This is a genomic window from Paenibacillus glycanilyticus, from assembly GCF_051200795.1.
Classification (GTDB): domain Bacteria; phylum Bacillota; class Bacilli; order Paenibacillales; family Paenibacillaceae; genus Pristimantibacillus; species Pristimantibacillus glycanilyticus.
Map to the genome: position 1 here is coordinate 2,374,058 of NZ_CP195155.1, position 228,154 is coordinate 2,602,211.

The window sequence follows — 228,154 nt, forward strand, 5'->3', positions numbered from 1 at the left end:
TACGAACTGCTCGACCAGATAAGCGAAAAAGGCAGGTCCGCAGCTGGAGAGGTCGGATACGATCCGGGTGTAAGGCTCTTCGATAGGAAGAGGCTCGCTGATGAAAGCAAGCATATCTTCGATAAGGGTCTGGTCCTCTTCCGTAATGCGGGAGCCATAGATGCATAGGGTAGCACCGCTCCAGACGAGGTTGGTGACGCTTGGAATAACCTTTGCGATTTTGCACGGCAAAAGCTCTTCCAGATGCCCGATCAGAACCGGGCTTGTTATGGATATAAGAAGCTGCTCCGGTCGCAGGACCGGCAGAAGATCATCAATCACTTTCTTATATTCAAGCGGTTTGACGCATAAAAACAAAATGTCGCTAACGCTTGCGGTGCTTGCATTCGAACGCTCGGCTCTCATTCCGGGATATCGTTCAGCAAGCGCCTGGGCTTTGGCGTAGGTGCGGTTGCTGATTACGATCTGACACGGGTCGAGTGCTCCAGATGCGACGAAGGCTTCGATAAGCAGGCTTCCCATCGCGCCCGTCCCAATGAATCCGACATTCATGCTCAGCCCTCCTAACAGATTTGCTCTTTTAACCTATTCCTCAAGACTTGCCTAATATGACATGGAAATGCTAAAAATCCCCTTTTTTTGGGTAGAAGGAGTGTTCGCAGTGGCTCGTTTCCTGCAAGGACGTCAAACCAATTCGAATAAAAACGGATTTATAATCCCTCTATTTCTTGTCGCGGCTGCGGTTGTATTGCTTGCTGCAGCCTTCGCGCAGCCAAAGGAGAAAGCGCCGGATGAGTGGGTGAAGCTAAACCGGGAGGTTGGCGTTGCCCTGCAAATGAATGAAGAACCGGAAGAACCAGCGGAAAAGGCGGATCTGCCGGAAAAAACGAAGGAGAGCGGAGCGCAGTTGCCGAACGCCCAAACGGGGAGCATTCATGCGGAGGCTAATGCCGGAGAGACAGCAGGGAAAGAAGAAGTCCCGTCAGGCAAGCTTGATATTAACCGGGCAACGGCCGAGCAGCTGGATACGCTGAAAGGGATTGGCCCGGCAAAAGCGCAGGCCATTATCGCCGACCGGGAACAGAATGGACTTTTTTCATCCGCGGATGATCTTCTTAGAGTGAAGGGAATAGGCAGCAAGCTGCTTGCCGGAATAAAAGATAGCATTGTCGCATCGCCATGATTATGAGAGAATGGGACAAGGTGCAGGGAGGTTTTCCCAGGCCTATATAACCATATTCGGGCATTAAGTTCGATTCCATTGGACTACCCAAACCGAGCCGTTTGCTTTGAAATGGTTGAAGCATGTCCATCCCATATACCAAGGAGTTGTTGCACATGACGAATCAAGAACAAAACAAACGTTCGCTCGACACATTGGCTGTCCATGGCGGACAGGAGATTGACCCGACTACTTTTGCCCGCGCGGTTCCGATTTACCAGACGACCTCTTACGGCTTCCGTGACACGGATCATGCGGCGAACCTGTTCTCGCTTCAGGAATTCGGCAATATCTATACCCGCTTGATGAACCCGACAACAGATGTATTCGAGAAGCGTATCGCCGAACTGGAAGGAGCGCCTGCCGCACTCGCCGTAGCGTCCGGACAAGCTGCGATTACGTATTCGATTATGAATATCGCGGGAGCGGGAGACGAGATAGTATCCGCTACCAGCCTTTACGGCGGTACATACAATCTGTTCTCGACAACCCTTCCGAAGCTTGGCATTCAAGTCAAGTTCGTAGACCCGTCGAATCCCGAAAATTTCCGCGCGGCCATAACGGAACGCACAAAGGCTTTGTATGCGGAAACGGTAGGCAATCCGAAGGGTGATATCCTTGATATCGAGGCCGTAGCGGCTATTGCTCACGAGAACGGCATTCCGCTTATCGTGGACAATACGTTCCCGAGCCCTTACTTGCTCCGTCCGATTGAGCACGGCGCGGATATCGTGGTTCATTCCGCAACCAAATTCATTGGAGGTCACGGTACATCGATCGGCGGCGTTATCGTGGACGGCGGCCGTTTCGACTGGAAAGAAAGCGGCAAATTCCCTGGCCTGACCACTCCGGATCCTAGCTATCACGGCGTTGTGTACACGGATGCGGTTGGTCCGATTGCTTATATCATTAAAGCTAGAGTACAATTATTGCGTGACATGGGCGCTGCCCTGTCGCCGTTTAACTCGTTCCTGCTGCTGCAAGGTCTCGAAACCCTGCATCTGCGCATGGAACGCCATAGCTCAAACGCCTTGAAGGTTGCCCAGTTCCTGGAGTCGCACGAATCGGTGGAATGGGTAAGCTATCCGGGTCTCGAGAGCCATCCTTCTTATGAGCTGGCCAAGAAATATTTGCCGGACGGCCAAGGCGCCATTTTGACCTTTGGCATTAAAGGCGGCATCGATGCCGGCAAGAAGGTGATCAATTCCGTGAAGCTGTTCTCGCATTTGGCGAACGTTGGCGATTCGAAGTCGCTTATCATCCATCCCGCAAGCACAACCCACCAGCAGCTGTCGGCTGCGGAGCAGGAAGCGGCAGGCGTAACGGCCGGGTTGATCCGCCTGTCGATCGGCACGGAAGGCATTAAGGATATTTTGGCTGACCTGGATCAAGCCTTGCGCGCAAGTCAATCGAACTAATACAACGATATCATCTATATACATCTAGATAGAGGCAGCTCCGTCGGGTTCCTTCCTTGAGGAATCTGACGGAAGCTGTCCGGGCAAAAGGAAAAGGAGTGGAAGACATGTCAGAAGCGCAGGATGCTTCACGCAAAGACTGGGATACGTATTTTATGGATATTGCCTATATGGTGTCGACACGCTCGCGTTGTCCCCGCCGTCATGTCGGATCGGTGCTCGTGCAGGGCAAGAAGCTGCTGGGAACCGCCTATAACGGCGCTCCGATGGGCGTGCAGGACTGCTCGGAAGCAGGCTGCATGATTGCGGAAGAATGGGAGACGCGAATCGGCGACGACGGTCAGGAGCAAATGGTCAAAAAACAGCGCTGCATCCGCACGATTCACGCGGAGCAGAACTTGCTTCTCTTTACGGACCGCGCCGACCGTGAAGGATCAACGGTATACGTAACCGATCAGCCTTGCTGGACTTGCGCCAACATGCTGGCAAACAGCGGCGTGAAGGAAATTGTGTTCCATCGCGGTTATCCGAAGGATAGTGACAAGGTAAGCCTGCTTATGAGCCAGAAGGGGATTGTATTCCGTTCGCTGACGGATTACGAGCCGCCGCCGCAGGCAAGCATGAAGGTTACATCCTAACTAAATAAGCGAATGGGGAAGAACCTCCGTATGCATCTGCTTTGATGCGTCCGGAGGTTCTTTTTTTTCTGCACGGAGGAGGGATTGCCGTGAATAGACGGCCTTTAGTATGGTTTGCCGTGTTCTGGATAGCGGGAAGCAGCATGGCCGCTCATCTGAGCATAGGGGGAGCGGCTCTGGCCATAAGCTCGGCGGCGGTTTTGTTGCTTGCGCTTGTGCTAGTTGGACAATCGACAAGGCGGCTTGCCGTTGTCTGCTTAATCGGCTGCATGCTTGCAGCCGGCGAGCGGCTGTGGGCCGATGCCCGCAACGGGAGCGCGCTAGATCTGCCGGGCGCTTCGTATGAAGCGGAAGTGACCGGCACGATTGTATCCGCGGTAGAGGTCGACGGAGACCGCGCGATGTTCCGCGTGACGGCCGATGCCGTCCGCGTGGGTGGCGAAGCGGCGCCGCGCAAGGTCCGCGAGCGCCTGCTTGTTCAGGTGCGGCTTGCCGAGCAGCCGCACCAAGAGCTCGCCGCCGCGTGGCACCGCGGCGGCAGCGTGCGCCTCGCCGGCGAGCTTGCGCGGCCGGCCGGCGTTTCCAATAGCGGCGGCTTTGATTACCGCCGCTATCTGGAGAGCAGCCAGCATGTCCACTGGCTGCTCAAGGTCAAGGGCATCGGCGCCGTCCAGGCGGCGCCGGGCCCGGGCTGGACCGTGGCCGCCGTGCTCGGCCGCGTGGATGCCGCGCGCGACTGGCTTGGCGCGCGGATGGACCGATTGTACCCGGCCGACCAGTCCGGGTACATGAAGGGGCTGGTCCTCGGCATACGCGAGGACCTGGACCCGGAGCAGTTCCAGCAGTTTTCCCGGCTGGGACTGACTCATATATTGGCCATTTCGGGTCTTCACGTGGCCGTGTTTGTATACGCGCTGGGGGCCGTTTTGCGGCTGCTGCGTTTGACTCGGGAGCGGCTGCTGCTTACCCTGATTGCGGCCGTTCCGTTTTATGTGCTCCTCTCCGGCTCGTCGCCTTCCGTCGTAAGGGCAGGGCTCATGACGATGCTGGCGCTTCTAGCCGCCAGAATGGATAAGCTGAAGGACGGCCTGCATCTGCTGGCCGCGGCGGCGGTAGTGATGCTGATCTGGAATCCTTCCTTTATTCAGGATGTAGGCTTCCAATTGTCTTTTGCCGTTACGGCAGGGCTTATTCTGTTTGTGCCGCCGGTTAGGCGTGCGATGCCGAATTGGCGCAAAGGAAAATCGCTGCTTGATCTGCTTGCCGTGACGGTTGTGGCGCAAGCGGTATCTTTTCCGCTGACGGTCTATTACTTTAATCAGTTCCACTTGCTGTCGATTCCGGCTAATCTGATCCTGGTGCCGTTTATTAGTTTTATCGTAATGCCGATAGGGGCGGTAGCGCTGGTCTTTGGCCTGCTGTGGCCGCTTGGCGGTCAACTGCTGGCAGCCGTCAGCGTATACGCAAATGATTGGACGTTTCTTCTGGTTAGCTGGCTTGGGGAAGTGGACGCCGTCCGTACCATCTGGGCCACGCCTCCGTTATGGTGGATTGCCGCCTGGTATTTGGCTCTTGCCGTTCTATGCAGACAGCTGCCTGCTGCACCTGCTGCTGTTCCGAAGGAAACGGACGAGACTATGCCCCTGCAAGAAGCGTCAGCCGGCATGGAACGTGATGCGGTTCCTATTTGGGAGCTCCTGGAGGAACGGAAGCTCCCGATATGGAGGAGGCGTTCAACCGGATTAAGTCTCGCCATGTTAGCGGGTGCGGCCTTATTGTTCTACGCCTATTTTCCGGATATGCTGAAGCGTACGGCCGATGTTGATGTTCTTGATGTTGGACAAGGGGATGCCATCTTTATCCGTACGCCGCAGGGCAAGAGGATTCTGATCGATGGCGGGGGAACGTTAAGCTTCCGCAAACCCGGCGAGGAATGGAAGCAGCGCAGCGATCCGTTTGAGGTGGGAAGCAAGGTTGTTGTTCCCTTATTAATGAAGCGAGGGGTTCATTCTCTTGATCTGCTTGTCATTTCCCATCTGGACAGCGACCATATCCGCGGTTTGCAGGCGGTGCTCGACGCTATTCCCGTACGCGCCATTGCATGGAACGGAAGTTTAAAGCATGCCGAGGACGCGGAAGCGATTATGCGCACGGCCTTGCGAAAAGGGATCCCGCTTTACCGTGCGGAAATCGGAAAGGAGTGGAAGGTGGATGCCGATACGGAATTAACCGTCTTGTGGCCGCCGGCTGCAGGTGAAGGAATTCCCGTCATTGAGGATCAGAACGACGACAGCGTTGTGTTATGGATGAGAATCTATCAATCCACCTTTCTGCTGTCGGGGGATATTAGCAGCACAGCCGAATCGGCTATACTATCGCGTATGCGGGATCAAAATACTACTCTCTCATCAACCGAATCCTCCAAAAAACTAAGCCGGATCGATGTCCTGAAAATTGCTCATCACGGCAGTAAATATTCAACCTCGGAGGAATGGCTGCGCTATTGGAAGCCGCTTCAGGCGGCAATTTCCGTCGGGGCAACCAACACTTACGGTCATCCGCATCCGGATGTGCTGAAGCGCCTGGAGGAGTACGGCGTCACGGCATTGCGGACGGATCAGAATGGCGAAATCCGCTATAGAGTGGGTTTATCTGGAATATATGAACAAACGATCAGGAAGAATTAGGAAGACGCTGGCGAAAGTGCCTATATTCCTAATCGGGTATCCTGCTAAAATGCTTCTTTCAACCTAACTCACTAGGAACTACCTATATACGGGGTTCCATTTTTTTGTTATCCTTTAGGTTGGAGTTTTCTACTTTTTCAATTAAAAAATTAAAGGTTTTTCATTTTAGAGGTGCAACAATTTATGCAACCCGCTCGTCAGAGAGGTTGCAAGAGAGGGGGATCCTTCGTGGTAGAGCCTGGCCTTATTAGAGCCGCTCAGTCAGGAGATCGGGATGCTTTAATAACTCTGTTGCGAGAGATTGAAACCCATGTTTACCGGACAGCCTATTATATATTGAATAATGAACAGGATGCGATGGATGCGGCGCAGGAAGCGTTAATCCGCATATACACAAAAATCGGCTCCTACGAAGAGAAGGCCCAGTTCAAAACGTGGATTCAACGAATTGTAACGAATATTTGCATAGATAAGTTTAGAAGAAGCAAGCCAACCGTATCGATAGACGAGCATGAGATGGTATTCCGGGAGAAACAAAATGTCGAGGACGAGGTTATGTCGGCTTACGCCGTACAAGACATCCGCAAGGCAATCGATAAATTGCCGGAGCATCACCGGGCAGTAGTTGTACTGCGGTATTTGCAGGATTTCTCTTATAACGAAATCGCTGACTCGCTTGATCTGCCATTAAATACGGTCAAATCCTACTTATTCCGAGCTAGGCAGCAGCTTCAAACTTTACTACATGATTATCAGAAAGGTGGTGTCCGGGGATGACTTGTCAAGAGGTGATCGAATACATGAACCGTCAGCTAGACGGCGATTTGGATGAACATGAATATGAGATCTTGATGAATCATACGAGACATTGTCCGGACTGTGCAGCAATGTTTGAGCGGCTGAAAAAACTGTCCGATGAGCTTGGCAATTTACCTCATGTCATGCCAAAGTACAGTCTGGTAGACGCTATTTTGCCTCAGCTCGAAGAAATTGTTCCATTCCGGCAGCCGGAGGCGGCTGCGGTGGAGATTGCTCCGGTGGCCGTTCCTGCGCCAACGCAGCAAACCACGCGCCGTGCCAAAGAGCGGCATCAGCTGCGCTTCCGGGCGATAACGGGAATTATTGCGGCGAGCGTAGCAGCCGGATTATTCCTAGTATCTTATAATGCGGGTTTATTCCCGTCGTCTTCGCATAGCTTTGATGACGATAAGGTGCAAACGGCTGCTGCGGATACTTCCGCCAGTTCAGCTGAAGTGCAAAGACAGTTTAAAGAGGTTCAGCCTTACGCCAACAATGCCAACGATACCGGGAAAGCGCACGTCAACACGGAATCGATTGATCCGGATCAATCTGCATCCTCGGCTGATTCAGCGGGCAACGACGATTACCATGTGACGACGGAAGAAGACTTGGGGATAGCCGCATCCGAATCGGAAGCAGGCGGATCCAAGGATAATCAAGGGAACAGCTCCGGTGGCAGCAACGAGCCCGCATCGGACAACAAAGGGGCCTCGACCGGGGAAGCTCCTTCCGTCAAAGGACCTAGCCAAGGCATTGGCGATGGCAGCGAGCCGAATCAGGGGATAGCCGGGTTTACGCCTGCACCGCTCGAGGTCGCTTCTCCGGACGGAAGCTACATTGCCAAGGCAGTGGGTTACCAGATCCATGTTTACAAGAACGGTGACGATGCAGGGAAGGCCGTTTATGATTCCATACGCAGAAACGGCAAGGTTGCCACGCTCGCATGGTCGGAGGACGGCAAGCAGATTACCTATGAGGTGCAGCTGGAATCCGGCGGCATGGAGCGTTACACGATTGACCTGGCAGCAAAAACCGAATCGAAGGCAGCTCATTAATTCTAGACATTTTTACGGCTGATATTCGCACACTTTATCGTTCACTTGCGTATGATATACAAATGAAAAGTCAACGTGAGCCTTGACCAAAAGTATGACCATCTACAGGGCGGTACCATGGGCCTGTCTGCAGATGTTTATATAGATGTTCAGGGACAAAGGGATGAGGCCTAAGAAGCCCATCCCTTTGTTGCTGTTCAGCGAATGCCGTAAGATGCATGCACGGGAGACGGGGAGAGGTGAAGCATGGAAGCAAAAGAGGCGTTAAAGGAAATTAAAGCGGGGAAGTTCCGTCCCGCTTACGTGATATACGGCAAAGACCGGTACCGGATCGGCCAGTTTACGGAGACGTTAACGGAAGCGATGTTTACGCCGGACGAGCGTGAGCTTGGCGTAGTCAAGTTCGATACGTCGGAGACGCTGATTGAAGAAGCGGCGCTTGAAGCGGAGACGCTGCCTTTCTTTGTGGAGCGTAAGCTCGTTATTGTACGCGATTCGGTTGTTTTTGCTGCCGGAGGCAAAGAAGGCGGCAAGCTGGATCATAAGACGGACCGGCTGCAGCATTATTTGGACATCCCGTCGGAGACAACGGTTATGTTGTTCATTATTAACGCGGAAAAGCTGGACGAGCGGCGCAAGCTGGTGAAGATGCTGAAGGACCGCGATGCGCTTATCGCTTTTCAGGAGCTTGATGCGGCGGAGCTGAGACGCTGGGTTGTCAAACGCGCGGAGGAACAGAAACGGACGATGACGTCGGATGCGGCGGATCTTCTGCTCGTGCGAACCGGGGCGAATATGCAGCAGCTGGCAATCGAAGTGGACAAGCTATGCCTTCATGCCGGTGAAGGCGGGGTTATAGGCGTTGAAGAGACGGAACTGCTGACAGCCTCTACCGTTGAGGAGGATGTATTTGCGCTGGTGGATGCCATCGCAAGCCTGCAGGTTGACCGTTCGCTGAAGCTGTACCGGGCTTTGCTCGTCAGAAGGGAAGAGCCTATTAAGATTGCCGCGTTAATCGCAAGGCAGCTGCGAATCATGCTTCAGATCAAGGAGCTTGAGCAGAACCGGTATTCTCCGCAGCAAATGGCGGGGCAGATTGGACTTCATCCGTACGCGGTTAAGCTTGCCGCCGAGAAAAGCCAAAAGTTTAAAGTAGCACGGCTTGGCGCGCTGCTTAGCGATATAGCGGATCTGGATTACAAAATGAAGACGGGCGCTATCGATAAGACGCTGGGATTGGAATTATTCCTACTGTCGCTTGGCGTTCAGCAAGGACAAGGCGCCAGATAATCGAATAATGACAAATCAAAAACGGCCTCGCATAAGCGAGGCCGTTCATTTGTTTGCGGTTTATTAAGCTTGAGCCGACAGAGCGTTCAGCTTTTTAGCAAGACGAGATTTTTTGCGGGAAGCCGCATTTTTATGAATCAGGCCTTTAGTAACCGCTTTGTCCAATTTTTTCGTTGCAGCGACCAGAGCAGCTTTAGCTGCTTCTACATCAGTGCCAGCGATAGCTTGGTCAGCAGATTTAACAGCCGTACGAAGCGCGGATTTTTGGGAAGCGTTCAAAGCGCGGCGTTTTTCGCTCGTTTTAACGCGTTTAATTGCGGATTTAATGTTTGGCATCGAGTTTCACCTCCTACAAAGTTTGCGTAAGCAAACAAAAAGCGTACGCGGTAAGTCTAGGTAACACAACTTAAAATATATTACCATGCACTCTCATGAAAAGCAATAGCGAGCCTGTCCTGCCATTTTTGCTCAACCGGGCAAAAGTATGAAATTGTCTCCCTTGCGAACAATAAGCTGGAGAGAATGGTATGGCTTTGAAGGGAGAATGGTTAAATGACCGAACTTGATTTGCAGCAATACAACATTCGCACCGATCTGGCGCTTGAGGCAAAAGAAATCGCGGAGCAGCTCGGCGGGGGAGGCCCGATCCCGGGCATACATTCGGAAACAACCGAAGATGACGGCATCACGATTACTCATCTGCATGTGCAGAATGAGCAAGGCTCCCGCGCGATCGGCAAAGTGCTGGGCCGCTACGTCACGATTGAGGTACCCGGCCTCCGCAAGCAGGATACGGAGCTGCAGGATCGCGTCGCCAAGCATTTCGCCAAGCATTTCGAGACGTTCCTGGAGCGGATTGGTATAGGCAAGACGGCAAAGGTGCTTATTGTTGGGCTGGGCAACTGGAATGTAACGCCGGATGCGCTGGGACCGCTCGTCGTAGAGAATGTGATGGTTACGCGTCACTTCTTCGAGCTGATGCCGGATCAGGTTGCGCCGGGTTACCGTGCGGTTAGCGCTGTAGCACCGGGCGTGCTCGGGATAACCGGCATCGAATCCAGCGAGATTGTCCAGGGTATCGTGGAAAAAACGCATCCCGACGTCATTATTGCGATTGATGCGCTGGCTTCCAAAGCGCTGGACCGCGTGAATACAACGATTCAAATTGCGGATATCGGCATTCATCCGGGTTCGGGCATCGGAAATAAACGAAAAGGCCTTACGCAGGAGATTCTGGGCATACCGGTTATTGCTATCGGCGTTCCGACGGTGGTGTACGCCTCCACGATCGTAAATCATACGATTGAGCTGATGAGGGACCATATGGCGGCGAACAATGCCAATAACGATCAAATATTCGGTTTGATGAACCAAATGGGCGAAGCCGAGCGACTGCAGCTTGTCAAAGAGGTGCTTAATCCGGTGGGCCATGATCTGCTTGTGACGCCAAAAGAAATCGACGAGTTTATCGAAGATATCGCAAACATTATCGCAAGCGGCTTAAACGCTTCGCTCCATGAGGCTGTCGATACCGATAACGTTGCCGCCTATACGCATTGAATTTATTCAAAGTCCTTGGGGCAAAAAAGCCTCAGGGGCTTTTTTGGCTTTTTTGACTTTTTTGACGGCCAGCCGTTTACGCTAGATGGAATCTCTTAATCTATCAAAATTCATTAATCTATTATTTCTTTTCGGTTCTATTAAACCTTCTTGTCTCATAGATTAGTAACAGTTGAGCAACGAAGAAGCGGGAGGTAGAGCTCGAAATGAAAAGAACCATCATGTTGTTTGATCTGACACGCGGGAGCAAACGCATTCGCCGGCTGCTTGTAACGGGAAGAACCTTCGCGGTGTTGTCGATAAGCTCCATGCTGTTTTTTGTTGCGATAGGTATTGCGGGAATGGCCCAGCAGCATTCGCTCGCTGCACCGGTGTCTTCCATGTCCGGTTTCGCGGCTTCTGTTTCAAGCGGTTTTTTTGGGGATATGCTAGAGATGGAGATGCCTCAATTTAAGAGCACGAAATCGGGCGAGGAGTTGTCTGGCACGCAGATCAGCAGCTTTATCCTCCGGTTGATGACAAACGTGAATCCGGGAGATCCAAGAAGCCTGATCGCCGGAGAGATTCCGGGCATGGGGGCGGATTCTTCCTTTCTGATACGCGGCGGGGTAGGAACGCAGCCGAATGTGTGGCCGGAAGACAACATTCCGATACCTGGCGATGATACGGGGGCAGCCAATGGCGATGACCATGGCCCGGACACTACGGGCGGGGGCAACGAGCCTTCGGATACTCCGCCGCCGCCAACATCGACGCCAACTCCAACGGAGAAACCAACATCAACGCCAACGCCGGATGATGCGGGAACGCATACAACGGGGAAAGACAAAGTGGTATTTATTTATCATTCGCATAGCCGGGAATCCTGGTATCCGGAGATTGCGGACAAGAATGGGGATGCCAACTCGGCTTCCAAAAATATTACGCTGGTAGGCGAGCGGCTCGCCGAGAAGCTTGAGGATCTGGGCGTAGGCACCACGCATTCGGATGAGGATTACCCGACAACGGTGCCGGGTTACGATTGGAACTACTCCTACAAATACTCGAAGAAAACCGTGCAGGAAGCAATCGCAAGCAACAAGAAATTGAAATTCTTCTTCGATATCCACCGCGATTCGGGCAGACGCAAAACCACTACGGTGGATATTAACGGCAAAAGCTACGCGCAGGTTTATTTTATTATCGGACACAAGAATCCGAACTGGAAAAAGAACGCGGAATTCGCAACCCAGATCCATGACGTTCTGGAGAAGCAATATCCCGGCCTTTCCAGAGGGATCTTGGGCAAGACCACGGCAACGGGCAACGGCGAGTACAACCAGTCGCTTGCCGAGGACAGCGTATTGATCGAAATTGGCGGCGTGGACAACACTTTGGCCGAGAGCTACCGGACGGCGGATGTATTGGCAAAAGTCATTGCGGATATTTACTGGGACGCAGAGAAAGTATCTGCTTCAAAATAATCAAGCTTCGGGCGAAGGCTGCTGCGGCAGTCTCGCCTGGCTAAAAGGGGCTGGAGAGAGATGAAAGGCGCATTTAAATGGATTTTGCTTGGAGGCGTGCTTGTATTTATCGTGTTATACGGCATCGAAATGTCTTCGTCAGGCATTGAGCGTATATACGGGCCGATCGAGAAAAACAATTCTTCGTCGGTTATTTCGGAGGAGGACCGATATAATCTGGCTTCCTCCGATGAAGAATCAACAACCGTGAAGAGCAGCGGATTATCCACGGAAGCCGACCGGAAAATCGCCGAGCTCGAGAAGGAATTGAAGGAAGTCCGGAAAATCGCGGAGCAAAACGGACGCCATGAACGGCTTCCCGGCCTATCTTCGGACAACGGGGAACCAACGGTGAACAAGGTTGCTGACGGAACAGCAGGCCTTTTGCAGTCCGTCTCCAACAGCGGGATCCGCTTTATTGCTTCATTATTCGGGTCGGTTACCGGATAGGCGGCCGTGCATCTTGCCGTAACCGCATTGCTGGTATACCATATAGCTGATATAATGGAAAGAATGATTAGCTATATTGGATTGTGTGGGGGTTAGGCATGACTGACGTTCGTGACCGGCAAAAGAAAATTAGGAATTTCTCGATTATTGCACATATTGACCACGGGAAGTCGACGCTCGCTGACCGTATTCTCGAATTTACCGGAGCGTTATCCTCGCGCGAAATGCAGGAGCAGGTTCTCGACCAGATGGATTTGGAGCGGGAACGCGGCATTACCATCAAGCTGCAGGCCGTACGCCTTACTTATAAGGCTGACGATGGCGAAGAATATTTACTTAATCTGATCGATACGCCAGGGCATGTCGATTTCACGTATGAAGTTTCCCGCAGTATGGCCGCTTGCGAAGGCGCTTTGCTTGTTGTAGACGCGGCGCAAGGCATTGAAGCGCAGACGCTGGCCAACGTATATCTGGCACTCGACAACAACCTGGAGATTCTCCCGGTTATTAATAAAATCGACCTGCCTAGCGCCGAGCCTGAGCGCGTAAAGCAAGAGATCGAGGATGTTATCGGTCTTGATGCAAGCGACGCGGTTCTGGCTTCGGCAAAAGCAGGGATCGGCATTAAAGAAATTTTGGAGCAAGTGGTCCAGAAGGTGCCAGCTCCAACCGGTAATCCGGATGAACCGCTTAAAGCGCTTATTTTCGACTCGCACTACGATCCGTACAAAGGGGTTATCGTGTATGTGCGCGTTATCGACGGCAGCATTCAGGCCGGCAAGAAAATTCGTTTTATGGCGACCGGCGCCGAGTTTGAAGTTATCGAGGTTGGCGCATTTAAGCCTCGGATGGGCATTGTGGACGAGCTTGCCGTTGGCGACGTAGGTTTTGTCGTTGCCGGCATCAAAAACGTAAAAGATACGCGTGTCGGCGATACGGTTACGGAAGCAAAACGTCCGGCTCCGGAAGCTTTGCCTGGTTACCGCAAAATCAATCCGATGGTTTATTGCGGTCTGTATCCAATCGAGACGCAGGACTATAACGATCTGCGCGAAGCGCTCGAGAAGCTTGAGCTTAACGATGCGTCGCTCCGTTACGAGCCGGAAACCTCGACGGCGCTGGGCTTTGGCTTCCGCTGCGGCTTCCTTGGCCTCCTGCACATGGAAATTATTCAGGAGCGTATTGAACGCGAGTTCAATATCCCGCTTATTACGACAGCGCCAAGCGTTATTTACCGCGTTACGCTGACGAACGGTACGGTTCTCGATATCGACAATCCATCCAATTACCCGGAAGCGGGCAAGCTGGAGTATGTTGAAGAGCCGTATGTAAAAGCTTCGATTATTGTCCCTAATGATTTCGTAGGCGCGATTATGGAGCTTTGCCAAAGCAAACGCGGCGAGTTCGTAAACATGGAGTACCTGGATACGAACCGGGTTACGCTTACTTATGAAATTCCGCTCTCGGAGATTGTTTACGACTTCTTCGACCAGCTGAAATCGAGCACCAAAGGTTACGCTTCGTTTGATTACGAGCTGTCGGGCTACCGCAGATCGAATCTGGTGAAGATGGATATTATGCTGAACGGCGAGCAGGTCGATGCCCTGTCCGTTATCGTTCACCGCGACCGCGCTTACCATCGCGGACGCGGTATTTGCCAGAAGATGAAAGAGCTGATCCCGCGCCAAATGTTCGAGGTGCCGGTACAGGCTTCGATCGGGACGAAGGTTATCGCGCGCGAAACCGTTAAAGCGATGCGCAAAAACGTTCTTGCCAAATGTTACGGCGGCGACATCAGCCGTAAACGGAAGCTTCTCGACAAGCAGAAGGAAGGCAAGAAGCGGATGAAGCAGGTCGGCAGCGTAGAGGTGCCTCAAGAGGCCTTCATGGCGGTGCTGAAAATCGACGAGGACTAAGAGCGGGCTGCTCCTTAGTCACTGTCGCAGGATAATGGCATTAGGCTGAGCTCAGGGGACAGGGTATCTCCTTACAGCCGCTGTTGCTGATTTTTTTCCTGAATGAAGTGTGATCGGAAGAAAAAAATGCAGCAAAGGCGGGCGCTTCGCTCCTCCAGGAGATACCCTTTACCCCAAAGCGGCCTATGCCAATAATCTAGACAGGACTAAGGAGCATGCTCTCCTTAGTCCTGTCGATTTTTTTAATTGGGGAGTAAAAAAGAAGGAAGTGTTGAAATGATTAACTACGCGCCTAAGGCGCTTTACATTCATATCCCGTTCTGCACGAACAAGTGTCATTATTGCGATTTTACTTCGTATGTATTAAAGGGACAGCCTGTCGACGAATATCTCGACGCCTTGGAGAGAGAGATGGCGCTCACGGTTGCCCAAATACCGCCGGAGAGAATTGATACGGTATTTGTAGGCGGAGGTACCCCTACCGTATTGACGCCGCCTCAAATGGAACGTTTTCTCGCTTCGGTGAAAAAGTATTTTCCGCTTGCAGACGATGTGGAATTTACGATGGAAGCAAATCCGGGCACGACCGACCCGGAGAAGCTCGCCGCCATGTTTGCCGGCGGAGTGAATCGGATCAGCTTTGGCGTGCAATCGTTTGATAACGGGCTGCTGGAGCGCATTGGGCGCATTCATAATGTAGACGATGTTTACCGCAGTCTGGAAAATGCCCGCGCCGCAGGCTTTACGAATCTGTCGATTGACCTGATGTTCGGACTGCCGAAGCAGACGGTTGAGATGCTGGAGGACAGCGTAAATAAGGCATTGGCGCTTGATCTGCCGCACTATTCGCTTTACAGCCTGAAGGTGGAGGAAAATACGCTGTTCCACAAGCTGTATCAACGCGACGAGCTGCCTCTTCCTCCGGAAGACGAAGAGTTTAATATGTATACCTTGCTTATGGACCGGCTGAAGCAGGCGGGTTACGTTCATTACGAGATCAGCAACTTTGCGAAGCCGGGGTATGAAAGCAGGCATAATTCGACGTATTGGCGCAACGAGCCTTATTACGGGCTTGGAGCCGGCGCTCACGGTTATGCACGCGGACTCCGCCATGTGAATGTGAAAGGCGTACAGCCTTTTATCGACTATACAAAAACAAAGCTTCCGCGTCTTGAAGAAAACGTTGTTCCGGAGTACGAAGCGATGGAGGACTTCATGATGGTAGGGCTTCGATTGCTCAAGGGCGTGCGCGCTTCCGATTATGCCGCCCAATTCGAAGGGCAGAAGCTGGAGGATAAGTTCGGCCCCATCATTGAGAAGCTTCTAAAAGATGGACTGCTCGAGAAGGTCCTTGAGGAAGGCGATACGATATACAAATTGACCGATAAAGGCGTTCTTTTCGGCAACGATGTATTTGGTTCGTTTATCGGTTTAGAGGAAGAAGCCGCTGGCTAAAATTCGGAAAAATAGTTCTTGAGAAAACATGCGACATGCTGTATATTTATTCAATAGAATTTATATGCACCGGGTGGAGGCGAAGCAGCATGGAGGCAACGGAACAGTTAACGGTAGTTTGCAGAAAAGCAGCACCGGAAGATGTGGAAACTTTGTACGAACTCATTAAAGGCTATGCGGAACAGGGGATCATGCTGCCCCGCACCCGGGAAACGTTGCTGCGTCAGATTGATACGTTTGTCGTTGCGGAGATCGGGGATAAGGTTGTCGGGTGCGGCTCCTTATTGCGGCTTGGGCAGGATCTGGTAGAGATTCGTTCCCTCGGCATGTCCCAGGAATATAGAGGCCTTAAGATCGGCAACAAGCTGGTCGATTTTCTTGTCGAGCAAGCCAGAGAGCAGCAGATTCCCAAAATCATGGCGCTAACGTACGCCGTAAATTTCTTTTTGCGTAACGGATTTACCGTTGTGGAGAAAGAGATTTTTCCGGAAAAGGTTTGGAAAGACTGCGTGAACTGTCCGAAGCAGCATGCCTGCGACGAAATCGCCGTACTCAAAATGTTAAACGAATAGATGAAGGGTCAGGCTATAATGCCTGACCTTTTTATTTTTATCGAAGGACATAGGCCTGAAAAAAGGGAACCGACTTGACAATGCTTAAGGTGGTTTGGTATTTTTGTATTAATGATTAGCACTCGGGTCTAATGAGTGCTAACGAGAAGATCCGATAAACTTTTTGGAGGGATGCGAATGTTGACTGAACGGCAACGAATGATACTGAATGCAATTGTAGACGACTATATCCGTTCGGCTGAGCCTGTTGGTTCCAGGAGCATATCTAAGCGCGGCGATGTCGCCTTTAGTCCTGCAACGATCCGTAATGAAATGGCCGATCTGGAGGAGCTTGGTTTCCTCGAGCAGCCGCATACATCGGCGGGGCGTATTCCATCAACCAAAGGTTATCGTTATTATGTTGATCATCTCGTGAAGCTGAATGAAATAAACGAAAATGATTTGAAGCAGGCTCATTCCTTCTTCTCGGAGAAGATGATTCAGATGGAGCAGGTTATCCAGCATGCCGCGATGATTTTGTCCAACCTGACGAATTACACCTCGATTTTGCTTGGGCCGGAGATGTTCAGCAACTCGCTGAAGCATTTTAACCTGGTGCCTCTGGACGAGTCGACGGCGGTTGCGATTATCGTAACCAATACCGGCCATGTGGAAAACCGGACCATCACGGTTCCTCCGGGCATCCATATGGATGAGATGGAGAAGATCGTAAATATCCTGAACGCCAAGCTAGTTGGCATTCCGCTCGTGCGGTTGAAGTCGAAGCTGTACGCCGAGGTAGGTCAGGAGCTGGAGCGTTACGTTGACCATTGCGAGGAAGTGCTTGGGATCCTTGATAGCGCGCTGTCTAACGATTCTGAGCAGCGTGTGTTCCTCAGCGGAACAACGAATATGCTTACGCAGCCGGAATTCAAGGACGTCGATAAGGTGAAAACGATCCTGGATCTGCTGGATGAAACGCCTACCGTGATGAAAATGATTTCCGCCGCGCCGTCGGGTATACAAGTACGAATTGGAACAGAAAATGACCATGAGGCAATCGCGAATTGCAGCTTGATTACGGCTACGTATCAGATTGACGGCCAGTCGCTTGGCACGATCGGCATTCTTGGGCCGACACGGATGGAATACGGGAAAGTCATTACGCTTCTTGACGTGATTTCGAAGGATATGGCCCATATATTGGGCCGCTTCTATAAATAAGCTGCTGTTGCTGTATGGGCGGGTGCTGTGGGCTTGTGCGCGTACGAGCGGGGTATTGCCTTCCGTCGCTGTTGAAAACGGGAATGTGGATTAGGATTCCTGCGGAATATTCCCGTTTTCAAAGGCGAGCGCTCACGCTCTTCAGGCAATACCCCGCTCTCCCGCGCCCGGCGCGCAGCACCGCAGCCAAGAGCAAAGGCAGCAACATTTATACGCGCTTGGGGCGCGTCTTCAACTGGCACTGAACCGCCAGTTGTAACCATTTTTAAATTGCTTCGCAATTCTTTTAAGGAGGTGAATATGGTGAGTAACGACCAACATAACGAAACAATCGATGAAGTTATAGAAGAACTACAAACAGAGCAGCAGGAAGAGAACGAAGCGCAAGAAGATCCGCGCATCGAAGAACTGACAAAGCTGGCTGAAGAGAATCAACAACGATACTTACGCGCGCAAGCGGATTTCGATAACTTCCGCCGTCGTACGCAAAAGGAAAAGGAAGATCTTGCGCAATACGCTTCGATGAAGCTGATCGGGCAGCTGCTTCCGGTTGTCGATAACTTCGAGCGCGCTGTTTCCGCGGCTTCCGCGAATCAGGATTTTGAAGCTCTGGCTAAGGGCGTGGACATGATCTTCCGTCAGCTGGAACAAACGTTGCAGCAAGAAGGCTTGAAAGCAATGGATGCTGTTGGCGAGCCGTTTAATCCCGAATTCCACCAAGCGATTATGACAGTGGAATCGGATGAGCATGAAGAAGGCATCATCGTAGAAGAAGTTCAGAAAGGCTACATCCTGAAGGAGCGCGTTCTGCGCCCTGCCATGGTTAAAGTTAGCGGCTAATCCCTTTTCCGGTTACCGGAATTTAAATACGGAATAAAATTAATATTTAGGAGGAACTTACGATGAGTAAAGTTATAGGTATTGACCTTGGTACTACAAACTCTTGTGTTGCTGTAATGGAAGGCGGCGAAGCTGTCGTTATCCCGAATCCGGAAGGCAACCGCACAACGCCATCCGTTGTAGGCTTCAAAAAAGACGGAGAGCGCATTGTCGGCGAAACGGCGAAACGCCAAGCCATCACGAATCCCGACCGTACGGTAATGTCGATCAAACGTCATATGGGTACTAACCATAAAGAAGTGATTGACGGCAAAGAATATACGGCTCAAGAGATTTCGGCTATTATTTTGCAAAAACTGAAATCCGATGCGGAAGCCTATCTGGGCCAATCCGTAACGCAAGCGGTTATTACCGTTCCGGCTTACTTCAACGACAGCCAGCGCCAAGCAACAAAAGACGCAGGCAAAATCGCGGGACTTGAAGTTCTTCGTATCGTCAACGAGCCAACGGCGGCTGCGCTGGCTTACGGTCTTGAGAAAACAGAAGACCAAACGATCCTCGTCTATGACCTTGGCGGCGGTACATTCGACGTATCGATCCTGGAACTTGGCGACGGCTTCTTCGAAGTTAAAGCAACAAGCGGCGACAACAAGCTGGGCGGCGACGACTTTGACCAAGTCATCATCGACTACCTCGTAGCCGAATTCAAGAAAGAGCAAGGCGTTGACCTGTCCAAAGACAAAGCGGCTGTTCAACGTTTGAAAGACGCTGCCGAAAAAGCGAAAAAGGATCTGTCCGGCGTAATGTCGACGACGATTTCGCTTCCGTTTATCACAATGGCCGATGGCGTTCCACAGCACTTGGAGCTTAACCTGACTCGCGCGAAATTCGAAGAATTGTCCGCTCATCTGGTTGAACGTTCCCTCGCTCCTACGCGCCAAGCTTTGAGCGATTCCGGTCTCTCCGTAAATGAAATCGATAAAGTTGTTCTTGTCGGCGGTTCGACTCGTATCCCTGCCGTTCAAGAAGCGGTTAAGAAGCTGATCGGCAAAGAGCCGCACAAAGGCGTTAACCCGGATGAAGTCGTTGCCCTCGGCGCAGCGGTTCAAGCCGGCGTATTGACTGGCGACGTAAAAGACGTGGTATTGCTTGACGTAACTCCGCTGTCCCTCGGCATCGAGACTGCAGGCGGCGTCTTCACGAAGATGATTGACCGCAATACGACGATCCCTACAAGCAAATCCCAAGTGTTCTCCACTTACGCGGATAACCAACCGGGCGTTGAAATTCACGTTCTGCAAGGTGAGCGTCAAATGGCTGCCGGCAACAAAACGCTGGGCCGCTTCACGCTGAACGATATTCCTCTCGCACCGCGTGGCGTTCCGCAAATCGAAGTTACCTTCGACATCGATGCGAACGGTATCGTTAACGTATCCGCTCTTGATAAAGGCACAGGCAAGAGCCAAAAAATTACGATCACTTCCTCGGGCGGTCTGAGCGAGGCTGAAATCGAGCAAATGATGAAGGATGCCGAGCTGAACGCGGAAGAAGATCGCAAACGCCGCGAGCTTGTTGAAGCGAAGAACAGCGCAGACCAACTCGTTTATTCCGTTGACAAAACATTGAAAGATCTGGGCGATAAAGTAGATGCTTCCGAGATCGAGAAAGCTAACGCAGCGAAAGAGAAAGTAACAAGCGCGGTAGCGACAGACGATCTGGAGCAAATTACGAAAGCTACCGAAGAGCTGACTGAAATCGTGCAACAGCTGTCCGTGAAGCTGTATGAGCAAGCGCAAGCTGCTCAAGGCGGCCCGGAAGCAGGCGCTGAAGCAGCCGATGCAGGCGCTCGCGGCAAAGACAATGTTGTGGATGCTGACTATGAAGTAGTTGACGAAAACAAGAAATAAGACTTAACTTGTAATGGGAGAGGTCAAAGACAGGGTCTTCCTGTCTTTGGCCTCCTTGTGTGAATAGGCTGTATTGCAGCAAACATGGGTGGAGGTGAGATGAGTTGGCAGATAAACGCGATTATTACGAGGTGCTTGGCGTAGGCAAGAGCGCTTCCGGAGACGAGATCAAGAAGGCGTACCGGCAGCTCGCGCGCAAGTACCATCCCGACGTCAATAAAGAAGCAGACGCGGAAACGAAGTTCAAAGAAGTAAAGGAAGCATACGATGTCCTAAGCGATGACGGACAACGCGCAAGATACGACCAGTATGGTCACGTCGATCCGAATCAAGGCATGGGCGGAGCTGGCGGATTCTCCGGAAATGGTGATTTTGGCGGCTTTGGCGATATCTTTGACATGTTCTTCGGCGGTGGCGGCGGACGCCGCGACCCGAACGCGCCGCAGCGCGGCAATGACCTGCAGTATTCGATGACCATCGAATTCAAGGAAGCTGTGTTTGGCAAAGAGACGGAAATTACGATTCCGCGCACGGAATCTTGCGATACTTGCGCCGGCTCCGGCGCGAAGCCGGGAACCAAGCCGGAAACTTGTTCGGTATGTCACGGTTCCGGCCAGCAGGAGGTTGTCCAGAATACGCCGTTTGGCCGTATGGTCAATCGCCGGGCTTGTTCGCATTGCGGCGGCTCGGGCAAAGTCATCAAAGAGAAATGCGGAACCTGCCACGGCGCAGGCAGAGTGAAAAAACAGCGTAAAATCAATGTCCGCATCCCTGCGGGCGTGGATGACGGCGCTCAAATTCGTCTCTCCGGCGAAGGCGAGGGCGGACTCCGCGGAGGCCCGGCCGGCGATCTGTACATCGTGATCCGCGTGAAGGCGCATGAATTCTTCGAGCGCGAGAATGACGATATTTACTGCGAAGTGCCGTTAACCTTCGTCCAGGCGGCGCTCGGTGATGAGATCGAGATCCCGACGTTGACCGAGAAGGTAAAGTTGAAAATTCCCGCGGGCACGCAGACGGGTACTTATTTCCGACTCAAAGGAAAAGGGGTGCCGAAGCTTCGCGGCTACGGCCAAGGCGACCAGCACGTCAAAGTGACGATTGTTACCCCGACGAAATTGTCGGATGAGCAGAAGGACCTGCTTCGCCAGTTTGGCGGAATCGGCGGGGAGTCCCCGGCAGAGACCCAAGAGCATCACGAATCGATTTTCGAGAAAATGAAGAAAGCGTTCCGCGGCGAGTAGCCCGGAACGTCTTTTTTTTGCGCGGTTGCGAATAGTTCGGCTTTCCTTGCAACAAGCTACTTAAGTAATGGACCTACCTACTTACTTGAAGGAGCTGGATAACAATGACTAACGAGAATAAAGACTATATGGAAAAAGTGAACTTCGGGGATTTGCCGGTTGGCAAAAACGAAGATGTCGAATTCTCCCAAGAGCTTGCCGATGAAGCGGACAAACAAGCGGCGCAACGCGCGGCCGCAGCGGATGCGCGGGCTCAGAATGAGCAGGGCGAGTAATGTCCCAGCAGGTTGAGATCCGGGCTAACTTCGGCGAGCCGGCTGCAGCCCAGGAGGCGCTTCGCAAGCTGCAGGCACTTAGAGCGTTTGAAGTGAACGGTTTGTTTGAGAACGGTCTGCTTACCGCCACGGTGGACGAAGCGATTGTCGAACGGGCCATTCATATGATTGAACAGATCGGCGGAAGTCCGGAGACCGGAACGATCGGCTGATTGTCGTGAGCGGCAAACTTGTGTTTGCCGCTTTTTTGTGCATAAATGATGAATAGTGTACAATAGATGGTAGTTTTCACTTATGGAGGGTTATAGTACATATGAAATGGCATGAAATTACGATCTCGACAACGGAACAGGCAATCGAGATGATCTCTAACTTTTTGCATGAAATGGATGCGGGCGGCGTATCCATTGAAGAATCGGGTACTTTGAACAAGGAGCGGGACACTTCTCTGGGTCAATGGTACGAGAAGCCGCTGAACGATATTCCGGAAGGTCAAGCGGTTATCAAAGGATACTTTACGGAAAGCGTGGACATGAATGAGCTCAAGCTGCAGATCGTGCCGCGGATTGAGCAGTTGAAGGAATTCGGCATTGACCCGGGCACCTACGAAATCTCATTTAAGCTTGTTGACGAAGAAGACTGGGCTACAGCCTGGAAGCAGTACTTCAAGCCTATTAAAGTGTCGGAAAGGCTGACGATCAAGCCGACATGGGAAGAATACGAGCCGGCTGCCGGAGAGAGCATCATTGAACTTGACCCCGGCATGGCCTTCGGCACGGGCACGCATCCAACAACCGCGCTTTGCCTTCAAACGCTGGAATCGGTCATTAAAGGCGACGAAGAAGTGATTGACGTAGGTACGGGATCCGGTATTCTGGCTATCGGCGCGATGAAGCTTGGCGCACGCCGCGTATTGGCGCTGGATCTTGATCCGGTGGCTGTATCGAGCGCTACGGAGAACGTAAGGCTTAACGGCCTGCAGAACGATGTCGAGGTGCTGGAAAGCGATTTGCTGGGCGTGCTTGGCGGTAAGGTTGTCCATGCGGTCAACGAACGGGATGCGCTGTCAACGTCGGTAACGCTTCCGGTAGATCTGGTTGTAGCGAACATTCTCGCGGAAATTATTTTGCTCTTTATCGACGATGTGTTCGCGGCGCTCAAGCCTGACGGTATTTATATTGCATCGGGTATTTACATGAACAAAGAAGCCGACGTGGAGGAAGGGTTGATCCGCTCGGGCTTTGAAATCGTAGATAAGCGCCGCGATCAGGATTGGATTGCATTCGTGGCGAGAAAGCCGCAGGTGAATGAATGAGCTGGGATGATTTCTTAGCGTATCCAATCGAGGACCTGCCTTTTATTGCGCTGGTCCTGATCATATCTTTTACGGTGCATGAGTTCGCGCATGCTTATAGCGCCTATAAGTTTGGCGATAACACGCCTAAAGAGATGGGAAGAGTAACTCTCAACCCTCGCGTGCATATCGATCTGCTTGGCGCCATCCTTATTCTGATCGCGGGCTTCGGTTGGGCGAGGCCTGTTCAGATCAACCCAAGCCGCTTCAAGAATCCGCGCGTCATGGGCGTTATCGTATCGGCCCTTGGTCCTATCAGCAATTTGCTTCTTGGCGTCTTAGGCGTTCTTCTTGTGTTAATACTGGATAAGACAGGTTTGATGTATGCAGGCTCAAACGGCGTTAACTTGGCGCTTCAGCATTTTTTCTTTTATTTCATGTATCTGAACTTTCTTTTGTTTATCTTTAATCTGATTCCGCTGCCGCCACTCGACGGATACCGGATTATTCAGGATCTGGTGCCGCTGAAGACGCGGATTAAGATGGATCAGAACGTACAGTGGGGCATGTACATCTTCCTCCTGCTCGTGTTTCTTCCGCCGCTTCGCCGGGTAACGCTGGATCCGATTCTCGGCTGGTGGGAGCCGCTTTACAATTTCTTTTTCAATTTATTCCAACCGCTGTTTTAAGCCGCATTTCATAGATTTTTAAGGCGGAAACATGCTATGATGAAGGATGGTTAGACTGACGCAATGCAGCGATATTTTGTGGCAGCGGAGCAGTTTGACGGCTCTAGCGTGCGTTTAATAGGAGAAGATGCCTTCCACGCCGTCCGCGTGATGCGGATGAAGCCGGAAGAGAAGTTTATCGCAAGCGACGGCATTTCCCGCGTCGTGCTTGCTTCGGTACGCGAGGCAGCCTCTTCAGAGGTTGTGGCGGACATTGTGGAGGAGCTGCCGATGGACAGCGAGTCCAGCTGGTCGGTAACCATCGCGCAAAGCCTGCCGAAGGGTGATAAGATGGAGCTGGTCATCCAGAAAGGGACAGAGATTGGCGCTTATGCTTTCGCGCCTTTTCAATCCGAGCGGATGATTGTTCAATATGACGGCAAGAAGGAAGCGAAGCGTATGGAGCGCTGGAGCAAGATTGCCAAGGAAGCAGCGGAGCAGTCGCATCGCTGCCGCGTTCCGGCAATCGAGCCCGTGCGCAGCTGGCGCGAGCTGAAGGAAGCGATTCCGGCTTTTGATTTAGCGTTATTTTGTTATGAACGGGAAGGCGATGCAGCAGCGGGTACGGGCATCAGGGATGCCTTGCTAAGCTGGAGGCAGGCTGGCCATACGGCAGCCGAGCCGAAGATGCTGCTCATCGTTGGACCCGAAGGCGGCTTTACGGAACGGGAAGCAGATGAGGCGGAGGCGGCTGGAGCCGTTATCGTAGGACTTGGCCGGAGGATCCTGCGGACGGAAACCGCGGGAATCGTCGGGTTGACCTGCTTGCTGTACGAAGCTGGAGAAATGGGAGGAGCGTAAGGATTTTATGCCATCGGTTGCATTTTACACCTTGGGATGCAAAGTTAACTTTTACGACACGGAAGCGATTTGGCAGCTGTTCAAAAACGAAGGATACGAGCAGGTTGATTTCGAATCGACGGCTGACGTTTATCTGATCAATACATGTACGGTTACCAATACGGGCGACAAAAAGAGCCGCCAGATTATCCGCCGCGCGGTGCGCCGTAATCCGGATGCGGTTATTGCGGTTACGGGCTGTTACGCCCAAACGTCTCCTGCGGAGATTATGGCGATTCCGGGGGTGGACCTCGTTATCGGAACGCAGGACCGCGAGAAAATCATGACGTTTGTGAACCAGATTCATGATGACCGCCAGCCGGTTAACGCGGTTCGCAACATTATGAAGACCCGTGAGTTCGAGGAGCTAGACGTACCGGATTTCAACGAGCGCACACGCGCATTCCTGAAGATCCAGGAAGGCTGCAACAACTTCTGCACCTTCTGCATTATTCCGTGGTCACGCGGTCTTTCACGCAGCCGCGATCCGAAGAGCGTGCTCGAGCAAGCGAAGCAGCTTGTAGCTTCCGGCTACAAGGAAATCGTCCTTACCGGTATTCATACGGGCGGTTACGGCGACGATATGGAGAACTACCGTCTCGTTGACCTGCTGTGGGATCTGGACAAGATCGAAGGACTGGAGCGGATCCGGATCAGCTCGATCGAAGCCAGCCAAATTGACGATGCGATGATCGACGTGCTTAACCGTTCGACCAAAATGTGCCGCCATCTGCATATTCCTCTTCAAGCCGGCGATTCCTCCGTGCTTAAGCGGATGCGCCGCAAATATACGACGGACGAGTTTGCAGCCAAGCTGAAACGTATCCGCGAAGCAATGCCTGGCGTAGCGATTACGACTGACGTTATCGTTGGCTTCCCCGGCGAGACGGAAGAGATGTTCGAGAACGGCTACAAGTTTATGGAAGAGGTTGGCTTCTCGGAAATGCACGTCTTCCCGTATTCGAAGCGTACAGGCACGCCGGCTGCCCGCATGGATGATCAAGTGGACGAAGAAGTGAAGAATGAACGCGTCCATAAACTGATCGACTTGTCCGAGAAAATGCAGCTTGCTTATGCCGAGCAGCATGTAGGAGCCGTCCTGGACGTTATTCCGGAGCGTGACTACAAGGGCGCTCCCGGTACGGGGCTTGTGATGGGGTACTCGGATAACTATATTCAGATTGTGTTTGAAGGAACCGAAGCGCTTGTCGGCAAGCTTTGCCGCGTGAAAATTACTGAAGCAGGCGTCAATGAATGCCGCGCTCAGCTTGTCCGCGTACTGGACGATGTCCCGGCGGAAGCGATGAGAGCTTAGAGATAGTCATAACGCACGAGGATTTCACGCTCATTTCTGTCGTATCGGAATAAGTGGGGAATCCTCGTTGTTGCATGCAAATGTCGAGCAGGCAAGGGGGGAACGGAATTGGTTGAAATTTCGGCAGGAGGCGTAGTCTATCGCCGGAACGAGGCTGGGCTTTTGCAGATTCAGCTGATACAGGACCGTTATGGCAAAGTGTCGCTCCCGAAAGGCAAGATGGAGCCCGGGGAGACGGTCGAGCAAACGGCGCTTAGGGAAATTGCCGAGGAAACGGGCATGATCGGGGCTATCGTTAAACCGATTGACCAAATCAAGTATCAGTACCATGATGCGAATAAGGGAACCGTCAACAAGGAGGTTCATTATTATTTGGTTGAAGCGGTAGGCGGATCGCTCCAGGCGCAGGTGGAAGAAATCCGGGGCGTCGAATGGTTTGATCCGCTTGAAGCCTGGAGACGCCAGAAGCAGTCGGGCTATGAGAATAATAACCGGATCGTGGCGGGGGCCCTCAGCTTGCTTGGCGTGAAGTTTGATTAGACCGGAAGCTTGCGGAAAACAGGCAAATAGCAGAACGGCAAGGCAATCAATGAGCTTAGAATATTGAAAATCGTCTGCGCGTGAGCGATCTGGCTGGCCGGGGAATGGGCGAACCATCCTGATGCAGCCGATAACTCGCCAAGGAACGGCATGAAGAGCAAAGCGCCGCCGGCATTTAGGATGGTATGGGACCAAGCCACGTATTGACCGGGCTTTGAACCGCTGAAGGATGCGAGCAGCGCGGTAGCGCATGTACCGATATTCGCCCCTAGCACAACGGCAACGCCAAGCTCGAGAGGCATTGCCCCGATGGCTGCAAAGCCCATAATAATACCGATTACAGCAGCACTGCTGTGGACGATTGCAGTCAGCACCGCGCCGGCGGCTAATCCCCACCAGAGGCTGCTTGTTGATTTTTCAAGGAACCAGCCGAACATGGAGCTTTCCTGCACGGCGGGTCCAATCGCCTGCATCATGGCCATCCCGGCAAGCAGCAGGCTGAAGCCGCCTAAGGCAACGGCGGAGGAGCGAACGGTCTCAAGCAGCCGGAGCGACCGGGTTCTTGGCCAGATTCCGAGTTCGTTCAGCAGTACGGTTGCGAGCCAGCAGGCCAGCGCCAGCAGAAGCAATGGAACGGAAAGTTTATTTAAGCTCAGGCCGATAAGCTCGGTCGTCAGGCAGGTGCCGATGTTGCTTCCGAGGATAATGCCAAGTGTCCGGGGGAAGGTAAGCAGGCCGGCATTGACTAGCCCTATGGCGATAACGGTAACGGCTGTACTGCTCTGCAAAAAGGCGGTAGTTGCCGTACCGACTGCAAGGCCATGGACCGGCGTCGCCGTTGAGCGATGCAGGACACGCTGCAGGTACGGGCCGGCTAACCGGTGCAGCGCCAGCTCCATCAGCTTCATCCCGCTTATAAAGATGGTGAAGCCGATCGCCATTGGCAGAAGAATGGAATGGAGCATAGCAAAGGTCTCCTTTTTATAAAAAGTTATCGTTGATACATATGCTTACGCTTAGACAAGCATGACAAGCCAGGAATAGAGAGGGAGATTAACGAAGTGAGCAAAGCGAAAGTTTGGCTGCAGAAGGGCCGCAGGAAACGTCTTGAAGCAGGCCACCCATGGATTTACGCAAATGAAATCGAAAAGCTGGAAGGAGAAGCAGAGCCGGGAGCGCTGGTAGACGTCGTTGGGTCTAACGGCAAATATTTGGCGACCGGATATTACAATCCCAAGTCCCAAATCACGGTCCGCGTCGTCTCCTATCAGCCGCTTGAAGAAATGGACGCCGACTTTTTCCGCGAGAAGTTTCGTTTATGCGAAGCGCACCGCAATCGGTTCGTGCAGGACCGCGATTGCCGGCTCGTCTACGGAGAGGCTGATTTTCTTCCCGGTCTAGTGGTAGACCGGTTCGCCGATGTGCTGGTCGTTCAGATTTTGACGCTTGGACTGGATATCCGCCGGGAAGCGATTGTAGCCGCTCTTGTTGACGTGTTTCAGCCGAAAGGGATCTACGAACGGAGCGATGTCGGAGTTAGACAACTCGAAGGGCTTGAGCTGCGCACCGGAGTGCTGTACGGGGAATGCCCGCGGATTCTCGAAATTGAAGAGAATGGCCTTAAGCTGGAAGTCGATATCGTGGAAGGCCAAAAGACCGGTTATTTCTACGATCAACGCGAGAACCGCGCTTCTATCGAGCCTCTCATGAAGGGCTGGGGCGCTCGCAGCGGCATTCGCCTCGAGAACCGTCCGGCTGATACCGATACGGAAGTTACGAGGCTTGTACCGGTGAATGCGAACGGCAAAGAAGTAACCTTCCCATATTGGGACGGTGCGACCGTGTTGGAGTGCTTTGCCCATACCGGCAGCTTCACACTCCATGCCTGCAAATACGGGGCGAAAAAAGTAACCTGTCTCGACGTATCCGAGCATGCCATCGACACAGCGCGCCGCAACGTCGAGCGTAACGGCTTCACCGACCGCGTGGAATTTGTCGTGGCGGATGCCTTTGATTATTTGCGCACGCAGGTAAAAGGCGTTGAAGAGCGTGCGGAGCGCAGCCGTGCCGGCGCGGATACTTCCAAGCCGCTTAGCGGCGGCGGCCGTACATGGGATGTTGTTATCCTTGATCCCCCTGCTTTCGCAAAGACCAAAAGCGCGGTTGCCGGGGCATGCCGGGGTTATAAAGACATCAACCTGCATGGCCTCAAGCTGGTTAACGAAGGCGGCTATCTCGTTACGGCCAGCTGCTCGTACCATATGCGGCCGGATCTGTTCCTAGAGACGATACAGGAAGCGGCATCCGATGCCGGCAAGCTGCTGCGTCTCGTGGAGTGGCGGGCTGCAGGCAAGGATCATCCGCAGCTGCTTGGCGTATCGGAAGGACACTACTTGAAATTTGCCGTGTTCGAAGTGCGGAGTAAATAATACGAAAAAAGCCGTATGGATCGGCGAAGGATCCATGCGGCTTCTTGTTCGAAAAATAGACATATTCAATCGATTGATAGAAGTGTATAATAGGAATGTAACGCTGAGAGACAGACGACTGTACCCAGCGGTTCCATAATGGACAGAGCAGTTCACTGCATGTCTTCTAACCCATAATCCGGCAGAGCGGAAATCCGCATGCGGGATTTTTTATTTTATTCTAAAAAACTCATAATCGGCGATAGCCGTTTCATCCTGCTAGAAGGATTCTTTGAATTGCCGGCTCAGCTCGACACGCTGCAGCTTTAACAGCCAGACCTCTTCCCGTAACGTTTTCAAATCGGAAGAATCATCGGAATTTCTCAATTGCCGATAAAGATCAATCATCTTCCTGTTAATGACGTCAAACTTTCTCCATAACTCAGCGGCTTTCGTCGACAGAGCTTGCTGGCTTGTTTGTTCCTTCCACCCGGCGAGCGAACGGGTAATCTCCTGCTGCCACTCCAGATCACCGATTTGCTTGGCGTAGTTGAATAAATCCAGATAATCGTTAATCCATTGCGTTTCTTCCGAGGTCATTTGCCGTTCCTCCGATCCGGATCATTATATTACCTAGTATTATACTCGGTATTTAAGGGATTGCAATATTTTCTTGTTAAAAAGATAGCACTTCTTCCAGAACATACGTTTGTCGTCCGGGTGAAAAAGGCCCCGCGTTATGGTAGAATGATAGATTATGAGATAGATTCGGAGGGGAAGAGTTAGGATGGGGCTTCGATTTGTGCTTGGCCGCTCGGGAACGGGGAAAACAACGTATTGTCTGGACGCAATCCGCGCCAAGCTGCAAGGCGAGCCGGATGGAGCGCCGCTTGTTATGCTGGTCCCGGAACAGGCTACTTTCCAGACGGAGTACGCGCTTTTGAAAAATACGACGCTAAGCGGAACGATTCGCGCCCAGGCGCTAAGCTTCCGCCGTCTGGCCTTTCGCGTCATGCAGGAGACGGGCGGCACCGCCTTAATTCCGATCAGCGATAACGGCAAGCATATGATGCTTTTCAAGATTATACACCGGTTAGGCAAGCAGCTTGAGCTTTTCCAAAGCGGGGCGGAGCAGCCCGGTTTCATTGAACGGCTGGGCGAGCTGTTGACCGAGTGGAAGCGTTACGGGATTGACGCCGATCTGCTGAAGGAAAAAACGGCATCGGTAGAAGACGCATCGCTTCTCAACCGGAAGCTGCATGATCTTCGGCTTGTGTATGACAAGCTGGAGCAGGAATTGCTTGGCCTTTATATCGATTCGGAAGATTACTTGACGCAGCTGATTGCAGGCTATGCCGATGCTCCGGCGATGCAGGGAGCCCATCTGTGGATTGACGGCTTCCATGGATTTACGCCGAAGGAATACGATGCGCTTGGCACGCTGATCGCTTCTTCCGCCGAAGTGACCGTTGCTCTGACGCTTGACCGTCCTTACGATAACGGCGAAACGCCGCATGAGCTTGAGCTTTTCCACCCTACGGCTGAAACGTACGGAAAGCTGGCTGCTTTGGCGGCTCAAGCCGGCGTGCTCGTGCATGAAACCGTCGTGCTGGATGAAGGAGTTCCATATCGCTTTACTGGGAGTTCGATGCTTGCCCATTTAGAGAAGCATTACGGCGGAAGAACCCCAATGCTTATACCGGATAAGAAGATGCTTGCTGTAGACAATTCCGCCTGCGGGGTATCCCTTCATGCCTCCGCGAACAGAAGAGCCGAGGTCGAAGCAGCGGCACGCGATATGGTTCGGCGGGCACGCGAAGAGGGGCTGCGCTGGCGCGACATGGCGGTTATGGTGCGGAACGCGGCTGAATATACGGACTATATTCAAACGATATTCGATGATTACGAAATTCCTTATTTCCTTGACCAAAAGAATAACACGGTCCATCATCCGCTGGTAGAATTTATCCGTTCCGCGCTGGAGACGGTGCTCCACGGCTGGCATTACGAGGCGGTATTCCGATGCATCAAGACGGAGCTGCTGTTCCCGATTGACGGCAGCATGTCTCGCGAGCTGTTTGACCGCTTGGAAAACTATGTGCTGGCAGCCGGAGTCGACGGATGGAAGTGGCTTGACCGCTCCAGGTGGAAGCCGCTTATGCAGCAGTCTCTCGAGGATGAGCCGGAAACGGTATCCGAGCCGTCTGCAAAAGCCAAACGGGAATTTCAGGCCGTAATGGCGGCGAGAGAGGCGATTGTACCTCCGCTTCGCCGCTTCGAGCAGTCCTTGAAGAAAGCCTCCAGCGTCAAAGAGATGTGCGAAGCGTTGTACAAGCTGCTGGATCATGCGGATGCCGCCGACCGCCTTGAACGCTGGAGCCGCGAGGACAGCGCGTCCGGTCGTACGCAGCGCGCCAGATCACACCGCCAGCTATGGGATGGCGTCATGCAGCTGCTGGATCAGCTGGTGGAAATGGTCGGGGACGAGGATATGCCTCCGGAGCTGTTCGCCGGCATGGTGGAGACGGGGCTCGAAAACTTGAAGCTTGCGGCAGTGCCGCCCGCACTTGATCAGGCACTGGTCGGCAGCATGGACCGGACGCGTTCCGGGGATGTAAAGGTCTGTTACGTGCTAGGCGCTAACGACGGCGTCATGCCGATGCGCATTCAAGAAGACGGCGTGCTGACCGAGCAGGAGCGGGAACGCCTTGCTGAAGAAGGACTGGTTATGGCGCCGGGCGTAAGACGCAGGCTTCTCGACGAACGTTTCCTGATCTATAACGCCTTGACAACGGCCAGCCAGCATCTGTGGATCAGCTGGGCGCAGGCGGACGAGGAAGGGAAAACGCTGCTGCCTTCGGAAGTCATCCGGCAGGTGAGGCAGCTGTTCCCTGGCATTCCGGTTTATCAGAAGTCTGGAGAGCCGACTCCGGGTATGGAGACGGGCGAACAGCGCTCTTATATCGAGCATCCTCAACGGACGCTTGCTTATTTGATCACGGAGCTTCGTGCCTGGCGGCAAGGCTCCGAGATTGCGCCGTTCTGGTGGGATGTCTATAACTGGTTTGCGATCCGGCCGGAGTGGCAGGACAAGCTGCAGCTCATGAACGCGTCATTAAGCTTCTCCAATCAGGAGACGGTGCTTACGACAACGACGGCGGAGCAGCTCTACGGGACAAAGCTGAAGGCCAGCGTGTCGCGGATGGAGAGATTCGTGTCCTGTCCGTTCCAGCATTTTGCCATTCACGGCTTAAGGCTTCGCGAACGCCAGATGTACCGCCTTGAAGCGCCGGATGTCGGGCAGCTGTTCCATGCGGCGCTCAGCCGTCTGGCCGGAAGCGTCGGACAGCGCTGGGGCTCGATGCCGGAAGGGCAAATCCGCGAAGCGGCGGCGAAGACCGTTGACGAGCTGGCGCCAAGGCTGCAGTCGCAAATCCTGCTCAGCAGCGGCCGGTTCCAATACATTGCCCGCAAGCTGAAGGAAATCGTTGCCCAGGCGGCGGTTATTTTAAGCGAGCATTCCCGCAGGGCTCAGTTCCAGCCGGTTGGGCTCGAGGTTGATTTTGGCCCGGACGGCACGCTGCCTGCCCTTGTCATACCGCTGGATAACGGGGGCACGATGGAAATTATCGGACGGATTGACCGCGTAGACGCGGCTGAGACCGAGGAGGGCTTGCTGCTGCGCGTCTTGGATTACAAATCGAGCGCAACGCAGCTTAAGCTGGAGGAAGTGGCGTTTGGACTATCTCTGCAGATGCTCACGTACCTGGACGTGCTTGTTACGCATGCTTCCGAATGGCTCGGAAAGCCGGCATCGCCCGCGGGCGTGCTTTATTTCCACGTTCATAATCCGATGCTTGCGGTATCCAACGGGTTATCCGTGGCCGAGGTAAACGCAAGAATGCTGAAAAAGTTCAAAACGCGGGGACTCATTACGGCCGAAGCGGAAACGGCGCGGCTGATGGACGGCGATCTGGAATCCGGCTACTCGGAGATTCTTCCCGTTGCCTTGAAGCGCGACGGAAGCTTTTACAGCAGTTCTTCCGTTGTGACGGACGATCAGTGGGATGTGCTGCGCAGCTCCGTCCGGCGGACCATCGGAAAAATAGGCACGGAAATCGGCTGCGGAAAGGTGTCGATCGAGCCTTACCGTCTCGGAACGAAGTCGCCTTGCCAATACTGCGATTACAAGCCGGTATGCCAATTCGACCCGTTATTCGACGGCAATGAATACACGAAGCTGAGCAAGCTTTCGGAAGATGAAATTTGGCAGCAGCTGCATGGAGAGGAGGAGACAGCGGATGGAAACGATTAATTTGCCGGCTAAGCCGGAGAACAGCACATGGACCGATGACCAGTGGCGCGCGATTGTGACGGAAGGCTCGGATGTTCTCGTTGCCGCGGCAGCAGGCTCGGGAAAAACGGCGGTACTGGTAGAACGGATTATTCGGAAAATCTCCTCGTTCTCCGATGTCGACCGGCTGCTGGTCGCAACCTTCACGAAAGCGGCGGCTGCCGAAATGAAGGACCGGATCCGAATTGCGCTGGAGAAAGAGCTCGAACGTCAGCCGGAATCGGAGCATTTGCGCAGACAGCTTGCGCTTATGAACCGGGCGTCGATTATCACGCTCCACTCCTTCTGTCTTGACGTTATACGCAGGTATTATCCGTTAATCGGGCTCGATCCGGGCTTCCGGATTGCGAATGAAACAGAAAGCGAACTGATGCGCATCGACGTGCTGGATCAGCTGTTTGAAGAGAAATACGAAGGATCCGCCGGCGACAGCGGGGCATTCCTGCGCCTGGCCGACCGCTACGGCGGCGAGCGCGGCGACGAGCCGCTGTATAAGCTGGTTCAACAGCTCTATGACTTTGCGCAGAGCCATCCTTGGCCGGAGCATTGGCTCCGCCAGACCGCGGCCAGCTTTATGGTTGAGAACGTGGAAGGGCTCAGGAGCAGTCCTTGGGTGGCAAGCTTGAGGACTGACGTGGAACTGGCGCTGTCGGGTGCGGCGTCCCTTCTTGACCAGGCAATGCGATTGACGAGGGAGCCGGCTGGCCCGGCACCTTACGCGGCAACCTTTGAAGAGGATCTCGCGGTTGTGGGCAGCCTAGCCGAAACCGTTCGCATACATCCTTGGGAGAAGTGGTTCGAACCGTTCCAAGCCGTGCAGTTCGGCAAGCTGAAGGCTATGCGCGGCGATGATTACGATAAAAGCATGCAGGAGCAGGCTAAGGAGCTTCGCGATCAGGCCAAGAAGCTGATTAGCTCGCTTGCGGACGAATTGTTCGGACGTTCGGCGGAGGAGTTCGCTTGGGAGCTGCGGGAGCTTGCCCCGCTCATGGCTGCGCTGTCCGAGCTTGTCATCGAATTCGGCCAGCGGTACGAAGCCGCGAAGCGGGCTAAGGGTCTGCTCGATTTTGGCGACCTGGAGCATTATTGCTTAAGGATACTGAGATCGCCGGAATCAACGCCCGAGCTTACGACTCCGTCGTCTGCGGCTATGGAGTACCAGCGCCAGTTCGATGAAATTCTGCTTGACGAGTATCAGGATACCAACATGGTGCAGGAAGCCATCGTGTCTCTGATTGCCAATCCTCATGCGGGCAACCGGTTTATGGTAGGCGATGTGAAGCAGAGCATTTACCGGTTCCGTCTGGCGGAGCCGAATTTGTTCATGAGCAAATACAAAAATTACGGCGCGCCCGGAGGTGACGGTCTTCGCATCGATCTGGCCCGCAACTTCCGGAGCCGTCTTGAAGTCGTTGACGGAGTAAATGACGTGTTCCGCGCTATCATGAGAGAGGCGGTCGCGGAGATGGATTACGACAAGCGAGCCGAGCTGGTATGCGGGGCTTCCTATCCCGAGCCTGACAGACCCGGGCGATTTGCCGTCGAGCTTGCGGTTATCGACAAAGCGGGCTCTTCGGACGAGGAGGATGGGGCGGCTTCTGCCGCGGATTCCGACGAAGAATCCGAGCAAGGAGCCGAATCGGTGGAGGAGCTGCAGACGGCGCAGCTGGAGGCAAGGCTTATTGCCCGCCAGATCCGTTCCCTTCTTGACGGGGGCTTCCGGGTCTATGACGGCAAGAAGCGGGAAAGCCGCCCGATGGAATGGCGCGACATTGTCATTTTGCTGCGGGCTACGCAGGCTTGGTCTCCCGTCATTATCGAGGAGCTTCAAGGTGCGGGTATTCCCGCCTACGCGGAGCTGAGCAGCGGGTATTTCGACGCGACGGAAGTAGAGACGATCCTTTCCTTGCTGCGGGTCATTGATAATCCGTATCAGGATATCCCGCTCGCGGGCACTCTCCGATCGCCGATTTTTGGCTTGAATGCCGAAGAGCTGGCTCTTATCCGGATCGGAGCGATGCACGATACCTACTATGACGCGGTGCTGCAGGCGGCGGGCGATCTTCTTTTGCCCGATGAGCTGAGACGCAAGCTGTCGCTGTTTCTTGACCGGCTGGACAGATGGCGGAATGATGCCAGACAAGGCTCGCTGGCGGATTTGATCTGGAGCATTTACAGGGAGACCGGCTATTACGATTTTGCGGGGGGTCTTCCCGGAGGCGTGCAGCGTCAAGCGAATCTTAGGGCGCTTCATGACCGTGCCCGCCAGTATGAGGCCACCTCCTTCCGGGGCTTGTTCCGCTTCCTGCGCTTCGTTGAGCGGATGCGGGACAGCGGCGGTGATCTGGGTACGGCCAGGGCGCTTGGCGAACAGGAAAACGTCGTGCGCATTATGTCCATTCATAAGAGTAAAGGACTTGAATTTCCCGTCGTATTTGTGGCAGGCTTAGGCAAGAACTTCAATCAGCAGGATTTGCGCAGCGCATTTCTGAAGCATAAGCAGCTTGGGTTCGGTCCCAAATTTATCGACCCGGAGAAACGCGTCAGCTATCCGACTCTGCCGTTCCTCTCGATCAGGCGGCGTATGCGGATGGAAATGCTTGCCGAGGAAATGCGTATTCTATACGTTGCCTTAACCCGTCCAAAGGAGAAAATGTTCCTGGTCGGCACCGTGTCCGATGCCGCGGCCAAACAGCGCCGTTGGCAAACCGCCGCGGATGCCAAGGGATATATTCCGGATTTCCGGTTAAGCTCGGCGTCTACGTTTCTGGACTGGCTGGGTCCGCTCGCAGCCGCGGCCTTTAATCAGCTGCCGGATGAAACGGTGCCGGGACAGGAGGATTCAAGGCTGCTGCAATGGCGCGCGGGCGTGGTAGATGCCGCTATGCTGGGGCTTGAAGCGGCGATTGGCGTCGAGGAGCGTACGGAAGAGGATCAGGCCAGGGAGGACCGCCTGCAAGGGGTATTGTCATTAGCTCAGCTTGATCAGGTGGAGCGGGATGAAGAGCTTCGCAATCGGCTGGAGTGGCGTTACGGCTATCGCGCATCTACCCTTGTGGCAGCCAAAACGTCGGTTACGGAGATGAAACGGCTGCATTCGGAAGCGGTGGAAATGCCGGAGGACAGCGCAGCATTATACCCGGCCGATGCCTTAATCGAGAGCCAGCAAGAAGAAGGCAGGAAGAGCGGCAGCGGAGGCAGTTATACTTTCCGGTTAAGACGGCCGCGGTTCATGGAAGAGGCTGCGCTTACGGCTGCCGAGAAGGGAACGGTAAGCCATCTTCTGATGCAGCATTTACCGCTAACGGGAGACGTGGACGTGGCCCGGCTGGAGTCGATTCTGAGCGATATGGTATCGCGCAAGCTGCTGACCGCAAGGCAAGCAGAGTCGATCGATCTTCCGGCCGTGGCAGCCTTTTTCGACACGGAAATCGGAAAGCGGCTTGTTCTTGCCAAATGGGTAAGGAGAGAGGTTCCGTTCAGCTGCATGTTCCCGGCGCAGCGCGTGTATCCGGGACTGGCATCCGATATGGCCGGCGAACCGGTTCTAATTCAGGGCGTTATTGACTGTCTCTTCGAAGACGAGAACGGCATTGTCCTGCTTGATTATAAAACCGACCGGATCTATATGAAGCAGTGGGAGCAGGCGGCGGAGCGACACAGATTCCAATTGGAGCTGTATGCGGAAGCTATCCAGTCGGTTATCGGCCGGCCGATTGCGGAAAGCCATGTATTCTTTTTTGATGGCGGCCAGGCAGTAAAGTTAAAAAGACGTTAGGCTATCGCATTCTTTTCTGCGGGAGGGCAGCAATCCTGTCCTTCCGCGGAATAATAACTTCTGTTAACGACTTGGAAGGATGAACAAGAGATGGAACAGGATAAGGAACAATCAAAGAAACGGTCTTACGCAATGCCGATCACTTTATTGCTGCTTGTATTCAGCCTTACGGGCAACGTGTTTCTATACTCGCAATCGCTGCAGGGCGGCCAGAATGACAAGTACGAGAAAGGGTTGGATGTAATCGGAGCCGCTAAGAAAGCAACCTCTTATTATGAGGCTGTGCTTGATGATGCGGCTGCTATTCTGGAAGGGAAAACGTCAGAGGCGGGCACTGTGATCCGCGATGCGGCCGGCGTGAATGATTTCTTGCAGCTAGCGGGCAGCTTTGATGAGGATCATCCCTTTGATTCCGGCAAAATCTATGCCTATATGATTGACGTTGATCATTCCCTATCGTACATAAAAGAGCAGGACGGACCGCTTACAGCGCAGGAATCCGCGTACTTGAAAGCATTGCAGGATGTCTATTCGAAGCAGCTGGCGATCGTCAAGCAGTTTAACGTCGACGCGGACAAAACGCGCAGCGGAGCGATTCAGATTGGGGCGGGAATCGGATGGCTCGATATTGCCAAGCAGCTGGAGCAATCTATCGAAGAGCAATCTAGCATGAAATTGTCCGCCCAGTAGCCAAAAGCCCAGTTCTGCATACGATAGTAGCAGACGGGAGGTTGACAAGGATGGAGAAAAGCAAGAAGGAAAAAGGGAAATTGACAGAGGTGAAGCCGGCTGCGTCCAAGCCGGCTACGATTGCTCCGGCGAAGGCAGAGAATCAGGCACCGGCCGTGCAGGCGGCGGTAACGGCGCCGCAGACCCAATCGCTGAAGGATCACTGCTCCGCGCATACTCACCGCTATGTGCTCGCGCAGACGCATGACGGATGGTGTATCGACGGCATCGTTGAATACGTGGATGACCAATATTTATGTCTGGCAGTCCCGTGCAGCGGGTCCATGGGCTGGGACAGCAGAGCATTTTTGCCGTACCCCGGTCTATATCCTTACCCCTACTACCCGAGAGGACGCTTCTACCGCCAGGTATTGCCGCTGGCCGGGCTCCTCGCATTGTCGCTATTGCCATTTTACTAAGAGCAAAAGGCTATATCCGGCTCAGGAGCGCGTTTGCGTTCCGGCCGGCATCCTCCGATTGGACGAGCATGCCATTTGTTTGTTATAATTATTGGCATAGTATGGAATGAAGGGAGGGGCATATTTGGACTGTATTTTTTGCAAAATTATCGAAGGCTCCATTCCTTCGACGAAAGTGTTTGAATCCGAGAACGTCATTGCGTTTAAAGATATTCAGCCCGCGGCTCCTGTACATATATTGATTATTCCCAAAAAGCATATTCCTACGATGAACGATGTTGCCGAAGAGGATGGACCGGTCATTGCGGAATTGTTTGCGGCTGCTCGGGAAATCGCGAAGCAGCAAGGAATTGCCGAGTCGGGTTACCGGCTGATTAATAATGTGAACAGCGACGGCGGACAGGTTGTTTATCATCTCCACATCCATTTATTGGGCGGGGAGAAGCTAGGTGCACTAGTAGGAAATAGTGTAAGTTGACACTTCATTTTGTTTTGTCTTATAATGAAGTGTGATAAACCGTGTTTATGTTTAATGCTCTGGACGGTCTGTTTCGGAGGGAGGGAAAACTGGTGTCTGAAACTAAAGTTCGCAAAAACGAAACTATTGATGCTGCGCTTCGCCGCTTTAAACGTTCCATCGCTAAAGATGGTGTTTTGGCAGAGGTGAAAAAACGCAAGCATTATGAAAAGCCAAGTGTAAAGCGCAAGAAGAAGTCCGAGGCTGCGCGTAAGAGAAAGTTTTAGGAGGATCCTTCCATAATGAACCTGAGCGATAGATTGAACGACGATATGAAGCAAGCCATGAAGAATCAGGACAAGTTCAAGCTGACTACGATTCGCATGATTCGTGCGGCTATAAAAAATTTGGAAATTGATTTGAAGCGTCCTCTCGAGGATGCTGAAGTGGTAGATATACTTAGTCGTGAAATCAAACAACGTAAAGATTCCCTCCAAGAATTTAGCAAAGCCGGCCGAGATGATCTGGTTACAGATCTTTCAGCAGAAATTGAAATTATTAGTCAATACCTTCCCGTACAGCTGACCGAAGAAGAGATAAAAGCGATTGTAACGCAGACCATCCAGGAACTCGGTGCTTCTTCCAAAGCCGAGATGGGAAAAGTCATGGGTGCGCTTTTGCCAAAAACAAAAGGGCGCGCTGATGGTAAACTAGTAAATCAATATGTACAACAATTTCTGCAATAACTATATGTTCGGACGAAAACACCCCTTTCGAGGGGTGTTTTTGCTTTATTTATGACAATTTTGAAACATAATGTTCATATAAGCGTATTAACGGTTACTGATTGAAAAGGAGGAGCGACACTTTGCAAACGAAACGATGGCGCATTGCAGCTGTCATTTGGCCTCTTCTGATGCTTGTTTCGATGCTGCTGGTTACGGCAGGAGGACTGGCAACCGGCGGTAAAGCCGCGCATGGAGCGGAAGGGTCAGAGCTTGGTCCCGCGGTGTACGTTGTGCCGGTGAAGCAAACGGTGGAGTCCGGACTTAAATCGTTTTTGGAGCGGGCATACAAGGAAGCGGCCGAAGCAAAAGCGGAGAGAGTCATTCTGGTGATCAATACGTTTGGCGGAGAGGTAACCAGCGCCGAGGAGATTGGCGAGCTAATCCGCAAAAGCAGCGTTCCTACCACTGCTTACGTAGAAGGCAAAGCGGTTTCGGCAGGGACTTATATTGCGCTTAATGCGCAAAACATTGTAATGGAACCCGGGAGCACGATTGGCGCAGCGGCAGTCGTTAACGGCTCCGGCGATCTTATCGACAACCCGAAGGTCGTTTCCTTCTGGGTGAAGACGATGAAGGAGGCGGCTGAGCTAAACGGACGTGACCCGGATATTGCCGCCGCGATGGTGGATCCAGGCGCGACATTACCCCTTCCGGATTTGAAACAGGTGAAGCAGTCCGGCCAGATTCTGACCTTGACGGCCGATGAAGCGCTTAAAGTCGGCTATGCCGAATACAAAGCGGAGTCCGTGGATGACGCGATCAAATGGCTGGGGCTTGAAAACCGGGAGCGAATCGAGCTTAATCCTTCGATTGCGGAGAAGCTTGCTTCCTGGCTGGTAAATCCGATCGTTATGACCGTGTTATTTATCTTGGGCATTGCCGGTATTGCGATCGAGCTGTTCGTGCCGGGCTTTGGAGTTCCGGGCATTGTAGGCATATTGTCGTTCGGCCTGTATTTCTTCGGCCATTACATTGCGGGGTTTGCGGGGATGGAGTCCGTTGTGCTCTTCATTGTCGGCATTGCGCTGTTGTTGATCGAGGTCTTTGTGCCTAGCTGGGGAATTCTCGGCATTCTAGGCAGCGCCTCGCTGATCGCCGGCGTGTTGACAGCGGCTTCAAATCCGATGACGGCATTTATTTCGCTCGTTATCGCTTTGGTGGCAGCGGCCGTAATCCTGTACTTTGTAGTCCGTAAATACAAAGACCGGGGGATCTGGAACAAATTTATTTTGCGCGAGAAGCTGACGACCGAGCAAGGTTATTTATCCGCCGAAACCAAGGAGGATCTGCTAGGCCAAGAGGGGATTGCGATAACGCCGCTCCGCCCGGCAGGCACGATCCAGATCGGGGATAACCGGATTGACGTTGTGACTTCCGGCGAATTTATCGCTTCAGGCAAGACGGTAAAAGTAATAAAAACCGAAGGGACTTGGGTTGTGGTAAGAGAGGTCCTGTAGGATAATAAGAAAAAAATGACATGGAGGGTTATACCCAATGGACGGAATGGTATCTGTTTTAATTATTGTAGTGGTTGCGATTATTGCCCTATCGGTATTCCTCAGCTTCTTCCCGATTATGCTGTGGATTTCCGCTCTGGCATCGGGCGTACGGATCGGCATTATTACGCTTGTTGCGATGCGTCTTCGCCGCGTAACGCCTAGCCGGATCGTGAACCCGCTGATTAAGGCGACAAAGGCCGGACTAGGGCTTACGATTAATCAGCTGGAGAGTCACTTCCTCGCCGGCGGTAATGTTGACCGTGTCGTTAACGCCTTGATAGCAGCGCAGCGCGCGAACATTCCGCTTGTCTTCGAGCGCGCCGCAGCCATTGACCTCGCGGGCCGCGATGTACTGCAAGCCGTGCAAATGAGCGTAAATCCGCGCGTAATTGAGACGCCTATCGTAGCCGCGGTAGCAAAAGACGGCATCGAAGTGAAGGTTAAAGCCCGCGTGACGGTACGCGCTAATATCGAACGCCTCGTCGGCGGTGCCGGCGAAGAGACGATTATCGCCCGCGTCGGCGAAGGTATCGTTACGACGGTTGGTTCTTCCAATTCGCATAAAGACGTACTCGAAAACCCGGACATGATCTCCCGTACCGTGCTTGGCAAAGGTCTTGACGCAGGTACGGCCTTCGAAATCCTGTCCATCGATATCGCGGACGTAGACGTAGGCAAAAACATCGGCGCGCATCTGCAAACCGAGCAGGCTGAAGCAGACAAGCGGATTGCGCAGGCGAAAGCCGAAGAGCGCCGCGCGATGGCCGTAGCGCAGGAACAAGAGATGAAGGCCCGCGTCGTAGAGATGCGCGCGAAGGTCGTGGAATCCGAATCCCAAGTGCCGCTCGCGATGGCGGACGCATTGAAATCCGGTAAAATCGGCGTAATGGATTACATGAACCTTAAGAATATCGAAGCCGATACCCAAATGAGAAATACGATTGGCAAGCCGGACACTCCTAACGATAAAGACAACTAAGGCGCTTAAGCCGTGTCTAGCAAGGAGGTGCTGGCGTGAAAATTATAAGTTTTCTTCTCGAGAACATCTATTGGGTGATCGTGGTGGGCGGGGTGCTCTTCTCGATGTTCGGGCGTTCGGGCGCCAAGAAGCGTACGAACCGGATGCCGAGCTTTGGAGGAAGCAACGAGCGCGAGCCGCATAGGCCGGAACGTCGTCAAGATCCGGTATGGGAAGAAGAGGATGAAGAGGAATATCAGCCTCAGAAGCCCGTAATGGCTGGCTCCCCCCTTCAAGAAGAAAGGGGAAGCTCTGGGGAAGTCAACAGGCAGCAAACGCTGGAGCGGGCGATTCAGGCGGCACCAAGCCGGCCGGCGGAACCGCCTCGAGCGCGGCTTGCAGCGGCTAACAAGCCTCAGGCGACAGCGGCTCCAGCTGCAACTAGCCATACTGAAACGCCGAATCCCAAAGCCGACGAGCTGCGCAAAGCGGTCGTATGGGCCGAAATTTTAGGTCCTCCGCGTTCCAAGCGCCCATTCGGCAAATAGAACTAAAAACCGTAACAGCCGGGTAACGATGCGATCATGCATCGCTGCCCGGCTGTTTTTTTATCGCAACGCTCCTCCATATATCTCATAAATCGTTCCAACGTCGCATATTTTGGTACAGTACAATAATGTGCACTCGCGCGGCGGAGGGGGACAATGGATCAGCTATGGGCCGTATAAACCGTAAATTTCGAAAATGGACTGCCGATATATTGGATTTGCCGCAGGATGTGGTCTATGATCTGCCCCGCATGACGATGATCGGCGACCGGCAGCTTTATATCGAGAATCACCGCGGCGTGCTTCATTTCTCCAGCGATAAGCTGAGACTTGCCTTAAGCAAAGGCGAGCTGGAAGTAACGGGAACCTCGCTTGTCATACGTACGATCTGGACGGAAGAGGTATTCATAGAGGGTCAAATTAAAAGTATCGAAGTTAGGGATCAGGAGGGATAAGCATGGCGGGTCAATGGCTGCAGTGGGTACGCGGTGTCGTTACGGTGCATATCAGGGGCGGACAACCTGAACGGCTTGTGAACAGGGCTCTCGAAGGGGGGCTCGAGCTGTCTTCCATTCGTTGGACAAGCGGTGGGAAGCTGGAATTCGAGCTGTCGGTAGGCGATTTTTTCCGTCTTCGCCCGTTTCTGAAGGAGACAGGCTGCAGGGCGCATGTCGTCAAGCGGGAAGGGATGCCCTTCTGGCTGGTCCGCTTTGAGAAAAGAAAGTTTTTCGCGATCGGGATCGGCCTGTTTTTTGTGGGCATCTATTTGCTGTCTTCCCTTGTCTGGTCCATTGAAGTGAAAGGGAATGTCAAGCTGACCGAGGAACAGATTCTGACCGCCGCCAAAAAGGAAGGAATCTTTCCGATGCAATGGTCGTTCAAGCTTAAGGATAAAGATCTGTTATCCAAGGAATTGGTAACCGATCTTCCGGGAACAACCTGGGTTGGCGTAGAGAAAAAAGGGACAAGGATCGTTATTCAGGTCGTGGAATCCACGGAAGCGGAAAAGGCAGAGCTTCAGAATCCGCGGCATTTGGTTGCTTCGAACGACGCGGTAATAACGGAAATCTATACAGAGAAGGGACGCCCCGTCGTCAAGAAAAACATGAAAGTCAAGAAGGGCCAGACCTTAATTTCGGGAACGATCGGAGGCGGTGCGTATACGCAGTCGGTTGTGGCGAAAGGCAAGGTACGCGGCCTCGTATGGTATGAATTTAACGTGGCTTCCCCCCTGACGCAGGAGGTCAAAGTATACACGGGCGAGAAGAAAACGAAATGGTACGCGGTAATAGGAAGCCGTGCGCTGCAAGTGAGCGGGTACGGGAAAAATCCGTTTGATACATCCGAAAACGTTGTGGTGGAGGAACAGGCGACATGGCGCGGTTTGAAGCTGCCGTTCGGACGGCTTAAAAAAACGATTATGGAGGTACGCACCGACGAGAGGGAGCTGACCGAAGAGGAAGCGAAAAACAACGGAATGCTCCAGGCGAAGGCCGATGTCATGCTGAAAGCAGGCAATGATGCGGTTATATTAAAGGAAATTGTTTTGCATGAAAAGACGGACAATGGTAAAGTTTATATGAAAGTTCTTTTTGAAGTGGAGCAATCAATCGTAGAAGAGATGCCACTAGTCCAGATGCAAGGAGAATGAGGTTGTTGCAGAGTGAAGCAAAAGTAGTCAAAATTCCGCTCCAAAATGCAGTAGAGGGCTTGGCCGTATTTGGTCCCCAAGATAAGTATCTAAAGCTTGTGCAGCAGCAGATGGAGGCGACTCTGTCGTCCCGAGACGCGGAGATTGTGATTTCCGGCCCGGCACAAGAGGTGGAATCGCTAGAGCAGTTGTATAACGTGCTGCTACAGCTTGTCCGCGGCGGATACACTCCGTCCGAGAGAGACATTACTTATGCGCTTGATCTTGCGCGCAGCATGCAAGCGGAAGAATTGCTCGATTTGCTTAAAGCTGAAATTACGACGACTTACAGAGGCAAGCCGATTCGCGTGAAGACGATCGGACAGCGGCACTACGTGAAGACAATCAAGAAGCAGGACATCGTGTTCGGGATTGGCCCTGCCGGTACCGGCAAAACCTATCTTGCGGTTGTTCTTGCCGTAGCGGCGCTTAAGGAAGGCTCTGTTAAAAAAATAATGTTGACCCGTCCTGCGGTTGAAGCCGGCGAAAATCTGGGCTTCCTGCCAGGCGACCTGCAAGAAAAGGTAGATCCTTATTTGCGCCCGCTCTATGACGCTCTGCATGACGTATTGGGTCCTGATCAGACGACAAAGGCGTTTGAGCGCGGAACCATCGAGATCGCTCCGCTGGCTTACATGCGCGGACGCACGCTCGATGATTCGTTTATTATTTTGGACGAAGCGCAAAACACGACCCCGGAGCAAATGAAAATGTTCCTGACAAGGCTCGGCTTTGGCTCGAAAATGGTGATTACGGGCGACGTGACGCAGATTGATTTGCCGCGGGGCAAAAACTCCGGGCTTATCGAAGCGCAGCGCATTTTGAGAGATATTGAGGAAATTGGTTTTATTCATTTTTCCGAGCAGGACGTCGTTCGCCATTCCTTGGTTCAGAAAATAATCGTGGCATACAACTGGGACGCTGAAAACAAAGCATAGAGAGGAATGTCCGCTCGATGAATCAGACTCAGGCCGGAAAACAAATTAACCTTCAACAGACAAAATCGGCTGGCTGGAAGCAGAGCACAGCAGTGCGAGCCCTGCTCTTATTTTTGTTTGTGCTGCTGTTTTATTTCAGTCTGGCTCCCCATCTGGTACCTGAAACTTACGATATCCAGGTGGATGCCCCTAGTGACAAGGATATAGCAGCCCCGCATCAGATATTCGACAGCAAGGCTACGCTGGAAGCGCAGGAACAGGCTGCGAATAAGATCGATTCCATCTATTCCAATGTTGCTCTGCGTAACGAACAGCTGATCGATCAAATTTTTATTCGGATTGAGCAGCTGAATCTGGATGATCAGGTGACGGTACAGAACAAGGTTGAAATTTACCGGAATGAGATTCCCGGCAAATATGATGCGTTTGTCGATAATTTCGTCAAAATGAATATGGGCACCGGCAAGTACAACGACTCGCTGCTCGAAGAGATGTCGAAGGTAATCAAGGAGCAGGTATATACGATTCCGGAAGAGACGTTCTACAAGCTCCCGAATCTGACCCTGGATCAGCTGGAGGAGATGCGCTCCGTCGGGCAGGATGTTGTGCGCAAGCTGATGAGCGAGCAGCTTCGCGATGCGGAAACGGCGCGCACGAAGGTTGCGGAGCTGGTGAACGCAAGCTCGCTGACCAACCGCACCAGCCGCGAAATTGTGCAGGAGCTGGCACGATTTACGATAATGCCGAACCGGTTCCTCGACCAGCAGGCAACCGATGAAGCCAAAATTCTCGCGAAGCAGAACACGCCGCAGGTTGTCATCAAAGAAGGCGATCTCATCGTGAAAAAGGGCGAGATCATCACGCCCGAGATGTATGAGCTGCTGAAGGAATCCGAGCTTCTGCAGGACAAGCGCAATTATTGGCCGCAGCTTGGACTGCTGCTGATGTCCGTCATGATCGTGGTTGGCCTGTATACATATATACACCAATACGGGAGCAACGACACGACCAAGCCAAGCTACAGCAATACTCATCTGCTGATGCTCTGGCTCATTTATCTGATTAATATTATTACGATGCAGGTTATCTCCCTTACGCAGACCGATTCCGCGCCTTATGCCGGTTATTTGGCTCCGGCTGCGCTTGGCACGATGCTGATTACGCTGCTGCTGGATGTGCATCTGGCGCTGATCAGCTCTGTTTTGTTCGCGCTTTGTGGAAGTATTATACTAAATACGCAAACCGGTCAAATTTTCGACTACCAATACGGATTTGTTATTATCGTCGTTTCCCTGGCGGCAATATTCTCGATTCACCGGGCAAGCCAACGGTCTACCATCCTTAAGGCGGGCATTATGGTCAGCTTGTTTGGTTCGCTGGCCGTATTGTCGCTGATGTTCCTGAAGGAGCAGTTGGAGCAGGGGCCGCTCGTGTATTCTCTTGCTTTTGCGTTCGCAAGCGGACTATTAACGGCGATTCTCGTTATCGGGCTTATGCCATTCTTTGAAATTACGTTTGGCATATTGTCCGCGCTGAAGCTCGTAGAGCTGTCCAATCCGAATCATCCGCTGCTGCGCAAGCTGCTTACGGAGACGCCGGGAACGTACCATCACAGCGTAATGGTAGGCAATCTTGCCGAAGCGGCTGCCGAATCTATCGGAGCAGACGGCCTGCTTTGCCGCGTAGGTTCTTATTATCACGATATCGGCAAGACGAAACGGCCAAGCTATTTTATCGAGAATCAGACGAATATGGAAAACCCGCACGATACCATCGAGCCTAAGCTGAGCAAGTCGATCATTGTCGCCCACGCCCGCGACGGCGTCGATATGCTGAAGGCGCAGAATATTCCGAAGCCGATCCGGGATATAGCGGAGCAGCATCATGGCACAACCTCCTTGAAGTTCTTCTACTTCAAAGCGCTTAAGCAAGCGGAGGAGCAGGGGCTAACCGTGAATTTCACGGAGGATGACTACCGCTATCCGGGTCCGAAAGCGCAATCGAAGGAAGCGGCAATCGTTGGTCTTGCCGATTGCGTGGAGGCGGCTGTCCGCAGCCTGCGAAGCCCTACGGTCGAACAGGTGGAAGCGATGATCCAGAAGATTATTAAAAGCCGCGTAGATGACAATCAATATAATGAGTGCGACCTGACCATGAAGGAGCTCGACAAGATCGCCCATTCTTTGAAAGAGAGCGTTATTGGCATATTCCACTCGCGGATTGAATACCCGGAAGACGTAAAACCAAAGGAGCGTTAACGAAGCATGAGCTTGCAATTGGACTGGAGCAACGAACAAGACAAAATGGAGATTCCCGATCAATGGGTCGAGAGGCTGGAGCAGCTTCTGCAGATTGCCGGCGAAATGGAAGGGCTGACGGATGGCGAAGTGACGTTGACCTTTACCGACAACGAGCAGATTCACCAGCTTAACCGCGAATACCGCAACATCGACCGCCCTACGGATGTTTTGTCCTTCGCGATGCAGGATGACGGAACGGAAGAGCTCGATATTATTTTCGAGGTGGAGAGCGAGGATGAGATTGATCCCATCTCCGGCATGCTTGGCGATATTGTGATCTCGGTTGAGAAAGCGCAGGAGCAAAGCGAGGATTACGGCCACTCCCTGGAGCGGGAGATCGGCTTCCTCTTTGTGCATGGATTCCTTCATTTGCTCGGTTATGATCATATGGACGACGCGGGCGAAGCCGAAATGACGGCTAAACAGGAAGCCGTTTTGCAGAAGGCAGGTCTGTCGCGTTAATGCTGAAGTTTATCCGCAGCCTGTCCTTTGCCTGTTCAGGAATTGTCTTGGCTGTCCGGTCTCAGCGTCATATGAAGATTCACACGGCGGCAGCCGTTGCCGTGTGTCTGTTTGGGGCGTTCCTGCCCCTGACCCGGCTGGAATGGGCGGTGCTTCTGTTAACGATATCTGTTGTGTTCACGCTGGAAATGGTGAACACGGCGATTGAAAAAACCGTTGACCTGGCTAGTCCCGGCATCCACCCGCTTGCGAAAGCGGCAAAGGATATTGCTGCCGGTGCCGTGCTGGTTGCGGCATGCTGCGCGATAATGATTGGGCTGCTCATTCTTGGGCCGCCCTTATGGCATTTTCTCATGGATTAATAGAAAGAATAGGAGTTGAGGCTTATGGCATTCGAAGGATTATCGGAGCAGTATTCGAACTTGCTTGAAGCAGCGAAGGAGGCCATGTCGCGGGCATACGTGCCGTACTCCAATTTTCGCGTAGGCGCCGCGTTGCTGGATGAAAGCGGCCATGTCCACTCCGGCTGCAACGTGGAGAATGCCGCGTACAGCCCTTGCAATTGCGCCGAGAGAACGGCGTTGTTCCGCGCAATCGCCGATGGCAGGCGGCCTGGAGAATTCCAGGTCATAGCCGTCATGGGGGATACGGAAGGACCCATTACCCCTTGCGGAGTATGCCGCCAGGTACTGGTGGAGCTATGCAAGCCGGATATGCCGGTTGTTATGGGCAATCTGCGCGGCGACTGGAACATTATGACGGTAAGCGAGCTGCTGCCGGGTGCATTTACACCGGCTTCATTAGAGAAAGGAAGTTAACTATTCACATGACTCAAACGAAATTCCGTTCCGGATTCGTGGCGATTATCGGTCGTCCGAATGTCGGCAAATCCACGCTAATGAATCATTTAATCGGGCAAAAAATCGCCATTATGTCGGACAAGCCCCAAACGACTCGGAATAAAATCCATGGCGTGTACACAACCGATACATCGCAGATCGTTTTCCTTGATACGCCCGGTATTCATAAACCGCAGTCCAAGCTTGGCGACTATATGATGAAAACCGCTGAAGGCGCTCTAAAAGAGGTTGAGGCCGTTCTCTTCCTGATTGACGTTGCAGACGGACTAGGCGGCGGTGACCGCTTTATCATCGAGCAGCTGAAAAAGGTGGATACGCCCGTATTTCTTGTCATGAACAAGATTGACAAGGTGCAGCCTGAGAAGCTTCTAGAAATTATCACCCAATACAAGGATCTGTATCCGTTTGCGGAAATAGTGCCGATTTCGGCGCTTCAAGGCAACAACGTCGAGACGCTGCTTACGCAGATCCAGAAATATTTGCCTGAAGGGCCGCAATATTATCCGACCGATCAGGTCACCGACCATCCGGAGCAATTCGTCTGCGCGGAGCTTATCCGCGAGAAGATTCTGCATATGACCCGTGAAGAAATTCCGCACTCCATTGCTGTTGGCATCGAGGATATGAGAGTGCAGGAGAATGGCGTTGTTTATATCGGAGCGGTTATTTTCGTGGAGCGGGATTCCCAAAAGGGCATTATTATCGGCAAAAAGGGTGCTTTGCTGAAGGAAGTCGGCAAGCAGGCCCGCCGCGATATCGAAGCTTTGCTTGGATCCCGCACTTTCCTGGAGCTTTGGGTCAAGGTGAAGAAGGATTGGCGCAATCAGGAGCGCGTATTGAAGGACTTCGGCTTCCGGCATGATTAAGCCGGATTGACGAATTTTGTTAAGGATAGCATTCGGTAAAATGCCGTATCCTAATTACCGTCTGGGGCTTCATTTCCATGGCGGAAAGGGATGAATACGAATGCGAAATTTTTCGTGGAAGTATTTTACATTGACCGGTGATGTGGAGTCATACATGCTCTACAAGGAAATGGATCAACTTGGTCCAGAGAATCATCCTCAACATTTGCCGGGAGACAATGAGGAGCTTGCTGCTGAGTTCGAGGATTCGTCTGCCCTTTAATGGATTACCCTGCAGACTGCCTTGAATCAAGCATGGGGGAGAAGGTAGTATGCTATATCGTGTGGAGGGCATTGTCATCCGCAGCATGGATTATGGGGAAGGCAACAAAATAATTACGCTGCTTACGAAAACAAACGGAAAGCTTGGCGTAATGGTGCGCGGCGCGAAGAAGGTGAAGAGCAGGCATGCTTCTCTCGCGCAGCCATTTACATATGGTGAGTTCGTATTTTTCCGGAATAAAGGTTTAGGTACGCTTAATGCTGGTGAGATTCTTGAATCTCACCATCTTTTACGTGAAAAGCTCGATTTGGCGGCTTACGCCTCTTATTTGGCAGAACTGACGGACAAGATGCTACAGGAAGACGAATCCGGTGCCATGTTGTTCGAACAGCTGAAGGCGGGGCTTGCTGCAATGGAGGAAGGCAAAGATCCGCAAATCGTATCGCATCTGTTCGAGATGCGCATATTAGAGGCTGCGGGTTATGCTCCGGAGCTGGAGATTTGCGTCAATTGCAGCAGCGAGCAGGGACCGTTCCGGTTAAGTCCTCACGCTGGCGGCGTATTGTGCCCCAGATGCGCAAGAAACGATGCTCAGGCGATCCCTATGGGGGAAGGGGCTTATAAGCTTCTGCGGCTGTTCAGCCGGATGGACTTGAGGCGTCTTGGGGCTATTCAGGTGAAACCGGAGACGAAAAAAGAACTGAAGAAGCTGATGCGGGAGCTTATGGACGTCCACATCGGCATTCCGCTGAAATCCAGAACATTTCTTGATCAAATGGACAAATATTCTTTCGAATAAACGGCGTGAGTCGGTCCCCGGACCGAGAACGTCGTTTTTATTTTCCTGTAAGATTAATCTTGTTCAAATGGGAGGAAATGGGGGGATCTCTACGCATGTCGAGAGCCCAGATTCCGCAGGATGTCATGGACAAAATCGTCGGCATGCACTCAAGCTCGATTTCCGTTACGTTTATGCGGTCGATTATTCCTGCCGTGCTTGCGCTTGAGAGCGTCTTGTTCATGGGGAAGGCCTCCATGAAGGATCTGATTGGTCATCCCCGTAAAAGCGGAACCGAACGCTACGGAAGTGCCTGGGCATTAGTGCCTAATAACTGGTTTGACAACGGCATTAAAAATGTTTAATATATTTGAATATGAATATGGACAGTGATGGAGAAAGTAGCAGTTGATGCCTTGAGCTAGCGATCCGGGGATAGTGGAAGCCCGGGAAGGCTAAACATGCGAAAAGGCACTCCGGAGTCAATTAACGAAAAGAGGATTTTCGCACGCTGCCGGAATGAGCAGCGGCAAGCGGAAGTCAAGTAGGGTGGAACCGCGGGAGTCAGCTCTCGTCCCTACGTCTGGCAGCAGGCGTAGAGACGAGAGCTTTTTGTGTCTCGCCTTCGCCATACTAATGGATAAAGGAGCGGAAATTGTCATGAATTTTCAAAACATGATATTGACTCTGCAGCAGTTCTGGGCAGAGCAAAACTGTATTCTCGTACAGCCGTACGATGTCGAGAAGGGTGCGGGAACGATGAACCCGATGACCTTCCTCCGCACGATTGGCCCAGAGCCATGGAACGTAGCTTACGTCGAGCCTTCCCGCCGTCCTGCCGACGGCCGTTACGGCGAGAACCCGAACCGGTTGTACCAGCATCATCAATTCCAGGTTATCCTGAAGCCGTCTCCGGACAACATCCAAGAGCTGTATCTGGAAAGCTTGAAGCGTCTTGGAATCGATCCGAAGCATCACGATATCCGCTTTGTTGAAGACAACTGGGAATCGCCGACACTGGGCGCATGGGGCCTTGGCTGGGAAGTATGGCTGAACGGCATGGAAATTACCCAGTTTACGTACTTCCAGCAAGTCGGCGGCATCGACGCTAACCCGGTTGCGGTCGAAATTACGTACGGTATGGAGCGTCTGGCTTCGTACATTCAGGAAAAAGAGAATGTGTTTGATCTGGAATGGGTAGACGGCGTAACTTACGGAGACGTCTTCCTGCAGCCGGAGTTCGAGCATTCGAAATATACGTTTGAAACTTCCGATTCAGCGATGTTGTTCCAGCTGTTCAACATGTATGAGGAAGAAGCGAAAAAAACGATGGAGCATAACCTTGTATTCCCGGCTTACGATTACGTGCTGAAATGCTCCCATACGTTTAACCTGCTGGACGCACGCGGCGCGATCAGCGTAACGGAACGTACGGGCTACATTATGCGCGTCCGTAATCTGGCGCGCGCTTGCGCAGCGACTTATCTGGAGGAGCGGGAACGTCTCGGCTTCCCTCTGCTGAAGAAAGGAGTGGAGAACAATGGCTAAGGATTTATTGCTGGAGATTGGGCTTGAGGAAGTACCGGCGCGTTTCGTGCGCGGCGCCATGAACCAATTGAAGGAGAAAGCGGTCAAATGGTTCGATGATTCGCGTATTCCATACGATTCGGTTGAAGTGTTTGCGACGCCTCGCCGTCTGGCCCTGTACGTAAAAGGCGTAGCCGAGAAACAGGAAGACGTAAACGAACAGGTTAAAGGTCCTTCGCGTAAAATCGCCCTTGATGATCAAGGCAACTGGAGCAAAGCGGCGCTTGGATTCGCGCGCAGCCAAGGCGTTGAGCCGGAGCAGTTCTTTTTCCAGGAGCTTGCCGGCGTAGAGTACGTGTATGCGAACAAAAGCAGCGTAGGCACGGAAACGGCGTCCGTATTGCCGGAAGGGCTGACAAACCTGATCACATCGATGTCATTCCCGAAAAACATGCGCTGGGGCAGCTATGAACTGAAGTTCGTGCGTCCTATCAAATGGATTATCGCTTTGTTCGGCCAGGATATTATTCCGGTTGAGATTACGAACGTGAAGAGCGGCAACGTATCCCGCGGCCATCGCTTCCTTGGCGAAGAGACGGTAGTGGCATCTCCCGCGGATTATAGAGAGCGTCTGCGCGAGCAGCATGTCATCGTTGACGTTGAAGAACGCGAGCAGTTGATCGTGGCTCAAATTGAGGAGCTGGCCAAAGAGAAGAACTGGGAAATCGCGATTAAAGAAGATTTGCTCGAAGAGGTCTTATTCCTGGTCGAGTATCCGAACGTATTATATGGGACATTTGATCCTGCATTCCTCAATATCCCGCAAGAGGTTCTTATCACGTCGATGCGCGAGCATCAGCGCTACTTCCCTGTATTGAATGCGGAAGGCCAGCTGCAGCCGTTCTTCGTAACGGTGCGCAACGGCGACCGGACTTCGATCGAGAACGTTGCGAAGGGCAATGAGAAGGTTCTCCGCGCCCGTCTTTCAGACGCGAAATTTTTCTACGAGGAAGATCAGAAGCTTGCGATTAACGATGCGCTTGCGAAGCTTGAAAATATCGTTTATCACGAAGAGCTGGGTACGGTTGCGGACAAGGTTAGAAGAATCCGCGCGACAACCGATCTGATTGCCGCAAAACTTGGTGTAGACACAGACGCGGCTTCGGCAGCAAGCCGAGCGGCGGATATTTGCAAGTTCGACCTCGTTACTCAGATGGTATACGAATTCCCTGAGCTGCAAGGCATTATGGGCGAAGATTACGCCCGCAAGGCAGGAGAAAGCGAAGCGGTAGCGAAAGCGATCAATGAGCATTATCAACCTCGCTTTGCAGGCGACCGTGCGCCGGCATCCCTTGTAGGCGCCATCGTAAGCCTTGCCGACAAGATGGATACTATCGCGGGCTGTTTCTCCATCGGCATCATTCCGACAGGATCGCAGGACCCTTATGCCCTGCGCCGTCAGGCATCGGGCATCGTTCAGATCATTCTGGCTCAAGGTCTCGATCTGAAGCTGACAGACCTGTTTGACGCAGCGCTCCAGGTGCATGAAGCACGCGGAATGAAACGCGGCGCGGACGAGATTCGTAAAGATTTGAACGACTTCTTTGCGCTTCGCGTGAAGAATGTTCTGTCGGAGCAAGCTAACCGTTATGACGTCGTTGATGCAGTTATGGCAACCGGCTTTAATGATTTGCGTATTACCGTTCAACGGGCGGCACTGATTAACGAACTGGCATCCGGCAATGAGCGCAGCGAGTTCAAGCTGACGATCGATGCCTTCAACCGGGTATGCAACCTGGCTTCCAAAGCGGAGTCCCGTGCAGTGGATCCGGCTCTGTTCGAAGTAGAGGCAGAGGGTGCTCTTTACGAGCAATGGCAAAAAGCCCATCCAGCGGTTGCGGCAGCTGTCGCCGAGGGAGATATTGCTTCCGCGCTTGCTAATTTGTCTTCGCTTAAGCAGGCGATCAACGCCTATTTCGATTCGGTAATGGTTATGGCCAAGGATGACGCCGTGCGCAGCAACCGTCTGGCAACCCTTTCGCTTATCGCGGACGACATTACGGCTATTGCCGACTTCTCGAAGCTGGTCTGGTAATACAGGTTGCACTCGTCAATGTATCATTGTCGTCAATCCATAGAGGGAAGGGATGATGATTATGGCAGGTTCAGCTGAAGTGATTATTTACGTTGTATCCGACGCTGCGGGGGATACCGGAGAGCTCGTCGTAAGGGCTGCGGTAGCGCAGTTCCATCCGGTTCAGACTGACATTCGCCGAGCGCCGTTTGTCATGGACGTGCCCACTCTGGAGCGGTTTGTTCTGCAAGCCAAGCTGTCGGGCGCCATCGTTCTCTATACGCTGGTCATCCCGCATTTGCGGGAAGCGATGAAGAACCTGGCCAGGGAGCATCAAGTGGAAGCCATTGACCTGCTTGGATCGCTGATCGAAAGCCTCGAGCGGCAGACCGGACGTCATTCGCGCCAGGAGCCTGGCCTTAACCATGTTCTTGACGCGGATTACTTCCGCAAGGTGGATGCCGTCGAATTTGCGGTGCGTTACGATGATGCCAAGGACCCTTCCGGCGTCCTGAAGGCGGATATCGTGCTGATCGGCGTATCACGGACGTCGAAGACGCCGCTGTCCATGTATCTGGCGCATCAAAAATACAAGGTAGCCAATATTCCGCTCGTTCCGGAAATCAAGCCGCCCAAGGAACTGTTCAATGTTCCGGTCGATAGGATTATCGGCTTGACGATTGGCGTTCCGTACTTGAATACGATCCGGAAGGAAAGGCTCAAGGCGCTTGGTTTGCCCAACAGCGCGTCGTATGCCGCGGAGGACCGGATATTGAAGGAGCTTGAATACGCGGAAGCGATTATGAAACAAATCGGCTGCGTCGTCATCGATGTATCGCATCGCGCGGTGGAAGAAACGGCGAGTCTGATTATGGAGCATTTTCGCGGCGTTTAAGCCAAAATGCAGGATTTTTTTGAAGTATTGCCGTATATAATAGTACGGTAATTGAAATATACAACAATAAGCGGTGATGCGTGATGGAGCTTAATCAACCGACAGTCGTCGTTGACGGCGACGCTTGTCCCGTTAAGACCGAAATTGCTCGGACCGCACGCAGCTTCCGCGTCCCGGTTGTCATGGTATCTTCCTATGACCATCGGCTTGAGCCGCAGGAAGGTGTTTCGGTTGTGCAGGTCGACCGGAGCAGCCAATCGGTCGACTTGTATATCGTCAATCATATAGCCAAAGGCGATATCGTGATTACGCAGGATTTCGGTCTGGCATGTATTGCAATCGGAAAAGGGGCGGTCGTCTTGTCTCCGCGCGGCGAACAGTATTCGGACGAGAACATCGATTATTTGATGGAGCGGCGTCATGAATCTGCGAAAAGAAGGCGTGCCGGGGGTAAAACGAAAGGCCCAAAAGCCATGAATCATGAGGATCGGGAGCGTTTTCAACAAAAGTTGACAAAAGTTTTATCAAACTTGCAGGAGAAACATGACATTTAGCGAATATTATTTACGTGTCATTAGGATGAAGGTGATGGATAATGACCTACGGTAAAATACCGGATGACGTTATTGAGGCGGTACGCCGTCATCATGACATCGTAGATACGGTGAGCAAATACGTTCATCTCTCTAAGAACGGCAAGTATATGAAAGGGCTTTGTCCCTTCCACTCGGAGAAGACGCCTTCCTTCACCGTGACGCCGGAGCTGCAGATTTTTCACTGCTACGGCTGCGGCAAGACGGGCAACGTGATCCGGTTCGTGGAAGAGATTGAAAGCTATACCTTTCCAGAAGCGGTCCGAGTGCTTGCCGAAGAGGCAGGCATACCTGTTACCTGGGCCAATCCGGACGGCTCGAAGCCAACGGCGGCCGATACCGAACGCAGCGCTGTTCTTGAAGCGCATGAGCTGACTGCGAAGCTGTACAACTATCTGTTGAACAATACGCAGCATGGCCGTGCCGCCAAAGACTATTTGCGCGATCGCGGGCTTGGCGACAAACTGATCAATCATTTTATGATCGGTTACGCGCCGGAACAGTGGGATACGCTAAGCCGGTTCTTGACAGCCAGAAATTTCGATCCCTCCTTAATGGAGAAAGGCGGGCTGCTATCCGCGAAATCAGACGGAAGCGGATATGTGGACCGGTTTCGGGGACGAATCATGTTTCCGATTTGGGATCGGGACGGCAAAGTAACGGCGTTTGCGGGACGAATAATCGGTGAAGGCCAGCCGAAATATTTGAACTCACCGGAAACGATGCTGTTTACGAAAAGCCGCACGATTTACAATCTGCATCATGCGCGACCTGCCATCCGCAAGAGCAAGCAAGTTGTTTTATTCGAAGGGTATATGGATGTCATTAAATCTTGGAGTGCGGGCGTAAAAAACGGGATTGCCACAATGGGAACGGCCTTGACGGAGGAGCATTGCAGCATTCTTGCAAGGCAGGCTGAAGAAATTGTGATCTGTTACGACGGTGATGACGCCGGACAAGCAGCCGCCATGAAGTCTATTCCGATGCTCGAAGGAGCAGGGCTTAGAGTGATGGTGGCCATGCTTCCGAAAGGAAAGGATCCGGATGAATATATTACCGAATACGGTCCGGATGATTTTCTTCGGGAAGTCATTGATCAGCCTGTCACAACTACAAAATTTAAGCTTATATATTCAAGAAAAAACCATATACTGCTAAAAGAAGAAGGTCGGAAAAATTACTTGCTTGAAGCCGCCGGAATTGTGGCAGAGCTTGATTCGGCTATTGAACGCGAGGTTTACCTGCAAGAGCTTTCGCGCGAATTTAATTTCCCATTAGAGGTATTGAAGCAGGATTGTCACTTAAAGCATCAAGAATTGCAAAAAAAGAAACCCGGAAGGGATAATAACGACAATTCGTGGAATAATGGTAGGAATGAAAATCGCCGAAGATCGGGGCCTCCCGTGCTAATGCCTGCTTATACGTATGTAGAGCGGAGGCTGCTTCATGTGATGATGCGCGACAGGGATGTGGCGCAGACCGTCCATGAAAAGCTGGGAGACGCGTTCAATATTGAGGATCACGCAGCGCTTGCTGCTTATTTATACGCATTTTATGCGCAGGGCTATGATCCGGATGCCGGGAGGTTTATCGCCTCGCTCCAAGACGAACGTCTGGAGAGAACGGCTGCAGCCATTCTGATGATGGACGGAGATTTTCCTTTTGACGATGCAATTTTGGAAGCCGATATTCAGGACATTATCAAAGTACCTAGGTTCCGGGAGATCGACCGAAAAAAAGAGGAAATGATGCAGGCGGAACGCGCCGGAGATCATCTGCTCGCCGCGCAAATGTTAAGTGAGATTATAACCCTAGAGAGACAGCTAAAAGGAACGACTTGACGATCGGTTCTAGGGAGGAGGGAGTCGGAATATGGCGAATGATCAGCATACTGAACTAGATGCCGAACAAAAACTGGATTTAGTGAAGGAACAATTGATTGAACAGGGGAAGAAAAGAGCCTCCTTAACTTATAAAGAGATTATGGAGAAATTGTCGCCGTTTGATCAAGATCCGGAGCAAATCGATGAGTTTTTCGAACAGCTTGACGATTTAGGAATTGAGGTATTAAACGAAAGAGACGAGGATCGTGATCCGCTTAACCGCGGTGAGGACTCGGATCGCGAGCAGGATGATTTCAACTTCGACGATGACTTGGCTCTGCCTCCGGGGATCAAAATTAATGACCCTGTACGCATGTATTTGAAAGAAATCGGCCGTGTTCCGCTCCTGTCGGCGGATGATGAAATCGAACTGGCAAGACGGATCGAGAACGGGGATGAGGAAGCGAAGCGCAGACTTGCGGAAGCGAACCTTCGTCTCGTTGTCAGTATCGCGAAACGCTACGTCGGCCGCGGCATGCTGTTCCTTGATTTGATTCAGGAAGGCAACATGGGTCTGATTAAAGCGGTAGAGAAGTTCGACCATCAAAAAGGCTTTAAGTTCAGTACGTACGCAACCTGGTGGATTCGCCAAGCGATTACGCGCGCCATTGCGGACCAAGCGCGTACCATTCGGATTCCGGTTCATATGGTCGAAACGATCAACAAGCTGATCCGCGTCTCGAGACAGCTCCTTCAAGAGCTTGGGCGCGAACCGACCCCGGAAGAAATCGCTGCGGAGATGGAACTCAGTACCGATAAAGTAAGGGAAATTATGAAGATTGCTCAAGAGCCGGTATCGCTCGAAACACCGATCGGTGAAGAAGACGATTCGCATCTTGGCGATTTTATTGAGGATCAAGAAGCACTTGCACCTGCTGACGCGGCGGCTTACGAGCTGCTTAAGGAGCAGTTGGAAGATGTGCTTGATACATTGACAGAGCGTGAGGAAAATGTACTCCGTCTGCGTTTTGGACTTGACGACGGCCGTACTCGCACCCTCGAAGAGGTTGGCAAAGTATTCGGCGTAACCCGTGAACGGATTCGTCAGATCGAAGCGAAAGCACTCCGCAAGCTCCGTCACCCAAGCCGCAGCAAACGGCTTAAAGATTTCCTAGAATAAGATAGCATTAACCGATAAGGACCTTTCTGCTCTTGCAGCAAGGTCTTTTTTTCCAATTGAACCTATCGTCATTCTACCTGAGAGGATAACATAAGGCATATGAATGAAGAGCGACGCCAGATTATCGTCAGAGAAATTGAGCACTGGAGCAGGAGCAAATTGCTGCCGGATCAATATTGTGATTTTCTGCTTAACTTGTATATGGATCATGATCAGGAAGTAAGGCGTGAATCCAATCATTCGATAGCCAAGGCGGTAATGGCCGTTCAACAGGCTTCAGGCAAACATTGGCTCCTTACATTTGGTTTTTTTACCTTTATTTCCTTTGTTGTGCTTTATTTTAACGTTTTTCACCCTCTATTGCAAATTGGGGTTTCGGCCGTTGGCGTCATTGGTCTGCTGTGGTTTGGCGCCCGTTTGAGAAGACGCCAGGAGTCAGCCGGGCTTGCTGTAACAGGCGGGGGCATGCTGTTGATGCTTGGCGCCGGCCTATACATATTGGATTTGCACGAGATGACGGAATGGGGCTGGAAGGCCGGGATGCTTGGTTTTTGCGCGCTGTTCTGGGTGGTGTACGGAATCGCGGCAAGAATCCAGCTGCTGCATCTTTGCGGCTGGCTTGCGGGAATAATGGTATATGCATGGCTGCTTGCCAAGTTTACGAGCGCGCCGGAGTGGTATGAATCTCAGCTCTATTGGATGCCGCTCTCGGTTCTGTTCGGCTGGGCAAGCTGGTTTGTCCACCGTTGGTCCAAGCAGGCTGCTATGGTTTTATTCGCCGCATGCGCGATTTTATGGTTTGTGCCGGAGTTATACGAAATGATTGTATGGAAAGAACCGGTTATGCTGCAGCTGCAGCTTCAATTGCTCTTGAAGATTGCTGTGGGCGGCGGGCTGTTATTCTTTATGCGAAAACAATGGATGGTGTGGGTTGCTTAATGTTGAAATTATCGAGACGTCTGCAAAGAATCGCAGACTTTGTAACGCCGGGCTCGCGCGTAGCGGATATCGGTTCCGACCACGCGCTGCTTCCGGTTTATTTGATCCAATCCGGCCGAGTTCCCTCTGCCATTGCGGGAGAGCTAAATCCCGGTCCGTTTGAGGCGGCGCGTAAGCAAGCCGCGGATGCGGGCCTTACCGGCAAGCTTCAAGTCCGCCGCGGGGACGGGTTGTCCGTCCTGCAGCCTGGGGAGACCGATACGGTAACTATTGCGGGCATGGGCGGCAGCTTAATGAGCAGCATTTTGGAAGAAGGTTATTTAGCCGGAAAGCTGGATGGGGTAAAGGAATTGATTCTCCAGCCTAATGTCGGCGAAGAGTTTGTGCGAGGCTGGTTATTGAAGCGCGATTGGTTCCTTGCGGAGGAGTCCATTCTGGAGGAAGACGACAAAATTTACGAAGTGCTGCATGCCTTCAAATATGATGAAGCCGAAGCGAGGAAGCGAAATTCCGAAGTTTACGACCCCTCATTCCTTGCACTGCCTGCTTATCAAGAGAAAGGTGCTGCGATTCTGGAAAGGATGGGGCCGCATCTGCTTCGCGCGCCGCAGGATGTCTTCTTCAAAAAGTGGCGTCTTGAGCTCGATAAGCTTGGCAAGATTGTAGCTCAGATGTCCCAATCCGATCTCGAGCAAGCGGAGCAGAAGAAGCAGCAATTCCGTGAGGAAATGAATGTAATCGAGGAGGTGCTTCAATGTTTGCAAACGGGCAGACCGTCATCCAACTAATGGAGCAGCTTGCGCCAAAGCATTATGCGGTCGAGAATGATAAAATCGGACTGCAGCTTGGAACGTTGAACAAGGAAATCCGGAAAATCATTGTAGCGCTGGATGTGACGGATGAAGTTGTCGATGAGGCCATCGCTGCCGGAGCGGAGCTTATTATCGCGCATCATGCCATCATCTACCGTCCCTTGGCGAAGCTGGATACCTCAACTCCGGCAGGAAGGCTGTACGAGAAGCTGATCAAAAATGATATCGCGGTCTATATCTCGCACACCAATCTGGATGTGGCTGACGGCGGCATTAACGATTGGATGGCAGACCTGGTTGGCATTAAGGCGGAAGGCCGCCAATGTCTCGAAGAGGTGCACACGGATAAGCTCTATAAGCTGGTTGTTTTTGTTCCGGAGGAGCAGCATGAAAAGGTGCTTCAAGCAATGTTCCAGGCGGGAGCCGGCCATATCGGCGATTACAGCCACTGCAGCTTTAATATCGAAGGGACGGGAACGTTCCTTCCCGGAGAAGGCACGAATCCGTTTATAGGCAAGCAAGGACAATTGGAAAAAGCGAAGGAAATTCGCATTGAAACGATTGTTCCGCACAGCGTTCACCGCAAGGTGGTGCAGGCCATGCTGAAGGCGCATCCTTACGAAGAAGTAGCCTATGACCTGTACTCGGTTGATCTGAAGGGCAGATCCTTTGGCCTTGGCCGCAGCGGAAAGCTGGAGCAGCCTGTCACCCTTGGCGAACTGGTCGAAAAGGTAAAGGAAGTGTTCGAGGTGCCGTATGTTAGACTTGTTGGCGACCCGAACCGGGTCATTAAGAAAGCAGCCGTTTTAGGCGGCTCAGGCGGGCGTTACACCCGTCATGCGCAATTTGCCGGAGCGGATGTGCTCATCACGGGGGACGTCGATTATCATACCGCTCATGACGCGCTCGCGGACGGTCTTTCCATTATTGATCCAGGTCATAATGTCGAGAAAATCATGAAGCAGCGTGTGGCCGACTGGCTGAATCAACAGCTGTCGGAACGGAAATACGAGACAAAAGCTGTTCATTCCTCCATAAATACGGAGCCTTTCCGGTTCGTGTAGCATTTGGGACGATAAAACAGGTTGAGGTTTTGTAAAATACCCTGTATACTTATTCGTGCATCGGAAAGTTTGACAGACAATCGCTGGCGGCCTTGTTGCCGCGAGAGGAAAGTCCGGGCTCCACAGGGCAGGGTGCTGGATAACGTCCAGTCAGCGCGAGCTGAAGGATAGTGCCACAGAAATGGACCGCCGATGGCTGGTTTACGCCGGCACAGGCAAGGGTGGAACCGTGGTGTAAGAGACCACGAGGAGTATGGGTGACTATATTCCTGGTAAACCCCACTTGGAGCAAGACCGAGAGAACGTAGCAGCCTAGAGCTGCAGCCTTAGCCCGAGGCTCGTTCGGGTTGGTTGCTTGAGCTGTTTAGCAATAAACAGCCTAGATAGATGATTGTCGCTTCGCCCGTGGGAGGGTCGTTCCCGTTATGACCACTAGAAGCACAGAACCCGGCTTACGGCAAACTTTCCGCAACGGACAACAAATTACGCCTCCTGGCATTCGCCGGGAGGCTTTTTTGTTGCTTATTGCGGAAAATTTAGGTGGTTGGCCGTTGGATCGTCGGGGCTGGAGTAGCTCTTTCGACCGCTATTGTCTACGGCGGACGCTTCGCTTCTCAAGAGTACTCCTTTCCCTCCTTTATCGCCAGCCCTTGTCCTGCACGACAACAAATAAGCTCCACTTGCTTATTCCAAGGGAGCTTACGCTTATTTACCTCAAACCGAAGGTTGCCTCGCAAGGCTTCACCGCTAGGTATAGCTAATTACATAATGGCAGCCAGGCTACGTCGCATAAAATACAGGATATTACAGGGTAGCAACAAGAGAAGGGGAGATACACTGCAATAAATGCCAGGATATCTTCGCGCAATGAATTAAAAATAGCTGGCTTGGCGAAATATACTGTATTTCATACAACATAATTCCTAATACAAGCCTAAACGAGCTAATTATACTGTATTTCGTGCAAGGTGAGCAGCAGGTTAAAAGTAAAAGCATCCTCGGACAAAAGCCAGAGGATGCTTCCATTTTTATATATAAATTGAACGGCGGGAGTCGAGGGTAAGGGCAGCTTCCGTTCTTAGCTGCCAGCGCTATACCGCCGGCTAATCGCTTCCAGGCGACGTTCGGTTTGACTTGGGAAGTTCTGCAGGGCAGTGGTGTAGTTCGATGCTGCCTTCAGAGCTTTGTCGACGTCGATCAGACCGTAGCCGAAATAGTTGTCTTTACCCTTGTTGCCAAGGTCAATAGCCGATTTGCGCATAATGTCCATAACCTCTTCATTGTTGAGGTCAGGGTTAATGGAGCGAATCAAGCCGGCTAATGCCGCTACGTGCGGGCTGGCCATAGAGGTGCCTGACAACGCCGCATATTGGCTGCCCGGATAAGTGCTGGCGATGCTGTCGCCAGGCGCTGCTACGTCAATGTAATCGCCGAAATTCGAGAACGAAGCTTTGTTTTTCGACGCATCCGTTGCCGCAACAGCAAAAACTTCCGGATATGCGGCCGGGTAACCAGGCCGGTCGGTATTGTCATTGCCGCTTGCCGCAACCATCACGACGTCATGATCGTAGGCATACTTAATCGCATCATGCAGGAATTCGGCCTGCGCATAGTTGCCAAGACTCATATTAATAACTTTGGCGCCATGGTCGGTAGCCCATATGATCCCTTGCGCAACCGAATAGGTAGAGCCTGCGCCGCTGCTGTCGAGCACTTTAACCGGCATAATTTTGTTATACCAGGAGATGCCCGCAACACCTTCGCCATTGTTGACGGTTGCGCCAATAATACCTGCCACATGGGTACCATGACCAACATCGTCATTCGGAGCGGCATTCGTATCCACAATGTTTGTGCCATTGAGCAGCTTGCCCTTCAAATCCGGATGATCGGCTTGGACGCCGGTATCCAGAATAGCAACGATAACTTTGTCATTACCTTTGGATAAGCCCCAGCCTTTTTCGGTTTCGATGGAAGGCAGATTCCACTGGTATTGGGAATATAGGGCATCGTTAGGAGTGATGATGTCGGCTGTGTTATCGGACGCGGCCGTTTCATTCGTCAGGTACAGATAATGAGGCTCCACGTATTCGGTTTTCCAAGATTTTTGGAAATAATGAACCATTCTATCGGCATCCATGTTCTTGGAACGGAATACATAGGTATCGCCAACGCGCTGAATTTTCTCGGCATTGATTTTTTGCTTGATTTGTTCTAATTGCTGGTTTGTCAGCTTATCCTGGAAATGTACAACCACATCCTTGACATGATAATGGCTGGCATTGCCGTTGTCTTCGCCATCCCGTACTGTCGTTTCGCGGTTGGTATTAGGTTCCACCGATTCGACTCGGTAGTTGCCTTCAGCAGGATAAGGAACAAGCCGTAAATTCCGTTTTTGATGGCGCTCGACCTGCATCACGATATCCTGATTGATGACGCCTACGACACCAATGCCGTTATTTTTCCCGCTAGGCACTCCAAGCACCATGTACCGGCTGCCGGTTTCGCTCATAAACGGCTTGGAGTGATAAGGCTGGCTGGCTTTTACCTTAGCCTTGGCTTCTTCCACATATTGCGCCGCTGTTTTGTCCGGGAGAGCGCCGCGGTCTACGCTTCGATCTCCGTTGATCCAGCTGATGTAGACCATATGCTTATGCATGTTCATCAAATGGGCTACTTTATCCGACTGCGCCTTCATTGCGCCCTTTTTGGTGTCGCTGTTCATTAGCTTGCGGAATTCCTTGCTGCATTCCGTCGTACAGAGAAGAGCGGTAGCGTCCATATCCTTGTTTAAAGTTTTGACTTTCAATGTTTTTTCCTGATGCGCCGAGAAATTTCTTACTTCGGATTCAGGAGCTTTCCGGTCATTGAAAATATATCGCGTACCGGGTACAACAATGGCTACCAGTGCTATAATGGCACAAAGACCAACCCATTTTCTCGCATTCATTGTTTCTTTCGTCCCTTCATCGCTTTGCCAGCTTAGTTGCAACGCTAATGGATAGGTTGCGCATCGCATGGCCGAAAATATGCGCCGAACAATGTCTGAACCGCCAGTACCAAACGAATGTAATTTGTGGTATCATGTTGTTGATGCCTTAGTTTTTTTGTTGTAGTAGAAGAAAGGGGAACTACCTATGCCATCGACCAATGCGAAGTCGCTTAGTGAAACATCGCGTACAAAGTTAAAAGATGCAATTAATCAATTGGAAACGTTTCTTAACCAGTATTCGCTGAACCAATTAATCGGCGAAGAGACTGGAGATGAAGCACAAACGTTCTACAAAGGCCTCTTGTCTGATTTGAGACATCTGTTGGTCTTCTCTGAAGTCTCGGTTGAGAAACTTGGAGTACTGCTCAGACGGCCAAATTTCGATAACGATTTTGCTGAACGCGCCTTGTACGATGTTTATCATCAGTGCGTGAATGCCTTCTTCTATCCGAAGAATGAATGTTATTCGGAAGACGGCCGTTATGCTTACACCGGACAAGACGCCATCCGTTTCCGGTTCAAGCCTATCCGCGAAGCGCGTAACATCGTCCTGAGCGTTTCGAAAATTTACGAAGAGCTCCGCGACGAGCTGGCTTATTATGAGAATGATTACATGACCCAGCGCCGTATGCAGGGGCAAAAATAGGACGGAATGAATCACTTTCGATCAGGGAAACTTGATATCGGAGGTGATTTTTTTATGCCGAAAGGTGTAACCTGCAGCGTGTCCAATTGCGCCTTCTGGAAAGAGGGCAACAATTGCAATGCTGATGCCATTTCCATCGATATTGATCAGCATGCAGACTTCAACGAAGAATTCGCAGCTGATGATCTTGGGCTTTACCATCAGGATCAAGCTACAGAATCATCCGCTACCTGCTGCCACACTTTTAAACCGAAGGAGTGACGGGGAATGGATCAACGAGGCGTAAAAATCACGGATCGTCACAAGAACGATTATCCGCAATACGAAGTGTCTGCGCCAAATGCAATGCCTGACTTGAACGGCGGTAAAGTGGAAGAATGGGCTAACGAGAACAACGTGGGCAACGTCCACGAAGAGATGGCGGCGGATTTCGCTGTGGGCAGTCCAGTCTCCTATGTACCGAGAGAACAGAAAATCGAAGAAGCGGCAGATGCTGTGGAGTCCGGGGGAACAGCCCTTGGCTGGGTAGCGCTTGTATTTGCGGCAGCATCCTGGTTCCTGTGGCCGGTGGTGCTGGGCATCACTTCAGCCGTACTGGGCTTTATTGCTTTCCGTCAGGGAGCAAGGGCGCTTGGGGGCTGGGCGATGGCAATTGGTCTTATCGCTGTATTGCTTTCATTAGTTATCGTTCCATTTTATTATGCGGTTACCTGAAGAATTGGCCTTGGCAGCAATTGCTGCCGGGCCTTTTTTATGTTCTCCAATCGTACATACGGAAAAGTATTAATGGACTGTCAATAACTTTGGATTGCCGCTCTGCCCGATTTTACCTATAATTTATAGATGTATGGGAGGGAACAACCGATGGTTATTGATATTCAGCAGGCTAGCTGGGAACGTGGGGACAAGCAGGTCCTTCGCGATATTAATTGGAAGGTTCAGCCAAACGAGCATTGGTGCTTGCTGGGCTTGAACGGATCCGGGAAAACAACACTTCTCAATATGATTAACGGCTATATTTGGCCAACGAGCGGACAGCTTTCGGTGCTTGGCAAAAAATTCGGGGAATACGATTTACGCGAGCTGCGCAAAAGCATCGGCTGGGTAAGTACCTCACTTCAGCAAAAGCTGTACGGCAGCGAAAATGCCATTAACATTGTGTTAAGCGGAAAGTTCGCCACGATTGGTCTTTACGATCATACAAATGAAGCCGATCGAGACCAGGCGTTGGCTTTGCTGACGAGTCTGGGCTGCGCTTATTTGGCTGAACGCACTTACGATACGATGTCGCAAGGCGAGCGGCAGCGCGTCCTGATCGCAAGGGCATTAATGGCAAAACCGAAGCTGCTTATCCTGGACGAGCCATGCACGGGACTTGACGTTTTTGCGCGCGAGCAGCTATTGTCCATGATTCATAAGGTGGCGAAAGACGGCCCTACCATTATATACGTCACGCATCATGTGGAAGAAATATTGCCTTGTTTCAGTCATACGCTATTGATTAAGCAAGGTGAAGTTTTTGCTGCGGGAGCAACTAACGATGTTTTAACCTCAGAGCGAATGAGCCGTTTCTTTGATGTTCCGGTAGAGATTGAACGCCGCGACGGCCGGAACTGGCTGTTCGTCAAGCAATCGGAGTCGCTATGGAACTCGAATTAATTCAATCGCATTTGCAGCCGGAACCGGAACCGCGAAGAAAGAGATTTCTTAGTTGGCTTCGCGCCCGAATAGGGAACCGGCTCGAATACGATGGTCCGCTCTGGCGGTCCGGGGCGGCGGGACTCCTGTTATTCGGATCCGCAGCAATCATAACCGTCGCATTAGGCATGCCGACCGGATTTGGGACGGCTATCGACGTTGGGGCGTTTGTGCTTGCGAATGCAGTGGCTTTACTGATCGCTTCCCAGCTTATTTCCATTATCTTATCGTTGCTGTATGTGCCGATACCGCGTTTATTCGCCGGTTTTCTGATTTACGTCGGCTTCGAGTGCTATTATATTTTGTATTATTCGGATTTCGAGATTTGGAATTCGATTCTATGCGCCGTTATCTATACGATAATAGGCGCTGTTGCCGGGGTATTGATCGGCTGGTTCAGCCGAAGCCGCATACGGTTCATATCCGGCATTGTGATTGCCGCCATGTCGGTGACCGGTGTATTTATATGGATGAAAGAGCCTTACGGCGGCGGGCATGCGGCAGCCGTATTCGCCGGGGCGGAGGAGATAGGAGCTTCCGAAGTAGCTGCTATCGACGCCGATAACCCTAGCGAGCTTGGCAGCTACAGCTATCGTTTTTTCACGTATGGGAGCGGAACGGACAAGCAGCGCAAGGAGTATGGAAAAGGCGCTGAGCTGATCTCCGCATCAGTGGATGCTTCCGATTACATCAAGAACTGGTATTGGATGAAGGAAAGGTTCTGGGGCTTCGACGAAGAAAAGCTGCCGCTGAATGGCCGGGTATGGATGCCCGACGGGGATGGCCCGTTTCCTCTCGTTCTGATGGTGCATGGCAATCATCTGATGGAAGATTTCTCGGATGCCGGTTACGATTATTTGGGCAAGCTGCTTGCTAGCCGTGGATACATCGCTATTTCGGCAGATGAGAATTTCTTGAATTATTCGGCTTGGTCGGGAATTCCGGATAATGATTTTAAAGTCAGAGCTTGGATGCTGCTTAAGCATATTCAACAAATTCAAGCGTTTAGCGAAAAGTCGGATAGTGCTTTCTATAATAAAGTGGATTTCTCCAATATTGCGCTCATCGGGCATTCTCGCGGCGGTCAAGCCGTAGCAATGGCAGCCGACCGGGATACCTGGTTTGCCGGCGATCGGAGTCTGGACAGTCTCGATAAGGAACAGGTTCATATTCAAACGGTAATTGCCCTCGCACCCACGGATAAAGCAATCGATAACAAGTCGGCTAATCTTGCCGATGTGAACTATCTAGTCCTGCAAGGGGCTCGAGACGGAGATGTAAATGACTTTTACGGAGACCGGCAATATATTCGGACTAGCTTTTCTCCGGGTTCCGGTTATAGGAAAGCTTCCGTTTATTTATCCGAGGCGAATCACAGCCGGTTTAATACGGAGTGGGGAACGATGGACGAACGTCCGCCGGGCGGTCTTTTCCTGAGTCAACGCGGAATGATGGAGCCCTTAGAGCAGCAGCTGGCCGCTCAAGTCTATGTGTCGGCCTTCCTTGAAACAACGCTCCGCCATCAGGCAGAATACATCCCGCTGCTGCAGGATTACCGCACCGGCCTCGACTGGCTGCCTGATTCCACCGCTTACGTATCCAGATACGAGGACTCGAGCTTTGATACGATTGCAAGATACGACGAGGACCGGAACAAAACAACGCTGCCGGCAGGCGGAAAGCTTGAAGAGGATAACCTGAAATCCTGGGATGAGCTGGATGTGAAGGACCGGGATCACAATAATAAAGGAACGGTTGGTGCGCAGGTGGAGTGGCTGGAGGACAGCTCTTATACCTTATCTTTAGCTGAGCCATTCTCGCTTGCAAGCGCGGCTGACGCGAATCGGATGTTCACCTTCTCTCTCGCCAATCTGGCGTCGCAGCTGGATCCCGACTATCAGGAATCCGTGCCCCAGATTCAAATTGAGTTAATGTCAACGGCTGGAGATACCATTATTTTACCGCTGAGTGCCTACATGCCGGTTCAGCAACCGTTCGTTACGACGTACACCATTATTCCTTGGCTTGAGAAGACCATTAAAAGCGGGAAGTACAAGCATGACACGGAGTCGGTATTCCAGACATTCCGGGTACCGCTCAATGATTTTGCCGAGGCGGTTGACAACAAGGACTTATCCATCAGTCAGATCACCTTCCGCTTTATTGGCGGTCCAGGCAAAATCATGCTTGATGATATTGGATTATCCAATTGAATTCTCCAAAAAAGAGCTCCCTGATCCGGGAGCTCTTTTTCTTGTTTCATTAAAATTAAGGCTATTCTTCCTTAAACGTAAACCGCCTTGCTGCATACAGGAACGGAGTAGAACATAGGGATACGATAAATTTAATGACATAGGTCGAAAGAAAGACCGAGACCCATACGCTTCCTTCCAGCGTGCCGGCAAATGCGATGGTGCAAAAGATAAGGGTATCAACAAATTGACTGATAACCGTACTGCCATTATTGCGGATCCAGAGTTGTCCGGGAGCCGGGAATACCCGCTTAAGAACGGAATAGATCCTCACGTCGAGAAACTGGCTGACGAAATACGCGCACAAGCTTCCGAGCGCAATTTGCGGCATCAGCCCAAAGATCATGTGCAGGGCATCATTGGTGTCATGGGCAAGCCCGGAGCTGTCCGGGTGGAAGACAAGCGCCATCTGCATAATGATCGTTGAGGCAATTAGCGTAAAGAAGCCGAACCATACCGCTTTTTTGGCAGCACGCTCTCCGTACTTTTCGTTAAGCAGATCGGATGCGAGATAAATGGTGCCATACATCGTATTGCCAAGCGTAATGACGATATCAAAAGGCATTTCCACGGTTTTTACCACCTGTACATTCGCCAGTACGGTTGCCATGCCGATCCAGGCGTAAATGCCGACGCGCCCAAATAACCGGTAAGAGATCAGAAATAAGGTAAAATGGACGAGCATAAATAGCGCGCCAAACCACAAATTAAACATATTGCCTCCCTGTAGGTCTCGAATAAAGTAAGCGATGAGCGGAACTTGCAGCAGGGCATCGCAAGGTGTATGATAGATTTTCTGCCTTTGACATTATAATCGCTTGTTATCGGGGGATCAATACTCCCGCCAAAGGACGGAGAAACCGTTTCACCTTGAATTCAAGCGTTTATAAGTTTTTTCGTATAAAAAGGGCTTAGAATTCTCCGGATTGAAACGCGCTCTTCCGCCAAAGGATGGAGAAACCGTTTCACCTTGACAGGCAGATTTTGTTACAATGGTAAACGAACTTTTAATCGTATTTCGCGTAATTACGCTTGAAGGAGAGGATCAATCATGCAGGACGAGCAGCGAATCGAGGAGCAGAAGCGAGTGGACCGTGTGATGCGGCTGATTCGCGAGCAGCTGGGCAAGCTGCTGCAAAACTCAAGCGGTATGCGGGAAGATATCGTGGACATCCGGAAAAATTTCTGGGACGATGTTACGCTGAATTTCGAGGATGCGTCGGAAGCGGCGGAGTCCGCTGCGAGCCTGAAGCAGCAGGCTGAGGTGCTTGCGGAGCGGGAGCACAGCCACAGGCATGCATCGCAGCAGGTGAAGCTATTGCGGAAGCTGGAGCAGACCCCGTACTTCGGGCGCGTTGATTTTATAGAAAATGGCAGCTCCGAGGAAGAGCGGATCTATCTTGGAGTTGGCTCCATGCTGGATGAAAGCGGGTCGAATTATTTGATTTACGACTGGCGAGCGCCAGTCTCGAGTCTCTACTATGATTATTCGCCGGGCCCGGCTTCCTATGTAACTCCTGCGGGATCGATAGAGGGCCGGATGACGCTGAAACGCCAATATGTTATTCGCCGCGGGCAAATCGACGGTATGTTCGATACCGGTGTCACCATCGGTGACGAGCTGCTGCAAGAGGTGCTTGGCAAGCATTCGGATGCCCAGATGAAGAGCATTGTAGCTACGATTCAGCGGGAACAAAACCAGATTATCCGCAATGAACGGGCAAGGCTTCTGATTGTTCAAGGTGCGGCCGGAAGCGGTAAAACCTCTGCGGCGCTGCAGCGCGTAGCCTATCTGCTATACCGTTACAGGGGATCGCTGCAAGCCGATCAAATCGTCTTGTTCTCGCCAAACCCGATGTTTAACAGCTATGTCGCAACGGTTCTTCCGGAGCTTGGCGAACAGAATATGCAGCAAACAACTTACCAGCAATACCTCGAGCATCGTATTGGGCAATCGTTTGCGCTGGAGGACCCGTTTGCTCAGATGGAGTATACGCTTGGAAGCATGGAGGATCCGGATTACGAAACGCGCATCGCCTCTATTCGACATAAGTCGGGCGCATCCTTCATGAAAGTGATTGAGCGTTATGTCGATACGCTTGGTGAATCGGGATTATTGTTTAAAGCGATCAAGTTCCGGGGACGCAAGCTGATTGCGGCAGAAGCTATCGAAGAGCATTTTTACAGCTTGGACAAAAGCTTCACGATTCCGAACCGGTTCAAGATGACAGCCGATTGGCTGCTTAAGGAGCTGACCAGGCTAAGCAAGGAAGAACGGAAGAAACAGTGGGTAGAAGACGAGATGGAGCTGCTGGATAAAGAAGCATACATTCATGCGTTTAATGAGTTAAACCGCAAGGAGCGCTATACCTCGGACTCCTTTGATGATTTTGACCGCGAAAAAGATGTGCTGGCTACCATGATCGTCCAGGAAAGGTTCAAACGTTTGCGGAGCCGCGTGAAGAAACTAAGATTTGTCGACACGCAGACCTTATACCTTCGATTATACGAAAGCGAGCAGGCTCCATGGCTTGTCGAAGAAAGTCGGCTTGAATGGGAGGCGATCCGCAAGCTTACCGTGGAACAGCTTAAGCATGGAATACTTACTTATGAAGACGCAACGCCTTACTTATATATGAAGGATTTAATTGAAGGCTTCCAGACCAACACATCGGTAAGGCATCTGTTTATCGATGAAGCGCAGGATTATTCGCCATTCCAGTTCTATTATTTGAAGAGAGTTTTCCCCATGGCGAAGATGACGGCGCTCGGCGACCTGAACCAATCGATATTCGCGCATGCCGCTTTAGGGAATGGATTCGATCCGCTGGGAGAGCTTTACAGCAAGGAAGAGACTGAGACAATAGTGCTGACTCGCAGTTATCGTTCGACAAAACCGATTGTCGAATTTACGAGCAGGATGATCGAGGGGGGAAGTCGAATCGTGCCGTTTAATCGTAACGGTGACGAGCCGACGGTAACGGCTGTTGCGAATGTATCGGAGCTGCACGGGATGATTGCGGAGCGAATCCGGCGCTTGCAAGAGGAAGGCGCAAATTCCATTGCGATCATTTGCAAGACTGCGGAGGAAAGCCTGACAGCTTATGAGGCATTGGAACGGAACTGTCCCGGAATGAGGCTGATTGAGAAGGAGACGGTAACCTTCGAGAACGGCACCGTCGTCATTCCGTCTTATTTGGCCAAAGGCGTGGAGTTTGATGCCGTTATTCTGTACAACGCTTCAAGCGACGTTTATGGCAGGGAGAGCGAGCGCAAGCTGTTCTACACCGCATGCACCCGCGCCATGCATGAGCTGCATCTGTACTATCTCTCGGAACCGACACCGTTCCTTACGGAGGCCATATCCAAAAAATAAGTCAGCGATTACCGGCCGTTACGTACTTCAGGCCAGATATCGCTGACTGCAACCTGCAGTTCTCCTGCAATAAGCTCAGCCGTTAACCGGTTGGGCTTTTGTATATGTCCATTTCGAAGCTTGGAGATGGTCTGCAAGGAAATATTCGTCGCGGCAGCCATCTGGTTGGCACTTATATCCCGCTTGGCCATCCACATCTTAAGCCGTTTGGAAGAGTCATAGACTTGCTTGATCGCCGTTAACGGCTCTTCTCGCGCATGTTCACTCTTGTTTCCGAAGATGATCAGCGCGTATCTGGCTTCATCCTGATCGGATATAGTCAAAGCCCGGAATTCCAGATGCACGGCAATCTCGTCTTGTTTGGCGGATATCAAGATTGTCTCCTGCGTGAAATGCAGGCTGCTGTCGCACGGCAAATAATGGGCTATAAGCAGATCGATCGACATTCCCTTCAACTGCTCCTGTTTATATCCGGAAAGCCTGCAGAAGGCTTCATTTGTTTCATGTATCGTTGTTGACGCCCTTGATACTCGGATAAGTATCATCGGCTGGTCAAGTATTTGGAAGATTTGGTAAAATGCAATCAAAATTGGTCCTCCTTAATTCCAAGCGCGCCAATGCACAAAATCGAGTATAAGCTTTACGCTTGTACTATACAATAGCTTTACTATATTTAACAAAATCGTCAAGAATAAATGCAGTTTGGTTTAATAAATTAAACTTGCTGGCATGAAACGGTTCAATCATGCGGAAGCTGTCATTTCTATGACAAAATGATAGGGTGTTCAGCTACCAGCGAGTTTTGTATGAATCTATGTTCTCGGGTAATATTAGAAAACGCAGGTTTGAAACTTAGGGGGAAATAGACAACATGAAAACATGCGGGATCGATAATTGCTCCAAACCGGTCAAGGCAAGAGACCTGTGCTCCATGCACCATCAACGCCTGATGAGACATGGCGATCCGAATACCGTTATGCCTCGCAGGACAAAGAAGCTGGTCGATTGCAGCTGGATCAATTGTTCAAGTCAAGCCGTATCGAAAGGACTGTGTGTCAAGCATTATTACATCAATCGAGTTTTAAAGAAAAATGACCAATTTGATGTAAGGTAACTTTACATCCATTTTCTGAAAATGGGGTGTTTATTTTCATTAAAATATGTATAATGGAGGTAACTCCCTATTTATCAGAGAATGAATCCTTTAACGCTGCGGTACCATTGTAACCAAATGGAGGCGATTGTCGGAAATGATTCAAACGGCACCATACGGCCTTCTGATGAGCGATTTGTATCTGTTCAACAAAGGCAGCTCTCACCACAGTTACAGGTTCATGGGCGCGCATGTCATGGACTGGGACGGTAAAGATGGCGTCAGGTTTGCAGTGTGGGCTCCACACGCCAGGGAGGTTCGGCTTGTTGGCCAGCATAACAACTGGGATGGTTCCGGTTCGTTGATGGAACGCGTTTCTTCGACAGGGGTCTGGGTTCTCTTCGTACCGGGACTTGGCGAAGGCGCTATTTACAAGTACGAGATTGTTACCTCAACAGGTCAGCGGCTGCTCAAGGCAGATCCTTACGCTTTCCTCGCCGAAAGGCGTCCTCAAACCGCCTCCGTAGTGTCTGATCTATACGGATTCCCGTGGCGGGACAAGAAATGGATGGATTCCAGGCATAAGCGGCCCGCTTATTCCAATCCGCTAATGCTTTACGAAGTGCACGCCGGCTCCTGGCAGCTGAAAGGGGAGGAGAATTTCCTCACCTACGAAGAACTTGCCGATCAGCTTGTTCCTTACGTAGCCAAGATGGGATATACCCATATCGAGCTGATGCCAATCAATGAACATCCTTTTGACCAATCCTGGGGTTATCAGATTACCGGTTATTACGCGCCGTCCAGCCGTTACGGCAAGCCTAAGCAGCTGATGAAGTTTATCGACCGCTGCCACGCGTACGGCATAGGCGTTATTCTCGACTGGGTTCCCGGTCACTTTTGCAAGGATGAACATGGATTGCGTCGCTTTGACGGTACTCCGATCTTTGAAGGAAATGACGAGCGGCTTGCCGAAAAGCCTTTATGGGGAACACTGGCCTTCGATTTCAAACGAAACGAAGTGATCAGCTTCCTGATCTCCAATGCCATCTACTGGATGGAAATGTTCCACTTCGACGGTCTTCGGATTGATGCCGTCGCCAGCATGATCAATCTCCACATGGATAAACCGCCCGAGCTCTTCACCTGGAACGAGTATGGCGGCACCGACAATCTAGACGCTCTCCGCTTCATGAAACGGCTTAACGAAACCGTATTTCACTACTACCCAGACGCACTAATGATCGCAGAAGATTCTTCCGCTTGGCCTGCAGTCACCTCACCTACCTACTTAGGCGGGCTGGGATTTAACTTTAAATGGAATATGGGCTGGATGAACGACGTGCTCAAATACATGTCGATGGATCCTGCCGACCGCTCACACCACCACCACCTACTTACTTTCTCACTTTTGTACGCTTTCTCTGAAAATTACGTTTTACCGTTCTCGCATGACGAGGTTGTACACGGCAAACGTTCCTTGCTGAACAAAATGCCTGGCACCTACGAGGAAAAATTCGCTCAATTACGTTTGTTATACGGCTATTGGATCGCTCATCCGGGCAAGAAGCTGCTGTTTATGGGCAGCGAATGGGGACAGTTCGACGAATGGAAGGACCGCGAACCGCTTGATTGGATGCTGCTCGATTACGATCTTCACGGCAAGATGCACGGCTATGTCAAAGCTTTGAACCAGGTTTATACCCATGAACCGTCGCTATGGGAAAGAGATCAGGACGCTTACGCATTTCAATGGATTGATGTGAATAATGCTGAACAATCGATCATATCTTTCATTCGTTATGGCAAGCAGGGCTTCACTGTTACGGTTGCCAACTTCTCCAGAAACGGTTATACCCATTATCGATTAGGCGTGCCGCAGCCGGGCTGTTATCGCATGATCCTAAACAGCAATGAGGTACAGTTCGGAGGTTCCGATTCACAGTGTTTACAGAAGCATGACAGCGAGAAAGTGAGCTGGCACGGCTATAACCAAAGCATTTCCATCAATCTCCCCCCTCTATCCTTCCAATTATACAGCTTTGCGGGCGGAGACCACATTAAGAAGGGGTTGGTGTCATGGGTCGAAAAAAGGAAATGATTGCAATGCTGCTGGCAGGAGGAGAAGGCAAGCGACTGGGAGTTCTCACAAAGGATTTGGCGAAGCCGGCTGTCTATTTTGGGGGGAAGTACCGCATTATCGACTTTACTTTAAGCAATTGCACGCATTCCGGCATTGACACGGTTGGGGTTCTTACGCAATACCAGCCGCTCGAATTGAATCGGTATTTGGGCATCGGAAGCCCATGGGGGCTGGACCGCAGGGATGGCGGCATGTCCATTCTGCCTCCATTCGTCAAGCAAAAAGGCGGGGTATGGTATAAAGGAACGGCAAATGCAATCTATCAAAATATGGCGTTTATTGAATCTTATGACCCAAACTATGTTCTGGTCATCTCGGGTGACCATATTTATAAAATGGATTACGATCTGATGCTGCAGCATCACAAGAAAAGCGGGGCGGATATTACGATTGCCGGCATTGAAGTGCCGTGGAAGGAAGCAAGCCGTTTTGGCGTCATGCACGTGGATGACGAAGACCGGATTACGGCTTTCGAAGAAAAACCAAAAAATCCGACCAGCAATATCGCTTCGATGGGCGTCTATATTTTCACCTGGTCGGTATTGAAGAAGTATTTGATTCAAGACGAAGCCAGCCGCAATTCCAGTCATGACTTCGGCAAGGACGTAATTCCTTCCATGATGAGAGACGGTTTGCATCTGAGCACGTATGCTTTCCGCGGTTACTGGAAGGATGTCGGCACGATCGAAAGCTTATGGGAAGCCAATATGGATTTATTAGATGATAAGCCTTCGCTTGATCTTGCCGATAAAGATTGGCGAATTTTCTCCGTCAGCCCTAACCGTCCGGCCCAATACGTGGCTTGCGGGGCGAGCGTATCCTCCTCTATGGTGACGGAAGGCTGCATTGTGGAAGGCGATGTCGAGCGATCCATTCTGTTCTTTGGCGTTACGACGGGCAAAAACAGTATCGTTAGCGAATCGGTCATTATGCCGAATGTGAAAATTGGCGAAGGAGCCCGCGTCTACCGGGCGATAATTGGTGAAGGTGCTGTAATCGAAGACGGCGTATGCATCGGCAGTCCCGACGATGATGCGATTACCGTTGTTGCCGTAGGCGAGTTTGTATCCAATGAACCGATGCTGCTGGAGGTGGAGCCGTCATGAAACATCAAGTTATGGGCGTTATCAATCTGATTCACGAAAACGACGATATGGAGCGGCTGACGCAAAACCGCTGCCTTGCTACCGTGCCGTTTGGCGCAAGATACCGGCTTATCGATTTCATTCTCTCAAGCATGGTGAACTCCGGAATTAATAAAGTAGCCGTATTCGCACATACGAAATACCGTTCCCTCATGGATCACGTCGGTTCCGGCGACCATTGGGACTTAAATAACCGTCAGAGCGGCTTGTTCCTGCTTCCTCCGGCAACGGACGACATTCAGGAAGTCAGCCGCGGGGACTTATATCATTTCTACCAGCACCGCGACTATTTCAACCGCTCCACGCTGGAATATGTCGTAATTGCCCGCAGTCATATGGTGTGCAACATCGATTTCGAACCGATTATCGAAGCGCATAAGGAACGCGAAGCGGATATTACGGTCGTGTGCAAGCGGGATGCCAATCTGATGGGCGGCAAGGCCCGCAAGATGAAGATGGATCCGGATGGCCGCGTCACGGCTATGCAGGACCATTACGGAAGAATGAACAGCGATATCTCTTCCATGGAAATGTACGTAATGCGCAAGGATCTCCTGATGGAACTCGTCGAGACATCCCTTGCCCAAGGGCAGGACCACTTGGTCCGCCACGCGATTTTCTCGAGAATCGATAAGCTTCGCGTCTTCGGCTATTTGCACGAGGGTTATCTGGCTGTCGTGAATACTCTGTCGAGCTTCTACCAGAGCAACATGAGCCTGCTTCGCCCCGAAGTGTGGCGCGAGCTGTTCTTCCAGCCGGGCATGGTCTTCACGAAAGGCAAGGATGAACCGCCGGCTCGCTATTTGGGAACATCGAAAGTGACCGATTCTCTTATCGCTAACGGCTGCCGAATTGAAGGAACGGTCGAGAACAGCATTCTGTTCCGCGGAGTTCATGTCCGCAAAGGGGCCGTTGTCCGCAATAGCATTATTATGCAAAACGGCGACATCGGCGAGAATAGCCTGGTTCAGCACTGCATTCTGGATAAGGATGTACGCGTTCAGTATGACCGCGATATCCGCGGTTCTTCCGAAAATCCGTTTCTGGCAGGCAAGCGTAAGATTATATAAATAGCAATTAAATTATGGATAGGGTATGAGGTGATCAGGCGTGAATATATTAATGGCCGCTTCAGAAGCAACTCCGCTCGCCAAATCGGGCGGACTGGCTGACGTTGCAGGAGCTTTGCCTAAGGCGCTTAAGCAACGTGGAGCCGATGTTCGTATTATTATGCCCAAGTATGAGCAGATCCCAGATTATTATATTCAGAATTTTGAGAGAATTGCAGAATTTTATGTAAATTTTGGTTGGAGAAGTCAATATTGCGGCTTGTTCCGTGCGGAAATCGACGGTGTAGTCTTCTATCTGATCGATAATGAGTTTTATTTCGGGCGCAGAGGGCTGTACGGTTATAACGACGATGCCGAGCGGTTTGTCTTCTATTCCGTCGCGGTAATGGAGGCTGTGCGGTACCTGGATTACAAGCCGGATATTGTTCACTGCCATGATTGGCAGGCCGGTCTAATTCCGGTTCTGCTCCGCACCCGTTATTCGAATGATCCAGCCTGGGACGGCGTGAAGTCGGTATTCACGATCCATAACCTGATGTATCAAGGGTTGTTCGGCATTGATCTATTGAAGGAGCTTCTGGGAGCGGGAGACGAGATGTTTACCGCCGACAAGCTGGAATTTCACGGTGCCGCAAGCTGCCTGAAAGGGGGGCTTGTTTATGCGGACAAGCTGACAACGGTCAGTGAATCCTATGCGAGGGAAATCCAGAGCTGGGAGCATGGCGAGAAGCTTGACGGTCTGCTAAGCAGCCGTTCCGGCGATCTTACAGGCATTATCAACGGGATTGATACCGAGCTATACGATCCGATGAACGATGATGCCCTACATACGCCTTACCGTTCCTCTATCTCCCGCAAGCGCAAGAACAAGCTGAGCTTGCAGGCGGAGCTGGGTCTTCCCGAATCGGAGGAAACTCCGCTGATCGGTATTATCAGCCGTCTGGTGGAGTCGAAAGGGATGGACCTCATTACCTGGAAGCTTGACGAGCTTATGCAGGAGGATGTACAGCTTGTTGTTCTGGGAGCGGGAGATTGGCATTACGAGAATGCCATGAATCAACTGGTCGCCCGTTATCCAAATAAAGCCGCGGTATGGCTTGGTTATAATGACCGCCTGGCAAGAAGGATCTATGCAGGCTCGGATATTTTCCTTATGCCGTCCCGTTTTGAGCCTTGCGGTTTAAGCCAGCTGCTTGCTCTTCGTTACCGTTCCATTCCCGTAGTCCGGGAAACTGGCGGTCTAAAGGATACGGTCTTCTCCTATAATGAAGAGACCGGGGAAGGCAACGGCTTCAGCTTCACGCACTATAACGCGGACGATTTCATGTATACGGTGAGACGGGCGCTGCACTTCTACCGAGATGATGCCGTCTGGCGCCGCATCGTAGACAACGCCGGCAAGGAAGATTACAGCTGGAGCCGCTCGGCAAAAGCTTATATAGCCTTGTACGATCAACTTCTTGCTTCTCGAAAGGGGACTGAAAGATGGCCCGTCACCTTGTAATCGGCAATGGTAAGTTGCTGCTCAATTTGGATCAACATTGTTTTATTCGGGATATTTATTTTCCGTATGTCGGACAGCTAAACCATGTGGGCGGTCACTATTGCCGGTTCGGGATCTGGATCGGAGGCGCATTTTCTTGGCTGGATGAGAAGGAATGGGAATTCGAGCTCAACTATATCGAGGATTCCCTTGTGACGAACATTATTGCGAGGCATGAGGGATTAGGCGTAGAGTTGCAAATGAACGATGGCATTCATCAGCGCGAATGCATCTACATTAAACGGGTTGTCGTGCGCAACAAGAGGAATGAAAGCCGGGAAGCCCGGCTTTTCTTCCATCAGGATTTGATGATTGAAGGTTCGGAGGTAGGAGATACGGCTGCTTATTATCCGGAAAATAACACGATGTTCCACTACAAGCGCTCGAACTACTTCATGTTCAGCGGATGCACGGATGAAGGCGGCATTATGCAGTATTCTACCGGTATTAAAAGGTTTCACTCCGCCGAGGGAACCTGGCGCGACGCGGAAGACGGCGTGCTCATGGGCAATACGATTGCCCAAGGCTCGGTTGACAGTACGATTGGCCTTCGCACAACGGTGCCGGGCAACGGAGAAAAGACGTTGTATTACTGGATGTCCGTTGGCAAAAATCTCGAGGAAGTCAAAACCCTTCATAAATACGTGAAGGATAATCATCCCGAGAAGCTGCTCAGCCGGATCGTCATTTACTGGAAGCATTGGCTGCAGCGTGCCGAGTCCGATCTGGGGGATTTGCCCAAAGAGGTCACCCGAATGTTCAAGCATAGTCTGCTGCTTGTCCGGACGCAGGTCGATGAGCGCGGCGCTATTCTGGCCGCGAATGATACGGATATTTTGCAGTACAACCGCGATCATTACAGTTATATGTGGCCGCGCGACGGCGCGCTGATCGCCGAGGCGATGTCGCTGGCTGGCTATCAGAGCGTTATTTCGCCGTTTTTCTATTTCTGCGCGAACGCCTTGTCACCGGAAGGTTATCTGTATCATAAGTACAATCCGGACGGCACGGTAGGCTCCAGCTGGCATCCCTATATTGTGAAGGGGAGCCAGAGAATTCCGATCCAGGAAGACGAGACCGCGCTTGTTCTGTTTGCCTTGTGGCAGGACTACTCGCGGAATCAGGTTATCGAGCTGCCTCAATCCCTCTACAGCAATTTGATCCGGAAGGCCGCTTCCTTCCTCAGCGAATATATCGAGCCGGAGCTGTCGCTTCCGAAGCCAAGCTATGATCTGTGGGAGGAACGGTACGGGATATGGACGTATACCGCCGCTTCCGTTTATGCCGGTTTAATGGCAGGAGCCTTCTTCACCGAGCTGTTCGGAGATTATGAGCGGAGCGACCATTACCGCAATATGGCGCATACGGTCAAGACCGGGATATTGACCCATCTCTGGGATGAAGAATCCGGCCGTTTCGCCCGCGGGCTTGTACAACGGGATAACCGGTGGGTGAAGGATATGACGCTGGAGAGCAGCATATTCGGATTATGGGAATTTGGCGTCTTGTCCGTTCATGATGAACGCGTGCAGAAGACGATGAATGCCATAAAAGAAGGGCTTCGCGTAAAGACTCATATTGGCGGTATCGCCAGATATACCAATGATTATTACTTCCAGCAATCCGGAGAAATCGACCAGGTTCCGGGCAATCCGTGGATCATATGCACGCTGTGGGTGGCTAATTACGAGATTGAATCCGCGCTTACGCTGGCAGACCTGGAAGGTCCGCTCAGGACGTTGGAATGGGTCGTCGATCACGCCTTGTCGAGCGGACTGCTGCCGGAGCAGCTTAATCCGTACGACGGCTCGCCGCTGTCCGTGGCACCGCTCACCTGGTCGCATGCGACCTTTGTTCAAAGCGTAAGCAAATACGCTGCGAAGTATAAAGAACTCCAAGGCGCAAAGAAGTAAATCCATGAAGTAAAGCCGCTTAGCAGAATGCTAAGCGGCTTTGTTTTGATCCGTAGCGCTTCTTATAAGAAGCTGCAGGTACGGATAATGATAACCAGCAATACGAATAAAACAAGAATATAGGCCGCGCTATTATTCCAGACTCCTTGAACCGGTGCACAGCCCATATTAGCTCCTGCTACAGGGTAACCCATTGTTCATTCCTCCCGAGTCGTTGTGGTGATTCCCAATCACAAGACCAATATATGAGGGGAGTGGGTACGGAAATTGGACATTTGTACCTGTGCAGATGCTTTTGATGATTTCGCCTAGGTGATAGGAATCAGCGTTTTCTCGTACTGCCTGATATGCTTGATTCTAGATTCTGCAATTGTTCGCATCGCATTGCCCGCAAGCAGGCTTGAAGTAGAGCCCACGCCAACCACGCTTATGCAGCCTACGTTAATCTTAGGGCAGTGGTTAACCGTTTTGATCCGTACATCTTCTCCGGCGTCCGCTACAGGGTCGATCAGCTTGGGGAGCGGACGATCGAAAATCGGGTAGGATTCGAAATAAACGCTTCCTGCTTTCGTATGATCAACCGCTCGTTGAACGGCAAGGGCATTCAGCTTAGGCGAACCTTCGGCGCGGTCCCCGAATTGGATAATAGCCCCGATCGAAACATCAACAACGGACACCAGACCAATCTGGGATACTCTTATGGGATAAGATTCTTCCATTCGTACGGTTCCCCCTAACCGGCCATCGGGGATTCGCCAACCGCTTCCTCTTCGCCTTCCGGCGTAGGGAGCGGGGCTATCGGCCCAACAATGACGGATTCGGGCGGGGTATCAAACATCGAATATAAGGTGACGTAGTCGGAGTCGCCGATCTGGAACATGGAAGCTGCCGATACACCTAATATTTCAATATTGCCAACGGTCAAACCGCAATTATGCACTGTGAAATTCACCATTGCCTAACCTCTCCTGTCAGCTGCCATTGCCGCTTTTTAGCGACTGGATATATTTTTGCATGGCGGCATCCGCATCCCGGATCGTTTTGGATAAAATCATTTCTTTTTTTTCCTGCTCGGTTTGCGGATTTTGTTCTTGTCCGCCGGTTCCTGCTTCAGCCTCGCCCGGCTTCAGCTGCATATAGAAATGAATGCGGGTTGGAAGCTGCTTGCGGATATCCTCGAGAACCATGCGGCGATGATACGGATCAAGGTCGACCCCGTATTCGGTTTCGAGTGCAATGAGCCTTTGCGTACCGTGCTGGCTCAAAAAACGATCCACTTCCGCCCGCAAGCCCGCATATGGCTCGGACGGCGGGGTTATGCCGGAGGCTGCTGCCGGGTATACGTTAGGCTTATGCTGCTGTACCGCAAGCTGATCGATATCACCGTCACCGCCGGGCATGCCCGGCGGAGTCATGCCGATATTTAAAGTGCCTTCAAGCTTCTCTACTTTTAATTGGTCGAAATGATATTCCAGCTTCTCGATATTATAGGTTGGCTTGTTCTCCAATTGCTTCAGCTGCTCGCTTAGAACAGCGAGCTGCTGCTCCAAGGAATAAATCTGGCTCTGCTGCGCTCTTAATTTGGTTTGAAGCTCAAGCGACCAGGCTTGCCATGGAGACAGCCCATTGCCGGGCGGCTGCTGCTGCATGATAAAAGCCTCCTCTCTAATTAAACGTTAAGCGGGATCCGGAAGCGGGACCAGCGATAGCGGGCTTTCTTCCCCGAGCTGCGGCGCGGGTTGGGTAAATCCTCCCGTATTGTACATTTGGGATAAAGACCGGATGGATCCCGCGCTTCCGACTTGCAGGACAGAGCTGTTCGATACGCTGTTTACTCGAAGCTGCTGTATAGTGATCGTCTGATAAATAGTCCAGTTCATACCTTACACCACGGTTTCAAGATTGTTTTGAGAATTGTCTTGAACGTCCGGATCAAGCGTGTTGGTCGCGCTGACCGCATTGTTTGAATTTGCCAGGCTTCCTGTCAGGAACGAGCCGGAGCCGGCATAGGTTTTCGTCTGGCTGGAGGGCGATACTTGAACCGCGTCTCCGAATTGAACGACGGCACTTGAGCCGACGCTTACGACTTTTACAAATCCAACGATAGAAGGCATTCGTACTCACCCTTTTCCCTTAAAGCGTCTCGTATATTATCGTATGCGGCATACGCCTAGAGGTTCCGCGGCCCGTGTGGATAAGTGCCCAGCGAACGGAAAGAAGTAGCCGCACCGCCCAGCTTCGCATATGCTAACAAGGAATGGCTGGAGGTGAACGGGATCGTGGAAAACAAATGGGATGAGCTTGAGAGATGGCTGGACGGACAACGTTTGCCAAAAGGCTTCGATGTGATGAAAGAGCCAGATTGGGTGGAGAAATTCGTCAGGAAGATGATGACGAAATCACTGCCTTCTGCAGCAAATTCCATCTTGGATCAAGCGGATGAGAACGAGGGGATTTCTTTCTTTGAGACTCATCAAGACTTACTTGTGAAGTTCCACCTTCCGCGTGAAGTAAGCCGGGAAAATCTTCGGTTGTACGTGCGGGACGACCGATTGCGGATTGAAGGGCTTCCTAATCAACAGAAGGAAATCATTAAGCTGCCTAAGCTTGTAAAGCCGACTATTTGCCAAGCGGTTGTGAAAAACTATGTGTTGCAAGTTAAGCTGCGCAAAAGACCCCGGGCTGGCTCTTATTACGAAACGGATATACGATGGTTGAAAGGTCGCTAATCCAGGGCCTATTGGCCGTCGTTTTCTTTAGGTTAGTAACGTTTTGAACCTATGGGTGGTGAAAGCCGTTTCATTTTGTCACCTTTTCTTACGGATTGTGGTTGGCGAACGGAGGGACAATCCCTTATAATGCTAATTGTGTACTTGCATTATTACATAGGGGAGTGTATGCAGTGACTTTAGTCGATGTCAGTGACATCTCTACTTCGTTATTTATTATCGGGGTCGTCTTTTTATTGCTCATATTCGGATTATTAAGTCTTGGCATTCTTCGTATGTTCCAGCAGCGCTTCCGTTACGGATGGTTTTGTTTTGCGGGAGCTGTCGTCAGCTTCATCGTCTTGATGATTATTTTGAACAAATGGTATTTATAGCGGGTTTCTGCAAATAAATAGGGAGGGTGCCCGTTATGATGTGGACGGCGATCTGGTTTGTTATTAACATGTTTTTTGTTGCATCCGTCATTACGCTGTTGTTCATGCACCGATCCGTTACGGAAGCGGCACTTGATCCATCAGGCGGCGAACGCCTGGCAGCGGCGAAGACAAGACGCAAATGGGTGTCGATCGTAAGTATGGTGTTATTTTTGGCTATGTGTGCAAGTTTTCTAATAAACATGCGGCTGAACGGGTGATAAAGGCCGCGGCTTAAGAGAGGCTCTCATTGACGAGAGTCTTTTTTTTCGGCATTATGAATAGAAAGACACTTTATTTTCGGAGGTCCTTTCATTGCATACCATAGATGAAATCATACAAAGAATGACCGGACAAGGACTGCGCATTACGGATCAGCGCAAATCGCTGGCCAAATTGTTTGCGGAGACTCCGGGATACCTGGCACCTAAGGAAGTTTACGAATATATGGGCAAGTCATACTCGGGCCTGAGCTTTGATACCGTATACCGTAATTTGCGCGTGATGGAGGAGCTTGGGGTCATCGAGCAGGTTATCTTTGAGGATGGCGTTAAATTCAAGCTTCATTGCAGGGAAAATGACCACCACCATCATATGATCTGTTTGCAATGCGGGCACACGTATCCGATTACGTTTTGTCCGATGGAGCAGACGGTCGTGCCGGATGATTTCCGGGTAGTAAAGCATAAATTCGAAGTGTTCGGCTACTGCAAAGACTGCATTCAAGAAGAGTCTGCTGCCGGGGCAAACTGATGGCACGCAGCCGAACAGCCGTTAGAGTGCTGAAGGCACCGGTCCTTTTTTACCGCAAAGTGATATCTCCGCTTACGCCGCCGACCTGCCGTTATTATCCGACCTGTTCGGCGTACGCCCTGGAAGCGCTTGAGAAGCACGGAGCAGCTAAGGGCTCATGGCTTGCCGCGAAGCGGATCGCAAGATGTCATCCGTTCCATCCGGGGGGCTATGATCCTGTTCCTCCTGTCCCGGGAGAGCAGGAGAGTGACGCGGGCGGAACGGCTGCTCCTTGACAATGGAGCGTTTAATTGGTTATATTTTGTCATATAAGCATATTTCCAATATTCGATGAACGGATAAGTACGATGAAGATGCCATAACAGAGAGCCGGGCAGGACGCTGGAAGCCGGTATGGATAAGCATCCGAAGATGGTCCCGGAGAATCTGTTTCCGAGCCTCAAATACGAGGTAAGGGGATGGCGTGAAGCTGGCGTTAACGGCTCTGCCGTCCATAGAATGGCGGCAACACGAAGCTGCTGTGCGGTGGTTGAATCATGAAAGCGCAGCGGGAATTTGGGTGGTACCGCGTGAGTGAACTTGAACTCTCGTCCCATGTTGGACGGGAGTTTTTTGCGTTCTCTCGCTTTATTTTGATCATAACGGAGGAATGACAAATGGGTAACGATAAAAAATCGTTTTATATTACGACACCGATCTATTATCCGAGCGATAAGCTCCACATCGGACATGCGTATACGACGGTAGCCGGCGATGCGATGGCAAGATACAAGCGGCTTCGCGGGTATGATGTCTGGTATTTGACCGGCACGGACGAGCATGGCCAGAAAATTGAACGCAATGCGAAGGACAAAAACAAATCGCCGCAGCAGTTTGTAGACGATATTGTCGTTGGCATCAAAGAGCTCTGGTCGAAGCTGGAAATTTCGAACGATGATTTCATCCGTACGACGGAGCCTCGCCATAAAGAAGCGGTGGAGAAGATTTTCGCGCAATTGCTGAAGCAGGACGATATTTATAAAGGCGAATATGAAGGCTGGTACTGTACGCCATGCGAATCGTTCTTCCTCGAGCGCCAGCTGGTAAACGGCAACTGTCCGGACTGCGGACGTCCGGTGGAGCTCGTGAAGGAAGAAAGCTATTTCTTCCGGATGAGCAAATATGCCGACCGCCTCTTGAAGCATTACGAAGAGAACCCGGATTTCATTCAACCGGAATCGCGCAAGAACGAAATGATCAACAACTTCATTAAGCCCGGTCTTGAAGATCTTGCGGTATCCCGTACAACCTTCGATTGGGGCGTTAAAGTTCCTGGGGATCCGAAGCATGTCATCTACGTATGGATTGATGCGCTGTCGAACTACATTACAGCGCTTGGTTACGGCAAAGATGGAAGCAGCGATTTGTATGACCGCTTCTGGCCGGCAGACGTTCATCTGGTCGGCAAGGAAATCGTACGCTTCCATACGATCTATTGGCCAATTATGCTGATGGCGCTTGGCCTGCCGCTTCCGAAGAAAGTTTTCGCGCATGGCTGGCTGTTGATGAAGGACGGCAAAATGTCGAAGTCGAAAGGGAACGTCGTTGACCCGGTAACCCTGATCGACCGTTACGGCCTGGATGCGGTTCGTTACTACCTGCTCCGCGAAGTGCCGTTTGGTTCCGACGGCACCTTCACCCCGGAAAACTTTGTTGACCGGATCAACTTCGATCTGGCTAACGACCTGGGCAACCTGCTCAACCGTACGGTAGCGATGATCGATAAATATTTCGATGGCGAAATTCCGGCTTACGGCGGCAATGTAACGGCATTTGACGAATCTCTTCAAGTGCTTGCTGCAGAAACCGTACGCCAGGTGGAAGCGTCTATGGAGACGATGGAATTCTCCGTTGCTCTGTCGGCGATCTGGCAGTTTGTCAGCCGTACGAACAAATATATTGACGAGACATCTCCTTGGGCGCTTGCGAAGGATGAAGCGAAGAAGAACGAACTGGCTTCCGTCATGTATCATTTGGCGGAATCGCTCCGCATCATCTCGATTCTGCTTCAGCCTTACCTGACGCATGCACCTCGCGAGCTGTGGCGCCAGCTTGGTCTGGAAGAAGGCGAATTGACCGCTTGGGAAAGCACGAAGCGCTTCGGACAGCTGCCTGGCGGCACGCGCGTGAGCAAGGGAGCGCCGGTCTTCCCACGTCTGGATGCAGCCGAAGAAGTTGCTTATATTGCTGCTGCAATGGGCGGCGGAGCTGCGGCTAAAACGGAAGCGGCCGCGCCGGCAGCAGACAACGCCGCGCAAGCCGCTGCACCGGCGGTCGAAGCGAAGGAAGAGATCGGGATCGAAGATTTCGGCAAGGTCGAGCTTCGCGTCGCGCAGGTTATTGCAGCCGAGCCGGTGCAAAAGGCCGACAAGCTGCTTAAGCTGCAGCTGGATCTTGGCTATGAGCAGCGTCAGGTTGTATCCGGAATCGCGAAGTTCTACACGCCGGAGCAGATGGTTGGCCGCAAAGTGATTTGCGTAACGAACCTCAAGCCGGTTAAGCTTCGCGGAGAGCTGTCGCAAGGAATGATCCTTGCGGCTTCGCATGGCGATCAATTGACGCTTGCTACGGTACCGGATGACATGCCAAACGGCGCAATCGTGAAATAATTCAGAGGTATTGAGAACCGCCCGGATGTTGAATCCGAGGCGGTTCTCTTGCTTATTAACGTATGCAGAGGTACAAGCATGTAAATAGTAGTTAATAGTTTATGGTTGACAGGGTGTAAGCCCGCTCGTATAATCTAGAACGTAATAGTAACGATTACTAAAAAGAGAGTTGAAATGGAGATTATTACGAATGCGTTCTTTTAAACATATGAGTGTGCTGCTGATTGTCATGACCGTTTTGCTCTCCGCATGCGGCGCGAATTCGGGTAAAACGCTAGTTGAAGGCAAGACCAACGTGGTTACGAGCTTTTATCCGCTTTATTATTTGGCTTCCGAGATAGGCGGCGACAACGTCAATGTCGTCAACCTTATTCCCGCTGGCGTAGAGCCTCATGATTGGACGCCTAAAAGCCAGGATTTGACCATTGCGTCCAAGGCGCAGCTGTTCCTGTATAACGGTGCCGGTCTAGAGGGCTGGACGGATGATTTCCTGAAAGGTCTGCCGAAGAATGGTGGTCTGATCACGGCCGAAATGAGCAAGGGAATTGCACTCATTCATGGAAATCCGGAAGAAGAGGAAGGTCACGATCATGGCGATCATGACCACGACCTTGACGTCGATCCGCATACTTGGGTGAGTCCGAAGTCTGCTATGGTTATGGCTGCAAACGTGAAAGACAGTCTCATTCAGGCAGATCCTGCCCATAAGGAAGCGTTCGAAGCGAACTATCAAACGCTTGTAGGCAAGCTGGAAGCGCTGAACGAAGAGTTTGAATCGAAATTAGCGGCAGCGCCTCATAAATCGATTGTAGTGTCGCATCAAGCGTTTGGTTATTTGGCCAGAGATTACGGTCTGACTCAGATCGCGATTACGGGACTGTCTCCCGATGCCGAGCCTCGCGCCCAGGATTTGCTCAAAGTTGCGAAGTTTGTGAAATCGGAGGGCATCAAATATATTTATTTCGAAGAGATGGTATCGCCGGATCTGGCAAAAACGATCGCAAGCGAAACGCATACCAAGCTGCTTGTGCTTAATCCGATCGAAGGTCTTACGCCGAAGCAGGAAAAGGCTGGAGAGGATTATCTTAGCCTGATGGAGAAAAATCTGCAAAATTTATTGACCGGCTTACAAAAATAATAGGATAGATATAGCGAAAGTGAGGTGGGGAACGATGCAAAATATAAATTGTCATCAAGATATAATAACGCTTGAGGATGTATCCTTTTCCTATCAGAGTCAAACGGTTCATAAAGGACTTAATTTCTCGGTAAAAGAACGGGATTTCATCGGACTTATCGGATCAAACGGCGCTGGAAAAACAACTCTGCTGCGCATGATTGTCGGGCTGCTCAAGCCGGAGAGCGGAACGATCCGCCTGTTCGGACAGCCGGTCTCCCAATTCAAGGATTGGGACCGGATCGGCTACGTCCCGCAAAAAAATTCGTTTAATCCGCTATTCCCGGCTACCGTCCGCGAGGTTGTTTTGTCGGGGCTGTACAGCCGGAATAAACTTTTCCGCAAAATTACGAAAGCCGATCAGAAGAAATGCGAGGACGCCCTTCATGCCATGAATATTGAAGATTTGGCTATGAAGCGGATCGGAGAGCTGTCCGGCGGACAACAGCAGCGGGTATTTCTTGCAAGAGCGTTAATCAACAATCCGTCGCTGCTGATTTTAGACGAACCAACGGTTGGCATCGATTCGGAGACGCAGGAAGGCTTCTTCCATATGATCAAGCATATGCACCAGCATCATAATATTACGTTTCTCATGGTATCGCATGACATGGAGATGATCCGGTCCTATCTGGGCCAGCAGCCTGCGGCGGAAAGCGGCAAGCTGAAATTTTACAAGAAGCATTCGCATGATCTGCAGAATTGCGTAGAGAACGATTTGACGCATAGCTTGAAGGAGCTTCGTCAACAAATGGAGAGCAGGAGAGAGGTCGTTACGGTTGGAGATCTTAGCTAGTGAGTTTTTTCAGCGGGCGTTAATCGGAGGCGTATTGATCGGGATCACGGCACCGCTTATGGGGATATTCCTTGTGCTGCGCCGCTTATCGATGATTGGCGACACTTTGTCCCACGTATCGATTGCGGGGGTCGCTCTAGGATTCCTGATTGGCGTATATCCGGTAGCGGTTGGCCTGGTGTTCGCGATTATTGCCTCTTTCTTTATCGAGAAGCTTCGGAAAACGTACAAAACCTACGCGGAATTGTCCATTGCCATTATCATGTCCGGCGGCGTTGCATTGGCGTCAATCCTGTTCACGATGGGCAGAGGCTTTAATATTAATGTGAACGGCTATTTGTTCGGCAGTATTTTTACCCTCGACAACGTGGATCTCATTACGATTGCCGTCGTTAAGGTTGTGGTATTGGTAGCGATCCGCACGCAGCTGAAGGAGCTGTTCCTGCTTACGTTTGACGAGGATGCGGCTGCCGTAAGCGGCTTGCCCGTTCGGTTCTATAATGTTATGATTAGCGTGCTTACTGCACTTGTCATTAGCGCGTCTATTAAAATCGTGGGAGCGTTGCTTGTTTCGGCACTGCTTACCATTCCGGCGGCCTGCAGCTTGATTATTGCCCGCAGCTTCCGTCAAAGCGTCATTACGGTTGTTATCATCGGGGAGCTTGCCGTTGTAGCCGGACTGATGATGGCAGGCGTATGGAATCTAGCGCCGGGCGGTACGATCGTTTTGTTATTGATTGCGATTATGCTTGTTCTTCTGCTGCTGAAGCGCGGCATGAAGATGGGAAGTTAACTTCGACTGAGGTGTTTAACTTTGGATAACATTAACGTATGGCTGGCGTTTGGCGCCGGCTTTGCTTCATTTATCTCGCCTTGCTGCCTGCCTTTATATCCTTCGTATTTATCTTACATAACCGGCATTTCCGTTAGCGATTTGAAGAATAATAATCATACTTCCCAGATGAGAATGAGGACGATGTCGCATACCTTGTTTTTCATACTGGGATTTTGTACGGTTTATTACACGCTGGGCTATGGCTCCAACGTATTCGCGGAGTTTTTTAGCCAATATGAGGATTTGATCCGCAAGCTGTCAGCTATTCTGATTGTGCTTATGGGCCTATTCCTCGCGGGTATATTCCAGCCGCAGGTGCTCATGAAGGAACGCCGCTTCCACTTTGACCCGACCAAAAAAACCGGCTATCTCGGCTCCTTTATTTTTGGCGTGGGTTTCTCGGCAGGCTGGACGCCTTGTATCGGACCGGCATTAACCGCCATTCTGGCTTTGGCTGCTTCGAAGCCGGGGACATGGTTCGAGCTGACGACCGCGTATGCGTTAGGGTTTGCCATTCCGTTTTTCCTGCTGGCCTTTTTCCTTGGGTCGGCACGCTGGCTGCTTAAATATTCGTCCGTTGTTATGCGAGTCGGCGGAGGCGTTATGGTGCTGATGGGGATTCTTCTGTTCACGGATCAGATGACCAAAATTACGATTTGGCTGAATCAGGTAACGCCTGCTTTCATGAAGTTTTAATGGGGAAGCGTAAGCAAATCGGCTTGCAGTAGCATTAAAAATAGTTGTATGATACTAAGAGTAACGCCATGAGACAAGGTGTAGAATGCAGGGTTAGGGGGTTCTTCATTGCCGACTCCGAGCATGGAAGACTACTTGGAACGTATTTATAAGCTTATTGATGAAAAGGGCTATGCGCGCGTATCGGATATAGCCGAAGGGCTTGAGGTGCATCCTTCATCTGTCACCAAGATGATTCAGAAGCTGGACAAAGACAATTACTTGATTTACGAGAAATACCGCGGGCTTGTTCTGACAAGCAAAGGGAAAAAGATGGGCAAGAGACTTGTTGACCGCCATCATTTACTCGAGTCATTCCTGACGATTATCGGCGTGCAGGAAGAGAACATTTACCGCGATGTGGAAGGCATCGAGCATCATCTAAGCTGGGATTCAATTACATGTATCGAGACATTGGTTGAATTCTTTAACCGTGAGCCGTCTCGCTTGGACGAGCTGAGAGGGATACGGACTGAACTAGAAACGGAATGAAAAGCTCGCCGCTTGCGGCGGGCTTTTTTAGTTGCCCTTGGGAGGCGGCCGGAATCGGGCTTGGGGCACGGGGTATCTCCTTCGGCCACTGTTGTCTTTCCTTTGCCTCGAATGAAATAGTTCAAGGTGGCAAAGGAAAGACAAAGGCGGACGCTCCGCTCCTCCAGGAGATACCCCTTAGCCCCGGCGCGCCGGCAGCCGCTGTAGACAACATAAAAAAGCCCGCCGCTAAATCGGCGAGCTTTTTTGGGGGGAGGGCTATGGGAGGCCACCGAAGCCCAGCTGGCTGCCGTAAGGCAATATAGAAACAGCCCGCCGATTTAACTGCGGGCGTAGTGCTCAATAGTCGGATACCCTGCATAAAATGCAACGGTCTTTCCAGTTAATAGGTGATTTTCGGAATTATGGTGTACGTTATGCAGCATATTGCGCAGTTTCTCGTCCAATAGGACAGTTTTCAACTGAATATCCTGCAAAAAGTGCAATGGAGCCAAGCTCAATAGAGTGTATAGGACCAATAGACTGCATAATATGCAATCTAAATATCGGTCTCTTTAAGGCCAAGTACATCCCATACCATTTTCTTGATCTCCGGCACCCTTTTCTCTTCGAACGATGGATGGGTTTTGAACCACCTCACATTAAGCGGAGAAGGATGGGGGAGCACGATGGTTGGCTTGCCATTAATCTGATAGTTTTGGAGAACCAAGTCTTCAAAACTTTCTTTCGGAAATAAATACTTAGCCGCTCTGGCACCGATGACGATATAGATTTCGTTGTCCACCATATCCATCTCTTGGGCGAGCCATTTATTCGCGCAAGCAAGCGGTGGAGGGTTGTCTCCGCCTTTAGGATGCTTGCCGGGAAAGCAATGGGCGAGCCCGGTCATGTAGAAGTTGTCTTCATTGTAGAAAATTTCGTCCGTAATTTGATACCATTGATATTTTAGCTTTGCTCCCGAAGGGTCATTAAACGGCAAGCCGCTCTCATGCACCCTTTTGGAGGGAGCTTGACCGATCTGCATGATCTTCGAGTGCGCTTTTCCATGGAAGACGGGATGAGGAGTAAATCCGAACTTCTGCGCGCAGTCCCGGCAGCTTATAATTTGTTCTTTTATATCATGAAAGCCCATTGTCTAATCTCCGATGTCTATATAGTACCTTCTAGCTTAAACCATTTGCAGTATTGAGAGAATAACTTCCGTTTAAGCTTATCCCCAACCATATGAAAGGTCTGCTCAAAGGAATACTCGTAAAAATCCAATAGATCCGTCCGAACGGATTTTAACATGGAGACGAGTTCGGCATGTTCATACGAAATGCAGAACAAGGCTTTTCTCTTTTCCCCGGACAATTCTTTATTCCACTTTCCCGAAAAATCATCGGACCAGATCTTTACGTGATCACCACTATACTCAATGGACGGGTAAGGATCATGACCAAGCCATGGACTTGATCTGCCAAGTACCGATTTATATACCTCTTGCCAATCTTCGAGCCCGCAGCAGCAGCTAGGTGCTATTAAGCGTTCCTCGTCCGCAAAAGCGATTCCGCCGCTTATTGGGACTTCATCCCTTTTAAGAAGCTGCTCAAAAACGTTCTCAGGCTTCTGTTCAATATCGATATCGATATATCCGCATAACAAAGTCAGGAAGAGTACAGCATCTTCCGTTGTGGAGTGCCTCGATAGGAAAACGGTATCTTTATAGTTAACTTCCGGCAGCCATGGGGGCTGCTTAAAGTAAGGATTGGTGATGACTGCATGAATGTTTGCCATATTGCAACTCCCGTCAGCCTTGCAGAGTAAATGGTTCTTCGCTATATTTTCTCACAACGCTAACATGTAGACAATTCTTCTTCGCATATATACTTCTGATGGAAGCCGGATTTGACACTGCTTCCGTTGTCCGGAGGATGCGGAAGTGAAGATTAATGCAGTGTTCGAAGGCGGAGGAGTGAAGGGGATATCGCTGGCAGGCGCGGTCAGGGCTGCGGAGATGCAGGGAATTCAGTTTAATCAGGTAGCGGGTACATCAAGCGGAGCCATCATTTCCGCGCTGATAGCGGCAAATTACAGCGGTCTCGACATCAAGCGGATCGTGGAGAATACGCCGTTCTCGTCGTTTCTGAAAAGGTCGTTTATTTTTAACCTAAAGGTCATCAGCCCTGCATTAAGGGTGCTTATCAAAAAGGGGCTTTATAGCGGCGAAGCGCTTGAATATTGGATTTCATGCTTGCTGGAAGAAAAGGGGGTAAAGACGTTTGGGGATTTGCCGGAATGCAAGCTTCGAATCGTAGCTTCGGATATTACGAACGGGAGACTGCTTGTCCTGCCGGAGGATGTAAAGATCTATGGCATGGATCCGAAAAAACTCAGCGTTGCCCGGGCGGTCCGGATGAGCGCCAGCATTCCCTATTTCTTCGACCCGGTCGTAATCCGTTACTCGAAGCTTCATTCCTTAACGAATAAGGGGAAAGAGAAAGCGCAGCTGCATCAGGCTTATATTGTGGACGGGGGCTTATTGAGTAATTTTCCGTTGTGGCTGTTTGATAAGGAGCAGGCGGGAAGGACAAATCCGGTTCCGACAGTGGGCTTCCAAATGGTCGGTAAAAACGACAACGAACCGCATGAAATACGCGGTCCGTTGACAATGCTTGAAGCGATATTCGAGACGATGATGCAAGCTCATGACGAGCGTTATATCAAGAAATACGCGCGTGACCGGACGGTGAAAATACCTACGCTAGGTGTCCGGACTACTCAGTTCCATTTGCCTGAAGGGATGGCGGAAAAGCTGTTCCATTCCGGCTTCAAGGCAGCAACGCAGTTTTTTGAAGGCTTCCGTCAGTGATATTTCGGCAGATCATCGTCATCTTTGCCGCCATCGATAACGCGGAACGGCGCCCGGCGGGACTTCGGTTTTTGCCGAGGGGTCGTTCTGGTTTGTTTCACATGAGGCTGCTGCTGTCTGACCCGGACACGGGTACCCCATGTGTTAGGCGGATATTTATACAGCAGGAAAATGCCGCCCAGCACAATGATGGGAATTAGAAACGAAGTAAGATGCTGTCCGATTCCGTATAAAATCCCGATTGCCAGTAGCGTCAGCACGATAATTGACGATGCGTTCCATCTCCGCGGCATAATATCACCTGTCCTTTATGTTGGAATAGATTTAAGCTTTGATGCTCATTTGCTTATCGAGCTCGCGCATCCGGTTGAAGGAGGCGATAGATACGGCAACTTGATCATCCTTGGGTTCTTTGGTGGTTAAAAGCTGAAGCCATAGCCCAGGATAACCCAGGTAACGCAGTACCGGCACATCGCGCAAGGCATTTGTCCAGCGGAGTACTTCGTAAGAGATACCCAAGGTTACCGGCAGAAGCAAAATCCGGATATAGACGCGTTCCCAAATGCTATGCCATTCAAAGATTGGCAGGGAGTAGATGATCACCCCTACGATAACGGTAAAAATGATAAAGCTGCTGCCGCAGCGGTAATGAAGCCTGCTGTACTTCTGAACGTTGGCAACGGTTAGTTCCTCGCCTGCTTCGTATGCGCTAATAACCTTATGCTCGGCGCCGTGGTATTGGAACAAACGTTTGATGAGCGGCGTCATCGACATGAGGTACAGGTACGCAAGAAGCATGATGAGTTTAATAAGTCCTTCTAACAGATTATGACCAACTTTGTTCTCGAATACATTCTCGAACAGCAAACTTTCGATCGCTGCCGGCGCAGCGGTCAGAAGCAGCTTGCCGAATATAAAGGAGATAACGCCTGCGGCGGCAACGCCTACAATCATGCCCAGGCTCCAGCCGGATTTTTCTTTTTTCTGGGCTGCGGCTTTATCCGCCTCGGACATATCCGATGTCTCGTCCTCCGCATAGGCCTCCATGGAGAAATTCAAATGCTGGGAGCCCTTGGCGCTGGAATCAATAATCCCTACAAAACCACGGACGAGAGGGATTTTCTTGAGAACCTGGATCCACCGCTGCGTCGTGCGGGGCACCTCGTAAAAAACGATCTCATCGTTTTTTCTGCGTACAGCGGTTACATTTACATGCTTGCCTGCGAACATGACGCCTTCGATCACAGCTTGTCCGCCGTAAATGCTTGTAGTGTTTTGAGACAAGAGCTTGTCACCTTCCTTAATAGTATCGTCCCGATCAGGTGACGAAAGGTATACGTCTATTGTACTTGATCGCTAATGGATTTGCCAACGCCATCATCTTGGTTATCCGCGGCGCTAAAGTCGCATACTAGAAGAAGACTTTAAGCGGATCATGAATGGAGGCATACGCATGGAGGTAACGAACGAAAAAAGCATTAGCAATGGCAAGAAAGGCCAGGATCATCGCAAAAGCGAGTACGGTGGTCAGCATCATACGAACCCTTGGCTGTTCAGCAGCATGATCGGTTTTTTTGCGGGATTGATCTGGGGAATCCTCCGCTGGCTCTTTTACGAATTGAAATTTACGACCGAGCTTCCGGGCATGTTGGCCGACCCGTTCTTTAAGTCTACTTATTTAAAGACAGGCTGGGGAATCGTCGTTGGCATTGCAAGCTATATCGTATTTTCCGTTCTGGCTGCTCTGCTGTACAAGGTGCTGTTAGGCCGGCTGAGAGGGCCGTGGCCGGGCGTATTGTACGGTCTTGCATGGTGGGCGGTCATTTTTCTGCTGCTTGGTCCGGTACTCGGCATGTCCCGTCAAATTACGGTTGCAGGTTGGAATACGCTGTTCTCCGAGTTGTGCATTTTCCTCTTATGGGGGCTCTTTATCGGCTATTCCATCGCCTTCGAATTTACCGACGAAGCATCGCGGGAACCGTTAGGCGCGCATTAAGCAGGTTGCGACTTCTCAAGAAGCGGTCATATGTGGTAAAATGGCTAATGATCTTTGGCTAAATGCAAGATTCGGCTGATTGGGAGGTGCGAAATTGCTTAGAATTGTTGTTTTAAACGGGCCTAACTTAAATATGCTTGGCGTACGAGAGCCAGGTGTTTACGGCACGGAGACGCTGGCCCAGATCGAAGCGAAATTGCGCGAGCAAGCTTTGCAGCTCGACGTGGAGCTGGATTTTTTCCAATCCAATCACGAGGGCGCTCTTATTGACCGGATACATAGCGCATTTGGACAGGCGGATGGTATACTCATTAATCCGGGTGCATTAACGCATTACAGCTACGCGCTGAGAGATGCGTTAAGCACGGTAGCTTTGCCGGTGGTTGAGGTGCATTTGTCCAATATACATAAACGTGAATCCTTCCGTCATGTATCGGTCATTGCGCCGGTTGCGATTGGCCAAATCGCAGGCTTTGGCGGTCAAAGCTATGAGCTTGGACTTGCAGCGCTTGTTGCAAAGCTTCAAAATGGTGCAGCGTGAAAGGGGAGAGTAACATGACACTCGAAAGAGTTAACCGGCTGAGACAAGTGATGGCCGAACAAAACCTTGAAGCGATCATTATCGGAAGCGAGCATAACCGTCGTTATCTCAGCGGATTTACGGGATCATCCGGAACGGTTGTCATTACCGGGCAGGAGCAGTTCCTGTTTACGGATTTCCGTTATATGACACAGGCACCTCAGCAGGCGCCTTCATTCCAGGTAGTTGAGCATGGATCGAAAGTCATCGGGGATATCCGCGATTTGCTGGCAGGCAAAGGAATCCGAAGCGCGGCATTTGAACAGGATCAGGTCGTGTACAGCCAATATGCGGCTTGGAGCGAGGCTTTAGGCGATATCAAGCTGACGCCGGTATCCGGTCTTGTCGAGAATCTGCGCATGATTAAGGACGACGCGGAGCTGCAAATTATGCAGGAAGCGGCCGATCTGGCCGATGCCACGTTCCGCCACATGCAGAACATTATCAGACCCGGTTTGAAAGAAAGCGACATTGCGCTTGAGATGGAGATGTATATGAGGAGCCATGGGGCGACTTCATCCTCCTTCGATACGATTGTAGCGTCCGGCGAACGTTCCGCATTGCCGCATGGCGTGGCTAGCGAGCGGGTTATTGGCAATAATGAGTTTGTAAAGCTTGATTTCGGCGCTTATTACAAAGGATACTGCTCCGACCTCACCCGTACGGTTGTCGTTGGAACTCCTACCGATAAGCATCGCGAAATCTATGATATCGTGCTGGAAGCCCAGCTTCATGCTCTCGAGAACATTCGTCCGGGCATGACCGGCCACGAGGCCGACGCGCTTACCCGCGATATCATTACGAAGTACGGTTATGGCGACAAGTTCGGCCATAGCACAGGTCACGGACTCGGCATGGAAATTCACGAGTATCCGCGCCTTGCAAGAAACAGCGATACGATTTTAACCCCCGGAATGACTGTGACGGTTGAACCCGGCATCTATCTCCCCGGCTTTGGCGGAGTACGGATCGAAGACGATATCGTCATTACGGAATCCGGTATTAAAATATTAACCTCATCCCCGAAACAATTAATTACTCTGGGTTAAGGACTATTAAAGCAGCTATTTCAGGAGGGAATTTGAAGTGACAGTTTCAGTTAACGATTTCAAAACAGGCTTGACCGTCGAAGTGGACGGCGATATTTTCTCGGTTACCGAGTTCCAGCACGTAAAACCAGGCAAAGGCGCGGCGTTCGTCCGTTCCAAGCTGAGAAACCTCCGCAACGGCAACGTTGTCGAGAAAACATTCCGTGCAGGCGAAACAATCGGCCGCGCAATCATCGAAAACCGCGAAGTGCAATACCTGTACAACTCCGGCGAAGAATATACGTTCATGGATAACGAAACTTACGACCAATTCGGATTGGACAAAAAACAGCTCGAGTGGGAACTGAACTTCCTGAAAGAAAACATGAACGTAAACATCTCCAGCTACCAAGGCGAAATCATCGGTATCCAAATGCCGAACAGCGTTGAGCTGAAAGTTGTTGAGACAGACGCAGCCGTTAAAGGCAATACGGCGCAAGGCGCGACTAAGAACGCGAAAGTCGAAACAGGCCTGAACGTTCAAGTTCCATTGTTCATCAATGAAGGCGACGTACTGCTGATCGATACTCGCGAAGGCAAATACATCTCCCGTGCATAGTTTATAGAAGACAAGCCGCCCGAATCCACCGATTCGGGCGGCTTTTTCTTTTTCGACAAAATCCGTGGGCGGATATACCCAGACAAGCCGGGGATGTGATATACTATTGACTTGTATGTTATATGTCAAGGTTGGGAGTGAATCAGCTTTGTCGTTGATTGTGATGAAGTTTGGCGGAAGCTCGGTAGGAACACCGGAGCGGATGCAGCGTGTTGCTAAGCGGATTGTAGACAGCCAGTTGGCGGGTAACCGCGTCATTGTTGTCGTGTCCGCGATGGGAGATACAACGGATGATTTAATCGATCAGTCGAAGCTGCTTAACCCGAACCCGCCGGCGCGGGAGATGGATATGCTGCTGACGACGGGTGAACAAATATCGGTTGCCTTATTGTCGATGACGATTCATCAGCTGGGCCATCAAGCCGTATCGCTTACAGGCTGGCAGGCTGGCATTCGGACGGAAGCCGTACACAGTAAGGCGAAGATTACGGATATTCGTCCTGATCGTTTGTTCAAGGAATTGGATGCGGGCAATGTCGTTATTGTCGCGGGCTTCCAAGGCATGACGGAAGACGGAGACATTACGACGCTCGGACGCGGCGGTTCGGATACGACGGCCGTAGCGCTTGCCGCAGCGGTCAAAGCGGATGTGTGCGAAATCTACACGGACGTGGACGGCGTTTATTCGACGGATCCGCGCGTCGTGAAAGTCGCGCGCAAATTGAATGAAATTTCGTATGACGAAATGCTGGAGCTTGCGCATCTGGGCGCAGCCGTTCTTCACCCTCGCGCGGTGGAATACGCAAAGCATAACAATGTGAAGCTTGTCGTGCGTTCCAGCTTTACGCAAAACGAAGGTACCAGTGTGAAGGAGGAAGCGGTCATGGAGCAAGGCGTAGTCGTACGCGGCATCGCTTTTGACAAAAATGTAGCAAGAATCAGCATCCTCGGCGTGGAGGATGAGCCAGGCGTACTCGCCAATGTATTCGGTTCGCTGGCAAATAGCGGAATCGACGTAGACGTTATCGTGCAAAGCGGAGTGAAAAGCGGCAAAGCGGACTTTTCCTTCACGGTTTCCGGCGATGACGAAGCTCGTGCGGTTGACGTGATCAACGGCATTCGCGCGGAAGTTCCGTTCAGCGAAGTGACTTCCGAAGCGGGCCTAGTGAAGGTCTCGATCGTTGGCGCTGGCATGGTCAGCAACCCTGGCGTTGCCGCTACGATGTTTAAGGCGATTTCGTCGCTGGGCGTCAGCATCAAGATGGTCAGCACTTCCGAAATCAAAGTATCCTGTATTATCGCAGCCGAACCTCTGCAAGAGGTTGTTCGTTCGCTTCATACGGCTTACGGACTGGACACGGCGGAGCAAGTATTCGTCGGCGGACCTCAAGACCGCCGCTAATAACCATTAATTCCATACAAAAAAGCCGTGCGCGATTCAAATCCGCACGGCTTTTTTTGGTCCCCACATTTAAACGGTAAACGGAGCATTTCAAATGATTCTGGAGAAGTGGTAACGTTCGCTTTTGTGAGGGGATTCTTACCGCTTGAGAATTGTTCGAAAGAATCCCCGAGCAATGGCGATCGGAAGAACATTTGAATGCGTAGTTCGCCGTTTATCCGCCGCCGATTAGCTTAAACAACTTGTACAAAATCGCCGTAATTCCCGCAGCCATCAGAGGGCCAACCGGGATCCCCCGCAGAAAAATAATGCCGAAAATCGAACCGATAACAAGTCCGACGACCATCTGAGGATCAAGCTTAAGCAAATCAAGGCCCTTGGCATTCATATAAGCGGCGACGGCTCCGCCTATTAGGGCGAGCCAGCCCGGCCAAGTATTGAAGGCGGCAATGAGTTCCTTCATCTGCACTTTGCCTGAGGCAAACGGGACAAGGACGCTAAGCGTAAGGAATAATAAACCGAGCTCCAGCCCCCGACGCTCGATCGAAGGCAGGAACCGGCTGAGATGAAGAAGCTTGACGGCCAGAAGTACGCAAGCCGCCGTCGCTATAATTGGCGAACGCCCGATCAGACCAATAATAATCAAACCTACTAATATCAATTCACCAGTCATCGTTCGTACTCCAGTCATGAAGCGGATAAACTGCTTGCTTCATTATATGGACAGACTCTGGCGAATATGTCAGCTGCACGAACAGATCAACGTATCTCCGTTAGCCTGAAGCCGGGGAACTCCCGCGAAGGTGTCAACCTCCGAACAAAGATCGATATCTCTCCCCATACCCAGCTTGAGAAGCCGTTTGCCGGTTGCGCCTTTCCGAATCGTTTCTTTTATATCATTGGCGCGTTCTTGATAGAGTGATAGCATGGCGAGTCCGAAGTCATCCATTTCGAGCGGAGTAGAACCCCGTTCTTGCATTCTGGAAAGAAGAAGTCCGGCGCATAAACCATCCTCAATGGCGAATTCATCATGGCTTCCCGCACACAAAATAACAACATCCCGCCGAAGATCAACCGCCGCTTTCGCGCATGCGGAGGCATTCAGCAACGCAGCTACCAATACATAATCCGCCCGGGTAGATTTGTGAATGGCCCGGGTGCCGTTCGTTGTCGTTAAGATGACACGGCGGTCTTTAACCGAATTGAGCAGTAACTCGTCAGGCGAATTTCCGAGATCGAAGCCGGCGATTTTTTTGCAGAAGCGTTCCCCGCATAAAAGATCGCCTTCCTGCTGCGCAGCTCGTGCCTCCATCACGGTCTCCACGGGGACAACGCCGGAAGAACCGGCAGCCAGCGCGGTAATAATGGAGCTAGTAGCCCGTAGCACATCGATAATAATAGCCGTTTTGTGGACGAATTGCGCGGAGCTGGCTTCATTCACGCTTGAAATGACTTGCACCTGCATAGCAATCGCTCTTCCTTTCTGTTGTTGCTTAAATCATGTAATGAGCGGGCTCCTCCCGCATTCCGAACTCGAAAGTGTCGGAACGGAGTCCGCGGCGCATCGCTTCGAGCGCCAAGGCATCGCTAGGCGGAATGTTGCCAAGATGTACGTTCGGACCAAACTGCTGGAGCAAATAAGCCTGCTGCTGCTTCAGCGGAGCTTCCCACATCAAACAGTCCTGGCTAGTCATTTCGGTCAGAATTTGCTCAATCGTCTGCTCACGGCAATTGCCCTTTTCATCAAATAAGCCTACATCGACGCCCGATTCCCTGGCTTCTACCGTAATCCAAGCGGCGCCTGCCGCAAGGTCGTAATCGGCTGTAACAGCCAATTGCTCGGGATCAATAAGCGAACCCGCCGTTTTTTTGCCATATTCGGTAAGAACCAGAAGCCCCCTTTGCTTGCCCTCTTTTATAAGCTCTGTCCGCTGTTTTCTGCTCATTTCTATTGTGCCGTCCGAAACCTCGATCCCGTTAAAGCCAAGCTCGCAGATGGAATCAAAAAACGATACGGTCAAACGCTGCTGGACTGCTGCTTCCAATAGCGTTCCGCCGGGCATGATGATAAGCCCGTTTTTTCGGGCAAGCTCGATTTTGCGCTGCAGGAACTCCGGTTCGTATAGAACGGCCGTACCGAATCCAAGCTTGATGACATCCATATAAGGACCAGCTACTTGAATGAGATCGGCGAAAGCGTTTAGTCCGATTCCTTTGTCGATTACCATCGTTTTGCCTTTATGTTTTGCAGGGCTGTAATCGCGATATCCGCTTGGATCATGCATCGTGCGGTGCCAGATGCTTGTTTTTGTCATGGGAGTTGACTCCTAACATTTGTTGATACCCGCATGAGGGCGGGGCATGGAGCAATATATGCAGCAACTGCTGGGCGTGTGCCCGAACCGGAAGCATGAACAGGAGACGAGCCTGCATAGGATGTAGAGATGGAAGTTTGTTTATAGCTGCTTGAATAAGGCCTGATTCGTTAGGAACGGACAAGGAGGTGAACGGTTATGTTGAATAAAATCGTGCTCACCATGGCGTCTCTGCGGATAACCTCGGGGACAATCGAAATTTGCGCCGCGCTGCTCATGCTCCGGTTAAACCAGATCGACAAGGCGCTGGTCGTCAATTCTTCGCTCGCATTAGTAGGACCTTTTATATTAATCGCCACAACCACGATCGGACTCATAGGCATGACAGACAAGCTGTCTTTCGGGAAGCTGGCTTGGGTTACGGCTGGAGTCGTCTGCTTGCTAATAGGAATCTTAAAAAAATAGTAATCTAGCAATCTTCAAGAAGTTGGACATATTTATGAGGGTCAAGCATACAAATAAGAGTACGTACGAAGGACTTTTCATCCGGGAGTGATGACTCATGCTGGACCGTGTCATACATCTGCTTCCGCCGGAGCTTAAGGCGGTGCTGGAAAAGCTGCCCGAATCGGCTATGGAGCATTTAGAGGAAATTCGGATCCGGGAGGGCCGGCCGCTCGAGCTTGGTATCCGGGGGCAGTCCCGTTTCGCCGCATCCGACGGAACTCTGCGTGCGGGCAGTGACGGAGCGTACAAGCCAACTGCCGATATTTGCCGTAAGCTTCTGGAGAAAATAACCAATCATTCGCTATACGCAATGGAAGAGGAGTTAAAGAGGGGATTTATTACTGTAGCAGGCGGGCATCGGATCGGGCTTGCCGGCCGGACGATTCTGGACGGCGGCAATGTACGAGGGATACGCGATATCGGCGGATTTAACATCCGAATCGCCCGGGAAGTAGTCGGTTCGGCGCGAAATCTGCTGCCCAAGCTGCTGGACAAGAACCGCAAGACCGTTCATTCGACGTTGATCCTCGCCCCTCCTCAGCAAGGCAAAACGACTATTGTCCGCGACATTGCCCGCTCGATCAGCTACGGACATTGGGGACTGTTCGAGAATGCGGCAGGCTGGTCCGGGCGCAAGGTAGGCATTGTGGATGAACGCTCGGAGATCGCGGCTTGCGTGAGAGGAATTCCGACCTTTGACGTTGGACCGCGGACGGACATTATGGACGCCTGTCCCAAAGCGGAAGGCATGATGATGCTTCTCCGGTCCATGTCACCTGAAGTGGTTATCGCCGACGAGATCGGCCGGCCAGAGGATGGAGAGGCGATCCGCGAAGCCAGCCATGCCGGAATCAGCGTCATTGCAACCGCTCATGCTTACGATCTTCAGGATGCAAGAGGCAGACCGGTTCTGAAGCAACTGCTCGAGGACGGTACTTTTACTTACGTCGTTGAACTTAAGCGGACGGGGGAAGGTTTCATGCACAGGGTTGTTGCAGCCGATCTGAAAGACAAGCTGCCTCCCGCCGCCAGGGAACCTACTGCCGCAACCTCTAAAGGCGAGCAGGGGCGGACATACGCCGGAATGCAAAGGGGAGATGCCCCTTGATCAAGCTGCTGGGCGCTGTACTCATCCTTTTCGCAGGTACGATGATCGGCTTTCAACAGGCTGCCAGGCTTGCTGCGAGACCGCGGCAGCTTCGCCAGCTGGCGCATGCCTTGCAAAGGCTCGAGACGGAGATCGGCTATGGCCATACTCCGCTTCCGGAAGCGCTGGAGAGGACCGCGGAAGCTGTTCCGGAACCGCTCGCTGAACTGTTTCGGGATACCGCGGACCGGGTGCAGGGACCTGAGGGGCTTACCTTTCGCGAAAGCTGGGAGCAAGCGATGACAAGCGGATGGGGCTTAACGGCGCTTCGGCAGACGGAGCAATCGGTCATGCTGAGGCTTGGTTCGACCCTTGGCATCAGCGATAAGGAGGATCAGCTGAAGCATATCCACCTGGCGCTGCTCCAGTTGAAGGCGGAAGAAGACACAGCAAGAGAGGATCAATCGCGCTATGAAAAAATGTGGAAAAGCCTAGGTGTATTGATCGCCGTGCTCGTCGTGATATTGATGGTTTAGTGGGGTGCCGCACAAATGAACATGGATGTGAGCGCTATTTTCCAAATTGCGGGTATCGGAATTATCATTGGCATGATTCATACGGTACTGAAGCAGATGGGGAAAGAGGATATGGCGCAATGGGTAACCTTGATCGGCTTTGTCGTTGTACTATTTATGGTCATTCGGCTGCTGAACGATTTGTTTCAAGAAATCAAGACGATCTTCCTGTTCCAGTGAGACGTCTAGAGAAGCCGCAAGTAGGTGAATAGAGTTGGAGATTATTCAGATCGTCGGCCTCGGGCTGATCGCCACCATTCTCATCATTGTTGTCCGGGAGCAGAAGCCGTTGTTCGCTTTTCTGCTTGCGGCTTTTACCGGGCTTTTTATCTTCATCTTTCTTATCGGTAAAATCGATTCGGTCATCAAAGTACTTGAGGATCTGGCGAACCGCTCGGGCATACCATCCATTTACTTGAAGACGATTCTGAAAATAATCGGTATCGCCTACATCGTTGAATTTGGCGCACAGATTGTAAGGGATGCCGGTCAGGAAAGCATCGCATCAAGAATTGAGTTCGCCGGCAAGGTGCTTATTCTCGTCATGGCGGTTCCGATAATAAGCGTCATTGTCGAGACTGTAATCGGGCTGCTGCCGGCAGGGAGTTGAACGGATGAACAAGCTCTATAAGTATACCGTCCGTTTGATCACGTTCGTATGCATCGCCTGGCTGGTCAGCATGCTTCTGGTATCGCCGGTTACGGCTGCCGGGAACGCGCCGGAAGACGGAACAACGCAGCAGCAAAGCGAAACGACGATGACGGATCAGTTGACGGAAAGCCAGCTGAAAGGCTTGGACACCGGAACCGTCGAGAACTACTGGAACCAGCTGAAGGAACAATACGGCGGTTACTTTCCCGATGAGAAGATGCCGAGCTTCTTCGAAATGCTGAAGCCCGGCGGTGAAGGCCTCAAGCTGTCTACCGTATTCAAGGGATTACTTGGTTACTTCTTTCATGAAGTTCTTTATAACGGCAAGCTGCTTGTCACAATCGTTATGCTGACGGTATTCAGCATGGTTCTGGAAACGCTGCAGAACGCTTTCGAACGCAATGCCGTCAGCAAGGTGGCTTACTCGATTACCTACATGGTGCTTATCATCATTGCCGTCAACAGCTTTCATGTCGCGATCGGGTATGCCAAGGATGCGATCGGCACCATGATCCAGTTCATGCTTGCCATGATGCCGCTGCTTCTGACCTTGCTCGCTGCAATGGGCAACGTGTTGACGGTCTCGATTCTGCATCCGCTGATCATTTTCATGATCCATACGGTTGGAACCGTCATCTACACCATTGTGTTTCCGCTTCTGTTCTTCTCGGCCGTCCTTCACATCGTTAGCGCCATGTCAGATAAGTTCAAAGTGACCCAGCTGGCGAATCTGCTGCGGAACGTCGGAGTTGGGATCATGGGGGTGCTTGTCACGGTGTTTCTCGGCGTGCTTTCGGTGCAGGGGGCAAAAGGGGCAGTAACCGACGGGATTACGATGAGGACAGCCAAGTTCGTCACCGGCAACTTCGTTCCTGTGGTCGGGCGGATGTTCACGGATGCGGCGGATACGGTGATCTCGGCTTCCCTGCTTGCCAAAAACGCGATTGGCCTTGCCGGCGTTATTATTCTGCTGTTTCTCTGCGCATTCCCGGCTATCAAAATACTGACGCTGGCGCTTATCTACAATGTCTCTGCCGCAGCGATGCAGCCGCTTGGCGATTCTCCCATCGTCGCTTGCCTGCAAACGATAGGCAAAACGATGATCTACGTATTCGCCGCTCTCGCAGCCGTCAGTCTCATGTTCTTTCTGGCCGTCACCATCGTGCTCACGGCGGGCAACGCCGCTCTTATGGTCCGATGATGACCGTGCAGCATACCGAAGGGAGCGAGGATTCGTGATTGCTTGGCTCAGCGACTGGCTGAAGAATATTATCGCGGTTATCATGCTGGCGGCATTCGTCGAACTGCTCCTTCCGAACAAAGCGATGCTTCGTTATGCAAGGCTGGTCATAGGGCTTCTCATTTTGCTTACGATCATGTCGCCGATCCTTCGGCTGCTGCAAGGAGATTTTAATGCCAAGCTGAAGGAAGGAATCACCCACTGGGACCAGCTTGAACCGCAGCATGAGGTGAAGATGCCCACTCTGAGCGATATTCAGAAAAAAGCGGATGAGCTTAACAAGCAGCAAAACAATGACGCGGCGGTATTAATGGAGCAGACGCTGGAAGCCGCCATGAAGGATGCGGTAGTTAAGCAAATGAAGCTGGCGGTCGAGGCGGTGGACGTTTCCTTGAACTGGGAAAAGCAGGGGCAGAAATTAACGCCAACGATAGCTTCGGTACTGGTCACTTTGCTGGCGGAGAAAGCAGAGCCTGCGGGAACGGCTGAGCCGAATGAGGAGGACGTCAAAGAGGTTTCTGCTATTTCGGTAGACGTGGACGTACAGACGGAAACAGGCGGAACCGATAAGCAGCAGGCGGAAGCAGGCAAGTCAGAGGCTGGTGATGGCTGGGTGCAAGTTAACCCTACCGAAAGCAAGGAGATCAGGAGCTTGCTGGCCGAAGGCTGGGGGATCCGTTCAGCGAACGTTCAAGTAAGGCAGCGGGCAGGGAATAGCGATTAATGGAAAAGGAGAGGAAGCGCAGTGGCCAAATGGCTGAGTGGTCTGGAATCGATGGTGGGCGGCGGTCCGGGTGGTCCGAAGCGGGTTAAGACATTTAGGCTGCTTCTCGTTATCGGTTGTATTGGAGCGGCCCTCATGCTGCTGAACTCCTTTCTCAAATTCGACAAGGTCGATACCTTGACTCAGGGGCCGAACCCGCCTCCCCAGGATACGGCCGCAATGGGAGGGATAGGATCTTCCGACAACTCCACTTTTTCAGCTATTGAGCGGCCGTTGGAGAACAGGTTAAAAGAGATTTTGGAGAAAATCGTTGGCGTCGGCTCTGTGGACGTGCTGGTGACGATCGATTCCACGGAGGAGATTGAAATTGCCAGGAATGATCAGGAGTCGCAAAACATAACGGACGAGACGGACCGCAACGGAGGCAAGCGGCATATTACGGCGATCAACAAAGATGGCCAGGTCGTTATTGCTGAAGTAGCGGGCGATCAGAAGCCGATCGTGACGAAGACGATTAATCCGAGCATTCGCGGTGTGCTGATCGTCGCCAAAGGCGCCGAGAACCAGACCGTGAGACGCCTTATCATAGACGCGGTGGAGAAGGGCGTAAACGTCCCGGCCAACCGCATTTCCGTAGCGCCAAGCAAGCAATGATAATAAACCAATATTAGGAGGGTGTTCTATGAACACGAAAAGACAAACAATTTGGCTCGTATCGATGCTTAGTTTGATGGTCGTATTGTCCGCGTATTACCTGTTTACGCAAGATACCAAATCGCCAGACTTGCTCTCTGACGGCACGCAGCAGGAGCAGAAGGCGGGAGCAACGGAAGCGTCGTCAGGCAATAACAGCCAGATCGTCGTGGATCAAGTGGATCCTGCCGGCAACGCGTCCGGATCGAAAGACAGCGGCATCTCGGATGCCGACAAGCAGGTGCTTGACCAGATTGACGCGCAAGGCGGGGTAGACAGCAGCGTATTTGCCCAAGTTGAAGAGAAGCGCAGCGAGCTGAACAGCACGCAGCAGGATAAATTATTGGGCGATATGACAAATCTGCAGGATCCGAAAGAAGCGCAAGCAGCTGCTACGCAGCTCGACCAACTGGAAGAGAAAAACTCCAAATTGACAAGCATCGAGAACGAGTTAATGAAGACGTTCCAACAGGCAATCGTCAATGAAGAAGGCAACGGCTACAAGGTTCTGGTAGAAAGCGACAAGCTCGACAAGAGCCAAGCGGCAAACATTATCGATCTCGTTATGAAAACATTGGGCGTAGACGCAGACCAAGTTTCCGTGCAATTTATCAAATAAGGAAAGTAGAGGCCGGCAGGGTTTCATGCCCTGGCCGGCCTCTTTTTATTTGCTTTTTCGCCGCCAATTCTTCAACTCGAAACGCATCGCTGCTTCTTTGCGGAAGGATGGCGCATCCGTTGGCGACTAGCCGCGTTAAAAAATTGATTCGTGTTCTGCCGCGTTTATGATATAATGTTAGACGTTATGTAAAGGATAACTAGGATTATCCATCGAAACTGAATAATGCTATTTCCATCTGAGAAAACGCATACGAAGCAGAAGGCTTCGGAAACTTTTAAGGAGTGAAAACTATTCATGTTCAAATTGAGCGAGATTAAGGAATTGATCAAACTGGTTGATCAGACTTCCGTTCATGAGCTGGAGATCGAAAACGAAGGAGCACGCTTATTCATTCGCAAGCCTGGCAAAACCGAAGTGGTGAATGTACAAGCTGCAGCCCCAATTACGCATACATATACGCAGGCGCCTGTACTTGCACCGCAGCCGGTTCAAGAAGCTCCCGCAGCAGCGGTACAAACCAGCACGCCTGCAGCACGTCCCAACACGGACAACCTGCATCAGATTGTATCGCCGATGGTCGGCACGTTTTACAGCTCCCCGTCTCCGGACGCTGCGGCATTCGTTAAAGAAGGCGACCGCGTAAACGAGAAGAGCGTTGTATGCATCCTTGAAGCAATGAAGCTGATGAACGAGCTCGAAGCGGAAGTTCGCGGCGAAATCGTTGAGATTCTGGTGTCGAACGGTCAACTGGTTGAATACGGTCAGCCGCTCTTCCTTGTTAAACCGGAATAATACAAGCTCCGAATTTGGAGAAATTGTTGCCTGAGAGGAGTACAAACGTGAAATTCCAAAAAGTATTAATCGCTAACCGCGGAGAAATCGCGGTACGCATCATTCGTGCCTGCCGCGAACTCGGTATTTCCACAGTTGCCGTTTATTCCGAAGCAGACCGCGACTCCCTGCATGTACGTCTTGCAGACGAAGCGTACTGCATCGGTCCAACCGCATCCAAGGACAGCTATCTCAACCTGACCAACCTGATGAGCGTTGCTACGCTTACGGGCTGCGATGCCGTGCATCCGGGCTATGGATTCCTGGCTGAGAATGCGGATTTCGCAGAAATCTGCGAATCCTGCAACATTACGTTTATCGGTCCTTCCCCTGAAGCCATCAGCAAGATGGGCGACAAGGCGGTAGCCAAGCAAACCATGAAGGAAGCCGACGTACCGGTTATTCCGGGCTCTGACGGTCTGATTGAAAATATGGATGAAGCTGTCCGCGTTGCGCGCGAAATCGGTTATCCGGTTATTATCAAAGCGACAGCCGGCGGCGGCGGTAAAGGGATTCGTATTGCCGAAGACGAGGAATCGCTTGTTCAGCAAATTACGACAGCCCAGCAGGAAGCTCAGAAGGCGTTCGGCAATGCCGGCGTTTACCTGGAGAAGTACCTGACGGGCATGAAGCACGTCGAAATTCAAATTATGGCCGACAAGCATGGCAATGCCGTACATCTGTTCGAGCGCGACTGCTCCGTGCAGCGCCGCCGCCAGAAGCTTGTTGAAGAAGCTCCTTGTCCGGTTCTGACGCCGGCCATGCGCGAGCGGATGGGACGCGCTGCCGTGCGTGCGGCGCTTGCCGTGCAATATGCGGGAGCGGGGACGCTCGAATTCCTGCTTGGTCCGGACGGCAACTTCTACTTTATGGAGATGAACACCCGTATTCAGGTTGAACATCCGGTAACCGAGATGATTACAAATGTCGACCTGATCAAAGAGATGATCTCCGTAGCGGAAGGCAACCCGTTGTCGTTCAAGCAAGAAGATCTCCAGATCAACGGCTGGGCGATCGAATGCCGCATTAACGCCGAAGATTCGGAACGCAACTTTATGCCGTCTCCGGGTCCGATTCCGTTCTACCTGCCGCCGGGCGGCACGGGCGTACGGGTGGATAGCGCGGTATATCCGGGCTACACGATCTCCCCGCATTACGATTCGATGATCGCGAAGCTGATCGTTTGGGGCAGAACAAGGGAAGAAGCGATCGCGCGGATGAAGCGCGCTCTTGCCGAGTTCGCGATCGACGGAATCAAGACGACGATTCCGTTCCACCAGAAGCTCTTGAATCACCCGGTCTTTGTGAAGGGTAATTTCGATATTAAATTCCTCGAGGAATATGACGTTAACCAGCCGGAATTAGCCGAATAGTACAATCTGCTCCTGGTTTGTCATATTTCACGTCGAATGCTATAGTATAGAAATAAGATGCGAAGGCAACACTCCGGTATTTACCTCACGGTAAATACCCGGAGCGCGCAACTTTAAGGAGGTGTACAACCATCATGAGTACGATTGCTGCAGATTATGAGAGAACGGACATTGGCACGATTCAAATTGCCCCTGAAGTCATTGAAGTTATCGCGGGACTAGCTGCTGTCGAAGTGAAGGGCGTAGCGGGTATGAGCGGAGGTTTTGCAGGCGGTATCGCCGAGCTGCTTGGCCGCAAAAATTTATCCAAGGGTGTAAAAGTTGAAGTTGGCCAGCGGGAAGCCGCGGTCGACGTGTCGATTATCGTGGAGTACGGCAACCGGATTCCGGAGATCGCCTCGGAGATTCAACAGAATGTCAAACGCTCCATTGAAATGATGACGGGATTAAACGTTATTGAAGTGAACGTACATATTCACGATGTCCATTTCAAGACGGAGAGCAAGCCGGAAGAAGAAGATTCGAATTTCCGCGTGAAATAACATATACACGCAAATGAATTGAATTCATATAACCCCCTCGTGATGGTTATGCCGCTTCGCGCCAGGGGGTTTTCATTCGCTCAAATGCGAGGAGGCGTTACGTTGATCCGAATTATAGACAAGCTGTTCTTGTTTATTTACAGTATAGTCATCGGCGTTATATCCGTCTTTATTGCCTGTATCGGTTTTGAGTGGATACGGGAAGACGATTTGAATAATATGGTCAGCGAGCTTTACGGTACGGACTCATTCCTGATAACAACCATTGTAGTTGGTCTGGTTCTGCTCGTACTCAGCTTGCGCTTCTTTATTGTATCGCTGAAACGTTCTTCCTCTTCGGCGCCGTCGATCGACCAGCGTACCGACTTTGGCGATATTCGTATCTCGATTGAGACGATTGAGAATCTGGCTCTTAAGGCTGCCGGAAAGCAGCGCGGCGTAAAGGATCTGAAAGCGCGAATTCAGGCTTCCGATTCGGGTCTCAACATTATTTTGCGCGCGGTGGTAGACGGGGAAAACTCCATTCCTAGCCTTACGGAGGAAATCCAGAAGGCCGTAAAGGATCATGTGGAGGAAATCGCCGGCATTCCGGTGACGAACGTAGCCGTCTATATCGCTAACGTCATTCAATCCGCACCGAATAAAAGTCGCGTCGAGTAAAGGGGAGAATGCCGATGTGGAGGGAGTACTGGGCAGTCTATGGGAAACGGACGGTCGGCGCTGCCGCTGGTCTGTTTTTTGGATTCGTGTACTTGTTTGCCGGTTTTTGGGACATGCTGTTTTTCATACTGCTCGTCTCGGTAGGTTATTGGATTGGCAAACAAAAGGACTTGCAGAACGGTTCTATCCTGCCCTGGCAGAGGCTTTGGTCATGGCTCATGGAAAGGTATCGGCCGTTTAGATAATCCTGTGGTCTCCTCCGTACGCCGGAAGATGGATTGCCGCCAGTTCCGGGCAGGGAGGAGATCATAGGTTTTTTTATAAAAATAAGAGTAAATCGGCAGAGAAGCTGCCGAGGAGGAATTCATGAAACGTAGATTAGCACGCGAGATTGCAGTATCAAGCCTGTATCAATTGGAAATGAACGAAGTAACCCCCATGGAAGCCGTGGACATGCTTATGGAGGAAGCTCGTTCCGAGAACGAGATCGAAGCGGAATTCGTAGAGAATGATCAGACGGACCAATATGTCCGTGAGCTGGTTAACGGCGTTGCCGATAACAAAGCCGCGATCGACGAGATGCTGCAGCATTATTTGACGGGCTGGCAGGTTGATCGCTTATCTCGCGTAGACCGTCAAATTTTGCGTCTTGCCTGCTTTGAGATTGCCTACCGCAACGATGTTCCGCCTAAAGCCGCAATCAACGAAGCGATCGAACTGGCCAAGCATTTCGGCACGGAGGAATCCGGTAAATTCGTAAACGGCGTGCTGGGCAAGCTGCTTAAAGAACGCGAAGGCGAGACGGCAAATTCGGAATCGACTAATTAGATAAGCGGCCTGTCGGCCGTCTACATAGGGGAGAGATGATGATGAGCGCACAAATTATTGCAGGGAAAAAGATTTCGGATATGATCCGGGAAGAAATTCAGAAGGAAACGGCTGATCTGAGAGAAAAAGGCGTCGTACCCGGTCTTGCGGTTGTTCTCGTAGGCGAGGACCCGGCTTCGAAGGTCTATGTGGGCTCGAAAGAGAAAGCCTGCCAGCAGCTTGGCTTCCATTCCGAGGTTCACCGCTTGGAAGAGTCTGCTTCGGAAGAGCAATTGCTTGCGCTTATTGATCAATTGAATAACGATGACAAGATCAACGGTATTCTCGTACAGCTTCCACTGCCTAAACACATCAACGAAAAAGCGGTTATTGACGCCATTCGCGTGGAGAAGGACGTTGACGGCTTCCATCCTGAAAGCGTCGGTAATCTGGTTATTGGCGATGACAGCCTTCTGCCGTGCACGCCTGCCGGCTGCATTGAGTTGATCAAACGGAGCGGCGTGGATATTTCGGGTAAACACGCTGTCGTGATCGGCCGCAGCAACATTGTGGGGAAACCGGTTGCTATGCTGCTTCTCCGCGAGAACGCAACCGTTACGATCTGTCATTCCCGTACAGCCAACATGGAGGAAATCGCTAAACAAGCTGACATCCTCGTTGTAGCCATCGGCAAAGCGAAAGCTATTGACAGCAAATACGTGAAGCCTGGTGCGGTCGTGATCGACGTAGGCATTAATCGCCTGCCTGACGGCAAGCTTTGCGGGGACGTAGACTATGATGACTGTCTGGAAACGGCAGGCTTTATTACTCCGGTACCGGGCGGCGTTGGTCCTATGACGATTACCATGCTTATGAACAACACGATTACTGCTGCGAAGCGAGCACACAAAATCGGGGAGTGATTGCGCTATGGCAGATCAACCTCGCATATATTCGATAAAAGATATTAACCGGTACATCCGGATGAAGCTCGAGTCGGATGCCTTGCTCGGGGATGTATGGCTGAGAGGGGAGATTTCCAATTTTACTCACCACTCCAGCGGCCATATGTATTTTACGCTCAAGGATAAGGACAGTCGGCTAAAATGCATCATGTTTGCTTCGCATAATCAGCGGCTGCCGTTTATCCCGCGTGAAGGCACTAAAGTCATGGCGCGCGGTAATGTATCGGTCTACGAGCGCGACGGAAACTATCAGTTTTATGTGACGGCTATGCAGCCGGACGGAATTGGTAGCTTGTATCTAGCTTATGAACAGCTGAAATCAAAGCTGGAGACGGAAGGGTTGTTTGCCGAATCGCGCAAACGGCCCATTCCGCGTTTTCCCCGGGCTATAGGGGTAATCACTTCTCCTACCGGCGCGGCGGTCCGGGATATTATCATTACGCTGCAGCGCAGGCATCCTTCCGTTCCTATTTATGTGTATCCGGTGCTGGTCCAAGGGACGCAAGCGGCACCTTCCATTGTAAAAGCGATTGAATCGATGAACCGTTTTGGCGAAGTCGACGTATTAATTGTAGGCAGGGGCGGAGGTTCTTTGGAAGAACTTTGGGCATTTAACGAAGAACCTGTCGCAAGAAGCATTGCCGCATCGCAAATTCCCGTCATTAGCGCGGTTGGGCACGAGACGGATTTTACGATAGCGGATTTTGTCGCCGATCTTCGGGCGGCAACGCCAACCGCGGCCGCGGAGCTTGCGGTGCCGCATGTAGCGGAGCTGCAGCAGCAGCTGGCAAGGCAACGGCAACGGTTAGAGCAATCGCTCCGTATGATGGTTCAAGGCCGTAAGGAGCAGCTGCAGCGCGTTAGAAGGTCACCGTTTTTTGTGCATCCGCGTAAATATTTGCTGGATCAGGCACAGCGGCTGGACCGTTTGCAGGAACGACTGCAACATCGGACTTTACGATTAACCGAACGCGGGAAAGCAAAGCTTGAAAGACTTCAAAGCCAATTAGCCGGGCATCATCCGGGAGAGCAGGCTGCTTTTGCGGCTAAGCGTCTGCAAGGTGATGTAAAACGGCTTGAGCAGGCGATGGTATCCTCTCTAAAAGAGCGGCGTTTACAGCTCCATAGCGCAATTAGGCAGCTGGATGCGCTTAGTCCTCTCAAGGTAATGGCCAGAGGCTACAGCCTGGTCTACGACGAACAGGAAAAGCGACTGATTAAATCCATTGCAGATGTTCAGCCGGGTGATCTTGTAAGGGTGAAGGTAGCGGACGGACAGCTAGATTGTCATGTCTGGTCAATGAAAGGAGAAGATGGCGTTGAAAGCAGCGGAGAATAGTGAACTTAGTTTTGAGGAAGCAATGGAACAGCTGGAGAAAATCGTCGAACGGCTTGAAAACGGCGATGTACCGCTCGAAACGGCAATCGATCTGTTCCAGGAAGGCATGAAGCTGTCGCAGCTGTGCGGCGGCAAGCTGGAGCAGGTTGAGCGCAAGATTGAAGTGCTGATTGAATCAGAGCAAGGTTTTCAGAAGAAGGCATTCGCTCCAATGAACGAGGAAAAAGGGGAATAACGTTGATTACAGATATCAAGACCTACTTGCATGAATGTGCCGCGCTTGTTGAAAAGTCGCTTCCCGAAGCGCTGCCTGCCGAATGGAATATTCCGCTGCAGCTCAGGGAATCCATGCTGTATTCCCTGCAGGCCGGAGGAAAACGGCTGCGTCCGGCACTCGTTCTGGCCGCCGCGGAGGCCGTGCACGGCCAGGCAGCGGCTGCTCGCCATGCGCTTCCGGTTGCATGCGCAATTGAATATATTCACACGTATTCGTTGATCCATGACGACCTGCCGGCCATGGACAACGATGATTATCGCCGGGGGAAGTTGACGAATCACAAGGTGTTCGGAGAGGCGATGGCGATTCTGGCTGGAGACGCCCTGCTGACGCACGCGTTTCACCTTATTCCGAGAGTAGCGCGCCTTGGCGGAATCAGCGCCGAAGTAGCTCTTGATATCGTGGAAGACCTTGCCATGCTTGCCGGTGCAAGAGGCATGGTTGGCGGTCAGGCGGCCGATATGCAGGGAGAGCAGGGAATCACCTCGATTGAGGAGCTTGAATACATTCATCTTCACAAAACGAGCGATTTGATTGTTTTCTCGGTAACGGCGGGCGGCCGCATTGGGGGCGCAACGGCAGAGCAGCTTGAAGCGCTGCGCCATTACGGGCGCAATATCGGTCTTGCCTTCCAGATTCAAGACGACATTCTTGATCTGATTGGCGACGAGCAAAAGCTTGGCAAAAAAACAAACAGCGATGTTGAGCAGCAAAAGGTTACGTATCCTTATCTAATCGGGATCGAAGAGAGCAAAGCGCAAGTCAAACGGTTAACTCGCGAAGCGAAGGCTGCCATTCTCGAAGCACAGCTGGATGCGCCGGATAAATTGCTGCTCATTGCCGATTACCTTGTGCAACGAGACTATTGATTAGGATCGTGCAACTGGGTACATTGGGAAATGTTCTGCAATTGTGCTATAATGATTGAAATATTTTGACGTTTATTGTGGAATGGGATCATGCTCGAAATGTCGTATTCCAGAAAGCGAGGAAGTAACGTGCTGCTTGATCAAATTAACGGACCTCAAGACCTGAAAGATTTATCAGTGGGAGAGCTGGAACGGTTAGCCGAGGAAATTCGCCAGTTTCTTATTGAGAAGCTTTCCGTTACAGGTGGTCATCTCGCACCTAACCTGGGGGTTGTGGAGCTGACTCTCGTCCTCCATTATCTGTTTGACAGTCCGAAGGATAAGTTTCTATTTGACGTAGGACATCAATCGTATGTTCACAAAGTTTTGACCGGGCGTAAAGACCGGTTTGATACATTGCGTAAATATAAAGGGCTGTGCGGCTTTGTCAAACGCGCCGAAAGCGAACATGACGTTTGGGAAGCCGGCCACAGCAGCACTTCTCTGTCGGCCGCGATGGGCATGGCTCTGGCCCGTGACCTGAAAGGCGAGAATAACCGGGTTGTTGCCGTCATCGGCGATGGCGCCCTGACAGGCGGCATGGCGCTTGAAGCGTTGAACCATATCGGGGACGAGAAGAGAAAACTGATTGTCGTTCTGAATGACAACGAAATGTCGATCGCGCCAAACGTTGGTGCCATGCATCATTATTTGAGCAAGATCCGTACCGACCGCCATTACCAGAAGGCGAAGGATGAGCTTCAGCATCTGCTGAACAAAATTCCGGCCATCGGCGGCAAGTTGGCGAAGACGGCCGAGCGTTTCAAGGACAGCTTGAAATATTTGCTGGTCAGCGGCATTTTGTTTGAACAGTTCGGCTTTACGTATCTTGGACCGGTAGACGGCCATGACATGGAGCAGATGCTCGAACTCTTCAAGCAGGCGGATTCCATCCCCGGGCCGGTTCTCGTGCACGTTATTACGGTGAAGGGAAAAGGCTATTCTCCAGCCGAGGTAGATTCCTTCAAGTGGCATGGCATTTCACCGTACAAGATTGAATCGGGCCAAGTGGTAAAGGCGGTTGGTCCGCCTATGTACACGGAAGTATTCGGCAACGCCCTTATTGAGCTGGCTGAGATGGATAAACGGATTGTTGCGGTAACTCCGGCAATGCCGGGCGGTTCCGGCTTGCTCCCGTTCGCTGAACGATTCCCGAACCGCATGATCGACGTTGGCATTGCCGAGCAGCATGCCGCTACGATGTCGGCTGCTCTCGCCATGGAAGGCATGAAGCCGGTCTACGCCGTTTATTCGACCTTCCTGCAGCGTGCCTATGACCAGGTTGTGCATGATATTTGCCGCCAGAACGCCAACGTGGTATTCGCGATAGACCGGGCGGGCTTTGTTGGTCCTGACGGAGAGACGCATCAAGGCGTGTACGATATTGCGTTCCTTCGCCATGTGCCTAATCTTGTCATTATGATGCCAAAGGACGAGAATGAGCTTCGCCGCATGATGAAGACGGCAATCGACTACAATGAAGGGCCGATTGCGGTCCGTTATCCGCGCATTAACGGCCTCGGCGTGAAGATGGACGAAGTGATGCGTCCGCTTCCGATCGGGAAGTGGGAGACGCTTCGCGAAGGCGATTCCGCCGTTATCCTGGCGATGGGGCCAATGATTCAGGTAGCCGAAGAAGCTGCGGATCTTTTGAAGAGAGACGGCCTCAATGTTCAAATCGTTAATGCCAGATTCATTAAACCGCTTGATGAAGAGATGCTGCTGTCGTTTGCAGCGGAAGGCAAGCATATTCTCGTCATCGAAGAAAGCTCCGAGCTTGGCGGGTTCGGCAGTTCGGTAATGGAGTTTTACTCCCTCCGTGGAATTTATGGCATGCCGGTCCGCATTATGGGCGTTCCGGATATTTTCGTGGAGCACGGTTCCATTAAGGAGCAGCGCGTGGAAGTTGGTTTAACGGGAGAACGGGCGGCGATGGAGATCAAAAACCTGCTGCCAAGCCTCCAGAAACGCGCAACCGGACAGTAACGAAGGAGAATCATGACGACAACACCTAAGGAAAGAATAGATGTATTGCTTGTGGAACGCGGGTTCTACGAGAGCAGGGAAAAAGCGAAGGCGGCCGTTATGGCCGGTCTGGTGCTGGTGAATAACGAGCCGGTAGACAAAGGCGGCATGAAGGTCCCGCGGGAAGCGGAGATCAAAGTGAAAGGCGCTGTCCACCCTTACGTCAGCCGAGGCGGGCTTAAGCTGGAAAAAGCGATCCGGTCCTTCGATATCGACTTAACCGGGAGGGTAATGCTGGACATCGGCGCTTCAACCGGCGGTTTTACCGATTGTGCCTTGCAGCACGGCGCTTCGTTTGTATATGCCATCGATGTTGGATATAACCAGCTGGATTGGTCGCTCAGACAGGATGAACGGGTCCGCGTAATGGAGCGTACCAACTTCCGGTATACGCAGCCGGCCGATCTGGACGGTCCGCCGCCTACTTTTGCCTCGATTGACGTATCCTTTATATCGCTCAAGCTGATTTTGCCGGCACTCAGCGGTCTGCTGAGCGTAGGCTCCGGAATTGTCGCCCTTATTAAGCCGCAATTCGAGGCAGGGCGGGAGAAGGTTGGCAAATCGGGCGTTGTCCGGGAGCCAAGCGTTCATAAGGAAGTGCTCGAGACGGTTCTGAAGGCTGCGTCAGAGCTTGGCTACAAGCTGCAAGACCTGACGTTCTCACCGATTACGGGCGGGGAGGGCAATATCGAGTTTCTCGCCTACTGGACATGGGAGAATGAGCCGAACGGGCCAATCCCTGACGAAGAAGGCATCAAGGACGTTGTCCGTCAAGCCGGCGAGACCTTCACCGTAAAACAGAAACATTAACCGTAGCAGCCGTGTTTTGCGCAATTGGCGTAATCGCCCGTATTGGAGCAACACGTATTATAAGGGAATGCTTCGACCGTTTTGAAAGCGGCCAGCGTTCCCTTTTGTTTTTCCTCTTTACAAACATGTGTTCGATTTGCTAAACTGAGAGCAACCAAACATGCGTTCGTCCGTTTGTTTTTAAGAGGAAAATGCTCCCTTCATCACGAACCAATTAAGATAGGTTCTAATGGAATGGAGGGCTGCTTATGGAAATGTACGGTGACTGGTTTATTATGCTGGTCGCTGGCGCGTTTTTGTTATTCTGGGCGTACCGGGGATTCTATCGCTGGCTTCACCAGCCTGCAAGCGTCAATCGATTGACGCTTGGCAAAGGCGGTGAACTTGCTAAAGATGACGAGAACATTCAGTTCCTGAAACGTTCGGGATATGGAGTTGTTTCCGGTAAGCACAGGGTTCCGATCGGAATCGAATTGGACGGACAATCACTTAACAGCCGATTGTACATTGATTATATTGCCGAGCAAGATGGCAAAATGTATATTGTAAAAACTGCTCGAGAACGTATGCCGATGGATTGGACAGGCAGCGGTGTTCGAGACCGCCTGCTTGTATATTCCCTCCTGTTGCCCGAGTGTGCGGGAGTTTTGTTTGTAGACGTGAAAGAGCAGATCATTCGGCGAATTATTTTTGACATAAGCGATTAGCTAGTTTGGGGAGGAAAGTTATGAAGGGCATCAGACAGTACAAAATCAAGGAATTAATTACGAAGAGTACAATCGAAACGCAAGAGGAACTGGTGGACGCCCTTAGGGATGCGGGACTTCAGGTAACTCAAGCTACCGTATCCAGAGATATGAAAGAGCTTATGCTCATTAAAGTACCCGCAGGCGATGGACGTTATAAATACTCGCTGCCACAGGATCAGCAGCGTCAGAATCCCATCAATAAGCTGAAGCGGGCGCTTATCGATCATTTTACCCATATCGACTTTACCGAGAATCTGGTGGTCATGAAATGCTTGCCAGGCACAGCCAATGCGATTGGCGCGCTGATCGACAACATGGAATGGCCGGAGGTCATGGGGACGATATGCGGCGATGATACGATCCTTATCATTTGCAGAACGAAGGAGAAGAGCGGCGAGCTTGTCGAGAAGCTGCTCGACCTTCTGAATTAAACATTGTTGGAGGTCATTGGCCATGCTGCGCGAGCTATCCATTCGGAATTTAGCCGTTATTGAGGAAGTAAACGTTTCGTTTCATCATGGATTTCATGTATTAACAGGCGAGACAGGTGCGGGGAAATCCATACTTATTGACGCACTTAGCTTAATTGTTGGTGGACGGGGCTCCGCAGATATGGTCAGGTATGGCTGTGATAAAGCCGAGATGGAGGCAATGTTCGATTTGCCGTCCCAGCATCCGGTATGGGCAGTAATGGAGCGGCTTGGCGTACAGGCGTCGAGAGAAGAGATGCTTGTTATAAGACGCGAGCTGACTTCTCATGGCAAGAGCAGCAGCCGTGTAAACGGACAGCTTGTCACGATGACGATGCTGAGGGAGATCGGCGAATGCCTTGTTAATATCCATGGTCAGCATGAGCATCAATCGCTCTTGCGGACCGAGCAGCATCTTGAATGGCTGGACTTGTTTGCTGGCGATTTGCTCATTGAGCGGAAGACTGCTTATCGTGCCGTGTATCAGCAGCTTCAGCAAGCGCGTGCATCCCTTCGCGAGCTGGAAGAGACAACCCGCCATAATGTTCAGATGCTGGATTTGTACCGCTATCAGATCGAAGAGATCTCAAATGCCAAGCTTAAAGACGGCGAGGATGAGCAGTTGGCTGAGGAACGCCGTAAGCTGCAATACGCAGGCAAACGGATGGATTCCGTATCCGAAGCTTACGCCTTGCTGTACAACGGCAAAGGCCTTGACGCAATCAGTAAAGCCATCAGCAAGCTGACCGATATCCAGACTTATGATCCAGCAGTGCTAACGCCTATGCTGGAACAGCTTCAGTCTGCTTTTTACCAAGCCGAAGACGCGGTTTTCCAGCTTCGCGATTACAGGGACAGCATTGATTCTGATCCGGAGCAGCTGTCCATTATTGAAGACAGGCTGGATTTGATCAACGGACTGAAACGCAAATACGGAGAGTCTATCCCGGATATTCTTCAATATTTGGAGCGCATTACGGAAGAGCGTGACAAAATCGAGAACCGCGACGAGTATCTGGAAAAGCTGCGAAAAGATGAATTGCGACTGTATTTGCAGGCACATGAATTGGCACAGGAGTTGTCCGAGCTTCGATCCCATGCATCTGAACGTCTCGCAGCCGCAATCGAGCTTGAGCTTAAGCAGCTTCAGATGGGCAATACGATCTTCCGGGTTCAGCTCGACCACTCGTCAGCTTCTGAAACGTCGGAGATGGCGGTTCTTAACGCTAACGGCATCGATGAAGCCATCTTTATGTTGTCGACGAATCCAGGCGAGCCGCTTAAACCGCTTAATAAAATTGCTTCCGGCGGCGAGATGTCCCGAATCATGCTTGCGCTTAAGGCAATTTTTGCCGAGATCGACCAAGTGCCTGTTCTGGTCTTTGATGAAGTGGATACCGGCGTAAGCGGCAGAGCGGCGCAAGCCATTGCGGAGAAAATGTCGCAGCTGTCTGCGAAATGCCAGATCTTCTCCATTACGCATCTGCCTCAGGTTGCTTGCATGGCGGATCACCATTACGAAATTAAGAAGCATATTATTGAACAACGCACTTCCACAAATGTCACGAAGCTGGTGGAGCACTCGCGTATTGAAGAGCTTGCCCGCATGCTGGGCGGCGTTGAAGTAACGGAAAAAACACGTCATCATGCTCAAGAAATGCTTGTTTTGGCGGATCGGCAGAAGGGAGCCTAAAGGAAGGTATTCAGGGAATGTTTTTGTGGTCATAAAACAAACAGTGCAGGGTAACTTAAAGGTACGCCAATGGCGAAACGACCTTACTCGTCATGCGATGGAATAACAGGGAGCGTGAAATCATTGAACTCCAGCCCAAGGAAGAAATGGTTTGGCCTAGTTCTCGTTATCTGCGTCTGCATGATCGGACTCTCCGCGCCGTTTCAACATTTTGCCGCATTCCCGAATGAACTTCGTTTATTCTCCGGCCAACTGAAACGATTACAATATGGAGTTCCCGTACATGCAGAAGTTACCGTGGATCCACGAATGCTTCAAATCAATGGCTCAACCCGTCAGTCATTATCAGTCAATTTGAATGACCCCATTTCGTTACAGCCGCATCAAAGCGGACAGACGAGCATGAAAGTGAAATTATTTGGTAAAATTCCGTTCAAGACCGTTAAAGTGAATGTCGTGCCTGATTTAAGGGTGATCCCGGGTGGTCAGACAATTGGCGTGAAAGTGAAATCCGCCGGTATTCTTGTTGTTGGCCATCATCAGGTTCGCGCGAGTAACGGAACAAAGGAGTCGCCTGGTGAAAAAGCAGGTCTCCGTTTAGGCGATCTTATTATTAGGATCGATGGGCACAATATTAATGAAGTCAGCAAGGTGGCCAATCTGGTGGAGCAAGCAGGCAAGGAGCAGCGTCCGCTTGCAATTACTTACAAACGTAATGGTACCATCGGAGAAACGAGGCTTTATCCGGTCCGTGATGCAGAAGAGCGCAATTGGAAGCTTGGTCTTTATATTCGGGATTCAGCGGCCGGTGTCGGTACATTAACGTTTTATGCTCCTGATCAAGGTGTCTACGGTGCTCTTGGCCATGTCATTACCGATATGGATACCCAGACGCCGATCGAAGTTGGCGAAGGGCAGATCCTGCAGTCCAGCGTGACGTCCATTAACAAGAGCCAAACGGGAGAGCCGGGTGAGAAACGTGCCCATTTTGTCAAAGAAGGCAAGATTTTAGGCAATATCGAACGAAACACGCCATTCGGTATTTTTGGCAAAATGAACGAAAACCCGAACCATAGCTTTAGCGATAAAACGATTCCTGTGACGTTCGCCGAAGATGTTAAAGAAGGTCCGGCTCAAATTTTGACTGTTGTTAACGGACAAAAGGTCGAGCGGTTTGATATTGAGATCGCTCATGTTACGAAACAGCCTGCGCCAGCAACCAAAGGTATGGTTATTAAAATTACCGATAAACGCCTTCTTGATAAAACGGGGGGGATTGTTCAAGGGATGTCGGGTTCTCCGATTATCCAGAACGGGAAACTGGTTGGAGCCGTTACGCATGTCTTTGTTAACGATCCTGCTTCGGGTTACGGATGCTTTATTGAATGGATGCTGCAGGATGCAGGCATCTTGATGAGAGAGAAATCAACGCAAGGTACAGCTGCATAACCAATAAAATAACCGCTGATTGGGCTTGTTAAACCCTTCAGCGGTTTCTTCATGGAGACGTCTGGAATTGGTTGGATTTGTCGAAAATATACGAACGGCATCATAAATTGTAATAAATTATTTATTATAACGAAAAAGATTAAAAAATCAAAGGAAAAAAATTTTCGACAGAAGGAATTTAAACCGGCATGTCGAAAACTTTATCCAAGACAACTAGGGAAAGGTAATCGCGAGTGAATATCATTTAAGGGAGGACCAGACCTTGCACAAGATCGAAGTATTGCTGGCAGATGACAATCGTGAATTCACCAATTTATTATCCGAATACATATCGGATCAAAATGATATGAACGTAAGCGGAGTAGCTTATAACGGTGAAGAGGTATTGTCTTATTTCGAAGAAGGCAGAAAAGTACCTGATGTTCTAATCCTTGATATTATAATGCCTCATCTGGACGGCTTAGGCGTACTGGAACGCATTAAAGAATTAAATATTACGCCAATGCCCAAAATCATCATGCTGACTGCATTCGGTCAAGAGAACATCACCCAAAAAGCCGTTCAGCTTGGCGCATCTTATTACATTTTGAAACCGTTCGATATGGAAATACTCGCAAATCGGATTCGTCAATTGGTTGGCAATTCCACGTTTGCTTCCTCGGCATCGTTTAGCAGTTCTGCCGCAACAACAACGGTCAAATCAAATGTCGTGCCACTTGCCAAAGGCAAAAATCTCGACGCCAACATTACAAGCATTATTCACGAAATTGGTGTTCCTGCCCATATCAAAGGTTATCAATACCTGCGCGAAGCGATTACGATGGTGTACAATAACATCGAAATTTTGGGAGCCATTACAAAAACGTTGTATCCTGCCATTGCGGAAAAGTTTAAAACAACGCCATCCCGCGTTGAACGCGCCATCCGCCACGCTATTGAGGTAGCCTGGACGCGCGGCAATATCGACAGCATCTCGCACCTGTTCGGCTATACGATTAACATCAGTAAATCCAAGCCGACCAACTCCGAATTTATTGCGATGGTAGCTGATAAGCTCCGGATCGAACACAAAGTTAGCTAAAGAATAAAACCGCTATTTATTATTGGTTCTGCCCAATATGAAGGCGGTTTTTCTTTTCAGGGCAAAAACAACACCCCGCCATACTCCAGGAGTAGCAGCGGGGTGTTCTATGTTCGTTTATGCTTGCGGTTTAGGCGGTCTTGGGCGTTTCGGACGGAATCTTGGGGCTACGTAATTGCGTTTGCGGTCGCGGAAGAAGATCCAGCCGCCGATAAACCCAACTCCAATGGCAAAGAGTACAAGTCCAAATAGAAAGCTTAGCCAAGCAAAGTCTGGCTTAATGGCATCGTTTCCAAAATCGGAGAAGTAATTAAAAAGGGCATTTTTCATCTTAAGAAAACCGATACAGGCGGCAATGCCGGGAATGACGAGCAGCAGTACGGCAACTAGACGGGCAGCAACTAATCTCATATGTATGACGATCTCCTTGTTCCGTAATTGAACATTCCTTCCTATGATACCTTTTTCTGCAGGCAGTGTCTATTTCGGAAATTTAACGATGTAAATCGATTTGAAAAAAGGTACAATAGGACGAGTGGTAAAAGAGTTGTCACTAAACAGCTGTACATAATAGCTTGCCTGCAACAATCTTAAAGCGAACGCTTTCGAAGTATGAATCATCACGATCACCGCAGTACGGCCATTGTGGTGATAAATCATTTCAGGAGGGAATACATAATGACAATCCAAGTGGATGTAGCTGTGCTTGGCGGCGGCCCCGGCGGATACACAGCAGCGATCAGAGCTGCTCAGCTGGGCAAAAGCGTAGCTATTGTGGAGCTCGATAAGTTGGGCGGCACTTGCTTACATAGAGGATGTATACCAAGCAAATCGCTGCTTCGCAGCGCGGAGGTTTACGCGACTTTGCTTGAAGCGGATAAATACGGAGTTTCGGTTACAGAGGGTGCTCTGTCACTGGATTTCAATAAAGTTCAGGACCGTAAAGAAAAGACGGTTGAACAATTGCATCGCGGCCTTAAAGGCTTGATGAAGAAGTATGATATTCAGATTATTAACGGCAAAGGCCGCATTATAGGTCCTTCTATTTTTTCGCCCCGCAGCGGTTCATTAGCCGTTGAACTGGCTGACGGAGAGATGGAATCGGTCGTTTCGACGAACCTGATTATCGCAACAGGCTCACGCCCTCGTCATCTGCCGGGGCTAAAACCGGACGGCGTGCATATCTTGTCCAGCGACGATGCTCTTCAGCTTGAGAAGCTTCCGGAATCGATGCTAATCGTTGGCGGTGGCGTTATCGGGGTGGAATGGGCTTCGATGCTGCAGGATTTTGGCGTTCAGGTAACCTTGGTGGAGGTTGGCGCAAGACTTCTTCCTGGCGAAGATGCGGAGGTGTCGGCAGAGCTGACAAGATTGCTTCGCCGCCGCGGAGTGCGGGTTCTCACGAATGTCCAGCTCAAAACCGAAGAGCTCTCGATAAACGGAGATGAAGTATCCATTACAGCAGAAACTTCCGAAGGAAATATTATGCTTACAGCAAGCAAGCTGCTCCTGTCTGTCGGCCGTCAGGCGAACATTGAAAACATCGGTCTCGAAAATACGGATATTCAAACCAAAAACGGCGTCATCTATGTCAACGAATTCGGTCAAACAACCGAGCCTCATATTTATGCGATTGGCGATGTCATTGGCGGCGTACAGCTTGCGCATGCGGCATCCCATGAAGGCGTTGCTGCAGCCGAGCATATTGCGGGACATAAGAAAGAGTCGGTTGATCCCAATCTGATTCCGCGCTGCATCTATTCCCGCCCGGAAGTGGCTTCTTACGGTTTGACCGAAGACGGCGCCCGGACGAAAGGGCATGATATTAAGACCGGTAAAATTCCGTTCGCCGCAATTGGCAAAGCTCTCGTGCTCGGCGAAGCAGACGGATTCGTCAAAGTAATTGCAGACCGCAAGACCAATGACATTATTGGGGTTCATATGATCGGTCCGCATGCGACGGATCTGATTTCGGAGGCCTCGCTTGCCGGACTGCTTAATGCAACGCCTTGGGAAGTCGGTCAGCTTATTCACCCGCATCCAACCTTATCCGAAGCTCTTGGGGAAGCTATGCTTGCCATTGACGGCAAATCGCTCGCTCTCTAGCGAAGGATTTTCTTTTTCGGCCGAATGCGGTTATAATAGGTAATATCAAGTCTTAGTACCTGGTTTTAAAATCAGGTTAAAGGAGGCACAACCTCATGAGTCAATCAACCGAACAAACCTTTCGTCATAACGAATTAGGCTTAACTAACGAACAGGCTCTTGAAATGTACGCAATGATGGTGCTCGCCCGCAAATTCGACGAGCGTAATTTATTGCTGCAAAGAGCGGGTAAAATTAATTTCCACGTCTCCGGCATCGGCCAAGAGGTTGCGCAAGTGGCAGCTGCCTTCGCGCTTGACCGGGAGAATGATTATTTCCTGCCTTATTATCGCGATTATGGATTTGTCCTTGCCGTCGGCATGACGGTAAAAGAATTAATGCTGTCTGTTTTCGCGAAAGCGGAAGACCCGAACAGCGGAGGCCGTCAGATGCCTGGCCACTTCGGAAGCAAGCGCCTCCGGATCGTAACGGGCTCCAGCCCGGTTACGACGCAGGTGCCCCATGCGGTGGGCATTGCCTTGGCCGCGAAAATGAAAAACAAACCGATCGTCAGCTTTGTAACCTTCGGGGAAGGCTCAAGCAACCAGGGCGATTTCCACGAAGGATGCAACTTTGCCGGAGTACATAAACTTCCGGTCATCCTCATGTGCGAGAACAACCAATACGCGATCTCGGTGCCGGTGAGCAAGCAGCTCGGCGGACGTGTAGCTGACCGTGCCCTTGGTTACGGCTTCCCGGGCTACCAAGTTGACGGAAATGACGCCCTCGAAGTATTCCGGGTAGTGAAGGAAGCGCGCGAACGCGCGATCGCCGGCGAAGGTCCAACGCTTATTGAAGCGATGATGTACCGCCTGTCCCCGCATTCTACTTCCGATAACGATCTTGCTTACCGTACGAAGGAAGAAGTTGACGAGAACCGCGCGAAGGACGGAATCCCGAAATATAAAAGCTATCTGGAAGAATGCGGCCTCTGGAATGAAGAGCTTGAAGCTGAGCTTCAGGCGCGTACCCGCAAGATGATCGATGAAGCAACGGAATACGGCGACAACGCGCCATTCCCGGCGCCAGAATCCGTACTGTTGCACGTATACGCGGAGGAGGGACGCTAAGATGGCAAAAATGGATTATATCGATGCGATTCGGTTGGCAATGAAAGAAGAGATGGAGCGAGACGACGACGTATTCGTGCTAGGGGAAGACGTTGGCGTAAAGGGCGGCGTATTCACGACAACCAAAGGGCTGCTTGAGCAGTTCGGCGAGATGCGCGCTCTTGATACGCCTCTTGCCGAGTCCGCTATTGCAGGGGTTGCCATCGGTGCAGCCATGTACGGCATGAAGCCGATTGCGGAAATGCAATATTCGGACTTCATGTTCCCGGCAACTAACCAAATTATAAGCGAAGCGGCAAAAATCCGTTACCGCTCCAATAACGATTGGAGTTGTCCGCTTGTTATCCGCGCGCCAATCGGCGGCGGCATTTTTGGCGGCTTGTATCACTCGCAATGTCCGGAATCGGTATTTTTCGGCACGCCGGGCATCAAGATTGTAGCGCCTTACACGGCTTACGATGCAAAAGGGCTGTTAAAAGCGGCTGTCCGTGATCCCGATCCGGTTATCTTCTTCGAAAACAAAAAATGCTACAAGCTTATTAACGGCGACGTGCCGGAAGATGATTATATTGTTGAGATCGGGAAAGCCAACGTGCTGCGCGATGGCGACGACATTACCGTTATCGGGTACAGCATGCCTCTCATGTTTGTTGAGCAGGCTGCTGCAGAGCTTGCGCAAGAAGGCATCAGCACTCATATTCTTGACCTTAGAACGCTGCAGCCGCTTGACAAGGAAGCCATTCTTGCGGCAGTCCGCAAGACGGGCAAAGTATTGATTATTCATGAAGACAACAAGACTGGCGGCGTAGGTGCGGAAGTATCGGCTATTATTGCGGAAGAGCTGCTGTATGAGCTGGATGCTCCAATCCAAAGACTTTGTGGTCCGGATGTGCCGGCAATGCCGATTAACCCGCCGGGCGAGAAGTTCTTCTTGCTCAACAAAGACAAAGTAAAAGAAGCAATGCGCAATTTGGCGCTATACTAAGCGACAAGTACGTGTCAGGTAGGGAGATGGATAATTAATGAAATCGGTGAAGGAGATCGTCATTCCTCAGTTGGCGGAATCGCTGGTCTCGGCGACTATTGATAAATGGCTGAAGCAGCCGGGTGACCGGATTGAGATGTATGAACCAATCTGTGAGCTTATCACGGATAAAGTAAGCGCGGAGCTGCCGTCCACGATTGCCGGCACGCTGGTTGAGATTCTGGTTGGCAATGGCGAGACCGTACCGGTCGGGTCTCCGGTATGCCGTGTAGAGACGGAAGTTGCTTCATCCGCATCGGAAGCCGAGGGAGCATCGGAAGCAGCTAAAGCTGCCGTAACCGCGGAATCGGCGGATGAAGGCGACCAGTCGATGCGCAACCGCTTCTCGCCGGCTGTCCAGCAGCTTGCGGCTGAACATGGCGTCCGTCTGGCTGATGTGCCGGGAACGGGACTTGGCGGAAGAATTACGCGCAAGGATATTCTGGCTTACGTAGCTTCCGGTGCGGGACAAGCGCCTGCGTCTGCAGCGGCCAGGCCGGTGGCCCCTCCGCCAAGCACAACCGTATCGGAGGTGCGTTCGTCCGGCCTGCATTTAACGGAGACGCCTCGCACGCCAACCGTACCTAGTCAAAGCGCCTCCATTCCGGGCCGTGGGGAAGACTTCATCGACGTATCGCCGATCCGGAGCGCAATCGCCCGCAATACGATGTTAAGCGTAAATGAAATTCCGCATGGCTGGATGATGATTGAAGTCGACGTTACCAATCTGGTTCAGCTTCGCAACAAGGTAAAGGATGAATTCATGAAGCGCGAAGGCATTAATCTGACGTATCTGGCCTTCGTCCTGAAGGCTGTCGTTAATGCTTTGAAGGATTTCCCGATCATGAACTCCATGTGGGCCGTCGATAAAATTATCGTTAAGCGGGATATCAATATCTCCCTTGCGGTAGGAACCGAAGAGTCCGTCGCGACACCGGTTATCAAAAATGCCGACCATAAGACGATTGCCGGCCTCGCGCGGGAAATCGATGATCTGGCACGCCGCGGACGCGAAGGCAAGCTGACGCTCAGCGATATGCAGGGCGGTACCTTTACCGTCAACAATACGGGTTCCTTTGGTTCGATCATTACGAATCCGATTATTAACTATCCGCAGGCAGCTATTCTGACCTTTGAGTCGATCGTGAAACGCCCTGTCGTGATCAATGACATGATTGCGATCCGATCCATGGCGAATATGTGCTTGTCGCTTGACCACCGCGTACTGGACGGCGTTATTTGCGGCCGCTTCCTGCAGCGCGTGAAAGACAATCTTGAAAGCTTTAACGTAGATACGAAATTGTACTAGAAGAAACGGGGTAATCCAGCATGACTGACACGGCATCTAAACACGTGGAGCGGCATTTGGAAGCCCGATATATACCAATGATCGGTTATGCGGAAGCTTGGGAGATGCAGAAATCGATCGTGCGGCAGATCAGCCAGGAGGAGCGTCAGGAGACGCTTCTCCTTCTTCAGCATCCGCCTACATATACGCTGGGCACGGACCGTCATCACGAGCATCTGCTGCTAAGCGAGGACGAGCTGAACGAGCGCGGAATATCGGTCTTCGAAATCGACCGCGGCGGGGACATTACTTATCATGGGCCGGGACAATTAGTCGGTTATCCGATGCTGTTCCTGCCGATGGAGGGATTGGATCTGCATGCGTACCTGCGCAATGTAGAGCAGGCAATAATAAATTGGCTGGCCGAATATGGTATAGAAGCGGGGAGAAAGCCGGAATATACGGGTGTATGGGTCGGCAATGAGAAAATCGCCGCAATCGGCGTGAAATTCAATCGTGCCCGCGATCGCGGCGGTTTTGTAACAAGCCATGGCTTTGCCTTGAATATTGAGGCGGGAATAGGCAACGAGGGCTTTAGCGGCATTATTCCATGCGGCATTCAGGAGTATGGGGTAACATCCTTTAACGACTTGTCCGGCGTTACCCTGTCCGTCGAAGAGGCAGCGCGGCAGCTGTTGCCGCATTTCTGCCGTGTATTCGGATTTTCGACTCCCGCCCTGCTAGAGCAGAGAGCTGAGTGAAGCAACAAGCGTCGTAATGACAAGGGCGGTAACAACAAGAATAGCAACTAGACGAATAAGCTTTTGCATTTTCAAGGGTAAAAACTCCTTTCTTTTAAAAAACAAGCTCCCGTCTATTGTAATCGAAAACAGAGAGCGGAGGAAATAGTTATGGTGAATCAGGAACGGATTGTCAGCGAGTTTATCGAACTCGTCAAGGTAGACAGCGAGACGAGATTCGAGCAGGAAATCAGCAAAGTGCTGAAAGCAAAGTTTTCGGAGCTGGGTCTTTCCATTGAGGAAGATGACGCGATGGAAAAAACGGGGCATGGCGCAAACAATTTGTTCGCTTATTTGGAAGGTACTGGAGAAGCAGGCGCGCCTACGATTTTGTTTACTTCCCATATGGATACCGTAGCGCCCGGAAACGGCATCAAGCCGCAAATTGACAGTGACGGTTACATACGAAGCGATGGCACAACGATACTCGGCAGCGACGATAAAGCTGGGCTTGCTGCCATGCTGGAAGCGATCCGCGTGCTCAAGGAAAACAACATTCCTCATGGACCGATCCAATTTGTCATTACCGTCGGAGAGGAATCCGGTCTTCTTGGCGCACGGAATATGGATGCCTCCAAGCTGAAAGCATCGTTTGGTTATGCGATAGATTCCAACGGTTCGATTGGGGATATGGCCGTCGCAGCGCCTACCCAAGCGAAAGTCATCATGAAGCTGCATGGCAAGTCGGCGCATGCCGGCGTAAATCCGGAAGATGGCATCAGCGCGATTCAAGTAGCCGCAAAAGCAATCTCCCGCATGCCGCTAGGGCGCATTGACAAAGAGACAACGGCTAATATCGGCAGCTTTGAGGGCGGCGGCGCGACCAATGTCGTCTGCGATTTCGTGAAGCTGGTAGCGGAAGCGCGCAGTATCGTGCAGGAGAAGCTGGACCGTCAGGTGGACGCCATGCGCGAGGCGCTGGAGAGTGCGGCGGAGGAGTTTGGTGCAAGAGCGGAATTTGAAAGCCAATTAATTTACCCAGCTTATGTCCATGACGATCATTCGCCGGTTGTCCAACTGGCCAAATCGGCGGCAACGGCCATTGGACTTACGCCGCGCACGTTCCATTCCGGGGGCGGCAGCGACGCGAATATTTTCAATGGTCTCGGCGTGCCTACGGTCAATCTGGCCGTTGGTTACGAGCATATCCATACAACGAAGGAACAGATCAAGGTCGTTGACCTTGTGAAAATTACGGAGCTCGTGATCGAGATCATCAAACAAGCCGCTAAAGGTTAACAACGGTGAATAAACGGCTTGTCCAAGGCAGGATAAGCCGTTTATTTCGTTTTTTGCGGGGACAGCAGCTTTTGAAGCGGGATATCCATTCGGGAAAGCTTGCGGAGCTGGCTTTGAATTTCCCAGGCTTTTCCGACGAGTCTCAGTTCATTATGCGTTAGATATTGTTTCATCCTTCACACGCTCCTTTGCGTATTTCGTATATGCAATGGATATGTAAGAAGGGGACAAGTTATTCCGTATTTCATCATTCGAAGAACAGGGGAGAATCAGGATGACTCAGAACAACGAGCTTTGGCGGGAAGAAACTATCAGCACGCAACCTATTTTCGAGGGGAAAATGATTACGCTTCAGGTGGACACCGTAGCGATGCCGGATGGCCGTACGGCTACGCGCGAGATTGTAAAGCATCCGGGTGCGGCAGCCGTTATGGCGCTGCTTGACGGCAAGCTGCTAGTTGTCGAACAGTTCCGCAAGCCGCTGGAGAAGTTCCAGATCGAAATTCCCGCAGGCAAGCTGGATGCCGGAGAAGATCCGATGGAAGCCGCGGCACGCGAGCTGGAAGAGGAGACCGGCTACAAGTCTGACAGCCTGAAGCTTGTCAGCGGCTTTTTCACCTCGCCCGGCTTTGCCGACGAGAAGCTGTACCTGTATTTCGCGGAAAATGTGACGGCGGGCACGCAGCATACGGATGAGGATGAGTATTTGCAGGTAGAAGCGATTACGCTGGAGCAAGCGGAGGCTTATATTGCGGAAGGCCGGATCAGCGACGCAAAGACGATACTGGCCGTGTATGCATGGAAGCTTTATCTGTTAACGGGTACGATCTAAAACTTGTCCCGACCGCTCTCTTGGACGTCATACGGTGAATAAAGGGAACATACACTTTATCATCAGGACAAGAAGGGAGAGTGTTCCATGCGTTCGCCAGCTTTTCAAGACGCGGTAAAAAACCAGCTGACCTTGTATGTATTCGTCGCCGTACTGTTTGTTGTAGGAGCCATATTCGGCGGGCTGATGGTCAACGCTTTGACACTGGAGCAGCAGCAGGATTTGGCGGCGGATGTGAATCAATATATCAGGCTGGTGAATGACGGCGTAACGCCCGATGCGGCGCAGTCGTTCTGGGACAGCTTTATCTTTCATGGCAAATGGCTGTTTTTGTTGTGGTTTCTAGGCATATCGGTAGTGGGGATTCCGTTCGTGCTTGCGCTGGATTTTCTGAAAGGGGCGCTGGTCGGCTTTGCGGTAGGGTCCTTAATCTCCCAGCATGCCTGGAAAGGCGTGTTGTTCTCGCTAGCCTCCGTCGCTCCGCCGAATCTGATCGTAGTGCCGGCCATTATGATAACCAGCGTTGCGGCCATTACCTTTTCGACCTATGTCATCAAAAATCGCCTGCTCCAGCAAAAAGGAACTTTGGCTCCTCAAGTCGCGGCGTTTACGTCTACGGCACTGCTTATGCTGCTGCTTTTGGCCGGTGCATCTTTGCTGGAAGCGTATCTTTCGCCTTACTTCATGCAGTGGGCGGCTCCTTTACTGACAGGGGCTGCAACAGCCGTCTAACGGCAAAATGTTTGACTTTAGGAATGGTTAACCCCTATAATGAAAGCAAACGTTTCCTGATGTTGGCGCAGACATGTGGTAGGGGGGAAATCATGGAAGCCCGGATTGAGAAGATAAAACAACAGTTGCAGTCGCAGGGCTACAAATTAACCCCGCAGCGTGAAGCAACCGTTCGCGTATTGCTTGAGAATGAAGAGGATCACTTAAGCGCCGAGGATGTATTCATGCTCGTAAAGGACAAGGCCCCGGAAATCGGACTCGCTACGGTATACCGTACGCTCGAATTGCTGAGCGAAATGCATGTAGTCGAGAAACTTAACTTTGGTGACGGCGTTGCCCGCTATGACCTTCGTACGGATAGCAGCAAGCACCATCATCATCATCTGATTTGCGTGCAGTGCGGCGCAATGGACGAGATCAAGGAAGATTGGCTTCTTCCATTGGAGGAACGGCTGGAGCAGGAATACGGCTTTACCGTTATCGACCATCGTCTCGACTTCCAAGGCGTATGTCACCGTTGCAACGCGAATAATGACAAAACAAATGAATAAACGGCTTTGCTGCCCAGCGTAACTGGACGGCAAAGCCGTTTTGGCGTTTTTTGGGCGTTATATGCGATCCAGCTGCAGGAGGCCGGCTCCTTGTTTGTTCTCGCTCTCGGACGGAAGCGGGTGCGCCCAGCTCTTAAGCTGCTCCGTTACCTGGGTTGGGCTAAGTCCCGACTGCTTGGATAACAGGAGGGCAACGCCGCCAGCTGCATGCGGGGAGGACATGCTGGTGCCGGACAGCGACATGTATCCGCCATTCAGCCATGTGGACTTTATCTGCTCGCCCGGTGCGGCAAGGTCAATGCCGGAGCCGCGGCTGCTAAAGCCGGTTACTTTATCCGACAGGTCGGTAGCGGCGATGGCCATTACTTCGGGAAATGATGCAGGGGCGTCAATCATGCCGTTATCTTCCGTGCCGGAGTTGCCGGCAGAAGCCACAATGACGATTCCTTTATTATAGGCTTTCGTAATTACGTCCCGCAGCGCTCGGTTTACGGAAGTTCCTACAAGGCCAAAACTCATATTGATGACATCCATCTTGTTGCGGATGCACCAGTCAACGCCGGAGATGATGCTCGATACGTATCCGCCGCCGCGGCTGTCCAGCGCCTTAATGGCATAAAGCTCGACATCGGGGGCTACCCCTTTAATCCCGTCCAAGCCTTGGGCTGCGGTGATTCCCGCGACATGAGTGCCGTGACCGTTATCATCCGCGTAGCTGCCGCCTCGAATCGTATTGACTCCTCCAGCGATCCGCAGGTTGGGATGCGCTGCAATTCCCGTATCGATAATCGCGACCTTTATCTTTCCGCCGGTAACCCGCGGCCAGGCTTCATGGGCTTTGACGCGGCATATATTCCATGTCAGCTCGGGCGGGCATGCCGACATTGCATGGACCTTTTTGCTTCTCGCCGATGTCTTATGCTTCCTGAAGAGATGAACCCGGATCCGGACATCGCTCTCGACCCTTTTTACCTCCGGGTGCCTCGCAATGGGTCTCCAAGGACGGCGCTTGTCGAAATGGCAGCCGATCGTTCGGAGTGCCGGCATCCGTTTGTAAGGCTTTAACCCTTTGATACGCAGCTTTCTGAGATATTTTTTATATGATCGATCCGTTTTGAAAGTAATTAATTTACGAAAAGTATTTCTGGATGGGACACGCTTTGAGCTAGTGAACAGCAGCTTTTCCAGCTTTGGCATATACATTCTCCTATTCGTTCTATATAAAGATCGTCAAAGCCAATGAAAATGTGCTTGTTCAGTGTATGGAGAGCCAGCAGCGTTCGTTATGGACACCTGTACGGAATAAAAGCACATATTTTTTGATCGGGCTGGAAAAGGTACGCTTATGGGCTAACATTTGTCCCTAAAGCTACATACAACATAGTAGATAGCGCGCCACATTCCAGGAGGGGAAGCTAATGATTATCGGCGTTCCGAAGGAAATTAAATCGAGCGAGTACCGTGTTGCGCTTACTCCGGCGGGCGTAACCATGCTGAAGGCGGCAGGCCATAAGGTGATTGTGGAGACGAAAGCCGGCGAAGGAAGCGGATTTGAGGATCGGGATTACGAGGCGGAAGGTGCTGAGATTCGAGGGAACGCATCGGAGGTATGGACAGAAGCGGATATGATCATGAAGGTCAAGGAGCCGCTTAAGGAAGAATACGCCTATTTTCGCGAAGGACTGATCTTGTTTACGTATTTGCATCTTGCCGCGGCACCCGAGCTTACGCGAGCTTTGATGGACAGCGGAGTAACGGGGATTGCTTACGAGACGATTCAGCTCGCAAACGGAAGCCTGCCCTTGTTAACGCCGATGAGCGAAGTGGCGGGACGCATGTCCGTACAGGTGGGTTCGCAGTTTCTTGAAGCTTTTAACGGCGGCAGGGGAGTGTTGCTTGGAGGCGTTCCCGGAGTGCCGCCCGCTGAGGTCGTTATTATTGGCGGCGGAATTGTAGGAACCAACGCAGCGAAGATAGCATTAGGCATGGGCGCTAACGTTGTTATTTTGGAAAAAAGCACAGACCGCATGAGATACCTGGATGATGTGTTTGGAGGGCGGCTTCGGACGGTGATGTCGAGTCCCTATAATATTGCGGAAGCTGTAGGAAAAGCGGATCTACTGATTGGAGCGGTCTTGATACCGGGAGCAAAAGCGCCGCATCTGGTAACGGAAACGATGGTGCAATCCATGAAAAAAGGCTCGGTTATTGTCGATGTCGCGGTTGACCAAGGCGGGTCGATTGCAACCGTTGACCGTCCAACCACGCACAAGGATCCCATCTATATCAAGCATGGCGTGATCCATTATGCGGTCGCCAACATTCCGGGTGCCGTTCCGCGCACGTCCACCTTTGCTTTAACGAATGTTACGATGCCGTATGCGCTTGATCTTGCAAGCCGGGGATGGGAGGCGATTAGAAGCAGCGTGCCGCTGCAGAAAGGCGTCAACACTCACAGAGGCACTGTCACCTATGAGCCTGTCGCTGAGGCTTCGGGACTCCCCTACACCTCCCTGCAGCGCTGGCTGGACAGCATCGCTTTCGACAATCTGGAGCCTTAACTTCAGGCGATTCCAGGCGTAATTAAAGGTATAACCGCAATGCCTCCTTCATAGATTGTTACGGATGGACAACCGTAAAATTAAAGGAGGAAGGCAGATGGTCCTCTCCCTGCGCAGATGGTTAAGCCGTATCCTGTTTGTTGTGATATTCACCTTATTGCTTTTGATCGTGACGGGCAGCTATCGCTGGCTGGTTGACGCGATTGCGCCCGTCCACCCTTATAGAGAGCCCAAAGGCGCTGCATTGAAGGTTTTCCAGGCTGATGCGGAAAAGGGCAGCATGGCGGATCGGCTAAGATGGTTTTATTGGTATGGGGAATGATATAACCTGTTATAAAATAAAGTGAAAAAGCAGGATTTGAACGGCCGGTTGTGGAATAGTTGGTTAGCAGGATAACTTGCCCGCAGACAAGGTCCATAGTCCTATGGCCTTGATCATCCTTCTTGAACGAAAGGAACCGGCATGAAAGCTCAAGTAGAATCCTTTATACAATATTTAATGAACGAGCGCGCCTTATCCAGCAGTACGCTGGAGTCTTACGGACGTGATTTGCAAGGCTTGCTCGACTATCTGGAACAGCAATCGATTGCGAATGTGGCCGACGTGGGGCGTCACCATTTGTCGCATTATTTACTGCGTCTGAAAGAGAGCGGACGCAAGACTTCGACAGTATCGCGGCATATCGCGTCCATACGTGCCTTTTTTCATTATTTGGCGGTAAATGGGTATATTCAGCTGAATCCCGCCATCTACATAGAGTCCCCCAAGCAGGAAAAGAAAGAACCAAGCGTGCTGTCGATGGAGAACGCCGGCCAGCTGCTTGAAACGCCTCAGCCGGTTACGGCTGCCGGGAAGCGGGACAAAGCAATGCTGGAACTCCTGTATGCCACCGGGATACGGGTGTCCGAGCTGATCTCGCTTAATGTGGACAGCGTGAATGCGCAATTAAACATCATTCGATGCGTAGGCAGCGGCATGAAAGAACGGATTATCCCGTTTGGGCGAATGGCGGCAGCTGCCCTTGACGATTATTTGTCGAATGGCAGAGCGGAGCTGCTCCGGCAATCGGAGGACGAGCCCGCTTTGTTTCTCAATCAGCTTGGCACCCGGATGACGAGGCAGGGCTTCTGGAAGATGGTTAAGAAATACGCGAAGGAAGCGGGAATCTCCGATGAGATTACACCGCATACTCTGCGCCATTCGTTTGCGGCGCATCTGCTGGAGAACGGGGCTGATCTTCGGGCGGTCCAGGAGCTGCTTGGCCATGCGGACATTTCGACCACCCAGCGTTATACGAAGGTCTCCAAGGTGAAAATGAAGGACATATATTCAAATGCCCATCCCCGGGCTTGATTGCAAGAATGGCAACGAGAAGCGTGCTGCCATTCTTTAGGTTTACGCTTACGAAGTAAGAATGGCAACAAAAAATCGTGCTGCCATTCTTTTTAGGAGGATACCCATGAAATTTGATCGTATTGCAGTAATCGTATTAGACAGCGTCGGCATCGGCGAATTGCCGGATGCGCCGTCCTTCGGAGACAGCGGTTCCCATACCCTTGGCCATATTATCGAACGCGTGCCTTCCATTCAACTTCCGAACCTGCGCCGCTGGGGACTTGACCGGATCGCCGATCTGGCGGACTGGAAGCCGGAAGGAGAAGCAGCCGCTTATTACGGCAAAATGGCTGAAGTCTCGGTTGGCAAAGACACGATGACCGGTCATTGGGAGCTGATGGGGCTTAACATTACCGTACCGTTCCAGACTTTCCCGGAAGGCTTTCCGGCTGAACTGATTCAGGCTTTTGAGAAGCGTACCGGCCGCAAGGTAATCGGCAACAAGCCGGCCAGCGGCACCGAGATTCTGGATGAGTTAGGCGCGGAGCAGATGCAGACAGGGGCCTGGATTGTTTATACGTCCGCCGACAGCGTGTTCCAGATTGCGGCTCACGAGGACGTTATACCGCTCGAGGAGCTGTACCGCGGCTGCGAGATTGCCCGTGAATTAACGATGGACGAGCGGTTTGCCGTTGGACGGGTTATCGCTAGGCCGTATGTCGGATCACCCGGCGCTTTCAAGCGGACGCCGAACCGTCACGATTATGCGGTAAAACCGCCCGAAGCTACCGTCCTGAACCTGCTGAAGGACAACGGGCTCGATACCATCGCCATCGGCAAGATTAACGATATCTTTGACGGCGAAGGGATTGCGGCGACAACGTCGACCAAAAGCAACGCCGACGGGATTGCCCGTACGGTTGAAGCATTGAAAAAACCGTTCAAAGGTTTGCTGTTCACCAATCTTGTCGATTTCGATTCCCTGTACGGACACCGGCGCGATCCGGAAGGTTACGCTAGAGCCCTGGAGGAGTTTGATCGTGCGGTACCGGAGCTCGAGAGCACGCTTGGGGAACGAGACCTTCTAATCGTAACGGCCGATCACGGCAATGATCCAACCCATCCGGGAACCGACCATACGCGAGAATACGTACCGATTCTGTTGTACAGCCCGGCATTTGCAAATCCGGAGCGTCTGGACGCAAGAGCAACCTTCTCGGATCTCGGCGCTACAATCGCCGAAAATTTCGGCGTTCCGACGCCGCCAAACGGCGCAAGCTTTTTAAGCTTGCTGAAGACCAAAGAGTAATAAGAATGAAGAGGAGGAACTAACGATGAGTTCAACTACAATGACAGCAGCGCAGATTAAGGAGGCTGCTTCTTTTATCGCCGGCAAAGTACAGGTGAAGCCGGAGATTGGCCTGATTATGGGCTCCGGGCTTGGCGTGCTTGGCGATCATATCGAAAACCCGGTTACGATCGACTATAGCGAGATTCCGCATTTCCCGGTTTCAACGGTTGAAGGCCATGCGGGGGAGCTGGTAGTCGGAACCCTGTCAGGCAGAGCCGTCGTGCTTATGCGCGGCAGATTCCATATGTACGAAGGATACGGACCTGAGCTGACGGCATTTCCTGTTCGCGTCATGAAGGCGCTTGGCGTGTCGTCCTTGCTGGTAACAAATGCGGCAGGCGGCGTGAATCTCGATTATGAGGCCGGCAACCTGATGTTGATCTCCGACCATCTGAACATGACGGGAAAAAACCCGCTGATCGGTCCTAATGACAATGAGCTAGGCGTAAGATTCCCGGACATGTCCGAAGCCTACAGCAAGCGTCTGCGCGCGATTGCCCGCGAAACGGCGGCTAAACAAGGCCTTAAGCTGCAAGAGGGCGTTTATGCAGGGCTGCTTGGGCCAACGTACGAGACGCCTGCCGAAATTCGCATGCTGCGCGTATTGGGTGCGGATGCTGTCGGCATGTCGACTGTTGCGGAAGTCATTGCTGCCCGCCATTCCGGCATTGAGGTTCTCGGTATTTCCTGCATCAGCAATATGGCGGCAGGGGTGCTAGACCAGCCATTGTCGCATGACGAGGTTATAGAAACGACGGAACGCGTAAAAGCTGAATTTTTGGCGCTGGTGAAGGAAGTCATCCGACTTTTTTAGTAGATCTTTGTAATAAAAATGTAACATTCGGCTCGACGGAATATGACAGTATTTGATGGCGGGATCGTCGTATAATGTCCATGATTATGCGATGATGGAGTGGAGAAAAAGTGGATAAGCTATTACTCGTCGAAATCGAGCAGCTTAGAGGGAAAATGGTTGAAAAAGCAATGAAAAAGAAAACATTTGTACATCGTGAGGTGCTCCAGCTGAGTCAGATGCTGGACGAACTGATCGTTCGGCAACAAATGCTGCGGGCGCATTCTCATAAATGACTGCGCGGCAGAAACGGAGTGAATAACATGCGAGCAGTAGATCTAATACAAAAGAAGCGGGACGGCGGAGAGCTGACTGCAAAAGAATTGACGTTTCTGGTGGATGGCTATTGCGATGGGGACATTCCGGATTATCAGATGTCGGCTTGGGCTATGGCGGTACTCTTCCGGGGAATGACACCGGCCGAGACGGCGGCGCTTACGCTTGCCATGGCGAATTCGGGAGACCAGGTAGATCTGGCTCCGATTGCGGGAGTAAAGGTAGACAAGCACAGCACGGGCGGCGTAGGCGACAAAACAACGCTGATTATTGCCCCGCTTGTTGCATCCGTTGGCGTTCCGGTTGCCAAAATGTCCGGCAGAGGACTTGGCCATACCGGAGGAACTATTGACAAATTGGAATCGATTGCAGGCTTCCAGACGGAGCTGACGAGGGAGAAATTCCTCGAACAAGTGAATGAGCTTGGCTTATCGGTAATCGGACAAAGCGGAAATCTGGCACCGGCAGACAAGAAGCTGTACGCGCTGCGGGATGTGACGGCTACCGTCGAATCCATTCCGTTAATCGCGAGCTCTGTCATGAGCAAGAAGATCGCGGCAGGTGCCGATGCCATCGTGCTGGATGTGAAGACGGGAAGCGGCGCTTTCATGAAGACCGTGGATGATTCCGAGAAGCTGGCCCAGGCCATGGTGGATATCGGTACCGAGGTCGGCCGGCAGACGGCTGCTGTCATTAGCGATATGGATCAGCCGCTTGGCTTCGCTATCGGCAATGCTCTGGAAGTCCGGGAAGCTATTGAAACGCTGCAGGGCAACGGTCCCGCGGATCTTACCGAATTATGTCTTACCTTGGGCGCGCATATGGTTGTTCTTGGCGGAAAAGCTTCGACGGTTGCAGAAGCGAAAGGGCTGCTTCAAAGCCAGCTTGACAATGGCGAAGCCTTAGCCAAATTCAAGCAGTTTGTCGCCGCGCAAGGCGGCGATGCGTCGGTCGTGGATGACGTTAATCGGTTACCGCAGGCTGCGGAGCTAGTTGAGGTAAAAGCCGCATCCGCAGGGTATATCGCTGCGATTGATGCGGAAGAGCTTGGAATCGCAGCGATGCTGCTGGGCGCCGGCCGGGCAACGAAGGATGCGTCCATAGACTATTCCGTCGGCATCACGATCCGCAAGAAGGTTGGGGATTCGGTGAGCGAAGGCGACACGCTTGCCGTGCTTCATACGCGCGCTCAGGATTCCGCCGTGGAGGAAGTTTTGAATAAGGTCCGCGAAGCTTACGCCGTAGCGGCCGAGAAGCCTGAAGGACGTCCGCTTCTCTTATCCGTAGTTACAGCAGAAGGAACGAAGCGCTACTAGTCCCGTTTCATATAACGCCGTACTCCCTTAGGGAGTACGGCGTTTTTTTGTTAGGTTCGACATCTATTTCCGTGGAATAATTTTCTTGAAAGAGGTCAAGACTGGAGAAGACAATATAGCCCAATTGCGGTGTAAAACTTATGCGACAAGAACCGCATCATCTTTGAAGGAGACCTGCACAATGAAAAAAGTTTGTACGAAGCTGTTCATTCTATTTGCTGCATTTGCCCTAACCGCAATGCCGGCTGCTGCTAACGCCAATGCCGTAACTAGCGCGAAAGAGCCCGTTCCCGGCGCTCAAGGCCAGCAGCAGACCGCATCGCTTGATCTAGCACCTTCCGCGCGCTCCGCGGTCCTGATGGATGCGGACAGCGGAACCGTTATTTACGAGAAGGACAGCAACGTCAAGCTTCCTCCCGCGAGCATTACGAAAGTCATGACGATGCTGCTGATCATGGAAGCATTGGACGACGGGAAAATCAAATTGACCGATAAGGTGCCAACTAGCGAATACGCGGCATCTATGGGCGGTTCCCAAATTTTCCTGGAACCCGGTGAAGAAATGACGGTTGACGAAATGTTGAAAGGGATCGCGATGGCTTCCGGCAACGATGCCTCTGTCGCCATGGCGGAAAAACTCGCGGGTTCCGAGCAGCAATTCGTTGTGATGATGAATGAGAAGGCGCAGCAGCTTGGCTTGCAAAATACGCATTTTGCCAACTGCAATGGGCTGCCGGCTGCCGATCATTACACTTCCGCGCATGATATTGCCGTCATGTCTCGCGAGCTGCTGAAGCATTCCGAGATTACGAAGTATACCGGCTCCTACCAGGATTATTTGCGCAAGTCATCGGAAAAACCGTTCTGGCTCGTAAATACGAACAAGCTTGTAAGGTTCTACAGCGGTGCCGACGGACTCAAAACAGGCTTCACGAATGAAGCGAAGTTCTGTTTAACCGCAACGGCTAAACGCGATAATCTGCGAGTGATCGCGGTTGTAATGGGCGAGCCAAACACCAAAACAAGAAATGCCGAAGTATCGCAGATGCTGGACTTCACATTCGCGCAATACACGACCCATCCGATCTTCAAAGAAGGGGACACGATGGGAACGATCAAGGTCGAGAAGGGCGCAGTACGGGAAATTCCGCTGGTTGCTAAGCATCCTTATAGCATTTTGCTCAAAAAAGGAGCGGCTACGCAGGATATCCGTTACGAGCTGCAAATCGATCAACCGCTTAAAGCGCCGGTTGCGATCGGACAATCCATCGGCAAGCTTGTCGTCTATCAGGGCGATCAGGTTGTGAAGGAGTTCCCGGTAGACGCGCCTCAGTCGATTGATAAAGCCGGTTGGTTCAAACTTCTTAAACGTTCCTTCGGCGGGCTTTTCTCTTAGCGCATTTTGTCAGCTTCTAGCGCTTCTCTTCTAGTTTTGTCGCCGTGCAGGAAACCTGGGGATTCGCGGAGAAATCGTAGTGCGATCCAATAGCGAAGCCCAAAGGAGTTGAACGGCGACAATGAGTCTGCAAGCAGAACTGGAGCATTACCGTAATGTATTGATCGTGCGTCTCCGCGGAGAACTTGACCATCATACGGCGGATATTGTCCGCAATAAGATGGAGGCGGAGATCATGAGAGGGGAAAGCCACCACATTATTCTAAGCCTGAAGGATCTGCAGTTTATGGACAGCTCCGGATTAGGCGTCATTTTGGGCAGATACAAGCAGATTCGCAGCAAAGGCGGCAAAATGGTCGTATGCGACGTGAACCCGAGTGTCTACCGCCTGTTTGAAATGTCGGGCTTGTTTAAGATAATGAGCATTTACGACAATGAAAGAATGGCGATTTCTAGTCTGGAGGTGGTCTCGTAATGGGACGCAACGAAATGACGTTATCCTTTAGCGCCCGGTCGGAAAATGAGGCTTTTGCCCGTATTGCGGTGGCATCTTTCGTGTCGCAGCTGGACCCGACGCTTGAAGAACTGAACGATTTGAAGACGGCAGTGTCTGAAGCGGTTACGAATTCGATCATTCATGGCTATGACAGCGATCCTGCCGGCAAGGTAACCATTGAAGCCTCCATTGACGGTGACGTGGTTTCCATTGCGATTTGGGATAATGGCAAGGGAATCGAGGATTTGGAGCTGGCGCGTCAGCCGCTTTTCACCTCTAAGCCGGAAATGGAACGTTCGGGCATGGGCTTTACGATTATGGAAAATTTCATGGACCGTTTCGAAGTAACCAGTGAGCTGGGCCAAGGTACGCGGGTAGCGATGCTTAAGCGTATTGAATCGAAAAAAGCGCTGTATAACTAGCGTATAGGGGTTGAACCTCATGGATGTCGATTTGAAGCAAACGGCTCAGCCGTATTTGGATGATGCGGAAGTCAAACGCTTGATAGCGTTAAGTCAATCCGGCGATACGATCGCTCGGGATACGCTTGTTCAATGTAACATAAGATTGGTTTGGTCAGTCGTGCAGCGGTTCATTAACCGTGGTTACGAGCCGGAGGATTTGTTCCAAATCGGGTGTATCGGGCTGCTGAAGTCCGTCGATAAATTCGACCTGTCCTATGACGTGAAGTTCTCTACCTATGCGGTGCCGATGATTATTGGCGAGATTCAGCGCTTTTTGCGTGATGACGGTACGCTGAAGGTCAGTCGTTCATTGAAAGAGACGGCGAATAAGGTTCGGAAAATGAAGGATGAGCTGTCCAAGACGCTTGGGCGTCTGCCGACGGTCAGCGAAGTGGCGGATCGGCTGGGCATCACGCCGGAGGATGTAGTCTTCGCGCAGGAAGCGAACAAGCCGCCGACTTCCATTCACGAAACCGTATTCGAGAATGACGGCGATCCGATTACCTTGATGGATCAAATAGCGGACGATTCCCAGGAGCGCTGGTTCGACAAGCTTGCCTTAATCGAAGCGATTGAGGGCTTGAGCGAGCGCGAGCGCCTGATCGTATACTTACGTTACTATAGGGATAAAACCCAATCCGAAGTCGCCAGCCGCTTGGGGATATCCCAGGTTCAGGTGTCGAGGCTGGAGAAGAAAATTTTGCAGTCTATACGAGAACAAATCGCGCAATAGTTGCGATTTGTTCTTAGTAAATACGCGAACAGATCGCCCACTAATGGCAATTTGTTCGTCGTAAATACGAGAACAAATTGCGCAATAACCGCGCAAAAAGACCAAATGGCCGCAGCCTTTTCAAGGCGCTGCAAAGCCATTTGGTCTTTTCCTTTTTGTCTCGCTCCAGCGGACAACCTTATTTCCATGCTTCTGCAGCTTGGCTTCAAACGCGGTTTTGTTCCGCTCGAAATCGTTTGTCCACTTGAACATCATACGGAGCATATGAAGATCGGGCTTGTAATGACAAGGCTCCAAACCAAGCTTTTGCTTTAAGAAGCGGGATAAGATTCTCCAGCGCCGTACCTTGAGCGGCGTATCCACAAAAATAATCTTCTCCGCCATCTGGTAAAGGAATTGGTAGGAGTCCCGGTCTGTCCCCTCCAATATCCATGATCCGTTACGGTCAATGTCCATAATGATTTCAAGCTGCTCTTCGGCCGTCCGCTTCGTTCTCCCCGATTCAATGCGATGATGAACGATAGCATCAAGCTCATACCAGGGAATACGAAGCTGCTCGGATAATTGCTTGGCCAGCGTCGTTTTGCCGCTTGCCACGATGCCGACAATAAATATTTTGTTCATCCCCGTTCCTTCCTCAAATTGTTCAAAAAACGTTTGGCCTCGCTTTCGGGCCAAAGTGGACTTGCCCGCTCCGCCCGATCCTATGATGGCAATTCGTTTCATTGTGTCCTCCAAAGGTTGATTGATCTTTACTAATTCCACCCGGCGAAGGTTAATCCTTGCGGGAGTTTCAATTTTTTACCTCTATAAGCATGACTATCCGGTATCTCCTTTTCTCATACTAACAGGGAAGTAAACCCTAAGCGGGAACAAAGGAATGATGACAGATGGAAGCAACTGAGCCATCCGCCCTCTATCTGCGACTGAAGAAGAAAGTAAGCATCCGGCCGGAGCGCAGCGTAACGCTGGGACAGGTGTCCAGGATGCTGGCGCCTAACGAGAAGCTGGAACAGGAGCTTAGCGAGCTTGTGCTGTACCGCCATCACAAGGGGGATGGTAACCGGGTCGTCATTGACCTGCTTCAGATCGTGCGGGTAGTCAGGGAAGCGGCTCCGGAACTATCCGTGGAAGCTTACGGCGATCCGCAGGTTCTTATCATGATATCCCCCAAACCGCAGAAGCCGCGTATTGCCGTGCTTATTTTCGCCTGGCTGCTGCTCTTTTTCGGAGCGGGACTTGCGATTATGAACTTCCACACGGATGTCAGCATGAAGGAGGTTCATATCCGGATCGTCGAGCTTCTGACCGGCAAGCGGACCGATCACCCTTTATGGTTCCAGATCCCGTATTCGATCGGAATTGGCCTAGGCATGATTCTGTTTTTTAACCATCTCTTCAAGAAGCGGTTCAACGAAGAACCCAATCCTCTGGAGGTGGAGCTGTATACGTATCAGGAAAATGTAAATGCCTACGTTATCGCGGACGAGATGCGCAAAAAAAACCGCCAGCACGGAGAGCGGTGCGATGACGATGGGTGATTGGCTGATGCACATATTCGTGATGCTGCTCGGTCTCTCCGGAGGGCTTGCGGTCGGCAGCGGATTGGTCGCTTTTTTGATCATACTCGATCTTATCCCTAGGCTTGCCCAGATCGCTTACGCCTATCGCGTGTCCGTATGGTTTGAGACGGCTGTTATTTGCGGTTCAATGTACTGGACGTTCGCCGACTTTCTGGATTGGCGGTTAACGCTGCCGAAAGCGATTATTCTGACGGTTTCCGGTCTGATGACCGGCATGTTCGTCGGCATGCTGGCTGGAGCATTGACCGAGGTTATGAACGTGCTGCCGATTCTGGCGAAACGAATGAATCTATCCGATTATCTGGTTGGTCTTGTGATGGCAATGGTGTTGGGCAAAACACTGGGTTCTTTGTTTGATTGGCTGTATTTCCAGTGGTAGCAAGTATAACAGACACGAAAGGTTGATGACGATGACGGACCGGGAGAAGGACAGGGAGAAGGACCGGGAACATTCGAGCGGGGAACCCCCGTTTATGTACATACCGGAAGCGCAGAAAAACGAAGAGCAGGGAATAGCTATCCAGACGCCACCTTTCGAATTAACCGAGCGGACGGCTAAACACGGTCAGGCGCTTGCGAGGCATGACAAGGCCGAGGGCAAGGATGATGTGATCCCCGACAGTCTGGACGAGGTCTTTGAGCGGCTGGAGAACGAAGTCGGTTATAAAGTAAGCTTTGATATCGTCGTGCGCGAAATGACGTTTGGAGAAAGGCGCGTTGCTTTTTTCTACATGAATGGCCTCGCCAAAGATACGATTCTGACCGAAATTCTCAAACGGCTCACTTATTTGCAGCCCGACGATGTCTCCGGTGATGCTTTTCATGATTTCCTGCATTTGTATGTGCCTGCCGCGCAGGTGGATAAGAAGGATAAATGGAATGAGATGCTGACCTTCGTCCTATCCGGAGCGACTGCCATGTTTATTGACAAAGAGCCGCATGCCATCATTATTGATGCCAAAGCCTTCCCGGCGCGCAACCCGGAGGAGCCGACTCTTGAACGCGTTGTGCGCGGCAGCCGCGACGGCTTTGTCGAGACGCTTATGACCAACATCTCGCTTGTGCGCAGGCGCCTGCGCGATCCTCAGCTCCGTTACGAGCTTCTCAGGGTCGGGGAGCGTACGCAGTCCGATATTTGCATTGCTTATATCAACGACCTTGCGGATCCGGAGTTAGTCAAATCGATTAAGGATAAAATCAAACTGGTCCATATTGACGGGCTGCCGCTTGCGGATAAGCAGCTGGAGGAAGCGACCGTTCAACGGGGGTGGAATCCATTCCCGCTCGTGAGGTATTCCGAACGCCCGGATGTAGTTGCCGCCCATCTGCTGGAAGGCTCCGTCGTGGTGTTTGTGGATACTTCGCCAAGCGCGATGCTTCTGCCGACGACTTTCTTTGACTTGATTCAGCATGCCGAGGAAAACCGGCAGACTCCGTTTATCGGAACGTACCTGCGATGGGTTCGTTTTCTTGGAATATTCTCCTCGTTGTTCCTGTTGCCTTTATGGCTGCTGTTCGTAGTGCATCCGGAGCTTAAGCCGCAGGCTCTAGCCTTCCTGGGACCGGAGAAAATCGGCAAGCTGCCGCTGATCGTACAGTTTCTGATCGTGGAGGTTGGCGTCGATCTGATGAGGCTCGCTTCGGTGCATACGCCGTCAACGCTGGCGACCGCCGTATCCCTCGTTGCGGCCATCATGGTTGGCGATATCGCGGTGAAGACAGGGCTTTTCATCAACGAGGTTATTCTCTATATGGCGATAGCCGCCGTCGGAATGTTTGCGACGCCAAGCTATGAGCTGGGGCTGGCGAACCGTATCGTCAGGCTTGTGCTGATCATAGCCGTATCGTTGTTTAACGCGCCGGGATTTGTCATTGCGACAACCGCGATTCTGATGATGCTGAGCATGCAGCGTTCGTTCAACCGCCCGTACATGTGGCCGTTTATTCCGTTTGATTACAGAGCGATGTGGAACATCATCGTGAGGAAGCCGGTGCTCAAAAACCGTACTCGTCCCAACCTGCTCCGACCGCAGCAAAGCGACAAAATGCCGAGGACCGAATAGCGACCAAGAAATACAAATGAAATGTGAATTTATCCATTTCTCTCAAGGGTAGATTGCGATATACTGTGGCTATTGGTGCAAATCGTAATCAACTTCTATTACGTTCCTGTAGTAGATATCTGAGGGGGAGCATAATTCGTGTACTTACATGGCACAAGCAAAATTAATGCCCAGGGACATTTGGAGATTGGCGGAGTTGATGTAACGGATCTGGCGAAAGAGTACGGCACGCCGCTATACATTGTCGACGAGACGCTAATTCGTCAACGGGCGAATGAATACGTATCCGCATTTAAGGAATCCGGTCTGAAATTCCAGGTTGCCTACGCTAGCAAAGCATTCTCGGTTATGGCGATGTGCGCTATTGCCGATCAAGAGGGCTTGTCGCTCGACGTGGTATCCGACGGAGAGCTGTATACCGCTCTGCAAGCAGGTTTTCCTGCAGCCCGCATCCATTTCCACGGCAACAACAAAACGCCGGACGAAATCAACATGGCGCTGGACGCCAACATCGGATGCTTCGTTGTAGACAACTTTGTCGAGCTTCACCTGCTGAACGCGCTTGCGGCGGACAAAGGCAAAAAAGTAAAAATCCTGTTCCGCATTACGCCGGGCGTAGAAGCGCATACGCATGAATATATTTCGACTGGCCAGGAAGACTCGAAGTTTGGCTTTGACCTTGGCAACGGTGCCGCGAAGCAGGCCATTCAGGAAGCCCTTCAGCTTTCGAATCTCGAAATTTTGGGCGTGCACTCCCATATCGGTTCCCAGATTTTCGAAGTCGACGGTTTCCGCATGGCGGTTGACAAGGTTGTGGCTTTCGCGGTACAAATCCGCGACGAGCTGGGACTAACCTTCAAGGTGATCAATCTTGGCGGCGGCTTTGGCATCCGTTACGTGGAAGGCGACACCCCGCTTCCTGTAGCCCAATATGTGGCTGCCATTACCGATTCGGTTATTTCGAATTTCTCGGCCGCAAACTTCCCGCTGCCCGAGATTTGGGTTGAGCCGGGCCGCAGCATCGTTGGGGATGCAGGCACAACGCTGTATACCGTAGGCACTATGAAAGACATTCCGGGCGTACGCAAATATATCGCGGTGGACGGCGGCATGATGGATAACCCGCGTCCGGCACTGTATCAATCCCAGTACGAAGCGATTCTGGCGAACCGCGCGAACGAAGCGAATGCGGAAACCGTTACAATCGCGGGCAAAGCTTGCGAGAGCGGCGACAAGCTTATCATCGACCTTGAGCTGCCCAAAGCGGTAACGGGCGATTTGCTTGCCGTTTCCTGCACGGGCGCTTATAACTACTCCATGGCGAGCAATTACAACCGTTTCCGCCGTCCTGCCGTTGTCTTCGTAAAAGACGGCCAATCCGACCTCGTCGTGCAGCGCGAATCGCTTGAAAATATCGTCGGCAACGACGTAATTCCGGCAAGACTTCTCAAATCGCTTGCTAAGTGAGGGAGATTTTTGGTAACGTAGTCTTATTCGACATAGAAAGGTAGATGTTAGACATGGCTAAACAAGCAAAAATCACACTTGAGAACGGCGCAGAGGTTATTCTCGACCTGTTCGACCAAGATGCTCCAAATACGGTAGCAAACTTCGAAAAACTTGCAAACGAAGGCTTCTATAACGGCGTGGTATTCCACCGCGTTATCCCTGGTTTTGTTGCGCAAGGCGGCTGCCCTAACGGCACAGGCACTGGCGGTCCAGGCTACACCATCAACTGCGAGATCAACCCGAACAAGCATGAACGCGGTACTCTCGCTATGGCACACGCGGGCCGCAACACAGGCGGAAGCCAATTCTACATCTGCTATCAGCCGCAGCCTCATCTGGACGGCCAACATACCGTTTTCGGCAAAGTTGCTAAAGGCATGGAGCATGTTGACGCGTTCAAAGGACGCGATAAAATGCAAAAGGTTGAAGTTTACGAAGTTTAATGTTAAGATACTAACAAATTTATAGTTTGTGGCTTACCTTCGGGGCAGGGTGAAAATCCCAACCGGCGGTGATCGAGCGGCGCTTGCACAACAGGAATCACCTGCGTGCGGCGCTTACTCGTCAGTCCGTGACCCGGGCCATCCCAGGCAAGAGCGATTCATCGCATTGCGTGGGGAGGAACGGTGGACCTGGTGCAAATCCGGGACCGACAGTATAGTCTGGATGGGAGAAGGGGACACATTTGATGCGTTTGCGTCTGAGCGTTCATGCTTATTTTTCTTGTGCTTATTTTCACAAGTGAGATAGGTTTGTTTGAAATATAAGAAAGTATATATTCTTTATATTTTTATACTGGACTTATATTTCTTCCGCGAAACATTTGCGGTTCCCTATTGGGACGGCAACATCGTTTGCGTTTGAACCGTTTCTATTTGCAAGCATTTAATGGTTATTTTTCCCACCCCCGTTGGCTAAGCTGGCTAATGGGGGTGTTTTTGCATTTATGGAAATTTTAAACGATTCGTATTATATGAATCTTGCTCTTGAGCTAGCCGCCAAAGCCTCCGGTCAGACCGGCATTAATCCGGTTGTCGGCTGCGTCGTTGTGAAGGATGGACGCATTATTGGCGTTGGTACCCACCTTAAGCGGGGAACAGGTCACGCGGAGGTGCATGCGCTGCAGATGGCCGGTGACGAAGCGGAAGGGGCCACGGTGTATGTAACGCTAGAGCCGTGCAGTCATTACGGCAAAACGCCGCCATGCTGCGAGCGCATTATTAATGCGAAGGCTGCCCGCGTCGTTGTGGCGACCACGGATCCCAATCCGCAGGTTGCGGGCAGAGGGATCGCGCGTCTCCGGGAGGAAGGCATCGAGGTAGAGGTTGGACTGCTAGAAGAGCAATCCCGAAGCATGAACGAGAAATTCAACAAGTATATTACGTCCCGGCTGCCTTACGTAACGCTGAAGACGGCAAGCACGCTGGATGGCAAAATCGCTTCCCATACGGGAGACAGCCGCTGGATTACGGGATCAGCCGCTCGCGAACAGGTGCACACGCTGCGCCACCAGCACGAGGCGATTATGGTGGGCATCGGAACTTTGCTGGCGGATGATCCTCAGCTTACGACCCGTGCGGCTGTTCCGGCGATACATCCGGTTCGGATTATCGTGGACAGCAAGCTTCGGCTGCCGCAGGACGCAAGGGTAGTGACGGATGGCTTATCCCGCACGATTGTACTCGCCTCTGCGAAAGCTGATCCGGCTCGCGAGAAGGCGCTCACCGAAGCCGGCGTTGAGGTCATCCGATGCGGCGACGGCGAGCAGGTCGATCTGGCTGATGCGATGCGCAAGCTTGGCGAGCTGGAGATTGGTTCGATCCTTCTGGAGGGCGGCGGCAAGCTTAACGGCGCCATGCTGGAAGCCGGACTAATCGATAAGATCATGATCTACATGGCAACCAAAATTATCGGCGGGTTTGACTCCCCCGGCACCTTTACGTTCGCCGGGTTCGAGAAAATGTCGCAGGCCATTGAACTGGACAATGCGAAGGTGGAAATGGCAGGAGAAGATATTTGCATATCGGGATATCCGGTATACGGTAATGAATAGATTGGGGGAGTGCCCGTGTTTACCGGCCTGATTGAGGAAGTTGGCACTTTAAGACGGGTTAAGAAGCAAGGCGAAGCGATGGTTCTGACGGTAGAAGCTTCCAAGGTTACGGAAGGCGTTGCCCTTGGCGACAGCATTTCCGTAAACGGCGTGTGTTTAACCGTCATTGCCTTCGACCGGACATCGTTTGACGCGGACGTGATGCCGGAAACCTACCGGAAGTCCAATCTGCATCAACTCCGCCCGGGCCAGGACGTGAATCTGGAGCGGGCGATGATGGCCGGGGGGCGGTTCGGCGGTCACATCGTGCAGGGGCATGTCGACGGGGTTGGCGTGATCACCGGCCGGGAGACGGATGCGAACGCGGTTGTATTCGCCATACGGCTGTCTGACGACGAAATGATGAGGTATGTCATTCCGAAGGGCTCTATTACGATTGACGGAATCAGCCTAACGGTAGTCGGTACCAATGCCACTGGCTTCTCGGTATCGGTGATCCCGCATACGTTGGGAGAAACCGCGCTGATGAACAAGAAAGCCGGCGATTCGGTTAATATCGAATGCGATGTCATCGGCAAATACGTCGATCATCTGCTGCATTACAAACCCTCCGGCAGACCGGGTTCTTCCGGGCGGACCGAATCAAAGCTCAGCGCAGCTTTTTTAAGCGAAAATGGTTTTTTGTAAATACGAGGGTAACCGGATAGCAGGGAGGGAAATTGATGAATAGACAAGAGTTGGAACTGCAAGAAGATCTGTTTGACTCGATGGAAGCTGCGCTGGAGGATTTGAAGGCCGGCAAGCCCATTATCGTAGTGGACGACGAGGACCGCGAGAATGAGGGAGATTTGATTGCCCTGGCGGAGACCGCGTCGCCGGAAGTTATTAATTTCATGATTACGGAAGCACGCGGCTTGGTCTGCGTCCCTATTACGCGGGAGCGCGCCGAGCAGCTTGATCTGCCGCCGATGGTTCAGCATAATACGGACTATCACGGCACGGCTTTTACGGTATCCGTGGATCACGTATCCACGACGACGGGCATCTCGGCTTACGAGCGCTCGCAGACGGTTAAAGCATTGATTGACCCGGCGACGAAAGCAACGGATTTCCGCAAGCCGGGACATATTTTCCCGCTGGTAGCGAAAGATGGCGGCGTCATTCGCCGCGCGGGCCATACGGAAGCCGGTATCGATCTCGCGCGTATGTGCGGCTCGGAGCCCGCTGCAGTCATTTGCGAGATAATCAAAGAGGACGGGACGATGGCCCGCCTTCCGGACCTGATCGCTTTCAAGGAGAAGCATAACCTGAAGCTGATTACGATCCAAGGAATGATTGCTTACCGCAACGCCATGGAAAAGCTTGTCGACCGCATCGTAGAGGTTGACATGCCAACGGACTTCGGAAACTTCCGGGCAATTGCCTTCTCCAATCAGGCAGACGGCAAAGAGCATATCGCGTTTGTCAAAGGCAAGATTGCTTCTGATAAGCCGGTGCTTGTCCGCGTCCATTCGGAATGCCTGACGGGGGACGTTTTCCATTCGCACCGCTGCCAATGCGGCCCGCAGCTGCAGTCGGCGCTGGAACAAATCAATGAGGAAGGCAGCGGCATTCTTCTTTATATGCGCCAGGACAGTCAAGGACTCGTGAACAAGCTGAAAAATTACGCCCAGCTTGACCAAGGCGCGGATAAAGAAGAGGTTAAGCCTAAGATGGATCTTCGCGATTACGGCGTGGGTGCTCAAATTTTGCGTGATCTGGGTGTCCGCCAAATGCGCCTGCTCACGAATAACCCGCGCAAGATCAGAGGCCTTGAGGGTCACGGAATCGAGATCGTGGAACGGGTACCGATTGAAATTCGCGAAGGCGGCAAGAAATAAAGCAAGCTAAAATATTAAACATAATGACCAGGAGGGCTTAACATGCCAAACGTATTTGAAGCAAGCGTAGTATCGGAAGGACTTCGATTTGGGGTAGTTGTAGGACGTTTTAACGAATTTATCTCGGGTAAGCTGCTCAGCGGTGCGCTTGACGGCTTCAAGCGCCATGGCGCGCAAGACAACGACGTGGATATCGCTTGGGTGCCGGGCGCATTCGAAATTCCTCTTATCGCGCAAAAAATGGCGGAAAGCGGAAAATACGATGCCGTTATTACGCTTGGCGCCGTTATCCGGGGATCAACTCCGCACTTTGACTACGTGTGCAACGAAGCAGCAAAAGGCGTAGCCGCAATCGCCCTGAAAACAGGCGTGCCAACGATTTTTGGCGTATTGACGGTGGATTCGATCGAGCAAGCCATTGAGCGTGCGGGCACAAAAGCGGGAAATAAAGGCTATGAAGCGGCTGTTTCTGCAATAGAGATGGCAAATTTGTCGAAATTACTGCATAATTAGAGTAATAGCTCAAATTATGCTGCGTTACTTGTTATAGGACGTCAGCCATTTGCGCATGGCAGGGGGATCGTAAGAAGTGACGATGCACTACAAGTTGGAATCCTTTGAAGGACCGCTCGATTTGCTGCTTCATCTTATCGATAAGTCAGAAATCGACATCCACGAGATTTCGATTAGTGAAATAACGGATCAATACATGGATTATTTAAATGCGATGAAGGAATTGGAGCTGGAGCTGACAAGCGAGTTCCTTGTTATGGCCGCTACGCTGCTGGCCATCAAGAGCAATCAGCTGCTGCCCAAACCTCCCGTGTTCGAGGATTTCTATGAAGAGTGGCCGGATGACGGCCTTGATCCGAGGGACGAGCTTATTCAGAAGCTGGTCGAATATCGTAAATTCAAGCAAATTGCAGAGCAGCTTCGGGAGAAGGAACTGGAGCGCAGCCTTATTTATTCCCGAGAGCCGGATGATATGACGCCGTATATGAAAGAAGAGATCGTCAATCCGCTCGAGGGCTTGCATATATCCGATCTGATTGCCGCATTCCAGCGGGCGCTGCGCAGAGCGGCGCGACGCAATATCGTGGCAACCGTGCAGAGGGATGAAATCTCGGTTAAGGACCGGATTCGGGACATTGTTGAGGTTCTGAAGCAGTTCGAGACCGTACGGTTCTCCCGTCTGATCCGCGAGAATATGAACAAGCATGAGGTTGTTGTGACGTTCCTTGCTATTCTGGAGCTGATGAAGATGAAACATATTCGCTGCTTCCAGCATCAGCTGTTTGATGACATCGTCATTCATTGGAGAGGAGAAGCGGCGGACAATGGATTATCCGAAGTTGAAATCGATTATTGAAGGCCTGTTATTCATGGCGGGCGACGAAGGACTAAACAAACGGCAGTTAGCCGATATTTTGCAGCTTGAGGCTGATCTGGCAGCGGATCTTGTGTACGACCTTCACAGGGATCTGGCTCGCGAGCAGCGCGGGGTGCAGGTAACGGAGGTAGCCGGGGCGTACCGGATGACCACGAATCCGGACCATGCCGCCTACTTCGAACGCATGGCGTATACGCCTACACGTTCCCAGCTGTCGCAGGCTGCGCTTGAGACCTTATCCATTGTGGCCTACCGCCAGCCGATAACCCGTATTGATATTGAGGAGATCCGGGGCGTCAAGAGCGACCGGGCGATTCAATCGCTTGTGTCCAAGGATTTAATTGAGGAGGTCGGACGGGCCGAGGCAATCGGCAGGCCGATTTTATACGGAACCACGAAATCATTCCTGGATTATTTTGGATTGCCGAATATTAAAGCCTTGCCGGAGCCTAAACAAGTCGATATCGAAGAGGCGCTCGAGGAACAGACGCAAATGCTGTTCGAACGTCTGGGCGAACGCCAAACAACGATTGACGAGTTTATTCCGGTTCATGACGACAAGGAATAACCGGATTGTCAGGTTTTTCTAAAGAATGGTCGAAATGTTGAACAATTGGTCCGTTATTTCCCGCTGAAGCGGGATAACGGACCTTTTTACTTTTTTATCTAGTGACAATTGCGTTGAAAGTTGGTTATAATGGCGGTTGTCCTTTTTTTAAAGGAAAGGATGAACCTGTTTGAACAGGGGATTCTAGCTGTAATGGCATACGATGGATAGCAGGAGGTAATACCACTGATTGAGCTTCTGGACATAAGAAAAACTTACGTAAATAGCGTGGAAGCTGTTAAAAATATAAGCCTGACCATTAATAAAGGTGAAATATTCGGCATTATCGGACATTCCGGGGCAGGCAAGAGCACTTTGCTCCGCTGCGTGAATTTGCTGGAGCGCCCGACGTCGGGGACGGTGAAGGTAGGCGAAGTGGAACTGACCCGGCTGTCGTCCACGCAGCTGCAGAAGGAACGCCGCCGAATCGGAATGATATTTCAGCACTTTAATCTCTTGTCGATGGCGACTGTGCGCGATAACATCGCGTTTCCGCTTGAGCTAGCGAAGCTGCCAAGAACAGCCGTTAAACAACGGGTCGACGAGCTGCTTAAGCTTGTAGGGCTGGAGCAGCATGCGGATAAATATCCGGCGCAGCTCTCGGGCGGTCAGAAGCAGCGCGTGGGAATCGCCAGAGCGCTTGCGAACAACCCGGATGTGCTGCTGTGCGACGAGGCTACCTCGGCGCTTGATCCGCAGACGACAAACGCGATTCTGTCACTTCTGATGGACATTAATCAAAAGCTGGGCATCACGATTCTGCTTATTACCCACGAGATGCATGTGATCCGCGCAATCTGCGACCGCGTTGCCGTTATTGACGGCGGCGAGATCGTCGAGATGGGGGATGTCCTCGATGTCTTCCTGAAGCCGCAGCATTCGATTACGAAGGATTTCGTCAGCCAGATTGCGGATTCCTTCGATCCGCGCGAGCTTATTAACACGAGGAGCGGCCGCCTTATCAAAATCAACTACGTTGGCGAGATTACGTACGAGCCGCTGCTGTTTAACGCAGTCAAATCGACCTCGGTTCAATTTACGATTCTGCAGGGAACCGTCTCCCGCATGAAAAATACGCCTTACGGACAGCTGGTCATCGAGTTTATCGGCGATGACGGTGAAATTGACAGGGTGCTCGACGAGCTTCGGGCGAAAGGGCTGGAAGTAGGTGATTTGAAATGATGCTGAAGCAGAACATTGACTGGAGCCAGGTGCGCTGGGAAGATATTTGGCCGGCAACCAAAGACACCTTGACGATGATTGGCGCTTCGCTGCTATTTACCGTCATTCTCGGTTTGTTAATCGGGATCATCCTTTTCCTGACCTCCAGAAAACAGCTTCTGGAACAGCCTGTCGTGTATGGATTATTATCGCTTGTTGTTAATATCCTGCGGTCGGTACCGTTTGTCATTCTAATGATTCTGATCATGCCGTTTACAAAGCTGCTGACCGGTACGACGTTAGGCGTACAGGGCACGATTCCGCCGCTTGTCGTTGCGGCAGCGCCGTTTTTCGCCAGATTGGTGGAAACGTCTCTCCGCGAGGTGGACAAGGGCGTTATCGAGGCAGCGCAGGCAATGGGCGCTTCCAGATGGGATATCGTCAGACGCGTCCTGCTGCTTGAAGCAAGACCGGGCTTGCTGGCCGGAATTACGATTACAGCCGTGACGCTTGTATCTTATACGGCGATGGCCGGCGTTATTGGCGGCGGCGGGCTAGGTGACCTTGCCTTGCGTTACGGTTATCAAAGATTCCAGCTGAGCGTTATGATTGTTACGGTTCTAATGCTTATTATTTTGGTTCAACTCCTGCAGATGGCAGGCGACCATTTGGTTCGCCGGTTCAGCCGGAAGTAAGGTGGACATCATAGAAGCAACATACAGAAGATGGAGGAAAGGGAAATGAAGAAATTTGGTTTTATCCTGCTTGCCCTTACGCTGGTCATCGCGTTATCCGCATGCGGCGCTAAGAAGGAAGAGAACGGCACGAACAACACTTCTGCCGGCAATGGCGGCAATGAAGTAAAAGAAGTAACCCTGAAGGTTGGCGCAACGCCGGTACCGCATGCTGAAATTCTTAATTTCATCAAGCCTGCCTTGAAGGAACAAGGCATTAATCTTGAAGTCGTGGAATTCAACGACTATATTCAGCCGAATACGCAATTGTACGAGAAAGAACTGGACGCAAACTTCTTCCAGCATACCCCGTACCTTGACCAATTCAACAAAGACAAAGGTTACGACCTTGTAAGCGTTGCGGGCGTTCACATTGAGCCAATGGGCGCTTATTCCAAAAAAATCAAAAGCGCGGATGAACTGAAAGACGGCGCTAAAGTGGTTATTCCGAATGACCCGACCAACGGCGGCCGCGCGCTTCAGCTGCTTGCCGCTAATAATGTGATCAAGCTGAAAGACGGCGTAGGCGTATCAGCAACCGTGCACGACATTACCGAAAATCCGAAAAACCTGAAAATTACCGAGGTAGAAGCCGCTACTCTTCCGCGCGTTCTGGGTGAAGTCGATCTTGCTCTGATCAACTCCAACTTTGCGCTTGAAGCGGATCTTGTTCCTACGAAGGATGCAATCTTCATCGAAGGCAGCGATTCGCCATACGTAAATATTCTGGTTGCCCGTCCGGACAACAAAGATTCCGATGCCATGAAGAAGCTGGCTGCGGCTCTGCAATCCCCTGATGTGAAGAAATTTATCGAAGACAAATATGCGGGCGCAATCGTTCCGGCGTTTAAATAATCGTTCGTTAAATAAACCGTACAGATTAATCTGTACGGTTTATTTTTTTGTCTATCAATCTAGAACATTACCAGATTTACTGTTAACAGCCTTGTATTCTGAGGGGGTGCATGAAATCCGATAGCCAAGCCATACTACAAGTAACCTATTTTTCATAAAGCTGGAGGAAGCATGGAATGATCGGTTATCCGTATATTTGGGTACTCGCGGCCGGTCTCATTATTGTGCTTTTCCTTCTCATTGCCTTGGTATCGCCGGTTACGATCCAGGGAGAGATGAGACGCGATGGGGAAAATGACGACATCGAGATCAATTTCAAGGCGCTCTTCGGATTATTGCGCTATAAGCTGAAGATTCGCTCGATTGATTTCAGCGGCAAGGCGATCCGTCTGCATGAGCATTTAATGGGTACAAGCATCGGTATGAGCAGCAAGGACGAGAAGCACGATGAAATTGACACTCACCGCGTAATGGCTGGAATCGAGAAATATAAACGAGCCGCTGCATTGACGTACAATCTCTCCCATTGGGCCAAACAAACGTTAGCGAAGATCAGGCTGGAAGAGTGGAAGTGGTCGACTGCCGTAGGCACGGGAGATGCGATGTGGACAGCAATGGCGACGGGTGCGCTGTGGTCGGTCAAAACAACGACCTTGGGCGTGTTATCCCAATTCGTGAAGCTGAGGGCCGAGCCGAGAGTGGAGGTGCAGCCCGTGTATGCGCAGGCTTGCTTCCGAACGGAATGGAATTGTATCGCCAAAATTGGATTGGGCAATGCCATCATGGCAGGCTTGCACCTCCTTGTTCGCCTCAGGAATGCAAAAGAAGGCGTTCAGGCTTGGCGAAGCTTGCTGTTTAAAGCATAAAACGCTTAGGGCTAATTCATGACTGACGGTTGGTTTCATACATAGTCCGTTACCGGAATGAGCAGAATACCAAAAGTGTAGGCGAGTCCTCATCCTTTACGCACAAACACAAATTCACTTCAGGAGGAGTCACAATGCCAGAACATCCGATTCAAGGCCTCATGCAGACCGCAATGGAAAATATCAAAGAGATGGTCGACGTTAACACGATCGTCGGCGATCCTGTTCAAACGCCGGACGGCAGCATTATTATGCCGATCTCCAAGGTTGGCTTCGGCTTCGTGGCTGGCGGCAGCGATATCCGCTTCGACGGTTCTGCTACGCATGATCACTCTTCGTCGTCATCCGATGGCCACAACCATCATAATGCCGGGGTTGCGGGTCCGTTTGGCGGCGGCAGCGGCGGAGGCGTCTCGATTACCCCAATTGCCTTTCTTGTGGTTGGCACGCATGGCGTGAAGATTGTACCGCTTGATAACCAAACGCATCTGATGGAGCGCATTATCGATTCGGCTCCTGTCGTATTCGATAAAGTGCAGCATATGTTCAGGACATCAGCCAACAAACATGATCATGACTATATCACAGATGGTAACGACACCCTCATCTAGGGAAACTGCCCGCAAGGGCAGTTTTTCGTTTTAGGGCATGTCTTAATTTGCCCCTTCTAAGCATATACTGTACAAGGTGAGGGCTGACGATAGGAAAGGAGCAGCGAAAGACGTGATAGGAAGACAGCTTCGCCGAATAGGAATCGCCTTATGGGCGGCAAGTTTGATTTGGGGGACAAGCTTTACGGCATCCGTGCATGCGGCGCCGAATCCGTATCACACAAGCGCAAAAGCCTCGGCGCTGGTTGATGTGAAATCGGGTAGAATTCTTTACAGCGAGAATGGAGACCAATCGATGCGAATTGCCAGTCTGACCAAAATCATGACGGCGATTGTTGCGATCGAGCATGGCAAGCTGTCCGATCAAGTGAAGACAAGCAACAGAGCGGTTGGCAAAGAAGGCTCTTCCATTTATCTGCAGCTGGGCGAGGAAATGACCCTTCTCAATATGCTATACGGTCTTATGCTGCGTTCAGGCAATGATGCGGCGACGGCAATCGCCGAGCATGTAGGAGGCTCGGAGGAAGGTTTTGTCCATCTCATGAACGAGAAAGCCGAAATGCTTGGTTTGACGAATACCCAATTCAAAAACCCGCATGGTCTGGATGCAGAAGGACATTACTCATCCGCCAATGACCTTGCCAAGCTGACGGCATACGCGCTCCGCAATCCCGTATTTGCCGAAATCGTGAGCACCAAGGTCAAAAGCGTTCCGAATCCTCATGAGAAGTGGCAATACAGCTGGACGAACAAAAACAAAATGCTGGCGATGTATGAGGGTGCGGATGGCGTTAAAACCGGTTATACCAAAAAAGCGCTGCGCTGTCTGGTCAGCTCGGCGACACGTAACGGACAGCAGCTGGCTGCCGTTACCCTGAATGACCGCGACGACTGGGTAGATCACAGTCAAATGCTGGACTGGGGCTTTAAACATTATCCGCTGATGGAAGTGGCAAGAAAAGGTCAATCGATTGCCGGTTATCCGTTAGCCGTAGGTAATTCCTTTTATTATCCGTTAGCCGAAGAGGAGCGGGGCAGTCTGCAATCCCGGCTGGTCGTTCTTGATATGGCAACGATGAACTATAAGCTTGGGGAACGCGGTGCGCTTGAATGGTATTTAAACGATAAGAAAATCGGATCCATTCCCGTTTACGATATCGGAAGCACGAGAATGAGCCTGCCCGAACGTAAGCCGATGTCGGATGCCGCATTGCTTCTCGATTACAAAAAAGCTTCCAGAGGGCATGAAAGCTTCATACATTCGATAACTGCTGTTATCGGTGCACTATTTTGAAATATAGGCCATTTACACGGCTTGTATTTCGCACGCGAAACGAATGCTGCTTATTGCAGCCGTTTACGCTTGGCTAATCGGGGGAGGTAAGCCAATTATGGTGAACTGGATATGGTTGTTTTTTATTGTTGTAAGCGTGGTTGTGGCGGCTGTTAACGGACGGATTGATGCGGTGACGCAGGCGGCATTCGATGGCGCCAAATCCGGGGTGACCATCAGCTTCGGGTTAATCAGCATTATGGTATTCTGGCTGGGGATGATGCGGATTGCGGAGGATGCAGGGGTGCTGAAAAAAATGGCCAAGCTGTTGAGTCCGGTTGTACGCTGGTTATTCCCGGACGTTCCGGCCAATCATCCGGCAATGGGCTATATAATGAGCAACCTAAGCGCTAATCTGTTCGGATTAGGCAATGCCGCCACGCCAATGGGGATTAAAGCCATGCAGGAGCTGCAAAAGCTTAATCCGGATCAAGAGACGGCAACGCCCGCTATGTGCACGCTTCTTGCCTTAAATACATCCAGCATTACGCTTGTTCCTACTACTTTAATTGCAATCCGGATGAATTACGGTTCGGCTAATCCTGCGGAGATCGTTGGTACGACGCTTGCGGCAACCTTTGTTGCGACTGGCGCCGCTATTCTTGCGGACCGATGGTACCGCAGGAGGTCGGGGATGCCTCCGGCAAATAAACCATACACCTCGGGTAAAACATCCGGCAAGGCATTGCCGGCACATACCGCCATGGATCCTCCGATATCGGCCGTCTCGACGGTTAAGGGAGGTGGCGATCGTGTTTGAGTGGTTTACCCGCATTTCGGCTTGGCTTATTCCTGCCATTATCGTATTTATTCCTTTATATGCGGCATTCCGGAAAGTCCCTGTATACGAAACCTTTGTAGAAGGCGCAAAAGACGGCTTTGGCACGGCCATTAACATAATTCCCTCCTTGGTTGGCATGATGGTAGCCATCAGTATGTTCCGTGCGTCTGGCGCCATGGATTTGATGCTTGGCGCCGTGCGTCCGTTGTTTGATTGGCTCAGCATTCCGACGGAAGTTTTGCCTCTAGGCATTTTGCGGCCGCTTACGGGAGCGGGCTCGCTTGCATTTACGGCCGATCTTATCGCCACGCATGGACCCGATTCCATGATTGGGCGCATTGCGTCCACGATTCAAGGCAGCACGGATACAACCCTTTACGTGCTGACGGTTTATTTTGGCGCCATTGGCATCCGCAAGACCAAATACGCGTTAAAAGTGGGCTTATTCTCGGATTTAGTCGGATTTTTGGCCGCAATTATGATCTGCATGTACATATTCAAGTAGCTCGCGCTTGTGCTTTCCCTTCCATATCGTTATGATGGAGGTTGAGGTGAAAGCATTGGAACGTTTACAGAAAATATTAGCGCAAGCGGGCGTCGCATCCCGTCGAAAATGCGAAGAGCTTATTCTTGCCGGTGCCGTTGAGGTCAATGGCGAGAAAGTGACGACGCTCGGAGTAAAAGCGGATCCGGCAACGGATGAAATTACGGTGAATGGCAAGCCGATCCGCAGCGAGAAAAAAATCTATTTGATGCTGAACAAACCAAGAGGTGTCATCACAAGCGCCAAGGATCCGCAAGGGCGCAAAGTGGTGGCTGATTTTTTGCCCGGCATCAGAGAGCGCGTGTATCCGGTCGGACGTTTGGATTACGATACGGAAGGACTGCTGCTTCTTACGAATGACGGGGAGTTCGCTAACCTCCTTACGCATCCGAGTCATCACGTGCCTAAGACCTATTACGCAACCGTAAAAGGCGTACCGCACGGATCGCTTTTGGATCAGCTGAAGAAGGGCGTTATGCTGGAGGATGGCATGACGGCGCCAGCGGAGGTCGAATATCAGGATATCGACGAAGAGAAAAATATGTCGACCATCCGCATTACGATCTACGAGGGACGCAACCGTCAGGTGCGCCGCATGTTTGATGCGATCAAGCATCCGGTTCTGAAGCTGAGACGCGTGAAATTCGGCGAACTTGGTCTTCGCACGCTAGCCAGAGGACAGTTCAGACACCTTACTCCGGTTGAGGTTAAGGAGCTTCGGGACCAGGCTCGCAAGACACATAAAGTTCATAAAAAGTAAACGGCGGCAGCGGTTATTGCCGCCCATTTTTCGTTATAATGAGTGTATTATTAGCTGACATCAATGGTGAAATGTAGGTGATGGGACGGGAATGGGCAAGTATCGAAAAACGGTGCAAATTGTCATTCTGCTTGCCGTGCTAGTTGTAGGCGGATATGCCATTGGCAATACCCTATTCGCCGCTAGGGACGAAGGGATCCCGAAGATCGGGGAACAGCCGCCCGAGTTTACGCTGGCCGATTTGCAGGGCAATACGCACAATCTTTCCGATTATAAAGGCAAGGCCGTTGTCATTAACTTCTGGGGGAGCTTCTGTCCGCCTTGCGTGAAGGAAATGCCGGAATTCGAGCGCCAGTTCGAGAAATGGAAGGACTCGGGCCTTGAGGTGCTTGCGATCAACCTAAGCGAAGATACGCTTACGGTTAACAACTTCGTGCGCAGATTTGACCTGAGTTATCCGATATTGCGCGACGTGAACCGAAAGACGGAGCGGAAATACGGGCTGGAATCTTACCCGACAACCTTTTTTGTCAAGCCGGACGGGACCATTCTGGATGTATTTGTAGGCGGGATGAGCGAGCAGGACATCGATTCCCGTGTAGACAAACTGCTGCAGTAAAGCTGACTAGGAGGTTTCACGGTGTTATCGCTACATAACACGAAATGCGAATGCGGGCATCAGAATGCGGTCGGAACGGTCTTGTGCGAGAGCTGCGGCAAGCCGCTCATGGAAGACGCAGAGAATGATGCCCCTCTTGAAATGCGTTACGACGGTGTTGCTCGCCGGTCGCAGAAGAGCAATCCGAACCCGATCGATAAAATTTGGAATTTCTTCTCGTCCGTCAAAATCGCCGTTTACTTAATCGTAATTACGCTGGTAACGGCTATGCTGGGTACGATCTACCCACAGGAAGGGTCCTTCCTGAACAATTTCAAGCCTTCCGTGTATTACGAGGAAACCTACGGGCTGCCCGGCAAGATTTATTATAAGCTAGGCTTGTCTCATACATACGATTCATGGTGGTTTATCACGCTGCTGGTCATGATTGGCACATCGCTCGTCATCTGCAGCCTCGACCGCGTGCTGCCGCTGTATAGAGCACTCAGCAAGCAGCAAATCCGCAAGCATCTGCGTTTTATTAACAGACAAAAGGCGGTTTACAACGGTCAGTTGGAAGGTGACGCGGAAGAATGGGTCAAGCAGTTCTCCACGCATCTGAAGAAAAAGCATTACAAGATCCATACAGACGGTACGGCTATGCTTGCCGAGAAGAACCGTTTCAGCCGCTGGGGTCCTTATATTAATCACATCGGTCTTATCTTGTTCCTGCTGGCTATCCTTGCCCGGAGTCTTCCGGGATGGCAAATGGACAGTTACGTCAGTATTCCCGATGGCGACACGGTGCAAATCGAAGGTACGAATTACTTTGTGAAGAACGAGAAGTTCTCCGTCGAATATTACAAGGATGAAGAACTGCCGCCCGAGCTCAAAGGAACGATCCGCGCAAAGCGTTACGAGACGGCCGCGATCCTCTATAAATGTACGGAGAATTGCGGTGACAATGCCGCAGGCGAACCGGTTCTGAAGGAAATAAAGAAACAGGAAATCCTGGTCAACCATCCTCTTAAATACGACGGAATCAAGCTGTATCAATTCGATTACGACGTAACGCCTAAGTTGAAGAGCGTAAGCCCAGTTCTTTTGAACAAGGAAACGGGTGAATCTTACGGACCGTTTGAGCTTCCGATGAAGGATGCGCCGCTGGATTATACGCTTGGGCCTTACAAAATGAAGCTTGCCGCCAATTACATGGAATTCGGCATCGGGGAAGACGGGGAACCCGTTACGCTCAGCCGGGATCCGAATGCGCCTGCTTTTATTTTCTTGATTACGGGTCCTGGCTTGCCGGAGAAAGGCCAGCCTTATATTTATTTCCCGATGCAAAAGGATAAAGAAAAGTTTGATCAGGACAAGCTTAATGCTTCCATCGCGGACAAACTGGAGATCAAGGTAAACGGCATGGAAAACGTTCATTTTGCCGAAGCCTCCACCTATCTGAATGTCCGCAAAGACAAAGCCTTGACTTATGTCTGGTACGGCGCCGCCATTTCGATGCTTGGCCTGCTGCTAGGCTCTTATTGGCAGCACCGCCGGATTTGGCTGCGCATAGATGACGGCAAGCTGTCGCTTGGCGCGCATACAAACAAAAACTGGTACGGCATGAGAGCAGACGTGGCTTACGCGCTCCGGAAATCCGGAATTGACGTAGATCCGAAGTCGCTCGATAACGGAGGGAATAACGCGTGAGTTATGTCGATTTCAGCAGCGATGCCTTTATCGCCGCCTTCTTCCTGTATTGCTTTGCATTCCTGTTCTATGTGGTAACGATTGCAGGGAAAAAATGGAGCAATCGCGATCCGATTAAGCATGAACAACGCTGGTCGCGAATTTCGTTCGTCACCTCGACGCTTGGCCTTATCGCTCATCTGACCTTCTTCTTCACACGGTGGATCGGAAGCGGCCAAATTCCGACAAGCAACATGTACGAATTTATTACCTTCCTTGGCATGGCTATTATGATCGCGTTTACAATCGTATACGCGATCTACCGCAAGCCCTTGCTCGGGATGTTCGCTTTGCCGCTGGTCGTCCTGGTTGTTGCTTATGCCTCGGTATTCCCGCAGGAAGTGCAGCCGCTTATTCCGGCGCTAAGCTCCATCTGGCTGAAAGTGCACGTAACGACCGCCGCGCTTGGCGAAGCCTTCTTCGCCGTAGGCTTTGCGGCCGGTCTGATGTACTTGCTTCGCGTGGTCGATTTCAAGCAAACCTCGAAGGAAGCTAAACGGGATCAGTTTTGGGTAGAATTCTCTTTATATACGATTGTTCTTGTCATTGGATTCATCGCGATTGTATTTATTTTCAGAGGGGCAGGGTATCAGGCTACCTTTACGCAAGAGAATGTCACGATCGACAGCAAAGGCGTGGATCACTCCTCGACGGATACGGCGGAATATACGCTGCCGCCAATCGTAAAGCCTTATAACAGCACAGCAGACCATATGGATTCTTTCCTTGGCATGGATAAGCCGCTGTTTGAAGCGCCTAGCTGGATGAAAGGCGTTAACGCCGGACGCAAGCTTAATACGGTTATCTGGTCGGTTATTGCGGGCTCGATTCTTTACGGCCTTATTCGTCTCTTGTTCCGCAAACGGATCGGCGCCGTCATTCATCCGCTTATGGGAGACATTGATCCGGATGATCTCGACGAGATCAGCTACCGGGCAATCGCCATCGGCTTCCCGGTCTTTACGTTAGGCGCTCTTATCTTTGCGATGATCTGGGCGAATATCGCCTGGGGCCGCTTCTGGGGATGGGATCCGAAGGAAGTATGGGCGCTTATCTCCTGGCTGTACTATAGCGCTTATCTGCATTTCCGTTTATCGCGCGGCTGGCAGGGCAAACGTTCTTCTTGGCTCGCGGTTATCGGCTTTGTCGTCATTCTATTCACCTTGGTTGGGGTTAACCTTGTCATCGCTGGTTTACACTCCTACGCAGGCGTATAATATCTTATAGAAATTGTTTTGAAAGGAGCAACACCGCATGTCCGACTATGCAAGCCGTATTCTTGTGGTAGATGACGAGGAACGGATTCGTCGTTTGCTGAAAATGTATCTGGAGAAGGAAGGCTATTTAATCGATGAAGCGGAAGACGGTGAGACGGCGCTTCGGCTCGCTACCGTAACCGATTATGCGCTTATTCTGCTCGATGTCATGCTTCCGGGCATTGACGGCGTGGAGGTGTGCTCCCGTTTGCGGCAAGTAAAAGCAACGCCTGTAATTATGCTCACGGCCAAAGGGGAAGAAATGAACCGGGTGCAAGGATTCGAGGTTGGCGCAGACGACTATGTCGTCAAGCCGTTTAGTCCCCGGGAGGTCATCTATCGGGTGAAGGCGATTTTGCGCCGCTCGTCGGCTACGGCCTTTTTGACAAAAGAAGTGAACTCGAGCAACAACATCGTATTCCCTCATCTTGTTATCGAGCATGATGCGCACCGCGTATCGGCCGGCGGACAAGAGGTCAGCTTAACGCCAAAGGAATACGAGCTGCTTCATTACCTGGCCGTATCGCCTGACAAAGTTTTCTCGCGCGAAGAGCTGCTGAAGGATGTATGGAACTATGAGTTCTTTGGCGATCTTCGGACGGTTGACACTCATGTGAAACGTCTTCGCGAGAAATTGAACAAAGTATCGCCCGATGCGGCTTCCATGATTACAACGGTATGGGGCGTCGGATACAAGCTTGAGGTGCCGAAGTAATGAGGCTGCTGAAGCGCTGGGGGCATTTCGCCCTGCATACGGTGGTCGGGAAGCTGTGGTGGACGATTATGTTTCTCGTCGCCCTTGTCCTTGTTATTCTCGGGACGTTCCTGCTCCAGTATATCGATATTGCCTTTAATACAGATTCTCAACATCAGATCAAAGTGTTGTTTATCGTTGTGGCCATAATCGGTTTCCTGCTCTCCACCTTCTTTGCGTTTTTCCTCTCCTCACGGATTCAGCAGCCATTGCTGCAGTTGAAGAAGGCAGCGGATTCCATCGCAGGCGGCAATTATAAGACGCGGGTGCAAATCCGGTCTTCGGATGAAATCGGCGATCTGGCCAAAACCTTTAACCATATGACCGAGCAGTTAGGTACGCTGATTGATGACTTGAATCATGAGAAAGAGCATCTGTCCAGCATATTGCGGAGTATGGGTGATGCGGTGATTACGTTTGATGCCGATGGGGAAGTCATTCTGACGAACCCGCCTGGTCATATGCTGGTAAGCCGGTGGTCTGATCTGGAGATGGACATCGATTGGGAAGAGGAAGAAGCACCTCCATTCCACAGCGTGCCCGGACCTCTGCGCGACACGTTTGAGCGCGTGATGCAATCCGGACGCGACTGTACCAATAAAGTACAGGTTATCAACAACGTATGGTCCGTTGTGATGGCCCCTCTGCAAAATGACGGGGTTGTCCGCGGTGCGGTTGCCGTGATCCGGAATGTAACGGAGGAGCATAAGCTTGAGAAGCTGCGCCGGGATTTTGTCGCGAACGTTTCGCACGAGATCCGAACGCCGCTCTCCATGCTGCAGGGATACAGCGAAGCGCTGCTCGACGATATCGTTGCTTCGCCCGAAGAAAGGAAAGAGCTCGTCCAGGTTATCTACGATGAATCGCTTCGGATGGGCAGACTCGTTAACGACTTCCTTGACATGGCCCGGATGGAAGCCGGTCACGTGGAGCTTAGCTTGCAGGAATTCGATCTGCGCAATGTCATCCGCCGGGTTCACCGGAAGTTCCAAGTGTATGCGAAGGAACGCGACGTCAGCTTGATTGCCGATCTTCCGGATACGCCGCTTGCCGTACGCGAAGCGGACGAAGACCGGATTGAGCAGGTATTGACGAATCTGATGGATAATGCGCTTCGTCATACGCCAGCCGGCAAATCCATTAAGATTGCAGGTCAAATGGCTGCTATCAACAACCTTAAGTTTGTAAAGCTGATTGTAGCGGATGAAGGGCAAGGGATCCCAAGCGAGGATGTGCCTTATATCTTCGAACGGTTCTACAAAGCCGACAAGGCCCGCAAACGCGGTGCATCGGGCGGTACAGGACTTGGACTTGCCATCGTTAAAAACATAATTACGCAGCATCACGGCCGCATTGAAGTCGACAGCGTCCTTGGAAAAGGCACGACATTCACCTTGCTGCTGCCTGTCGAATCCAATCAATAGATGTCAATACGCTCCCTTCGGGGGGCGTTTTTTTGTTGAATGAGGGGGATTAATCTTGTTGTTCGTGGAACATGATGTGGTTTTTGTTGTTTCGCGGCGGAGTGCTTGTCGCCAAATATGGCATTTAAGGAGGGGCTGGATAGCTCGGGCACCGGGGGAACGCTCCTTCGGCCGCTGTTGTCGGTCCATTGCCTTTGATTGGAATTGGGCCGGGGTAGGCAATGGACACGACAAAGGCGGACGCTGCGCTCCGAGAGAAGCGTTCCCCCTAACCCCTCGCGAGCCCCTCGGCCGTGCACGCTTCGCGCTGGCCGCGAAAAGACAAATGCCACACCATGAAGTGGTGTGGCGGGGGAAAAGCGAAAGCGGGGATACCCGGTAAATATCATTAGGGGATATCTATCAATTACAGATAGAAGATGGTTTTCATAGAGCTCGGGTGATAGACCAGTACGAGCTATTTATCATGTACATATAAATACAGTATATCGTTACTTATAACCAGTTCGAGTGAAGGGAGTGCATCTATGAAAGCATGAAAAGCTAGATTTCTAGATTAATAATGAAATGAGTGAGTTGAGCATGAAGAGAGGTTAGAGCATGAATGATTTAATGACGATCATTACCATTTGTACCTTCTTCCTTACGATTGGCTTTATATTCTGGAAACCCAATATTAATGAAGCGATTCCGGCATCCGTGGGAGCCGTAATCATACTTTTAACCGGAACCGTATCTTTGGCCAACCTCGGAGAGATCACGGAAACGATAAGCGGAGCAGCGATTACGATTATAGCTACGATCGTAATGGCTATCGTATTAGAAAGCTTCGGTTTTTTTCAATGGGCTGCCGAGATTTTGGTTCGGAAAGCAAGGGGATCGGGCATTCGGTTATTTTGGCTGACGAACCTATTTTGTTTTCTAATGACGTTATTCGTAAACAATGATGGCAGTATTCTCATTACGACCCCAATTTTATTAATGCTGCTTAATAGCATGGGACTTAAAAATCATCAAAAAATCCCCTATTTGATTTCCGGCGCACTTGTCGCGACAGCATCCAGCGCACCGATCGGAGTCAGCAATATTGTCAATCTCATTGCTCTCAAGATCGTTCATATGGATCTCTATATGCATACGGCGATGATGTTCGTTCCTGCTTCCCTTGGCCTCGCATTTATGACAGTTCTCCTCTTTATCCTTTTTTACCGTACCCTTCCGAAAAAACTGTCTCCAGTAGCACCGTGGAGCTTAAAACCAGGCGGTCATCCACTTAAGGGAGAATCCAATGAAGTCAAAGTTAGAAGCACGAAATTCATGCGCAATGTGCTGATATTCGTTTTCTGCGTGCGTGCAAGCCTGTTTGTTGCATCATATATTCATTTCCCGGTATCTTTGATGGCGGTTATCGGATCTGCTATACTGCTCGCTTGGCGATGGATTTATTTGAAGATTCCGCCTGTGGATATGATAAAGAAAACGCCTTGGTATATACTCGTTTTTGCATTCGGGATGTATGTCATCATCTATGGCCTGCGAAATCTTGGCCTTACGGAGTGGCTTATCCAATTGTTGCAGCCGCTTGTCGCCGGCAGTCTGGTGCACGCCAGCGTCCTCATGGGGCTGCTGCTGACGATTCTGTCCAACCTGTTCAACAATCACCCGGCATTAATGGTAGGAACATTGACGTTAACCAACATGGGACTTGATCCGATTACGCTTAAGATCTCTTATCTCGCAAGTGTCATCGGCAGCGATATGGGATCGCTTATCCTTCCGATAGGCACGCTTGCAACGATTATGTGGATGCACATCCTTAGAAAAGGCGGCGTTAAAATAAGCTGGGGCCAGTACTTGAAAGTTACGATAGTCGTCATACCGATTACCGTTATCGTCACGTTAATCTTGTTAAGCTTCTGGGTATCGTGGTTGTTCTGATGGCTGAATGGCTCAAGAACCCGGCGGAAAATAAAAAATGACCTTCGGGAAGGAAGGTCTCGGGATACACATCATCAGTTTATGAGAGCGGTTAGCCATAAGCTTGGGTTTTACCGGCGCATGCTTCTCATTTAACAAAAAAAGCATGTAAAAACGCCGGGCATAAGCTGATCGCAGCTTTATGCCCGGCGTTTATTTACTAGAACAACGTAATTTCTTTTGCTGTATTCAGTTCAGGCAGGCTAGTCAATTGCTCAAGGATGTCTTTACCTGCGTTTTTATCAACAGTAAGAACCATGATCGCGGAACCGCCAGCGAGCTGACGACCTACCTGCATCGTAGCGATGTTCACGTCGTTGTTGCCAAGAAGCGTACCAACGCGGCCGATGATGCCCGGTTTGTCGTTGTGGGAGATCAGGATCAGGTTGCCTTCCGGCGTAACGTCAACCGGGAACTTGTCGATTTGAACAACGCGCTCGCCGTAACCGGTAAGCAGTGTGCCAGCTACGATACGCTCTTCTTGTTTCGTGCGGAGCGATACCGTTACCAGGTTCGTGAAGTCTTTGGAAGCCTGGGATTTTTGCTGAACGATGTTCAAGTCGCGAACTTTAGCAAGGTGCATCGAGTTAACGACGTTTACTTGGTCGGAGCCAAGGTGATGCGAGAGCACGCCTTTTACAATGTAACGAGTCAGCGGCTGTGTATCTACCTCTGCAAGCTCGCCGGAGTAACGCACGGTAATTTCCTGTACGGCACCTTCCGTGATTTGCGCAACCAGGCTGCCAAGCTTCTCGCCCAGCGAGTAGTATGGCTGCAGCTTGCTTTGCAGGTTAGCCGGGATAGGAGGCATGTTAACCGCATTGCTGAACGGCTCATTGCGCAGGATGTGCAAGACTTGCTCCGATACGTCGATTGCCACGTTCTCTTGAGCTTCAACCGTGGAAGCGCCAAGATGCGGAGTTACGATGATTTTAGGATGCTTCAGGAATGGATGGTCCTCTGTTGGAGGCTCCACTTCAAATACGTCGAATGCCGCGCCGGCTACGATGCCGGCATCGATTGCTTCGACAAGGGCAAGCTCGTCGATGATACCGCCGCGCGCACAGTTGATAATGCGCATGCCAGGCTTCATAACTTCGAATTGTTTCTTGCCGATCATGTGACGGGTTTCCGGAGTAAGCGGAGTATGAACCGTCATGAAGTCCGCATTGCGAACGATTTCGTCAACGGTAGCCAGCTTAATGCCAAGCTTCTCTGCACGCTCTTCCGTCATGAACGGGTCATAACCCATGATTTCCATGCCAAATGCTTTAGCGCGTTTTGCAACTTCGCTGCCGATACGGCCCATGCCAAGAACACCAAGGGTTTTGTTGCGAAGCTCAACGCCCAGGAACGATTTACGGTCCCAAACGCCGCCAACGGTTTTCAGGTAGGCTTGCGGGATGTGACGGGCAACCGCCATCATCATAGCAAAAGTATGCTCACAGGTTGTAATCGTATTGCCGTCTGGTGCATTGATAACGATAATACCGCGTTGAGTTGCTGCTTCCAAATCGATATTGTCTACGCCTACGCCTGCGCGGCCTACAACCTTGAGCTGTTTGCCTGCTTCCATAATACGCGGTGTTACGCGTGTCTGGCTGCGCACGAGCAGGGCGTCGTATTCGCCGATAATGCTCACCAATTCGTCTTCGCTTAGTCCGGGCTTTTTGTCGACTGCTACATCTTGCGCGTCTACAAGCTGTTGAATGCCCAGATCACTGATGGGATCCGATACTAACACTTTAAACATATGTAGATTGCCTCCTAAAATTTTTGTGAAGTGCCGACATAAGGAGCAAACAGGGGTTTGCTTCTTATGTCGGCACTTCACGTCCATTTGTATTCTGATCGTTGTTGCTAAAACAAAAAACCCCGTCCCGGCACAGTAACGAGAGCGAGCCGGACGAGAGGTTCGTCTAAATTGCGGGCAATCGTAAATGGCAGTTGTTGTCTCCGATGTGTGAAAAAAAGCACGATTTATATCAATACGAAACGTGATTAAACCGATATGGACAACCGTTATTATTTTATAGCAAGGTGGTGGACAAATGCAATGTATAAACTTGATCAAATGTGAAATTTTCGTTATGATTCAAAGCATTACAAGAGATATTAACAGGTCAGGGGAGAGAAAGGCATTGATTGAGTGGAAGGAATTGGATCCGGAGCTGCTGCTGCGCATGCTTGCGGACGGACAGATTGAACCGGAGCAAATCATCGACGTACGCGAAGCTTACGAATGGGATTATTATCATTTGGAATCATCCCGGTTAATACCCATGAATACGATCCCTACAGTCTCGGAACCATTTCGGACGACAAACCGTTATATATAGTATGCGCGCATGGGGTACGCAGTGCGGCCGTTTGCAATTATTTAGAAGAACAAGGCTACGGCAACCTCCACAATGTTACCGGCGGAATGGCTGCCATAGCCTCGTTGCAAGGGTTTCAATACGACTAAAAAAGCTTAAGTTAAGAGAAGAACGGTAGCTGAGGCAGAAGATCTTTATTGTAGAACTTCGAGCGATTCTCGGTGAAGTCCCCGCTGCGGACGGCCTCCGTATCGATCAGCAGATCGGCAATTGCGGATACCGTCTTCAAATTCAGCTTCGCGGACTGGCCGGAAGCGATAAAATCATCGATGCGGCTTGTCAGATCCTGCGGATAATAAGCCGTGAATTGCTGACGCGAAGCCATTTGATCCGCCATCAGCTTGTTTTTCACGATCAGAGGCAGGCTTGACCATTTGTTGATTTCGATTACCTTAGGCATTGTATAATTAGCAGGGATGTTTGGTTCAACCGTTGCTCCCCATTTCATCATGGCGGTGTAGTAAGCTTGTTGGGCAGCCAGTGCCTGCTTGACCGCAGACTGGTAGGAACCCAATTGCTTAATGCTGTTTTGAAGCTTGGCTGCATCCCCGGATTTCGAGCTTGCAGCCGCTGCCTTCGCTGCCTGTTCGAATTGCTCCAGACTTCTGATATAATTCGTTTGGGCATCGCCGAGAAGCGGGGACTTCTGCATATCGAAATTGGAAGCCGCGGTTCTTTTCGAGCGGGCGAGCTCCGCTAAATTTTTTAGGGTAGACGAAGCGCTGCCGCCTTGGCCTTTCGCGAAGTCGTCCATCGCATCATCCCATTCGGATTGAAATTCACGGTAAGACAAAAATACGGTATGATAGAAAGAGACAAGATCCTGCTGCTGATAGGGGCTGCTTTTTTGAACCGCTGCCGCCTGCAATTCTTTCATTTCGTACTTGGTTTCCGTTTTGGACGTTCCGAGCTTTACGCCGTAGAAGAATGCACCAACCGCGCAGACGAGCATAAAGACAAACCCCAAACTAAATATCATTGCGGAACGAGGTAAACGTTTCTCCATCACAAATCTCCTTCTATGTATTAGATATGCCGTCGTTTGTGCCCTATCAGTATAGGTGAAATGATCATAAAAGGAAATATGACCTACTTAGACAGGCGGGAAGCTATGAAAAAATTCGATCTCCGTAATATCCGCGTGCGTCAACTATCCGTTGATGAGATAGACGACCGCATGCTGCTAGTAAATCTTTACGTTACGCAAGCGATTACTATTATTATCGGTTTGGTGTGGGCATTATTTCAGCGTTCCAATCCATTTCTGTTGTTACAATTTCCCGACAGCCTCTCTTTTTTATGGTGGGGACTGGGATTAGGCGCCGCGGTTATTGCGGTTGACCTGCTGATTTCCAGATGGGTACCCGAGGAAGCAACCGATGACGGCGGTATTAATGAACGGATATTCAAGAACAGACCGGTGTGGCATATTGCCGTTATTTCGTTAGTGGTCGCCATTTGCGAAGAGGTATTGTTCCGGGGGGCTGTGCAGCACTCCTTTGGACCTTATTGGACAAGCATTATTTTTGCTGCCATTCATGTCCGTTATTTAAGGCATTGGATCCCGACGGGTCTTGTCTTTTCGATTAGTTATGGGTTAGGCTGGATTTATATCCAGTCGGGAACCTTGTGGGCACCGATTGTTGCGCATTTCCTTGTGGATTTCATTATGGGGCTGATTATCCGATTTAGGAGGGAGCAAACAGAGCAGTGATGAGCAGAGTGGAGAAATTCGGTAGCTCAAGAGGAAGAAGACAACATGAACAGGCGGCAGTTCAGCCTGGCATCGCGACCGACACGAATGCAGAGGCGCTGCCGCCTAGACGTAAAGTACACCCTTCCAATTCCTATAAAATGACCAAATGGTATTATAATGTATTATTTTTATTATTCGTTTGTCTGGTGGCAGGGCTGTTCTGGTATGGCGTCCGGTTTACGGACTGACCTGAATCGTCTCGGGATCGATAAAGGAATACCCCTTATCCTCAAGCTTTGCGAGCAAGCCGTCGAGCGCGGCAGCCGTCCATTTTAATTCGTGCATTAGAATATTGGCGCCGGGATGAAGCTGCTCCAGCACATTGCCGATTACTTTGTCCGGATCGCCAGGAGCTTTCTGCTCCCAATCGAGTGAACCATTCGACCACGTCATGAACAGCATGCCGTGGTTTTTTGCTGCTTCCTTCACCGTATCTCCGCCGGACCCGTAAGGCGGCCTGAAAAATTTCGGTTCCTTGCCGGTTAAGGCTTTAACCTCTGCTTGGACATCCGCAATTTGCGACTCCACCTTGCCTGGTTCCTCTTTCTTAAGATCGATATGGTCCCAGGAATGATTGCCGATCGTCTGGCCGCGGTCATGGATCAGCTTTAACAGCTCGGGGTGCTGCTTCACTCGATAGCCGTTAACGAAAAAAATCGCTTTTGCCTTGTGCTTGTCCAAGGTATCAAGCAGGCTGTTTATCACCTCTTCATTATGGGGAGCATCGTCAAAGGTAAGCAAAACGGCTTTTTTAGATGCAGTTGCCTCGTCAATAGGGACGAACCGGTAGACGGCAGTCATTTTATACAGCGGCGCCATGGCCTTGGGAGAAGGACTGGGCTCTGCCGCGGGAGTTGCCGAAAGCGCCGGGGTCTCAGGGGCAGGCAATGTCTGCCGGACCGGCGGCGACTGGGCGTCTGCCGAATGGGCAGAAGGCAGTGCGTTTGCGCTCCCGGAGGTCGTCTCGGACGCTGAACCGCAAGAGGTCAATAGGGCTGTAAGGGCAAAAACGGCACAGATCGTATTCATCGTTGTTTTCGTCATTGGTTTTCCCGCCTTGTTGTCAATTGTTGGCTAGTCTAAAGCCATATTACCATAACAAGCGGTACCGATTCCTATTTCCGCTTTCCTTAATTTGTGGAGGATGCCGCAGGTTTTGAGGGAGAAAATAAATGTTGCAACTATCCCCGAAGGAGGTAACGAAAGCCATGAGAATCGGCGGGTTTATGTTAGGCGCCGTCGCAGGACTTGCGGCAGCCGTGTACGTATCGCGCAAAAGACCAGGTATGGCGGCGTGGGCATCCAGCTCGCTTGCGGGCGCATGCTCATCCATTGGCAGAAGTGCCGCATCGATGATGATGAGACGAGGAATGAATAAAGCAATGGCGGCAACCAATATGGCCCCAAAGCATTCAGACGATACCGCCGGAAAGCAAGGAGGAGGCTGGGAGCAGGTTGAGAAGCTGATCAACAACGATCCCGGACTTAAGGAGCAGGCGAGCCAGATCATGGCGGAATCGTCTTTCAAGCCGCATTAAATGAAGCTGTTTTTGGAATCGGTTGATGTACGCGCCTTAGCCGGGTGCTGCACAAACGATTCTTTTTTTGCCTATTTTAGGTGCAATCCGGGGACAGACATGTTAAAGTAAATACATAGTACGATTTGATCATTTTTGATCTTTTTGATCTTTTTGATCACATCCTGCTAATAATTTCATACGCTGTTTACAACAGATGCTGCAGAGGAGGGATCCTGTCATGAAAATCGAACGGCTTAGTCAGGACAAGATACGGATTTTCCTGACGTTCGACGACCTGCTCGAGCGTGGGATCCAGAAGGAGGACATGTGGCGCGAAATTCCCAAAGTACACGATCTTTTCAGTGAAATGATGGAACAAGCATACAGTGAACTTGGTTTCGATGCCAGCGGCCCTCTTGCGGTCGAAGTGTTTGCACTCCCCGCCCAAGGTATGGTGGTGATTGTCACCCGTGGCAAGATGAACGGTCATTCCGATGAACGGGCAACCGATGATGAAGACACGGAAGACGAGATATACGAGATGGAAGTTACGATGGAGCAGAGCGATATCGTGATGTATTCATTCCGGGATTTTGAGGATGTCATTAATGTATGCAAACAGCTCCAGGCAGCTTCGCTTACAGAGGATGGACGCTTGTATTCCTACAACGGAAAATGGATCTTGGCCCTTGAACCGGCTTTGATCGAGACGGCGCGCCATAACGCGGTTATCGCGCTGCTAGCCGAATACGGAGAAGCGACATCCGTTACCTACGCGATGCTGGAGGAGTACGGCAAGGTTATTATGCCATCTCAAGCTGTCCGGGAAATTTGCACTCATTTCTATAATTGAGCAGCACATGAATGTGGAGCATCGGCAGACAATATTGTCTGCAGGTGCTCTTCTTGCATGTTCTGGCCCCCTTTTGGAATATCGTGATGTATACACGCTCATATTACAAGTAGACAAAGGCGGGTGAACTTGAAATTATGGCGGATAACAACGATGTGCTCAAATCAACACAGGTAGTTATTGAAGAAGCCCTATTGAAGCTTGGCTATAAAGAGGATATGATTGAACTCTTGAAGGAACCGATGCGTATCTTGAGCGTCAGGATACCCGTCAAGATGGATGACGGGAAGACGAAGGTGTTTACCGGTTACCGGGCTCAGCATAACGATGCGGTTGGTCCAACAAAAGGCGGAGTCCGCTTTCATCCGGCCGTAACGGAGAACGAAGTAAAGGCTTTATCCATCTGGATGAGCCTGAAATGCGGAATCGCCGATCTGCCTTATGGCGGAGGTAAAGGCGGAGTTATCTGCGATCCTAGAAAAATGTCTTTCGGGGAGCTGGAACGGCTCAGCCGCGGATACGTCCGCGCCGTGAGCCAGATTGTGGGTCCGACGAAAGACATCCCGGCTCCCGATGTCATGACGAATTCGCAAATTATGGCATGGATGCTGGATGAATACAGCCGGATTAGGGAATTCGACTCACCCGGTTTCATTACCGGGAAACCAATCGTGCTCGGCGGCTCCAGAGGACGGGAGACGGCTACGGCACGCGGCGTTGTCATTATGATTCATGAGGCGCTTGCCCTTAAAGGCATAGAGCTGAATAAGGCAAGAATTGTCATTCAAGGCTTCGGCAATGCCGGAAGTTACCTTGCCAAATTCATGCATGAGGCCGGTGCGCGCGTAATTGGTATATCCGATGTGAACGGAGCGTTGTATAATGAAGATGGATTAGATATTCCTTACTTGCTCGACCGTAGAGATTCCTTCGGCAATGTAACGAATCTATTCCCCCAGACGATATCCAACACCGATCTGCTCGAGCTGGAATGCGATGTGCTTGTACCTGCTGCCATCGAGAATCAGATTACCGAGGATAATGCTCCGCGTATCAAGGCGACCATTGTCGTAGAAGCGGCTAACGGCCCTACGACACTCGAAGCGACTAGGATTTTAACCGAACGAGGCATTCTTCTTGTTCCGGATGTTCTGGCAAGCGCCGGAGGGGTTATCGTTTCTTATTTCGAATGGGTCCAGAATAATCAGGGCTTTTACTGGGATGAACAAGAAGTGGATGACCGGCTGCGCGTCATGATGATCCGCGGCTTTAACCAAGTATATGAGATTCATAAATCAAGAAACGTGAACATGCGGCTTGCCGCCTATATGGCAGGCGTACGCAAAATGGCAGAGGCGGTGCGTTATCGCGGCTGGGTGTAACCGGCGGCTGCGCAGCCGCCGGATGCCTGGGAGGTGAAACATCGAATTGCTATTGTTTTCTGTGCTGACTGCCGCGGTGGCTCCGGGTATATCGCTGCTTACGTATTTGTATCTGAAGGACCGTTATGACGCAGAGCCGATTCATATGGTCGTTCGCATGTTTCTGCTCGGCGTCCTCATTGTCGTGCCGATTGTAGTCATCCAGCGAGGGCTGCAGCTTTGGTTCGGCGACCATCAGCCCATGCTGTTCTCTTTTGTGGAGTCGGCGGGCATTGAGGAATTTCTGAAATGGTTCGTGCTCTACCATATGATTTACAACCACACGGAGTTCGACGAGCCGTATGACGGGATTGTCTACGCCGCTTCGATCTCGCTTGGCTTTGCAACGCTGGAAAATGTATTGTACGCGATTTACTCGCCGGCCACGTTCGGAACCTTGCTCATGCGCGCGCTGCTGCCCGTCTCCGGGCATGCGCTGTTTGGCGTCATGATGGGTTATTACGTCGGCAAGGCGAAGTTCGCTACTTCATCCAAGCGCAATATTTACTTGACGATTTCGTTAGGTCTTCCGCTGCTGCTGCACGGTACGTACGACTACATCATGATTTCGTTCAAAACCAACTGGATTTACGTCATCATTCCGTTTATGGTAGCCTTGTGGGTATGGGGCCTCCGTAAAATGAACCGTGCCAATTCGCGCTCGCCGTTCCGCTTCATCAGCCGCGAAGATGAGGTTAAATTGTAAGCCTTTCGTCTATAATGACTAGTAATAATTGTTAATTGACGGAGGCAAGGAATGGAACCGAGAGTTAAGGTAACGATCCGGTGCAACGTATGCGGCGAGAAGTTTGTGCTTCGCGGCAAACGGGAAAAAGGAATGATCGACACCGGCTTCAAGCAATGTATTTGCAACAATACAAACGACCTCGATATCGAGGAACACAGCATTTGACACAGATGCATAAAGCTCCCTTCCGCAAACCAAACTAACGCTAGGTTTTGCAGAAGAAAGGAGCTTTTTTGTTATGTACAAACGTCTAAGCGCGGTGTTGTTCCCCATCATGACGCTTTTCTTAATCGGCTCAGTGTATTGGGGCTATCAAGAGCACCAAGAGAAAAACTCGATTCTCATAAAGGCCGAAAACCAATACCAGCGTGCTTTCCATGATCTCACCTATCATGTCGAGCAGCTGCATCAGCAGCTCGGCAACACGCTGGCGGTCAACTCCACCTCCCAAAGCTACCATCGCAAAGGGCTAGTTAACGTGTGGCGTCTGACAAGCCAAGCACAGAACGAAATTAACCAGCTACCTTTGACAATGCTGCCTTTCAACGAAGCGGAAGACTTCTTGTCGCATATTTCCAATTTTGCCTACAAAACTTCCGTGAGGGATTTGACCAAGCAACCTTTGTCCCAAGACGAATTCAAGACGCTGAAAACCTTGTATGCCAAATCGGAGGATATCTCCAAGGATTTGTATAAAATGCAGGAGAAGGTGCTGAGCGACCATCTGCGCTGGATGGATGTCGAGGTAGCTCTCGCAAAGCAGAACTCGCCAAATGACAATACCATTATCGACGGGTTCAAAACGGTAGACAAAAAGGTAAGCGAGTACCCTGAAATCAACTGGGGTCCTTCGGTCGCAAGCATGTACCAGAAGCGTACCATCAATATGCTTAGCGGCAGCATGGTTACGGCGGAGGACGTGAAAAATCGCGTAACAGAATTCCTCGGCACGAAGCCTGCGGACATCCGCGTGGTCGAGAATGGCAAAGGCACGGAGTATTCTTCGTACTCCGCTACGGTAACAGAGCCGAAGTCGGGCCGAAAGCTGCAGATGGATTTTACGCAAAGAGGCGGCAAGCTCATCTGGTTTATGGATTCCCGGGATATTGGCGAGAAAAAGCTAGGTCAGAGAGAGGCCCAAGCTTCTGCTGAGCAGTTTTTGAATGACCATGGGTTTAAAGGCATGAAGGCGGTCAGCTACAACATGTTTGATAATACGGGCGCCTTTACCTTTGTCAGCACGCAGAACGGCGTTCTTATCTATCCAGAGAAGCTCACCGTCAAGGTTGCGCTGGATAATGGAGAAGCGGTGGGTCTTCAGGCGAATGACTACGTGTACGAGCAGCATAAGCGCAGCATTCCGGCAGCCAAGCTGTCCAAAGCCGAAGCCCGCAAAGCGCTTAATCCCGAATTCAAGGTAGCAAATGACCAGATGGCCCTGATCATGAACGAATTGGGCGAAGAAACCTTGTGTTACGAATTTACGGGCGGCATTAACGGCAGCGATTACCGGATTTACATCAATGCGGAGAGCGGTGTCGAAGAAGCGATAGAAGAGCTGTCACCGCTCGACAAACGGACAAGTTCCGGCAAATAACGATATGGCTCCCCTCAAATTGACGTGTTATAATAAACACCAATATGGGAGGGGAGCCAATTGTTGCCTAGAGTAAACCAAATGTTGTTTTTCGAGATCGCGTCTGCTGATGAAGAAGAGGCAGCTGTAGAATACAAAGCGAGAATTGCGGATGAGCTGGAAGACGGTTTACTTATCGAGAATCCGCTTAATATCACATCGGGTCGGATGAAACGGCTTTATTTGGGGGACGAGCTGTCGGTTTATTACGTATCCGATGAGGGTATAAAGCATTATTTCGACTCGCATGTCATTGGCTTCCGGGACGATGTCGTTAAGCTCATCAAGATCCGCAAGCCGGATCCCGAACGGATTACAAAGATCCAACGCCGGCATTTCCTTCGCGTGTCCGCTGATCTTGAGATCGCCGTAAACCTGTCGGGCAATGTCCGCTTCGTTACGGTTACCGACGATGTAGGCGGCGGAGGGATTTCCTTCCTGTGCGACGGGAAATGGCCGATTACATCCGGCATGGAAATGGACTGCTGGCTATTGATTCCCTATAAGAACGGTACGCTTGAGCATGCCTCCTTCAAGGCGGAGGTTGTAAGGGTAGTTGATCTCGCCACGGGACGCAAGCAGGTTATGAGCAAATTTATTGCCATCAGCGACAGCGAACGGCAAAAAATAATCAGATTCTGCTTCGAAAGACAGCTGGAATTCCGGGGAAGATAACGCTGCATAAAGTAGACGCCGGCTACGCATCCTATTCGGAAAAGACAGGAAAAGGATGGAAGCGGCGATGCGGATTGCAGAGGACGAAGAAGAGTTGAAAAAGCAAATGGATGCCGTGTCGAAACGGCTGGTCCGATTTGCTTTTATACTTATAATCGGCGTGGTGTTAACGCAAATTTTGCTCAAAAATGACATGGTTCGACATTGGGTGACAGCCGTCGAGCATTGGGAAGGCGAAGCTTACCGTTAGCTTGCTAAGCCCTAAGGAACAGCGTTTTCGGGCAATTGCCGTTTTTGCATCTGCGTATATTGTGTGGTATAATTTTCACGATCGCAGGCGGTGCCTGCTTTTTTCTTGAAATTCTAAGTTTTTCTTGGAATTTGCCGGAAATGATACATATTCCCGGTTATTATCAAATGGGCTGCGGCCTATTTGGTCCGGCCAAGCCGTTTAATGCCTGAGAAGCAGAAGCCCGCATCAGCATTCGGCCAGCCGTTTGATTAAGCTTAGGCTATCGATGCAAGAATCAACACGAACAGCCTGAACCGGGCTGCCAGTGTGTTAATTCTTTTGAGGAGGTAGAATGTTGGTGATGCAGCAAGACGGTGACAGCGACCGGATCAACATTGCGATAGACGGTCCTGCCGGTGCAGGAAAGAGTACGGTCGCACGCAAGGTTGCCGAACAGCTAGACTACATCTATATCGATACGGGAGCGATGTATCGGGCTGTTACACTTAGTGCCCAGAGGGCGGGAATTGAGCCTCGGGACAATGAAAGACTGGCTAAGCACGCAAGGACGCTGGATATCAAGCTGGCGCCGGGCGAGAAAGGTCAAGCCGTCTTTTTGAATAGCGAGAATATAACGGATCTGATCCGTTCCAGGGAAGTCACGCTTGCCGTCTCGCATATCGCGGCAAATGAAACAGTTAGAGAATTGCTTAGCAAGCTTCAGCGGCAATTGGCAGAGCGCAAAGGCGTTGTCATGGACGGCCGGGATATCGGCTCGCATGTGCTGCCGAACGCTGAATTGAAAATTTTCCTCACCGCATCCGTACAAGAACGCGCACAGCGTCGCTACAAAGAGATTGCGGGAACGCAGTCAATTACCTTGGAGCAGCTTGAACGGGAAATTGCGGAACGCGACCGCCTGGATGAGCAACGCGAGATTTCACCGCTTATTTGCGCGAAGGACGCAATCGTTCTGGACAGTACGTCGATGTCAATCGATGAAGTTGCGGCTTCCATTGTGAAATTAAGCCGAACCAAATTGGCGGAGGCGAAGTAAACTAATGTTATACGGCATTTTTAAAGCAGTGTTTAATGTCCTTTACGGATTATTGTTCCGCCTTGAAGTCCGGGGATTGGAGAATATTCCGAAGGAAGGATCCGTGATCCTGTGTTCCAACCATATCAGCCTGCTTGATCCTCCTGCTGTCGGCATCAGGGTGCCGCGCAAGGTTCACTATATGGCCAAAGCCGAGTTGTTCAAAATCCCGGTATTCGGACCTTTGATTCGGGCATGGGGCGCGTTTCCCGTAAAACGGGGCGTCGGCAAGGATGCGATCCGCTCCGCGCTTAACCTTCTTGGCGAAGGAAAAGTGATGGGGATATTCCCGGAGGGCACGCGTAACAGCGACGGCGCAGCGGCAAAGAAGGGCGCAGCGATGATTGCTTACCGCAGCGGAGCAGCAATTATTCCCGTAGCGGTAGTAGGCCATTATAAGCTTTTCCGTAAAATGAGAGTTTTCTACGGCAAACCGGTTGATATTTCTGCTATCATAAATGAATCCTCGCCGGATAAGCTGGACCTTATTACGGATGCCATTATGTCTCGCATTTATGAGATGATTGAGAAGAACAAATAAAAGGTGTTTTAAATACTGCTTTTCATCGTGAAAGCGGATTTAAATAAAGTTGGGGTATGAATTGAGGAGGTTATTTCCATGTCAGAAGAAATCAATGTTCAAGACCAAGCAGCAATGGACAACTTTGTGTCCTTGAAAAAAGGCGATACTGTAAAAGGTACAATCATCAAAATCGATGATAACCAAGCTTATGTAAGCCTTGGATATAAATATGACGGCGTCATTCCGGTTCGCGAGCTTTCCGCGGTGCAGCTGGATAACGCAAACGATGCCGTTCAAGTTGGCCAAGAGGTTGAACTTAAAGTCGTCAGCATCGACGACGAGAAAGAAAAGCTGGTTTTGTCGAAGCGTCTGATCGACGGTGAGAAGGCTTGGGATGTTCTGCAAAGCCGTTTCGAAAGCGGAGAAGTATTCGAAGTAGCGGTTGCTGACGTTGTAAAAGGCGGCCTCGTGGCTGACGTTGGCGTACGCGGCTTCATTCCTGCTTCCATGGTAGAGCGTCATTTCGTTGAAGATTTCAGCGATTACAAAGGCCGCACGCTCCGCGTTAAAGTGAAAGAAATCGACCGCGAGAACAACAAAGTGATCCTGTCTGCAAAAGACGTGCTGGACGCTGAGTTCGAGCAAAACAAACAACAAGTCATTGCTGGCCTGCAAGTTGGCGCGCAATTGGAAGGCACTGTGCAACGCCTGACGCCGTTTGGCGCTTTCGTGGATATCGGCGGCATCGACGGTCTGGTTCACGTATCCGAGCTGTCCTGGCAGCATGTTGCTCATCCGAAGGATGTTGTATCCGAAGGCCAAAAGGTTACCGTTAAAGTACTTAAAGTTGATCCAGCGGCAGGCAAAATCAGCCTGAGCATCAAAGCTGCTCAACCGGGTCCTTGGGAATCCGCTTCCGGCCAATTCAACGTTGGCGACATCGTAACGGGTACGGTTCGCCGCCTTGTTACTTTCGGCGCATTCGTTGAAATCGCTCCGGGCGTTGAAGGCCTTGTGCACATCTCGCAAATCGCTCACCGTCACATCGCAACTCCTTTCGAAGTTCTGAAAGAGGGCCAAGAAGTGCAAGCGAAAGTGCTTGATTTCAACCCAGCTGAAAAACGCGTAAGCCTGAGCATCAAAGAAACGGAAGAAGCTCCAGAGCAGCCGGCTGCTTCTGAGCAAGCTCCTAAAGCAGGCAGACCTCAACGCGAGCGTACTCCTCAGGTTAAGCCGGAAGATCTGGGCAATAACCCGAATGTCAGCTTGAACAGCTCCAGCATGAGCTACTCGCTGGCAGAGCGTTTCGGCGATAAGCTGAGCAAATTGAAATAATTTAATATCGATGTAATTAGAGAGGCTGTTCCTGATGATGTGTTAATCAGGAACAGCCTCTTTTTCTATTCCGGAATTGTCAAATACGGGAATAGCACCTTTTATTTGGAGCATAATAGGTCAACGAGAGGTGATTCTGCGAGTGAATGCCGGATATATTTCAATCTGGATAATGCTAATGGCTTTTATTTTACTATCAACGGGCTGGTCGGATTTTGTCGGATTAACGATTAAGCATAAAAGATGGGTCTTTGTCGCACTTGCCGCGTGTGCGGCGCTTCAGCCGATACAAGAAACCTTCCGGCTTGGACCCGTGCAGCTTCATGTTTTTGCGGGTACGATCCTGCTTATGCTGATCAGCCTGCTAGCGATGCGCGGGCCGCTTGTATGGGATTCGCGCGGCTATCTTCTTATCTGCGCCTTGCTGGCCGGGATGATCTGGGGGAGCGTAAGGAAGATGTACAGCGTTGATCCCGTGTTCTTCTGGCTTGATCCGATGCTTGACGGTCCCGTTGTTGCCGGCGTGCTGGCAGCGGCTTTCTCTTCGAAGGGGCAGCATCAATTAACCGTCCTGCTGTATGCCGGCGCTGCAGCAGAGCTTGTTCATGCCTTGCTGCAGCGCGGGGTTTACGAGGCGTCCGTCGGTTCGCTGCAGTGGTGGGACAGCATCTGGATTGCCTTTGTCGCTGCGCGCCTGATCAGCTTGCTGTTTATGCTCGTGCGCGCCGGCGTTACACGATTTATAGCCATACCCTGGCGCAATAAAGGAGGAAGCTCACCCGAATGAATGCTTATCTTGTTGAGCACAAAATGTTGTTAGGCGTATTGCTCGGAATTGTATTCGGCATTGTATCACGGCTTCTTATGCTGACTACGGATTACAGGCAGTATCCGACTTATCCTCACGGGCGGATTATCCATATCTCCCTTGGCGTGATTGCCGCTGCGCTCGGCGCGGTTGCCGTTCCCGCCCTTTACAATAAGGACTATACGGCGATTACCTTCTTGTCGCTTGCCGCCCAGCAATTCCGCGATGTGAGAAAGATGGAAAGAGAGACCTTGACCAAAATCGACGAACTGGAGCTTGTCAGCCGAGGCTCCACGTACATTGAAGGCATTGCCATGGTGTTCGAGGGACGGAACTATCTTGTTATTATGACGGCATTGGTAACAAGCTTGTTCTCAATCATCTGGAACATCTATTTAGGCTTTGTCGGCGGGATCCTATCCTTGCTCTTTGTCCGATTTCTGAAATCGGGCAAAACGATATCCCACATTTGCCGCACGGAGGGGGCGGAGGTTCGAGTTGACGGTCCGGATCTGTTCGTTGGCGACATCTATATCATGAACGTGGGCCTGCAGTCGAATCAGGAGATCATCAAAGAGCGGGGAATGGGCTTTATTCTGACTCCCTATAATCCGAATGGAAAAGTAACGATTGGCAATTTGGGCCAAAGACAGGCAATCCTGTACGATCTGTCCACGATTCTTGGCGTATACCGGGATGACGGAGAGCCGGCGCTTATTCCGATGGCCAAGCTGGATATGAAGGACGGACGTCTTGCCGTATTTTTCCTGCCGCAGGAGAGAGATATGTCCAAAGCGCTCCAGATTATCAACAAGGTGCCGATCCTGGAGTCCGCCGTCCGCATGCCTACGGAAGCTTCGGTTAATAAGGAGGCTCCAAACAATGGCTAAGATCATCGCGGTTGTAACCACTCAGCACGAGAAGGTTGGGGGAGGCGCGCCTATTTTCATTGAACCGGATGAGAAAGCGATGCAGCAGACCGCCTTCCTGCTCGAAAAAATATTGGATGCCAGCGCGCACGATTTGAAAAACGGCACGATTGTCATTGTAAACCATCATTAAAAGATGAAAAGTTCGCCAAGAACGTTGTTTTTTGCTATGATGATAGTCGTGAGTATTTCTGAAGGAGTGAGCATTGACCTATGGCAAGACCCGTTATTGCAATAGTTGGTCGCCCGAATGTGGGCAAATCCACCATTTTTAACCGGGTGGTTGGCGATCGGCTGGCAATCGTTGAAGATAAACCGGGCGTAACCCGGGACCGTCTTTATAGCCCAGGAGAATGGAATGGTAAAGCATTCAGCATCGTTGATACAGGCGGTATTGAAATCGATGGCGAAGATGAAATTATGAAATCCGTCCGCATGCAAGCGGAGCTTGCTATTGAGGAAGCGGACGTCATTATCTTTATGTGCGACGCGAAAGCAGGCGTTACGCATGCGGATGACGAAGTGGCGCAAATGCTGTTCCGTTCCCATAAGCCGGTCGTTCTCGCTGTAAACAAAGTGGACAACCTGAACCGGATGGACGAAATTTACGAATTTTACGGCTTGGGCTTCGGTACTCCGATTGCGGTATCCGGCTCGCATGGCCTCGGAATCGGCGACATGCTGGATGCGGCGATTGAGAAGCTTCCCGAGCTTGAGGATGACGGCTATGACGACGATGTTATCCGCGTAGCCTTGATCGGCCGCCCGAACGTCGGCAAATCGTCGCTTGTTAACGCGCTGCTTGGGGAAGAGCGTGTTATCGTCAGCAACGTTGCCGGAACTACCCGCGACGCGATCGATACGCCGTTCGAGCGCGACGGCCAGAAGTACGTGCTGATCGACACGGCCGGCATGCGCAAGCGCGGCAAGGTTTACGAGTCTACGGAGAAATACAGCGTAATGCGCGCGTTAAAAGCAATCGAGCGTGCCGATGTTGTGCTCGTTCTGATTAATGGCGAGGAAGGCATCATCGAGCAGGATAAGCATATCGCCGGTTATGCGCATGAAGCGGGCAAGGCTTCGATCTTTGTCGTGAACAAATGGGATGTTGTCGAGAAGGATGACAAGACCATGCAGGAATTCACGCAAAATATCCGCGACCACTTCCTGTTCATGACTTACGCGCCAATCGTCTTTTTGTCTGCGAAGACAAAACAGCGCTTGCACAAGCTGCTGCCAGTCGTAAATCATGTATCGGAACAGCATGCCATGCGTATTCAGACCCATCTGCTTAACGATGTCGTGTCTGACGCGGTTGCTTACAATCCGCCTCCGACGGATAAAGGCAAGCGTCTCAAAATCAATTACGTGACTCAAGTGGCGACCAAGCCGCCTACCATCGTTATCTTCGTTAACAATCCGGAGATGATGCACTTCTCGTACGAGCGGTATCTCGAGAACAAGATCCGCGCGGCATTTGATTTTGAAGGAACGCCTGTCCGTTTGTTCACAAGAAAGAAATCGGATGAAGATTAGGGGAGAAGAAGCTTGATATACGCTGTAATCGCGGTTGTTCTGAGTTATTTGCTCGGCTCGGTATCGTTTAGCATCGTAATCGCAAGACTGGTGAAGGGCATAGATATCCGGGAGCATGGGAGCGGCAATGCAGGCGCTACCAATACGATCCGGGTTCTTGGAAAAGGGCCGGGGCTGCTTTGCTTCGTGCTTGATTTTGGTAAGGGGATTGCCGCGGTATTTATCGGTCGCTGGCTCGGATTGGACGGCGTTGACTGGACGCCCGCAATATGCGGCCTTGCGGCGATAATGGGACATAACTGGCCGATTTATTTCAACTTCAAAGGCGGCAAAGGAATTGCGACCACGATTGGCGCAATTGCGGCGCTTGCCTTTGTACCGGCTCTGATCGCCGGAGTAGTTACGATTATCGTCATTGCCATCACCCGTTACGTATCGCTTGGATCGCTTATTTTCGCGGCTTTGACTCCCGTACTTATTTCGATTTTCTTCTATTCCGCGCCCGTATTAACAGTCAGTCTCATTCTATGCGTATTCGCGTTTGTACGGCATCGTACGAACATTGTTAAGCTGCTGCAAGGAACAGAGAACAAGCTTGGTGCTAAGAAAGGGTCGTGATCGGAAGGATGTCGCAAGTAAAGTCGGAACGTAAAGGGCGTGCGGCGGTATTGGTGGCAGGCAGCTGGGGAACCGCGCTTGCCGCCGTACTGGCCGGCAATGGTTACGATGTACAACTGTGGACACGGTCTGCCGAGCATGCGGACCAGATGAATGCCAGTCATAAGAACGAGAAGTATTTGCCTGGCGTTGATCTGCCGGCGTCGCTCCATGCGACAACGGACATGCAGGAAGCTCTCAGGGATGTGGAGCTGGCTTTATTTGTCGCCCCTTCATCGGCAATGCGGGCGGTTGCGAAGCAAGCCGCTCCTTATTTGGCGAAAGAGACTTTGGTCGTCCATGCGACAAAAGGCTTTGAAGCAGAAACGCTGAAACGGATGACTACCGTATTGTCGGAAGAGCTGGACCGTCCTGCCGACAAGATTGTCGTGTTGTCGGGCCCAAGCCATGCCGAGGAAGTGATTCGCAAGCAGCCTACAACGGTGGTGGTTGCTTCCGCGGACATGAAAGCGGCGGAGCAGGCGCAGGACGCTTTCATGAGTACATATTTCCGCGTCTACACGAACCCGGATGTGGTTGGCGTGGAAGTGGCGGGCGCGATCAAAAATATTATCGCACTTGGAGCAGGATTGTCAGACGGCCTTGGCTTTGGCGACAACGCGAAAGCGGCCTTGCTCACCCGGGGTCTTGCCGAGATCAGCCGTCTCGGAACGGCAATGGGCGCTAATCCGCTGACCTTTGCGGGTCTTGCGGGCGTTGGCGACCTGGTCGTAACCTGCACGAGTCAGCACAGCCGGAACTGGCGCGCAGGCTCCATGCTGGCGGACGGCACGCCGCTCGAGGAAGTGCTGGAGCGGATGGGCATGGTCGTGGAAGGCGTAAGAACGACCCGGGCAGCTAACGAGCTTGCGAAGCAGTATGATGTACAAATGCCCATTACGGCAGAGTTGTACAGCGTACTGTTTGCGAACAATTCTCCAAAGTCCGCGGTCGAGAATTTGATGGGCCGCTTAAAGACGCACGAAATTGAACAGTTAGGCTAAGACATGCGCCTATACCAAACATTTGCCCTCCTCATATGATGTTCCAAGGCTAACGCTTATGAGGTCTTCAGCGACATTGAAGGAGGGGAATGTAGTGGCAAAGGATCTTTCCAAAGATGTTCTTAATGCAATAAATAAAAAAACCGGAAAAAACATATCCGAGAATGCCGTAAAGAAACTGGCTAACGGTGTATCGGCTTCAACGATGCAGAACGAAGACGAGCTCCGGAAGCTGATTAAGAGTGTATCGGATATGGCGAAGGTTCCGGTATCGGACAAAACGATGAACGATATTGTTAAAGCCGTGAAAGCAAGCGGCATGAGTATAGGCGGTATCGAATCGTTGATCAAAATGATGATTAAGTAACGTAAGAGCCAAAAAATCTGCTTTCAACAAGCAGATTTTTTGGCTTTTTTTGTCCTTTTTTGAGCTTGATGTTATAATGAGTGTTGCATTTATTACCGTTTTCAACTAGGGAGTAGATTAGTTCATGGATCCAATGACGAAGATGTGGGTATCTTTAATCGGAATCGGACTTATGGCGATCGCCGCCGTAATCATTACGTTCGCCCGGTTAAAGACCAAAGGAATTATCAAGTTTACGTTATCCTTTGTTTCCTTTATTCTGCTTGTATTTGGTTTTCTATGCGGGCTGATTGCCATTGTCTAACAGAGAGGCCATACATATCGACAACGCGAAAGGAACCGTAACCGCATGATTGAACTGAAGGGGCGAACAAAAACGGCGGTGGTTGAGCCAGAACTCGGGGCGACGCTCCTAAAGCTCGCGCTGAAAGCAAAGGTAGATTGGTCATCCAACTGCACCCGCGGAACATGCGCGAGATGCCGTTGCTTGATTGAAGAAGGGGCCGAAGCCCTTGAAGGAATTACGGATGCCGAATGGGACCGGATGGAGCCGGAGGAGTTTGAAGACGGTTACCGGCTAGCCTGCCAAGCAGTCGTGAAGAACGGAGAGATCCCGGTAAAAGCCATAAACAAGCCATATTTCTAGCTAAAACGCTGGGGGAGGATGTGCAGTGATGAACAAAGAAATATCCATAGAGAACGCTCTTGCTGCAATCGTCCGGCTGCTCGAGGGTACTCGTGCTGAATGGGTTCTTGGCGGAAGCGCAGGTCTAATGCTGCGTGGTCTGCCGCTACGGGATAAACCGAATGATATCGACTTGTATGCCGACGATGAAGATTACGATCTCATATACGAGCGGCTGAAGCCGTATGCTTCCGATACGAAGGAACTGAGTGAATGCGGTAATTACCGGTCCATCCTTAGTCATTTTGTCATTGAAGGCATTCCGGTAGAACTGGTCGGCGGCTTTGTCGTCCGTTCGGAAGGCTCGCGTTATATAACCGAAGTCCGTAAATTGCTGAAACCGTATTCGGAGCAATTTGTTGTCAAGAACGGGCAAGAGGAGCTGTATGTTCCGGTTGTTCCGCTTGCGCATGAGCTCTGGTTCAATAAACTGAGACAACGCGAAGACCGGCTGCAATTGATCGTGGATCATTACATTAAAGAGGAATCGCTGCACGAGGCCGCCCGATTGCTCCTTGAACAGCGGAATGTGTTTACTCTGGAGACCAAGAAGCAAATGAATCAACGGCTTTCCGGCAAACAGGCAGGTGCTGCCAAATGAGCGGAAGGATTACGTTCTGGCCTTCAGGCACTACGATTGAAGTAAAGCCGGGAACCCCGATCCTCTCGGCGGCGAGAAGGGCCGGCGTGCTCATTCAGACCCGCTGCGGCGGTAACGCGGCCTGCTTTATGTGCAAGGTGAAAATACGTCCGGGCAGCGACCTGATGCCTATCGCGGATGAGGAGAAGCGTAAACTTGCCGGTCTGGAAGAAGAGGGCTACAGGCTTGCCTGCCAAGCTAAGGTAAGAGGAGTGGTTCAAGTCGACGTGCCGCTTGATCCGCTTCGAGCCGCCGTTCAGAAGCTTCTGGCGAAGCAGGCGGAAGAAAAAGACGAGTTGTGGTAGAACGAGGAGGAGCAGCAATTGATGCGGGTAAAAAAGAGAAATTCATTGTCTGGAGCTTCTGGCCGTATGGCAATGCTTACTATACTGATCGTGACCGTATTGTCACTGAGCGGCTGCATGTACCCCAAAAGCGAGCTTAAGCAAAATCAGGCCGCGCCAAAGGAAGCCGTCCGGAATGTCCAGGCGGCTATCGATCAATACCAGTCGGAGACCGGGATGCTGCCTATGAAAAACAGCAGCGCCGATACGCCGGTCTATGAAAAGTTCCAGGTTGATTTCACGCAGCTGAAGAACAAGGGATATCTAAGCTCGATACCAACCGCAGCTTTCGAGAATGGCGGCAATTATTATTTCCTGATCATTAACGAAGAGACTAAGCCGCAAATCAAGCTGATGAATCTGGTTACCTATCAGCAGATCAATGACATTCAAAGCTGGGTGAACGATTATAAGAAGAATCACGATAACGGGCTGCCAAAAGGCGAGGCCGCTTACCCAGGCTATTCTTATATCGATTATAAAGCGATGAACAAAAAGGCGCCGGAGCTGCGCAGCGATTATTCCTTCCAGACGATTGCGGCCATTATGGACGAGTCCGGCCGCGTGTATACGGATTACGGAATCGACATTATGCAAGCCATGCAGAAGAAGGGCGACACGGGTATTTCGGCTGACACCGATCTACGTACCGTTCTGGTTGATTCCGATATGTTTGTACCGGTCAAGGCGCCGGTCTACCACTGGGTGAATAAAGAACCGCAGGCCGCTTCGGAGCAAGGCAAATAAACGGAAAACACGAATCCTCATTACCATCCTATACGGACCGGTAGTGAGGATTTTTTGGTATAGAAATCTTTACATCTTCATATAACTCAATCTTGGAAGGGCAAGAGCGTGACTGACTTAAGGGAAAAATTGTGAAAGGAATCGGAATATTCGGTAGGCTAGGACAATATGATATTACTAGTCCAACAAGCTGTACGAGTTGCGTCGCTGGCCTGCCCTCTGAGTCCGGTGGAAGGCGGCGAACCGGAAAATCAATTGGGAGGGGATATTCAGTGGAGAAAGTGGACATTTTCAAGGATATAGCCGAACGTACCGGCGGGGATATTTACCTCGGGGTAGTAGGGGCTGTCCGTACGGGCAAATCAACGTTTATCAAGCGGTTTATGGAAACGGTCGTGCTTCCGAATATTGCAAGCGAAGCCGAACGCGTGAGAGCCGTTGATGAACTTCCTCAAAGCGCCGCGGGTAAAACAATCATGACAACTGAACCGAAGTTTGTACCGAATCAAGCGGTACAATTACGCGTCAGTGAAGGACTTGATGTAAACGTCAGGCTTGTGGACTGCGTTGGTTACGCCGTCGAAGGGGCGAAAGGCTATGAGGATGAGAACGGCCCTCGCATGATTACCACGCCTTGGTTCGACGAACCGATCCCGTTCCAAGAGGCGGCGGAGATCGGCACCAGAAAAGTGATTCAAGAGCATTCGACTCTTGGCGTTGTAGTGACAACGGATGGCTCCATCGCCGAAATCCCGCGCGCATCCTATGTAGAGGCAGAAGAGCGCGTGATCGGCGAATTGAAGGAAGTCGGCAAACCGTTCGTACTTATCATTAACTCCACACGTCCTCGCAGTGAAGAAGCGATTCAGCTTCGCGGGGAACTGCAGGCCAAATACGATATTCCGGTAATTACGATGAGCGTCGCGACAATGGGCGAAGAAGAAGTGATGTCCGTCCTGCGCGAAGTGCTCTACGAATTCCCGGTTCACGAAGTCAACGTTAATCTGCCAAGCTGGGTAATGGTTCTGAACGAGAACCACTGGCTGCGCAGCAACTACGAAAATTCCGTGCGCGATACAGTGAAAGATATTCGCAGACTGAGAGACGTCGACCGCGTTGTCTCGCAGTTCTCCGATTATGATTTCATTGCCAGAGCCGGCCTCAGCGGCATGAACATGGGCCAGGGCGTAGCGGAGATCGATCTCTTCGCGCCGGATGAACTGTATGACCGCATCCTGATGGAAGTGGTCGGAGTTGAAATCCGCGGCAAGGATCATCTGCTCCAGCTGATGCAGGAGTTCTCGCATGCGAAGCGGGAATACGACCGGTTCGCGGAAGCGCTCGAGATGGTTAAGGCTACAGGCTACGGGATTGCGGCACCTACGCTTGCGGAGATGGCTCTGGATGAGCCGGAACTCATCCGTCAGGGCTCCCGCTTCGGCGTTAGGCTGAAAGCGACTGCGCCTTCGATACACATGATCCGCGTGGACGTTGAGTCCGAATTCGCGCCAATCATCGGGTCGGAGAAGCAGACCGAGGAGCTGGTCCGTTATTTGATGCAGGACTTCGAGGCAGATCCGATCAAGATCTGGGAGTCCGACATCTTCGGAAGATCGCTCCATTCCTTAGTGCGGGAAGGCATCCAGGGCAAGATCGCCATGATGCCGGACAATGCGCGCTACAAGCTGCAGGAGACCCTCGGAAGAATTATTAACGAAGGTTCCGGAGGACTCATTGCCATTATCCTTTAAAGCTAGATTAAGAGGACGGTTGAACCGGCATAACGCCGGATCAGCCGTTCTTTTTGCGCTGTGCGGCGTTATGCCGATGCTGTAACAAATTATTCATTGCAATTATCCGTCGTGGTTAATATAATGGCAATTGTTGAACGTTTCGATCTTTTTCGACATTTTCATTCGTGTTTGTCGAGTTTTTCCCATATTCGTGAAATAATACTTAAATTCCGATTGACATACTTGGTAAAAATGATATGATTACAAATAGATCATTTCATCTATCATTTTGGTTAGATAAAAAGGGAGAGAAGAACATGAAAAAATGGGGTAAACTTTCGTTAACGCTGCTTGTTGCTATCGTTCTTGTCATTGCATCGGCATGCGGCAACAGCAAAAACAACAACTCTGCTAATTCCGAGCCTAGCGGCAATGCGGCGGCTAACGCATCGGAAGCGCCTGCAGCATCGGGCAACAGCGAGCTTGACGCACTGAAAGGCAAGAAAGTAGCACTCGTTATGCAATTCAACACAGGCACATTTTCTTCGCAATACGTAGAAGGCGTGAAAGAGCAAGTTGAGAAGTTCGGCGGCTCTGTTCAAGTTTTCGCTTCCGATAATGACCTGGCTAAAATGTCTTCCAACCTTGACGCAGCTGTCAACCAAGGCTTCGACGGTATCCTGATCGACCATGGACAAGCCGGCGCTCTGGAACAAGGTATCAAGAAAGCACAAGAAAAAGGCATCAAAGTTGTCGTATTCGACGCAGACGTAAAAGTAGACGGCGTACCTGTTCTGCAGCAGGATGACCAATCGATGGCTAACCTTACGCTTGAACAGCTGGCTAAAGACGCTGGCGGCAAAGGCAACATCGTTAAAGTATGGGTAGCTGGCTTTGCTCCAATGGAACGCCGCCAAGTTGCTTACAAAGCATTCCAAGAGAAATATCCTGACATCAAAGAAATCGCGGCATTCGGTAACGCTAACAACCCAGCAATGGACACGCAAGCGCAAATGGAAGCGATTCTGAAGCAATATCCGAACAAAGGCGACATTACGGCTGTATGGGCGGCATGGGATGAATTCGCAAAAGGCGCCGCACGCGCAATTCAGCAAGCAGGCCGTACTGAAATCAAAGTATACGGTATCGACATGAGCGACGAGGATCTTCAAATGATCCAAGACAAGAACAGCCCTTGGATTGCTTCGGCTGCCGTAGACCCGAAAGATATCGGCCGCGTTCAAGTTCGTACCCTGTACAAAGAGTTTAAAGGCGAGGCTAACGATCCGATTACCGTGCTTAACGCCGTATACGTAAGCCGCGACGAGCTGCCAGCCGACAAAGTAAGCACAACTCAATTGTCCCAATATATCAATGGTTGGGGAAGCAGCACGCAAAACTATGAAGACTGGATGAAAGAGCTGGAAGGTTCGAAATAATCCAGAGGCTTAATGCTTGCGAAGCAAGAATGGCGACGCCATTCTTGCTTAGTCTTTAACGAAACGCTGGAGAGGTGCACAACATGAGTGTTGCAAAGCAATTGCAAATGAAGGGGATCCGGAAAGCCTTTTCCGGCGTCCCCGCCCTCCGCGACGTCGAATTTAACCTGCTAAGCGGCGAGGTTCACGCGCTGCTTGGTGCCAACGGCGCAGGCAAAAGTACCCTGATGAAAATTTTATCGGGTGCTTACAGCCAAGACGAAGGCACGATTACAATCGACGGGCGGCAAGTTCATATTGGTTCACCTGGGGATGCCAAACATTTGGGCATCCATTGTGTTTATCAGGAAGTCGACACGGCTCTTGTTCCGCAGCTGAGCGTGGCGGAGAACGTTATGCTTGACAGCATTTCCAGCAAAGGCAGCAGCCTATGGCTGAACTGGCGCAAGCTGGAGAAGCAGGCGGAAGCAACACTGGCGCGGCTTGGCGCATCGATTCCGGTCAAAAAGAAGGCAGGGGAGCTGACGCTCGCCGAGAAGCAGCTTGTGCTTATTGCCAGATTGCTGACGGAGAAAGCAAAATACGTTATTTTCGACGAACCGACCGCACCGCTGAGCCTGGAAGAAGCGGAGCGGTTATTCCGTGTTATCGGGCAGCTCAAAGAGGAAGGAATCGGTATCGTATTTATTTCCCATCGGCTTCCGGAAGTATTCCAGCTCTGCGATCGCATTACGGTTATGCGCGACGGTGAGCGCGTGTTGACCGAGTCCACTTCATCGTTAACGATTGATGACGTAGTCCAAGCTATGCTGGGCCGGGTTTTCGAGGAAGAATTTCCGAAAACGGAGGTTCCGATCGGTGATGCGCTTCTTGAGGTGTCGGGCGTTACGCGAGGACATCATGTCCGCAATGTAAGCTTTAATGCCCGCAGCGGTGAAGTCGTTGCCATTGTTGGTCTAGTCGGAGCCGGCAAGACAGAGCTGTCGAGAGTTTTGTTCGGCGCCGATAAGGCAGATAGGGGTAAAGTGACCATCGCGAAGAGGGCCGTTAACAACAGCGAACCGGCGGATGCCATAGCCGGCGGGATTGTGCTGGTGCCGGAGGAACGGCGGAAGCAGGGCATTCTTGTAGGAGAATCGGTTCAGAACAACTTAAGCCTGCCGATTCTGAAGCTGCTGACGAGAAGCGGGTTCCTGTCGGGGAAGAAAGAGTCGAACAACGCTGCCGCGATTATCGGGAAGCTCGGGATCAAGACCTCTTCTCCCAATCAGAAAACCGGACAGCTTAGCGGTGGCAACCAACAGAAAGTTTCCATAGGCAAGTGGCTTCCCACCGGTGCGGAGGTCTACCTGTTCGATGAGCCGACAAAAGGCGTGGATATCGGCGCAAAAAGCGATATTTTCCGGATTATCGGATCACTCGCCGAGCAAGGAAAAGCAATTGTTTACTTAACATGTGAATTTGCAGAAGCGATGGGTATCGCCGACCGAATCCTCGTCATGTGCGACGGCGCAATAGTGAAGGAATTTGGCCGGGGCGAAGCCACGCAAGAGCTGCTGATGCTTTATGCAAGCGGCGGCAAGGAGGAGCAGGCATGAGAGAGAAGTCACTAGATTTCATTTTTAAATTCGGATCATTACTTGTTATTGCCTTAGTCATCCTATTCTTCTCGATGTGGGATGAGCATTTCTTTACGTACGCGAATTTATCGGATATTTTGCGGTCTATTTCGATTACGACCTTCGTTGCGATTGGCGTAACCTTCTCTCTGACGGTTGACGGCTTCGACTTGTCGGTAGGCTCTACCGTATCGTTGACGACGGTTGTCACGGCCGCCTTCATGGTCTGGTACGAGCAGCCGGTTGTCGTCGTTATTATTGTTGCTCTATTGATTGGCGCATTGGTAGGTTTGTTGAACGCGCTTCTGATCGTCAAAATCCGCATTCCGGACATGCTGGCCACATTGGCGGTCATGTACATCGTTGGCGGTATCCATAAGACCTATACAAAAGGTTATTCGATCTACAACAACATGCCGATGCCCGACGGATCTACCGCCCCGGGCAAGTTCAGCGAGTCTTTCCTGTGGCTTGGCCAAGGCAAGCTGCTTGGCATCCCGGTTCCGGTGGTGCTCATGATCATTGCCGTTATCGCGGTTCACCTGTTCTTTAAATACACCCGCTGGGGACGCCAGATGTATACAACGGGCGGCAACGAAGAGGCTGCTCGGCTGTCCGGCGTTCGTGTGCGCCGTATCCGTACGTTTGCTTACATCGCTTCCGGCATTTTTGCGGCTATCGGCGGCATTCTGTATGCGGCGCGTGTCGGCACGGGCCAGATTGATGCCGGCGCTCCGATGATGATGGAATCGGTCGCTGCCGTCTTTATCGGTTATTCCGTGCTTGGCGCGGGACGTCCTAACGTAATCGGTACGTTCTTTGGCGCGATCCTGATCGGCGTGCTTCTGAACGGCATGACGATGATGAAAGTACAGTACTATGCCAACGACATTGTCAAAGGCGTAGTTCTTGTCCTTGCGCTTGCCGTTACCTTCATTCATTTGTCCAGAAGACGAAGCGGCTAAAAAGAAAAATGGATGAAAGTACGCGGAACCTCTATAGGCTACTTGAAATTGGAAATCGGCTGTATTACTATAAGTTTGTTTGATGTTGAGGTATATTTTTCAAGTTTTCAGTAAATAAGAGGGATAAGATGACTCTTCATTTGCCTTTAGGGGAGGTGAAACAAATGAACAAAACCGATTTGATTAACAAAGTGGCTGAACTGTCCGATCTGTCGAAGAAGGATGCAACGAAAGCGGTTGATGCCGTATTCGAAGCCATCTCCGATGCCCTTCAAAGCGGAGACAAAGTACAACTGGTTGGCTTCGGTAACTTTGAAGTTCGCGAACGCCAAGCCCGTAAAGGACGCAATCCGCAAACAGGCGAAGAGATTGATATCGCTGCAAGCAAAATGCCTGCATTCAAGCCTGGCAAATCTCTTAAAGACCTCGTCTCCAATTAATTGCTTTCGTATAGCGCCCGAACGCCAACGCGTCCGGGCGCTTTCGTTTTTCGGTCGTATTGCCAAGTCTTGCATGTCGGAGCCGGTCTATAGTATAATCGAGCCCGATGCTAGAGCAGTCATCGCGGTGAGCGGCGAATGCTTACGAAGTAAGAATTATCACAATTGGCTGAAAGGAAGCAAATTGTGTGACAATTCTTTAAAGCAAATGCTTTCGAAGCAATGAAGTCCTCACAATATGCCTTAACATGGCAAAATGAAGTGATGATTCATTTTAGGAGGGTTAAGATGGAGCCGAATCAAGGCGATTACATCGTTATCAAAGCGAAGGATCAAGGCGTTCAGGTGATTGGCCTCACGCGTGGTCAGGATACCAAGTTCCATCATACGGAGAAGCTGGACAAGAATGAAATCTTGGTTGTTCAATTTACGGATCATACATCGGCAGTCAAAATCCGCGGCAAAGCTTCCGTCATGACCAAGCACGGTACGGTGGATACAGACCAGTAAAACATTGCTCGGACAAACTCCCTCGCGCATAATATGCGCGTTGGGAGTTTTTTTGTGCATAGCTTGGCAGCATCGGTTGTAAAATGGGATATAAGGGATTTTTGGAGCGTTTACTAGGATCGGAGGGATTCCGTTATGCGAAAGGCCTATTTGACGGCGCTGGGAGCGGCGCTTGCGGTAACGGCGGTGATTGGCCTAATGCCTCATTCCGGAATCAGTCCGGGTAAGGGAAAAGGCGAGGTGGCCGTCTTTCATCCCTCCGAGATGAAAAGGCTGACAAGTAGCAATCTGGTTGATGCCATCGTTAGCCTGCAGCTGACCGGAAGAGTAGGCAAGGTGCAGTGGACCCAGGCCGTGCTGACCGTTGAAATGCGCGCAGACGACGAGAAGCAGACGGAGCGTTGGTACAGGGATATGGAGAAACTGATCAGACTGTCTTTCACCCAGATGGAAAACGTAAATCGGCTGCTGATCCGCTATGTCGACTCCAAATCGGACGGCCAGCTGCTGTTTGCGGCAGATGTCCGCAGAAATGACAATTGGCTTGGCGAGAACTTTAACGAGTTAAGCGACGCCGATCCTCTGCATGACGAGCTGTGGAGGAAGCGTCTGAGGATTGCGTATACCTCCTTGCTCGAAGAGAGGCTGGGACCAATTGATACCTATTCTACCGCACCCCTTCCAGCTTCCTGACGGAGTTGTAGCCAAATATTGAACAATTTGACCTTGGCGGCTTGTTTCGTATGCTCATGACCTAAAGTTGTGCTATAATAGTTTAGATTATTTAGCGGCAATATCTGTTCGGAGGCTTACCCCATGAAACCTTATCGTATCAACGAACTCGCATCCAAGTATGTCGAGTATGACATGATTCAAACTTACACCGAGCTGCCTGCTTTTCCCGACCCGAGGCTAAGGCTGCTTCATGCCGTGTTAAGCGAGCATGAATCCCTGGAGCCTAAGAGCGAGCTCTACTCTCTTGTTGTATCGCTGGTACAGCTGGGGATGGATACGCATGACCTGATCGACACGGAGGAGACTCGGCGCTCTGAGAACGAGATGAGGTCAAGACAGCTGAAGGTACTGGCCGGCGATTACTTCAGCAGCCGTTTCTATCAGCTTTTGTCTCAAGCCGGGCAGATCGGAATGGTATCCAAGATCAGCGCCGCGGTATGCGAAGTAAACCGATTGAAGATGGATCTTTATACCAAGATGCAGAAATCCCAATTGAAGGCCGAAGAGTATTTGAACAAGCTGACGGAGCTGAGGAGCGAGATGTTTCAGCTGTTCAGCGGTATGATGGAAGGCGCGTTCGTGAAGCTTTGGCCGGAGATGCTGGAGGATGTAAGCCGTTGCGAGACGGTTTTGGATGAAATGAATCGCTTTGATTCACCATCCCGGTTTTATCAAAGCTGGGCTTATTGGCATGTCATGCAGGAAGGCACGCCGGAAGAACAGCAAAGCCTCTCCCGGAAGACGGAGCATTCCTTTATCCATGACCTGCGGGGCAAATACGAGCTTCAAAGCAGCCTGGTCTCCAAGCTGAAAGCCGCTTCGGACAGTCTCCGCAGCACGGCGGCAAAGCTGGAGTCCGACCGGCTGAAGAACGTCATTCAGGAATTGGCGGATTCCTTCCTGGAGAAGATGGCAGCCCACACCAGGGCTTAATGAAACGAGGGATATGACAGATGAATGCAAACACAAGCTCTGAATCAAGTTCAGGCTCCAGCTCGAAAGAACATGTGCATGCGCTATTCGAGAACATAGCGCCCAAATACGATATGATGAACGATCTGCTCAGCTTCCGCAGGCATAAGGCGTGGCGGAAATTTACGATGCGCAAGATGAGCGTGCAGCAAGGTCAGACCGCACTGGATTTGTGCTGCGGTACTTGCGACTGGACGATAGCGCTTGCGAAAGCGAGCGGCACGGGTCAGGTTACGGGACTCGACTTCAGCCAGAACATGCTGGACGTCGGTGCCGTCAAGGTGAAGGGCGAAGGCTTGAATAAGCAGATCACGCTTGTGCAGGGCAACGCGATGGAGCTGCCTTTTGCCGATAATTCCTTCGATTTTGTTACGATCGGCTTTGGACTTCGCAACGTTCCGGATTACTTGCAGGTGCTGAAGGAAATGGAACGGGTCGTGAAGCCGGGCGGCAAGGTGGTATGCCTCGAGCTTTCCAAGCCGTTGTGGCAGCCATTCAAAGGCATGTATTACTTATACTTTGAACGGATGCTGCCGATGCTCGGCAAATGGGTGGCAAAGCGCTTTGACGAATATAAGTGGCTTCCGGATTCCTTGAAGCTGTTCCCCGACGCCAACCAGTTATCCGAACTATTCCGGCAAGCCGGGCTTCGTGAAGTACAAGCCTATCCGCTTACTGGCGGAATCGCGGCACTTCACATCGGTACAAAGGAGAAATCGCAGCAATGATTCGCAAACTACGCATTATTTTGGAAATGATAAAATTCGAACATTCCGTATTTGCTCTTCCATTCGCTTTTCTGGGAGCCGTTCTCGGCACGTTAGCGGTTGAGAAGCGATTGCCTTCCTGGGGCGAGATTGGCTGGATTGCGCTTGCGATGGTGGGTGCCCGCAGCGCGGCCATGAGCCTGAACCGGGTTATCGACAAAGCAATCGACAAAGCCAACCCGAGAACGGCGCAGCGGGCATTGCCGGCAGGCTTATTGAAATCGTTCGAGGTTATCTTATTTATTATCGTCTCCTTTGCTTTGTTGTTTGTAGCAGCGGCAAACCTAGATCCCATCGCGATGAAGTTGATGCCAATTGCGGTTGTGATGCTGGTTCTGTATTCTTATATGAAAAGAGTTACCTGGCTCTGCCATGTATTCCTTGGCCTTACGATCGGCTTGTCTCCGCTTGGGGGCTGGGTTGCCGTAACGGGGTCGCTGAATGCCGCGGCATGGGTATTGTATTTTACCGTTGCCCTTTGGATCGCGGGCTTCGATATCGTATACGCAACGCAGGATTACGAGTATGACCGCGACAGCGGACTTCATTCGATTCCCGCGCGATTTGGTCTCTCCGGCGCTTTGTGGATCGCTAGAGGCTTCCATGTAATAACGGCAATAGGGTTCTTCGCTTTGTTCTGGATGACCGAATTGAGCTGGGTGTACCTCATTGGCACGGTCGCATCGATTCTGATGCTCTTCTACCAGCACTGGCTGGTAAGACCAAATGATCTGTCCCGCGTGCAAATTGCCTTCTTCGGCATGAACGGAACGCTAAGCGTTGTGTTGTTCGTATTCGCGATGTTTGATCTGCTGGTGGTGCACCAATGGTAGAAGCAAGCAGCGCAACAAGACCTAAACGCTGGGTAGTCGGAATAACCGGGGCTAGCGGGGCTATCTACGGAATCCGGTTGATCGAAGAACTGCTTCAAGCGAATTACCTCGTTCATGTCGTCGTGACGGAAGCGGGATGGCGGGTATTGAAAGAAGAACTTGGCTGGGATACATCTCGCCGCCAAGCTGCATTGGAGCATCGGTTCGGTGAAGCCGTAACGGCTGGCCGGCTGGTCTTCCATCCGAATGCCGATATCGGCGCCAGCATCGCAAGCGGCTCCTTCCAGGTTGAAGGCATGGCGATTGTGCCTTGCTCGATGGGTTCTCTCGCCTCGATGGCGCGAGGCATTTCGGACGACTTGCTGACACGCGCGGCGGACGTCATGCTGAAGGAAGGTCGCAAGCTTATTATTGTTCCGCGCGAAACGCCTCTGCATGCTATACATTTGGAGAACATGCTTACGCTTGCCCGGCTTGGGGTAAGAATCATTCCGGCAATGCCGGCCTTTTATTATAAACCGCAATCGATGGATGAAATGATTAATTTCCTTGTCGGCAAAGTGCTCGATAGCATGTCGATCGAGCATCAATTATTCAGAAGATGGGGAGATGACCTTACATGACGGGCAGACTGAATCCACTCCGAGTCGGCCGGATTGATTATGCGAATGCATGGCCGCTTTTTCACTATTTAGAGGATTATACCGAGCATGCCGGCATCGATATCGTGCTGAAGGTGCCGGCGGAACTAAACCGGTTGCTGCGCGAAGGGGAGATCCAGGTTTCGGCCGTATCTTCCTTTGCTTACGGGATGAACGACAAGGATTATGTCCTTCTCCCGCATTTATCGGTAGGGTCGGAGGGTAAAGTAAATTCAATTCTTCTATTCCTTAAACAACCGATCGGGCAGTCGTCACCGCAGCGAATCGCTGTTACGACAACGTCGGCTACGTCGGTCAACCTGCTTAAAATATTAATGAAAAAGTATTACGAGCTTGATCCGGTATACGAACCGGCCGAGCCTGATCTTGACCGGATGCTGGAATGGGCCGATGGCGCTCTTCTGATCGGCGATCCCGCTATACGGGAGTCTTGGGAAGACAAAGGCTTGACCGTTATTGATCTCGGTGAAGTGTGGAATCAGTGGACGGGACTTGCGATGACGTACGCCGTTGTAGCTGCCCGCAGGGAAGCGGTGGAACAGTCGCCGGAAGCTTTCGAGCGATTGTTCCGGGCGTTTACGGCCAGCAAGGAGAAAAGCGTAGGAGATCTTACGCCGCTTATCCAGAAGGCTATGGAGCAGCTTGGCGGCGATCCGGCTTATTGGCAAATGTACTTCACTTGCCTAAATTACGACTTTGGACCAAAGCAGCAGGAAGGCCTTGCGTTGTATTTCCGCTATGCCAGCGAGCTTGGCTTGCTCGATCACGACGTGAACCTGCATTTTTATAAAGAAGAAACTCTGCCGAACAGGTGAAAGAATGAAACTATTAGACATTTTTGCAAAGTTGAAAGGCGATATGTCCCGAATCGAGCAAGAGCTGGAGCGAAGCATTTCGTTCGGCGACGAGCTGCTTAGCGAGACGTCTCTTCACCTGCTGAAGGCAGGGGGGAAACGGCTGCGCCCCGTATTTGTGCTTCTTGCGGGCAAATTCGGCCAATACGACCTTGATAAACTGACGAAGGTAGCCGTGCCGCTTGAACTCATCCATATGTCTTCCCTGGTGCATGACGATGTCATTGACGATGCATCCACTCGGCGCGGTCAGCTAACCGTCAAATCCAAATGGGATAACCGGATTGCCATGTATACGGGCGATTATATTTTCGGCAGGGCGCTCACGATAGTAACAGAGCTGGATGATCCGTTTATCCATCAGATGCTCTCGAAATCTCTCGTACAGATGAGCATTGGAGAGATGGAGCAAATCCGGTATTTCTTCAATACCGAACAAACGATACGAGATTATTTGCTGCGCATTCGCCGCAAGACGGCGCTGCTGATCGCGATCAGCTGTCAGCTTGGCGCGGCTGCGGCAGGCGCGGACCGGGCGACGCTCAACCGTCTGTACCGTTACGGTTACAATGTCGGGATGACCTTCCAGATCCGTGACGATATGCTGGATTTATTCGGCACCGAGAAGCAGATCGGCAAGCCTCCGGGCTCGGATATCCGACAAGGAAACATTACGCTGCCCGTCATTCTCGCCTTGAAGGATGACAAGGTGCGCGAACCTTTGCTGGAGCAAATTCGGATTATCCGCGAGCATAACGGGAATGTTGATACCAAACCGGCTATTTCGCTGATCAAAAGCAGCAAAGGTATTCAGTTGGCTGACCAGCTGGCGAATGATTACATCAAAAAAGCTTTGGCTGCTTTAGAGGGATTACCGGGTATTGGAGCGAAGAAGAATCTGATTGACATTGCGCATTTCGTAGGTAAGCGTAACTACTAGGGGATGCGGTGCTTGAATTTGTTCCACACCATTCTTTTAGCGGATGCTTACGAAGCAAGAATTGTTTCACAATCATTAAGCAGAGCTTACGAAAATGTTCCACACAATTCTTTTAGGAGGTAGCGTTATGGAAAGAACCTTTTTGATGATTAAACCAGATGGTGTACAACGCGGCCTTATCGGAGAGATTGTGTCGCGGTTTGAACGCAAAGGCTTGAAGCTGGTTGCCGCCAAATTTATGGTTGTGAGCAGAGAACTTGCGGAAACCCATTATGCCGAACATCAAGGCAAGCCCTTTTATGAGCCGTTGCTGAACTTTATTACCGCCGGGCCGGTCTTTGCCATGGTATGGCAGGGGGATAATGTTATTGCCCTCACTCGCGCCATGATTGGCAAGACGGATGCGGTAGATGCATTGCCAGGCACGATTCGTTCGGATTTTGCCGTACATACGAATTTGAATTTGATTCATGGTTCGGATTCCCCGGAAAGCGCCGCAAGGGAAATTGCTAATTTCTTCTCGCCCGAGCAGCTGGTGGAATACGAACATACCGTGCAGCGTTGGATCTAAGCCATACATAACGCTGTAGTTACAACAGGAGGCGTCCATGTCGGTGGATCTGGATTTCGATCTTTTTATCCAAAGAATGAAGGCTAAGACCAATATTGATTTGTCGCAGTACAAAGAAGCCCAGATGAAGCGCCGTCTGACGACGCTTCGCCAGAAGCACGGCTACCAGACGTTTGAGGCTTACTGGAAAGCGATCGAGCAGGACCGGAGTTTGCTGAACGAATTTTTGGACCGGATGACCATTAACGTGTCCGAATTCTGGAGGAACCCGAACCGGTGGGAAGTGCTGCAAAGCCGCTTCCTGCCGGAGATGCTACAGCGGGGAGAGAGGCTGAAGGTATGGAGTGCCGCTTGTTCGACGGGGGAAGAGCCATACACGATCGCTATGATTCTGTCGGAGCTTGACGCTCTTGCCAAAACGTTTTTACTGGCGACTGACCTGGATTCCGTTGTATTGCAAAAAGCGAAGGAAGGGCAGTATCTGGAACGATCCTTGCGGGATGTTCCGGCTGCCTACAGGCAGAAGTATTTCGAGCCGGATCATGGAATGTACGCGGTATCGGATAAGCTTAAAAACGCGATTACGTTTAAACAGCAGAATCTGCTTTACGATTCCTTTGAGCAGTCCTTCGATCTGATCGTCTGCCGGAACGTCATGATTTATTTCACGGAAGAAGCCAAGCACTTATTATATCAAAAATTCGCAAGCGCGCTTCGGCCCGGCGGACTTCTGTTCGTCGGAAGCACCGAGCAGATTTTCTCTCCTTCGCAATATGGCTTTGAATCGGCCGATACCTTCTTCTACAGAAGAATTACCGGCTGATGTATACCGATTTCCATCCGCTCCAATACTAAGGACAACCGATCTTTAATTGGAGGATGAAAATGGACAAGCGACAAGTGATTCATGCTTACCGAAGCGGGATCATATCCATTCAAGAATGCGCTCAAATTCTCGGTCTGGACAGCCGTCAGCTCCCTAATCTGATGAGTCAGATGGCAGTGAAGGCAGACCGGGAAACAAGCAAGCGCTTTGTGAACAGCTAACGCTTTCCATAGCCGCCCGAAAGGCGGATGCCGGGGCCAGAAATGGCTTTGGCATCCGCCTTTTTACGCATTTAAGAGGTGGTGCATTTCTTGTCAAAGACTGAAGCCTGTACTATAATGAGCAAAGATGTTTACATAAAAAGCCCGGAATATGAACAGTTAGGATGGTAGAGATCATGCGCGAACTGAAAGTTGAGCTAGGCGAACGCTCTTATCCCATTTATATCGGTGAAGGTCTTTTGCAGGAGGCGGAAGCGTATTTCAAGAAGCATCAGATCAGCCTGAAATCGCCGATGCTTATCATTACGGACGAACATGTTGCCCCTCAATACCTGGAGCCGCTCGAAAGTACTCTTCGTGAAGCAGGTTTTACAGTAGCTAGTGCGGTTGTTCCTGCAGGCGAAAGCTCCAAATCGCTCTCCATGCTGGAAAGCCTCGTGACAAAAGCGCTTGAAGCCGGCCTTGACCGGAAGTCGACGATCGTTGCGCTTGGCGGCGGCGTTGTAGGGGATCTTGCCGGGTTTGTGGCAGCTTCCTATATGCGCGGCGTTAAGTTTGTACAGATTCCAACAACGATTCTTGCCCACGATTCAAGCGTTGGCGGCAAGGTAGCGGTGAATCATCCGCTTGCGAAGAACATTATCGGCGCATTCCATCAGCCCGAGATGGTGCTTTACGATCTGAATACGCTGCAGTCGCTGCCTCCGAGGGATGTCAGCGCGGGCTTATCGGAAGTTGTGAAGCACGGGTTAATCTGGGATGCGGAATTTACGGCATGGTGCGAAGAAAATGCGGAGCGCTTGCTCGCGCTTGAACCGGATGCGCTTGGCTACGCCCTTTACAAAGGCTGCAGCGTTAAGGCAGCCGTTGTCTCTCAAGATGAGCGCGAGAATGACCTGCGCGCGATTCTGAACCTTGGCCATACAATCGGCCACGCGCTGGAAGCGGTAGCCGGCTATGGCGAGCTTTTGCATGGGGAAGCCATCTCCATCGGCATGATCGGCTCGGCGAGACTGGGATTGCGCTACGGCGCGCCGGAAGAGGTGTATACGACCACGAAGCGCGTTTTGTCCAAGGTAGGTCTTCCGGTGAAGCTTCCTGCGCATTACGACGTGGATGCGATTATGGACGCGATGATGCATGACAAGAAATTCAGCGAGAGTACGATGGTATTCGTCGTGCCAACCGAGATCGGCAAAGTGGAAATCAAGAAGGATGTTCAGTCCGCATGGGTAAGGGACATCGTTGAGCAATTGAAACTGGAGGCGTAAAAGGGATGACAGTTAGAGGGATTCGCGGTGCCATTACCGTCGACGTAAATGAGAAAGAGCCCATTTTACAGGCAACGCTTGAGCTGCTGCAAGAGGTTGTGAAACAAAACGATATCGTACCGGATGATATAGCGAGCGTGTTTATTACCGTTACGCAAGACTTGGACGCTACATTCCCGGCTATTGCGATCCGTCAGATGAGCGGCTGGGATCTTGTGCCTTTAATGTGCGCGCTGGAAGTGCCGGTGAAAGGCAGCCTTGAGCTCTGCGTTCGTTTTATGATTCATCTGAATACGGACAAAACTCAAGCCGAGATTAACCACGTCTATCTTGGAGGCGCGCGCGTGCTTCGTCCGGATTTGTCAAAATCCTGATTGACGCGTGGCCTAATCGGTAGTATATTGGGTACTAACAATAGTTAGGCAAGAGAAGAGTAGCAAGTTAAAAGACAGGTTTTTTAGAATGAAACTTGAAACGTCATCACAGGATGGCGCAGATGTTTCGCTTAGGTAGCAGGCTTTTAGTTGAGTTGAGATGAGTTAAGCAGAGATGAGTGCAGGACAGTTGAGAATAGAAGGCTTGATTACCGCAGCTAAGCGTAGCAGATAGCATAACTATCGTACGCCTTAGGTCTATTCTTTATTTTGTTCGCAATCTTATTTGTCATCATCCATACATTCAACGCCCCTGCTCCCGGCAGGGGCTTTTTTAATGCCCTTCTAACCCATACGCGAGTACCAAGAGGAGGAACCCCCCATGACAAATGAATTGCAGCAAGTAACGAAGCTGGCCGACCAATACAATATTATTCCGATCGTACGCTATATGCTTGCGGATACGGAAACACCAATCAGGCTGTTCCAGCATTTTGCGAAGGAGCAGCACGCGTTCCTGCTTGAGAGCGTAGAGGGCGGAGTGAAATGGGCGAGATATTCATTTATCGGGACGGATCCTTTCATGATGCTCTACGGGAAGAACGGAAAGATGGTACTGGAGCATAACGGAGAGAAGCAAGTGTTCGACGAGAAGCCGATTGAGCTCTTGAAGGCTCAGCTGCGCGGCTTCCGCAGCCCGTCGCTTCCGGAGCTCCCGCCGTTTACGGGCGGTGCGATCGGATACTTCGGATACGATTTGCTCCAATATTACGAGAACCTCCCGGCGCACCGCATCGACGACTTGCAAATGAATGATTTGCAATTTATGTTCTGCGACCAGGTTATCGTATTTGACCACTTCAAGCAGCAGCTGCAAATTATCGGGAATGTTCATATTCCTCATGCGGCTACCAACGCGGATATCGAGAAGGCTTATAACCGTGCGGTAGCCAAGATCGAGGCAACAATCGAACGTGTGCAGCAGCCGATTACGGTTCCTGCAACATCGGGCTCGTCGATCCCGGTTGATCCCGAGCTTGGCGATGTACAGTCCAACCTGACGAAAGAACAGTTTATTTCGAACGTTGATCAGGCAAAGGAATATATCCGAGCCGGCGATATTTTCCAAGTCGTCTTGTCGCAGCGCTTCAGCATCGAAACCGAGGTTGATCCTCTTCACGTATACCGCGTGCTTCGCACGATGAACCCGTCTCCTTATATGTACTATTTGAAAATGGGAGATGAAGTGATCGTAGGCACATCGCCTGAAGCGCTCGTAAAGGTTAATGGCGACCGCAAAGTCGAGACACGCCCGATCGCTGGAACTAGGCCGCGCGGCAAGACGCCGGAGGAAGACAAGGCGCTTGAAACGGAATTGCTCGCCGATGAGAAGGAACGGGCGGAGCATCTGATGCTGGTTGACCTTGGCCGCAACGATATCGGCCGCGTGTCGGAATTCGGCACGGTACGCTGCGACGCTTACATGGAGATTGAGCGTTACTCGCATGTCATGCACATCGTGTCCAACGTATCCGGCAAGCTTCGCGAGGACAAAGACTTCTTCGATGCTTTCCTGTCCTGTCTGCCGGCTGGGACGGTATCCGGCGCTCCCAAGCTTCGGGCGATGGAAATTATCGCTGAGCTTGAGAACGAAGCGCGAGGCGCTTACGCAGGGGCAATCGGTTATCTCGGATTTGGCGGATCGCTGGATACATGCATCACAATCCGGACCATTGTGTTCAAGAACGGTAAAGCTTATGTGCAGAGCGGAGCAGGGATCGTATGGGACTCCGTTCCGGAGAGCGAATATATGGAGACGGTTAATAAAGCAAAAGCGTGCCTTAAGGCGATCCGCGCTGCGGAAGCGGTTTTTGGCATACGGAAGAGCCCGGCTGAACAGGCGGTTAACGCGGACTACTATGTAACAAGCGGAGAGGTGTTGTAAAATGAGTTTGGTGACAGAACAGGTAACGATGCAAGGAGCTTTAAACAAGCTGATGAGCAGCACCGATCTGACGCGTGAAGAAGCCCGGTCGGTAATGGATATTATTATGAGCGGCAACGCTACTCCTTCGCAAATTGCGGGCGTAGCGACTGCCTTGCGTATGAAGGGTGAGACGAAGGACGAGATTACGGGGTTTGCGGAAGTGATGCGCCAGCATTCCAGCCATGTCCAGACGAAGCAGGAAGGCTTGCTTGATACTTGCGGAACCGGCGGTTCCGGTATTCATAAATTCAATATTTCCACGGCTTCCGCAATTATCGCTTCAGCGGCCGGCATTCGCGTGGCGAAGCACGGCAACCGGGCGATGTCCGGCAAAGCAGGCAGCGCGGATGTACTCGAAGCACTTGGCGTGAACATTACTCTGACTCCGGAGCAAGCATCCGAATGCTTGAATCAGATTGGCATCTGCTTCATGTTCGCTCAGCTGTATCATCCGTCTCTCCGCCATGCGGCTGCGCCGCGCCGCGAGCTTGGCGTCCGCACGATCTTTAATATGCTGGGTCCATTAACGAATCCGGCTGGCGCCGATCGTCAGCTGATCGGTTTGTACGACCGTACCAAAACGTCCACGATCGCAGCCGTATTAAATGAGCTTGGCGTGAAGCGGGCGATGGTTGTCAGCAGCGTAGACGGATTGGATGAGATCAGCATTTCGGCGCCAACCCAAATTTCCGAGCTGCGAAACGGCGAAGTGGTTACTTATGAACTGACTCCGGAAGAGCTGGGGCTCTCCCGCTATCCGATTTCCGAAGTAATCGGCGGAGATCCGGAGACGAATGCGGCGTTGATCCGTGCGATTTTCAACGGCGAACAACGCGGCGCGTACCGCGATATCGTGCTCGCTAACGCGGGAGCTTGCATTTATGTAGGCGGCTATGCGGATTCACTCCGCGAAGGCGTTGCGCTGGCAGCCAAAATGATTGATACCGGCATGGCAAATCAGCAATTGCAAAAGCTTATTCAGACGACAGGAGAGTTGACTCATGTTTCTTGATAAAATCGTAGTAACGAAGCGGGAAGAGGTTGCTCATCTCGCTTCGGGCTTCCAGTTATCCGAGTATGAACGCCAAATCGCATCGCTTCCCGAATGCCGCGGCTTCGAACGCGCCCTAACGGCCGGCCGCAAACGGGATGTAGGCCTGATCGCGGAAGTGAAGAAGGCATCCCCATCCAAAGGCCTTATCCGTCCTGATTTTCATCCTGTTGAACTTGCGGCGGCTTATGAGCGCGCAGGCGCGGACTGTATATCGGTGCTGACGGACCGCGATTATTTCCAAGGCTCCAATGAATACTTATCCCTGATCAAGAAGACGGTTAGCAATCCGCTTCTCCGCAAAGATTTTATTATCGATTACCGTCAGGTATACGAGGCTCGTGTTATTGGAGCGGATGCGGTACTATTAATAGCAGCCATTCTCACATCTTCCGAGCTGTCGGAGCTGTATGACACGGCAAAATCGCTTGGCATGGACGTTCTCGTTGAAGTTCATGACCGCGAGGAGCTGGAGCGGGTTCTGGAGCTTGATAAAGCAACCCTGATTGGCGTTAATAACCGTGACCTGAAATCCTTCGTAACCGATCTCCGTACGACTGAAGCACTTATTGATCTCATGCCAAAAGGAGTTACGGTTATAAGCGAAAGCGGGATTGCGGGTCGAAACGATATGGATTATCTACAATCCGTCGGCGCGCAAGGCGTCCTGATCGGCGAACATTTCATGCGCCAGCCGGATGCCGGACAGGCTGTTATCGACCTGATGGGTCCGGTGACGCGGGCATGACGGCATCGCCAAGAATCAAGATTTGCGGATTGAGGGATTCCGCTACCATCGCGGAGATGAACGGGCTTCCTTTTCATGAGATCGGCTTCGTGTTTGCGCCAAGCAAACGCCAGGTCGATGCGGAAACCGCTGCAGCTCTAATTCAGACAGCCAGGCTGCTTCAGGCAGCTGACGGTGTAGCGCCTCAAACGGTAGGCGTCTTCGTTAATCCCGGCATGGAGGAGCTGACAGCGATTGTTGCGAAAGCGCCTCTGGACGTCGTGCAGCTGCATGGGCAGGAGACGCCGGAGTTTTGCCGCCTGGTTAAGAACCGCTTGGATAAGAAGATATGGAAAGTATTCTCTATCGGAAAAGACGGCGCTGATGCACACGATCGCGTGTCCGCCTATGAGGGTGCCGTAGACGCCATACTGATCGATACAGCCGGCGGCGGTACGGGTCAAACTTTTGACTGGCAGCTCATAACGGACTATCAGAATGCGGCAGCAGCCATCGGTGTTCCTTTGTACGTGGCGGGAGGACTTCATCCCGGCAATGTGGAAGAACTTCTGGCAGGCCATCCGGTTGACGGTATTGACGTATCGAGCGGTGTTGAGACGGACGGCCGTAAAGACATCGAGAAGATTAGACTATTCGTTGGAAAGGTGATAGAACGATGAACCAAGTACCAGACGAAAACGGGCGCTTCGGCAAATTCGGCGGCCGGTATGTACCGGAGACGCTGATGAACGCTTTGCTGGAGCTCGAAGAGGCTTATAAGCATTATTCGCAGGACGAATCTTTCAAGCAAGAGGTTCATGATCTTCTGCACAAATATTCGGGACGCCCTACGCCGCTTTATTATGCGGAACGGTTAAGCCAGCATCTTGGCGGCGCAAAGATTTACCTGAAGCGCGAAGATTTGAACCATACCGGCGCCCACAAAATCAATAATACGATCGGGCAGGCCGTGCTTGCCAAGCGCATGGGCAAAACAAAAATCATTGCCGAAACCGGCGCAGGCCAGCACGGCGTCGCATCGGCAACCGTTGCCGCTTTGCTTGGACTGGAATGCAAAGTATTCATGGGCGAAGAAGACATGAAACGCCAGCAGCTGAACGTATTCCGCATGCAGCTGCTTGGAGCGGAGGTTGTTCCCGTTATGTCGGGCACCCGTACGCTCAAGGATGCCTGCAACGAGACGCTCCGCTACTGGGTCAGCCATGTAGACGATACGTTCTACATTCTGGGATCGGCAACGGGGCCGCATCCTTACCCGATGATGGTCCGCGACTTCCAGCGTATTATCGGGGATGAATCCCGCAAGCAGATCGTCGAAGCGGAAGAGCGCCTTCCGGACTATGTGGTTGCGGCGGTTGGCGGCGGCAGCAATGCCATCGGTATTTTCTATCCGTTTATTAAAGATGAATCCGTCCGTCTTGTTGGGGTTGAAGCAGCGGGACGCGGTATTGATACGGAAGAGCACGCAGCGACGATGACTATGGGCAGCCACGGCGTATTCCAAGGCTCGATGAGCTACTTGCTGCAGGATAAATACGGCCAGGTTCAGCCTGCGCATTCCATCTCGGCGGGGCTTGACTATCCGGGCATCGGACCGGAACATGCGTATTTGAAGGATTCCGGCCGCGCGGAATACTTCCCGATTACCGATGCGGAAGCACTTGACGCTCTTCAACTGCTGTCGCGCACGGAAGGAATTATTCCGGCATTGGAATCCGCCCATGCGATTGCGCAGACGATTAAGCTGGCTCCAACCCTTGATAAAGACAAAATTGTCGTTGTCAGCTTGTCCGGACGCGGCGATAAAGACGTGGAAGCAATCATGGGTTATCTGGGAGGTACAGAGGCATGAATTTGATTGATGCTGCTTTTGCCAAATTAAAGCAAGAAGGAAAGACGGCGCTTATTCCGTTTCTGACGATTGGGGATCCGGATATCCCTACATCAATCGCTATTATTAAAGAGCTTGAAGCAGCGGGCGCGGATCTCGTGGAGCTTGGTGTCCCTTATTCCGATCCGCTTGCAGACGGTCCCGTTATTCAAAGGGCATCCGAACGCGCGCTTAAGAATCGCATTTCGATTTTGGATTGCATCGAGACGGCTGCGCAAGCCCGCGAAGCCGGCGTCAAGCTGCCCTTTATTTTGTTTACTTATTTCAATCCAGTGCTGCAATTCGGCCTGGAGAACTTTATGAATCTTGTCGTGGAGAAGGGGATCAGCGGGCTTATCATCCCGGATCTTCCGATTGAAGAGGATGAGGAAGTGCGTACGCTGGCCGAAGCGAAAGGCGTTCACCTTATTCCGCTGGTGGCTCCAACCTCGAAGGATCGCGTTGTCCGTATTTCCAAGAAAGCGCGCGGCTTTGTCTACTGTGTTTCCTCCCTGGGCGTAACGGGAGTCCGTGCCGAATTCCACAGCGGCATTGACGATTTCCTTGCAACGGTTCGAGAAGCAACGGACCTGCCGATTGCCGTGGGCTTTGGAATTTCCAGCCGCGAGCAGGTGGAGCGCTTCGAGAAAACCTGCGACGGCGTAGTCGTAGGCAGCGCGATTGTGCGCAAAATCGAAGAAACGCTTCCTCTATTAAGCGATTCTTCGAAGCGGGAAGAGGGATTGGCCGAAATCCGCAGCTTTGTTGCCGGATTGAAGGGCTGATGCGAAAGGACAGAGCTTGCCGGCTCTGTCCTTTTTTATTTCAAGCATTTGCGCTGTCTGTAAAATGAATGGCAAAGCCTATTCGCCTAGTGAGCTCCAATTCCTATTTTACAAGACGACCCTTTAAAACCTTTACAAGATGTGAGACAATAGAAAACATGCGGTTAGCCAATATGGCCAATATGACAAAGAGGTGAATGGCGATGCAGCCAAAAAGCAATATCGTGCATCTCCCTGTTTATCAGCCGGGAAAACCGGTTGAAGACGTTAAGAGAGAGCTTGGATTAGACGAGGTTATCAAGCTTGCTTCCAACGAGAATCCGTTCGGTTACTCGGAACAGGCGAAAGCAGCTATCATAAATGAATTAGGTCAAATTTCAACCTATCCGGACGGTGCAAGCTTTGAGCTTACGGCAGCTGTAGCGGCAAGATACGGAGTAGAGTCCAATCAGATTATTTTTGGCACGGGCTCGAGCGACATTATCCTTATGCTGGCGAGAACCTATCTTGCTCCGGGCGACGAGACGGTTATGGCCGACGAAACATTCTCCCAGTACAAACATAACGCGGAGATCGAAAATGCCCGCATTATTGAAGTGCCATTAAAGGACGGCAAACATGATCTTCCGGCGATGCTGGCCAAGATTACGGACCGTACGAAGCTGGTATGGGTATGCAATCCGAATAACCCGACCGGCACGATCGTCACGGAAGATGAACTTACCGCTTTCCTCGATCAGGTTCCTAAGGATGTTCTGGTCGTATTGGATGAAGCGTATTGCGAATTCGTGGAAGAGCCCGGTTTCCCGGACGGCATTAAGCTGCTGAAGAAATACCGGAACTTGATCGTGCTTCGCACCTTCTCGAAAATTTACGGTCTGGCCTCGCTGCGTATCGGTTACGGAATCGGCCACGCGGATATCATCCAATATATGAACCAAATCAGAGAGCCGTTTAATACGACCCGCCTCGGACAAGTAGCGGCAAAAGCCTCTCTTGCCGACGATGATTTTATTGCGTTCTGCCGCAAGCAGAACCGCGAGGGAATCGAATACATGTCCAGTCAATTCGACCGTCTTGGCTTAAGCTACTTCCCGGCGTACGGCAACTTCGTTATGGTTGATACGAAGCTCCCTTCTGCTGACGTTTTCCAATCGCTCCTTCGTAAAGGGGTTATTGTTAGATCGCGCTGGACGTACTATCCGACCCACATCCGCGTCTCAGTTGGCACTCCGGAGCAAAACGAAAAGTTCATCGCGGCTCTTGAGCTAGTTCTGCAGGAAGCGGCGGTGCGCGGATAGCCTTATGACGAAGATCGCGATATTTGGGGTAGGATTGATTGGCGGTTCATTGGCGCTTTGCTTCAAAGGCAAGCCGGAGCTTACCGTTGTAGGTTACTCGAACCGTCAGTCCTCCGTTGAAAAATATATGAGGCGGGGAGTTGTCGATTACGCGACAACTTCCTTGCGCGAAGCTGCCGAGGGCGCCGACTTTATTTTTCTATGCGTGCCGGTAGGCAAGCTTGAAGAATACGTAACGGAGCTCGGCAAGCTAAATTTGAAGCCAGGCTGCATCGTAACGGATGTAGGCAGCACGAAAGCTTCGGTGGCCGAATGCGGCAGAAGACTGGAGCAGAATGGCGTGTCGTTTATCGGCGGCCATCCAATGGCCGGTTCCGAACGCTCCGGCGTGGAAGCAGCCTCAACGAATCTGTTCGAGAACGCGTTCTATGTACTAACACCGGAAGAGACTACACCGCCGGAAGCTTTGGAACGGCTGAAAAACCTTCTGGTTCATACAAGAGCGCATCTTGTCAGCGTTGATGCCAATTCGCATGACGAGATTGTAGGGGCAATCAGCCATCTGCCGCATATGATCGCGGTAGCGCTCGTTAATCAGGTCCGCGGCTACAATGAGAATAACGGCTTGTACGAATTGCTGGCTGCCGGAGGCTTCCGGGACATTACGAGAATCGCGGCAAGCGATCCGATCGTCTGGCGCGATATTCTGATTAATAACCGCGAAGTTCTGCTGAAGCTTCTGAAGGACTGGAATTCGGAAGTGGAGAAGTTTGCGGTGATGCTCGAAGCTTTGAACGGCGATGCGATTGAGGAAGCCTTCCAGACAGCCGGAGAGTTCCGCAGCAAGCTGCCCGAGCGCCGGAAAGGCATGATTCATTCTTTATACGATTGTTATGTGGATGTACCCGATCATCCCGGCATTATCGGCAATATTGCCAGCGAGCTGGGCAGTGCCCGGATTAACCTTAGCAACATCAATATTATCGAGAGCAGGGAAGATGTTCCCGGCGTGCTTCGTTTATCGTTCCGGACTCAGGAAGATTTGGATCAAGCGATGGAGCTGCTCGGCAAAACCGGATATACCGTTCGTCAATAAAACCTCGAAAGAGGTTTTTTTGTTTGTTGGCGGATGAGAAATTTTATGGACAAAAAAGTTTAAGCGTTTTCAAAAAAACCGTTGACATTGTGGAAGCGTATACATATAATAAAAGTACAGTATGGTTTCTCTCCACTCCTATCCAAAACTATAGCGTTCAATATGAATGCTGACCACTCTTCGGAGTGGTTTTTTTTTGTTCTTTTTTGTGGACATGCCGTTTGCTCCAATTCCGACAAAATCCTGCACGCTGGAAATTAGAGTTTATTTATTTTTTGAGACTAATGCAAAGAGGTATGTTACAATATCGAAGGACAGTGGGTATTGTTAAAATATGGATTAAAATCCTTTTTGTCGAAACAAGAAGGATTTTGGCTCTTGCGACTCGAATTACATACATCGTATTTATTGATATTTTTTATGATAATGACCGCAACTTTTCGCTTCCGGTTCGGTATAAGGATACATAATCGAACTGGGAAGAAGAATTCGCAGGTGAGGAGGTTCGCCTGTCATGACTGATTCCCAATTAATACGTGAGATTAAGGACGGTAACATCGAGCTCTATTCGGAGCTGATGCGCCGTTACCAACGCAAGATATTAGCATTTATCTATCATATGTTGAAGAGTGCCAAGCTGGAGCTGCTCGCTGAGGATTTGTGCTCGGAAACGTTTTATAAAGCATACCGCAGCCTCCATTCCTTCCGTGAAGTGGATGCCTCTTTTTCGACGTGGCTGTATACGATTGCACGAAATACCGTGCTTAGCGAACTGCGCAAGCAAAAGTCTGCCAACGTTCCTCTCGATGAGTCGAATATGATGCCTGCCGCTCCCCCGGATCAGGTGCCAGAACAGCATGTTCTGCGCAACGAACGGATGGCGATGGTCCGAGAAGCAATCAACAATTTACCTGAAAAACAACGCTCGGCACTCATTCTGCGGGAATATGACCAGTTGGACTATCAGGAGATCGCCAATATCCTGGGCCAAACGGTAAGTTCCGTAAAATCGTTGTTATTCCGGGCACGAGCCAGCGTAAAGTCGCAGCTTGAGCCTTACTTTGGCGAGACGCCGATGATGGAAGAATACGAAGGGATGAACACACGATGAAATGCGATGACGTACAAGACAGGTTCGATGTCTTCGGATGCTTATCAGAAGAAGATGCCGAACGTGAAGCGATGGAAGCTCATTTGCTCGACTGCGAGCATTGCGCGGAACAATACCGTCTGTGGGAAGAAAGCGAAGAATTGATCCTTCAGCTTTCGGAAGAGGAAGAAGTTGTTACCGCCCAGATGGAGCATGTCAATCGCAGCGTTATGGATCGCATTTATGCTGAACAATCGTGGTTAATGCCGGTTTCTCAGAAAAGCTATTATTTTTCGCCTGCTTTCAGGCGTAACCTTGCTATTGTGCTGTCCGCTTGTTTAGCCATATTCGCGTGTTCGCTTATTTTTTTCATCAAAGGCAACGAACACGGCACGCCGGAAGAAAAGATGGCTCAACTAACCGGATTAATGGATACGGCTAATGCGTCCGGCAGCGATTTTGTCATTAGCGCAGAATTTGAAGTTCCCGTCGCAAGCGTTAGCGATCCGTTCGTTCTGCAGGTCGTCCCAACCTACCCGCAATATTGGGTAGCTCTTTCGCTTCTTGGAGTTGTGATGACGTTGTTAATCTTGAACTGGTTGTCTAGAACGCGAAGCTAATGCACAAGCTTAACTAAGGTGTTGTATAGATATTCAACCTCTAACCGTGACCGTTTATTTCGGCGCCGCGATAGAGGTTTTCTCATTTATATTCGGAAAGGCAGGAGTCGCAATTGATCATTGGCATGGTACGACACGGCAATACCGATTGGAATGCTTTAGGGAAGATTCAAGGCCAGACCGATATTCCGTTAAATGAGCTTGGAAAAAAGCAGGCGAATGCGCTAGCCTCGCGATTGAGCCAAGATGAGAAGCTGTGGGATGCGGTAATATCGAGCGATCTCCAGCGCGCTCGCCAGACGGCTGCCGTTATTGCGGATAAGCTGGATATTCCGCTGCTGGACAGCGATCCTCGGTTGCGCGAACGCAATTTCGGCGAAGTCGAGGGACTGACCCTGCCCGAGAGAGTGGAACGTTGGGGCGAGAACTGGCGTGAAGTTGCGCAAGGATTGGAAACGGACGAGGAGGTTCGTGCCCGGGGATTGGCATTCCTGGAGGAGTGGCAGAAGCAGCGGCCGGAAGGCAGGCTGCTCGTGGTATCCCATGGCGGGTTCCTGGCGCAGATGTTTGATACGCTTTGCGTCGACCTTGAGAAGCAGCATCTGGGCAATCTTTCTTATTCGATTCTCCAGTTTAAGGATGAACAATGGGCTCCGCTTCTATATAATTGTACTCGTCACCTAGAGGAGGCGAATTCGAGAATTTGACGTAATAGGTCACTCTCGGGAATGTATCTCTTTCCGGCCGCTGTTGTCATTCTGAATATGGATTAGATTTTATAAGGTGTATTCAGAAGTGACAAAGGCGAACGCTTAAAAGCTTTCTGAAAGAAAGCTGCTTCGGAAGCATACACGCTCCTCCAAGAGATACATTCGCCGCTCGCTCCTCGTCAATTTATTTTTTACAACAATTCAGGCTGCCGTTTATGTGGCAGCCTCTTATAAAGAACAGCAAGGGCTGCCGTTTACATGGCAGCCCTATTTGCTGTTCTCGCTTTTGGATTTTAAAGGCTTTTTTGTGTAGAAAACGAGCAAGCGGAAGCGGAGCAAGCAAATGTTCATTGAGAAGCGCAGCGTTCGCTTTTGATAGCCGGATTCCCCACCATACAACTTCGAATCGAAGGGAATCCGGTATCAACGGCGATCGAAAGAACATTGGCTTGCGCAGCGTGCATCACGCGCATCAAGCGAATTTAGGCACTCAATGTGAAGCTTTTTCACACAACTAGTTTTAAAATTCAAAATTCTTCCCATAATGGTACTAATTATTGCTAGCGAATCAAATAAGCTCGCGATCGAGACACAAACGGCGGGCAGTTGCGGAAAGGAGAGATACCATGAATTTGTCGGATATGTTGGGCTATGCGGATATTCAGCAGTTGAGCCGGATCGCCTCCGTGTATCAATGTGAGTGCAATGGCCACTCAAAAAATGATTTGATTCAGTCTATTCTCTCAACCGTCAGCCGGAAAGATGTATTTGAGGCGCAGATCAGCAGTATGAAACTGGACGAAATGCGGTTCTTGAACTCCCTGTTATTCGAATCGAGAGATTCCTTCAGCCTGGAAGAGCTGATTGCAAGGGTTCAGCAAAGCAAGTTTGGCGAGCTAGAGCCCCCAGCGGAAGAACCGCCGCAGAAGAAAACGAAACGCACGAAGAAGAAGCAAGCCGAGGCCGAAGCGCCCAAAGAATCCGGACCACGCGAGATGATCTCCAGGTTCAAGCATCAAGGATGGCTCTTTAACGGAGTAACAGGAACCAATCGTTATATGTTCCAGGTACCGCAGGATCTGAGAGTGAGATTCCGCGAGACGCTTCGCAAGAAGTTTACGGCAGAGCTGCATTATACGGATGAGCCGCATATGTACCGGGACGAACAAATGCTCGTGCAGGAAGACGTTTATCAGCTGCTTCATTATATTTATCACAATGAGGTTCAGTTGTCGGCGGACGGCTCGATGTATAAACGGTTCAGCGGACAGATTTTGGAAAAGCTGGCCATCTCGGAAGAACTGCCGGGTAAGGGCGAGTGGCGATTCGGGTACGGCAGACATTTTCACCATTATCCGAACCGGATGTCTCTCCTGTTTGACTATTGCAGCTATATGAAGTACTTCGTGGAAGATGGTCTGTTATTGGTCTTATCGCCGAGCGGCGAAGAGCGGTTGTGCAGCAAGCCGGCCAATGAAATGGAGCAGATTTACAAGTTCTGGCTGAAACTGTACAAAGGGGCAATTCCCAACATTCATGCGCTCGTGCATTGGATAAACAGTTTGTCGGAGCAATGGGTTACGGCTGCTTCACTCCGCAAAGTGCTTATCCCTTTCGTCAAACCGTTCTATTACGATTCAGCCGACAGGGTGCTGGATGTACGGTTAATGGGAATGATGGTTCATCTGGGAATGCTTCGGATCGGCGAGCATCAGGAGCATGGAACGGTTGTGCGGATGACCAAATTGGGAAGGGCCCTTGTCGCGGGAGTAAATCTCGAAGATCAGGATGGGATGTTTCTCTATTAGTTTTTCTATGAAACCAACTAGGCGATGGCATATTAATTGGAATGGGGGCAATCGTACTTATCGGCGCGCAGAATGGTGAATATGCTTAAAGTAGGAGCCGGTTCGATTGTGACTGAGAATGACGAGTTGACCTATACTCTTTCACTTGAATCACCGCGTGACGATAGTCGAAGACGATAGGATCTCTTTAACGCCGGTTTGGAGGTGTATCCTATGGACAAAATGAAAGTTGCTTATGAAGCAATGCTAGGATTAGCAGCGGAGATGGTATTAGATGAAGCCGTTCACAAGTTTCGCTCGGATCGAATCTACAAAGAGATCGATCAAGCGTTGGCCGTTGGAGACGAGGATACGTTCTACCGTTTAGCCGCTCAATTAAATCAATTAAAGAGCTAATTTGCGCGAATAGAAACTTCCGCCCTATGATGGAGGACTTAAGGCTCCGTTATAGCAGCGGGAGTTTTTTTGTTGTTTGGATTGGCAAAATCCCCCTTTATGGGTAACATAGAGATTACGGACGATTCTCAACAGGAAAGGGAGCAGGAAATGAAATTTAGCGATATTGCCGAGCAACAATGGGACGAGCTTAAGCCTTATCTCGACACATGCTTGCTGCCGGTCACCGGAATGACGGGATTGGAGCAGCCGTTTGAAGCAACGCTTGCACTTGAGCAGTTAAGGGAAATAATGGATCTCATAGAAATTCCTTTTAAAGGAAGAATAGTAACCTATCCGGCGATGCATTACATGAATGAAGATTCCGCAGGGGCACTCGTTTCGAAAACTTGCCGATCTTTAAAGGAAACCGGATTCCGGTTTGTCATTGTTATCTCCGCTAAGAATCAGGACGGACTGGAATGCCCGGATGCCGATCTTGTGATCTGCCCGGACGGGGACGGAGAAGCGCCAACCGCCGCAAATGTGTCGAAAGCCGTGCAGGCTTTGTGGAACCGCGGCGACTCCTAAACGACAATAAAGCGCTGTCATCTTCAAAACCGGGGTATTTTTGAATAAAAAAAATGGGTTTTGGGGAAACAAAAGTTAAGGCAAGGTTAAATGTGACAAATTGCCAACAAATTTGTGAATGGCATTTTATAGGTAAATAAATCGCGAGCCATATTCTTGACGCTCCCAAGCGCCTAGGCTATTATAGTTTATGTCCTAGTTCGTCAAGCGTTTTGCCGTGTGGCTGAACGCGAGAAATGGTTGGCAAAGGGGGTTAGAACAGAAGATGAGTAACCACGAACATCAAGAAACCGCGCATCGTCCGGTTCAACGCAAAGAGATGTCCCGGCGTCAATTTTTGTCGTATACACTCGGCGGTACGACTGCATTTATGGTTGGTGGCGCGGTTTTGCCTATGGTCCGTTTTGCGGTTGATCCTCTCTTGGCAAAAAAAGCCGAGGGAACATGGGTTAAAGTAGTTGAAGAGAGCAAAATAACAACTGAGCCTCAAGAATTCAAGTTCCAAATTCATCAGGTCGATGGCTGGTATGTAAGCGATCCCGAACTTTCTGCCTGGATTACGAAGGACGCAAATAATCAGATTTTTGCGCTTTCTCCGGTATGTAAGCACCTCGGTTGTACGATCGGTTGGAATACGCTTGGCCATCACGAGTATGATTGTCCTTGCCACGGTGCACGTTATACCGTTGACGGGAAAAACCTTGCAGTTGCCCCACATCCATTAGATGAATATGAAGTGAAAGTTGAAAACGGTTTTGTGTACGTAGGTCCGATCAAAGCGAACTCTCGTGTATAGGAGGCTAATAGCAGATGTTTAAATCGATGTATAACTGGATTGACGAACGTCTTGATATTACGCCGCTTTGGCGGGATGTAGCGGACCATGAAGTACCGGAGCACGTTAACCCTGCTCACCACTTCTCGGCATTCGTTTACTGCTTCGGCGGTTTGACGTTCTTTATCACCGTAATTCAAATTTTGTCCGGCATGTTCCTTACCATGTACTATGTACCGGACATTATCAATGCTTATGCAAGCGTTGACTACTTGAACCATAAGGTTGCATTTGGCGGCATTGTTCGCGGCATGCATCACTTTGGCGCAAGTTTGGTTATCGTAATGATGTTTTTACATACCTTGCGTGTATTCTTCACGGGTTCCTACAAAGCGCCTCGTGAAATGAACTGGGTCGTAGGGATGCTGATCTTCTTCATTATGTTAGGCCTTGGCTTCACGGGTTACCTGTTGCCTTGGGATAACAAAGCTTACTTCGCAACGAAGGTAGGCGTACAGATCGCAGAATCCGTGCCGTATATCGGTCCTTACATCGGTCAGTTCCTGTACGGCGGCGACATTGTAGGCGCGCAAACGCTAACACGCTTCTTCGCAATTCACGTATTCTTCCTGCCTGGCGCTCTGATTGCAATGCTTGCAGCGCACTTCCTGATGATTCGGAAGCAAGGCATTTCGGGACCACTTTAAGCGAAGGGAGGATTTATTATGGCGCACGGTCATAAATCGAACGAGAAGGTCGTATATGTTGGCGACTCGCGGGTGAAGAAAAGCAATCATCCAAACATTCCGCCAGATTATACGTCCTACCCCGGTAAATCGGAAGCGTTCATACCGAACTTCCTGCTTAAGGAATGGATGGTGGGCTGCGTAGTCCTGGTTGGTTTCCTGACTTGGACCATTGCGGAAGGTGCACCGCTAGGTTATCCGGCGGACCCTACGAACGCATCCTTTATTCCGATGCCGGACTGGTACTTCCTGTTCCTGTATCAGTTTTTGAAATATCCATGGGTTTCTGGCGACTACATCGTACTTGGTACGATGGGGGTTCCAGCTGTTATGTTTGGCGGCTTGCTGCTTGCTCCGTTCCTGGACACAGGTAAAGAGCGTCGGTTCTACCGCCGTCCAATCGCTTCATCGCTCATGTTCTTGTCCTTGATTGCCTGTGTGTACTTGACGGTTATCTCGTGGAGTCACTACACGCACGAGATGGAAGCTACGAACTCGATTCCGGAGCATAAGGTCCGCGAAGAGAAAGCCCGCGAAGCACATGAGAAAGGTCAGGAAGCTCCAAGCGCATCGAAACCGGCTAAAACGGTTGCATTGGTTGACGCGAATGACCCGGCAATGGACATTGTCAAGAAAGCGCAATGCGTTGCCTGCCATGCTAACGATCTGAAGGGCAATCCGCCGCAAGTACCGGCTTTGACAGGCGTAGGCGACAGGTTGTCGAAGGAAGAATTGGTTGAGACCGTAACTAATGGCCGCGCTGGTGGTAAAATGCCAGCATTCAAAGATACGTTGTCCGCCGAAGAGATTGACCAATTAACAACTTGGCTTGCGAAGCAAAAAGCGCCGGCTGAATAATAGCACCGTTTAAAAACCTGATCGTATTTATGCGGTCAGGTTTTTTCAAATCTAATCGAAACAGGAGGCGTATATTTCTATGGGCGTACCGATATCTTGGTTCTGGAGCCGATCTTTTTTATTAAGTCGCCTCTTTTTATGGGTCATGTTTATCTTTAATTTCCTAGGCACCGTGTACGGTTACATCTGGTACGGCAATCAGATTGAAGATACGGTAAGCAATCATCCGTTATGGCAGGTTGTATTTGTCCCGGATAGTCCAACCGCAAGCTTGTTCTTTACGCTAACCTTGCTGTATTGGCTGTTTCCGCCTCAAGGCAACTCCCGCTTTGTCAACGGAGCGCGAATGATTATTGAAGGTCTCGCTGTCGTTACTTCTATTAAATATGGCATCTGGGCGGTTTCTATGATCGTTGCGGGAAGCATGCAGGGGGATCCGCTTCAATGGGAGCATTGGATGCTGATGGTCTCACATACGGCAATGGCCGTGGAAGTGCTGTTATATGCCCGATTTATGAGAGCTGGCGTAGGGGCAGCCGTAATTGGTGCGTTATGGCTTTTGCTGAATGACACCGTAGACTATACGTATGATGTGTTTCCGTGGCTTTCGGACAGGCTTATGGATGATTTGACGGCTGTCAAATGGTTTACATACAGCTTAACGATCTTCAGCTTTATTGTCGGCGCGCTTGCATTAAGGGCAAGAAAAGAGACATAAGTTTGGACATCCCTTCATAAAGTGGTCATAGCAATTCTTTATGAGGGGGATGACCATGAAGATACGAATTGTACTGCCTTTATTCTTATGTATCGTCATGACCGTCTGTTCGGTTACGGCTGCCAAAGCCTTTCCCGCGGACCTGCTTCGGACAGGCAATGCAAACGAATCCAGGAATGAGCTGCTTCGCTTAGACGAGACGGCCGCAGCTTTATACGAAGCTGCTTACATGAACAATCGCCAAGCCGGCTATAAATATGTCCAGCAGCTGGATAAGCTTGTGAACAAGAGCGATATCAGACAGGCGGGACAAGCTGCCGGATGGAAGCTGATGGAGGAGAGCATCAATTCGATTACCTACACGCTTAAAAGCGGGAAGGTAACTTCCGATTGGCTGACGGCAGCGGCACGCATTCATCTCACGACGGATGCATTGCTGCGTCCGGATCACGCTTTATGGCTGCAGTATGAGAAAGTGATGCTGGAGGATTTGGAGAGAGTGAACCGTTCCTGGAATAGGCAGACGGATGACGGGGCGATAGCAGCGAGAGCTGCGATGAATAGCTTTAATCAACATTTATCGCGAATAGAAGCCGCTGCTTCCATGCAGCGGCCAACGGAACGGATTAACGAATTGCGTGATCGGATGCATTATACGAACGTCCTGCTTGAAGCGGGGATGAAAGGGCAGACCAAGCAGGACTGGACGGACAATTCGATTTCGGATCTTGAGTTTTCGGTAAACCGGCTATTCGATAACGGTCATTCGCAGGACGAAGAACCGGTTGTGGCACCGGTTGGGGAAGCACATCCCATTAGTTGGATTTTGCTTCTCGGCGCCATTATTATGGCCGTTCTTACCTACACGGGCTGGAGAAAGTACAAGCAGCAGCCCTATGGCGTAAAGCCATTGTCCTAAGCTTTATTCTTCTTTGAATCCTTCGCCAAGCACATCGTGAACTTCGCTAATAACGGTAAACGCTTTGGGGTCGATACGGCGTATGATGTTCTTAAGACGGCGCATTTCTTGCCGCTGAACAACGCAGTAGACGACCTCTTTTGATTGTCCGGAAAAAGCGCCCCTTGCCGGCATTAAAGTTACTCCTCGGTCCAGCTCGGAAGTGATTTCGGCAGCCATCTCCCTGCCTTGGTCGGTAATAATGGAGAAGGACTTGGCTGAGTAAGCGCCATCCTGGATGAAATCAATCAGTCTGGACGCGACAAACACCGTGACTAACGTGTACAACACTTTTTCGATCGGTATGTACAATAAGGAAATCCCGATAATGACGGCATCCGAAATTAATATGAATTGCCCCATGCTAAAGGCTTTGCGCCTTGATGCAATCCTCGCGATAATGTCTACGCCGCCGGTAGTTC

General features: G+C 51.2%; 247 protein-coding genes, 1 other RNA gene and 1 riboswitch (2 of these 249 cut by a window edge). Of the genes, 220 read left to right on the forward strand and 28 right to left on the reverse strand.

All coding sequences use genetic code 11. The features are described 5' to 3' along the window. A protein-coding gene (comER, locus tag ACR9FF_RS10745) for a late competence protein ComER (RefSeq protein ID WP_201003782.1) crosses the window boundary here: on the reverse strand, nt 1-552 show its 5' portion. 288 nt of this gene lie to the left of the window's left edge; 552 of the gene's 840 nt are visible here — the first part of the coding sequence; its start codon is at nt 550-552; the stop codon falls past the left edge of the window. Between the two features lie 109 nt (nt 553-661). Here comER and ACR9FF_RS10750 point away from each other — a divergent pair, with 109 nt between their 5' ends. From ACR9FF_RS10750 to holA, 7 genes are all read left to right on the forward strand, one after another. Beyond that, on the forward strand, nt 662-1,183 hold the full coding sequence (locus tag ACR9FF_RS10750; RefSeq protein ID WP_435170972.1) for a ComEA family DNA-binding protein: 522 nt from the start codon (nt 662-664) through the stop codon (nt 1,181-1,183). A 155-nt stretch (nt 1,184-1,338) separates the two neighbouring features. Continuing rightward, nucleotides 1,339-2,640 carry a homocysteine synthase gene (locus ACR9FF_RS10755; RefSeq protein WP_127496509.1) on the forward strand — a complete coding sequence of 434 codons (1,302 nt, stop codon included), beginning with the start codon at nt 1,339-1,341 and terminating at the stop codon, nt 2,638-2,640. A gap of 107 nt (nt 2,641-2,747) precedes the next feature. Further along, the gene (locus tag ACR9FF_RS10760) at nt 2,748-3,278 is read left to right on the forward strand and encodes a deoxycytidylate deaminase (RefSeq protein WP_127496508.1); all 531 of its coding nucleotides are present in this window, start codon (nt 2,748-2,750) and stop codon (nt 3,276-3,278) included. Nucleotides 3,279-3,367: 89 nt separating this feature from the next. Continuing rightward, nucleotides 3,368-5,965 (forward strand): DNA internalization-related competence protein ComEC/Rec2, encoded by a 2,598-nt coding sequence (locus ACR9FF_RS10765; RefSeq protein WP_435170975.1) that lies wholly within the window; start codon nt 3,368-3,370, stop codon nt 5,963-5,965. A 228-nt stretch (nt 5,966-6,193) separates the two neighbouring features. Continuing rightward, complete coding sequence (locus ACR9FF_RS10770; protein ID WP_015843796.1) at nt 6,194-6,742, forward strand: RNA polymerase sigma factor; 549 nt, start codon at nt 6,194-6,196, stop codon at nt 6,740-6,742. Continuing rightward, a complete protein-coding gene (locus tag ACR9FF_RS10775; RefSeq protein WP_435170977.1) occupies nt 6,739-7,821 on the forward strand; it encodes a zf-HC2 domain-containing protein in 1,083 nt (360 codons plus the stop codon). Before ACR9FF_RS10770 ends, ACR9FF_RS10775 begins: the two co-directional genes overlap by 4 nt. 246 nt (nt 7,822-8,067) lie before the next feature. Next, complete coding sequence (gene holA, locus ACR9FF_RS10780; protein ID WP_317980252.1) at nt 8,068-9,111, forward strand: DNA polymerase III subunit delta; 1,044 nt, start codon at nt 8,068-8,070, stop codon at nt 9,109-9,111. A gap of 63 nt (nt 9,112-9,174) precedes the next feature. Here the strand turns inward: holA and rpsT are convergent, their stop codons facing one another. Further along, a complete protein-coding gene (gene rpsT / locus ACR9FF_RS10785) occupies nt 9,175-9,447 on the reverse strand; it encodes a 30S ribosomal protein S20 (RefSeq protein ID WP_127496425.1) in 273 nt (90 codons plus the stop codon). Between the two features lie 216 nt (nt 9,448-9,663). Between rpsT and gpr the strand changes: the two genes are divergently transcribed. The 17 genes from gpr (at nt 9,664) to ACR9FF_RS10870 (ending at nt 26,752) form a co-directional block, all read left to right on the forward strand. Further along, a complete protein-coding gene (gene gpr, locus ACR9FF_RS10790; protein ID WP_435170980.1) occupies nt 9,664-10,671 on the forward strand; it encodes a GPR endopeptidase in 1,008 nt (335 codons plus the stop codon). A 206-nt stretch (nt 10,672-10,877) separates the two neighbouring features. After that, nucleotides 10,878-12,134: a stage II sporulation protein P gene (locus ACR9FF_RS10795; protein ID WP_317980250.1), complete on the forward strand. Its 1,257-nt coding sequence runs from the start codon at nt 10,878-10,880 to the stop codon at nt 12,132-12,134. A 60-nt stretch (nt 12,135-12,194) separates the two neighbouring features. Then, nucleotides 12,195-12,623 (forward strand): hypothetical protein, encoded by a 429-nt coding sequence (locus ACR9FF_RS10800; protein ID WP_127496422.1) that lies wholly within the window; start codon nt 12,195-12,197, stop codon nt 12,621-12,623. Nucleotides 12,624-12,721: 98 nt separating this feature from the next. After that, entirely contained in the window at nt 12,722-14,539 is a 1,818-nt protein-coding gene (gene lepA, locus ACR9FF_RS10805) for a translation elongation factor 4 (RefSeq protein ID WP_127496421.1), read from the forward strand. A gap of 276 nt (nt 14,540-14,815) precedes the next feature. Beyond that, nucleotides 14,816-15,994, forward strand: a complete 1,179-nt coding sequence (hemW, locus tag ACR9FF_RS10810; protein ID WP_435170983.1) for a radical SAM family heme chaperone HemW — start codon at nt 14,816-14,818, stop codon at nt 15,992-15,994. A gap of 89 nt (nt 15,995-16,083) precedes the next feature. Beyond that, nucleotides 16,084-16,566 (forward strand): N-acetyltransferase, encoded by a 483-nt coding sequence (locus ACR9FF_RS10815; protein WP_127496419.1) that lies wholly within the window; start codon nt 16,084-16,086, stop codon nt 16,564-16,566. A gap of 177 nt (nt 16,567-16,743) precedes the next feature. Continuing rightward, nucleotides 16,744-17,769, forward strand: coding sequence for a heat-inducible transcriptional repressor HrcA (gene hrcA, locus ACR9FF_RS10820; RefSeq protein WP_201003766.1), 1,026 nt, complete (start codon nt 16,744-16,746; stop codon nt 17,767-17,769). 300 nt (nt 17,770-18,069) lie between these two features. Further along, nucleotides 18,070-18,609: a nucleotide exchange factor GrpE gene (gene grpE / locus ACR9FF_RS10825; RefSeq protein ID WP_317980246.1), complete on the forward strand. Its 540-nt coding sequence runs from the start codon at nt 18,070-18,072 to the stop codon at nt 18,607-18,609. 62 nt (nt 18,610-18,671) lie between these two features. Continuing rightward, a complete protein-coding gene (dnaK, locus tag ACR9FF_RS10830; protein ID WP_127496416.1) occupies nt 18,672-20,516 on the forward strand; it encodes a molecular chaperone DnaK in 1,845 nt (614 codons plus the stop codon). A gap of 104 nt (nt 20,517-20,620) precedes the next feature. Beyond that, nucleotides 20,621-21,760 carry a molecular chaperone DnaJ gene (gene dnaJ, locus ACR9FF_RS10835; RefSeq protein WP_127496415.1) on the forward strand — a complete coding sequence of 380 codons (1,140 nt, stop codon included), beginning with the start codon at nt 20,621-20,623 and terminating at the stop codon, nt 21,758-21,760. A gap of 104 nt (nt 21,761-21,864) precedes the next feature. Further along, nucleotides 21,865-22,035, forward strand: coding sequence for a YfhD family protein (locus tag ACR9FF_RS10840; RefSeq protein WP_015843810.1), 171 nt, complete (start codon nt 21,865-21,867; stop codon nt 22,033-22,035). Next, nucleotides 22,035-22,247, forward strand: coding sequence for a hypothetical protein (locus tag ACR9FF_RS10845; RefSeq protein WP_127496414.1), 213 nt, complete (start codon nt 22,035-22,037; stop codon nt 22,245-22,247). The genes ACR9FF_RS10840 and ACR9FF_RS10845 overlap by 1 nt, the downstream gene beginning before the upstream one ends. Before the next feature lie 101 nt (nt 22,248-22,348). After that, nucleotides 22,349-23,350 (forward strand): 50S ribosomal protein L11 methyltransferase, encoded by a 1,002-nt coding sequence (gene prmA, locus ACR9FF_RS10850; protein ID WP_201003760.1) that lies wholly within the window; start codon nt 22,349-22,351, stop codon nt 23,348-23,350. Beyond that, nucleotides 23,347-24,018: a site-2 protease family protein gene (locus ACR9FF_RS10855; protein ID WP_201003758.1), complete on the forward strand. Its 672-nt coding sequence runs from the start codon at nt 23,347-23,349 to the stop codon at nt 24,016-24,018. The genes prmA and ACR9FF_RS10855 overlap by 4 nt, the downstream gene beginning before the upstream one ends. 63 nt (nt 24,019-24,081) lie before the next feature. Further along, complete coding sequence (locus tag ACR9FF_RS10860) at nt 24,082-24,858, forward strand: RsmE family RNA methyltransferase (RefSeq protein WP_435170988.1); 777 nt, start codon at nt 24,082-24,084, stop codon at nt 24,856-24,858. A gap of 7 nt (nt 24,859-24,865) precedes the next feature. Next, a complete protein-coding gene (mtaB, locus tag ACR9FF_RS10865; protein ID WP_201003756.1) occupies nt 24,866-26,212 on the forward strand; it encodes a tRNA (N(6)-L-threonylcarbamoyladenosine(37)-C(2))-methylthiotransferase MtaB in 1,347 nt (448 codons plus the stop codon). Between the two features lie 108 nt (nt 26,213-26,320). Continuing rightward, nucleotides 26,321-26,752 carry an NUDIX hydrolase gene (locus ACR9FF_RS10870; protein WP_127496409.1) on the forward strand — a complete coding sequence of 144 codons (432 nt, stop codon included), beginning with the start codon at nt 26,321-26,323 and terminating at the stop codon, nt 26,750-26,752. On the opposite strand, the gene ACR9FF_RS10875 is transcribed toward ACR9FF_RS10870, so the two are convergent. After that, nucleotides 26,749-27,717, reverse strand: coding sequence for a Na/Pi cotransporter family protein (locus ACR9FF_RS10875; RefSeq protein WP_435170992.1), 969 nt, complete (start codon nt 27,715-27,717; stop codon nt 26,749-26,751). The genes ACR9FF_RS10870 and ACR9FF_RS10875 overlap by 4 nt on opposite strands. A gap of 96 nt (nt 27,718-27,813) precedes the next feature. On the opposite strand from ACR9FF_RS10875, the gene ACR9FF_RS10880 reads away from it, so the two are divergent. Beyond that, nucleotides 27,814-29,181 (forward strand): class I SAM-dependent rRNA methyltransferase, encoded by a 1,368-nt coding sequence (locus ACR9FF_RS10880; RefSeq protein ID WP_435170994.1) that lies wholly within the window; start codon nt 27,814-27,816, stop codon nt 29,179-29,181. Between the two features lie 258 nt (nt 29,182-29,439). Here ACR9FF_RS10880 and ACR9FF_RS10885 read toward each other — a convergent pair whose 3' ends face one another. After that, a complete protein-coding gene (locus ACR9FF_RS10885; protein WP_127496406.1) occupies nt 29,440-29,760 on the reverse strand; it encodes a hypothetical protein in 321 nt (106 codons plus the stop codon). A 187-nt stretch (nt 29,761-29,947) separates the two neighbouring features. Here ACR9FF_RS10885 and addB point away from each other — a divergent pair, with 187 nt between their 5' ends. From addB to rnpB, 31 genes are all read left to right on the forward strand, one after another. Further along, the gene (gene addB / locus ACR9FF_RS10890; protein WP_435170997.1) at nt 29,948-33,475 is read left to right on the forward strand and encodes a helicase-exonuclease AddAB subunit AddB; all 3,528 of its coding nucleotides are present in this window, start codon (nt 29,948-29,950) and stop codon (nt 33,473-33,475) included. After that, the gene (addA, locus tag ACR9FF_RS10895) at nt 33,462-37,292 is read left to right on the forward strand and encodes a helicase-exonuclease AddAB subunit AddA (RefSeq protein WP_435171000.1); all 3,831 of its coding nucleotides are present in this window, start codon (nt 33,462-33,464) and stop codon (nt 37,290-37,292) included. The genes addB and addA overlap by 14 nt, the downstream gene beginning before the upstream one ends. Nucleotides 37,293-37,382: 90 nt before the next feature. Next, nucleotides 37,383-37,982: a hypothetical protein gene (locus ACR9FF_RS10900; protein WP_435171003.1), complete on the forward strand. Its 600-nt coding sequence runs from the start codon at nt 37,383-37,385 to the stop codon at nt 37,980-37,982. A 50-nt stretch (nt 37,983-38,032) separates the two neighbouring features. After that, nucleotides 38,033-38,440: a hypothetical protein gene (locus ACR9FF_RS10905; RefSeq protein WP_435171011.1), complete on the forward strand. Its 408-nt coding sequence runs from the start codon at nt 38,033-38,035 to the stop codon at nt 38,438-38,440. Between the two features lie 124 nt (nt 38,441-38,564). Next, nucleotides 38,565-38,918 carry a histidine triad nucleotide-binding protein gene (locus ACR9FF_RS10910; protein ID WP_127496402.1) on the forward strand — a complete coding sequence of 118 codons (354 nt, stop codon included), beginning with the start codon at nt 38,565-38,567 and terminating at the stop codon, nt 38,916-38,918. Nucleotides 38,919-39,010: 92 nt separating this feature from the next. Next, complete coding sequence (gene rpsU / locus ACR9FF_RS10915; protein WP_005547957.1) at nt 39,011-39,184, forward strand: 30S ribosomal protein S21; 174 nt, start codon at nt 39,011-39,013, stop codon at nt 39,182-39,184. A 15-nt stretch (nt 39,185-39,199) separates the two neighbouring features. After that, complete coding sequence (locus tag ACR9FF_RS10920) at nt 39,200-39,643, forward strand: GatB/YqeY domain-containing protein (RefSeq protein WP_127496401.1); 444 nt, start codon at nt 39,200-39,202, stop codon at nt 39,641-39,643. 122 nt (nt 39,644-39,765) lie between these two features. Next, complete coding sequence (locus tag ACR9FF_RS10925) at nt 39,766-41,142, forward strand: NfeD family protein (protein ID WP_435171020.1); 1,377 nt, start codon at nt 39,766-39,768, stop codon at nt 41,140-41,142. Nucleotides 41,143-41,179: 37 nt separating this feature from the next. Continuing rightward, nucleotides 41,180-42,163, forward strand: a complete 984-nt coding sequence (gene floA / locus ACR9FF_RS10930) for a flotillin-like protein FloA (protein WP_127496399.1) — start codon at nt 41,180-41,182, stop codon at nt 42,161-42,163. Nucleotides 42,164-42,198: 35 nt separating this feature from the next. Then, the gene (locus ACR9FF_RS10935) at nt 42,199-42,690 is read left to right on the forward strand and encodes a hypothetical protein (RefSeq protein ID WP_435171023.1); all 492 of its coding nucleotides are present in this window, start codon (nt 42,199-42,201) and stop codon (nt 42,688-42,690) included. 167 nt (nt 42,691-42,857) lie between these two features. Next, nucleotides 42,858-43,145, forward strand: a complete 288-nt coding sequence (gene yqfC, locus ACR9FF_RS10940; protein WP_015843829.1) for a sporulation protein YqfC — start codon at nt 42,858-42,860, stop codon at nt 43,143-43,145. A gap of 2 nt (nt 43,146-43,147) precedes the next feature. Next, nucleotides 43,148-44,341: a sporulation protein YqfD gene (yqfD, locus tag ACR9FF_RS10945; RefSeq protein WP_317980236.1), complete on the forward strand. Its 1,194-nt coding sequence runs from the start codon at nt 43,148-43,150 to the stop codon at nt 44,339-44,341. Further along, complete coding sequence (locus ACR9FF_RS10950; protein WP_201003738.1) at nt 44,338-45,318, forward strand: PhoH family protein; 981 nt, start codon at nt 44,338-44,340, stop codon at nt 45,316-45,318. The genes yqfD and ACR9FF_RS10950 overlap by 4 nt, the downstream gene beginning before the upstream one ends. A 17-nt stretch (nt 45,319-45,335) precedes the next feature. Next, nucleotides 45,336-47,576, forward strand: a complete 2,241-nt coding sequence (locus ACR9FF_RS10955) for an HD family phosphohydrolase (protein WP_201003736.1) — start codon at nt 45,336-45,338, stop codon at nt 47,574-47,576. Nucleotides 47,577-47,582: 6 nt separating this feature from the next. Continuing rightward, nucleotides 47,583-48,080 (forward strand): rRNA maturation RNase YbeY, encoded by a 498-nt coding sequence (gene ybeY / locus ACR9FF_RS10960; protein ID WP_127496394.1) that lies wholly within the window; start codon nt 47,583-47,585, stop codon nt 48,078-48,080. Then, nucleotides 48,080-48,442, forward strand: coding sequence for a diacylglycerol kinase family protein (locus tag ACR9FF_RS10965; RefSeq protein WP_435171027.1), 363 nt, complete (start codon nt 48,080-48,082; stop codon nt 48,440-48,442). Before ybeY ends, ACR9FF_RS10965 begins: the two co-directional genes overlap by 1 nt. 24 nt (nt 48,443-48,466) lie before the next feature. Beyond that, nucleotides 48,467-48,898: a cytidine deaminase gene (cdd, locus tag ACR9FF_RS10970; protein ID WP_435171029.1), complete on the forward strand. Its 432-nt coding sequence runs from the start codon at nt 48,467-48,469 to the stop codon at nt 48,896-48,898. Between the two features lie 8 nt (nt 48,899-48,906). Beyond that, the gene (gene era, locus ACR9FF_RS10975) at nt 48,907-49,806 is read left to right on the forward strand and encodes a GTPase Era (RefSeq protein WP_435171032.1); all 900 of its coding nucleotides are present in this window, start codon (nt 48,907-48,909) and stop codon (nt 49,804-49,806) included. A gap of 100 nt (nt 49,807-49,906) precedes the next feature. After that, nucleotides 49,907-50,068, forward strand: a complete 162-nt coding sequence (locus ACR9FF_RS10980; RefSeq protein ID WP_091188858.1) for a YqzL family protein — start codon at nt 49,907-49,909, stop codon at nt 50,066-50,068. A 49-nt stretch (nt 50,069-50,117) separates the two neighbouring features. Beyond that, entirely contained in the window at nt 50,118-50,867 is a 750-nt protein-coding gene (gene recO, locus ACR9FF_RS10985; protein ID WP_435171034.1) for a DNA repair protein RecO, read from the forward strand. A 95-nt stretch (nt 50,868-50,962) separates the two neighbouring features. After that, a complete protein-coding gene (locus ACR9FF_RS10990) occupies nt 50,963-51,211 on the forward strand; it encodes a hypothetical protein (protein WP_435171037.1) in 249 nt (82 codons plus the stop codon). Between the two features lie 295 nt (nt 51,212-51,506). After that, a complete protein-coding gene (gene glyQ, locus ACR9FF_RS10995) occupies nt 51,507-52,394 on the forward strand; it encodes a glycine--tRNA ligase subunit alpha (protein WP_127496388.1) in 888 nt (295 codons plus the stop codon). Beyond that, nucleotides 52,387-54,468: a glycine--tRNA ligase subunit beta gene (glyS, locus tag ACR9FF_RS11000; RefSeq protein WP_435171039.1), complete on the forward strand. Its 2,082-nt coding sequence runs from the start codon at nt 52,387-52,389 to the stop codon at nt 54,466-54,468. The genes glyQ and glyS overlap by 8 nt, the downstream gene beginning before the upstream one ends. Nucleotides 54,469-54,529: 61 nt before the next feature. Beyond that, nucleotides 54,530-55,342, forward strand: a complete 813-nt coding sequence (locus tag ACR9FF_RS11005) for a pyruvate, water dikinase regulatory protein (RefSeq protein WP_201003726.1) — start codon at nt 54,530-54,532, stop codon at nt 55,340-55,342. Nucleotides 55,343-55,425: 83 nt separating this feature from the next. Further along, complete coding sequence (locus ACR9FF_RS11010; RefSeq protein ID WP_127496385.1) at nt 55,426-55,896, forward strand: YaiI/YqxD family protein; 471 nt, start codon at nt 55,426-55,428, stop codon at nt 55,894-55,896. A gap of 41 nt (nt 55,897-55,937) precedes the next feature. Continuing rightward, nucleotides 55,938-57,776 carry a DNA primase gene (gene dnaG / locus ACR9FF_RS11015; protein ID WP_127496384.1) on the forward strand — a complete coding sequence of 613 codons (1,839 nt, stop codon included), beginning with the start codon at nt 55,938-55,940 and terminating at the stop codon, nt 57,774-57,776. Between the two features lie 31 nt (nt 57,777-57,807). Next, on the forward strand, nt 57,808-58,938 hold the full coding sequence (rpoD, locus tag ACR9FF_RS11020) for an RNA polymerase sigma factor RpoD (RefSeq protein ID WP_127496383.1): 1,131 nt from the start codon (nt 57,808-57,810) through the stop codon (nt 58,936-58,938). A 99-nt stretch (nt 58,939-59,037) separates the two neighbouring features. Next, nucleotides 59,038-59,877, forward strand: coding sequence for a hypothetical protein (locus ACR9FF_RS11025; protein WP_435171043.1), 840 nt, complete (start codon nt 59,038-59,040; stop codon nt 59,875-59,877). After that, nucleotides 59,877-60,665, forward strand: coding sequence for a tRNA (adenine(22)-N(1))-methyltransferase (locus ACR9FF_RS11030; protein ID WP_435171045.1), 789 nt, complete (start codon nt 59,877-59,879; stop codon nt 60,663-60,665). Before ACR9FF_RS11025 ends, ACR9FF_RS11030 begins: the two co-directional genes overlap by 1 nt. Beyond that, nucleotides 60,632-61,753 carry a Nif3-like dinuclear metal center hexameric protein gene (locus ACR9FF_RS11035; protein ID WP_127496380.1) on the forward strand — a complete coding sequence of 374 codons (1,122 nt, stop codon included), beginning with the start codon at nt 60,632-60,634 and terminating at the stop codon, nt 61,751-61,753. Before ACR9FF_RS11030 ends, ACR9FF_RS11035 begins: the two co-directional genes overlap by 34 nt. Before the next feature lie 64 nt (nt 61,754-61,817). After that, an RNA gene (gene rnpB / locus ACR9FF_RS11040) (RNase P RNA component class A) lies at nt 61,818-62,223 on the forward strand. 608 nt (nt 62,224-62,831) lie between these two features. Here the strand turns inward: rnpB and ACR9FF_RS11045 are convergent. Beyond that, nucleotides 62,832-64,703: a S8 family peptidase gene (locus tag ACR9FF_RS11045; protein ID WP_435171047.1), complete on the reverse strand. Its 1,872-nt coding sequence runs from the start codon at nt 64,701-64,703 to the stop codon at nt 62,832-62,834. 187 nt (nt 64,704-64,890) lie between these two features. Here ACR9FF_RS11045 and ACR9FF_RS11050 point away from each other — a divergent pair, with 187 nt between their 5' ends. The 5 genes from ACR9FF_RS11050 (at nt 64,891) to ACR9FF_RS11070 (ending at nt 69,302) form a co-directional block, all read left to right on the forward strand. Further along, nucleotides 64,891-65,391 (forward strand): YpuI family protein, encoded by a 501-nt coding sequence (locus ACR9FF_RS11050; RefSeq protein WP_127496378.1) that lies wholly within the window; start codon nt 64,891-64,893, stop codon nt 65,389-65,391. Nucleotides 65,392-65,445: 54 nt separating this feature from the next. After that, nucleotides 65,446-65,652 (forward strand): DUF1540 domain-containing protein, encoded by a 207-nt coding sequence (locus tag ACR9FF_RS11055; protein WP_127496377.1) that lies wholly within the window; start codon nt 65,446-65,448, stop codon nt 65,650-65,652. Nucleotides 65,653-65,658: 6 nt separating this feature from the next. After that, nucleotides 65,659-66,105, forward strand: coding sequence for a DUF4190 domain-containing protein (locus tag ACR9FF_RS11060; protein WP_127496376.1), 447 nt, complete (start codon nt 65,659-65,661; stop codon nt 66,103-66,105). Nucleotides 66,106-66,255: 150 nt separating this feature from the next. After that, nucleotides 66,256-67,050, forward strand: a complete 795-nt coding sequence (locus ACR9FF_RS11065; RefSeq protein WP_201003710.1) for an ABC transporter ATP-binding protein — start codon at nt 66,256-66,258, stop codon at nt 67,048-67,050. After that, the gene (locus ACR9FF_RS11070) at nt 67,035-69,302 is read left to right on the forward strand and encodes an alpha/beta hydrolase family protein (RefSeq protein ID WP_435171051.1); all 2,268 of its coding nucleotides are present in this window, start codon (nt 67,035-67,037) and stop codon (nt 69,300-69,302) included. Before ACR9FF_RS11065 ends, ACR9FF_RS11070 begins: the two co-directional genes overlap by 16 nt. A 61-nt stretch (nt 69,303-69,363) precedes the next feature. Here the strand turns inward: ACR9FF_RS11070 and ACR9FF_RS11075 are convergent, their stop codons facing one another. Continuing rightward, a complete protein-coding gene (locus ACR9FF_RS11075; RefSeq protein WP_201003706.1) occupies nt 69,364-70,056 on the reverse strand; it encodes a queuosine precursor transporter in 693 nt (230 codons plus the stop codon). A 336-nt stretch (nt 70,057-70,392) separates the two neighbouring features. On the opposite strand from ACR9FF_RS11075, the gene helD reads away from it, so the two are divergent. Beyond that, nucleotides 70,393-72,717 (forward strand): RNA polymerase recycling motor HelD, encoded by a 2,325-nt coding sequence (gene helD / locus ACR9FF_RS11080; protein WP_435171053.1) that lies wholly within the window; start codon nt 70,393-70,395, stop codon nt 72,715-72,717. Between the two features lie 8 nt (nt 72,718-72,725). On the opposite strand, the gene ACR9FF_RS11085 is transcribed toward helD, so the two are convergent. Continuing rightward, the gene (locus ACR9FF_RS11085) at nt 72,726-73,304 is read right to left on the reverse strand and encodes a helix-turn-helix domain-containing protein (RefSeq protein WP_201003702.1); all 579 of its coding nucleotides are present in this window, start codon (nt 73,302-73,304) and stop codon (nt 72,726-72,728) included. 663 nt (nt 73,305-73,967) lie between these two features. Between ACR9FF_RS11085 and glgB the strand changes: the two genes are divergently transcribed. Genes glgB through ACR9FF_RS11110 form a run of 5 tightly spaced genes read left to right on the forward strand, consistent with a single transcriptional unit; the run spans nt 73,968 to nt 81,624 of the window. Continuing rightward, nucleotides 73,968-75,911, forward strand: a complete 1,944-nt coding sequence (glgB, locus tag ACR9FF_RS11090) for a 1,4-alpha-glucan branching protein GlgB (protein WP_317980225.1) — start codon at nt 73,968-73,970, stop codon at nt 75,909-75,911. Beyond that, a complete protein-coding gene (locus tag ACR9FF_RS11095; RefSeq protein WP_127496368.1) occupies nt 75,890-77,059 on the forward strand; it encodes a glucose-1-phosphate adenylyltransferase in 1,170 nt (389 codons plus the stop codon). Before glgB ends, ACR9FF_RS11095 begins: the two co-directional genes overlap by 22 nt. After that, entirely contained in the window at nt 77,056-78,168 is a 1,113-nt protein-coding gene (gene glgD / locus ACR9FF_RS11100; protein WP_435171056.1) for a glucose-1-phosphate adenylyltransferase subunit GlgD, read from the forward strand. Before ACR9FF_RS11095 ends, glgD begins: the two co-directional genes overlap by 4 nt. A 40-nt stretch (nt 78,169-78,208) precedes the next feature. Next, entirely contained in the window at nt 78,209-79,672 is a 1,464-nt protein-coding gene (gene glgA, locus ACR9FF_RS11105; protein ID WP_435171059.1) for a glycogen synthase GlgA, read from the forward strand. Then, entirely contained in the window at nt 79,654-81,624 is a 1,971-nt protein-coding gene (locus tag ACR9FF_RS11110; protein WP_201003692.1) for a glycoside hydrolase family 15 protein, read from the forward strand. The genes glgA and ACR9FF_RS11110 overlap by 19 nt, the downstream gene beginning before the upstream one ends. Before the next feature lie 62 nt (nt 81,625-81,686). Here ACR9FF_RS11110 and ACR9FF_RS11115 read toward each other — a convergent pair whose 3' ends face one another. The 6 genes from ACR9FF_RS11115 to ACR9FF_RS11140 all read right to left on the reverse strand — a co-directional run bounded on the left by ACR9FF_RS11115 (nt 81,687) and on the right by ACR9FF_RS11140 (nt 83,738). Then, a complete protein-coding gene (locus ACR9FF_RS11115) occupies nt 81,687-81,818 on the reverse strand; it encodes a sporulation protein YjcZ (RefSeq protein WP_435171062.1) in 132 nt (43 codons plus the stop codon). 114 nt (nt 81,819-81,932) lie between these two features. Next, complete coding sequence (locus ACR9FF_RS11120) at nt 81,933-82,343, reverse strand: spore germination protein GerPE (RefSeq protein WP_435171064.1); 411 nt, start codon at nt 82,341-82,343, stop codon at nt 81,933-81,935. A 14-nt stretch (nt 82,344-82,357) separates the two neighbouring features. Continuing rightward, complete coding sequence (locus ACR9FF_RS11125) at nt 82,358-82,576, reverse strand: hypothetical protein (RefSeq protein WP_248756402.1); 219 nt, start codon at nt 82,574-82,576, stop codon at nt 82,358-82,360. Nucleotides 82,577-82,595: 19 nt separating this feature from the next. Then, a complete protein-coding gene (locus ACR9FF_RS11130) occupies nt 82,596-83,273 on the reverse strand; it encodes a spore germination protein GerPC (RefSeq protein ID WP_435171066.1) in 678 nt (225 codons plus the stop codon). A gap of 27 nt (nt 83,274-83,300) precedes the next feature. Beyond that, a complete protein-coding gene (locus ACR9FF_RS11135) occupies nt 83,301-83,504 on the reverse strand; it encodes a spore germination protein GerPB (protein WP_127496360.1) in 204 nt (67 codons plus the stop codon). A gap of 3 nt (nt 83,505-83,507) precedes the next feature. Beyond that, nucleotides 83,508-83,738 carry a spore germination protein gene (locus ACR9FF_RS11140; RefSeq protein WP_015843867.1) on the reverse strand — a complete coding sequence of 77 codons (231 nt, stop codon included), beginning with the start codon at nt 83,736-83,738 and terminating at the stop codon, nt 83,508-83,510. A 165-nt stretch (nt 83,739-83,903) separates the two neighbouring features. On the opposite strand from ACR9FF_RS11140, the gene ACR9FF_RS11145 reads away from it, so the two are divergent. The 11 genes from ACR9FF_RS11145 to mntR all read left to right on the forward strand — a co-directional run bounded on the left by ACR9FF_RS11145 (nt 83,904) and on the right by mntR (nt 92,202). After that, the gene (locus tag ACR9FF_RS11145; protein ID WP_127496359.1) at nt 83,904-84,353 is read left to right on the forward strand and encodes an Hsp20/alpha crystallin family protein; all 450 of its coding nucleotides are present in this window, start codon (nt 83,904-83,906) and stop codon (nt 84,351-84,353) included. Between the two features lie 173 nt (nt 84,354-84,526). Then, nucleotides 84,527-84,727, forward strand: coding sequence for a hypothetical protein (locus tag ACR9FF_RS11150; RefSeq protein WP_435171069.1), 201 nt, complete (start codon nt 84,527-84,529; stop codon nt 84,725-84,727). 35 nt (nt 84,728-84,762) lie between these two features. Next, nucleotides 84,763-84,987: a hypothetical protein gene (locus ACR9FF_RS11155; RefSeq protein ID WP_201003684.1), complete on the forward strand. Its 225-nt coding sequence runs from the start codon at nt 84,763-84,765 to the stop codon at nt 84,985-84,987. A gap of 94 nt (nt 84,988-85,081) precedes the next feature. After that, complete coding sequence (locus ACR9FF_RS11160; protein WP_015843871.1) at nt 85,082-85,519, forward strand: Fur family transcriptional regulator; 438 nt, start codon at nt 85,082-85,084, stop codon at nt 85,517-85,519. Next, nucleotides 85,519-85,794, forward strand: a complete 276-nt coding sequence (yidD, locus tag ACR9FF_RS11165) for a membrane protein insertion efficiency factor YidD (RefSeq protein ID WP_248756282.1) — start codon at nt 85,519-85,521, stop codon at nt 85,792-85,794. Before ACR9FF_RS11160 ends, yidD begins: the two co-directional genes overlap by 1 nt. A 381-nt stretch (nt 85,795-86,175) precedes the next feature. Then, nucleotides 86,176-88,167, forward strand: coding sequence for a methionine--tRNA ligase (metG, locus tag ACR9FF_RS11170; RefSeq protein WP_435171072.1), 1,992 nt, complete (start codon nt 86,176-86,178; stop codon nt 88,165-88,167). Between the two features lie 190 nt (nt 88,168-88,357). Continuing rightward, a complete protein-coding gene (locus tag ACR9FF_RS11175; protein ID WP_127496354.1) occupies nt 88,358-89,305 on the forward strand; it encodes a metal ABC transporter solute-binding protein, Zn/Mn family in 948 nt (315 codons plus the stop codon). A 34-nt stretch (nt 89,306-89,339) separates the two neighbouring features. After that, a complete protein-coding gene (locus ACR9FF_RS11180) occupies nt 89,340-90,140 on the forward strand; it encodes a metal ABC transporter ATP-binding protein (RefSeq protein WP_127496353.1) in 801 nt (266 codons plus the stop codon). After that, complete coding sequence (locus ACR9FF_RS11185) at nt 90,124-90,933, forward strand: metal ABC transporter permease (protein WP_435171076.1); 810 nt, start codon at nt 90,124-90,126, stop codon at nt 90,931-90,933. Before ACR9FF_RS11180 ends, ACR9FF_RS11185 begins: the two co-directional genes overlap by 17 nt. 21 nt (nt 90,934-90,954) lie before the next feature. After that, nucleotides 90,955-91,671, forward strand: coding sequence for a cytochrome c biogenesis CcdA family protein (locus tag ACR9FF_RS11190; RefSeq protein WP_435171078.1), 717 nt, complete (start codon nt 90,955-90,957; stop codon nt 91,669-91,671). A gap of 108 nt (nt 91,672-91,779) precedes the next feature. Beyond that, nucleotides 91,780-92,202 (forward strand): transcriptional regulator MntR, encoded by a 423-nt coding sequence (gene mntR, locus ACR9FF_RS11195; protein ID WP_015843878.1) that lies wholly within the window; start codon nt 91,780-91,782, stop codon nt 92,200-92,202. A gap of 538 nt (nt 92,203-92,740) precedes the next feature. Here the strand turns inward: mntR and ACR9FF_RS11200 are convergent. Further along, the gene (locus tag ACR9FF_RS11200) at nt 92,741-93,334 is read right to left on the reverse strand and encodes a uracil-DNA glycosylase family protein (protein ID WP_435171081.1); all 594 of its coding nucleotides are present in this window, start codon (nt 93,332-93,334) and stop codon (nt 92,741-92,743) included. 17 nt (nt 93,335-93,351) lie between these two features. Continuing rightward, entirely contained in the window at nt 93,352-93,978 is a 627-nt protein-coding gene (locus ACR9FF_RS11205) for a hypothetical protein (protein ID WP_435171084.1), read from the reverse strand. A gap of 145 nt (nt 93,979-94,123) precedes the next feature. Here ACR9FF_RS11205 and ACR9FF_RS11210 point away from each other — a divergent pair, with 145 nt between their 5' ends. Further along, nucleotides 94,124-95,053 (forward strand): patatin-like phospholipase family protein, encoded by a 930-nt coding sequence (locus ACR9FF_RS11210; RefSeq protein WP_435171087.1) that lies wholly within the window; start codon nt 94,124-94,126, stop codon nt 95,051-95,053. Here ACR9FF_RS11210 and ACR9FF_RS11215 read toward each other — a convergent pair. Then, a complete protein-coding gene (locus tag ACR9FF_RS11215) occupies nt 95,047-95,346 on the reverse strand; it encodes a hypothetical protein (protein WP_201003671.1) in 300 nt (99 codons plus the stop codon). The genes ACR9FF_RS11210 and ACR9FF_RS11215 overlap by 7 nt on opposite strands. A gap of 31 nt (nt 95,347-95,377) precedes the next feature. Continuing rightward, a complete protein-coding gene (locus tag ACR9FF_RS11220; protein ID WP_127494414.1) occupies nt 95,378-96,283 on the reverse strand; it encodes a DUF1385 domain-containing protein in 906 nt (301 codons plus the stop codon). A gap of 223 nt (nt 96,284-96,506) precedes the next feature. Between ACR9FF_RS11220 and ACR9FF_RS11225 the strand changes: the two genes are divergently transcribed. From ACR9FF_RS11225 to ACR9FF_RS11245, 5 genes are all read left to right on the forward strand, one after another. Next, nucleotides 96,507-97,049 carry a YqhR family membrane protein gene (locus tag ACR9FF_RS11225; RefSeq protein WP_435171089.1) on the forward strand — a complete coding sequence of 181 codons (543 nt, stop codon included), beginning with the start codon at nt 96,507-96,509 and terminating at the stop codon, nt 97,047-97,049. A gap of 94 nt (nt 97,050-97,143) precedes the next feature. Continuing rightward, a complete protein-coding gene (gene aroQ, locus ACR9FF_RS11230; protein WP_127494392.1) occupies nt 97,144-97,590 on the forward strand; it encodes a type II 3-dehydroquinate dehydratase in 447 nt (148 codons plus the stop codon). A 14-nt stretch (nt 97,591-97,604) separates the two neighbouring features. Beyond that, entirely contained in the window at nt 97,605-98,678 is a 1,074-nt protein-coding gene (locus tag ACR9FF_RS11235) for a M24 family metallopeptidase (protein WP_435171092.1), read from the forward strand. A 37-nt stretch (nt 98,679-98,715) separates the two neighbouring features. Next, on the forward strand, nt 98,716-99,276 hold the full coding sequence (gene efp / locus ACR9FF_RS11240) for an elongation factor P (RefSeq protein ID WP_132304492.1): 561 nt from the start codon (nt 98,716-98,718) through the stop codon (nt 99,274-99,276). A 148-nt stretch (nt 99,277-99,424) separates the two neighbouring features. Further along, nucleotides 99,425-100,678, forward strand: coding sequence for an aspartate kinase (locus ACR9FF_RS11245; RefSeq protein ID WP_127494386.1), 1,254 nt, complete (start codon nt 99,425-99,427; stop codon nt 100,676-100,678). A gap of 214 nt (nt 100,679-100,892) precedes the next feature. Here the strand turns inward: ACR9FF_RS11245 and ACR9FF_RS11250 are convergent, their stop codons facing one another. From ACR9FF_RS11250 to ACR9FF_RS11260, 3 genes are all read right to left on the reverse strand, one after another. Next, nucleotides 100,893-101,351, reverse strand: coding sequence for a DUF441 domain-containing protein (locus ACR9FF_RS11250; protein ID WP_127494384.1), 459 nt, complete (start codon nt 101,349-101,351; stop codon nt 100,893-100,895). 69 nt (nt 101,352-101,420) lie between these two features. Further along, nucleotides 101,421-102,143 (reverse strand): 2-phosphosulfolactate phosphatase, encoded by a 723-nt coding sequence (locus tag ACR9FF_RS11255; RefSeq protein ID WP_435171096.1) that lies wholly within the window; start codon nt 102,141-102,143, stop codon nt 101,421-101,423. Between the two features lie 28 nt (nt 102,144-102,171). Next, nucleotides 102,172-102,993, reverse strand: a complete 822-nt coding sequence (locus ACR9FF_RS11260; RefSeq protein WP_435171099.1) for a phosphosulfolactate synthase — start codon at nt 102,991-102,993, stop codon at nt 102,172-102,174. 198 nt (nt 102,994-103,191) lie between these two features. On the opposite strand from ACR9FF_RS11260, the gene ACR9FF_RS11265 reads away from it, so the two are divergent. The 26 genes from ACR9FF_RS11265 (at nt 103,192) to spo0A (ending at nt 125,072) form a co-directional block, all read left to right on the forward strand. Beyond that, nucleotides 103,192-103,458 carry a YqhV family protein gene (locus ACR9FF_RS11265; RefSeq protein WP_127494377.1) on the forward strand — a complete coding sequence of 89 codons (267 nt, stop codon included), beginning with the start codon at nt 103,192-103,194 and terminating at the stop codon, nt 103,456-103,458. Between the two features lie 97 nt (nt 103,459-103,555). Beyond that, nucleotides 103,556-104,608 (forward strand): stage III sporulation protein AA, encoded by a 1,053-nt coding sequence (gene spoIIIAA / locus ACR9FF_RS11270; protein WP_127494375.1) that lies wholly within the window; start codon nt 103,556-103,558, stop codon nt 104,606-104,608. Continuing rightward, nucleotides 104,605-105,123, forward strand: a complete 519-nt coding sequence (spoIIIAB, locus tag ACR9FF_RS11275) for a stage III sporulation protein SpoIIIAB (protein ID WP_127494373.1) — start codon at nt 104,605-104,607, stop codon at nt 105,121-105,123. Before spoIIIAA ends, spoIIIAB begins: the two co-directional genes overlap by 4 nt. A gap of 15 nt (nt 105,124-105,138) precedes the next feature. After that, nucleotides 105,139-105,342 (forward strand): stage III sporulation protein AC, encoded by a 204-nt coding sequence (gene spoIIIAC, locus ACR9FF_RS11280; protein ID WP_015843896.1) that lies wholly within the window; start codon nt 105,139-105,141, stop codon nt 105,340-105,342. 34 nt (nt 105,343-105,376) lie between these two features. Further along, entirely contained in the window at nt 105,377-105,772 is a 396-nt protein-coding gene (spoIIIAD, locus tag ACR9FF_RS11285; protein ID WP_015843897.1) for a stage III sporulation protein AD, read from the forward strand. 4 nt (nt 105,773-105,776) lie between these two features. Beyond that, entirely contained in the window at nt 105,777-107,015 is a 1,239-nt protein-coding gene (gene spoIIIAE / locus ACR9FF_RS11290; RefSeq protein ID WP_201003665.1) for a stage III sporulation protein AE, read from the forward strand. 34 nt (nt 107,016-107,049) lie between these two features. After that, the gene (gene spoIIIAF, locus ACR9FF_RS11295) at nt 107,050-107,778 is read left to right on the forward strand and encodes a stage III sporulation protein AF (protein WP_435171104.1); all 729 of its coding nucleotides are present in this window, start codon (nt 107,050-107,052) and stop codon (nt 107,776-107,778) included. Between the two features lie 21 nt (nt 107,779-107,799). Next, nucleotides 107,800-108,432 carry a stage III sporulation protein AG gene (gene spoIIIAG / locus ACR9FF_RS11300; RefSeq protein ID WP_201003661.1) on the forward strand — a complete coding sequence of 211 codons (633 nt, stop codon included), beginning with the start codon at nt 107,800-107,802 and terminating at the stop codon, nt 108,430-108,432. A gap of 28 nt (nt 108,433-108,460) precedes the next feature. Next, nucleotides 108,461-109,090, forward strand: a complete 630-nt coding sequence (locus ACR9FF_RS11305; protein ID WP_127494365.1) for a SpoIIIAH-like family protein — start codon at nt 108,461-108,463, stop codon at nt 109,088-109,090. 297 nt (nt 109,091-109,387) lie between these two features. Further along, the gene (gene accB / locus ACR9FF_RS11310; protein ID WP_127494363.1) at nt 109,388-109,885 is read left to right on the forward strand and encodes an acetyl-CoA carboxylase biotin carboxyl carrier protein; all 498 of its coding nucleotides are present in this window, start codon (nt 109,388-109,390) and stop codon (nt 109,883-109,885) included. 47 nt (nt 109,886-109,932) lie between these two features. Beyond that, nucleotides 109,933-111,297, forward strand: coding sequence for an acetyl-CoA carboxylase biotin carboxylase subunit (accC, locus tag ACR9FF_RS11315; protein WP_435171108.1), 1,365 nt, complete (start codon nt 109,933-109,935; stop codon nt 111,295-111,297). A 134-nt stretch (nt 111,298-111,431) separates the two neighbouring features. Next, complete coding sequence (locus ACR9FF_RS11320) at nt 111,432-111,839, forward strand: Asp23/Gls24 family envelope stress response protein (RefSeq protein WP_127494359.1); 408 nt, start codon at nt 111,432-111,434, stop codon at nt 111,837-111,839. A 102-nt stretch (nt 111,840-111,941) separates the two neighbouring features. Further along, complete coding sequence (amaP, locus tag ACR9FF_RS11325) at nt 111,942-112,499, forward strand: alkaline shock response membrane anchor protein AmaP (RefSeq protein WP_127494357.1); 558 nt, start codon at nt 111,942-111,944, stop codon at nt 112,497-112,499. Nucleotides 112,500-112,513: 14 nt separating this feature from the next. Then, the gene (locus ACR9FF_RS11330; RefSeq protein ID WP_015843906.1) at nt 112,514-112,744 is read left to right on the forward strand and encodes a DUF2273 domain-containing protein; all 231 of its coding nucleotides are present in this window, start codon (nt 112,514-112,516) and stop codon (nt 112,742-112,744) included. Between the two features lie 121 nt (nt 112,745-112,865). Next, nucleotides 112,866-113,327: a transcription antitermination factor NusB gene (gene nusB, locus ACR9FF_RS11335; protein WP_127494355.1), complete on the forward strand. Its 462-nt coding sequence runs from the start codon at nt 112,866-112,868 to the stop codon at nt 113,325-113,327. A 41-nt stretch (nt 113,328-113,368) separates the two neighbouring features. Beyond that, nucleotides 113,369-114,229, forward strand: a complete 861-nt coding sequence (folD, locus tag ACR9FF_RS11340) for a bifunctional methylenetetrahydrofolate dehydrogenase/methenyltetrahydrofolate cyclohydrolase FolD (protein ID WP_201003652.1) — start codon at nt 113,369-113,371, stop codon at nt 114,227-114,229. Nucleotides 114,230-114,236: 7 nt separating this feature from the next. Continuing rightward, the gene (gene xseA, locus ACR9FF_RS11345; RefSeq protein WP_201003650.1) at nt 114,237-115,610 is read left to right on the forward strand and encodes an exodeoxyribonuclease VII large subunit; all 1,374 of its coding nucleotides are present in this window, start codon (nt 114,237-114,239) and stop codon (nt 115,608-115,610) included. After that, nucleotides 115,585-115,845: an exodeoxyribonuclease VII small subunit gene (xseB, locus tag ACR9FF_RS11350; protein ID WP_435171113.1), complete on the forward strand. Its 261-nt coding sequence runs from the start codon at nt 115,585-115,587 to the stop codon at nt 115,843-115,845. The genes xseA and xseB overlap by 26 nt, the downstream gene beginning before the upstream one ends. A 2-nt stretch (nt 115,846-115,847) precedes the next feature. After that, nucleotides 115,848-116,756, forward strand: a complete 909-nt coding sequence (locus ACR9FF_RS11355) for a polyprenyl synthetase family protein (protein WP_127494347.1) — start codon at nt 115,848-115,850, stop codon at nt 116,754-116,756. 129 nt (nt 116,757-116,885) lie between these two features. Further along, entirely contained in the window at nt 116,886-118,781 is a 1,896-nt protein-coding gene (gene dxs / locus ACR9FF_RS11360) for a 1-deoxy-D-xylulose-5-phosphate synthase (RefSeq protein WP_435171117.1), read from the forward strand. A 12-nt stretch (nt 118,782-118,793) separates the two neighbouring features. Continuing rightward, nucleotides 118,794-119,630, forward strand: a complete 837-nt coding sequence (locus ACR9FF_RS11365) for a TlyA family RNA methyltransferase (protein ID WP_201003644.1) — start codon at nt 118,794-118,796, stop codon at nt 119,628-119,630. Between the two features lie 248 nt (nt 119,631-119,878). After that, nucleotides 119,879-120,337 carry a hypothetical protein gene (locus tag ACR9FF_RS11370; RefSeq protein ID WP_127494340.1) on the forward strand — a complete coding sequence of 153 codons (459 nt, stop codon included), beginning with the start codon at nt 119,879-119,881 and terminating at the stop codon, nt 120,335-120,337. Nucleotides 120,338-120,357: 20 nt separating this feature from the next. Then, the gene (ahrC, locus tag ACR9FF_RS11375; RefSeq protein WP_127494338.1) at nt 120,358-120,810 is read left to right on the forward strand and encodes a transcriptional regulator AhrC/ArgR; all 453 of its coding nucleotides are present in this window, start codon (nt 120,358-120,360) and stop codon (nt 120,808-120,810) included. Between the two features lie 22 nt (nt 120,811-120,832). Beyond that, nucleotides 120,833-122,542 (forward strand): DNA repair protein RecN, encoded by a 1,710-nt coding sequence (recN, locus tag ACR9FF_RS11380; RefSeq protein WP_435171121.1) that lies wholly within the window; start codon nt 120,833-120,835, stop codon nt 122,540-122,542. Between the two features lie 123 nt (nt 122,543-122,665). Then, nucleotides 122,666-123,991, forward strand: a complete 1,326-nt coding sequence (gene spoIVB / locus ACR9FF_RS11385; RefSeq protein ID WP_174806548.1) for a SpoIVB peptidase — start codon at nt 122,666-122,668, stop codon at nt 123,989-123,991. A 262-nt stretch (nt 123,992-124,253) separates the two neighbouring features. Next, the gene (spo0A, locus tag ACR9FF_RS11390) at nt 124,254-125,072 is read left to right on the forward strand and encodes a sporulation transcription factor Spo0A (protein ID WP_127494332.1); all 819 of its coding nucleotides are present in this window, start codon (nt 124,254-124,256) and stop codon (nt 125,070-125,072) included. A gap of 117 nt (nt 125,073-125,189) precedes the next feature. On the opposite strand, the gene ACR9FF_RS11395 is transcribed toward spo0A, so the two are convergent. After that, complete coding sequence (locus ACR9FF_RS11395; protein ID WP_201003640.1) at nt 125,190-125,483, reverse strand: DUF2627 domain-containing protein; 294 nt, start codon at nt 125,481-125,483, stop codon at nt 125,190-125,192. Between the two features lie 267 nt (nt 125,484-125,750). Here ACR9FF_RS11395 and lpdA point away from each other — a divergent pair, with 267 nt between their 5' ends. From lpdA to ACR9FF_RS11425, 6 genes are all read left to right on the forward strand, one after another. Next, nucleotides 125,751-127,178, forward strand: coding sequence for a dihydrolipoyl dehydrogenase (lpdA, locus tag ACR9FF_RS11400; RefSeq protein WP_435171125.1), 1,428 nt, complete (start codon nt 125,751-125,753; stop codon nt 127,176-127,178). 95 nt (nt 127,179-127,273) lie between these two features. Then, nucleotides 127,274-128,287 carry a thiamine pyrophosphate-dependent dehydrogenase E1 component subunit alpha gene (locus tag ACR9FF_RS11405; protein ID WP_317980659.1) on the forward strand — a complete coding sequence of 338 codons (1,014 nt, stop codon included), beginning with the start codon at nt 127,274-127,276 and terminating at the stop codon, nt 128,285-128,287. 1 nt (nt 128,288) lies between these two features. Beyond that, nucleotides 128,289-129,272 carry an alpha-ketoacid dehydrogenase subunit beta gene (locus ACR9FF_RS11410; protein WP_435171127.1) on the forward strand — a complete coding sequence of 328 codons (984 nt, stop codon included), beginning with the start codon at nt 128,289-128,291 and terminating at the stop codon, nt 129,270-129,272. Nucleotides 129,273-129,309: 37 nt separating this feature from the next. Continuing rightward, a complete protein-coding gene (locus ACR9FF_RS11415) occupies nt 129,310-130,620 on the forward strand; it encodes a dihydrolipoamide acetyltransferase family protein (protein ID WP_435171129.1) in 1,311 nt (436 codons plus the stop codon). 20 nt (nt 130,621-130,640) lie between these two features. Beyond that, nucleotides 130,641-131,360 (forward strand): lipoyl(octanoyl) transferase LipB, encoded by a 720-nt coding sequence (gene lipB / locus ACR9FF_RS11420; protein WP_201003632.1) that lies wholly within the window; start codon nt 130,641-130,643, stop codon nt 131,358-131,360. A 150-nt stretch (nt 131,361-131,510) separates the two neighbouring features. Next, the gene (locus ACR9FF_RS11425; protein WP_435171132.1) at nt 131,511-132,638 is read left to right on the forward strand and encodes a M20/M25/M40 family metallo-hydrolase; all 1,128 of its coding nucleotides are present in this window, start codon (nt 131,511-131,513) and stop codon (nt 132,636-132,638) included. Nucleotides 132,639-132,679: 41 nt separating this feature from the next. Here the strand turns inward: ACR9FF_RS11425 and mciZ are convergent, their stop codons facing one another. Next, a complete protein-coding gene (mciZ, locus tag ACR9FF_RS11430) occupies nt 132,680-132,811 on the reverse strand; it encodes a Z-ring formation inhibitor MciZ (protein ID WP_015843925.1) in 132 nt (43 codons plus the stop codon). 101 nt (nt 132,812-132,912) lie between these two features. On the opposite strand from mciZ, the gene ACR9FF_RS11435 reads away from it, so the two are divergent. From ACR9FF_RS11435 to ACR9FF_RS11445, 3 genes are all read left to right on the forward strand, one after another. Beyond that, nucleotides 132,913-133,470, forward strand: coding sequence for an NUDIX domain-containing protein (locus ACR9FF_RS11435; protein WP_248756307.1), 558 nt, complete (start codon nt 132,913-132,915; stop codon nt 133,468-133,470). Nucleotides 133,471-133,557: 87 nt separating this feature from the next. Next, on the forward strand, nt 133,558-134,202 hold the full coding sequence (gene spoIIM, locus ACR9FF_RS11440) for a stage II sporulation protein M (RefSeq protein WP_435171135.1): 645 nt from the start codon (nt 133,558-133,560) through the stop codon (nt 134,200-134,202). A 92-nt stretch (nt 134,203-134,294) separates the two neighbouring features. Further along, nucleotides 134,295-134,753, forward strand: coding sequence for a Fur family transcriptional regulator (locus tag ACR9FF_RS11445; protein WP_127494308.1), 459 nt, complete (start codon nt 134,295-134,297; stop codon nt 134,751-134,753). Nucleotides 134,754-134,810: 57 nt separating this feature from the next. Here ACR9FF_RS11445 and ACR9FF_RS11450 read toward each other — a convergent pair whose 3' ends face one another. Beyond that, on the reverse strand, nt 134,811-135,950 hold the full coding sequence (locus ACR9FF_RS11450; protein WP_435171137.1) for a S8 family peptidase: 1,140 nt from the start codon (nt 135,948-135,950) through the stop codon (nt 134,811-134,813). A gap of 221 nt (nt 135,951-136,171) precedes the next feature. Between ACR9FF_RS11450 and ald the strand changes: the two genes are divergently transcribed. From ald to sigF, 11 genes are all read left to right on the forward strand, one after another. Then, nucleotides 136,172-137,314: an alanine dehydrogenase gene (gene ald / locus ACR9FF_RS11455; protein WP_127494303.1), complete on the forward strand. Its 1,143-nt coding sequence runs from the start codon at nt 136,172-136,174 to the stop codon at nt 137,312-137,314. Between the two features lie 97 nt (nt 137,315-137,411). Continuing rightward, nucleotides 137,412-137,636: a YqzK family protein gene (locus ACR9FF_RS11460; RefSeq protein ID WP_127494301.1), complete on the forward strand. Its 225-nt coding sequence runs from the start codon at nt 137,412-137,414 to the stop codon at nt 137,634-137,636. Between the two features lie 141 nt (nt 137,637-137,777). Beyond that, nucleotides 137,778-138,668, forward strand: a complete 891-nt coding sequence (gene xerD, locus ACR9FF_RS11465) for a site-specific tyrosine recombinase XerD (protein ID WP_127494299.1) — start codon at nt 137,778-137,780, stop codon at nt 138,666-138,668. A gap of 106 nt (nt 138,669-138,774) precedes the next feature. Next, complete coding sequence (gene deoB / locus ACR9FF_RS11470) at nt 138,775-139,959, forward strand: phosphopentomutase (RefSeq protein WP_435171140.1); 1,185 nt, start codon at nt 138,775-138,777, stop codon at nt 139,957-139,959. Between the two features lie 25 nt (nt 139,960-139,984). After that, nucleotides 139,985-140,815, forward strand: coding sequence for a purine-nucleoside phosphorylase (locus ACR9FF_RS11475; protein ID WP_174806547.1), 831 nt, complete (start codon nt 139,985-139,987; stop codon nt 140,813-140,815). Between the two features lie 110 nt (nt 140,816-140,925). Continuing rightward, the gene (locus ACR9FF_RS11480; RefSeq protein ID WP_015843935.1) at nt 140,926-141,090 is read left to right on the forward strand and encodes an aspartyl-phosphate phosphatase Spo0E family protein; all 165 of its coding nucleotides are present in this window, start codon (nt 140,926-140,928) and stop codon (nt 141,088-141,090) included. A 27-nt stretch (nt 141,091-141,117) separates the two neighbouring features. Further along, complete coding sequence (locus ACR9FF_RS11485) at nt 141,118-142,446, forward strand: pyrimidine-nucleoside phosphorylase (RefSeq protein WP_435171143.1); 1,329 nt, start codon at nt 141,118-141,120, stop codon at nt 142,444-142,446. A gap of 181 nt (nt 142,447-142,627) precedes the next feature. After that, a complete protein-coding gene (locus ACR9FF_RS11490; protein WP_127494293.1) occupies nt 142,628-143,842 on the forward strand; it encodes a D-alanyl-D-alanine carboxypeptidase family protein in 1,215 nt (404 codons plus the stop codon). Nucleotides 143,843-143,963: 121 nt separating this feature from the next. Further along, complete coding sequence (gene spoIIAA, locus ACR9FF_RS11495) at nt 143,964-144,317, forward strand: anti-sigma F factor antagonist (RefSeq protein WP_015843938.1); 354 nt, start codon at nt 143,964-143,966, stop codon at nt 144,315-144,317. Then, nucleotides 144,317-144,760: an anti-sigma F factor gene (gene spoIIAB, locus ACR9FF_RS11500; protein WP_127494291.1), complete on the forward strand. Its 444-nt coding sequence runs from the start codon at nt 144,317-144,319 to the stop codon at nt 144,758-144,760. The genes spoIIAA and spoIIAB overlap by 1 nt, the downstream gene beginning before the upstream one ends. Nucleotides 144,761-144,779: 19 nt before the next feature. Beyond that, a complete protein-coding gene (gene sigF, locus ACR9FF_RS11505; protein ID WP_015843940.1) occupies nt 144,780-145,535 on the forward strand; it encodes an RNA polymerase sporulation sigma factor SigF in 756 nt (251 codons plus the stop codon). 120 nt (nt 145,536-145,655) lie between these two features. Here sigF and ACR9FF_RS11510 read toward each other — a convergent pair whose 3' ends face one another. Next, entirely contained in the window at nt 145,656-146,261 is a 606-nt protein-coding gene (locus ACR9FF_RS11510; RefSeq protein WP_435171148.1) for a hypothetical protein, read from the reverse strand. Nucleotides 146,262-146,425: 164 nt separating this feature from the next. On the opposite strand from ACR9FF_RS11510, the gene ACR9FF_RS11515 reads away from it, so the two are divergent. The 26 genes from ACR9FF_RS11515 (at nt 146,426) to ACR9FF_RS11640 (ending at nt 171,984) form a co-directional block, all read left to right on the forward strand. Continuing rightward, nucleotides 146,426-147,076 (forward strand): stage V sporulation protein AA, encoded by a 651-nt coding sequence (locus ACR9FF_RS11515; RefSeq protein ID WP_127494287.1) that lies wholly within the window; start codon nt 146,426-146,428, stop codon nt 147,074-147,076. Further along, the gene (locus ACR9FF_RS11520; protein WP_248756315.1) at nt 147,063-147,497 is read left to right on the forward strand and encodes a stage V sporulation protein AB; all 435 of its coding nucleotides are present in this window, start codon (nt 147,063-147,065) and stop codon (nt 147,495-147,497) included. The genes ACR9FF_RS11515 and ACR9FF_RS11520 overlap by 14 nt, the downstream gene beginning before the upstream one ends. Nucleotides 147,498-147,522: 25 nt before the next feature. Continuing rightward, complete coding sequence (locus ACR9FF_RS11525; RefSeq protein WP_435172082.1) at nt 147,523-149,181, forward strand: spore germination protein; 1,659 nt, start codon at nt 147,523-147,525, stop codon at nt 149,179-149,181. Between the two features lie 138 nt (nt 149,182-149,319). After that, nucleotides 149,320-150,648 (forward strand): diaminopimelate decarboxylase, encoded by a 1,329-nt coding sequence (gene lysA / locus ACR9FF_RS11530; RefSeq protein ID WP_248756316.1) that lies wholly within the window; start codon nt 149,320-149,322, stop codon nt 150,646-150,648. A gap of 53 nt (nt 150,649-150,701) precedes the next feature. Then, the gene (locus ACR9FF_RS11535) at nt 150,702-151,133 is read left to right on the forward strand and encodes a peptidylprolyl isomerase (protein ID WP_127494281.1); all 432 of its coding nucleotides are present in this window, start codon (nt 150,702-150,704) and stop codon (nt 151,131-151,133) included. Between the two features lie 31 nt (nt 151,134-151,164). Beyond that, nucleotides 151,165-151,372, forward strand: a riboswitch (FMN riboswitch). Between the two features lie 264 nt (nt 151,373-151,636). Further along, complete coding sequence (gene ribD / locus ACR9FF_RS11540; RefSeq protein ID WP_201003609.1) at nt 151,637-152,743, forward strand: bifunctional diaminohydroxyphosphoribosylaminopyrimidine deaminase/5-amino-6-(5-phosphoribosylamino)uracil reductase RibD; 1,107 nt, start codon at nt 151,637-151,639, stop codon at nt 152,741-152,743. A 15-nt stretch (nt 152,744-152,758) separates the two neighbouring features. Next, a complete protein-coding gene (gene ribE / locus ACR9FF_RS11545; RefSeq protein ID WP_127494276.1) occupies nt 152,759-153,430 on the forward strand; it encodes a riboflavin synthase in 672 nt (223 codons plus the stop codon). A gap of 35 nt (nt 153,431-153,465) precedes the next feature. Continuing rightward, nucleotides 153,466-154,623 carry a 3,4-dihydroxy-2-butanone-4-phosphate synthase gene (gene ribB, locus ACR9FF_RS11550; RefSeq protein WP_127494274.1) on the forward strand — a complete coding sequence of 386 codons (1,158 nt, stop codon included), beginning with the start codon at nt 153,466-153,468 and terminating at the stop codon, nt 154,621-154,623. A gap of 42 nt (nt 154,624-154,665) precedes the next feature. Beyond that, nucleotides 154,666-155,136 (forward strand): 6,7-dimethyl-8-ribityllumazine synthase, encoded by a 471-nt coding sequence (ribH, locus tag ACR9FF_RS11555; protein ID WP_015843951.1) that lies wholly within the window; start codon nt 154,666-154,668, stop codon nt 155,134-155,136. Between the two features lie 76 nt (nt 155,137-155,212). Continuing rightward, nucleotides 155,213-155,992, forward strand: a complete 780-nt coding sequence (locus tag ACR9FF_RS11560) for a segregation and condensation protein A (RefSeq protein WP_127494272.1) — start codon at nt 155,213-155,215, stop codon at nt 155,990-155,992. Then, on the forward strand, nt 155,961-156,581 hold the full coding sequence (gene scpB, locus ACR9FF_RS11565) for an SMC-Scp complex subunit ScpB (RefSeq protein ID WP_201003605.1): 621 nt from the start codon (nt 155,961-155,963) through the stop codon (nt 156,579-156,581). Before ACR9FF_RS11560 ends, scpB begins: the two co-directional genes overlap by 32 nt. A 225-nt stretch (nt 156,582-156,806) precedes the next feature. After that, nucleotides 156,807-157,802: a methionine ABC transporter ATP-binding protein gene (locus tag ACR9FF_RS11570; protein WP_435172084.1), complete on the forward strand. Its 996-nt coding sequence runs from the start codon at nt 156,807-156,809 to the stop codon at nt 157,800-157,802. After that, nucleotides 157,799-158,476, forward strand: a complete 678-nt coding sequence (locus ACR9FF_RS11575; protein ID WP_435171154.1) for a methionine ABC transporter permease — start codon at nt 157,799-157,801, stop codon at nt 158,474-158,476. Before ACR9FF_RS11570 ends, ACR9FF_RS11575 begins: the two co-directional genes overlap by 4 nt. Nucleotides 158,477-158,521: 45 nt before the next feature. After that, nucleotides 158,522-159,370, forward strand: coding sequence for a MetQ/NlpA family ABC transporter substrate-binding protein (locus tag ACR9FF_RS11580; protein WP_435171157.1), 849 nt, complete (start codon nt 158,522-158,524; stop codon nt 159,368-159,370). Nucleotides 159,371-159,546: 176 nt separating this feature from the next. Continuing rightward, nucleotides 159,547-160,236 (forward strand): DUF2953 domain-containing protein, encoded by a 690-nt coding sequence (locus tag ACR9FF_RS11585; RefSeq protein WP_435171159.1) that lies wholly within the window; start codon nt 159,547-159,549, stop codon nt 160,234-160,236. A 134-nt stretch (nt 160,237-160,370) separates the two neighbouring features. Beyond that, entirely contained in the window at nt 160,371-160,847 is a 477-nt protein-coding gene (ytfJ, locus tag ACR9FF_RS11590; protein ID WP_435171162.1) for a GerW family sporulation protein, read from the forward strand. Between the two features lie 112 nt (nt 160,848-160,959). Continuing rightward, complete coding sequence (locus ACR9FF_RS11595; protein WP_435171165.1) at nt 160,960-162,141, forward strand: D-alanyl-D-alanine carboxypeptidase family protein; 1,182 nt, start codon at nt 160,960-160,962, stop codon at nt 162,139-162,141. A gap of 97 nt (nt 162,142-162,238) precedes the next feature. Continuing rightward, the gene (locus ACR9FF_RS11600; RefSeq protein WP_435171167.1) at nt 162,239-162,940 is read left to right on the forward strand and encodes a nucleoside recognition domain-containing protein; all 702 of its coding nucleotides are present in this window, start codon (nt 162,239-162,241) and stop codon (nt 162,938-162,940) included. Beyond that, complete coding sequence (locus ACR9FF_RS11605; protein ID WP_435171169.1) at nt 162,933-163,466, forward strand: spore maturation protein; 534 nt, start codon at nt 162,933-162,935, stop codon at nt 163,464-163,466. The genes ACR9FF_RS11600 and ACR9FF_RS11605 overlap by 8 nt, the downstream gene beginning before the upstream one ends. Before the next feature lie 55 nt (nt 163,467-163,521). Next, nucleotides 163,522-164,265, forward strand: a complete 744-nt coding sequence (locus tag ACR9FF_RS11610; RefSeq protein ID WP_127494253.1) for a pseudouridine synthase — start codon at nt 163,522-163,524, stop codon at nt 164,263-164,265. 91 nt (nt 164,266-164,356) lie between these two features. Next, entirely contained in the window at nt 164,357-164,884 is a 528-nt protein-coding gene (locus ACR9FF_RS11615) for a redoxin domain-containing protein (RefSeq protein ID WP_127494251.1), read from the forward strand. 21 nt (nt 164,885-164,905) lie between these two features. Next, nucleotides 164,906-166,573 carry a cytochrome c biogenesis protein ResB gene (gene resB, locus ACR9FF_RS11620; protein ID WP_435171172.1) on the forward strand — a complete coding sequence of 556 codons (1,668 nt, stop codon included), beginning with the start codon at nt 164,906-164,908 and terminating at the stop codon, nt 166,571-166,573. Further along, a complete protein-coding gene (gene ccsA, locus ACR9FF_RS11625; protein WP_127494247.1) occupies nt 166,570-167,829 on the forward strand; it encodes a cytochrome c biogenesis protein CcsA in 1,260 nt (419 codons plus the stop codon). The genes resB and ccsA overlap by 4 nt, the downstream gene beginning before the upstream one ends. Nucleotides 167,830-167,866: 37 nt before the next feature. After that, entirely contained in the window at nt 167,867-168,583 is a 717-nt protein-coding gene (locus ACR9FF_RS11630) for a response regulator transcription factor (RefSeq protein ID WP_015843966.1), read from the forward strand. Beyond that, entirely contained in the window at nt 168,583-170,046 is a 1,464-nt protein-coding gene (locus ACR9FF_RS11635) for an ATP-binding protein (RefSeq protein ID WP_435171175.1), read from the forward strand. Before ACR9FF_RS11630 ends, ACR9FF_RS11635 begins: the two co-directional genes overlap by 1 nt. A gap of 600 nt (nt 170,047-170,646) precedes the next feature. After that, on the forward strand, nt 170,647-171,984 hold the full coding sequence (locus tag ACR9FF_RS11640) for an arsenic transporter (RefSeq protein WP_435171177.1): 1,338 nt from the start codon (nt 170,647-170,649) through the stop codon (nt 171,982-171,984). A gap of 199 nt (nt 171,985-172,183) precedes the next feature. Here the strand turns inward: ACR9FF_RS11640 and serA are convergent, their stop codons facing one another. Continuing rightward, a complete protein-coding gene (serA, locus tag ACR9FF_RS11645) occupies nt 172,184-173,776 on the reverse strand; it encodes a phosphoglycerate dehydrogenase (protein WP_317980643.1) in 1,593 nt (530 codons plus the stop codon). Between the two features lie 388 nt (nt 173,777-174,164). Between serA and ACR9FF_RS11650 the strand changes: the two genes are divergently transcribed. Both ACR9FF_RS11650 and ACR9FF_RS11655 read left to right on the forward strand, forming a co-directional pair. After that, nucleotides 174,165-174,362, forward strand: coding sequence for a rhodanese-like domain-containing protein (locus ACR9FF_RS11650; protein ID WP_435172261.1), 198 nt, complete (start codon nt 174,165-174,167; stop codon nt 174,360-174,362). Next, complete coding sequence (locus ACR9FF_RS11655; RefSeq protein WP_435172086.1) at nt 174,359-174,490, forward strand: rhodanese-like domain-containing protein; 132 nt, start codon at nt 174,359-174,361, stop codon at nt 174,488-174,490. Before ACR9FF_RS11650 ends, ACR9FF_RS11655 begins: the two co-directional genes overlap by 4 nt. Nucleotides 174,491-174,501: 11 nt before the next feature. Here ACR9FF_RS11655 and ACR9FF_RS11660 read toward each other — a convergent pair whose 3' ends face one another. Then, nucleotides 174,502-175,407 carry a hypothetical protein gene (locus tag ACR9FF_RS11660; RefSeq protein ID WP_435171179.1) on the reverse strand — a complete coding sequence of 302 codons (906 nt, stop codon included), beginning with the start codon at nt 175,405-175,407 and terminating at the stop codon, nt 174,502-174,504. A gap of 105 nt (nt 175,408-175,512) precedes the next feature. Here ACR9FF_RS11660 and ACR9FF_RS11665 point away from each other — a divergent pair, with 105 nt between their 5' ends. Both ACR9FF_RS11665 and ACR9FF_RS11670 read left to right on the forward strand, forming a co-directional pair. Further along, nucleotides 175,513-176,115, forward strand: coding sequence for a CPBP family intramembrane glutamic endopeptidase (locus ACR9FF_RS11665; protein WP_127494232.1), 603 nt, complete (start codon nt 175,513-175,515; stop codon nt 176,113-176,115). Next, a complete protein-coding gene (locus ACR9FF_RS11670; RefSeq protein WP_201003581.1) occupies nt 176,112-176,345 on the forward strand; it encodes a hypothetical protein in 234 nt (77 codons plus the stop codon). Before ACR9FF_RS11665 ends, ACR9FF_RS11670 begins: the two co-directional genes overlap by 4 nt. Here the strand turns inward: ACR9FF_RS11670 and ACR9FF_RS11675 are convergent. Next, nucleotides 176,335-177,201, reverse strand: coding sequence for a polysaccharide deacetylase family protein (locus ACR9FF_RS11675; protein ID WP_435171182.1), 867 nt, complete (start codon nt 177,199-177,201; stop codon nt 176,335-176,337). The genes ACR9FF_RS11670 and ACR9FF_RS11675 overlap by 11 nt on opposite strands. Before the next feature lie 128 nt (nt 177,202-177,329). Between ACR9FF_RS11675 and ACR9FF_RS11680 the strand changes: the two genes are divergently transcribed. The 60 genes from ACR9FF_RS11680 to ACR9FF_RS11975 all read left to right on the forward strand — a co-directional run bounded on the left by ACR9FF_RS11680 (nt 177,330) and on the right by ACR9FF_RS11975 (nt 227,693). Next, nucleotides 177,330-177,695 (forward strand): hypothetical protein, encoded by a 366-nt coding sequence (locus ACR9FF_RS11680; RefSeq protein ID WP_127494227.1) that lies wholly within the window; start codon nt 177,330-177,332, stop codon nt 177,693-177,695. A 220-nt stretch (nt 177,696-177,915) separates the two neighbouring features. Beyond that, on the forward strand, nt 177,916-178,530 hold the full coding sequence (locus ACR9FF_RS11685) for a genetic competence negative regulator (RefSeq protein ID WP_015843976.1): 615 nt from the start codon (nt 177,916-177,918) through the stop codon (nt 178,528-178,530). A gap of 137 nt (nt 178,531-178,667) precedes the next feature. Then, complete coding sequence (locus ACR9FF_RS11690; protein WP_127494224.1) at nt 178,668-179,912, forward strand: Glu/Leu/Phe/Val family dehydrogenase; 1,245 nt, start codon at nt 178,668-178,670, stop codon at nt 179,910-179,912. 46 nt (nt 179,913-179,958) lie between these two features. Further along, entirely contained in the window at nt 179,959-180,657 is a 699-nt protein-coding gene (gene prsW, locus ACR9FF_RS11695) for a glutamic-type intramembrane protease PrsW (protein ID WP_127494222.1), read from the forward strand. 51 nt (nt 180,658-180,708) lie between these two features. Next, a complete protein-coding gene (locus tag ACR9FF_RS11700) occupies nt 180,709-180,864 on the forward strand; it encodes a hypothetical protein (RefSeq protein ID WP_015843979.1) in 156 nt (51 codons plus the stop codon). A gap of 73 nt (nt 180,865-180,937) precedes the next feature. Then, nucleotides 180,938-182,296 carry a germination protein YpeB gene (gene ypeB / locus ACR9FF_RS11705; protein ID WP_201003576.1) on the forward strand — a complete coding sequence of 453 codons (1,359 nt, stop codon included), beginning with the start codon at nt 180,938-180,940 and terminating at the stop codon, nt 182,294-182,296. Nucleotides 182,297-182,356: 60 nt separating this feature from the next. Then, complete coding sequence (locus ACR9FF_RS11710) at nt 182,357-183,010, forward strand: flagellar brake protein (protein ID WP_127494218.1); 654 nt, start codon at nt 182,357-182,359, stop codon at nt 183,008-183,010. A 67-nt stretch (nt 183,011-183,077) separates the two neighbouring features. Continuing rightward, nucleotides 183,078-183,260 (forward strand): hypothetical protein, encoded by a 183-nt coding sequence (locus tag ACR9FF_RS11715; protein WP_435171187.1) that lies wholly within the window; start codon nt 183,078-183,080, stop codon nt 183,258-183,260. Nucleotides 183,261-183,594: 334 nt separating this feature from the next. Next, the gene (gene cmk, locus ACR9FF_RS11720; RefSeq protein ID WP_174806546.1) at nt 183,595-184,299 is read left to right on the forward strand and encodes a (d)CMP kinase; all 705 of its coding nucleotides are present in this window, start codon (nt 183,595-183,597) and stop codon (nt 184,297-184,299) included. A gap of 4 nt (nt 184,300-184,303) precedes the next feature. Beyond that, complete coding sequence (locus ACR9FF_RS11725; RefSeq protein WP_127494214.1) at nt 184,304-184,879, forward strand: lysophospholipid acyltransferase family protein; 576 nt, start codon at nt 184,304-184,306, stop codon at nt 184,877-184,879. Between the two features lie 78 nt (nt 184,880-184,957). Then, complete coding sequence (gene rpsA / locus ACR9FF_RS11730; RefSeq protein WP_127494212.1) at nt 184,958-186,196, forward strand: 30S ribosomal protein S1; 1,239 nt, start codon at nt 184,958-184,960, stop codon at nt 186,194-186,196. A 178-nt stretch (nt 186,197-186,374) separates the two neighbouring features. Further along, a complete protein-coding gene (locus ACR9FF_RS11735; RefSeq protein ID WP_201003572.1) occupies nt 186,375-186,983 on the forward strand; it encodes a YphA family membrane protein in 609 nt (202 codons plus the stop codon). Then, the gene (locus ACR9FF_RS11740; RefSeq protein ID WP_127494208.1) at nt 186,980-187,894 is read left to right on the forward strand and encodes a YIEGIA family protein; all 915 of its coding nucleotides are present in this window, start codon (nt 186,980-186,982) and stop codon (nt 187,892-187,894) included. Before ACR9FF_RS11735 ends, ACR9FF_RS11740 begins: the two co-directional genes overlap by 4 nt. Beyond that, nucleotides 187,887-188,066, forward strand: coding sequence for a capping complex subunit for YIEGIA (locus ACR9FF_RS11745; protein ID WP_127494205.1), 180 nt, complete (start codon nt 187,887-187,889; stop codon nt 188,064-188,066). Before ACR9FF_RS11740 ends, ACR9FF_RS11745 begins: the two co-directional genes overlap by 8 nt. Nucleotides 188,067-188,146: 80 nt before the next feature. Further along, nucleotides 188,147-189,469: a ribosome biogenesis GTPase Der gene (gene der, locus ACR9FF_RS11750; protein ID WP_127494203.1), complete on the forward strand. Its 1,323-nt coding sequence runs from the start codon at nt 188,147-188,149 to the stop codon at nt 189,467-189,469. Between the two features lie 12 nt (nt 189,470-189,481). Further along, nucleotides 189,482-190,087 carry a glycerol-3-phosphate 1-O-acyltransferase PlsY gene (gene plsY / locus ACR9FF_RS11755; RefSeq protein WP_127494200.1) on the forward strand — a complete coding sequence of 202 codons (606 nt, stop codon included), beginning with the start codon at nt 189,482-189,484 and terminating at the stop codon, nt 190,085-190,087. A gap of 8 nt (nt 190,088-190,095) precedes the next feature. Next, nucleotides 190,096-191,130 carry an NAD(P)H-dependent glycerol-3-phosphate dehydrogenase gene (locus ACR9FF_RS11760; protein ID WP_127494198.1) on the forward strand — a complete coding sequence of 345 codons (1,035 nt, stop codon included), beginning with the start codon at nt 190,096-190,098 and terminating at the stop codon, nt 191,128-191,130. Between the two features lie 94 nt (nt 191,131-191,224). Next, a complete protein-coding gene (locus ACR9FF_RS11765) occupies nt 191,225-191,497 on the forward strand; it encodes a stage VI sporulation protein F (protein ID WP_174806545.1) in 273 nt (90 codons plus the stop codon). 124 nt (nt 191,498-191,621) lie between these two features. After that, nucleotides 191,622-191,801, forward strand: a complete 180-nt coding sequence (locus tag ACR9FF_RS11770) for a DUF2768 family protein (protein WP_015843993.1) — start codon at nt 191,622-191,624, stop codon at nt 191,799-191,801. Between the two features lie 45 nt (nt 191,802-191,846). Further along, nucleotides 191,847-192,143 (forward strand): 2Fe-2S iron-sulfur cluster-binding protein, encoded by a 297-nt coding sequence (locus ACR9FF_RS11775; RefSeq protein WP_127494194.1) that lies wholly within the window; start codon nt 191,847-191,849, stop codon nt 192,141-192,143. A gap of 28 nt (nt 192,144-192,171) precedes the next feature. Further along, entirely contained in the window at nt 192,172-192,783 is a 612-nt protein-coding gene (locus ACR9FF_RS11780; RefSeq protein ID WP_127494192.1) for a hypothetical protein, read from the forward strand. Further along, nucleotides 192,780-193,127, forward strand: a complete 348-nt coding sequence (locus ACR9FF_RS11785) for a 2Fe-2S iron-sulfur cluster-binding protein (RefSeq protein ID WP_127494190.1) — start codon at nt 192,780-192,782, stop codon at nt 193,125-193,127. Before ACR9FF_RS11780 ends, ACR9FF_RS11785 begins: the two co-directional genes overlap by 4 nt. 66 nt (nt 193,128-193,193) lie before the next feature. Beyond that, nucleotides 193,194-193,913, forward strand: a complete 720-nt coding sequence (locus ACR9FF_RS11790) for a DUF3939 domain-containing protein (protein ID WP_164775438.1) — start codon at nt 193,194-193,196, stop codon at nt 193,911-193,913. A 272-nt stretch (nt 193,914-194,185) separates the two neighbouring features. Continuing rightward, nucleotides 194,186-195,664, forward strand: a complete 1,479-nt coding sequence (gene spoIVA / locus ACR9FF_RS11795; RefSeq protein ID WP_127494186.1) for a stage IV sporulation protein A — start codon at nt 194,186-194,188, stop codon at nt 195,662-195,664. A 299-nt stretch (nt 195,665-195,963) separates the two neighbouring features. Further along, nucleotides 195,964-197,085 (forward strand): sugar ABC transporter substrate-binding protein, encoded by a 1,122-nt coding sequence (locus tag ACR9FF_RS11800; protein ID WP_127494184.1) that lies wholly within the window; start codon nt 195,964-195,966, stop codon nt 197,083-197,085. A gap of 83 nt (nt 197,086-197,168) precedes the next feature. Then, nucleotides 197,169-198,683, forward strand: a complete 1,515-nt coding sequence (locus ACR9FF_RS11805) for a sugar ABC transporter ATP-binding protein (RefSeq protein ID WP_435171196.1) — start codon at nt 197,169-197,171, stop codon at nt 198,681-198,683. Then, nucleotides 198,680-199,669: an ABC transporter permease gene (locus ACR9FF_RS11810; protein WP_201003558.1), complete on the forward strand. Its 990-nt coding sequence runs from the start codon at nt 198,680-198,682 to the stop codon at nt 199,667-199,669. The genes ACR9FF_RS11805 and ACR9FF_RS11810 overlap by 4 nt, the downstream gene beginning before the upstream one ends. 164 nt (nt 199,670-199,833) lie before the next feature. Beyond that, nucleotides 199,834-200,109 carry an HU family DNA-binding protein gene (locus ACR9FF_RS11815; protein ID WP_127494178.1) on the forward strand — a complete coding sequence of 92 codons (276 nt, stop codon included), beginning with the start codon at nt 199,834-199,836 and terminating at the stop codon, nt 200,107-200,109. A 288-nt stretch (nt 200,110-200,397) separates the two neighbouring features. Beyond that, entirely contained in the window at nt 200,398-200,619 is a 222-nt protein-coding gene (mtrB, locus tag ACR9FF_RS11820; protein ID WP_127494174.1) for a trp RNA-binding attenuation protein MtrB, read from the forward strand. Between the two features lie 135 nt (nt 200,620-200,754). Next, a complete protein-coding gene (locus ACR9FF_RS11825) occupies nt 200,755-201,312 on the forward strand; it encodes a hypothetical protein (protein ID WP_435171199.1) in 558 nt (185 codons plus the stop codon). A 123-nt stretch (nt 201,313-201,435) separates the two neighbouring features. Then, on the forward strand, nt 201,436-202,287 hold the full coding sequence (locus ACR9FF_RS11830) for a heptaprenyl diphosphate synthase component 1 (RefSeq protein WP_127494170.1): 852 nt from the start codon (nt 201,436-201,438) through the stop codon (nt 202,285-202,287). Nucleotides 202,288-202,307: 20 nt separating this feature from the next. Beyond that, nucleotides 202,308-203,054, forward strand: a complete 747-nt coding sequence (locus ACR9FF_RS11835; RefSeq protein WP_201003554.1) for a demethylmenaquinone methyltransferase — start codon at nt 202,308-202,310, stop codon at nt 203,052-203,054. After that, nucleotides 203,051-203,926 carry a UbiA-like polyprenyltransferase gene (locus tag ACR9FF_RS11840; RefSeq protein WP_127494166.1) on the forward strand — a complete coding sequence of 292 codons (876 nt, stop codon included), beginning with the start codon at nt 203,051-203,053 and terminating at the stop codon, nt 203,924-203,926. Before ACR9FF_RS11835 ends, ACR9FF_RS11840 begins: the two co-directional genes overlap by 4 nt. After that, nucleotides 203,920-204,549, forward strand: a complete 630-nt coding sequence (locus ACR9FF_RS11845) for a UbiX family flavin prenyltransferase (protein WP_435171202.1) — start codon at nt 203,920-203,922, stop codon at nt 204,547-204,549. The genes ACR9FF_RS11840 and ACR9FF_RS11845 overlap by 7 nt, the downstream gene beginning before the upstream one ends. Further along, the gene (locus ACR9FF_RS11850; protein ID WP_435171204.1) at nt 204,546-205,403 is read left to right on the forward strand and encodes a menaquinone biosynthesis protein; all 858 of its coding nucleotides are present in this window, start codon (nt 204,546-204,548) and stop codon (nt 205,401-205,403) included. The genes ACR9FF_RS11845 and ACR9FF_RS11850 overlap by 4 nt, the downstream gene beginning before the upstream one ends. A 4-nt stretch (nt 205,404-205,407) precedes the next feature. Then, nucleotides 205,408-206,382, forward strand: a complete 975-nt coding sequence (locus tag ACR9FF_RS11855) for a polyprenyl synthetase family protein (protein ID WP_127494160.1) — start codon at nt 205,408-205,410, stop codon at nt 206,380-206,382. Nucleotides 206,383-206,509: 127 nt separating this feature from the next. Continuing rightward, on the forward strand, nt 206,510-206,953 hold the full coding sequence (gene ndk, locus ACR9FF_RS11860) for a nucleoside-diphosphate kinase (RefSeq protein ID WP_248756344.1): 444 nt from the start codon (nt 206,510-206,512) through the stop codon (nt 206,951-206,953). Nucleotides 206,954-206,990: 37 nt separating this feature from the next. After that, the gene (locus ACR9FF_RS11865) at nt 206,991-207,776 is read left to right on the forward strand and encodes a CheR family methyltransferase (protein WP_317980631.1); all 786 of its coding nucleotides are present in this window, start codon (nt 206,991-206,993) and stop codon (nt 207,774-207,776) included. Between the two features lie 62 nt (nt 207,777-207,838). Further along, nucleotides 207,839-208,000, forward strand: a complete 162-nt coding sequence (locus tag ACR9FF_RS11870; protein ID WP_164775437.1) for a hypothetical protein — start codon at nt 207,839-207,841, stop codon at nt 207,998-208,000. Nucleotides 208,001-208,176: 176 nt separating this feature from the next. Further along, nucleotides 208,177-209,271 (forward strand): 3-dehydroquinate synthase, encoded by a 1,095-nt coding sequence (gene aroB, locus ACR9FF_RS11875; RefSeq protein WP_435171209.1) that lies wholly within the window; start codon nt 208,177-208,179, stop codon nt 209,269-209,271. 5 nt (nt 209,272-209,276) lie between these two features. Then, nucleotides 209,277-209,645: a chorismate mutase gene (aroH, locus tag ACR9FF_RS11880; RefSeq protein ID WP_435171211.1), complete on the forward strand. Its 369-nt coding sequence runs from the start codon at nt 209,277-209,279 to the stop codon at nt 209,643-209,645. Between the two features lie 382 nt (nt 209,646-210,027). After that, the gene (gene trpE / locus ACR9FF_RS11885) at nt 210,028-211,590 is read left to right on the forward strand and encodes an anthranilate synthase component I (protein ID WP_127494150.1); all 1,563 of its coding nucleotides are present in this window, start codon (nt 210,028-210,030) and stop codon (nt 211,588-211,590) included. 1 nt (nt 211,591) lies between these two features. After that, nucleotides 211,592-212,644: an anthranilate phosphoribosyltransferase gene (gene trpD, locus ACR9FF_RS11890; protein WP_248756347.1), complete on the forward strand. Its 1,053-nt coding sequence runs from the start codon at nt 211,592-211,594 to the stop codon at nt 212,642-212,644. Beyond that, nucleotides 212,634-213,431 carry an indole-3-glycerol phosphate synthase TrpC gene (gene trpC, locus ACR9FF_RS11895; RefSeq protein WP_435171214.1) on the forward strand — a complete coding sequence of 266 codons (798 nt, stop codon included), beginning with the start codon at nt 212,634-212,636 and terminating at the stop codon, nt 213,429-213,431. Before trpD ends, trpC begins: the two co-directional genes overlap by 11 nt. Then, nucleotides 213,428-214,090 carry a phosphoribosylanthranilate isomerase gene (locus tag ACR9FF_RS11900; RefSeq protein ID WP_435171216.1) on the forward strand — a complete coding sequence of 221 codons (663 nt, stop codon included), beginning with the start codon at nt 213,428-213,430 and terminating at the stop codon, nt 214,088-214,090. Before trpC ends, ACR9FF_RS11900 begins: the two co-directional genes overlap by 4 nt. Further along, a complete protein-coding gene (gene trpB / locus ACR9FF_RS11905; RefSeq protein ID WP_435171219.1) occupies nt 214,087-215,283 on the forward strand; it encodes a tryptophan synthase subunit beta in 1,197 nt (398 codons plus the stop codon). The genes ACR9FF_RS11900 and trpB overlap by 4 nt, the downstream gene beginning before the upstream one ends. Further along, nucleotides 215,280-216,086 carry a tryptophan synthase subunit alpha gene (gene trpA, locus ACR9FF_RS11910; RefSeq protein ID WP_435171221.1) on the forward strand — a complete coding sequence of 269 codons (807 nt, stop codon included), beginning with the start codon at nt 215,280-215,282 and terminating at the stop codon, nt 216,084-216,086. The genes trpB and trpA overlap by 4 nt, the downstream gene beginning before the upstream one ends. A gap of 203 nt (nt 216,087-216,289) precedes the next feature. Continuing rightward, the gene (gene hisC / locus ACR9FF_RS11915; RefSeq protein WP_435171223.1) at nt 216,290-217,387 is read left to right on the forward strand and encodes a histidinol-phosphate transaminase; all 1,098 of its coding nucleotides are present in this window, start codon (nt 216,290-216,292) and stop codon (nt 217,385-217,387) included. A 4-nt stretch (nt 217,388-217,391) separates the two neighbouring features. Continuing rightward, a complete protein-coding gene (locus tag ACR9FF_RS11920) occupies nt 217,392-218,483 on the forward strand; it encodes a prephenate dehydrogenase (RefSeq protein ID WP_435171225.1) in 1,092 nt (363 codons plus the stop codon). 514 nt (nt 218,484-218,997) lie between these two features. Continuing rightward, complete coding sequence (locus tag ACR9FF_RS11925; RefSeq protein ID WP_127494133.1) at nt 218,998-219,594, forward strand: RNA polymerase sigma factor; 597 nt, start codon at nt 218,998-219,000, stop codon at nt 219,592-219,594. Beyond that, a complete protein-coding gene (locus ACR9FF_RS11930; RefSeq protein WP_127494131.1) occupies nt 219,591-220,193 on the forward strand; it encodes an anti-sigma factor in 603 nt (200 codons plus the stop codon). Before ACR9FF_RS11925 ends, ACR9FF_RS11930 begins: the two co-directional genes overlap by 4 nt. 113 nt (nt 220,194-220,306) lie before the next feature. Further along, the gene (locus ACR9FF_RS11935) at nt 220,307-220,900 is read left to right on the forward strand and encodes a histidine phosphatase family protein (protein ID WP_435171228.1); all 594 of its coding nucleotides are present in this window, start codon (nt 220,307-220,309) and stop codon (nt 220,898-220,900) included. Between the two features lie 629 nt (nt 220,901-221,529). Then, the gene (locus tag ACR9FF_RS11940) at nt 221,530-222,711 is read left to right on the forward strand and encodes a hypothetical protein (RefSeq protein ID WP_435171230.1); all 1,182 of its coding nucleotides are present in this window, start codon (nt 221,530-221,532) and stop codon (nt 222,709-222,711) included. 213 nt (nt 222,712-222,924) lie between these two features. Further along, nucleotides 222,925-223,107, forward strand: coding sequence for an IDEAL domain-containing protein (locus ACR9FF_RS11945; protein ID WP_201003528.1), 183 nt, complete (start codon nt 222,925-222,927; stop codon nt 223,105-223,107). Between the two features lie 150 nt (nt 223,108-223,257). Next, a complete protein-coding gene (locus tag ACR9FF_RS11950) occupies nt 223,258-223,677 on the forward strand; it encodes a DUF2487 family protein (protein WP_435171232.1) in 420 nt (139 codons plus the stop codon). Between the two features lie 265 nt (nt 223,678-223,942). After that, a complete protein-coding gene (locus tag ACR9FF_RS11955) occupies nt 223,943-224,473 on the forward strand; it encodes a ubiquinol-cytochrome c reductase iron-sulfur subunit (protein WP_127494121.1) in 531 nt (176 codons plus the stop codon). 14 nt (nt 224,474-224,487) lie between these two features. Continuing rightward, nucleotides 224,488-225,159, forward strand: coding sequence for a menaquinol-cytochrome c reductase cytochrome b subunit (gene qcrB, locus ACR9FF_RS11960; protein WP_127494112.1), 672 nt, complete (start codon nt 224,488-224,490; stop codon nt 225,157-225,159). A gap of 18 nt (nt 225,160-225,177) precedes the next feature. Beyond that, nucleotides 225,178-226,056 carry a c-type cytochrome gene (locus ACR9FF_RS11965; RefSeq protein ID WP_435171236.1) on the forward strand — a complete coding sequence of 293 codons (879 nt, stop codon included), beginning with the start codon at nt 225,178-225,180 and terminating at the stop codon, nt 226,054-226,056. 79 nt (nt 226,057-226,135) lie between these two features. Continuing rightward, the gene (locus ACR9FF_RS11970) at nt 226,136-226,774 is read left to right on the forward strand and encodes a DUF1405 domain-containing protein (RefSeq protein ID WP_435171238.1); all 639 of its coding nucleotides are present in this window, start codon (nt 226,136-226,138) and stop codon (nt 226,772-226,774) included. A 181-nt stretch (nt 226,775-226,955) separates the two neighbouring features. Continuing rightward, nucleotides 226,956-227,693 (forward strand): sporulation protein YpjB, encoded by a 738-nt coding sequence (locus ACR9FF_RS11975; RefSeq protein WP_373312727.1) that lies wholly within the window; start codon nt 226,956-226,958, stop codon nt 227,691-227,693. Between the two features lie 3 nt (nt 227,694-227,696). On the opposite strand, the gene ACR9FF_RS11980 is transcribed toward ACR9FF_RS11975, so the two are convergent. Next, nucleotides 227,697-228,154: the 3' portion of a YitT family protein gene (locus ACR9FF_RS11980; protein ID WP_127494104.1), read on the reverse strand. Its footprint extends 409 nt past the window's final position; only the last 458 of its 867 coding nucleotides appear in the window; its start codon lies off the right edge, out of view — the gene reads right to left on this strand; it ends in the stop codon at nt 227,697-227,699.

Excerpts from the sequence above, each read along its gene's own strand:
- ACR9FF_RS10755 (WP_127496509.1), top strand. The coding sequence starts at position 1,339 with ATGACGAATCAAGAACAAAACAAACGTTCGCTCGACACATTGGCTGTC.
- ACR9FF_RS10760 (WP_127496508.1), top strand. The coding sequence starts at position 2,748 with ATGTCAGAAGCGCAGGATGCTTCACGCAAAGACTGGGATACGTATTTT.
- ACR9FF_RS10775 (WP_435170977.1), top strand. The coding sequence starts at position 6,739 with ATGACTTGTCAAGAGGTGATCGAATACATGAACCGTCAGCTAGACGGC.
- holA (WP_317980252.1), top strand. The coding sequence starts at position 8,068 with ATGGAAGCAAAAGAGGCGTTAAAGGAAATTAAAGCGGGGAAGTTCCGT.
- rpsT (WP_127496425.1), bottom strand. The coding sequence starts at position 9,447 with ATGCCAAACATTAAATCCGCAATTAAACGCGTTAAAACGAGCGAAAAA.
- gpr (WP_435170980.1), top strand. The coding sequence starts at position 9,664 with ATGACCGAACTTGATTTGCAGCAATACAACATTCGCACCGATCTGGCG.
- ACR9FF_RS10795 (WP_317980250.1), top strand. The coding sequence starts at position 10,878 with ATGAAAAGAACCATCATGTTGTTTGATCTGACACGCGGGAGCAAACGC.
- ACR9FF_RS10800 (WP_127496422.1), top strand. The coding sequence starts at position 12,195 with ATGAAAGGCGCATTTAAATGGATTTTGCTTGGAGGCGTGCTTGTATTT.
- lepA (WP_127496421.1), top strand. The coding sequence starts at position 12,722 with ATGACTGACGTTCGTGACCGGCAAAAGAAAATTAGGAATTTCTCGATT.
- hemW (WP_435170983.1), top strand. The coding sequence starts at position 14,816 with ATGATTAACTACGCGCCTAAGGCGCTTTACATTCATATCCCGTTCTGC.
- ACR9FF_RS10815 (WP_127496419.1), top strand. The coding sequence starts at position 16,084 with ATGGAGGCAACGGAACAGTTAACGGTAGTTTGCAGAAAAGCAGCACCG.
- hrcA (WP_201003766.1), top strand. The coding sequence starts at position 16,744 with ATGTTGACTGAACGGCAACGAATGATACTGAATGCAATTGTAGACGAC.
- grpE (WP_317980246.1), top strand. The coding sequence starts at position 18,070 with ATGGTGAGTAACGACCAACATAACGAAACAATCGATGAAGTTATAGAA.
- dnaK (WP_127496416.1), top strand. The coding sequence starts at position 18,672 with ATGAGTAAAGTTATAGGTATTGACCTTGGTACTACAAACTCTTGTGTT.
- ACR9FF_RS10840 (WP_015843810.1), top strand. The coding sequence starts at position 21,865 with ATGACTAACGAGAATAAAGACTATATGGAAAAAGTGAACTTCGGGGAT.
- ACR9FF_RS10845 (WP_127496414.1), top strand. The coding sequence starts at position 22,035 with ATGTCCCAGCAGGTTGAGATCCGGGCTAACTTCGGCGAGCCGGCTGCA.
- prmA (WP_201003760.1), top strand. The coding sequence starts at position 22,349 with ATGAAATGGCATGAAATTACGATCTCGACAACGGAACAGGCAATCGAG.
- ACR9FF_RS10855 (WP_201003758.1), top strand. The coding sequence starts at position 23,347 with ATGAGCTGGGATGATTTCTTAGCGTATCCAATCGAGGACCTGCCTTTT.
- ACR9FF_RS10860 (WP_435170988.1), top strand. The coding sequence starts at position 24,082 with ATGCAGCGATATTTTGTGGCAGCGGAGCAGTTTGACGGCTCTAGCGTG.
- mtaB (WP_201003756.1), top strand. The coding sequence starts at position 24,866 with ATGCCATCGGTTGCATTTTACACCTTGGGATGCAAAGTTAACTTTTAC.
- ACR9FF_RS10875 (WP_435170992.1), bottom strand. The coding sequence starts at position 27,717 with ATGCTCCATTCCATTCTTCTGCCAATGGCGATCGGCTTCACCATCTTT.
- ACR9FF_RS10885 (WP_127496406.1), bottom strand. The coding sequence starts at position 29,760 with ATGACCTCGGAAGAAACGCAATGGATTAACGATTATCTGGATTTATTC.
- addB (WP_435170997.1), top strand. The coding sequence starts at position 29,948 with ATGGGGCTTCGATTTGTGCTTGGCCGCTCGGGAACGGGGAAAACAACG.
- addA (WP_435171000.1), top strand. The coding sequence starts at position 33,462 with ATGGAAACGATTAATTTGCCGGCTAAGCCGGAGAACAGCACATGGACC.
- ACR9FF_RS10900 (WP_435171003.1), top strand. The coding sequence starts at position 37,383 with ATGGAACAGGATAAGGAACAATCAAAGAAACGGTCTTACGCAATGCCG.
- ACR9FF_RS10905 (WP_435171011.1), top strand. The coding sequence starts at position 38,033 with ATGGAGAAAAGCAAGAAGGAAAAAGGGAAATTGACAGAGGTGAAGCCG.
- ACR9FF_RS10920 (WP_127496401.1), top strand. The coding sequence starts at position 39,200 with ATGAACCTGAGCGATAGATTGAACGACGATATGAAGCAAGCCATGAAG.
- floA (WP_127496399.1), top strand. The coding sequence starts at position 41,180 with ATGGACGGAATGGTATCTGTTTTAATTATTGTAGTGGTTGCGATTATT.
- yqfC (WP_015843829.1), top strand. The coding sequence starts at position 42,858 with ATGGGCCGTATAAACCGTAAATTTCGAAAATGGACTGCCGATATATTG.
- yqfD (WP_317980236.1), top strand. The coding sequence starts at position 43,148 with ATGGCGGGTCAATGGCTGCAGTGGGTACGCGGTGTCGTTACGGTGCAT.
- ACR9FF_RS10950 (WP_201003738.1), top strand. The coding sequence starts at position 44,338 with ATGAGGTTGTTGCAGAGTGAAGCAAAAGTAGTCAAAATTCCGCTCCAA.
- ACR9FF_RS10955 (WP_201003736.1), top strand. The coding sequence starts at position 45,336 with ATGAATCAGACTCAGGCCGGAAAACAAATTAACCTTCAACAGACAAAA.
- ybeY (WP_127496394.1), top strand. The coding sequence starts at position 47,583 with ATGAGCTTGCAATTGGACTGGAGCAACGAACAAGACAAAATGGAGATT.
- ACR9FF_RS10965 (WP_435171027.1), top strand. The coding sequence starts at position 48,080 with ATGCTGAAGTTTATCCGCAGCCTGTCCTTTGCCTGTTCAGGAATTGTC.
- cdd (WP_435171029.1), top strand. The coding sequence starts at position 48,467 with ATGGCATTCGAAGGATTATCGGAGCAGTATTCGAACTTGCTTGAAGCA.
- era (WP_435171032.1), top strand. The coding sequence starts at position 48,907 with ATGACTCAAACGAAATTCCGTTCCGGATTCGTGGCGATTATCGGTCGT.
- ACR9FF_RS10980 (WP_091188858.1), top strand. The coding sequence starts at position 49,907 with ATGCGAAATTTTTCGTGGAAGTATTTTACATTGACCGGTGATGTGGAG.
- recO (WP_435171034.1), top strand. The coding sequence starts at position 50,118 with ATGCTATATCGTGTGGAGGGCATTGTCATCCGCAGCATGGATTATGGG.
- ACR9FF_RS10990 (WP_435171037.1), top strand. The coding sequence starts at position 50,963 with ATGTCGAGAGCCCAGATTCCGCAGGATGTCATGGACAAAATCGTCGGC.
- glyQ (WP_127496388.1), top strand. The coding sequence starts at position 51,507 with ATGAATTTTCAAAACATGATATTGACTCTGCAGCAGTTCTGGGCAGAG.
- glyS (WP_435171039.1), top strand. The coding sequence starts at position 52,387 with ATGGCTAAGGATTTATTGCTGGAGATTGGGCTTGAGGAAGTACCGGCG.
- ACR9FF_RS11005 (WP_201003726.1), top strand. The coding sequence starts at position 54,530 with ATGGCAGGTTCAGCTGAAGTGATTATTTACGTTGTATCCGACGCTGCG.
- ACR9FF_RS11010 (WP_127496385.1), top strand. The coding sequence starts at position 55,426 with ATGGAGCTTAATCAACCGACAGTCGTCGTTGACGGCGACGCTTGTCCC.
- dnaG (WP_127496384.1), top strand. The coding sequence starts at position 55,938 with ATGACCTACGGTAAAATACCGGATGACGTTATTGAGGCGGTACGCCGT.
- rpoD (WP_127496383.1), top strand. The coding sequence starts at position 57,808 with ATGGCGAATGATCAGCATACTGAACTAGATGCCGAACAAAAACTGGAT.
- ACR9FF_RS11025 (WP_435171043.1), top strand. The coding sequence starts at position 59,038 with ATGAATGAAGAGCGACGCCAGATTATCGTCAGAGAAATTGAGCACTGG.
- ACR9FF_RS11030 (WP_435171045.1), top strand. The coding sequence starts at position 59,877 with ATGTTGAAATTATCGAGACGTCTGCAAAGAATCGCAGACTTTGTAACG.
- ACR9FF_RS11035 (WP_127496380.1), top strand. The coding sequence starts at position 60,632 with ATGTTTGCAAACGGGCAGACCGTCATCCAACTAATGGAGCAGCTTGCG.
- ACR9FF_RS11045 (WP_435171047.1), bottom strand. The coding sequence starts at position 64,703 with ATGAATGCGAGAAAATGGGTTGGTCTTTGTGCCATTATAGCACTGGTA.
- ACR9FF_RS11050 (WP_127496378.1), top strand. The coding sequence starts at position 64,891 with ATGCCATCGACCAATGCGAAGTCGCTTAGTGAAACATCGCGTACAAAG.
- ACR9FF_RS11055 (WP_127496377.1), top strand. The coding sequence starts at position 65,446 with ATGCCGAAAGGTGTAACCTGCAGCGTGTCCAATTGCGCCTTCTGGAAA.
- ACR9FF_RS11060 (WP_127496376.1), top strand. The coding sequence starts at position 65,659 with ATGGATCAACGAGGCGTAAAAATCACGGATCGTCACAAGAACGATTAT.
- ACR9FF_RS11065 (WP_201003710.1), top strand. The coding sequence starts at position 66,256 with ATGGTTATTGATATTCAGCAGGCTAGCTGGGAACGTGGGGACAAGCAG.
- ACR9FF_RS11070 (WP_435171051.1), top strand. The coding sequence starts at position 67,035 with ATGGAACTCGAATTAATTCAATCGCATTTGCAGCCGGAACCGGAACCG.
- ACR9FF_RS11075 (WP_201003706.1), bottom strand. The coding sequence starts at position 70,056 with ATGTTTAATTTGTGGTTTGGCGCGCTATTTATGCTCGTCCATTTTACC.
- helD (WP_435171053.1), top strand. The coding sequence starts at position 70,393 with ATGCAGGACGAGCAGCGAATCGAGGAGCAGAAGCGAGTGGACCGTGTG.
- glgB (WP_317980225.1), top strand. The coding sequence starts at position 73,968 with ATGATTCAAACGGCACCATACGGCCTTCTGATGAGCGATTTGTATCTG.
- ACR9FF_RS11095 (WP_127496368.1), top strand. The coding sequence starts at position 75,890 with ATGGGTCGAAAAAAGGAAATGATTGCAATGCTGCTGGCAGGAGGAGAA.
- glgD (WP_435171056.1), top strand. The coding sequence starts at position 77,056 with ATGAAACATCAAGTTATGGGCGTTATCAATCTGATTCACGAAAACGAC.
- ACR9FF_RS11110 (WP_201003692.1), top strand. The coding sequence starts at position 79,654 with ATGGCCCGTCACCTTGTAATCGGCAATGGTAAGTTGCTGCTCAATTTG.
- ACR9FF_RS11115 (WP_435171062.1), bottom strand. The coding sequence starts at position 81,818 with ATGGGTTACCCTGTAGCAGGAGCTAATATGGGCTGTGCACCGGTTCAA.
- ACR9FF_RS11120 (WP_435171064.1), bottom strand. The coding sequence starts at position 82,343 with ATGGAAGAATCTTATCCCATAAGAGTATCCCAGATTGGTCTGGTGTCC.
- ACR9FF_RS11130 (WP_435171066.1), bottom strand. The coding sequence starts at position 83,273 with ATGCAGCAGCAGCCGCCCGGCAATGGGCTGTCTCCATGGCAAGCCTGG.
- ACR9FF_RS11135 (WP_127496360.1), bottom strand. The coding sequence starts at position 83,504 with ATGAACTGGACTATTTATCAGACGATCACTATACAGCAGCTTCGAGTA.
- ACR9FF_RS11140 (WP_015843867.1), bottom strand. The coding sequence starts at position 83,738 with ATGCCTTCTATCGTTGGATTTGTAAAAGTCGTAAGCGTCGGCTCAAGT.
- ACR9FF_RS11155 (WP_201003684.1), top strand. The coding sequence starts at position 84,763 with ATGATGTGGACGGCGATCTGGTTTGTTATTAACATGTTTTTTGTTGCA.
- yidD (WP_248756282.1), top strand. The coding sequence starts at position 85,519 with ATGGCACGCAGCCGAACAGCCGTTAGAGTGCTGAAGGCACCGGTCCTT.
- metG (WP_435171072.1), top strand. The coding sequence starts at position 86,176 with ATGGGTAACGATAAAAAATCGTTTTATATTACGACACCGATCTATTAT.
- ACR9FF_RS11175 (WP_127496354.1), top strand. The coding sequence starts at position 88,358 with ATGCGTTCTTTTAAACATATGAGTGTGCTGCTGATTGTCATGACCGTT.
- ACR9FF_RS11180 (WP_127496353.1), top strand. The coding sequence starts at position 89,340 with ATGCAAAATATAAATTGTCATCAAGATATAATAACGCTTGAGGATGTA.
- ACR9FF_RS11200 (WP_435171081.1), bottom strand. The coding sequence starts at position 93,334 with ATGGGCTTTCATGATATAAAAGAACAAATTATAAGCTGCCGGGACTGC.
- ACR9FF_RS11205 (WP_435171084.1), bottom strand. The coding sequence starts at position 93,978 with ATGGCAAACATTCATGCAGTCATCACCAATCCTTACTTTAAGCAGCCC.
- ACR9FF_RS11215 (WP_201003671.1), bottom strand. The coding sequence starts at position 95,346 with ATGCCGCGGAGATGGAACGCATCGTCAATTATCGTGCTGACGCTACTG.
- ACR9FF_RS11220 (WP_127494414.1), bottom strand. The coding sequence starts at position 96,283 with ATGTTCGCAGGCAAGCATGTAAATGTAACCGCTGTACGCAGAAAAAAC.
- ACR9FF_RS11225 (WP_435171089.1), top strand. The coding sequence starts at position 96,507 with ATGGAGGTAACGAACGAAAAAAGCATTAGCAATGGCAAGAAAGGCCAG.
- ACR9FF_RS11235 (WP_435171092.1), top strand. The coding sequence starts at position 97,605 with ATGACACTCGAAAGAGTTAACCGGCTGAGACAAGTGATGGCCGAACAA.
- ACR9FF_RS11250 (WP_127494384.1), bottom strand. The coding sequence starts at position 101,351 with ATGACTGGTGAATTGATATTAGTAGGTTTGATTATTATTGGTCTGATC.
- ACR9FF_RS11255 (WP_435171096.1), bottom strand. The coding sequence starts at position 102,143 with ATGCAGGTGCAAGTCATTTCAAGCGTGAATGAAGCCAGCTCCGCGCAA.
- ACR9FF_RS11260 (WP_435171099.1), bottom strand. The coding sequence starts at position 102,993 with ATGACAAAAACAAGCATCTGGCACCGCACGATGCATGATCCAAGCGGA.
- ACR9FF_RS11265 (WP_127494377.1), top strand. The coding sequence starts at position 103,192 with ATGTTGAATAAAATCGTGCTCACCATGGCGTCTCTGCGGATAACCTCG.
- spoIIIAA (WP_127494375.1), top strand. The coding sequence starts at position 103,556 with ATGCTGGACCGTGTCATACATCTGCTTCCGCCGGAGCTTAAGGCGGTG.
- spoIIIAC (WP_015843896.1), top strand. The coding sequence starts at position 105,139 with ATGAACATGGATGTGAGCGCTATTTTCCAAATTGCGGGTATCGGAATT.
- spoIIIAE (WP_201003665.1), top strand. The coding sequence starts at position 105,777 with ATGAACAAGCTCTATAAGTATACCGTCCGTTTGATCACGTTCGTATGC.
- ACR9FF_RS11305 (WP_127494365.1), top strand. The coding sequence starts at position 108,461 with ATGAACACGAAAAGACAAACAATTTGGCTCGTATCGATGCTTAGTTTG.
- accB (WP_127494363.1), top strand. The coding sequence starts at position 109,388 with ATGTTCAAATTGAGCGAGATTAAGGAATTGATCAAACTGGTTGATCAG.
- ACR9FF_RS11320 (WP_127494359.1), top strand. The coding sequence starts at position 111,432 with ATGAGTACGATTGCTGCAGATTATGAGAGAACGGACATTGGCACGATT.
- ACR9FF_RS11330 (WP_015843906.1), top strand. The coding sequence starts at position 112,514 with ATGTGGAGGGAGTACTGGGCAGTCTATGGGAAACGGACGGTCGGCGCT.
- nusB (WP_127494355.1), top strand. The coding sequence starts at position 112,866 with ATGAAACGTAGATTAGCACGCGAGATTGCAGTATCAAGCCTGTATCAA.
- folD (WP_201003652.1), top strand. The coding sequence starts at position 113,369 with ATGAGCGCACAAATTATTGCAGGGAAAAAGATTTCGGATATGATCCGG.
- xseA (WP_201003650.1), top strand. The coding sequence starts at position 114,237 with ATGGCAGATCAACCTCGCATATATTCGATAAAAGATATTAACCGGTAC.
- xseB (WP_435171113.1), top strand. The coding sequence starts at position 115,585 with ATGGCGTTGAAAGCAGCGGAGAATAGTGAACTTAGTTTTGAGGAAGCA.
- ACR9FF_RS11365 (WP_201003644.1), top strand. The coding sequence starts at position 118,794 with ATGACGACAACACCTAAGGAAAGAATAGATGTATTGCTTGTGGAACGC.
- ACR9FF_RS11370 (WP_127494340.1), top strand. The coding sequence starts at position 119,879 with ATGGAAATGTACGGTGACTGGTTTATTATGCTGGTCGCTGGCGCGTTT.
- ahrC (WP_127494338.1), top strand. The coding sequence starts at position 120,358 with ATGAAGGGCATCAGACAGTACAAAATCAAGGAATTAATTACGAAGAGT.
- recN (WP_435171121.1), top strand. The coding sequence starts at position 120,833 with ATGCTGCGCGAGCTATCCATTCGGAATTTAGCCGTTATTGAGGAAGTA.
- ACR9FF_RS11395 (WP_201003640.1), bottom strand. The coding sequence starts at position 125,483 with ATGAGATTAGTTGCTGCCCGTCTAGTTGCCGTACTGCTGCTCGTCATT.
- lpdA (WP_435171125.1), top strand. The coding sequence starts at position 125,751 with ATGACAATCCAAGTGGATGTAGCTGTGCTTGGCGGCGGCCCCGGCGGA.
- ACR9FF_RS11405 (WP_317980659.1), top strand. The coding sequence starts at position 127,274 with ATGAGTCAATCAACCGAACAAACCTTTCGTCATAACGAATTAGGCTTA.
- ACR9FF_RS11410 (WP_435171127.1), top strand. The coding sequence starts at position 128,289 with ATGGCAAAAATGGATTATATCGATGCGATTCGGTTGGCAATGAAAGAA.
- ACR9FF_RS11415 (WP_435171129.1), top strand. The coding sequence starts at position 129,310 with ATGAAATCGGTGAAGGAGATCGTCATTCCTCAGTTGGCGGAATCGCTG.
- lipB (WP_201003632.1), top strand. The coding sequence starts at position 130,641 with ATGACTGACACGGCATCTAAACACGTGGAGCGGCATTTGGAAGCCCGA.
- ACR9FF_RS11425 (WP_435171132.1), top strand. The coding sequence starts at position 131,511 with ATGGTGAATCAGGAACGGATTGTCAGCGAGTTTATCGAACTCGTCAAG.
- mciZ (WP_015843925.1), bottom strand. The coding sequence starts at position 132,811 with ATGAAACAATATCTAACGCATAATGAACTGAGACTCGTCGGAAAAGCC.
- ACR9FF_RS11435 (WP_248756307.1), top strand. The coding sequence starts at position 132,913 with ATGACTCAGAACAACGAGCTTTGGCGGGAAGAAACTATCAGCACGCAA.
- spoIIM (WP_435171135.1), top strand. The coding sequence starts at position 133,558 with ATGCGTTCGCCAGCTTTTCAAGACGCGGTAAAAAACCAGCTGACCTTG.
- ACR9FF_RS11445 (WP_127494308.1), top strand. The coding sequence starts at position 134,295 with ATGGAAGCCCGGATTGAGAAGATAAAACAACAGTTGCAGTCGCAGGGC.
- ACR9FF_RS11450 (WP_435171137.1), bottom strand. The coding sequence starts at position 135,950 with ATGCCAAAGCTGGAAAAGCTGCTGTTCACTAGCTCAAAGCGTGTCCCA.
- ald (WP_127494303.1), top strand. The coding sequence starts at position 136,172 with ATGATTATCGGCGTTCCGAAGGAAATTAAATCGAGCGAGTACCGTGTT.
- ACR9FF_RS11460 (WP_127494301.1), top strand. The coding sequence starts at position 137,412 with ATGGTCCTCTCCCTGCGCAGATGGTTAAGCCGTATCCTGTTTGTTGTG.
- xerD (WP_127494299.1), top strand. The coding sequence starts at position 137,778 with ATGAAAGCTCAAGTAGAATCCTTTATACAATATTTAATGAACGAGCGC.
- deoB (WP_435171140.1), top strand. The coding sequence starts at position 138,775 with ATGAAATTTGATCGTATTGCAGTAATCGTATTAGACAGCGTCGGCATC.
- ACR9FF_RS11475 (WP_174806547.1), top strand. The coding sequence starts at position 139,985 with ATGAGTTCAACTACAATGACAGCAGCGCAGATTAAGGAGGCTGCTTCT.
- ACR9FF_RS11485 (WP_435171143.1), top strand. The coding sequence starts at position 141,118 with ATGCGAGCAGTAGATCTAATACAAAAGAAGCGGGACGGCGGAGAGCTG.
- ACR9FF_RS11490 (WP_127494293.1), top strand. The coding sequence starts at position 142,628 with ATGAAAAAAGTTTGTACGAAGCTGTTCATTCTATTTGCTGCATTTGCC.
- spoIIAA (WP_015843938.1), top strand. The coding sequence starts at position 143,964 with ATGAGTCTGCAAGCAGAACTGGAGCATTACCGTAATGTATTGATCGTG.
- spoIIAB (WP_127494291.1), top strand. The coding sequence starts at position 144,317 with ATGGGACGCAACGAAATGACGTTATCCTTTAGCGCCCGGTCGGAAAAT.
- sigF (WP_015843940.1), top strand. The coding sequence starts at position 144,780 with ATGGATGTCGATTTGAAGCAAACGGCTCAGCCGTATTTGGATGATGCG.
- ACR9FF_RS11510 (WP_435171148.1), bottom strand. The coding sequence starts at position 146,261 with ATGAAACGAATTGCCATCATAGGATCGGGCGGAGCGGGCAAGTCCACT.
- ACR9FF_RS11515 (WP_127494287.1), top strand. The coding sequence starts at position 146,426 with ATGGAAGCAACTGAGCCATCCGCCCTCTATCTGCGACTGAAGAAGAAA.
- ACR9FF_RS11520 (WP_248756315.1), top strand. The coding sequence starts at position 147,063 with ATGACGATGGGTGATTGGCTGATGCACATATTCGTGATGCTGCTCGGT.
- ACR9FF_RS11525 (WP_435172082.1), top strand. The coding sequence starts at position 147,523 with ATGACGATGACGGACCGGGAGAAGGACAGGGAGAAGGACCGGGAACAT.
- ACR9FF_RS11535 (WP_127494281.1), top strand. The coding sequence starts at position 150,702 with ATGGCTAAACAAGCAAAAATCACACTTGAGAACGGCGCAGAGGTTATT.
- ribD (WP_201003609.1), top strand. The coding sequence starts at position 151,637 with ATGGAAATTTTAAACGATTCGTATTATATGAATCTTGCTCTTGAGCTA.
- ribB (WP_127494274.1), top strand. The coding sequence starts at position 153,466 with ATGAATAGACAAGAGTTGGAACTGCAAGAAGATCTGTTTGACTCGATG.
- ribH (WP_015843951.1), top strand. The coding sequence starts at position 154,666 with ATGCCAAACGTATTTGAAGCAAGCGTAGTATCGGAAGGACTTCGATTT.
- scpB (WP_201003605.1), top strand. The coding sequence starts at position 155,961 with ATGGATTATCCGAAGTTGAAATCGATTATTGAAGGCCTGTTATTCATG.
- ACR9FF_RS11575 (WP_435171154.1), top strand. The coding sequence starts at position 157,799 with ATGATGCTGAAGCAGAACATTGACTGGAGCCAGGTGCGCTGGGAAGAT.
- ACR9FF_RS11580 (WP_435171157.1), top strand. The coding sequence starts at position 158,522 with ATGAAGAAATTTGGTTTTATCCTGCTTGCCCTTACGCTGGTCATCGCG.
- ACR9FF_RS11585 (WP_435171159.1), top strand. The coding sequence starts at position 159,547 with ATGATCGGTTATCCGTATATTTGGGTACTCGCGGCCGGTCTCATTATT.
- ytfJ (WP_435171162.1), top strand. The coding sequence starts at position 160,371 with ATGCCAGAACATCCGATTCAAGGCCTCATGCAGACCGCAATGGAAAAT.
- ACR9FF_RS11600 (WP_435171167.1), top strand. The coding sequence starts at position 162,239 with ATGGTGAACTGGATATGGTTGTTTTTTATTGTTGTAAGCGTGGTTGTG.
- ACR9FF_RS11615 (WP_127494251.1), top strand. The coding sequence starts at position 164,357 with ATGGGCAAGTATCGAAAAACGGTGCAAATTGTCATTCTGCTTGCCGTG.
- ACR9FF_RS11630 (WP_015843966.1), top strand. The coding sequence starts at position 167,867 with ATGTCCGACTATGCAAGCCGTATTCTTGTGGTAGATGACGAGGAACGG.
- ACR9FF_RS11635 (WP_435171175.1), top strand. The coding sequence starts at position 168,583 with ATGAGGCTGCTGAAGCGCTGGGGGCATTTCGCCCTGCATACGGTGGTC.
- ACR9FF_RS11640 (WP_435171177.1), top strand. The coding sequence starts at position 170,647 with ATGAATGATTTAATGACGATCATTACCATTTGTACCTTCTTCCTTACG.
- serA (WP_317980643.1), bottom strand. The coding sequence starts at position 173,776 with ATGTTTAAAGTGTTAGTATCGGATCCCATCAGTGATCTGGGCATTCAA.
- ACR9FF_RS11660 (WP_435171179.1), bottom strand. The coding sequence starts at position 175,407 with ATGGAGAAACGTTTACCTCGTTCCGCAATGATATTTAGTTTGGGGTTT.
- ACR9FF_RS11665 (WP_127494232.1), top strand. The coding sequence starts at position 175,513 with ATGAAAAAATTCGATCTCCGTAATATCCGCGTGCGTCAACTATCCGTT.
- ACR9FF_RS11675 (WP_435171182.1), bottom strand. The coding sequence starts at position 177,201 with ATGACGAAAACAACGATGAATACGATCTGTGCCGTTTTTGCCCTTACA.
- ACR9FF_RS11680 (WP_127494227.1), top strand. The coding sequence starts at position 177,330 with ATGTTGCAACTATCCCCGAAGGAGGTAACGAAAGCCATGAGAATCGGC.
- ACR9FF_RS11685 (WP_015843976.1), top strand. The coding sequence starts at position 177,916 with ATGAAAATCGAACGGCTTAGTCAGGACAAGATACGGATTTTCCTGACG.
- ACR9FF_RS11690 (WP_127494224.1), top strand. The coding sequence starts at position 178,668 with ATGGCGGATAACAACGATGTGCTCAAATCAACACAGGTAGTTATTGAA.
- ACR9FF_RS11700 (WP_015843979.1), top strand. The coding sequence starts at position 180,709 with ATGGAACCGAGAGTTAAGGTAACGATCCGGTGCAACGTATGCGGCGAG.
- ypeB (WP_201003576.1), top strand. The coding sequence starts at position 180,938 with ATGTACAAACGTCTAAGCGCGGTGTTGTTCCCCATCATGACGCTTTTC.
- ACR9FF_RS11715 (WP_435171187.1), top strand. The coding sequence starts at position 183,078 with ATGCGGATTGCAGAGGACGAAGAAGAGTTGAAAAAGCAAATGGATGCC.
- cmk (WP_174806546.1), top strand. The coding sequence starts at position 183,595 with ATGTTGGTGATGCAGCAAGACGGTGACAGCGACCGGATCAACATTGCG.
- ACR9FF_RS11725 (WP_127494214.1), top strand. The coding sequence starts at position 184,304 with ATGTTATACGGCATTTTTAAAGCAGTGTTTAATGTCCTTTACGGATTA.
- rpsA (WP_127494212.1), top strand. The coding sequence starts at position 184,958 with ATGTCAGAAGAAATCAATGTTCAAGACCAAGCAGCAATGGACAACTTT.
- ACR9FF_RS11735 (WP_201003572.1), top strand. The coding sequence starts at position 186,375 with ATGGCTTTTATTTTACTATCAACGGGCTGGTCGGATTTTGTCGGATTA.
- ACR9FF_RS11740 (WP_127494208.1), top strand. The coding sequence starts at position 186,980 with ATGAATGCTTATCTTGTTGAGCACAAAATGTTGTTAGGCGTATTGCTC.
- ACR9FF_RS11745 (WP_127494205.1), top strand. The coding sequence starts at position 187,887 with ATGGCTAAGATCATCGCGGTTGTAACCACTCAGCACGAGAAGGTTGGG.
- der (WP_127494203.1), top strand. The coding sequence starts at position 188,147 with ATGGCAAGACCCGTTATTGCAATAGTTGGTCGCCCGAATGTGGGCAAA.
- ACR9FF_RS11760 (WP_127494198.1), top strand. The coding sequence starts at position 190,096 with ATGTCGCAAGTAAAGTCGGAACGTAAAGGGCGTGCGGCGGTATTGGTG.
- ACR9FF_RS11770 (WP_015843993.1), top strand. The coding sequence starts at position 191,622 with ATGGATCCAATGACGAAGATGTGGGTATCTTTAATCGGAATCGGACTT.
- ACR9FF_RS11775 (WP_127494194.1), top strand. The coding sequence starts at position 191,847 with ATGATTGAACTGAAGGGGCGAACAAAAACGGCGGTGGTTGAGCCAGAA.
- ACR9FF_RS11780 (WP_127494192.1), top strand. The coding sequence starts at position 192,172 with ATGAACAAAGAAATATCCATAGAGAACGCTCTTGCTGCAATCGTCCGG.
- ACR9FF_RS11785 (WP_127494190.1), top strand. The coding sequence starts at position 192,780 with ATGAGCGGAAGGATTACGTTCTGGCCTTCAGGCACTACGATTGAAGTA.
- ACR9FF_RS11790 (WP_164775438.1), top strand. The coding sequence starts at position 193,194 with ATGGCAATGCTTACTATACTGATCGTGACCGTATTGTCACTGAGCGGC.
- ACR9FF_RS11800 (WP_127494184.1), top strand. The coding sequence starts at position 195,964 with ATGAAAAAATGGGGTAAACTTTCGTTAACGCTGCTTGTTGCTATCGTT.
- ACR9FF_RS11805 (WP_435171196.1), top strand. The coding sequence starts at position 197,169 with ATGAGTGTTGCAAAGCAATTGCAAATGAAGGGGATCCGGAAAGCCTTT.
- ACR9FF_RS11810 (WP_201003558.1), top strand. The coding sequence starts at position 198,680 with ATGAGAGAGAAGTCACTAGATTTCATTTTTAAATTCGGATCATTACTT.
- ACR9FF_RS11815 (WP_127494178.1), top strand. The coding sequence starts at position 199,834 with ATGAACAAAACCGATTTGATTAACAAAGTGGCTGAACTGTCCGATCTG.
- mtrB (WP_127494174.1), top strand. The coding sequence starts at position 200,398 with ATGGAGCCGAATCAAGGCGATTACATCGTTATCAAAGCGAAGGATCAA.
- ACR9FF_RS11825 (WP_435171199.1), top strand. The coding sequence starts at position 200,755 with ATGCGAAAGGCCTATTTGACGGCGCTGGGAGCGGCGCTTGCGGTAACG.
- ACR9FF_RS11830 (WP_127494170.1), top strand. The coding sequence starts at position 201,436 with ATGAAACCTTATCGTATCAACGAACTCGCATCCAAGTATGTCGAGTAT.
- ACR9FF_RS11835 (WP_201003554.1), top strand. The coding sequence starts at position 202,308 with ATGAATGCAAACACAAGCTCTGAATCAAGTTCAGGCTCCAGCTCGAAA.
- ACR9FF_RS11840 (WP_127494166.1), top strand. The coding sequence starts at position 203,051 with ATGATTCGCAAACTACGCATTATTTTGGAAATGATAAAATTCGAACAT.
- ACR9FF_RS11845 (WP_435171202.1), top strand. The coding sequence starts at position 203,920 with ATGGTAGAAGCAAGCAGCGCAACAAGACCTAAACGCTGGGTAGTCGGA.
- ACR9FF_RS11850 (WP_435171204.1), top strand. The coding sequence starts at position 204,546 with ATGACGGGCAGACTGAATCCACTCCGAGTCGGCCGGATTGATTATGCG.
- ACR9FF_RS11855 (WP_127494160.1), top strand. The coding sequence starts at position 205,408 with ATGAAACTATTAGACATTTTTGCAAAGTTGAAAGGCGATATGTCCCGA.
- ndk (WP_248756344.1), top strand. The coding sequence starts at position 206,510 with ATGGAAAGAACCTTTTTGATGATTAAACCAGATGGTGTACAACGCGGC.
- ACR9FF_RS11865 (WP_317980631.1), top strand. The coding sequence starts at position 206,991 with ATGTCGGTGGATCTGGATTTCGATCTTTTTATCCAAAGAATGAAGGCT.
- ACR9FF_RS11870 (WP_164775437.1), top strand. The coding sequence starts at position 207,839 with ATGGACAAGCGACAAGTGATTCATGCTTACCGAAGCGGGATCATATCC.
- aroB (WP_435171209.1), top strand. The coding sequence starts at position 208,177 with ATGCGCGAACTGAAAGTTGAGCTAGGCGAACGCTCTTATCCCATTTAT.
- aroH (WP_435171211.1), top strand. The coding sequence starts at position 209,277 with ATGACAGTTAGAGGGATTCGCGGTGCCATTACCGTCGACGTAAATGAG.
- trpE (WP_127494150.1), top strand. The coding sequence starts at position 210,028 with ATGACAAATGAATTGCAGCAAGTAACGAAGCTGGCCGACCAATACAAT.
- trpD (WP_248756347.1), top strand. The coding sequence starts at position 211,592 with ATGAGTTTGGTGACAGAACAGGTAACGATGCAAGGAGCTTTAAACAAG.
- trpC (WP_435171214.1), top strand. The coding sequence starts at position 212,634 with ATGTTTCTTGATAAAATCGTAGTAACGAAGCGGGAAGAGGTTGCTCAT.
- ACR9FF_RS11900 (WP_435171216.1), top strand. The coding sequence starts at position 213,428 with ATGACGGCATCGCCAAGAATCAAGATTTGCGGATTGAGGGATTCCGCT.
- trpB (WP_435171219.1), top strand. The coding sequence starts at position 214,087 with ATGAACCAAGTACCAGACGAAAACGGGCGCTTCGGCAAATTCGGCGGC.
- trpA (WP_435171221.1), top strand. The coding sequence starts at position 215,280 with ATGAATTTGATTGATGCTGCTTTTGCCAAATTAAAGCAAGAAGGAAAG.
- hisC (WP_435171223.1), top strand. The coding sequence starts at position 216,290 with ATGCAGCCAAAAAGCAATATCGTGCATCTCCCTGTTTATCAGCCGGGA.
- ACR9FF_RS11920 (WP_435171225.1), top strand. The coding sequence starts at position 217,392 with ATGACGAAGATCGCGATATTTGGGGTAGGATTGATTGGCGGTTCATTG.
- ACR9FF_RS11925 (WP_127494133.1), top strand. The coding sequence starts at position 218,998 with ATGACTGATTCCCAATTAATACGTGAGATTAAGGACGGTAACATCGAG.
- ACR9FF_RS11930 (WP_127494131.1), top strand. The coding sequence starts at position 219,591 with ATGAAATGCGATGACGTACAAGACAGGTTCGATGTCTTCGGATGCTTA.
- ACR9FF_RS11940 (WP_435171230.1), top strand. The coding sequence starts at position 221,530 with ATGAATTTGTCGGATATGTTGGGCTATGCGGATATTCAGCAGTTGAGC.
- ACR9FF_RS11945 (WP_201003528.1), top strand. The coding sequence starts at position 222,925 with ATGGACAAAATGAAAGTTGCTTATGAAGCAATGCTAGGATTAGCAGCG.
- ACR9FF_RS11950 (WP_435171232.1), top strand. The coding sequence starts at position 223,258 with ATGAAATTTAGCGATATTGCCGAGCAACAATGGGACGAGCTTAAGCCT.
- ACR9FF_RS11955 (WP_127494121.1), top strand. The coding sequence starts at position 223,943 with ATGAGTAACCACGAACATCAAGAAACCGCGCATCGTCCGGTTCAACGC.
- qcrB (WP_127494112.1), top strand. The coding sequence starts at position 224,488 with ATGTTTAAATCGATGTATAACTGGATTGACGAACGTCTTGATATTACG.
- ACR9FF_RS11965 (WP_435171236.1), top strand. The coding sequence starts at position 225,178 with ATGGCGCACGGTCATAAATCGAACGAGAAGGTCGTATATGTTGGCGAC.
- ACR9FF_RS11970 (WP_435171238.1), top strand. The coding sequence starts at position 226,136 with ATGGGCGTACCGATATCTTGGTTCTGGAGCCGATCTTTTTTATTAAGT.